At 54.5% G+C, this 230,686-nt stretch carries 214 protein-coding genes, 7 tRNA genes and 1 other RNA gene (2 of these 222 only partly in view); 65 read left to right on the top strand and 157 right to left on the bottom strand.

Annotated features, from left to right (window positions below; translation table 11 throughout):
* On the bottom strand, positions 1-981 hold the 5' portion of the coding sequence (gene glpQ / locus Y71_RS08490; RefSeq protein WP_007371118.1) for a glycerophosphodiester phosphodiesterase. It extends 90 nt beyond the left edge of the window; only the first 981 of its 1,071 coding nucleotides appear in the window; it begins with the start codon at positions 979-981; the stop codon falls past the left edge of the window.
* Between the two features lie 12 nt (positions 982-993).
* Entirely contained in the window at positions 994-2,346 is a 1,353-nt protein-coding gene (gene glpT / locus Y71_RS08485) for a glycerol-3-phosphate transporter (protein ID WP_007371117.1), read from the bottom strand.
* Between the two features lie 273 nt (positions 2,347-2,619).
* Here glpT and glpA point away from each other — a divergent pair, with 273 nt between their 5' ends.
* The 3 genes from glpA to glpC are packed head-to-tail and all read left to right on the top strand — an operon-like array spanning position 2,620 to position 6,675.
* Complete coding sequence (glpA, locus tag Y71_RS08475) at positions 2,620-4,242, top strand: anaerobic glycerol-3-phosphate dehydrogenase subunit A (protein ID WP_007371115.1); 1,623 nt, start codon at positions 2,620-2,622, stop codon at positions 4,240-4,242.
* A complete protein-coding gene (gene glpB, locus Y71_RS08470; protein WP_007371114.1) occupies positions 4,232-5,488 on the top strand; it encodes a glycerol-3-phosphate dehydrogenase subunit GlpB in 1,257 nt (418 codons plus the stop codon). The genes glpA and glpB overlap by 11 nt, the downstream gene beginning before the upstream one ends.
* The gene (gene glpC / locus Y71_RS08465) at positions 5,485-6,675 is read left to right on the top strand and encodes an anaerobic glycerol-3-phosphate dehydrogenase subunit GlpC (protein WP_007371113.1); all 1,191 of its coding nucleotides are present in this window, start codon (positions 5,485-5,487) and stop codon (positions 6,673-6,675) included. The genes glpB and glpC overlap by 4 nt, the downstream gene beginning before the upstream one ends.
* A gap of 28 nt (positions 6,676-6,703) precedes the next feature.
* Here the strand turns inward: glpC and Y71_RS08460 are convergent, their stop codons facing one another.
* A complete protein-coding gene (locus Y71_RS08460) occupies positions 6,704-7,900 on the bottom strand; it encodes a nicotinamide mononucleotide deamidase-related protein YfaY (protein WP_007371112.1) in 1,197 nt (398 codons plus the stop codon).
* A gap of 93 nt (positions 7,901-7,993) precedes the next feature.
* Complete coding sequence (locus Y71_RS08455) at positions 7,994-8,536, bottom strand: YfaZ family outer membrane protein (RefSeq protein WP_007371111.1); 543 nt, start codon at positions 8,534-8,536, stop codon at positions 7,994-7,996.
* A gap of 170 nt (positions 8,537-8,706) precedes the next feature.
* On the opposite strand from Y71_RS08455, the gene nudI reads away from it, so the two are divergent.
* Complete coding sequence (gene nudI / locus Y71_RS08450) at positions 8,707-9,132, top strand: nucleoside triphosphatase NudI (protein WP_007371110.1); 426 nt, start codon at positions 8,707-8,709, stop codon at positions 9,130-9,132.
* A 141-nt stretch (positions 9,133-9,273) separates the two neighbouring features.
* Here nudI and menE read toward each other — a convergent pair whose 3' ends face one another.
* From menE to Y71_RS08410, 8 genes are all read right to left on the bottom strand, one after another.
* Positions 9,274-10,656: an o-succinylbenzoate--CoA ligase gene (menE, locus tag Y71_RS08445; RefSeq protein WP_007371109.1), complete on the bottom strand. Its 1,383-nt coding sequence runs from the start codon at positions 10,654-10,656 to the stop codon at positions 9,274-9,276.
* The gene (menC, locus tag Y71_RS08440) at positions 10,653-11,618 is read right to left on the bottom strand and encodes an o-succinylbenzoate synthase (protein ID WP_007371108.1); all 966 of its coding nucleotides are present in this window, start codon (positions 11,616-11,618) and stop codon (positions 10,653-10,655) included. Before menC ends, menE begins: the two co-directional genes overlap by 4 nt.
* Positions 11,618-12,475: a 1,4-dihydroxy-2-naphthoyl-CoA synthase gene (gene menB, locus Y71_RS08435; protein ID WP_007371107.1), complete on the bottom strand. Its 858-nt coding sequence runs from the start codon at positions 12,473-12,475 to the stop codon at positions 11,618-11,620. The genes menC and menB overlap by 1 nt, the downstream gene beginning before the upstream one ends.
* The gene (gene menH, locus Y71_RS08430) at positions 12,472-13,248 is read right to left on the bottom strand and encodes a 2-succinyl-6-hydroxy-2,4-cyclohexadiene-1-carboxylate synthase (RefSeq protein ID WP_007371106.1); all 777 of its coding nucleotides are present in this window, start codon (positions 13,246-13,248) and stop codon (positions 12,472-12,474) included. Before menH ends, menB begins: the two co-directional genes overlap by 4 nt.
* Complete coding sequence (gene menD / locus Y71_RS08425) at positions 13,245-14,915, bottom strand: 2-succinyl-5-enolpyruvyl-6-hydroxy-3-cyclohexene-1-carboxylic-acid synthase (RefSeq protein WP_007371105.1); 1,671 nt, start codon at positions 14,913-14,915, stop codon at positions 13,245-13,247. Before menD ends, menH begins: the two co-directional genes overlap by 4 nt.
* A 71-nt stretch (positions 14,916-14,986) precedes the next feature.
* Entirely contained in the window at positions 14,987-16,285 is a 1,299-nt protein-coding gene (gene menF, locus Y71_RS08420; protein ID WP_007371104.1) for an isochorismate synthase MenF, read from the bottom strand.
* A gap of 87 nt (positions 16,286-16,372) precedes the next feature.
* Positions 16,373-16,678 carry a stress response protein ElaB gene (gene elaB / locus Y71_RS08415; RefSeq protein WP_007371103.1) on the bottom strand — a complete coding sequence of 102 codons (306 nt, stop codon included), beginning with the start codon at positions 16,676-16,678 and terminating at the stop codon, positions 16,373-16,375.
* Between the two features lie 53 nt (positions 16,679-16,731).
* Positions 16,732-17,193, bottom strand: coding sequence for a GNAT family N-acetyltransferase (locus Y71_RS08410; protein ID WP_007371102.1), 462 nt, complete (start codon positions 17,191-17,193; stop codon positions 16,732-16,734).
* A 66-nt stretch (positions 17,194-17,259) separates the two neighbouring features.
* On the opposite strand from Y71_RS08410, the gene rbn reads away from it, so the two are divergent.
* Complete coding sequence (gene rbn, locus Y71_RS08405) at positions 17,260-18,177, top strand: ribonuclease BN (RefSeq protein ID WP_007371101.1); 918 nt, start codon at positions 17,260-17,262, stop codon at positions 18,175-18,177.
* 76 nt (positions 18,178-18,253) lie between these two features.
* Positions 18,254-19,279, top strand: a complete 1,026-nt coding sequence (locus tag Y71_RS08400) for a chemotaxis protein (protein WP_007371100.1) — start codon at positions 18,254-18,256, stop codon at positions 19,277-19,279.
* A 66-nt stretch (positions 19,280-19,345) separates the two neighbouring features.
* Here the strand turns inward: Y71_RS08400 and nuoN are convergent, their stop codons facing one another.
* The 14 genes from nuoN to lrhA all read right to left on the bottom strand — a co-directional run bounded on the left by nuoN (position 19,346) and on the right by lrhA (position 36,097).
* A complete protein-coding gene (gene nuoN, locus Y71_RS08395; RefSeq protein WP_007371099.1) occupies positions 19,346-20,803 on the bottom strand; it encodes an NADH-quinone oxidoreductase subunit NuoN in 1,458 nt (485 codons plus the stop codon).
* 6 nt (positions 20,804-20,809) lie between these two features.
* Complete coding sequence (nuoM, locus tag Y71_RS08390; protein WP_007371098.1) at positions 20,810-22,339, bottom strand: NADH-quinone oxidoreductase subunit M; 1,530 nt, start codon at positions 22,337-22,339, stop codon at positions 20,810-20,812.
* 237 nt (positions 22,340-22,576) lie between these two features.
* Positions 22,577-24,418 carry an NADH-quinone oxidoreductase subunit L gene (gene nuoL / locus Y71_RS08385; protein WP_035889803.1) on the bottom strand — a complete coding sequence of 614 codons (1,842 nt, stop codon included), beginning with the start codon at positions 24,416-24,418 and terminating at the stop codon, positions 22,577-22,579.
* Positions 24,415-24,717, bottom strand: coding sequence for an NADH-quinone oxidoreductase subunit NuoK (gene nuoK / locus Y71_RS08380; protein ID WP_002463445.1), 303 nt, complete (start codon positions 24,715-24,717; stop codon positions 24,415-24,417). Before nuoK ends, nuoL begins: the two co-directional genes overlap by 4 nt.
* Positions 24,714-25,268 carry an NADH-quinone oxidoreductase subunit J gene (gene nuoJ, locus Y71_RS08375; protein ID WP_007371095.1) on the bottom strand — a complete coding sequence of 185 codons (555 nt, stop codon included), beginning with the start codon at positions 25,266-25,268 and terminating at the stop codon, positions 24,714-24,716. The genes nuoK and nuoJ overlap by 4 nt, the downstream gene beginning before the upstream one ends.
* 11 nt (positions 25,269-25,279) lie before the next feature.
* A complete protein-coding gene (nuoI, locus tag Y71_RS08370; RefSeq protein WP_035942165.1) occupies positions 25,280-25,822 on the bottom strand; it encodes an NADH-quinone oxidoreductase subunit NuoI in 543 nt (180 codons plus the stop codon).
* Between the two features lie 14 nt (positions 25,823-25,836).
* The gene (gene nuoH / locus Y71_RS08365; RefSeq protein WP_007371093.1) at positions 25,837-26,814 is read right to left on the bottom strand and encodes an NADH-quinone oxidoreductase subunit NuoH; all 978 of its coding nucleotides are present in this window, start codon (positions 26,812-26,814) and stop codon (positions 25,837-25,839) included.
* Entirely contained in the window at positions 26,811-29,537 is a 2,727-nt protein-coding gene (nuoG, locus tag Y71_RS08360) for an NADH-quinone oxidoreductase subunit NuoG (RefSeq protein WP_007371092.1), read from the bottom strand. Before nuoG ends, nuoH begins: the two co-directional genes overlap by 4 nt.
* 135 nt (positions 29,538-29,672) lie before the next feature.
* Positions 29,673-31,010: an NADH-quinone oxidoreductase subunit NuoF gene (nuoF, locus tag Y71_RS08355; RefSeq protein WP_007371091.1), complete on the bottom strand. Its 1,338-nt coding sequence runs from the start codon at positions 31,008-31,010 to the stop codon at positions 29,673-29,675.
* Complete coding sequence (gene nuoE / locus Y71_RS08350) at positions 31,007-31,507, bottom strand: NADH-quinone oxidoreductase subunit NuoE (RefSeq protein ID WP_007371090.1); 501 nt, start codon at positions 31,505-31,507, stop codon at positions 31,007-31,009. The genes nuoF and nuoE overlap by 4 nt, the downstream gene beginning before the upstream one ends.
* A gap of 2 nt (positions 31,508-31,509) precedes the next feature.
* Complete coding sequence (nuoC, locus tag Y71_RS08345) at positions 31,510-33,312, bottom strand: NADH-quinone oxidoreductase subunit C/D (protein ID WP_072439644.1); 1,803 nt, start codon at positions 33,310-33,312, stop codon at positions 31,510-31,512.
* An 89-nt stretch (positions 33,313-33,401) separates the two neighbouring features.
* Positions 33,402-34,076 carry an NADH-quinone oxidoreductase subunit NuoB gene (nuoB, locus tag Y71_RS08340; RefSeq protein WP_007371088.1) on the bottom strand — a complete coding sequence of 225 codons (675 nt, stop codon included), beginning with the start codon at positions 34,074-34,076 and terminating at the stop codon, positions 33,402-33,404.
* Positions 34,077-34,091: 15 nt separating this feature from the next.
* Positions 34,092-34,535 carry an NADH-quinone oxidoreductase subunit NuoA gene (gene nuoA, locus Y71_RS08335; protein ID WP_035889801.1) on the bottom strand — a complete coding sequence of 148 codons (444 nt, stop codon included), beginning with the start codon at positions 34,533-34,535 and terminating at the stop codon, positions 34,092-34,094.
* 623 nt (positions 34,536-35,158) lie between these two features.
* A complete protein-coding gene (lrhA, locus tag Y71_RS08325) occupies positions 35,159-36,097 on the bottom strand; it encodes a transcriptional regulator LrhA (protein WP_007371086.1) in 939 nt (312 codons plus the stop codon).
* Between the two features lie 951 nt (positions 36,098-37,048).
* Between lrhA and Y71_RS08320 the strand changes: the two genes are divergently transcribed.
* Together Y71_RS08320 and yfbR are read left to right on the top strand one after the other, a co-directional pair.
* A complete protein-coding gene (locus Y71_RS08320; protein WP_007371084.1) occupies positions 37,049-38,263 on the top strand; it encodes a pyridoxal phosphate-dependent aminotransferase in 1,215 nt (404 codons plus the stop codon).
* Positions 38,264-38,343: 80 nt separating this feature from the next.
* Complete coding sequence (gene yfbR / locus Y71_RS08315; RefSeq protein WP_007371083.1) at positions 38,344-38,943, top strand: 5'-deoxynucleotidase; 600 nt, start codon at positions 38,344-38,346, stop codon at positions 38,941-38,943.
* Positions 38,944-38,980: 37 nt separating this feature from the next.
* Here yfbR and Y71_RS08310 read toward each other — a convergent pair whose 3' ends face one another.
* From Y71_RS08310 to yfbV, 4 genes are all read right to left on the bottom strand, one after another.
* Positions 38,981-40,813 carry an SLC13 family permease gene (locus Y71_RS08310; RefSeq protein WP_007371082.1) on the bottom strand — a complete coding sequence of 611 codons (1,833 nt, stop codon included), beginning with the start codon at positions 40,811-40,813 and terminating at the stop codon, positions 38,981-38,983.
* Between the two features lie 76 nt (positions 40,814-40,889).
* Complete coding sequence (locus tag Y71_RS08305; protein WP_007371081.1) at positions 40,890-41,549, bottom strand: sugar phosphatase; 660 nt, start codon at positions 41,547-41,549, stop codon at positions 40,890-40,892.
* A gap of 10 nt (positions 41,550-41,559) precedes the next feature.
* Entirely contained in the window at positions 41,560-42,054 is a 495-nt protein-coding gene (locus Y71_RS08300) for a YfbU family protein (protein WP_007371080.1), read from the bottom strand.
* Positions 42,055-42,225: 171 nt separating this feature from the next.
* Positions 42,226-42,681 carry a terminus macrodomain insulation protein YfbV gene (yfbV, locus tag Y71_RS08295; protein WP_035889798.1) on the bottom strand — a complete coding sequence of 152 codons (456 nt, stop codon included), beginning with the start codon at positions 42,679-42,681 and terminating at the stop codon, positions 42,226-42,228.
* Positions 42,682-43,018: 337 nt separating this feature from the next.
* On the opposite strand from yfbV, the gene ackA reads away from it, so the two are divergent.
* Positions 43,019-44,221, top strand: a complete 1,203-nt coding sequence (gene ackA / locus Y71_RS08290; protein ID WP_007371077.1) for an acetate kinase — start codon at positions 43,019-43,021, stop codon at positions 44,219-44,221.
* Between the two features lie 78 nt (positions 44,222-44,299).
* Complete coding sequence (pta, locus tag Y71_RS08285; RefSeq protein WP_007371076.1) at positions 44,300-46,441, top strand: phosphate acetyltransferase; 2,142 nt, start codon at positions 44,300-44,302, stop codon at positions 46,439-46,441.
* Positions 46,442-46,508: 67 nt separating this feature from the next.
* Here pta and Y71_RS08280 read toward each other — a convergent pair whose 3' ends face one another.
* The 5 genes from Y71_RS08280 to Y71_RS08260 form a co-directional block, all read right to left on the bottom strand.
* Positions 46,509-47,462, bottom strand: coding sequence for a transketolase family protein (locus Y71_RS08280; protein ID WP_007371075.1), 954 nt, complete (start codon positions 47,460-47,462; stop codon positions 46,509-46,511).
* On the bottom strand, positions 47,455-48,288 hold the full coding sequence (locus tag Y71_RS08275; RefSeq protein ID WP_007371074.1) for a transketolase: 834 nt from the start codon (positions 48,286-48,288) through the stop codon (positions 47,455-47,457). Before Y71_RS08275 ends, Y71_RS08280 begins: the two co-directional genes overlap by 8 nt.
* Complete coding sequence (locus Y71_RS08270; protein WP_007371073.1) at positions 48,285-49,676, bottom strand: PTS ascorbate transporter subunit IIC; 1,392 nt, start codon at positions 49,674-49,676, stop codon at positions 48,285-48,287. Before Y71_RS08270 ends, Y71_RS08275 begins: the two co-directional genes overlap by 4 nt.
* A 52-nt stretch (positions 49,677-49,728) precedes the next feature.
* On the bottom strand, positions 49,729-50,001 hold the full coding sequence (locus Y71_RS08265; RefSeq protein WP_007371072.1) for a PTS sugar transporter subunit IIB: 273 nt from the start codon (positions 49,999-50,001) through the stop codon (positions 49,729-49,731).
* Positions 50,002-50,081: 80 nt separating this feature from the next.
* Positions 50,082-50,525: a PTS sugar transporter subunit IIA gene (locus Y71_RS08260; RefSeq protein WP_007371071.1), complete on the bottom strand. Its 444-nt coding sequence runs from the start codon at positions 50,523-50,525 to the stop codon at positions 50,082-50,084.
* Between the two features lie 234 nt (positions 50,526-50,759).
* Between Y71_RS08260 and Y71_RS08255 the strand changes: the two genes are divergently transcribed.
* Positions 50,760-51,779 carry a LacI family DNA-binding transcriptional regulator gene (locus Y71_RS08255; protein WP_007371070.1) on the top strand — a complete coding sequence of 340 codons (1,020 nt, stop codon included), beginning with the start codon at positions 50,760-50,762 and terminating at the stop codon, positions 51,777-51,779.
* Here the strand turns inward: Y71_RS08255 and yfcD are convergent.
* The 3 genes from yfcD to yfcF are packed head-to-tail and all read right to left on the bottom strand — an operon-like array spanning position 51,776 to position 53,627.
* Complete coding sequence (yfcD, locus tag Y71_RS08250; RefSeq protein ID WP_007371069.1) at positions 51,776-52,321, bottom strand: NUDIX hydrolase YfcD; 546 nt, start codon at positions 52,319-52,321, stop codon at positions 51,776-51,778. The genes Y71_RS08255 and yfcD overlap by 4 nt on opposite strands.
* 54 nt (positions 52,322-52,375) lie before the next feature.
* Positions 52,376-52,927, bottom strand: coding sequence for a phosphodiesterase (yfcE, locus tag Y71_RS08245; protein WP_007371068.1), 552 nt, complete (start codon positions 52,925-52,927; stop codon positions 52,376-52,378).
* A gap of 55 nt (positions 52,928-52,982) precedes the next feature.
* Positions 52,983-53,627: a glutathione transferase gene (yfcF, locus tag Y71_RS08240; protein ID WP_007371067.1), complete on the bottom strand. Its 645-nt coding sequence runs from the start codon at positions 53,625-53,627 to the stop codon at positions 52,983-52,985.
* A gap of 135 nt (positions 53,628-53,762) precedes the next feature.
* On the opposite strand from yfcF, the gene yfcG reads away from it, so the two are divergent.
* The 3 genes from yfcG (at position 53,763) to Y71_RS08225 (ending at position 55,965) form a co-directional block, all read left to right on the top strand.
* Positions 53,763-54,392 (top strand): GSH-dependent disulfide bond oxidoreductase, encoded by a 630-nt coding sequence (gene yfcG, locus Y71_RS08235; RefSeq protein WP_007371066.1) that lies wholly within the window; start codon positions 53,763-53,765, stop codon positions 54,390-54,392.
* A 113-nt stretch (positions 54,393-54,505) separates the two neighbouring features.
* The gene (locus Y71_RS08230; protein WP_007371065.1) at positions 54,506-55,402 is read left to right on the top strand and encodes a TIGR01777 family oxidoreductase; all 897 of its coding nucleotides are present in this window, start codon (positions 54,506-54,508) and stop codon (positions 55,400-55,402) included.
* Positions 55,403-55,470: 68 nt separating this feature from the next.
* Entirely contained in the window at positions 55,471-55,965 is a 495-nt protein-coding gene (locus tag Y71_RS08225) for a GNAT family N-acetyltransferase (protein WP_007371064.1), read from the top strand.
* 29 nt (positions 55,966-55,994) lie between these two features.
* On the opposite strand, the gene hisP is transcribed toward Y71_RS08225, so the two are convergent.
* The 15 genes from hisP to pdxB form a co-directional block, all read right to left on the bottom strand.
* On the bottom strand, positions 55,995-56,768 hold the full coding sequence (gene hisP / locus Y71_RS08220; RefSeq protein WP_007371063.1) for a histidine ABC transporter ATP-binding protein HisP: 774 nt from the start codon (positions 56,766-56,768) through the stop codon (positions 55,995-55,997).
* Between the two features lie 7 nt (positions 56,769-56,775).
* Positions 56,776-57,492 carry an ABC transporter permease gene (locus Y71_RS08215; protein ID WP_007371062.1) on the bottom strand — a complete coding sequence of 239 codons (717 nt, stop codon included), beginning with the start codon at positions 57,490-57,492 and terminating at the stop codon, positions 56,776-56,778.
* Positions 57,489-58,175 carry a histidine ABC transporter permease HisQ gene (locus Y71_RS08210; RefSeq protein ID WP_007371061.1) on the bottom strand — a complete coding sequence of 229 codons (687 nt, stop codon included), beginning with the start codon at positions 58,173-58,175 and terminating at the stop codon, positions 57,489-57,491. Before Y71_RS08210 ends, Y71_RS08215 begins: the two co-directional genes overlap by 4 nt.
* A gap of 85 nt (positions 58,176-58,260) precedes the next feature.
* A complete protein-coding gene (gene hisJ, locus Y71_RS08205) occupies positions 58,261-59,043 on the bottom strand; it encodes a histidine ABC transporter substrate-binding protein HisJ (protein ID WP_007371060.1) in 783 nt (260 codons plus the stop codon).
* A 264-nt stretch (positions 59,044-59,307) separates the two neighbouring features.
* On the bottom strand, positions 59,308-60,090 hold the full coding sequence (gene argT, locus Y71_RS08200; protein WP_007371059.1) for a lysine/arginine/ornithine ABC transporter substrate-binding protein ArgT: 783 nt from the start codon (positions 60,088-60,090) through the stop codon (positions 59,308-59,310).
* A gap of 273 nt (positions 60,091-60,363) precedes the next feature.
* On the bottom strand, positions 60,364-60,945 hold the full coding sequence (locus tag Y71_RS08195; protein WP_007371058.1) for a UbiX family flavin prenyltransferase: 582 nt from the start codon (positions 60,943-60,945) through the stop codon (positions 60,364-60,366).
* Positions 60,946-61,038: 93 nt separating this feature from the next.
* Entirely contained in the window at positions 61,039-62,556 is a 1,518-nt protein-coding gene (gene purF / locus Y71_RS08190; RefSeq protein ID WP_007371057.1) for an amidophosphoribosyltransferase, read from the bottom strand.
* A gap of 33 nt (positions 62,557-62,589) precedes the next feature.
* The gene (gene cvpA / locus Y71_RS08185; protein WP_007371056.1) at positions 62,590-63,078 is read right to left on the bottom strand and encodes a colicin V production protein; all 489 of its coding nucleotides are present in this window, start codon (positions 63,076-63,078) and stop codon (positions 62,590-62,592) included.
* Between the two features lie 230 nt (positions 63,079-63,308).
* Entirely contained in the window at positions 63,309-64,019 is a 711-nt protein-coding gene (gene dedD / locus Y71_RS08180; protein WP_007371055.1) for a cell division protein DedD, read from the bottom strand.
* Positions 64,009-65,277 (bottom strand): bifunctional tetrahydrofolate synthase/dihydrofolate synthase, encoded by a 1,269-nt coding sequence (gene folC, locus Y71_RS08175; RefSeq protein ID WP_007371054.1) that lies wholly within the window; start codon positions 65,275-65,277, stop codon positions 64,009-64,011. Before folC ends, dedD begins: the two co-directional genes overlap by 11 nt.
* Before the next feature lie 70 nt (positions 65,278-65,347).
* A complete protein-coding gene (accD, locus tag Y71_RS08170; protein WP_007371053.1) occupies positions 65,348-66,262 on the bottom strand; it encodes an acetyl-CoA carboxylase, carboxyltransferase subunit beta in 915 nt (304 codons plus the stop codon).
* Between the two features lie 103 nt (positions 66,263-66,365).
* Positions 66,366-67,025 carry a DedA family protein gene (locus Y71_RS08165; RefSeq protein ID WP_007371052.1) on the bottom strand — a complete coding sequence of 220 codons (660 nt, stop codon included), beginning with the start codon at positions 67,023-67,025 and terminating at the stop codon, positions 66,366-66,368.
* Between the two features lie 28 nt (positions 67,026-67,053).
* Positions 67,054-67,866: a tRNA pseudouridine(38-40) synthase TruA gene (gene truA / locus Y71_RS08160; RefSeq protein ID WP_007371051.1), complete on the bottom strand. Its 813-nt coding sequence runs from the start codon at positions 67,864-67,866 to the stop codon at positions 67,054-67,056.
* Positions 67,866-68,879: an aspartate-semialdehyde dehydrogenase gene (locus Y71_RS08155; protein ID WP_007371050.1), complete on the bottom strand. Its 1,014-nt coding sequence runs from the start codon at positions 68,877-68,879 to the stop codon at positions 67,866-67,868. The genes truA and Y71_RS08155 overlap by 1 nt, the downstream gene beginning before the upstream one ends.
* A 65-nt stretch (positions 68,880-68,944) precedes the next feature.
* The gene (pdxB, locus tag Y71_RS08150; RefSeq protein WP_007371049.1) at positions 68,945-70,081 is read right to left on the bottom strand and encodes a 4-phosphoerythronate dehydrogenase PdxB; all 1,137 of its coding nucleotides are present in this window, start codon (positions 70,079-70,081) and stop codon (positions 68,945-68,947) included.
* Positions 70,082-70,194: 113 nt separating this feature from the next.
* Between pdxB and flk the strand changes: the two genes are divergently transcribed.
* Positions 70,195-71,202 (top strand): flagella biosynthesis regulator Flk, encoded by a 1,008-nt coding sequence (gene flk, locus Y71_RS08145; protein ID WP_007371048.1) that lies wholly within the window; start codon positions 70,195-70,197, stop codon positions 71,200-71,202.
* A 33-nt stretch (positions 71,203-71,235) separates the two neighbouring features.
* Here flk and Y71_RS08140 read toward each other — a convergent pair whose 3' ends face one another.
* From Y71_RS08140 to fabB, 3 genes are all read right to left on the bottom strand, one after another.
* Positions 71,236-72,666 carry a 6-phospho-beta-glucosidase gene (locus Y71_RS08140; RefSeq protein ID WP_007371047.1) on the bottom strand — a complete coding sequence of 477 codons (1,431 nt, stop codon included), beginning with the start codon at positions 72,664-72,666 and terminating at the stop codon, positions 71,236-71,238.
* Between the two features lie 111 nt (positions 72,667-72,777).
* Positions 72,778-73,959, bottom strand: coding sequence for an MFS transporter (locus Y71_RS08135; protein WP_007371046.1), 1,182 nt, complete (start codon positions 73,957-73,959; stop codon positions 72,778-72,780).
* Between the two features lie 212 nt (positions 73,960-74,171).
* On the bottom strand, positions 74,172-75,386 hold the full coding sequence (gene fabB, locus Y71_RS08130) for a beta-ketoacyl-ACP synthase I (RefSeq protein WP_007371045.1): 1,215 nt from the start codon (positions 75,384-75,386) through the stop codon (positions 74,172-74,174).
* Between the two features lie 155 nt (positions 75,387-75,541).
* Between fabB and mnmC the strand changes: the two genes are divergently transcribed.
* Positions 75,542-77,542, top strand: a complete 2,001-nt coding sequence (gene mnmC / locus Y71_RS08125) for a bifunctional tRNA (5-methylaminomethyl-2-thiouridine)(34)-methyltransferase MnmC2/FAD-dependent 5-carboxymethylaminomethyl-2-thiouridine(34) oxidoreductase MnmC1 (protein WP_007371044.1) — start codon at positions 75,542-75,544, stop codon at positions 77,540-77,542.
* Between the two features lie 105 nt (positions 77,543-77,647).
* Here mnmC and Y71_RS08120 read toward each other — a convergent pair whose 3' ends face one another.
* From Y71_RS08120 to prmB, 6 genes are read right to left on the bottom strand one after another with little or no spacing between them, the layout of a single operon-like run.
* Complete coding sequence (locus tag Y71_RS08120; RefSeq protein WP_007371043.1) at positions 77,648-77,926, bottom strand: YfcL family protein; 279 nt, start codon at positions 77,924-77,926, stop codon at positions 77,648-77,650.
* 27 nt (positions 77,927-77,953) lie between these two features.
* A complete protein-coding gene (locus Y71_RS08115; protein ID WP_007371042.1) occupies positions 77,954-78,493 on the bottom strand; it encodes an elongation factor P hydroxylase in 540 nt (179 codons plus the stop codon).
* Positions 78,490-79,302 carry a sulfite exporter TauE/SafE family protein gene (locus Y71_RS08110; protein WP_007371041.1) on the bottom strand — a complete coding sequence of 271 codons (813 nt, stop codon included), beginning with the start codon at positions 79,300-79,302 and terminating at the stop codon, positions 78,490-78,492. Before Y71_RS08110 ends, Y71_RS08115 begins: the two co-directional genes overlap by 4 nt.
* Positions 79,302-80,126, bottom strand: coding sequence for a penicillin-insensitive murein endopeptidase (gene mepA / locus Y71_RS08105; protein WP_007371040.1), 825 nt, complete (start codon positions 80,124-80,126; stop codon positions 79,302-79,304). Before mepA ends, Y71_RS08110 begins: the two co-directional genes overlap by 1 nt.
* A gap of 3 nt (positions 80,127-80,129) precedes the next feature.
* On the bottom strand, positions 80,130-81,215 hold the full coding sequence (gene aroC / locus Y71_RS08100) for a chorismate synthase (RefSeq protein WP_007371039.1): 1,086 nt from the start codon (positions 81,213-81,215) through the stop codon (positions 80,130-80,132).
* A 37-nt stretch (positions 81,216-81,252) separates the two neighbouring features.
* Complete coding sequence (gene prmB, locus Y71_RS08095) at positions 81,253-82,185, bottom strand: 50S ribosomal protein L3 N(5)-glutamine methyltransferase (protein ID WP_007371038.1); 933 nt, start codon at positions 82,183-82,185, stop codon at positions 81,253-81,255.
* 165 nt (positions 82,186-82,350) lie between these two features.
* Here prmB and smrB point away from each other — a divergent pair, with 165 nt between their 5' ends.
* Positions 82,351-82,902 carry an endonuclease SmrB gene (gene smrB / locus Y71_RS08090; protein WP_007371037.1) on the top strand — a complete coding sequence of 184 codons (552 nt, stop codon included), beginning with the start codon at positions 82,351-82,353 and terminating at the stop codon, positions 82,900-82,902.
* A 58-nt stretch (positions 82,903-82,960) separates the two neighbouring features.
* Here smrB and sixA read toward each other — a convergent pair whose 3' ends face one another.
* The 4 genes from sixA to Y71_RS08070 form a co-directional block, all read right to left on the bottom strand.
* A complete protein-coding gene (sixA, locus tag Y71_RS08085) occupies positions 82,961-83,446 on the bottom strand; it encodes a phosphohistidine phosphatase SixA (RefSeq protein ID WP_035889074.1) in 486 nt (161 codons plus the stop codon).
* Between the two features lie 210 nt (positions 83,447-83,656).
* Positions 83,657-85,804: a fatty acid oxidation complex subunit alpha FadJ gene (gene fadJ / locus Y71_RS08080; protein WP_007371034.1), complete on the bottom strand. Its 2,148-nt coding sequence runs from the start codon at positions 85,802-85,804 to the stop codon at positions 83,657-83,659.
* A complete protein-coding gene (gene fadI / locus Y71_RS08075) occupies positions 85,804-87,111 on the bottom strand; it encodes an acetyl-CoA C-acyltransferase FadI (protein ID WP_007371033.1) in 1,308 nt (435 codons plus the stop codon). Before fadI ends, fadJ begins: the two co-directional genes overlap by 1 nt.
* A gap of 160 nt (positions 87,112-87,271) precedes the next feature.
* Positions 87,272-87,556, bottom strand: a complete 285-nt coding sequence (locus Y71_RS08070) for a YfcZ/YiiS family protein (RefSeq protein ID WP_007371032.1) — start codon at positions 87,554-87,556, stop codon at positions 87,272-87,274.
* A gap of 377 nt (positions 87,557-87,933) precedes the next feature.
* On the opposite strand from Y71_RS08070, the gene fadL reads away from it, so the two are divergent.
* The gene (gene fadL / locus Y71_RS08060) at positions 87,934-89,295 is read left to right on the top strand and encodes a long-chain fatty acid transporter FadL (protein ID WP_007371030.1); all 1,362 of its coding nucleotides are present in this window, start codon (positions 87,934-87,936) and stop codon (positions 89,293-89,295) included.
* Positions 89,296-89,356: 61 nt separating this feature from the next.
* Here the strand turns inward: fadL and mlaA are convergent, their stop codons facing one another.
* Complete coding sequence (mlaA, locus tag Y71_RS08055) at positions 89,357-90,109, bottom strand: phospholipid-binding lipoprotein MlaA (RefSeq protein ID WP_007371029.1); 753 nt, start codon at positions 90,107-90,109, stop codon at positions 89,357-89,359.
* 305 nt (positions 90,110-90,414) lie between these two features.
* Here mlaA and Y71_RS08050 point away from each other — a divergent pair, with 305 nt between their 5' ends.
* Positions 90,415-91,341: a formate/nitrite transporter family protein gene (locus Y71_RS08050; RefSeq protein ID WP_035889067.1), complete on the top strand. Its 927-nt coding sequence runs from the start codon at positions 90,415-90,417 to the stop codon at positions 91,339-91,341.
* Positions 91,342-91,416: 75 nt separating this feature from the next.
* Positions 91,417-91,491 (top strand) — tRNA-Arg (locus tag Y71_RS08045).
* Positions 91,492-91,824: 333 nt separating this feature from the next.
* Here Y71_RS08045 and codA read toward each other — a convergent pair.
* The 3 genes from codA to codB are packed head-to-tail and all read right to left on the bottom strand — an operon-like array spanning position 91,825 to position 95,566.
* Positions 91,825-93,063 carry a cytosine deaminase gene (gene codA / locus Y71_RS08040; protein WP_007371026.1) on the bottom strand — a complete coding sequence of 413 codons (1,239 nt, stop codon included), beginning with the start codon at positions 93,061-93,063 and terminating at the stop codon, positions 91,825-91,827.
* On the bottom strand, positions 93,060-94,295 hold the full coding sequence (locus tag Y71_RS08035; protein WP_007371025.1) for a PucR family transcriptional regulator: 1,236 nt from the start codon (positions 94,293-94,295) through the stop codon (positions 93,060-93,062). The genes codA and Y71_RS08035 overlap by 4 nt, the downstream gene beginning before the upstream one ends.
* Positions 94,296-94,297: 2 nt before the next feature.
* Entirely contained in the window at positions 94,298-95,566 is a 1,269-nt protein-coding gene (gene codB, locus Y71_RS08030) for a cytosine permease (RefSeq protein WP_035889064.1), read from the bottom strand.
* Positions 95,567-96,005: 439 nt separating this feature from the next.
* On the opposite strand from codB, the gene Y71_RS08025 reads away from it, so the two are divergent.
* Positions 96,006-96,584: a YceI family protein gene (locus tag Y71_RS08025; RefSeq protein ID WP_007371023.1), complete on the top strand. Its 579-nt coding sequence runs from the start codon at positions 96,006-96,008 to the stop codon at positions 96,582-96,584.
* Between the two features lie 35 nt (positions 96,585-96,619).
* Here the strand turns inward: Y71_RS08025 and Y71_RS08020 are convergent, their stop codons facing one another.
* From Y71_RS08020 to Y71_RS08005, 4 genes are read right to left on the bottom strand one after another with little or no spacing between them, the layout of a single operon-like run.
* The gene (locus Y71_RS08020; RefSeq protein ID WP_007371022.1) at positions 96,620-97,417 is read right to left on the bottom strand and encodes an anti-sigma factor family protein; all 798 of its coding nucleotides are present in this window, start codon (positions 97,415-97,417) and stop codon (positions 96,620-96,622) included.
* The gene (locus tag Y71_RS08015) at positions 97,414-97,890 is read right to left on the bottom strand and encodes a sigma-70 family RNA polymerase sigma factor (RefSeq protein ID WP_236946463.1); all 477 of its coding nucleotides are present in this window, start codon (positions 97,888-97,890) and stop codon (positions 97,414-97,416) included. The genes Y71_RS08020 and Y71_RS08015 overlap by 4 nt, the downstream gene beginning before the upstream one ends.
* 60 nt (positions 97,891-97,950) lie before the next feature.
* Positions 97,951-98,496, bottom strand: a complete 546-nt coding sequence (locus Y71_RS08010) for a tetratricopeptide repeat protein (protein WP_007371020.1) — start codon at positions 98,494-98,496, stop codon at positions 97,951-97,953.
* 13 nt (positions 98,497-98,509) lie between these two features.
* On the bottom strand, positions 98,510-99,088 hold the full coding sequence (locus Y71_RS08005) for a cytochrome b (protein ID WP_007371019.1): 579 nt from the start codon (positions 99,086-99,088) through the stop codon (positions 98,510-98,512).
* A gap of 260 nt (positions 99,089-99,348) precedes the next feature.
* Between Y71_RS08005 and Y71_RS08000 the strand changes: the two genes are divergently transcribed.
* Positions 99,349-99,831 carry a glutathione peroxidase gene (locus tag Y71_RS08000; protein WP_007371018.1) on the top strand — a complete coding sequence of 161 codons (483 nt, stop codon included), beginning with the start codon at positions 99,349-99,351 and terminating at the stop codon, positions 99,829-99,831.
* Between the two features lie 200 nt (positions 99,832-100,031).
* On the opposite strand, the gene Y71_RS07995 is transcribed toward Y71_RS08000, so the two are convergent.
* From Y71_RS07995 to hutH, 27 genes are all read right to left on the bottom strand, one after another.
* Positions 100,032-100,523: a DUF1003 domain-containing protein gene (locus Y71_RS07995; protein WP_007371017.1), complete on the bottom strand. Its 492-nt coding sequence runs from the start codon at positions 100,521-100,523 to the stop codon at positions 100,032-100,034.
* A gap of 187 nt (positions 100,524-100,710) precedes the next feature.
* On the bottom strand, positions 100,711-101,163 hold the full coding sequence (locus Y71_RS07990; RefSeq protein ID WP_035889059.1) for a MarR family winged helix-turn-helix transcriptional regulator: 453 nt from the start codon (positions 101,161-101,163) through the stop codon (positions 100,711-100,713).
* Complete coding sequence (locus tag Y71_RS07985; RefSeq protein ID WP_007371015.1) at positions 101,164-101,595, bottom strand: SRPBCC family protein; 432 nt, start codon at positions 101,593-101,595, stop codon at positions 101,164-101,166.
* Between the two features lie 366 nt (positions 101,596-101,961).
* Positions 101,962-103,344 carry a VasL domain-containing protein gene (locus Y71_RS07980; protein ID WP_007371014.1) on the bottom strand — a complete coding sequence of 461 codons (1,383 nt, stop codon included), beginning with the start codon at positions 103,342-103,344 and terminating at the stop codon, positions 101,962-101,964.
* A 215-nt stretch (positions 103,345-103,559) separates the two neighbouring features.
* Positions 103,560-104,012: a type VI secretion system baseplate subunit TssE gene (gene tssE, locus Y71_RS07975; RefSeq protein ID WP_007371013.1), complete on the bottom strand. Its 453-nt coding sequence runs from the start codon at positions 104,010-104,012 to the stop codon at positions 103,560-103,562.
* Positions 104,005-104,541, bottom strand: a complete 537-nt coding sequence (tssJ, locus tag Y71_RS07970; RefSeq protein WP_007371012.1) for a type VI secretion system lipoprotein TssJ — start codon at positions 104,539-104,541, stop codon at positions 104,005-104,007. Before tssJ ends, tssE begins: the two co-directional genes overlap by 8 nt.
* The gene (gene tssG / locus Y71_RS07965) at positions 104,522-105,625 is read right to left on the bottom strand and encodes a type VI secretion system baseplate subunit TssG (RefSeq protein ID WP_007371011.1); all 1,104 of its coding nucleotides are present in this window, start codon (positions 105,623-105,625) and stop codon (positions 104,522-104,524) included. The genes tssJ and tssG overlap by 20 nt, the downstream gene beginning before the upstream one ends.
* The gene (gene tssF / locus Y71_RS07960; RefSeq protein ID WP_007371010.1) at positions 105,580-107,343 is read right to left on the bottom strand and encodes a type VI secretion system baseplate subunit TssF; all 1,764 of its coding nucleotides are present in this window, start codon (positions 107,341-107,343) and stop codon (positions 105,580-105,582) included. Before tssF ends, tssG begins: the two co-directional genes overlap by 46 nt.
* A 20-nt stretch (positions 107,344-107,363) precedes the next feature.
* Positions 107,364-108,959, bottom strand: a complete 1,596-nt coding sequence (tssA, locus tag Y71_RS07955) for a type VI secretion system protein TssA (protein WP_007371009.1) — start codon at positions 108,957-108,959, stop codon at positions 107,364-107,366.
* A complete protein-coding gene (locus Y71_RS07950) occupies positions 108,959-112,372 on the bottom strand; it encodes an ImcF-related family protein (protein ID WP_081120722.1) in 3,414 nt (1,137 codons plus the stop codon). Before Y71_RS07950 ends, tssA begins: the two co-directional genes overlap by 1 nt.
* On the bottom strand, positions 112,359-113,519 hold the full coding sequence (locus Y71_RS07945) for a hypothetical protein (protein WP_007371007.1): 1,161 nt from the start codon (positions 113,517-113,519) through the stop codon (positions 112,359-112,361). Before Y71_RS07945 ends, Y71_RS07950 begins: the two co-directional genes overlap by 14 nt.
* Positions 113,520-113,522: 3 nt before the next feature.
* On the bottom strand, positions 113,523-113,789 hold the full coding sequence (locus tag Y71_RS07940; RefSeq protein ID WP_071531985.1) for a PAAR domain-containing protein: 267 nt from the start codon (positions 113,787-113,789) through the stop codon (positions 113,523-113,525).
* 347 nt (positions 113,790-114,136) lie between these two features.
* Complete coding sequence (locus Y71_RS30650) at positions 114,137-114,607, bottom strand: hypothetical protein (RefSeq protein WP_233218428.1); 471 nt, start codon at positions 114,605-114,607, stop codon at positions 114,137-114,139.
* A 48-nt stretch (positions 114,608-114,655) separates the two neighbouring features.
* A complete protein-coding gene (locus Y71_RS07930; protein WP_035942156.1) occupies positions 114,656-115,423 on the bottom strand; it encodes a hypothetical protein in 768 nt (255 codons plus the stop codon).
* On the bottom strand, positions 115,416-117,425 hold the full coding sequence (locus tag Y71_RS07925) for a lipase family protein (RefSeq protein ID WP_007371005.1): 2,010 nt from the start codon (positions 117,423-117,425) through the stop codon (positions 115,416-115,418). The genes Y71_RS07930 and Y71_RS07925 overlap by 8 nt, the downstream gene beginning before the upstream one ends.
* Before the next feature lies 1 nt (position 117,426).
* Positions 117,427-119,967, bottom strand: a complete 2,541-nt coding sequence (locus Y71_RS07920) for a type VI secretion system Vgr family protein (RefSeq protein WP_007371004.1) — start codon at positions 119,965-119,967, stop codon at positions 117,427-117,429.
* Positions 119,968-120,047: 80 nt separating this feature from the next.
* The gene (locus Y71_RS07915) at positions 120,048-120,275 is read right to left on the bottom strand and encodes a hypothetical protein (RefSeq protein WP_007371003.1); all 228 of its coding nucleotides are present in this window, start codon (positions 120,273-120,275) and stop codon (positions 120,048-120,050) included.
* Entirely contained in the window at positions 120,272-120,877 is a 606-nt protein-coding gene (locus Y71_RS07910; RefSeq protein WP_007371002.1) for a DUF2778 domain-containing protein, read from the bottom strand. Before Y71_RS07910 ends, Y71_RS07915 begins: the two co-directional genes overlap by 4 nt.
* A 1-nt stretch (position 120,878) precedes the next feature.
* Positions 120,879-123,527 carry a type VI secretion system ATPase TssH gene (tssH, locus tag Y71_RS07905; RefSeq protein WP_035942155.1) on the bottom strand — a complete coding sequence of 883 codons (2,649 nt, stop codon included), beginning with the start codon at positions 123,525-123,527 and terminating at the stop codon, positions 120,879-120,881.
* Positions 123,528-123,694: 167 nt separating this feature from the next.
* Entirely contained in the window at positions 123,695-124,186 is a 492-nt protein-coding gene (gene hcp / locus Y71_RS07900) for a type VI secretion system effector Hcp (RefSeq protein ID WP_007370999.1), read from the bottom strand.
* A 5-nt stretch (positions 124,187-124,191) separates the two neighbouring features.
* On the bottom strand, positions 124,192-125,916 hold the full coding sequence (locus tag Y71_RS07895) for an OmpA family protein (protein WP_194138580.1): 1,725 nt from the start codon (positions 125,914-125,916) through the stop codon (positions 124,192-124,194).
* A 3-nt stretch (positions 125,917-125,919) separates the two neighbouring features.
* Complete coding sequence (gene tssL / locus Y71_RS07890) at positions 125,920-126,573, bottom strand: type VI secretion system protein TssL, short form (RefSeq protein ID WP_007370997.1); 654 nt, start codon at positions 126,571-126,573, stop codon at positions 125,920-125,922.
* Positions 126,570-127,907, bottom strand: a complete 1,338-nt coding sequence (tssK, locus tag Y71_RS07885) for a type VI secretion system baseplate subunit TssK (protein ID WP_007370996.1) — start codon at positions 127,905-127,907, stop codon at positions 126,570-126,572. Before tssK ends, tssL begins: the two co-directional genes overlap by 4 nt.
* A gap of 18 nt (positions 127,908-127,925) precedes the next feature.
* Positions 127,926-129,473 carry a type VI secretion system contractile sheath large subunit gene (tssC, locus tag Y71_RS07880; protein ID WP_035889044.1) on the bottom strand — a complete coding sequence of 516 codons (1,548 nt, stop codon included), beginning with the start codon at positions 129,471-129,473 and terminating at the stop codon, positions 127,926-127,928.
* A gap of 34 nt (positions 129,474-129,507) precedes the next feature.
* The gene (gene tssB, locus Y71_RS07875; protein WP_007370994.1) at positions 129,508-130,005 is read right to left on the bottom strand and encodes a type VI secretion system contractile sheath small subunit; all 498 of its coding nucleotides are present in this window, start codon (positions 130,003-130,005) and stop codon (positions 129,508-129,510) included.
* A 584-nt stretch (positions 130,006-130,589) separates the two neighbouring features.
* Positions 130,590-131,237, bottom strand: coding sequence for an ECs1377 family protein (locus tag Y71_RS07870; RefSeq protein WP_007370993.1), 648 nt, complete (start codon positions 131,235-131,237; stop codon positions 130,590-130,592).
* A gap of 96 nt (positions 131,238-131,333) precedes the next feature.
* On the bottom strand, positions 131,334-132,857 hold the full coding sequence (hutH, locus tag Y71_RS07865; RefSeq protein WP_007370992.1) for a histidine ammonia-lyase: 1,524 nt from the start codon (positions 132,855-132,857) through the stop codon (positions 131,334-131,336).
* A 572-nt stretch (positions 132,858-133,429) separates the two neighbouring features.
* On the opposite strand from hutH, the gene ypdK reads away from it, so the two are divergent.
* Positions 133,430-133,501: a membrane protein YpdK gene (gene ypdK, locus Y71_RS29930; RefSeq protein WP_099458783.1), complete on the top strand. Its 72-nt coding sequence runs from the start codon at positions 133,430-133,432 to the stop codon at positions 133,499-133,501.
* A 49-nt stretch (positions 133,502-133,550) separates the two neighbouring features.
* Here ypdK and alaC read toward each other — a convergent pair whose 3' ends face one another.
* Positions 133,551-134,792: an alanine transaminase gene (gene alaC / locus Y71_RS07860; protein WP_007370991.1), complete on the bottom strand. Its 1,242-nt coding sequence runs from the start codon at positions 134,790-134,792 to the stop codon at positions 133,551-133,553.
* A gap of 387 nt (positions 134,793-135,179) precedes the next feature.
* Here alaC and Y71_RS07855 point away from each other — a divergent pair, with 387 nt between their 5' ends.
* Positions 135,180-136,862 (top strand): sensor histidine kinase, encoded by a 1,683-nt coding sequence (locus tag Y71_RS07855; protein WP_145954129.1) that lies wholly within the window; start codon positions 135,180-135,182, stop codon positions 136,860-136,862.
* Positions 136,863-136,874: 12 nt separating this feature from the next.
* Positions 136,875-137,603: a LytR/AlgR family response regulator transcription factor gene (locus tag Y71_RS07850; protein WP_007370989.1), complete on the top strand. Its 729-nt coding sequence runs from the start codon at positions 136,875-136,877 to the stop codon at positions 137,601-137,603.
* Here Y71_RS07850 and glk read toward each other — a convergent pair.
* Entirely contained in the window at positions 137,600-138,565 is a 966-nt protein-coding gene (gene glk / locus Y71_RS07845; RefSeq protein WP_007370988.1) for a glucokinase, read from the bottom strand. The two genes, Y71_RS07850 and glk, sit on opposite strands and share 4 nt — an antisense overlap.
* A gap of 178 nt (positions 138,566-138,743) precedes the next feature.
* Here glk and Y71_RS07840 point away from each other — a divergent pair, with 178 nt between their 5' ends.
* Positions 138,744-139,979 (top strand): ion channel protein, encoded by a 1,236-nt coding sequence (locus Y71_RS07840; protein WP_007370987.1) that lies wholly within the window; start codon positions 138,744-138,746, stop codon positions 139,977-139,979.
* A gap of 3 nt (positions 139,980-139,982) precedes the next feature.
* Here the strand turns inward: Y71_RS07840 and Y71_RS07835 are convergent, their stop codons facing one another.
* Positions 139,983-141,638, bottom strand: a complete 1,656-nt coding sequence (locus Y71_RS07835; protein ID WP_007370986.1) for an alpha-keto acid decarboxylase family protein — start codon at positions 141,636-141,638, stop codon at positions 139,983-139,985.
* A 180-nt stretch (positions 141,639-141,818) separates the two neighbouring features.
* Here Y71_RS07835 and mgrA point away from each other — a divergent pair, with 180 nt between their 5' ends.
* Complete coding sequence (gene mgrA / locus Y71_RS07830; RefSeq protein ID WP_007370985.1) at positions 141,819-142,817, top strand: L-glyceraldehyde 3-phosphate reductase; 999 nt, start codon at positions 141,819-141,821, stop codon at positions 142,815-142,817.
* Positions 142,818-142,939: 122 nt separating this feature from the next.
* On the top strand, positions 142,940-143,260 hold the full coding sequence (gene ypeC / locus Y71_RS07825) for a DUF2502 domain-containing protein YpeC (protein WP_007370984.1): 321 nt from the start codon (positions 142,940-142,942) through the stop codon (positions 143,258-143,260).
* A 76-nt stretch (positions 143,261-143,336) separates the two neighbouring features.
* On the opposite strand, the gene Y71_RS07820 is transcribed toward ypeC, so the two are convergent.
* On the bottom strand, positions 143,337-144,575 hold the full coding sequence (locus Y71_RS07820; protein WP_007370982.1) for an Nramp family divalent metal transporter: 1,239 nt from the start codon (positions 144,573-144,575) through the stop codon (positions 143,337-143,339).
* A gap of 354 nt (positions 144,576-144,929) precedes the next feature.
* Here Y71_RS07820 and Y71_RS07815 point away from each other — a divergent pair, with 354 nt between their 5' ends.
* Positions 144,930-146,117, top strand: a complete 1,188-nt coding sequence (locus tag Y71_RS07815; RefSeq protein ID WP_007370980.1) for a NupC/NupG family nucleoside CNT transporter — start codon at positions 144,930-144,932, stop codon at positions 146,115-146,117.
* A gap of 42 nt (positions 146,118-146,159) precedes the next feature.
* Here the strand turns inward: Y71_RS07815 and Y71_RS07810 are convergent, their stop codons facing one another.
* The 3 genes from Y71_RS07810 to Y71_RS07800 all read right to left on the bottom strand — a co-directional run bounded on the left by Y71_RS07810 (position 146,160) and on the right by Y71_RS07800 (position 148,751).
* Positions 146,160-148,349, bottom strand: a complete 2,190-nt coding sequence (locus tag Y71_RS07810; RefSeq protein WP_007370979.1) for an EAL domain-containing protein — start codon at positions 148,347-148,349, stop codon at positions 146,160-146,162.
* A gap of 209 nt (positions 148,350-148,558) precedes the next feature.
* Positions 148,559-148,634: transfer RNA gene (locus Y71_RS07805), tRNA-Ala, on the bottom strand.
* A gap of 41 nt (positions 148,635-148,675) precedes the next feature.
* Positions 148,676-148,751: transfer RNA gene (locus Y71_RS07800), tRNA-Ala, on the bottom strand.
* Positions 148,752-148,971: 220 nt separating this feature from the next.
* Between Y71_RS07800 and Y71_RS07795 the strand changes: the two genes are divergently transcribed.
* Positions 148,972-149,331 carry a YfeC-like transcriptional regulator gene (locus tag Y71_RS07795; RefSeq protein WP_035889037.1) on the top strand — a complete coding sequence of 120 codons (360 nt, stop codon included), beginning with the start codon at positions 148,972-148,974 and terminating at the stop codon, positions 149,329-149,331.
* 1 nt (position 149,332) lies between these two features.
* Positions 149,333-149,725, top strand: coding sequence for a YfeC-like transcriptional regulator (locus Y71_RS07790; RefSeq protein ID WP_007370977.1), 393 nt, complete (start codon positions 149,333-149,335; stop codon positions 149,723-149,725).
* A gap of 38 nt (positions 149,726-149,763) precedes the next feature.
* Here Y71_RS07790 and Y71_RS07785 read toward each other — a convergent pair whose 3' ends face one another.
* Both Y71_RS07785 and Y71_RS07780 read right to left on the bottom strand, forming a co-directional pair.
* A complete protein-coding gene (locus Y71_RS07785) occupies positions 149,764-150,105 on the bottom strand; it encodes a RamA family antibiotic efflux transcriptional regulator (protein ID WP_007370976.1) in 342 nt (113 codons plus the stop codon).
* A gap of 38 nt (positions 150,106-150,143) precedes the next feature.
* Complete coding sequence (locus Y71_RS07780) at positions 150,144-151,244, bottom strand: MBL fold metallo-hydrolase (RefSeq protein ID WP_007370975.1); 1,101 nt, start codon at positions 151,242-151,244, stop codon at positions 150,144-150,146.
* 192 nt (positions 151,245-151,436) lie between these two features.
* Here Y71_RS07780 and Y71_RS07775 point away from each other — a divergent pair, with 192 nt between their 5' ends.
* Both Y71_RS07775 and Y71_RS07770 read left to right on the top strand, forming a co-directional pair.
* On the top strand, positions 151,437-152,027 hold the full coding sequence (locus Y71_RS07775) for a TetR/AcrR family transcriptional regulator (RefSeq protein ID WP_007370974.1): 591 nt from the start codon (positions 151,437-151,439) through the stop codon (positions 152,025-152,027).
* Complete coding sequence (locus Y71_RS07770) at positions 152,017-152,403, top strand: MmcQ/YjbR family DNA-binding protein (RefSeq protein WP_007370973.1); 387 nt, start codon at positions 152,017-152,019, stop codon at positions 152,401-152,403. The genes Y71_RS07775 and Y71_RS07770 overlap by 11 nt, the downstream gene beginning before the upstream one ends.
* Here Y71_RS07770 and Y71_RS07765 read toward each other — a convergent pair.
* Complete coding sequence (locus tag Y71_RS07765; protein ID WP_007370972.1) at positions 152,378-153,250, bottom strand: helix-turn-helix transcriptional regulator; 873 nt, start codon at positions 153,248-153,250, stop codon at positions 152,378-152,380. The genes Y71_RS07770 and Y71_RS07765 overlap by 26 nt on opposite strands.
* 108 nt (positions 153,251-153,358) lie before the next feature.
* Between Y71_RS07765 and Y71_RS07760 the strand changes: the two genes are divergently transcribed.
* Both Y71_RS07760 and Y71_RS07755 read left to right on the top strand, forming a co-directional pair.
* The gene (locus Y71_RS07760) at positions 153,359-154,777 is read left to right on the top strand and encodes an MFS transporter (RefSeq protein WP_007370971.1); all 1,419 of its coding nucleotides are present in this window, start codon (positions 153,359-153,361) and stop codon (positions 154,775-154,777) included.
* Positions 154,778-154,842: 65 nt separating this feature from the next.
* A complete protein-coding gene (locus Y71_RS07755) occupies positions 154,843-155,640 on the top strand; it encodes a PhzF family phenazine biosynthesis protein (RefSeq protein WP_007370970.1) in 798 nt (265 codons plus the stop codon).
* On the opposite strand, the gene Y71_RS07750 is transcribed toward Y71_RS07755, so the two are convergent.
* Entirely contained in the window at positions 155,629-156,498 is an 870-nt protein-coding gene (locus Y71_RS07750; protein WP_007370969.1) for a DMT family transporter, read from the bottom strand. The two genes, Y71_RS07755 and Y71_RS07750, sit on opposite strands and share 12 nt — an antisense overlap.
* Before the next feature lie 207 nt (positions 156,499-156,705).
* Complete coding sequence (gene pheP, locus Y71_RS07745; RefSeq protein ID WP_007370968.1) at positions 156,706-158,103, bottom strand: phenylalanine transporter; 1,398 nt, start codon at positions 158,101-158,103, stop codon at positions 156,706-156,708.
* Positions 158,104-158,248: 145 nt separating this feature from the next.
* Here pheP and Y71_RS07740 point away from each other — a divergent pair, with 145 nt between their 5' ends.
* Complete coding sequence (locus Y71_RS07740; protein WP_007370967.1) at positions 158,249-158,635, top strand: VOC family protein; 387 nt, start codon at positions 158,249-158,251, stop codon at positions 158,633-158,635.
* A gap of 14 nt (positions 158,636-158,649) precedes the next feature.
* Here Y71_RS07740 and Y71_RS07735 read toward each other — a convergent pair whose 3' ends face one another.
* Positions 158,650-160,590: a methyl-accepting chemotaxis protein gene (locus tag Y71_RS07735; protein WP_007370966.1), complete on the bottom strand. Its 1,941-nt coding sequence runs from the start codon at positions 160,588-160,590 to the stop codon at positions 158,650-158,652.
* Positions 160,591-160,877: 287 nt separating this feature from the next.
* The gene (locus tag Y71_RS07730) at positions 160,878-161,138 is read right to left on the bottom strand and encodes a DUF2534 family protein (protein ID WP_007370964.1); all 261 of its coding nucleotides are present in this window, start codon (positions 161,136-161,138) and stop codon (positions 160,878-160,880) included.
* A gap of 289 nt (positions 161,139-161,427) precedes the next feature.
* Here Y71_RS07730 and Y71_RS07725 point away from each other — a divergent pair, with 289 nt between their 5' ends.
* Positions 161,428-162,831, top strand: coding sequence for a glutamine synthetase family protein (locus Y71_RS07725; protein ID WP_007370962.1), 1,404 nt, complete (start codon positions 161,428-161,430; stop codon positions 162,829-162,831).
* A 10-nt stretch (positions 162,832-162,841) separates the two neighbouring features.
* Here the strand turns inward: Y71_RS07725 and Y71_RS07720 are convergent, their stop codons facing one another.
* The gene (locus Y71_RS07720; RefSeq protein WP_007370961.1) at positions 162,842-163,366 is read right to left on the bottom strand and encodes a GNAT family N-acetyltransferase; all 525 of its coding nucleotides are present in this window, start codon (positions 163,364-163,366) and stop codon (positions 162,842-162,844) included.
* 96 nt (positions 163,367-163,462) lie between these two features.
* Here Y71_RS07720 and Y71_RS07715 point away from each other — a divergent pair, with 96 nt between their 5' ends.
* Entirely contained in the window at positions 163,463-164,362 is a 900-nt protein-coding gene (locus Y71_RS07715) for a LysR family transcriptional regulator (RefSeq protein ID WP_007370960.1), read from the top strand.
* Here the strand turns inward: Y71_RS07715 and Y71_RS07710 are convergent.
* The 4 genes from Y71_RS07710 to betC form a co-directional block, all read right to left on the bottom strand.
* Positions 164,359-166,572: a TonB-dependent receptor gene (locus tag Y71_RS07710; protein WP_035942151.1), complete on the bottom strand. Its 2,214-nt coding sequence runs from the start codon at positions 166,570-166,572 to the stop codon at positions 164,359-164,361. The two genes, Y71_RS07715 and Y71_RS07710, sit on opposite strands and share 4 nt — an antisense overlap.
* A gap of 51 nt (positions 166,573-166,623) precedes the next feature.
* On the bottom strand, positions 166,624-167,712 hold the full coding sequence (locus Y71_RS07705; protein WP_081120721.1) for a YncE family protein: 1,089 nt from the start codon (positions 167,710-167,712) through the stop codon (positions 166,624-166,626).
* Positions 167,713-168,018: 306 nt separating this feature from the next.
* On the bottom strand, positions 168,019-168,963 hold the full coding sequence (choX, locus tag Y71_RS07700; protein ID WP_035942148.1) for a choline ABC transporter substrate-binding protein: 945 nt from the start codon (positions 168,961-168,963) through the stop codon (positions 168,019-168,021).
* Positions 168,964-168,965: 2 nt separating this feature from the next.
* A complete protein-coding gene (gene betC / locus Y71_RS07695) occupies positions 168,966-170,507 on the bottom strand; it encodes a choline-sulfatase (protein ID WP_007370955.1) in 1,542 nt (513 codons plus the stop codon).
* A 105-nt stretch (positions 170,508-170,612) separates the two neighbouring features.
* Here betC and Y71_RS07690 point away from each other — a divergent pair, with 105 nt between their 5' ends.
* From Y71_RS07690 to Y71_RS07680, 3 genes are all read left to right on the top strand, one after another.
* Positions 170,613-171,542, top strand: coding sequence for a LysR substrate-binding domain-containing protein (locus tag Y71_RS07690; protein WP_007370954.1), 930 nt, complete (start codon positions 170,613-170,615; stop codon positions 171,540-171,542).
* Positions 171,543-171,646: 104 nt separating this feature from the next.
* A complete protein-coding gene (locus Y71_RS07685; RefSeq protein WP_050998883.1) occupies positions 171,647-172,483 on the top strand; it encodes an ATP-binding cassette domain-containing protein in 837 nt (278 codons plus the stop codon).
* Positions 172,484-172,491: 8 nt separating this feature from the next.
* Entirely contained in the window at positions 172,492-173,325 is an 834-nt protein-coding gene (locus Y71_RS07680; protein WP_007370952.1) for an ABC transporter permease, read from the top strand.
* On the opposite strand, the gene Y71_RS07675 is transcribed toward Y71_RS07680, so the two are convergent.
* The 4 genes from Y71_RS07675 to Y71_RS07660 form a co-directional block, all read right to left on the bottom strand.
* Positions 173,319-173,702 carry a hypothetical protein gene (locus tag Y71_RS07675; RefSeq protein WP_007370951.1) on the bottom strand — a complete coding sequence of 128 codons (384 nt, stop codon included), beginning with the start codon at positions 173,700-173,702 and terminating at the stop codon, positions 173,319-173,321. The genes Y71_RS07680 and Y71_RS07675 overlap by 7 nt on opposite strands.
* Positions 173,703-173,848: 146 nt before the next feature.
* Entirely contained in the window at positions 173,849-174,715 is an 867-nt protein-coding gene (locus Y71_RS07670; protein ID WP_007370950.1) for an ABC transporter permease, read from the bottom strand.
* Positions 174,687-175,529: an ABC transporter ATP-binding protein gene (locus tag Y71_RS07665; protein ID WP_007370949.1), complete on the bottom strand. Its 843-nt coding sequence runs from the start codon at positions 175,527-175,529 to the stop codon at positions 174,687-174,689. Before Y71_RS07665 ends, Y71_RS07670 begins: the two co-directional genes overlap by 29 nt.
* 21 nt (positions 175,530-175,550) lie before the next feature.
* Entirely contained in the window at positions 175,551-176,558 is a 1,008-nt protein-coding gene (locus tag Y71_RS07660; protein WP_007370948.1) for an ABC transporter substrate-binding protein, read from the bottom strand.
* A 229-nt stretch (positions 176,559-176,787) separates the two neighbouring features.
* Between Y71_RS07660 and Y71_RS07655 the strand changes: the two genes are divergently transcribed.
* The 5 genes from Y71_RS07655 to Y71_RS07635 all read left to right on the top strand — a co-directional run bounded on the left by Y71_RS07655 (position 176,788) and on the right by Y71_RS07635 (position 181,074).
* Positions 176,788-177,810, top strand: coding sequence for a malate/lactate/ureidoglycolate dehydrogenase (locus tag Y71_RS07655; protein WP_007370947.1), 1,023 nt, complete (start codon positions 176,788-176,790; stop codon positions 177,808-177,810).
* A gap of 295 nt (positions 177,811-178,105) precedes the next feature.
* Complete coding sequence (locus Y71_RS07650; protein WP_035942401.1) at positions 178,106-179,314, top strand: SpoIIE family protein phosphatase; 1,209 nt, start codon at positions 178,106-178,108, stop codon at positions 179,312-179,314.
* Between the two features lie 8 nt (positions 179,315-179,322).
* The gene (locus tag Y71_RS07645; RefSeq protein WP_007370945.1) at positions 179,323-179,904 is read left to right on the top strand and encodes a SiaB family protein kinase; all 582 of its coding nucleotides are present in this window, start codon (positions 179,323-179,325) and stop codon (positions 179,902-179,904) included.
* Positions 179,897-180,313 (top strand): DUF1987 domain-containing protein, encoded by a 417-nt coding sequence (locus Y71_RS07640; protein WP_007370944.1) that lies wholly within the window; start codon positions 179,897-179,899, stop codon positions 180,311-180,313. Before Y71_RS07645 ends, Y71_RS07640 begins: the two co-directional genes overlap by 8 nt.
* Positions 180,307-181,074: a GGDEF domain-containing protein gene (locus Y71_RS07635; RefSeq protein ID WP_007370943.1), complete on the top strand. Its 768-nt coding sequence runs from the start codon at positions 180,307-180,309 to the stop codon at positions 181,072-181,074. Before Y71_RS07640 ends, Y71_RS07635 begins: the two co-directional genes overlap by 7 nt.
* Before the next feature lie 374 nt (positions 181,075-181,448).
* Here the strand turns inward: Y71_RS07635 and Y71_RS07630 are convergent, their stop codons facing one another.
* From Y71_RS07630 to Y71_RS07615, 4 genes are read right to left on the bottom strand one after another with little or no spacing between them, the layout of a single operon-like run.
* The gene (locus tag Y71_RS07630) at positions 181,449-182,210 is read right to left on the bottom strand and encodes an amino acid ABC transporter ATP-binding protein (protein ID WP_007370942.1); all 762 of its coding nucleotides are present in this window, start codon (positions 182,208-182,210) and stop codon (positions 181,449-181,451) included.
* The gene (locus Y71_RS07625) at positions 182,203-182,868 is read right to left on the bottom strand and encodes an amino acid ABC transporter permease (RefSeq protein ID WP_007370941.1); all 666 of its coding nucleotides are present in this window, start codon (positions 182,866-182,868) and stop codon (positions 182,203-182,205) included. The genes Y71_RS07630 and Y71_RS07625 overlap by 8 nt, the downstream gene beginning before the upstream one ends.
* Positions 182,869-182,882: 14 nt before the next feature.
* Complete coding sequence (locus Y71_RS07620; protein WP_007370940.1) at positions 182,883-183,524, bottom strand: amino acid ABC transporter permease; 642 nt, start codon at positions 183,522-183,524, stop codon at positions 182,883-182,885.
* A 45-nt stretch (positions 183,525-183,569) separates the two neighbouring features.
* Positions 183,570-184,418: a transporter substrate-binding domain-containing protein gene (locus tag Y71_RS07615; RefSeq protein ID WP_007370939.1), complete on the bottom strand. Its 849-nt coding sequence runs from the start codon at positions 184,416-184,418 to the stop codon at positions 183,570-183,572.
* Between the two features lie 233 nt (positions 184,419-184,651).
* On the opposite strand from Y71_RS07615, the gene pdxR reads away from it, so the two are divergent.
* Positions 184,652-186,124: a MocR-like pyridoxine biosynthesis transcription factor PdxR gene (pdxR, locus tag Y71_RS07610; RefSeq protein ID WP_007370938.1), complete on the top strand. Its 1,473-nt coding sequence runs from the start codon at positions 184,652-184,654 to the stop codon at positions 186,122-186,124.
* Between the two features lie 24 nt (positions 186,125-186,148).
* Here pdxR and Y71_RS07605 read toward each other — a convergent pair whose 3' ends face one another.
* Genes Y71_RS07605 through Y71_RS07575 form a run of 7 tightly spaced genes read right to left on the bottom strand, consistent with a single transcriptional unit; the run spans position 186,149 to position 194,173 of the window.
* Positions 186,149-187,417 carry a Zn-dependent hydrolase gene (locus tag Y71_RS07605; protein ID WP_007370937.1) on the bottom strand — a complete coding sequence of 423 codons (1,269 nt, stop codon included), beginning with the start codon at positions 187,415-187,417 and terminating at the stop codon, positions 186,149-186,151.
* 1 nt (position 187,418) lies between these two features.
* The gene (locus tag Y71_RS07600; protein ID WP_007370936.1) at positions 187,419-188,588 is read right to left on the bottom strand and encodes an amidase; all 1,170 of its coding nucleotides are present in this window, start codon (positions 188,586-188,588) and stop codon (positions 187,419-187,421) included.
* Positions 188,589-188,603: 15 nt separating this feature from the next.
* A complete protein-coding gene (locus tag Y71_RS07595; RefSeq protein ID WP_007370935.1) occupies positions 188,604-189,614 on the bottom strand; it encodes an ABC transporter ATP-binding protein in 1,011 nt (336 codons plus the stop codon).
* Positions 189,604-190,647: an ABC transporter ATP-binding protein gene (locus Y71_RS07590; RefSeq protein ID WP_007370934.1), complete on the bottom strand. Its 1,044-nt coding sequence runs from the start codon at positions 190,645-190,647 to the stop codon at positions 189,604-189,606. Before Y71_RS07590 ends, Y71_RS07595 begins: the two co-directional genes overlap by 11 nt.
* 4 nt (positions 190,648-190,651) lie before the next feature.
* On the bottom strand, positions 190,652-191,545 hold the full coding sequence (locus Y71_RS07585) for an ABC transporter permease (RefSeq protein WP_007370933.1): 894 nt from the start codon (positions 191,543-191,545) through the stop codon (positions 190,652-190,654).
* 2 nt (positions 191,546-191,547) lie between these two features.
* Positions 191,548-192,501 carry an ABC transporter permease gene (locus Y71_RS07580; protein ID WP_007370932.1) on the bottom strand — a complete coding sequence of 318 codons (954 nt, stop codon included), beginning with the start codon at positions 192,499-192,501 and terminating at the stop codon, positions 191,548-191,550.
* A gap of 13 nt (positions 192,502-192,514) precedes the next feature.
* Positions 192,515-194,173: an ABC transporter substrate-binding protein gene (locus Y71_RS07575; RefSeq protein ID WP_035942146.1), complete on the bottom strand. Its 1,659-nt coding sequence runs from the start codon at positions 194,171-194,173 to the stop codon at positions 192,515-192,517.
* Positions 194,174-194,564: 391 nt separating this feature from the next.
* Here Y71_RS07575 and Y71_RS07570 point away from each other — a divergent pair, with 391 nt between their 5' ends.
* The 5 genes from Y71_RS07570 (at position 194,565) to Y71_RS07550 (ending at position 199,254) form a co-directional block, all read left to right on the top strand.
* Complete coding sequence (locus Y71_RS07570; RefSeq protein WP_007370930.1) at positions 194,565-195,683, top strand: YbdK family carboxylate-amine ligase; 1,119 nt, start codon at positions 194,565-194,567, stop codon at positions 195,681-195,683.
* 209 nt (positions 195,684-195,892) lie between these two features.
* Complete coding sequence (locus Y71_RS07565) at positions 195,893-197,800, top strand: methyl-accepting chemotaxis protein (RefSeq protein ID WP_007370929.1); 1,908 nt, start codon at positions 195,893-195,895, stop codon at positions 197,798-197,800.
* Positions 197,801-197,874: 74 nt separating this feature from the next.
* Positions 197,875-198,117 carry a DUF1158 domain-containing protein gene (locus Y71_RS07560; protein ID WP_007370928.1) on the top strand — a complete coding sequence of 81 codons (243 nt, stop codon included), beginning with the start codon at positions 197,875-197,877 and terminating at the stop codon, positions 198,115-198,117.
* Between the two features lie 199 nt (positions 198,118-198,316).
* Positions 198,317-198,526 carry a YdgH/BhsA/McbA-like domain containing protein gene (locus Y71_RS07555; protein WP_007370927.1) on the top strand — a complete coding sequence of 70 codons (210 nt, stop codon included), beginning with the start codon at positions 198,317-198,319 and terminating at the stop codon, positions 198,524-198,526.
* A 128-nt stretch (positions 198,527-198,654) separates the two neighbouring features.
* Positions 198,655-199,254, top strand: coding sequence for a nitroreductase family protein (locus Y71_RS07550; RefSeq protein WP_007370926.1), 600 nt, complete (start codon positions 198,655-198,657; stop codon positions 199,252-199,254).
* 80 nt (positions 199,255-199,334) lie between these two features.
* Here the strand turns inward: Y71_RS07550 and Y71_RS07545 are convergent, their stop codons facing one another.
* The 8 genes from Y71_RS07545 to gltX all read right to left on the bottom strand — a co-directional run bounded on the left by Y71_RS07545 (position 199,335) and on the right by gltX (position 209,639).
* Positions 199,335-200,468 carry a hypothetical protein gene (locus tag Y71_RS07545; RefSeq protein WP_236946453.1) on the bottom strand — a complete coding sequence of 378 codons (1,134 nt, stop codon included), beginning with the start codon at positions 200,466-200,468 and terminating at the stop codon, positions 199,335-199,337.
* Positions 200,469-200,659: 191 nt separating this feature from the next.
* Positions 200,660-200,842, bottom strand: coding sequence for a hypothetical protein (locus Y71_RS07540; RefSeq protein ID WP_081120719.1), 183 nt, complete (start codon positions 200,840-200,842; stop codon positions 200,660-200,662).
* A 109-nt stretch (positions 200,843-200,951) separates the two neighbouring features.
* A complete protein-coding gene (locus Y71_RS07535) occupies positions 200,952-202,340 on the bottom strand; it encodes a hypothetical protein (RefSeq protein WP_081120718.1) in 1,389 nt (462 codons plus the stop codon).
* 107 nt (positions 202,341-202,447) lie between these two features.
* Complete coding sequence (locus Y71_RS07530) at positions 202,448-203,770, bottom strand: hypothetical protein (protein WP_035942140.1); 1,323 nt, start codon at positions 203,768-203,770, stop codon at positions 202,448-202,450.
* Positions 203,767-206,178 carry a TcfC E-set like domain-containing protein gene (locus Y71_RS07525; protein WP_236946452.1) on the bottom strand — a complete coding sequence of 804 codons (2,412 nt, stop codon included), beginning with the start codon at positions 206,176-206,178 and terminating at the stop codon, positions 203,767-203,769. Before Y71_RS07525 ends, Y71_RS07530 begins: the two co-directional genes overlap by 4 nt.
* 173 nt (positions 206,179-206,351) lie before the next feature.
* Positions 206,352-206,849 carry a CS1 type fimbrial major subunit gene (locus Y71_RS07520; RefSeq protein ID WP_007370921.1) on the bottom strand — a complete coding sequence of 166 codons (498 nt, stop codon included), beginning with the start codon at positions 206,847-206,849 and terminating at the stop codon, positions 206,352-206,354.
* Positions 206,850-206,885: 36 nt separating this feature from the next.
* Positions 206,886-207,656, bottom strand: coding sequence for a hypothetical protein (locus Y71_RS07515; protein WP_007370920.1), 771 nt, complete (start codon positions 207,654-207,656; stop codon positions 206,886-206,888).
* A gap of 567 nt (positions 207,657-208,223) precedes the next feature.
* Positions 208,224-209,639: a glutamate--tRNA ligase gene (gene gltX, locus Y71_RS07510; RefSeq protein ID WP_007370918.1), complete on the bottom strand. Its 1,416-nt coding sequence runs from the start codon at positions 209,637-209,639 to the stop codon at positions 208,224-208,226.
* Positions 209,640-209,896: 257 nt separating this feature from the next.
* Here gltX and Y71_RS07505 point away from each other — a divergent pair.
* The 6 genes from Y71_RS07505 to Y71_RS07480 all read left to right on the top strand — a co-directional run bounded on the left by Y71_RS07505 (position 209,897) and on the right by Y71_RS07480 (position 211,206).
* Positions 209,897-209,972, top strand: a tRNA-Val gene (locus tag Y71_RS07505).
* Between the two features lie 41 nt (positions 209,973-210,013).
* A tRNA-Val gene (locus Y71_RS07500) sits at positions 210,014-210,089 on the top strand.
* A 40-nt stretch (positions 210,090-210,129) separates the two neighbouring features.
* Positions 210,130-210,205 (top strand) — tRNA-Val (locus tag Y71_RS07495).
* A gap of 4 nt (positions 210,206-210,209) precedes the next feature.
* Positions 210,210-210,285, top strand: a tRNA-Lys gene (locus Y71_RS07490).
* Between the two features lie 127 nt (positions 210,286-210,412).
* Positions 210,413-210,531, top strand: a non-coding RNA gene (locus Y71_RS07485) — RtT sRNA.
* A 324-nt stretch (positions 210,532-210,855) separates the two neighbouring features.
* Entirely contained in the window at positions 210,856-211,206 is a 351-nt protein-coding gene (locus Y71_RS07480; RefSeq protein ID WP_007370916.1) for a FlxA-like family protein, read from the top strand.
* On the opposite strand, the gene Y71_RS07475 is transcribed toward Y71_RS07480, so the two are convergent.
* Positions 211,197-212,126, bottom strand: coding sequence for a LysR family transcriptional regulator (locus Y71_RS07475; RefSeq protein WP_007370915.1), 930 nt, complete (start codon positions 212,124-212,126; stop codon positions 211,197-211,199). The two genes, Y71_RS07480 and Y71_RS07475, sit on opposite strands and share 10 nt — an antisense overlap.
* An 89-nt stretch (positions 212,127-212,215) precedes the next feature.
* Between Y71_RS07475 and Y71_RS07470 the strand changes: the two genes are divergently transcribed.
* On the top strand, positions 212,216-213,205 hold the full coding sequence (locus Y71_RS07470; RefSeq protein WP_007370914.1) for a bile acid:sodium symporter family protein: 990 nt from the start codon (positions 212,216-212,218) through the stop codon (positions 213,203-213,205).
* On the opposite strand, the gene Y71_RS07465 is transcribed toward Y71_RS07470, so the two are convergent.
* From Y71_RS07465 to zipA, 3 genes are all read right to left on the bottom strand, one after another.
* Positions 213,202-213,417 (bottom strand): DUF3820 family protein, encoded by a 216-nt coding sequence (locus Y71_RS07465; RefSeq protein WP_007370913.1) that lies wholly within the window; start codon positions 213,415-213,417, stop codon positions 213,202-213,204. The genes Y71_RS07470 and Y71_RS07465 overlap by 4 nt on opposite strands.
* Positions 213,418-215,436: an NAD-dependent DNA ligase LigA gene (gene ligA / locus Y71_RS07460; RefSeq protein WP_007370912.1), complete on the bottom strand. Its 2,019-nt coding sequence runs from the start codon at positions 215,434-215,436 to the stop codon at positions 213,418-213,420.
* A 70-nt stretch (positions 215,437-215,506) separates the two neighbouring features.
* Complete coding sequence (gene zipA, locus Y71_RS07455; RefSeq protein WP_007370911.1) at positions 215,507-216,508, bottom strand: cell division protein ZipA; 1,002 nt, start codon at positions 216,506-216,508, stop codon at positions 215,507-215,509.
* A gap of 227 nt (positions 216,509-216,735) precedes the next feature.
* Between zipA and cysZ the strand changes: the two genes are divergently transcribed.
* The 5 genes from cysZ to crr all read left to right on the top strand — a co-directional run bounded on the left by cysZ (position 216,736) and on the right by crr (position 221,581).
* Positions 216,736-217,497, top strand: coding sequence for a sulfate transporter CysZ (cysZ, locus tag Y71_RS07450; RefSeq protein ID WP_007370910.1), 762 nt, complete (start codon positions 216,736-216,738; stop codon positions 217,495-217,497).
* Positions 217,498-217,642: 145 nt separating this feature from the next.
* Positions 217,643-218,614 carry a cysteine synthase A gene (gene cysK / locus Y71_RS07445; RefSeq protein ID WP_007370909.1) on the top strand — a complete coding sequence of 324 codons (972 nt, stop codon included), beginning with the start codon at positions 217,643-217,645 and terminating at the stop codon, positions 218,612-218,614.
* A 381-nt stretch (positions 218,615-218,995) separates the two neighbouring features.
* Positions 218,996-219,253 carry a phosphocarrier protein Hpr gene (ptsH, locus tag Y71_RS07440; RefSeq protein WP_007370907.1) on the top strand — a complete coding sequence of 86 codons (258 nt, stop codon included), beginning with the start codon at positions 218,996-218,998 and terminating at the stop codon, positions 219,251-219,253.
* Positions 219,254-219,303: 50 nt separating this feature from the next.
* Positions 219,304-221,031: a phosphoenolpyruvate-protein phosphotransferase PtsI gene (gene ptsI, locus Y71_RS07435; RefSeq protein ID WP_007370906.1), complete on the top strand. Its 1,728-nt coding sequence runs from the start codon at positions 219,304-219,306 to the stop codon at positions 221,029-221,031.
* Positions 221,032-221,071: 40 nt separating this feature from the next.
* Entirely contained in the window at positions 221,072-221,581 is a 510-nt protein-coding gene (gene crr, locus Y71_RS07430; protein ID WP_000522253.1) for a PTS glucose transporter subunit IIA, read from the top strand.
* Positions 221,582-221,627: 46 nt separating this feature from the next.
* Here the strand turns inward: crr and pdxK are convergent, their stop codons facing one another.
* The 10 genes from pdxK to Y71_RS07380 form a co-directional block, all read right to left on the bottom strand.
* Positions 221,628-222,467 carry a pyridoxine/pyridoxal/pyridoxamine kinase gene (gene pdxK / locus Y71_RS07425; protein WP_007370905.1) on the bottom strand — a complete coding sequence of 280 codons (840 nt, stop codon included), beginning with the start codon at positions 222,465-222,467 and terminating at the stop codon, positions 221,628-221,630.
* A gap of 18 nt (positions 222,468-222,485) precedes the next feature.
* Entirely contained in the window at positions 222,486-223,397 is a 912-nt protein-coding gene (cysM, locus tag Y71_RS07420; protein WP_007370904.1) for a cysteine synthase CysM, read from the bottom strand.
* A 125-nt stretch (positions 223,398-223,522) separates the two neighbouring features.
* Positions 223,523-224,617 carry a sulfate/thiosulfate ABC transporter ATP-binding protein CysA gene (gene cysA / locus Y71_RS07415; protein ID WP_007370903.1) on the bottom strand — a complete coding sequence of 365 codons (1,095 nt, stop codon included), beginning with the start codon at positions 224,615-224,617 and terminating at the stop codon, positions 223,523-223,525.
* On the bottom strand, positions 224,607-225,482 hold the full coding sequence (cysW, locus tag Y71_RS07410; RefSeq protein ID WP_007370902.1) for a sulfate/thiosulfate ABC transporter permease CysW: 876 nt from the start codon (positions 225,480-225,482) through the stop codon (positions 224,607-224,609). Before cysW ends, cysA begins: the two co-directional genes overlap by 11 nt.
* Entirely contained in the window at positions 225,482-226,315 is an 834-nt protein-coding gene (gene cysT / locus Y71_RS07405) for a sulfate/thiosulfate ABC transporter permease CysT (protein ID WP_007370901.1), read from the bottom strand. The genes cysW and cysT overlap by 1 nt, the downstream gene beginning before the upstream one ends.
* The gene (locus Y71_RS07400; protein ID WP_007370900.1) at positions 226,315-227,331 is read right to left on the bottom strand and encodes a sulfate ABC transporter substrate-binding protein; all 1,017 of its coding nucleotides are present in this window, start codon (positions 227,329-227,331) and stop codon (positions 226,315-226,317) included. The genes cysT and Y71_RS07400 overlap by 1 nt, the downstream gene beginning before the upstream one ends.
* Before the next feature lie 162 nt (positions 227,332-227,493).
* Positions 227,494-228,393 carry a Dyp-type peroxidase gene (locus Y71_RS07395; protein ID WP_007370899.1) on the bottom strand — a complete coding sequence of 300 codons (900 nt, stop codon included), beginning with the start codon at positions 228,391-228,393 and terminating at the stop codon, positions 227,494-227,496.
* 92 nt (positions 228,394-228,485) lie between these two features.
* Positions 228,486-229,061, bottom strand: coding sequence for an RpoE-regulated lipoprotein (locus Y71_RS07390; RefSeq protein WP_007370898.1), 576 nt, complete (start codon positions 229,059-229,061; stop codon positions 228,486-228,488).
* A gap of 60 nt (positions 229,062-229,121) precedes the next feature.
* Positions 229,122-229,571 (bottom strand): DUF2919 domain-containing protein, encoded by a 450-nt coding sequence (locus Y71_RS07385; protein ID WP_035942135.1) that lies wholly within the window; start codon positions 229,569-229,571, stop codon positions 229,122-229,124.
* Positions 229,558-229,983, bottom strand: a complete 426-nt coding sequence (locus tag Y71_RS07380) for a GNAT family acetyltransferase (protein WP_007370896.1) — start codon at positions 229,981-229,983, stop codon at positions 229,558-229,560. Before Y71_RS07380 ends, Y71_RS07385 begins: the two co-directional genes overlap by 14 nt.
* Before the next feature lie 212 nt (positions 229,984-230,195).
* Between Y71_RS07380 and amiA the strand changes: the two genes are divergently transcribed.
* A protein-coding gene (gene amiA, locus Y71_RS07375) for an N-acetylmuramoyl-L-alanine amidase AmiA (RefSeq protein ID WP_007370895.1) crosses the window boundary here: on the top strand, positions 230,196-230,686 show its 5' portion. It continues 385 nt past the right edge of the window; 491 of the gene's 876 nt are visible here — the first part of the coding sequence; the start codon lies at positions 230,196-230,198; its stop codon lies off the right edge, out of view.

The following is a 230,686-nucleotide window of genomic DNA, read 5'->3' as shown; positions in this document are numbered from 1 at the left end:
ATACAGCTGATTGACATCACTGGCGTACGGCGGAAGCTGATCGGCCCGCACGGTAAACGGATGCACCTGCAAATGGTGTTCATGCGCCTCTTTGACCATCTGCGTTAGCTTCACGTTGCCCGGCGTGGAACCGTCGGCCACCAGCATATGGTAATCCGGGCCAATCCCGTCAGCATACTGCGCAATCTGCTGCATCGCGCCGGGTTGCAGCATCCAGTCATAGTTGTAATTCACCCATTTACCATCCGGTTGTTTTTGCTGAGTTTCATGCCATTTGGTGTAGGCAATCAGTTGCACCAGATTGAGATCCATCCCCATCTTCGGCTCCAGCTCATGTTTAATGCGCTTTAGCTCGTCGGCATCAAAACATTGCAGGTAGACTTTGTCTTTTTTACTGGTGTAACCGTACTTTTTCAGCACTTCCAGCGTCTTCGCAGCAATGTCCTTGCCTTCCTGATGATGGAACCACGGCGCTTTGATTTCCGGGTAGATACCGATATTTTTGCCCGTGGAGTGGTTCAACCCCTGCACAAACTCAATCTCTTCGGCAAAGGTATGAATGCGGAATTCCGATTTGCCCATCGGAAAGCGCCCCGGAAAGAGCTGCACTTTCTTGCCGTTTTCCACATCAAAGCCTTCGGTAAACTTCAGCGAACGAATTTCGTCCAGCGTAAAGTCGATGGCGTAAAAGCGGCCATCTTTACGGGCGCGCTGCGGAAAACGCTCCGCCACATCGGTCACGCGATCCAGATAGTGATCGTGCAGGACAACCAACTGGTCGTCTTTGGTCATCACCAGATCCTGCTCGAGATAATCGGCGCCCTGCGCATAAGCCATCGCTTTTGCCGGTAATGTGTGCTCCGGCAGATAGCCGCTTGCACCGCGATGGGCAATCACGATTTTCTCCGCCGCCAGCGCCTGGCTGGCAAATAAACCGGCTAGTAACAGGCCGGTTGTGATACGGGTAAAGGTGGTTTTCATCTGCACTCCCTTTTACTGACGGCGCGCCAGCATCTCAGCATGGTGACGTTTTTCGCCCAGCATCACGATAATCAGCAACAAAACGGCGAGAATGCTGCCGCCGATCATCACCATAAAACCGCCATCCCAGCCGAAGAAATCAACGGTATAACCGACAATGGCACTGGCGGCGACAGAACCGCCGAGGTAGCCAAACAATCCGGTAAACCCGGCTGCCGTACCTGCCGCTTTTTTCGGTGCCAGCTCCAGTGCATGCAGACCAATCAGCATCACCGGGCCATAAATCAGGAAGCCAATGACGATCATACAGACCATATCTACCGTCGGATTGCCCGCCGGGTTCAGCCAGTAAACAATAGTCGCGATTGTCACCAGCGTCATAAAGAACACGCCGGTCGCGCCGCGATTGCCACGGAACACTTTGTCCGACATCCAGCCGCAGAGCAGCGTGCCGGGAATACCCGCGTACTCATACAAAAAATAGGCCCACGAGGATTTATCCAGCGCGAAGTGCTTCACTTCTTTCAGGTAAGTTGGCGACCAGTCGAGAATGCCGTAACGCAGCAGATATACGAACACGTTAGCCACGGCGATGTACCACAACAGCTTGTTCGGCAGGATGTACTGCATAAAAATCTGCTTCGCCGACAGCTCTTCTTCGTGCTTGTCACTGTAATCATCCGGGTAGTCGTTTTTGTACTCTTCGATCGGCGGCAAACCGCAGGATTGCGGCGTATCACGCATCAGAGCAAAGGCGATAATCGCCACCAGAATCGCGCCAAAGGCTGGCATATACAGCGCTGCACGCCAGTCGTTAAACCAGGCCATCCCTAACAAAAACAGCAGTGGCGGAATACCGCCGCCAACGTTATGCGCGCAGTTCCACACAGAAACAACGCCGCCGCGCTCCTTCTGCGACCACCAGTGCACCATCGTACGTCCACACGGCGGCCAGCCCATCCCCTGGAACCAACCGCATAAAAAGAGCAGCACAAACATGATCATAATGCTGGAGGTGGCCCAGGGCACAAAGCCCATAAACAGCATCACGGCAGCAGCAAGAATCAGCCCGGCGGGCAGAAACACGCGCGGATTCGAACGATCCGATACCGAGCCCATGATGAATTTCGAAAAGCCGTAGGCAATCGAGATACCTGAAAGCGCAAACCCCAGATCGCCACGGGAGAACCCCTGTTCAACGAGGTACGGCATGGCCAAGGCAAAGTTTTTACGCACCAGATAATAGGCAGCGTAACCAAAAAAAATGCCGAGGAAAATTTGCCAGCGCAGCCGCCGATAAAGCGGGTCGATTTGCGCGTCCGGCAGACGCGAAAGATGGGGGGCAGGTTTAAAAATACTCAACATAGCGGCCTCCGTGGCGCGGTAAGACTCATTTCGGGCAAGAATGAGTGAAAACGAACATTACGAAAGTTATTCGCGGCGGATTGTAGAGAAAGTTTTACGTAGAGAGAACGGGTTGTCGCAATAAATGTTACAGAAATATGACAAGAGTCTAATTTCACGCATGAAAGCGCGTTCGACTTTCGTTATTTGCTCGAATATGCGCGATATCAAACAAACCACACTCATGGTGTGGCTAAATGGTTGCATCTGAAAGTCGGCCACAGGGACGCGAAGATGCATAACTCTCCTGATTACGATGTGATTATTATTGGCGGCGGAGCCACCGGTGCCGGGATAGCCCGTGACTGCGCTCTGCGCGGACTGCGCGCGGTGCTGATCGAACGTCACGACATCGCCACCGGCGCAACTGGCCGCAACCACGGCCTGCTGCACAGCGGGGCGCGCTATGCGGTCACTGATAACGAATCTGCGCGCGAATGCATTGCAGAGAACCAAATCCTCAAACGCATTGCCCGTCACTGCGTTGAACCCACCGATGGTCTGTTCATTACGTTGCCGGAAGATGATTTGGTCTATCAAAGCCAGTTTATCAATTGCTGCCGGCAGGCAGGTATTCCGGCACAGGCGATTTCGCCGCAAGAAGCGCTGCGGTTAGAACCGAGCGTTAACCCGACGCTGCTCGGCGCTGTGCGGGTGCCGGATGGGACAGTGGATCCTTTCCGCCTGACCGCCAGCAATATGCTGGATGCGCGTGAGCACGGAGCAAAAATCCTTACTGGCCACGAAGTGTGCGGGTTGATTCGCCATGGCGATCGCGTGAGCGGCGTGAATCTCTGGCATCCTGCCAGCGGCGAAAATCTGCAACTTTACGCGCCAGTGGTGGTGAACGCTGCCGGGATCTGGGGCCAGCGCATCGCGGAATATGCCGATCTGCGCATTCGCATGTTCCCGGCCAAAGGCGCGCTGTTAATCCTCGATCACCGAATCAATCAGCGGGTTATTAACCGCTGCCGCAAACCTGCCGATGCCGATATTCTGGTGCCTGGCGACACCATTTCACTGATCGGCACCACCTCCACGCACATTGATTACGCCGATATCGATAACGTCCGCGTGACGCCGGAAGAGGTGGATATCCTGCTGCGGGAAGGGGAAAAACTGGCACCGGTAATGGCGCAAACGCGTATTCTGCGCGCCTATGCGGGCGTTCGTCCGCTGGTAGCCAGCGATGACGATCCGAGCGGCCGCAATGTCAGCCGGGGCATTGTGCTGCTGGATCACGCGCAGCGCGACGGGCTGGAAGGGTTTATCACCATTACCGGCGGCAAACTGATGACCTACCGTTTGATGGCCGAATGGGCAACGGATGCGGTCTGCCAAAAACTGAACCACGGCGCGGCCTGCACCACCGCTTCCACTCCGCTGCCTGGTTCCCGGGAGTCAACCGAGCAAACACTGAAAAAAATCATCTCACTGCCAACGCCGCTGCGCGGTTCTGCGGTTTATCGTCACGGCGATCGAACACCCAACTGGCTTGGCAGCGATCGCCACAACCGCAGCCTGGTCTGCGAATGTGAAGCCGTGACGGCGGGCGAAGTGCAGTACGCGGTGGAAAACCTGAATGTCCATTCGCTGCTCGATTTGCGCCGCCGCACGCGCGTCGGCATGGGCACCTGCCAGGGGGAATTATGCGCCTGTCGCGCCGCCGGGCTGTTAAACCGTCTGCATGTTACCAGCGAAACCGAGTCGCTCAGCCAGTTGCGTGATTTCCTTAATGAACGCTGGAAAGGCGTGAAGCCGGTGGCCTGGGGCGATGCCCTGCGCGAAAGCGAGTTCACTCGTTGGGTTTACCAGGGATTATGTGGTCTGGAAAAGGAGGCAGAAGATGAGATTTGACACGGTCATCATCGGCGGCGGTCTGGCAGGACTGTTGTGCGGAATTCGCCTGAGCGAAAGCGGGCAGCGCTGCGCGATTATCAGCCGGGGCCAGAGCGCGCTGAGTTTCTCTTCCGGTTCGCTGGATCTGCTCTCCTTTCTTCCGGACGGGCAACCGGTTACCGACATCGACAGCGCCATTGCTGTGCTTGAGCAACACTACGGCGCGCATCCTTACGCGCTGCTGGGCGCGAAAGCGGTGCGTCACTACGCGCAGCAGGCGCAAACCCTGCTCGCCGACTGTAAGCTGGCGTTACAGGGGGAGATTGATACACCGCATCACCGCGTGACGCCGCTGGGCACGTTTCGCCGCGCCTGGCTTAGCCCGCAGGAAGTACCGCGCAAAACAGAGGCGCAACAGCGAACTGCGGTGGTCGGCATTAGTGGGTTTCTTGATTTTCAGCCGCAACTGGCCGCAAGCGCGCTGCGTAAACGCGGCATCGATGCCCATGCCGAAGAGATTGAACTGCCAGCTCTGGACAGGCTGCGCGATAACCCCAGCGAGTTCCGCGCGGTGAATATTGCCCGCCTGCTGGATGCACCGGAGCACTATAGCGAACTGTATAACGCACTGCTTCCGCTCAGCCAGCAATACGGAATGCTCTGGCTGCCCGCCTGCTTCGGCCTGACGGACAACCATGTCTTTACCCAACTGAATAAACAATTAGCCTGCCCGCTGCGCCTGCTGCCAACGCTGCCGCCATCTGTACCGGGAATGCGCATGCAGTTATTGTTGCAGCAGCGTTTTATTCAACAAGGCGGGAGCTGGATGCCAGGCGACGACGTGCTGCGTGCCGACATCAGCCACAACCATGTCACGCAGCTCTGGACCCGTAAGCATGAAGACATTCCGCTGCGTGCGCGCCACGTCGTGCTGGCCAGCGGCAGTTTCTTCAGCAATGGCCTGATCGCCGGGCGCGATCGCGTGCGGGAGGCGGTTTTCGATCTCGATGTCATGCAGAGCGACAAGCGCAGCGACTGGTATCGCGACGATGTGTTTGACAGCCAGCCGTGGCAGCAATTTGGCGTCCGGACCGACGCGCAACTGCGCGGCCTGTGTCAGGGCGCTGTCGTGGAGAATCTTTATGTTATTGGTTCGGTGCTGGGCGGGTTCGATGCGGTCGCTCAGGGATGCGGCGGCGGCGTTTGCGCCGTGACGGCGCTGCATGCCGCGCAGCAGATCATTGCACAAGGAGGCGAACAATGAACAGCACGCAGTTCGAAAGCTGCATTAAATGCACCGCATGCACCACCGCATGCCCGGTTAGCCGGGTTAACCCCAATTATCCCGGCCCGAAACAGGCCGGTCCCGATGGCGAACGGCTGCGTCTGAAAGACGCCGCGCTGTATGACGATGCGCTGAAGTATTGCACCAACTGTAAACGCTGTGAAACCGCCTGCCCTTCCGGGGTGAAGATTGGCGACATTATTCAGCGCGCCCGCGTCCAGTACGCGGCAAAACCGTTCTCGCTGCGTAATGTCATCCTCAGTCATACGGATTTGATGGGCTCGCTATCAACGCCCGTTGCTCCACTCGTCAACACCGCTACGGCGTTAAAGCCGGTACGCCAGTTGCTTGATAAAACGCTGAAAATTGATCACCATCGCGCGCTGCCGAAATACTCTCACGGCACGTTTCGCCGCTGGTATCGTAGCATCGCCGCGCAACAGCGGGCATTTCCTCAACAGGTAGCGTTTTTTCACGGCTGCTATGTCAATTACAACCATCCACAGTTGGGCAAGGATCTGATCCGTCTGCTGAACGACATGGGCATTGGCGTGCAGTTATTACAGCGGGAGAAGTGTTGCGGCGTGCCGCTGATTGCCAATGGCTTCTTCGCAAAAGCGAAAAAACAGGCGCAATTCAATGTGCAGTCGCTGACGCAAACCGTTGGCGAGCAAGGCTTACCGGTGATCGCCACCTCTTCCACCTGCGCTTTCACCCTGCGCGATGAGTATCCGCATCTGCTGGATGTGGATAACAGCCATGTGCGCTCACACATCGATCTGGCGACGCGCTGGATCTGGCGCATGCTGGATGAAGGGAAAAAGCTGACGCTGCGTGAGACACCGCTGAAGGTGGTCTATCACACCCCGTGTCATCTGGAAAAAATGGGCTGGACGCACTACACGCTGGAACTGCTACGACGCATTCCGGGGCTGGAACTGACAGTGCTGGACTCCCGCTGCTGCGGTATCGCTGGCACGTACGGTTTTAAAAGCGAGAACTACACAACTTCGCAGGCCATCGGCGCGCCGCTGTTTGCCCAGATTGAGGCCAGCGGCGCCGACCTGGTGGTGACGGATTGCGAAACCTGCAAGTGGCAGATTGAGATGTCCACCAGCAAGCGCTGCGAACACCCCATCACTCTGCTGGCGCAAGCATTAGGGTAACGGCAAGCCGTTACCCTTTCTTTCGGAATTACACCGACAGAGTTTCGACAACATTGATCCAGCCGTGATCGCTGGCCAGATCTTTACCTTCCAGCCAGCGGCGCAGGATATTGAGCGCCATCATCGCGCACACTTCCTGACGCACGACCAGACCATGGCGATTGGTATTGAATTTCACCCGCAGCGCCTGCGTCCCTTCCGGCGTGGCAAGCGCAAAGTTGAGGTGATCCTCTTCCAGGCCAGTGACGGTCAGCGCCAGCCCGGCGAGATGCCGGTTGCGCAGTTCGGTCGTCCAGCGCGCGCTTTGTGCCAGTTCTTCCGCCTGCGACGGCAACACTTCGCTGGCCAGCAGCGGCGCACCGGCCCGGGAAAGTTGCAGTGCGACCAGACCACCGGTGAACTGCTCGCTCAGGGTCAGGCTGAGCTGACGCTCGCGCAGCCGCGCGGCAAGCAGCGCCGGTAAGCCGACGGTGCCTTCAAAAATCAGGCTCTCACCGGCGACACGTTTCACTTGCGGCCACACGGCTTCCATCGCCGCGCGATGCTCCGCCGGACCGGTCAGTTTCAGTTCAATAATCGGCATTGATGAGCGGTAGCCCATCACCACGCCTTCAGGCAATTCGAGGTGCGCCAGGCTTTGCGCCAGATCGCTTTCCGAGCGACCAAAGGTGGTCAGACGCAGACAAATCGGCGGCTCTGGCAGAGTAAAACGCGCACGCAGACGCGGCAGGATTTCGTGCTCAACCATCACCCTGAACTCAGACGGCACGCCGGGGGTAAAGAACATCAGACAGCGGTTTAGCTGTATGGCAAAGCCGCACGCGGTGCCGACCGGGTTATCGACCAGTTCCGCGCTGGCCGGGATTTCCGCCTGTTTGCGGTTGCTGGGCGCCATCACGCGACCACGTTCACTGAAAAAACGCTCCATTTGCGCCAGCCAGGCTTCGTGCAACACCAGCCCTTCACCTTTGGCTGTCGCTGCCGCCAGCGCGCTCAGATCGTCGCTGGTTGGCCCAAGACCGCCGTTTACAATCAGCACATCCGCGTGTTCGCTGCGTTCACGCAGAATGGCAACCAGATCATTGAGATTATCGCCGACGGTGTTGCGGCGCGTTAACGGCAGTCCCTGATTAAAGAAAAAGTCCGCCAGCCATGCCGCATTGGTATCCACAATCTGACCATGCAGCACTTCATCGCCGGTGGACAGCATCTCCACGTTTAACATTGTTATCTCCAGCAATCGAGGTTGAAACACTATAACGCATGTGCGGGGTAAAAAAGGCAATAAACTGGCGCGGACGAACGCCGCGCCGGGGAATCAGAAGCTGGCACTTACGCCGACGTACGGGCCATCGGCCACGGCGTTATCACGATGACCTTCTTTACCGGTCATATCGATATAGCGATAACCGGCTTCAACGGTCAGCGGGCGCATAATGGTGTAACGCGCACCGGCGTTCGCTTCCTGATACTCTTTCACGCCGCTGGAGAGCGAATCCGGCGAGTAGTAATATTCGCCGAACAGGCTGAAGCTGCTGGCGATTTTCCATTGCAGGCCGCCGCCGACCGCGATGGCGTAACCATCGCTGCCGGAATCCGGGCTGATATAAAGGCCTTTACCGCCGACCGTTGCCAGGAACGGCCCCAGCGGAAGGTTATAGCCCAGACCCAGACCGGCGACTTCACCATCATCTTCGCTGTGCGCCCAGTTGCCGGTTACGGCAATACCGCTGGTTTCAGTGCCGAACCCAAAACCTAAGTTGCTGTAATCTTTACCAAGCTGACCATTCAAACTCACAGCCTGCGCGCCGGCAGATGCCAGCAGCAGACTGGCTAACCCTAACAAAGCCACTTTTTTCATTTTTGATATCCGCACATTTCAAGCCAATTTCCCAAAGCTGCTGATTATATGCCTATTTTTCTTTTCGCATAATGAATAAAAAAGGGATGATGCGCTAAGCCGCGCACTTTCTCTGTGCAGTAGTGTGCTATAACGTTGCGCAGACTTTTCTCATCATCAAGGAGGGACCAATGCGACAACGGACAATTGTCTGCCCGCTGATTCAAAATGATGGCGCGTACCTGTTATGCAAAATGGCCAATGACCGTGGCGTCTTTCCTGGCCAGTGGGCTTTGTCAGGCGGCGGTGTGGAACCGGGCGAACGGATTGAAGAAGCGCTGCGCAGAGAAATCCGCGAAGAGCTGGGCGATAAACTGGTATTAAGCCAGATAACGCCGTGGACCTTTCGCGATGATACGCGGATGAAAACCTACCCCGACGGCACGAAAGAGCCGATCTACATGATTTACCTGATCTTCGACTGCATCAGCGCCAACCGTGAAGTCAGCATCAATGACGAGTTTCAGGATTTTGCGTGGGTGATGCCTGCGGACCTGCACCATTACGATCTCAACGACGCCACCCGCAGGACATTAACCCTGAAAGGATTGCTGTAAACCCTCAATGGCTGGCCTGCTCAGCCACGTCAGCCGAAAGCCCGATCAGTTTTACCACATCGTCGGGCCTGAGCCCTTTCCCGGCAATACGTAACACTTCCTGCCGTATGCCCTGGTCCCTGAGAAACTGCGCAATGTTGATTATGCTGATCGCACCGTGCCATTAACGGCGGCATTCGCCCACTGAAGCACTGCGCGCCGCGAGATTTTGATCCCGCCATTTTTCAGCTCAGCAGGCATCGCCAGCCAGCGCAGCGGCTGCTGAAAACGAGCCAGTTTATCGCTCACCCACTCTGACAGCGCAGCCACATCAACGCTGCCTTCACACTCCACCACCGCCACCGGGCGCTGGCCGAACTCGGCATCATCAACCGGCACAACCATAACCTGCTGAACCTGTGGATGACGCGCGATCACGCGTTCCACCTCTTCCGGTTGAATCCCTTCCCCGCCGCTGAAGAAAAGATTATCCAGCCGGCCACGGATAGTGAGGCAACCGTCGTGAAGCATCCCGCGATCGCGAGTGGCAAACCAGCCTTCACTGTTCACCAGCGGCAGAAGCTCGCCGTTGCGCCAGTACCCTGACGCCATGCTCTCCGCCCGCAGCCAGACCTCTTCATCAACAATTTTCACTTCGCGCCCGGGTAGGGCGTAACCGACATCTGGCGCGCCGTCGGCTTCTTTGGCGCATACCGTCGAGGCAAACTCCGTCAGACCATAGCCGCAAAAACAGCGAATACCGCGTTCATGCGCCTGCTGCGTCAGCGCCACCGGAATCGCTGCGCCGCCGAGCAGGACCGCTTTCAACGATACCAACGCGTTGTCGTTGAGTAAGCGCCACAACTGCGTCGGCACCAGCGAAGCATGCGTGCAACCGACCAGCGCCTGTGCCAAAGGTAATGCAGGCTGTACGGCGATCCGCGCCCCGGCCAGCAGCCAGCGCCACAAAATCCCCTGCCCGGAGACGTGAAACAGCGGCAGCGACAGCAGCCAGTCATCATTCTCAGCATAGGGAATCAACGCCAGCACGCCCCCGGCGCTGGCGAGGTGAGCATGAAACGTGTGAACGGCCGCTTTCGGCAGGCCGGTGGAGCCGGAAGTCAAGGTCATCGACGCCAGACGCTGCGGGTGCCACGCCACGGCATGCTCGCCAGCGAGTTCATCAAGCGCCAGCGCCTCCAGAGCAGGCCAGCCGCCGCCAGTATCTAAATCCAACGCGAAGCGCAACGTCAGTTGCGGTAAGAGTGCATCCAGCAACACGGCGGGCAGTTGCGGGTTAACCGGCAGCACCCGCGCGCCACACTGCAACAGTGCCAGCCACGCCAGCAGCGTGTCCGGATGATTACGCGCCCGCAACATAACGCCATCACCGGCGTTCACCCCCTGCCGCGCAAAACCGCTGGCCAGCCCATCGATACGTGCGCACAGTTCACGCCAGTTCAGGGTCTGTTGTTCAAGGCGGGCCGCAATCTGATCGCCACGTACCTGCCGCCAGTGCCGCCAGGGCCAGTCCGTAAAGGTCATAGTAGTGGTTCCAGTACCTCTGTCTGTAAACAGGGTAAATCGCTCTCTGGCCAGCGGCGCAGGAGCTGGCACTGCATCAGTTGTAAGGTATCCAGCCCGGGAATGGTGCCAGGCGTCAGCCAGGCGGCAATACGCGCAAGCTGCGTCAGGCCAAGACTGGATTCAATAGACGAACTGATTACCACCGTCAGCCCGAGCGCTTTTGCTACCGCAACCTGCTGCTGCACCCGCTGCAAACTACCGGTCAGCGTGGGTTTGATCACTACCGCGCCCAATCCTTGCTGTGGCGTAAGCTGAAAGCCATCATCGCGCAGGCTTTCATCCCAGGCGATGGTTATTCCGCTTTCGCGGGCAAAGGCCAGCGACTCTGCGGGGGTTTTGCACGGCTCTTCGAGAAAGGCAATGCGTGAGCGGTATTCCGGGTTTACATATTTGGCAAACTGCTGCGCTTTCAGCGGTGTCCAGGCGCGATTGGCGTCCAGACGCAGGCGTAAATCGGGGATCGACTCCAGCAGCAGGTTAACCACCATGCCATCGCGCACCGCTTCGTATAACCCGACCTTCACTTTCGCCACTTTCTCACCCGGCAAAGCAGCCAGCGCAGCAAACAGCTCGTCCGGATCGCCACTGCATAGCATGGCGGCGCGATAGTCCGCCTGTTGTGGTAACTCGCCGTGCAGTTCCGCCAGCGCGCAGCTCAGACCAAATGCCACTGACGGCTGCTCGGGCAACGATAATGTTTTATCTTCACGCCAGCCGCGCAACCAGCTGATTGCCGCCTGTTGCGCCTCGTCCAGCGTTTCATGGCTAAAGCCCGGCAGCGGGGAGATCTCTCCCCATCCTTCGCGCCCGTCGGCCTGTAAATGGACAAACAAGCCGTCGCGGGTTTTCAGGCGCCGCTCACGCAGCACGACACCCGCATCGAGCGGAATTTGCCAGCGGTAAAGTTGCGCCTGTCGCATTATGGGTTCCGTTTGAATTTGCTGAAATCGGGCTGACGTTTCTGGTTAAAGGCGTTGCGCCCTTCCTGACCCTCTTCGGTCATGTAGAACAACATGGTGGCATTACCCGCCAGCTCTTGCAGACCCGCCTGGCCGTCGCAGTCAGCATTCAGCGCCGCTTTCAGGCAGCGCAGCGCCATCGGGCTGTTTTGCAGCATTTCACGGCACCAGCGCACGGTCTCTTTCTCCAGATCCGCCACCGGCACCACCGTGTTCACCAGCCCCATATCCAGCGCCTGTTGTGCGTCGTACTGACGGCAGAGGAACCAGATCTCGCGGGCTTTTTTCTGCCCGACGATGCGCGCCATATAAGACGCGCCCCAGCCGCCATCAAAGGAGCCGACTTTCGGGCCAGTCTGACCGAAAATGGCGTTCTCTGCCGCAATGGTCAGATCGCACATCATGTGCAACACATGGCCGCCGCCAATGGAATAGCCAGCCACCATCGCCACTACCGGTTTCGGGCAGGTGCGGATCTGGCGCTGGAAATCGAGCACGTTGAGATGGTGCACGCCGGAGTCATCCTGGTAGCCGCCGTAATCACCGCGCACTTTCTGATCGCCGCCCGAGCAAAATGCTTTGTCGCCTTCGCCGGTCAGAATGATAACGCCAACGCTGTCGTCATAACGCGCATCGGCCAGCGCCTGGATCATCTCTTTCACCGTCAGCGGACGGAATGCATTGCGCACCTGCGGACGGTTGATGGTGATTTTGGCAATCCCGTCGGCGGTCTTCTGGTAACGAATGTCGGTGTAGCCTTCGGAACAGTCACGCCACTCAACCGGCGCGTAAAGCATGGTTTCATCTGGATAGATCATAGTGTGTCCTTTATCTCAAGACGCAGAATTCGCGCCAGGATGTCAGCAACGGCCGCGGGGTTTTCCCGGTGCGCGTTGTGCCCGGCGGCAGGAATGGCGTGACAGTGGCCGGTGACTTGCGTCGCCAGCGCCTGAAACTTACTGTCGTATTCACCGTATAAATAATGAACAGGAATGGAAAGCGCCCGCAATGTGCTACGAAGATCGGGCTGCTGCGCCAGCGAGGTTGCTTCCAGCATGTCGGCAAGCATTGCGCCATTGTTCTGGCTGCGCAATGCGACCAGCGCCGCGCGCTGCGGCTCGCTGAGCGAGGCAAAAACCGGCTGCCGGTACCAGGCATCAAAGACGGCCTCAAGCGGCTGCTGACGAAAACGCGCCGCCCATTGTCTGTCCGATGCCAGACGTTCGCGGCGGCTGGTTGCATCAGTCAGCCCCGGATGCCCGCCTTCAATGACAACACCGCATAAACCGGCAGGATGCTGGCAAGCGTGGTACATCGAAATCCGCCCGCCCAGCGAATAACCTATCAGCCAGTAGTTTTGTATGTTGTAACGAATAAGCGTTGCCCGCAGTAGCGCGTCCATCTTATCGAACGAGGCCACAGAAAGGTCGTCGGAACCGCCATGCCCGGGCAGATCGAGCAAAAGCCGGGGGAACGCAGTCAGCGTTTCACTGACCGCTTGCCACTCGCGGTTATCGCCGGAAAAACCGTGCAAAAAGACCAGCCACGGCTGCGGCCTGTCGGCAGAGATAGCGCGCCCGTGCAGCGTCACAACTGGCTCACCTGCGCCAGCAGCGTTTGCAACGTCTGCGCACCATCCGTGTCGTTGACCACCAGTTCAATCAGTGTAGCACCCGGTTTGCACCAGGCGCCGGATAACGCCAATTCCAGCGCTTCCCAGTTTTCCGGACGATGGTAATCAAGACCGAACATTGCTGCCGCGTGGTCAAAATGCACGTTCTGCGGCATCAGATAGAACTGCTCGCGCTCGGCGGGTGGCGTCGGCAGCAGAGAAAAGATTTGCCCGCCGTTGTTGTTCACCACCAGCAGGACAAAAGGCGCAGAAACCTGACGCAGCAACGCCAGCGCATTCAGATCGTAGAGGGCAGAAAGATCGCCAACCATTGCCAACGTCGGGCGGGCGCTGGCGCGCTGCACGCCTGCTGAAGTCGATATCAAACCGTCGATGCCGCTGGCGCCACGGTTGCTGAAGACCGGATAACCCGCCGGGATCTGCCCGAACGCATCCACCAGCCGTACCACCAGGCTATTGCCGAGAAAAAGCTGCCCCTGTTCCGGTAAATAATCGGCAATGCGGTGCGCAAGCTGCGCTTCGCCAAAGGTTTCACGCTGCGACGCGACCCTGTCCCACGCCTGCGCGGAGAGCTGCGGTAGCGCCACACTCCAGGGCGCGCGCGGCTCCGCCGGATGTAACGCCAGCCAACCGTCGACGTCCGAAACCAGCCGACGTCCGCGATGGTGCGCCGGATCCAGCCGTCCCGGTAGATTATCAATCAGCCAGTATTCTTGCGGTTCGCAGGTTGCCTGCCACTGGAGTAGCCGTTTACCGGTCAGGCTGCTGCCAAACTGCAACACAATTTGTGCCTGGGCCAATTCTTCTGTCGCACGGCTGTTGCCGAGCCACAGATCGGCGCACGGCAACGGCTGGCCGGTCTGGGATAAAACATCGCCCATTAATGGCCAACCGAGCGTTTTCGCCCATTCAGCCAGCAGCTTGCCTTCGCTCGCACTCATGCGACCGGCCACAATAACGCCGCGTTTTTGCCGCCAGAAAAACCAGTCATGCTGCTTTTCGCTACTGACTTTGTTCGGTGTTTGCAGCCACGGTTTATCATCCTGCCACCAGTCGCCCAGTGCCAGTTGCCAGGCAAGACCGCTTTCATCCATTTCGCCATACAGAGGTTCAGCAAACGGACAGTTAATGTGTACCGCACCGCCATGCAACGAGCCGAGCACGTTATCAATAGCCGATACCAGCCAGCGGGCCGGGATATCCTGCGACGGGCGCGGCAACGCGAGAGATTCAGTGGGATGCGAGGCGAACATCCCCGGCTGGCGGATAGCCTGGTTTGCCCCACAATCAATCAGCTCAGGCGGACGATCGGCGGTGAGCAGCACCAGCTTTTCGCCGGTCAGACCGGCTTCGATCAGCGCGGGATAGAGATTTGCCACCGCCGTACCGGACGTCACGATAACCGCGACGGGCTCTTTGCTCGCTTTCGCCAGCCCCAGCGCAAGATGGCCTAAACCCCGCTCATCAAAGTGCGTATGGTGGATAAAAGCGCTATTTTCCGCTGCCGCCAGCGTTAAAGGGGTGGAACGCGATCCGGGGGCAATACAAACATGCCTGACGCCATGACGGGTAAGGGCCTCAAGGATCACCGTCGCCCAGCGTCGGTTAAATGAACTGATTGACATGAGTTTGTCCGGTATCAATATTGCTGTTCAGTATAAATAATCAGAAAAAATCGAATTTTGATATGAATCGGTTATGCGTGCGTAAGTTCTAATAAAGATCGCAGGCCCGCCGCTTTATTGTCGATTTCCTGCCACTCTTGCTCGGCGTCGGAGCCAGGCACAATGCCAGCTCCGGCGTACAGCCGAACGGTACTGCCGCTGACTTTTGCTGAGCGTAGCGCGACGCAGAATTCACTCTGCTGACGGGATAAATATCCCGCCGATCCGGCATACCATTCACGGGTGAACGGTTCGTTGCGCTGAATAAAGTCCCACGCTGAACGGCGCGGTAACCCGGCGACGGCGGCTGTCGGCTGTAACAGTTGCAGGCATAATGCGTCGTCGGGCGTTTGTAAATCGCTCCAGATACAACGCCGGAGGTGCTGAACATTGCGCAGCCTGACGATCTGCGGCGGCAGCACATCGAGCGCCGCCGTCTGCTGCTGCAAACGCTGGCAGATATCTTCCACCACCAGCATATTTTCCCGCTGATTTTTATCGTCGCCCATCAGCCAGTCGGCCAGGCGCTGCGCCTGCAGATCGTCATCATGACCGGCCACCGTTCCGGCCAGCGCTTCGGTACGCAGTGCATGACCGCGTCGCCGCCACAGGCGCTCCGGCGAAGATCCTAAAAAGGCATTCTGCGCGTCAAAGGCCATCATAAAGTGGAAACAGTGGTAATTAACGCGGCGGCTGGCAGCCATCAACGAAGCCGCATTCACGGCATTTGCATAGGAGTAATCGGTCGCCCTGGCGAGCACCACTTTATCCAGCTCAGCGCTTTCCAGCGTACCCAACGCCTGCGCAATCAGGCTTTTCCAGGCCTCACGCTCCGGGTAATGGCGCTGCGCAAGACATGGCTGCTGTTTCAGGTTGGCAAGTGGAGTGAAAGGCGAAAGTGCCTGCAAAAACTCAGCTGCGCGCTCAGCGTCGTCATGCAGTGAGGTCTCGCTGTAGAGGTAAAGCCGTAACATCGCTCGGCCACCTTCACGACGCCACTCAAGGCGTGGCAAAAACAGCGATCCCTGCGAAGGATCAAAGGCATTCAGCCCCCAGATACGAACATCCTCTGGCAAGGCGTGTAAAAATTGTTGGGCAAGAGGTAACGATGAGAAGTGGCATAGCGCGCCAAGCGCGGCCGTCTCCTCGTCCCCGCTACGCTGCTGCCAGTAAAATTGCGGCCAGACAGGCTGACTGGCGAGCCATGCCAGCGGATCGAAAGCGTCGTTTAACGGGAAAGGCGCATCAAAAAAGCAAAAACCAGGCGACCGGGGAAAACGATCGGTCAGGCAGCGATACAGGTCGCCAAGCGCAGAGGAAATGGAAAGCACGCGAGCCCCTCCCTGTTAAAAACCACATAGTATACGGGGTACTAAACGTAATAACAGTACCCCCTTCCAGGGAGGGGAAGTGAAGCGTTAGCGGCGGGCCAGTAGCAGGCCGAGCACCAGACCGACAGCAGCACCAGCGCCAATGCCCTGCCACGGTTTTTCATGAACATAATCGTCGGCGCGATACACCGCTTTTTTCGCCCGATAGTAGTAGGTATCCGACGCGCTGCTGACGCGGTTCTTCACGTCATGCAGCGCCTTCTCGGCGCGGGCTTTGAGTTCGATGTACTTCTGGTCTGCAGGGTCGCCCGAGGAGCGGAGGACTTCTTCCAGCGTTTCGCTCAGCAGGGTCAGGTCGTCATCAATATTTGAATCATAAGAGTGATATGACATCGTTTGTCTCCATGTTATGCACCTGTCCGCTAACTATAGACAAACACTGCGGGTTACGCCTGGTGGATCTCCCGCGCCATTCCGATGTGCGCAATGCCATCTTCATCATAGACATCCGTCACTGGCTGAAAGCCAAAGTGCGCATAAAAAGATTGCAGATGTGCCTGCGCACCCAGGTACAGCGCCTGCTGCGGCCAATGTTGCTCACAGGAGTTCACGGCGCGCTCCATCAACTGGTAGCCCAGTTTTTCCCCTCTGACCTGAGCGCTGACAATCACCCGGCCAATCACCACGGGCGACAGATCATCATCACTTTTCAGAATCCTCGCATACGCCACCAGCTGATTCTCTTTCCAGCCAAGAATATGCCGGTTTTCTCCTGTCAGGTCATCGCCATCCACGTCCAGATAAGGGCAGGTTTGCTCGACAACAAACACTTCACAGCGCAGCTTCAGTGCAGCGTAGAGTTCAGCAACGGTGAGTTCAGAATGGTGCAGGTCTTGCCAGCGGATCATCTCTTGCTCCTTATTTGTTATCATCCCGTTATACTCAATTTTTTGTGATTTGGGCAGAGCAAAACTGTGGAACTGATTTTCCTGGGCACCTCCGCCGGAGTCCCGACGCGCACGCGTAACGTAACGGCGATGCTGTTGAATTTACAGCACCCAACCCGCGCAGGGCTTTGGTTGTTTGATTGTGGTGAAGGCACGCAGCACCAGATGCTGCGTACGGCGTTCCACCCAGGCAAGCTGGACAAAATTTTTATCACTCATCTGCATGGCGATCACCTGTTTGGTTTGCCGGGGTTGCTGTGCAGCCGCTCGATGGCCGGGAATGTTCAGCCACTGGATATCTATGGCCCGCAAGGCATTCGCGAGTTTGTGGAAACAACTTTAAGGCTGAGCGGTTCATGGACCGACTACCCGCTGACCATCCATGAAGTCACTGCCGGGCTGGTGGTGGATGACGGTCTGCGCAAAGTGACGGCTTACCCGCTGGCGCACCCGGTGGAGTGCTACGGTTATCGTATTGAAGAGCATGATAAGCCCGGCGCACTGGACGCGGCCGCGCTAATCGCCGCAGGCGTAACGCCAGGGCCGCTGTTTCAGAAATTAAAAGCGGGTGAAACGGTAACGCTGGAAGATGGCCGCACGCTGTGCGGTGCGGATTACCTTGCCTCGGCAGAGCCAGGTAAAAAGCTGGCGATTTTTGGCGATACCTCTCCCTGCCCTGCATCGCTTGAACTGGCGCGCGGTGTGGATCTGCTGGTGCATGAAGCCACGCTGGAAAGCGCAATGGAGGAGAAAGCGAATAGCCGCGGTCACAGTTCAACGCGACAGGCCGCGCAACTGGCGCTGAACGCGGGCGCAGGCAGGCTGGTGATTACTCACCTCAGTTCACGCTATGACGATAAAGGTAGCCAGGCATTGCTGGCCGAATGCCAGGCGATCTTTGCGCAAACAACTATGGCTGAGGATTTTGCGTTGGTTCACATTTGATTTTAATTTAGGCACTCTATTTTTTTCACCGCATGCCGATAATAGATATACGCAGGCATCTTCTATTGAGGGCATGATGGATAATTTCCAGAAAGACATCGATGACAGGGCGAATCTTACTCTGTCGAACCGGTTTGAGCTGTTGCTGTTTCGTCTCGGCACGTCGTTAGATTCCACGAAAGCAGAGTTGTTTGGCATCAACGTGTTTAAATTGCGCGAAATAGTACCGATGCCCACCTTCACTCGCCCTGCCGGAATGAAGCCGCCCTTACTGGGGATGGTCAATATCCGCGACCAGGTGATCCCGGTGATTGACCTGGCGGCGGTGGCGGGCTGCAAGCCCACGACCGGCCTCAATATTTTGTTAATCACAGAATATGCCCGTAGCGTGCAGGCCTTTGCGGTGGAGTCGGTAGATAACATCACTCGCCTGGACTGGAAACAAGTGCATACGGCTGAGAAAGCGATCAACGGTCGTTATATCACCAGCATTGCCTGCCTGGATGACGATAAGGACACCAACAATCTGGCGATGGTGCTGGATGTTGAGCAGATCCTGTATGACATTGTGCCTGCGGATCACGACGTTCATGGCGATCATGTGCCGGACAAGAAATTCCATCTGAAGCCGGGCTCGGTGGCGATTGTGGCGGAAGACTCCAAAGTGGCGCGCGCCATGCTGGAAAAAGGCCTCAACGCGATGGAAATTCCGACCGACATGCATATCACTGGCAAAGATGCGTGGGAGAAAATCCAGCTTCTGGCGCAGCAGGCCGACAGTGAAGGTATACCGGTTAGCGATAAGATCGCCATGGTACTGACCGATCTTGAAATGCCGGAAATGGACGGCTTTACTTTAACGCGTCTGATCAAAACCGATCCGCGCCTGAAAAATATTCCGGTGGTGATCCACTCGTCACTCTCCGGTAGCGCGAACGAAGATCACGTACGTAAAGTGCAGGCCGACGGCTATGTTGCGAAGTTCGAAATCAACGAGCTTTCGTCAGTGATTCAGGAAGTGCTCGACCGCGCGGCCAATAATGTACGCGGCCCGCTGATTAGCCACCACCAGGTTGCTTCACAGCCGTTACTGGCGAAGTAATTTCTGCGCCATAAAAAAACCGCCAGGTTTGCAGCCCGGCGGTTTTTCTTTATGCGCTATAGGCCATTACATCATCGGCAGCGCTAATTGTACGATACTGATCAGCGGCTGCGGGTAAATACCCAACAGCAGTACCAGCAACGCAGAGATCAGCACCACAATCCCGCCGGCACTGTAGGCCCAGTCGGATGGCGCATCGCGGTTCAGCTGCTGCGGCGCACTCAGATAGAGGCTCACCGCCACACGCAGGTAGTAATACAAACCAATCGCCGAACCGACCACCACAGCGCCCGTCAACCACCACAGGTGCGCTTCGACGCCAACGGCAAGGATGTAGAACTTACCGATAAAGCCTAAGGTCATTGGAATACCTGCCAGCGACAACATCATCACCGTCAGAACCGCCGAGAGAATCGGACGGTGCCAGAACAGACCACGATAGGAGTAAAGTGATTCTGCGTCCGGGCCGCGATACGGGCTGGACATCAGACTCACCACACCAAACGCGCCGAGGCTGCTGAACAGGTAACCGGCCAGATAGACACCAACGGTTTCCATCGACATCTGGCCGCTCTGCAACGCAATCAGCGCCACCAGCAAATAGCCGAGGTGCGAGATGGAGGAGAAACCGAGCAGACGTTTGATGTTGGTCTGGCTCAGCGCCATCAGGTTACCGAAGATAATGGAAACAAAGGCGATAAGACCCAGCACCACACGAACGGCTTCACTGTCGCTGACCGGCGCATAGAGGAACAAACGCATCAGCACGCCAAAGATGGCGATTTTGCTGGCGGTCGCCAGGAAGGTTGAGACCGGCGCAGGCGCGCCCTGATAAACGTCCGGCGTCCACAGGTGGAACGGCACCAGTGAGAGTTTGAAACCGAGACCGACAATCATCAGGCCCAGACCCGCCAGCAGCAGCGGCTCGTGCAGCATGCCTTCACCGAGGCTCTTACCGATAGCAACAAATGCCAGATTCCCGGTTTGCGCATACACCAGTGCGATACCGAACAGCAGGAAAGAAGACGCTGCGGCAGACAGAATGGTGTACTTGATACTGGCTTCCAGCGAACGTTTCTGGCGGAAGGCATAACCCACCAGCCCGAACAGCGGCAGGGAGATCAGTTCAATACCAAGGAACAACGCCGCCATATGGTTGGCGTTAGCCAACAGAATGCCGCCCATTGCGGCAATCAGTACCAGCAGATAAAACTCTTCTTTGTTGTCATTATACCCTTCCAGCCACGGATAAGCGAAGGTGCAGGTGGCAAGGCTCGCCAGTAGCACCAGCCCGGTGTAGAGCATGGCGTAACCATCGACGCGCATCAGCGGCGTCACATCCATAGCTCCCGCCTGCCCGACAAACCACAGGGAGAGCAGCGCGACGTTCAGGCCGATGACCGACAGCGTGGCATTGAGGAAATGGTTGCGTCGCCACGCAATGGAGAGCATCACAACCACCACCGTCAATCCGACGATCAGCAGCGGCAGCAGCGCAATCAGGTGTTGTGGAGTAATTGTCATGGCGATTTACGGCCTTGTAGTAGTAATAGAATTAACAAACCACTGCTGGATATTACCCATCGCGGCATGCGAGGTATCCAGAATCGGCTGCGGATAGAAGCCAAGCAGTACCAGAAGTACAACCAGGATCAGGATCATAAACAGCTCGCGCAGTGACAGCCCCGGCAGTTCCTTGCTGGCCAGTTCGCTTTTCGCTTTACCGAAGTAGGCGCGATGCAGCATTGCCAGTGAGTAAACCGATGCGAAAACCAGACCGAAGGTAGAAATCACCGTGATCATCGGCACAACCTGGTAGCTGCCGAAGAGGATCATGAATTCACCGACGAAGTTACCGGTACCCGGCATACCCAACGTGGCGACAGCGAAGAACATCGACAGCGCCGGCAACCATTTAATCTTGCTCCACAGCCCGCCCATCATACGCATGTCGCGGGTATGCAGACGTTCGTACAACTGACCGCACAGGATAAACAGACCCGCCGCAGAAAGACCGTGCGCAATCATCTGGATAACCGCGCCCTGATAGGCCAGCTGGCTGCCGGTGTAGATAGCAATCAGCACGAAGCCCATGTGGGACACCGAGGTGTAAGCGATCAGGCGTTTGATATCCGTCTGGGTGAACGCCATCCACGCACCGTAGAAAATACCGATGACGCCCAGCCACATGGCGATGGGGGCAAACTCTGCGGAAGCATTCGGGAACAGCGGCAGCGAGAAGCGCAGCAAACCGTAGGCTGCGGTTTTCAGCAGGATCCCCGCCAGGTCAACGGAACCTGCTGTCGGTGCCTGCGAGTGCGCATCCGGTAACCAACCGTGCAGCGGCACCACCGGCATTTTCACCGCGAAGGCGATGAAGAAACCAAGCATCAGCAGATATTCGACGTGGTCAGACATCGGCGTTTTCAGCAGGTCTTCATAGTCGAATGTCCAGACGCCGGTCGCGTTATAGTGCACCACTACCAGCGCCAGGATGGCAATCAACATCACCAGACCACTGGCCTGGGTATAGATGAAGAACTTGGTCGCAGCCGTAATACGCGTCTTCCCGTCGGAGGCTTTGTGGCCCCACAGTGCAATCAGGAAGTACATCGGCACCAGCATCATTTCCCAGAAGAAGAAGAACAGGAACATGTCGATGGCAAGGAACACGCCGATAACGCCGCCCAAAATCCACATCAGGTTGAGATGGAAGAAGCCCTGATATTTCTCGATTTCACGCCAGGAGCAGAGTACCGCCAGCACGCCGAGGAAACCGGTCAGCACCACCATCAGCAACGACAAACCGTCCATCGCCAGATGAATATTGATGCCGAAACGTGGGATCCACGCCAGTTTAAACTCTTCCTGCCAGGCAGGCAGACCGGTGGATTGCGTCAAAGAGTAGCCGCCCTGCATCCAGAGTTGCAGAGAAAGCGCCAGCGTCAGTCCCATGGTGATCAGGGCTATCCAGCGCGGCACCTTCACGCCGAAGCGTTCGGTCTGCCAGCAGAGAAAGCCGCCGATAAAGGGAATCAGTATTAGCCAGGGTAATAACATGGCGATATTTGTTCCTTGTTTAAGTCCGCCTCAGGCTATCTTGCTCATCATCGCGAACCCCGGCTGTGCTCGCAATCCGCACGTACTTTAGTACGCTCCGGTTGCTCTGCGCAGGCGGTGTCCACTCGGACTTTGCCGATAACGCCTGTCCATTCGGACCTGATTTTCAACGAATTTTCTAAAAATTCTCTTTCAGTTTGTAAGCCGGATAAGCGCAGCGCCATCCGGCCCACAAACTCAGCGCAATACCATCAGCAACGCCAACACCACGACAGCGCCAATGCTCATCGACGCGACATACCAGCGCAGATACCCGTTCTCGCTAAACAGCAGCCCTTTGCCTGCAAAGCGCGACAGGATCGCCGGAATGTTCATTAGCGCATTCAGCGGATCGCTCTTCAGCAGCCAGGCAATGCCAAGATACGGCTTCACAAAGATGCGGTCGTACAGCGCATCGAAGCCCCAGGCATTGAACCACCAGGTCCCGAAGAAGCGACCTGTCGCGCTGTTGGCAATCGAGTGCACCAGCGTACGTTTACCCAGCCACAGCCAGGCCGCCAGCAGAATACCGATGACAGCAACCGCACCGGACGCCACTTCCAGCATGACCACACTGCTGTGCGCCAGCTCGGTGGTTTCTGGCAGAACGCCTCTCAGCGGTGGCACAATCATCGCGCCAATAAAGGTGGAAAGTACCAGCAGCACAATCAGCGGCAGATGATGGGTGATCCCCTTCCCTGCATGAGCGTGAATCTGTTCTTTCCCGTGGAAGACAATGAAAATCAGGCGGAAGGTGTACAGCGATGTCATAAACGCGCCCACCAGACCGGCAATCATCAGATTGACATGGCCGTTTGCTACCGCACCGGCAAGGATTTCGTCTTTACTGAAGAAGCCTGCGGTCAGCAATGGCAACGCCGACAGCGCCGCGCCACCGACCAGGAAGCAGGCATAGACCAGCGGAATCGACTTACGCAGGCCACCCATTTTGAAGATGTTCTGCTCGTGATGGCAGGCGAGGATCACCGAACCGGACGACAGGAACAGCAGCGCTTTAAAGAACGCATGCGTCATCAGGTGGAAAATCGCCGCGTCCCAGGCCTGCACACCCAGCGCCAGGAACATGTAACCAATCTGGCTCATGGTTGAGTAGGCAAGTACGCGTTTGATATCCGTCTGCACCAGCGCGGCGAAACCCGCCATCAGCAGCGTTACCGCACCGACGATACCAACCAGATGCAGCACTTCCGGCGTCATCAGGAACAGCCCATGCGTACGGGCAATCAGGTAAACACCGGCGGTCACCATGGTGGCGGCGTGGATCAGCGCAGAAACCGGCGTCGGGCCAGCCATCGCGTCCGCCAGCCATGTCTGCAACGGCAGTTGCGCGGATTTACCGACCGCACCGCCCAGCAGCATCAGCGTCGCCCACATCAGCATGTTATTGCCGTTGGCGAAGTGCTGCGGCGCCAGCTCAACCATTTCGCGGAAGTTCAGCGTACCCAGTTCGTTGTAAAGGATGAACAGCGCGAAAGCGAGGAAGACATCACCCACACGGGTAACGACGAACGCTTTCATCGCCGCTGCGCCATTCTTCGGATCGGTGTAGTAGAAACCGATCAGCAGATAGGAACACAGGCCCACGCCTTCCCAGCCGAGGTACATCAGCAGCAGGTTATCTGCCAGCACCAGTACCACCATGCTGGCGATAAACAGGTTGGTGTAGGCGAAGAAACGGGAGTAGCCCTCTTCTCCGCGCATATACCAGGACGCGAACATGTGAATCAGGAAACCCACGCCGGTAACGACCGAAAGCATGGTCAGCGACAGGCCGTCCAGCACCAGGTTGAAACCGATGTTGAAATCACCGACCGCCATCCACGTCCATAACGGTTGCGAAAACGCCTGCTGACCGTTGTTGAAGAAATCAACGCCGACAAAAGCGGTCACCAGCGCCGCAAGGCCAATCGAGCCAACGCCAACGGTCGCAGAAAGATTCTCTGACCAGCGCCCGCGGGAAAAGGCCAGTAAGACAAAGCCAATAAAAGGCAGAATAATGGTTAAGGCGAGCATGTTCATCCACGCATCTCACTTACTGAATCGATATTCAGATTCTGGCGGCGACGATGGAGTTGCAGCAGCAACGCCAGGCCAATACTCGCTTCCGCAGCCGCGAGGCTAATGGCGAGGATATACATCACCTGCCCGTCGGTCTGTCCCCAGTAGCTGCCGGCAACCACGAAGGCCAGCGCAGCAGCGTTAATCATGATTTCCAGCCCAATCAGCATAAACAGCAGGTTGCGGCGGATAACCAGACCGGTCAGACCCAAAACAAACAAAATCGCCGCGAGGATCAGTCCATGTTGTAAGGGGATCATGCTTGCTCCTCCGTTTTTCTTTTTGCGCGGTCATCGGTGCGATTGCTCAGCACTTCACCGGCCCTGTCTTCGCGCCCCAGATGGAAGGCCACAACCAGGCCAGCCAGCAGCAGCATGGAGGCCAGCTCCACGGCCAGAACGTAAGGACCAAACAGCGTAATACCGACCGCTTTCGCGCTAATCGCCGTCCCGTCGATACCCTGATCGTTGACGCCCAGAATGGCGTAAACCATCACCACCAGCAGCACCGCAGAGAGCAGCGCCGGGCCGATCCAGATTTGCGGCGACAGCCAGTTGCGCTCCTGCTCGACTACGGTATTGCCAAGGTTCAGCATCATCACCACAAACACGAACAGCACCATGATGGCCCCGGCATAAACGATGATCTCCAGCGCACCGGCGAAGTAAGCGCCGAGTGAAAAGAAGACCCCGGCAATGGCCAGCAGCGACACAATCAGATACAGCAAAGCGTGCACCGGGTTGGTATGCGTTATTACGCGTACCGTCGTCAGGATGGCGACCAGGCCACAGATATAAAAAGCGAACTCCATTGCCCCTCTCCTTACGGTAACAGGCTCTTGACGTCGATAGGTTTGGCTTCGTTTTCCGCTTCACCTTTATCTTTGCCGTCGATTGCCATACCTGCCATCCGGTAGAAGTTATATTCCGGGTATTTGCCCGGACCGGAGATCAGCAGATCCTCTTTTTCGTACACCAGGTCCTGACGTTTGTATTCACCCATTTCGAAATCCGGGGTGAGCTGAATCGCCGTTGTCGGGCACGCCTCTTCGCACAGACCGCAGAAAATACAGCGTGAGAAGTTGATACGGAAAAATTCCGGATACCAGCGACCGTCCTGCATCTCCGCTTTTTGTAGCGAGATACAGCCTACCGGGCACGCTACCGCACAAAGGTTACAGGCAACGCAACGCTCGGAACCGTCCGGGTCGCGCGTCAGCACAATACGGCCACGGTAACGCGGCGGCAGATAAACCGGCTCTTCCGGGTACATACGGGTTTCGCGTTTCGCGAAAGCATGCAGGCCAATCATCCAGATACTACGGACCTGGGTGCCGAAGCCCACGAGTAATTCTTTTAAAGTCATGGTCTTTTCACCCCTTATTGCGCCTGCCAGAGAATGACAGCCGCCGTTCCCAGCAAGTTGAGTAGCGTCAGCGGCAGACAGATTTTCCAGCCGAACGACATCACCTGATCATAACGAGGACGCGGCAGTGCGGCGCGAATCAAAATGAACATCATCATAAAGAACGCGGTTTTCAGCGCGAACCAGATGAAAGGCGGTAACAACGGCCCCTGCCAGCCCCCGAAGAACAGCGTGACCATCAACGCGGAAATGGTGACGATACCGATATATTCGCCGACGAAGAACAGACCGAATTTCATCCCGGAATATTCAATGTGGTAACCATCCGCCAGTTCCTGCTCGGCTTCCGGCTGGTCAAACGGGTGACGGTGACACACCGCCACGCCAGCGATAGCGAAGGTCACAAAGCCGAAGAACTGCGGAATGACGTTCCACAAACCCGCCTGGTTGTTGACGATGTCGGTCATGTTGAATGAACCGGCCTGCGCCACCACGCCCATCAGGGAAAGCCCAAGGAACACTTCATAGCTCAGGGTTTGCGCAGAAGCACGCATCGCACCGAGCAGTGAGTATTTGTTGTTGCTTGACCAGCCCGCGAACAGCACCGCGTAAACCGCCAGCCCTGCCATCATTAAGAAGAACAGGATGCCGATGTTCAGATCCGCCACGACCCAGCTCGGGCTGACCGGCACAATGGCGAACGCTAACAGCAGCGAGGTGAAGGCGATCATCGGCGCGAGGGTGAAGATCACGCGATCGGAAAAGCGTGGGATCCAGTCCTCTTTAAAGAACATTTTGATCATGTCCGCGACCAGCTGGAGTGAGCCACCCCAGCCAACGCGGTTTGGTCCGTAACGGTTCTGGAACAGACCGAGCAGGCGACGTTCGCCAAAGCTCATGAACGCACCGCAGGTGACCACCACCAGCAGAATGACCACTGCTTTCAGGATGCTCAGCAGAATGTCGATAACATCCGGTGTTAACCAGCTCATGCTTGCGCCTCCCGCAGATTTTCAAGACGTGCTCCGGCCAGTACCGGCGCGATGCCAGGCATCCCCATCGGCAGACCAACCTGCCCTGCCGCCAGACCTTCGGAAACCTGCAATGGCAGGCTGATGGTCTGACCTTCCCAGGTGAAGGAGATATGCGCGCCCGCGTTAACACCAAGCTTCGCAGCGTCGGCCGGGTTCAGCTTGATGTACGGTTGCGGCATACGGCTCTGGAATACCGGAGAACGCTGCGACATTTCATCGCTGCCGAACAGGTGGTAGTACGGCGCGATACGCCATTTACCCTCCTGCGCTTCGAAGGTTCCCGGAATGGAAGTGAAGTATTCCAGCCCACTTTCGCTGGCCTCAATCAGACGAACGCCCGGATCGCCGTAGCGCAGGTGACCACCCACTTCAGCCTGGAATTTGTTCCATGCCTGCGGGGAGTTCCAGCCCGGCGCCCACGCAAACGGAATTTGCGAACGCGGAGCGGACGGCTGGTTGTTCCCTTCCATCGAGAAGGCGAACATGGTGTCTTTATCCTGCGGCTGGCGCGGTTCGTGCACGCTGATGTTGGCGCGCATGGCGGTACGCCCACTGTAGCGATGCGGTTCACGGGCCAGTTTCTGACCGCGGATGCGGAAGCTGGCGTCCGGCGCCGCCTCTTTAATGCCAGCCAGTTGCGGCAACGCTTCAACGGCAGCGTCAATCACATGGTCAAGCTGCGTCCAGTCCACTTCGCGGTTTTCAACGGTGCTGTGCAGCGAATGCAGCCAGCGCCAGCTCTCCAGCATAATGGTTTTGCTGTCGTAGTAGGCCGGATCGTAAACCTGGAAGAAACGCTGCGCGCGGCCTTCGTTGTTGATTACCGTACCGTCGCTTTCTGCAAAGCTGGCAGCGGAGAGCACCAGATGAGCCTGCTCCATGATTGCCGTACGCTGATGATCAATTACCAGCACCAGCGGCGCTTTCGCCAGCGCGGCATCAACGCGTGCAGCAGAAGCATGGCGGTGCAGGTCATTTTCCAGCACCACAACGGCATCAGCGTGGCCCGCTTCCAGTTCTGCCAGCGCATCATCAAGACTGCCGCCGCCAATCAGGCCGAGGCCCATACTGTTCACCGAACGGGCAATCATGGTGATGCCGACATCGGCACCGCGCCCTTTCAGCGCTTTTGCCACGTTGGCAGCCGCCTGAATCACTTCCGCGCTACCGGCGTTCGTCCCGGAGATAATCAGCGGTTTCTTCGCGCCAGCCAGCGCCTGGACAATCACATCGATTTTGTTTTTCAGATCGCTGCTCAGACCGTCAACCGCTGGCGCCGTCTCATCCAGCGCGTGGGCGATGGCGAAACCTAAACGCGCCTGATCTTCAACCGGTGCGCAATAGGTCCACGCGGCGATATCGTCCAGACGAGTACTGTCGACGTTGGTAACAAACAGCGGATGTTTGGCGCGCTGGCCAATGTTCATGATCGCCGCAATCTGCCAGTCGGCAACTTTCTGTGCCGCCGCCATTTCGCGGGCTTTGCCTTTCACGGCCTGACGCACCGCCAGCGCAACGCGCGCGCCTGTCTGCGTGATGTCTTCGCCGAGGATCAGCACCGCATCGTAAGATTCGATTTCGCGCAGCGCCGGGGTACGGATACCACCTTCGCGCAGCACTTTCAGCGCCAGTTCCAGACGTTCCTGCTCGCCTTTGGCGATGCCAGTGTAGAAGTTATCCGCACCGACAAGCGCGCGCAGGGCAAAGTTGCTCTCCACGCTGGCGCGCGGAGAACCGATGCCAATCACTTTCTTCGACTGACGCAGAATATCCGCCGCGCCCTGCATTGCTTGCTCGGCGTTCAGGGTGATCAGATCGTCGCCACGGCGTTGTACCGGCTGACGCGGTCTGTCTTTCAGGTTGACATAGCCATAACCGAAACGGCCACGGTCGCAAAGGAAGTAGTGGTTAACGGTACCGTTGTAACGGTTTTCGATGCGGCGCAGCTCGCCATAACGTTCACCCGGGCTGGTGTTGCAACCCAGCGAGCACTGCTGGCAGATGCTCGGCGCAAACTGCATATCCCACTTACGGTTGTAACGCTCGGAGTGCGTTTTGTCGGTGAAGACGCCGGTTGGGCAGATTTCCACCAGGTTGCCGGAGAACTCGCTTTCCAGCGTGCCATCTTCCGGGCGGCCGAAGTAGACGTTATCGTGCGCGCCATACACGCCAAGATCCGTGCCGTCTGCGTAGTCTTTGTAATAACGTACGCAGCGATAACAGGCGATACAGCGGTTCATTTCGTGTGAGATGAACGGGCCAAGATCCTGATTACGGTGAGTACGTTTGGTAAAGCGATAGCGACGGAAGCTGTGGCCGGTCATGACGGTCATATCCTGCAAGTGGCAGTTACCGCCCTCTTCGCAGACCGGGCAATCGTGCGGGTGGTTGGTCATTAACCACTCCACTACGCTTTCACGGAACTGCTTCGCTTCATCGTCATCAATAGAAATAAAGGTACCGTCGGATGCCGGTGTCATACAGGACATCACCAGGCGGCCACGCGTGTCTTCCGCGTTTTGATATTGCTTCACCGCACACTGGCGGCACGCACCCACGCTCCCCAGCGCCGGATGCCAGCAAAAATAAGGAATATCAAGGCCTAAGGAGAGACAAGCCTCAAGAAGGTTGTCTGCTCCATTTACCTCGTATTCTTTGCCGTCTACATGAATAGTAGCCATTAGCATGCTTCCAGTTGGCCTGAATAACCTTTGTCCTTCGCGCCGTAGCAGCGTTGTTACATCGCGAAAGTTGCGGGTCTTTCTCAGGTATTAATCAAAATTTGTTTCCGGCCTCGCCCAGGCGAGTAACCCCAATTACCAGCGCGCTTTCAGCAAGTTTGGCTGGATACCGCCAATCGCATGGGTATTGCTGAATTGCTGTTTAATGCCCGCTTCGAATTCTTCGCGGAAATATTTAATCGCGCTCTGTAAGGGTTCAACCGCACCCGGTGCATGCGCGCAGAAGGTTTTACCCGGCCCAAGTTGTCGACACAGTTGCTCAAGTGTCTCGATGTCCCCTGGCTGGCCTTCACCACGTTCCAGCGCGCGCAGAATTTTTACGCTCCACGGCAGACCATCACGGCATGGCGTACACCAACCGCAGGATTCACGGGCGAAAAACTCTTCCAGGTTGCGCACCAGCGGCACCATGCCAATCTCATGATCGACGGCCATCGCCAGCGCCGTTCCCAGACGGCTACCCGCTTTCCCGATGCTTTCGAATTCCATTGGCAGATCAAGGTGCGCTTCGGTCAGGAAGTCTGTACCTGCGCCGCCTGGCTGCCAGGCTTTGAATTTCAGGCCATCGCGCATACCACCAGCATAATCTTCGAGGATTTCACGCGCGGTCGTACCGAACGGCAGTTCCCACAGGCCCGGATTTTTCACGCGGCCGGAGAAGCCCATCAGCTTGGTACCGGCATCTTTGCTGGTCGAAATGTTCTGATACCATTCAACACCGTTAGCCAGAATAGCTGGCACGTTGCACAGGGTTTCGACGTTGTTGACGCAGGTCGGTTTACCCCATACGCCAGAGCTTGCCGGGAACGGCGGCTTGGAGCGCGGGTTCGCGCGGCGGCCTTCCAGCGAGTTAATCAGCGCGGTCTCTTCACCGCAGATATAACGCCCGGCCCCGGTGTGAACGAACAGTTCGAAATCAAAGCCGCTGCCGAGGATATTTTTACCCAGCAAACCCGCTTCGGTCGCTTCGGCAATGGCGCGACGCAGATGTACCGCTGCTTCAATATATTCGCCACGCAGGAAGATGTAGCCACGGTAAGCTTTCAGCGCAAAGGCGGAAATCAGCATGCCTTCCACCAGCAGGTGCGGCAACTGCTCCATCAACAGGCGGTCTTTGTAGGTGCCCGGCTCCATTTCATCGGCGTTACACAGCAGGTAACGGATGTTCATGGATTCGTCTTTCGGCATCAGGCTCCACTTCAGACCGGTGGAGAAGCCCGCGCCGCCACGACCTTTCAGGCCGGAATCTTTTACCGCGTTGACGATTTCGTCCGGTGCCATACCGGAGAGCGCTTTACGCGCACCGGCATAACCATTTTTGCTCTGGTATTCATCCAGCCAGACCGGCTGCTTGTCGTCACGCAGCCGCCAGGTCAGCGGATGTGTTTCAGGAGTACGGATAACTGTTTTCATTTATACCGCTCCAGCAGTTCGGGGATGCCTTCCGGAGTCAGATGCGCGTGAGTGTCCTCATCGATCATCATGTTCGGCCCTTTATCGCAGTTGCCCAGACAGCAGGTCGGCAGCAGCGTAAAGCGGCCGTCGAAAGTGGTCTGGCCCGGTTTGATCTTCAGGTGGCTTTCAATCGCCGACTGAATGCCCTGATAACCGGTGATATGGCAAACCACGCTGTCGCAATAGCGGATCACATGGCGGCCGACTGGCTGACGGAAGATCTGGCTGTAGAACGTTGCCACGCCTTCGACATCGCTCGCCGGGATCCCCAGAACATCAGCAATGGCGTAAATCGCGCCGTCCGGCACCCAGCCACGCTGCTTCTGAACAATCTTCAGCGCTTCAATGGACGCCGCACGCGGGTCTTCGTAGTGGTGCTTTTCGTGCTCAATTGCCTCACGCTCTGCCGCACTCAGCTCAAAAGCCTCGGTTTGTGGTTGTTGATTCTCGTGCATAATTAGCGGTCCACATCTGACATAACAAAATCGATACTACCCAGATAGACGATCAGGTCGGATACCAGGCTGCCGCGGATCGCCGACGGGATTTGCTGCAAATGCGCAAAGCTCGGTGTGCGAACGCGCGTGCGGTAGCTCATGGTGCTGCCATCGCTGGTCAGGTAGTAACTGTTAATACCCTTGGTTGCTTCAATCATCTGGAAGGATTCGTTGGCCGGCATTACCGGGCCCCACGAAACCTGCAGGAAGTGAGTAATCAGGGTTTCGATATGTTGCAGCGTGCGCTCTTTCGGTGGCGGCGTCGTCAGCGGATGATCCGCTTTGAACGGGCCTTCCGGCATATTGTTAAGACACTGCTCAAGAATACGCAGGCTCTGGCGCAGCTCTTCCACTTTCAGCATCACGCGGGTATAGCAGTCGCTGACGCCACCGCCCACCGGGATTTCAAAGTCGAAGTTTTCATAGCCGGAGTATGGACGCGCTTTACGCACGTCAAAGTTGATGCCGGTAGCACGCAGACCCGCGCCGGTAGTGCCCCACTCCAGCGCTTCTTTCGCGCCGTAAGCGGCAACACCCTGCGAGCGACCTTTCAGAATGGTGTTACGCAGCGCCGCCTTCTCATAAGAGGCCAGACGTTTCGGCATCCAGTCGAGGAATTCACGCAGCAAACGATCCCAGCCACGCGGCAGATCGTGCGCTACGCCGCCAATACGGAACCACGCCGGGTGCATACGGAAACCAGTGATCGCTTCCACCAGATCGTAGATTTTCTGCCGATCGGTAAAGGCGAAGAACACCGGGGTCATTGCGCCCACGTCCTGAATAAAGGTGGAGATATAAAGCAGGTGGCTGTTGATGCGGAACAGTTCAGAGAGCATCACGCGGATCACGTTGACGCGATCCGGTACGGTGATCCCCGCCAGTTTCTCTACCGCCAGCACATACGGCATTTCGTTAACGCAACCACCGAGGTACTCAATACGGTCGGTATAAGGAATGTAGCTGTGCCAGGATTGACGCTCGCCCATTTTTTCCGCGCCACGGTGGTGGTAACCGATATCCGGTACGCAGTCGACAATCTCTTCGCCGTCGAGTTGCAGGATAATGCGGAAGGCACCGTGCGCAGACGGGTGGTTCGGACCGAGGTTGAGGAACATAAAGTCCTCATTGTCGGTGCCGCGCTTCATGCCCCAGTCTTCCGGCTTAAAGGTCAGCGCTTCCATTTCTAAATCCTGCTTGGCTTTGGTCAGCTCAAACGGATCGAATTCGGTGGCGCGCGCCGGGTAATCTTTACGCAGCGGATGTCCCGTCCAGGTCTGCGGCATCATGATGCGCGTCAGGTGCGGGTGACCGTTAAAGGTAATGCCAAACATTTCCCACGTTTCACGCTCGTACCAGTTGGCGTTGGGGAAGAGTTTGGTAAACGTCGGCACATTCAGATCGTTTTCAGAAAGCGCCACCTTGAGCATGATGTCGCGGTTGCGATCGATCGAAATCAGGTGATAGAAAACGGAAAAATCCGCGGCGGGTAAACCGGCGCGGTGTGTACGTAGACGCTCGTCCATGCCGTGCAGATCGAACAGCATGACGTAAGGTTTCGGCAGCTTCTTCAGGAAATCGCCAACTTCCAGCAATTGCTCACGCTTCACCCAAACTACGGGTACCCCGGTGCGGGTCGCCTGAACAGTAAAGGCATCCGGCCCAAAACGGTTGCGCAATTCGCCAATGACCGGATCATCCAGATGATCCCGAGTCTGCCATGCGGCTTCTTGCGCGGTTAAATCGGTCATATTGTTCACCATTGCAAAGGGTCCGTGGTGACTGTCGGGTATGGCTTCGCGTTATTGGATTATTGAAATGCGAAGTTTTTTCCATTACCCACAGGCGCACATTAAATCTCGTCCGGCGTACGCAGATTGGTAACGGCAATGCGTTCGCCACGCTTACGGTCGCGTTCCGACTGCATATTGGCGCGGTAAACGCCCTGATCGCCAACCACCCAGGAGAGCGGACGACGTTCTTTACCAATCGATTCCTGTAACAACATCAGCGCCTGCATGTACGCTTCAGGACGCGGCGGACAGCCAGGGATGTAAACATCCACCGGGATAAATTTATCGACGCCCTGCACGACGGAGTAGATATCGTACATACCGCCAGAGTTCGCGCAGGCTCCCATCGAGATAACCCACTTTGGTTCCAGCATCTGGTCATAAAGACGCTGAATAACAGGCGCCATTTTGGTAAAGCAAGTACCGGCGACGACCATCAGGTCCGCCTGACGAGGAGAAGCACGCAGTACTTCCGCACCAAAACGCGCGACGTCGTGAACGGCAGTAAAGGAGGTCACCATCTCTACATAGCAGCACGACAGACCAAAGTTATATGGCCAAATTGAGTTTTTACGGCCCCAGTTCACCATATCGTGCAGGGCATTTTCGAGTTTGCCCATATAAACGCTACGGTTGATTTCTTGTTCCAGGGGGTCGGTTACGATCTCCTGTTTTTGCAGGGGGTAACGGTCGTTCTCACCGTTAGGATCTATGCGGGTGAGCGTATAATCCATCTTATTGCCTCGCGGTTAGCGTTGACGATCAGTGTAGCTGCCAGTCTCTGGGTTGATATGCTCACGGCGCGAACGCACGGGCGTCCAATCCAGCGCGCCAATACGCACCAGATAAACCAGACCAGCTAACAGCACTAAAATAAAAATTGCAGCTTCGACAAAACCGACCCAACCACTCTCGCGAATGGAGGTTGACCATGCATAGAGGTAAAGCGCTTCCACATCGAAGATGACGAAGAACATGGCCACCAGGTAGAACTTGGCGGAGAGACGTAAGCGCGCGGAACCGACAGAATCGATACCGGATTCGAAAGGAACGTTTTTGTGCCTTGCGCGTGCGCGGCCGCCTAAAAAACGACCGCCGACCAGCATCAGGCAACAAAGCCCTATGGCGACAATAAGAAAGATAGCGAATGCCCAGTGATGAGCGATGATTTCAGTGGATGTTGACATACGCATTGCTTAACTCAAAAGGTAGCGTTAATACCTCTGCTCTTGCTGGCAGATGACGCCACATCGATTCACGGGGAGGAATAAAACCACACATTAACTGTGAAAAAAGGCGAAAACAGCTAAACGATGTGGGTTTTACTCCTTTCTATAACCTTTTGTCAACTTTAACAAAAGTTTCCTCACATTAGTTTACATCGGCAGCAATTCATTAACATTTAGTGCCGTTTTCTTGATCGGCCTCAAACATACCCGCGAAAAAATCAGGTGTTGAATCGTGTCCGTTGTGAGCTTTTCCTGATATTACCCGCTTATTTTGACAGGATTTTGTCCGGATTCCTCCCCCTCATTGGGAGTATTTTCTTGATCTGAGACACGCTTTTGTTAATTCATCGCAAAAAACGGCAACAATCCAGCTTGATTTTTAACATGAGCTTAAGGCATGAAAGACTATAGTTGATAAAGGGATATTTTGCTGTGAGGAGTATTAACTTCTTGAAAGGAAATATTATTTAGAGGGTCAATAATTCACCAGGGAAATGTTCCGATATAAAACGAACCAGTGGCAGCGATTTCACTGCCAGCGGTTCATTTTTGCACTTACATTTTGTTACCAGTTTTGGCGCAAAATGTTAGCCAAAATCCCCTTCAACGATAAGCGGATCCCCACCTTCTTCAGACCCAGAATTCCCGTAATGCCACGGGTTCTGGTAATGTTCCATCGCCTGAAAAATAACCTGCGCCAGTTCATTCTGGCTATTGGGATTATAGCCCAGCAGATATTCCGTATCAGGCAATAGCGGCAGGCCATCAGCACGGCCTAATACCCGCAAATCCGGACTCATCATTTCAACAGGGCGGGCGGTGACACCAAGCCCGGCTTTCACTGCCGCTTTCACGGCCGAAAGCGTTGAAGCCACATAAGCCATGCGCCATGGAATATCGGCACTATTGAGCGCATTAATCACCATGTCGCGAAACGAACTGGGTTCATCCAGCAACACAAGTGGGATAGCCTCACCTTTCTGCAGGACATATTCCGCCGAACAGTACCAGTGCGTTGGGGATGTACGTAACGTCAGGCAATCAAACTGCCCGTAGCGATGCGTTGTCACCACCAGATCGAGGTCATGATCCTGAAGACGATCGTCGGATAACGGGTTGCGCTTCACGCGCACATCCAGCGCCAGTTTCGGATATACCGAGCTAATACGATTAAGCAAGAAAGGCAAAATGGTATCGGCTGATTCGTCAGAAGCGCCAATAGTTAATACGCCCTGCAAGTTGCTAAACATCAGCGATGTACAAGCTTCATCATTGAAACGTAAGATCTTTCGCGCATAACCCAGTAATTGAATACCGTGCTCGGTTAAAAGTTTATTACGCCCATGACGGGCAAAAAGTTCCTTTCCCACTAACTGTTCCAGCCGCTGCATTTGCTGGCTTACGGCAGACTGGGTGCGACATACCGCAGCAGCAGCCGCAGCAAAGGTGTTCAGATCAGCGACCGCAACGAAAGTTCTCAGCAGATCGAGGTCGAGATTCAGTATCGGACGATTTGCATTTATCATATTTTTTCACTTACGGGTTGCTCGCGCAGAGTGACCCGGGTTTATGCTGTGCTCGTAAGATTAAGTAATTCCATTTAAAAAGTGCATCCAGCAACGTCATGACTCATCAAAGCCTGACTGTAAGTTCTCGTGTTTATAGTTCGCTGTCTAATGCAAGCTGAACCCATTGGCTTTATTTCGCATGCTCCATTCCTTCTGGATATATAAACCGTGATAAACCTTGCGAATGCTTTTAAAAAAAGAACCGGTTTATGCACATCACTGGCTATACATAGCACATGTATCATATACCATAAGGCTATATAAGCGGACTGGAGTAAAAGCGAATAATAACAACCAACTAAAATCAAGAAATAGTCCTTAACTAAAGCATGGCTTTTTCACATCAGCACCATTTCTTGCCCTCCGAGTTTAACCTAAAACCTTTATATTTATAAGCATTATTGCGAATAATCTTAAACCGCAATTGTCATGATGTCCGACCTCTGGTTATAATATTAGAGACGAACATAGTTCCCATTCTCAATATTAATTCGCTATTAATTGACAACCGTTCTAACTATTAATAATGCTTAACATTGCGTTTACAGCGCAAACATTCCCCTCTGACAAAATGCATGACTCCATCTTGCCATCATCCAGATTTTGCGAAGAATTCTCTGTCGGTTTGCGTACTTCTTTTTTAAACCCGCACTAAGTAAGGGCCTTTTATTAGCGATAAATTACAACTTCTTATGTATTTTTGATATTTAAAACTGAAAATTAGCGTAAAGGCAGTTTAAGAACAAGGGTAAAATAAAAGAAAACAGTTAAAAAAACGTTAATCAATGAGAAAGTTACCGCGAAATCTTCTTCTGCTAACCCTTCAAAACTGGCGGGCGTGGGAGTACATTGTTCCGTGCTCACTTCCACGGCAGGCAGTGGCTCCCATAGCTAAAAGGTCAAAGGTTCATGTCCTCCATCGAAAAATCCAGCAAATTAGATAATGTCTGTTACGACATCCGTGGCCCGGTTCTGAAAGAAGCAAAGCGTCTGGAAGAAGAAGGCAATAAAGTTCTTAAACTTAACATCGGCAACCCTGCTCCATTCGGCTTCGAAGCGCCGGATGAAATTCTGGTTGATGTGATTCGTAACCTGCCAGGCGCGCAAGGCTATTGCGATTCCAAAGGGCTTTATTCAGCCCGTAAAGCGATCATGCAGCACTATCAGGCGCGCGGTATGCGCGAAGTCACCGTTGAAGATATCTATATTGGTAACGGTGTTTCTGAACTGATCGTTCAGTCGATGCAGGCGCTGCTTAACAGCGGTGACGAAATGCTGGTTCCCGCCCCGGATTACCCGCTGTGGACAGCGGCCGTGTCGCTTTCCGGTGGCAAAGCCGTACATTATCTGTGTGATGAATCTGCTGGCTGGTTCCCGGATCTTGACGATATTCGCGCCAAAATCACACCGCGCACCCGTGGTATTGTGATTATCAACCCGAATAACCCTACCGGTGCGGTTTATTCAAAAGAACTATTGATGGAGGTGGTTGAGATTGCGCGTCAGCACAACCTGATCATCTTCGCCGATGAGATCTACGACAAAATTCTTTACGACGCGGCCGAGCACCACTCTATCGCCGCACTGGCGCCGGATCTGTTCACTATTACCTTTAATGGTCTGTCAAAAACCTACCGCGTGGCAGGCTTCCGCCAGGGCTGGATGGTGCTGAGTGGGCCGAAAAAACACGCGAAAGGCTATATCGAAGGGCTGGAAATGCTGGCCTCGATGCGCCTTTGCGCCAACGTTCCGGCACAGCACGCAATTCAGACTGCGCTCGGCGGTTACCAGAGTATCAGTGAATTTATTGTGCCGGGCGGTCGTCTGTATGAACAGCGCAACCGTGCATGGGAACTGATTAATGAAATCCCCGGGGTTTCCTGCGTGAAGCCCAGCGGCGCACTCTACATGTTCCCGAAAATTGACGCGAAACGCTTTAATATTCACGACGATCAAAAGATGGTGCTCGACTTCCTGCTACAGGAAAAAGTGCTGTTGGTGCAGGGTTCCGCATTCAACTGGCCGTGGCCGGATCACGTACGTATCGTGACGCTGCCGCGCGAAGACGATCTGGAGATGGCGATCAGCCGTTTTGGCCGTTTCCTCTCTGGTTATCATCAGTGATCTTCATCGGGGGAGGATTTGCATCTTCCCCCACACTCTGCGCACAATGACTCAGGTCGCAGTCACAGACAAGGTTAACTATGAGTCAGAGTCATTTCTTCGCCCACCTTTCCCGCCTTAAACTGATCAATCGTTGGCCGCTGATGCGCAACGTACGCACCGAAAATGTGTCCGAGCACAGCCTGCAAGTGGCGATGGTCGCCCATGCGCTGGCGGCGATAAAAAACCGTAAATTCAATGGTCAACTGAATGCCGAACGTATTGCGTTACTGGCTATGTACCACGACGCATCGGAAGTTCTGACCGGCGATCTGCCCACCCCGGTAAAGTATTTCAATTCACAAATTGCGCAGGAATATAAGGCGATTGAAAAGATTGCCCAGCAAAAGTTGGTCGAAATGGTACCGGAAGAGTTGCAGGATATTTTTGCGCCGCTGATTGATGAACATCACTATAGCGCGGAAGAAAAAGCGATCGTGAAACAGGCAGATGCACTATGCGCCTATCTGAAATGTCTGGAAGAGCTTTCCGCCGGCAACAATGAATTCGGGCTGGCAAAATCTCGCCTCGAAAAAACCCTTGATGCCCGGCGCAGCCCGGAAATGGATTACTTCATGCAGGTTTTTGTGCCGAGTTTCCATTTATCGCTGGATGAAATCAGCCAGGACTCACCGCTGTAAGTATTCTTTGCCGGGTGAATGCCACCCGGCAAACGCGTCAAAACGGAAACAGTATCGGGATCAGCACCGCACAAACCACCATCACCAGCAGCGTAAACGGCACACCGATCTTAACAAAATCACTAAACTGGTAATTGCCTGGCCCGAGCACCAGCGTATTGACCGGTGATGAAACTGGCGTCATAAATGCGGCTGATGCCGCCATTGCCACCATCATGACAAACGGATACGGCGAAACGCCCATCGATTTTGCCGCCGCCAGCGCAATCGGTGCCATCAGCACCGCAGTGGCGGTGTTCGAGATAAACAGCCCGATGACCGCGCACATGATAAACAGGCAGATCAGCATAACGTGCGGCCCGTAACCGCCGCCGATATCCATCAACCCCTTAACCACCAGATCCACGCCGCCGGTTTTTTGCAGCGCCAGCGCAAAAGGCATCATCCCGACGATCAGAATAATGCTCGGCCAATGAATGGCCTTATAGGCGCTTTCAGCATCAATACAGCGGAATTTCCCCATTAACATGCAGGCGATAATCGCAGCGATCGGGTTGGGGATTTCATCGGTGAGCATCAGGGCAACCATCAGCACCAGGCAAAAAATTGCATGCGGCGCCTGGCTATGGGCAGGCGAAGCAGCGCTCTCTTCAACCGGTAAATTGAGCACCACAAAATCGCGGCCGTGAGAGCCCAACTGACGGATCAGTTTCCAGTTACCGACGACCAGGAAAATATCGCCCAGTTCCAGCGTGATATCCGTAATCACACCGTCAACCGCCTCGCCGTTGCGCTTCAGGCCGACCACGTTTAAGCCGTAACGGGTACGAAAACCGATTTCGCGGACCGTCTTACCTATCAGTTCAGAATCCGGAATTAACGACACTTCCGCCATCCCCACATCCAGCGCTTGATCGGAAAAATATTCACCACGTAGCACCATGGGTTCCAGCAACTGTTCGGCACAGAATTCACGCAAATTCACTTCAGCAGCAGACATGTCAATCAGCAGAACGTCGCGGGCACGAAACTCGGAGACACCATTAACGTTGACAATTACCCGCCGAAAACGCCTCCAGCGTTCGACGCCGATAACATTCGCGCCATAACGTTCGCGAAGCCGCAAATCATCAAGGCGCTGGCCGATCAAAGGGGAACCGGGACGAATAGCAAGGCGGCGCGCGCGCCCGGTAAGGCGGTACTCTTTAATCAACTCACGAAACGAGCGACGCTTCCAGCCGTCACGCTGCGCTTGCTCATCATCCCCTTTCAACATAAAACGCATCAGCAGCATATAGATGATCCCCAGCAGCAGAATCACCAGGCCCAGCGGCGTCACGCTAAAAAAGCCAAATCCTTTCATGCCTTCTCGCAACAGTTCGCTGTTCACCACCAGGTTAGGCGGCGTTGCCACCAGCGTCATCATGCCGCTGATAAGCCCGGCGAAACTGAGCGGCATCATCAGTCGTGAAGGCGAAATCTGCATGCGTAGCGAAACGCTCATGACCACCGGTATAAAAATCGCCACCACACCAGTCGAACTCATAAACGCGCCCAGACCGGCAACGGTAAACATGAGCAGCACCAACATTTTCACTTCGCTGCTGCCAGCCATCTCAACCAGCCAGGCGCCCATATTCGTTGCCACGCCGGTGCGCACCAGGCCATCGCCGATAATAAACAGTGCGGCAATCAGGATCACATTGGGATCGCTAAAACCTGAAAAGGCCTCGGGCAGAGTGAGTATGCCACTTAAGACAAAGGCGACAATCACAAACAGCGCCACCGCATCCATGCGTACTTTCCCCGTTGCGAAAAGCACAACGGTAATAGCCAGCAGACACAGCACCCAAATCAGTTCACCGTTCACAACATATCCTTGTCAGTTGATGGAGGGGAAATAGTGCCATAAAAAAACCCCACAAATGTGGGGTTAAATCATGGGTTCAGGCATTCAGCGTGACAATCGCCGTTCCGTCTGACTGCTTCGCAACATTCAGCGCTTCGAGGCTGGTAAGTACGAAATCGGCTTCATCAAGCCGGGGAGAATCGGCCGGAACATTTACCGCAATGACGTGGCATCCTGCCGCCAGCCCGGATAAAACGCCCGCGGCGGCATCTTCAACCACCACACAATCCTGTGGCACCAGCCCCAGCCGCTCTGCGCCAAGCAGATAAGCATCCGGAGCAGGTTTACCATGTTTAACCTGCTCGGCGGTGATAAACACTTCCGGCGCAGGCAGACCGGCTGCGCGGTGACGGGCGTGAGCAACCGGCACGGAACCGGAAGTAACAATCGCCCACGGAATCCCTGCCGAATCGAGGTGCTGCAGTAATGCGATAGCACCGGGCAACGGAGCGATCCCGTCGGTATCCGCCGCTTCGATGGCTTCCAGCCAGGTAAACTCGGCGGCAATATCCTCTTCCGATTTTCCCGGCATAAAGTGACGCAGCGAGGTAATCGCCTGTTTGCCATGGATGAAATTCAGCACTTCATCATGCGCGATGCCAAACCTGTCAGCCCAGCTACACCATGCCCGTTCAACAACGGGCAGAGAATTAACCAACGTGCCATCCAGATCAAACAGAAATCCTTTGCACTGCACACTCACCTCCTCAGGCGTTGATAATCTGATTAATTTCGTTGCTGCTCAGATGATACTGGCGCGGGCAGGAGTGCCATACGCTCAGCATGCGCTGATATTTTTCCCACATAGGCGTTTGCGCATTAAAGCCGTGCGTACCGGCATCGAAATGGGTGTAGCGGCCTTCAATATTCACCATAAAACGCACATAGCCTAGGTAACGCGCTTCCGTTGCCGCGTCGAAGCCAAGGAAAGTCACGCGCCGTTCATCGATGTTGTTGGCGTCTTTCAGGTTGGTCCAGGAGACATGGAGCGCGTGATACATCTCCATGATATCGATAACAATGCGGCAGGTTTCTTCTTTCAGCTCGCCGAACTCGCGATCCAGCTCGCGCATTTGCAGACCATAGCCACGCTCAATAATGGTCTGTAAACGGCGGTAGCGTTCTGCATTCGCCGGATCCATCATGGTCATCATTTTATACTGATTGGATAAGATCAGACGTTGGGCGTTAGTCATTTCCATCTTTCGACTCCTGTGGCTCATCGGCGCTTTAAATAAGATGTTTCGAGTTTACATGCTGAAAACGATGGCTTTCTTGATTTGCCGGGGGTGTTGCGTAGATCAAAATGAAAATAAAAAAAGAAGCCACCGCAAAGATGTCTTCTTTTATATAGACTGCGATTCCTGATGGCGTCACAGATCATCAAGAAATGTTTTATCCAGCTGCTTGAAAGCACGTTTAAGAGTATCTGCCAGCGCCTGGTAATCAGGTTTGCCTTCGAACGGCGCCAGCGCCTGTCCTGCTTCCTGGAGCTTGCCCCGCACTTCGTAAAACCAGTGCAGAATGGAAGGCGGTAGCGGCGTGACGGAACGTTTACCCAGCCACCATAGCCCCTGCATTGGCAGGCTCAGGGCAAACAGCGCGGTTGCCACTGCCGGGCCAAGCTGACCGCCAAGCGCGATTTGCCAGCACAGAGTGAAGACCGCCAGCGGCGGCATAAAGCGGATAGCGTGACGCGTTGCGCGGATCACGCGATTCTCAACAAACACCGGAGCGAGGCGTTTTTCCATGGGCCAGGTCTTCGCATAGCGCTGACCTCGACGAAACAAACTGAAGAAACTAACGGGTCGATTCTCAGAAGTGGACATGGTCTTACCTCAACTTCACATATAAAAATTAAAAAATTTGTGCAAAACAACAACTACGGATGACAACGTTAAAATTTTTTGTCAATCCCACCTGGTATCAGGTATCCTGTGGCAGCCTGACCAGGGCCTATAGACGACTATTGTTAAATCGTCAAATTTAAAGCTCATTATGCCACTGTCTGAAATTTGCGCAAAATAGCTTAAAATCTTATGTATTCTTCCATCATGCCAAAAAATATATTCAGCATGATGTTAATCATAAATGTCAGCGTCAACCTGCGCTACGCTGTGCGACTCACTGACCTTTTTTAGCCACGTATCATAAATAGGTACTTCCATGTCGAGTAAGTTAGTACTGGTTCTGAACTGCGGTAGTTCCTCGCTGAAATTTGCCATCATCGATGCATCTAACGGTGACGAATACCTTTCTGGTTTAGCCGAATGTTTCCATCTCCCTGAAGCACGCATCAAGTGGAAAATCGATGGCGGTAAACAAGAAGCGGCTTTAGGTGCAGGTGCCGCTCACAGTGAAGCGCTGAACTTTATCGTTAACACTATTCTGGCACAAAAACCAGAACTGTCTGCACAGTTGACTGCTATCGGTCACCGTATCGTGCACGGTGGCGAAAAATACACCAGCTCTGTTGTGATCGATGAATCTGTTATTCAGGGCATCAAAGATGCAGCTTCTTTCGCACCGCTGCATAACCCGGCTCACCTGATCGGTATCGCTGAAGCGCTGAAATCCTTCCCGAAACTGAAGGACAAAAACGTTGCTGTCTTCGACACCGCGTTCCACACCACGATGCCGGAAGAGTCCTACCTGTACGCTCTGCCGTACAAACTGTATAAAGAGCACGGCGTACGTCGTTACGGCGCGCACGGTACCAGCCACTTCTATGTTACTCAGGAAGCTGCCAAAGTACTGAACAAACCGGTTGAAGAGCTGAACATCATCACTTGCCACCTCGGCAACGGTGGTTCTGTTTCCGCCATTCGCAACGGTAAATGTGTTGATACCTCCATGGGTCTGACCCCGCTGGAAGGTCTGGTAATGGGCACCCGTTCCGGTGATATCGATCCGGCTATCGTGTTCCATCTGCATGACACCCTGGGCATGAGTGTTGAAGCGATCAACAAAATGCTGACCAAAGAGTCCGGCCTGCTGGGTCTGACTGAAGTCACCAGCGACTGCCGTTATGTAGAAGATAACTACAAAGAGAAAGAAGACGCCAAACGTGCGATGGATGTTTACTGCCACCGCCTGGCAAAATACATCGGTTCTTACACTGCGCTGATGGATGGCCGTCTGGACGCCGTTGTCTTCACTGGTGGTATCGGTGAAAACGCCGCAATGGTACGTGAACTCTCCCTGGGCCGTCTGGGCGTACTGGGCTTTGAAGTTGACCACGAACGTAACCTGGCTGCCCGTTTCGGCAAGTCTGGCTTTATCAACAAAGAAGGCACCCGTCCTGCCGTTGTTATCCCGACCAACGAAGAACTGGTTATCGCGCAAGACGCGAGCCGCCTGACTGCCTGATTACCCACACCGCCAGCCAACGCTGGCGGTGCTGTTTTGTAACCCGTCTGCAATGACGGTAACGAAAGAGGATTAACCGTGTCCCGTATTATTATGCTGATCCCTACCGGAACCAGCGTCGGCCTGACCAGTGTCAGCCTTGGCGTTATCCGTGCTATGGAACGCAAAGGCGTTCGTCTGAGCGTCTTTAAACCGATCGCCCAGCCGCGCGCCGGCGGCGATGCTCCGGACCAGACCACCACCATCGTGCGTGCGACTTCTGGCCTGCCAGCGGCTGAACCGCTGAAAATGAGCCATGTTGAGTCGCTGCTCTCCAGCAACCAGAAAGACGTGCTGATGGAAGAGATCATCGCGCGCTACCACGAAAGCAGCAAAGATGCTGAAGTCGTGCTGGTAGAAGGTCTGGTGCCGACCCGCAAACACCAGTTTGCCGATTCGCTGAACTTTGAAATCGCGAAAACGCTGAACGCAGAAATCGTGTTTGTTATGTCTCAGGGCACTGATACTCAGGAACAGCTGAAAGAGCGTATCGAACTGACCCGCAACAGCTTCGGCGGCGCAAAAAATACCAATATCACCGGCGTTATCGTTAACAAACTAAACGCACCGGTTGACGATCAGGGCCGTACTCGCCCGGATCTGTCAGAAATTTTTGATGACTCTTCCAAAGCGAAAGTCGTGCATGTTGATGCGACAAAACTGCAGGAAACCAGCCCGCTGCCGGTACTCGGCGCGATTCCATGGAGTTTTGATCTGATTGCCACGCGTGCAATCGATATGGCGCGTCACCTGAATGCAACTATCGTCAACGAAGGCGATATCAAAACCCGCCGCGTGAAATCCGTGACTTTCTGTGCGCGCAGCATTCCGCACATGCTGGAACACTTCCGCCCGGGTTCTCTGCTGGTGACTTCCGCAGATCGTCCGGACGTGCTGGTTGCTGCCTGCCTGGCCGCAATGAACGGCGTAGAAATCGGTGCCCTGCTGCTGACTGGCGGCTACGAAATGGAAGCCAGCGTTCGCAAACTGTGTGAACGTGCATTTGCTACTGGCCTGCCGGTATTTATGGTGAACACCAACACCTGGCAGACCTCCCTGAGCCTGCAAAGCTTCAACCTGGAAGTTCCGGCTGACGATAGCGAACGTGTTGAAAATGTTCAGGAATACGTTGCCAGCTACATCAACGCACAGTGGATTGATTCCCTGACCGCGACTTCCGAGCGCAGCCGTCGTCTTTCTCCGCCAGCCTTCCGTTACCAGCTTACCGAGCTGGCGCGCAAAGCAGGCAAACGTGTTGTTCTGCCGGAAGGTGACGAGCCGCGTACAGTTAAAGCCGCAGCGATTTGTGCTGAACGCGGCATCGCGACTTGTATCCTGCTGGGTAACCCGGACGAGATCAACCGCGTTGCGGCGGCTCAGGGCGTTGAACTGGGTACTGGTATCGAAATCGTTGACCCTGAAGTGGTTCGCGAAAGCTACGTTGCTCGTCTGGTTGAGCTGCGTAAGAGCAAGGGTATGACCGAAGCCGTTGCCCGCGAACAGCTGGAAGATAACGTAGTTCTCGGCACACTGATGCTGGAACAGGATGAAGTTGATGGTCTGGTTTCCGGTGCTGTTCACACCACCGCAAACACCATTCGTCCGCCGCTGCAGTTGATCAAAACCGCGCCGGGCAGCTCTCTGGTTTCTTCCGTGTTCTTCATGCTGCTGCCGGAACAGGTTTACGTTTATGGCGACTGCGCGATCAACCCGGATCCGACCGCTGAACAACTGGCTGAAATCGCGATTCAGTCTGCTGATTCTGCTATCGCTTTCGGTATTGAGCCGCGTGTGGCAATGCTCTCCTACTCCACCGGTAACTCCGGTGCAGGCAGCGATGTAGAGAAAGTGCGTGAAGCAACCCGTCTGGCGCAGGAAAAACGTCCTGACCTGGTTATCGATGGTCCGTTGCAGTACGACGCCGCAGTAATGGCTGACGTTGCGAAATCCAAAGCGCCGAACTCTCCGGTTGCCGGTCGCGCTACCGTGTTCATCTTCCCGGATCTGAACACCGGTAACACCACCTACAAAGCGGTACAGCGTTCTGCCGACCTGATCTCCATCGGGCCGATGCTGCAGGGTATGCGCAAACCGGTTAACGACCTGTCCCGTGGCGCGCTGGTTGACGATATCGTTTACACCATCGCACTGACCGCCATTCAGGCGTCTCAGCAGCAGTAATTGTGTCGGATGGCGTTAGCGCCATTCGGCAAAAATCAAAAGGCGACCATCCGGTCGCCTTTTTTATTTACAGCAGTTCCCGCGCGGCGGACACAATATCCTGCGCCGTCAGCCCATACTCTTTTTGCAGAAAATCCTGCGTTCCCACCTGACCATAGCGCTCCTTCACGCCCACGCGCCGCATCGGCACCGGACAGCTTTCCACTAACACTTCCGCCACGGCCGAACCCAGCCCGTTATGAATGCTGTGATTCTCGCAGGTGACAATCCGCCCGGTCTTCTCGGCGTAGTTCTTCACCAGCATGCGGTCGATAGGTTTTAAGGTAAACATATCGATCACTGCCGCACTCACGCCTTCCTGCGCCAGTTGCTGCGCCGCAGCCAGCGCTTCAGCCACCATAATGCCGTTGGCAATCAGCGTAATATCCGTACCGTCACGCAGAACATTGCCTTTGCCGATGGTGAAATGTGAACCCGGTTGATAAATGGTTGGCGCCTGTTTACGAATGGTGCGCACCCAGTAGAACCCTTCCAGGTGAGCAAGTTGGTTCAGGATATCGGCGAACATCACCGCATCCGTCACCTCCAGCACCACCGAATGAGCCAGACCGCGCACAATCCCCATATCCTCAAATGACATGTGTGTCCCGCCGTTGTGGCAGGCGGTCACACCGGCATCGGAGGCGATGACTTTGACATTGTTGCGCTGATAATCGAGTGACATAAACAACTGGTCGAAACAGCGGCGGCTGGCAAACGCCGTAAAGGTATGCACAAAGGGTTTGCGCCCGGTCAACGACAGCCCCGCTGCTGTACCAATGACGTTAGCCTCCATGATGCCGCAGTTGATCACCTGCTGCGGATACTTTTTCTGCACCCCATCCATTGCCATCGAACTCATCAGATCGGCTTCCAGCGCGATAATGTCGCTGCCCGCCGCAATCTGATCGCTGATAAAACCGGCATAAACTTTGCGCATCTCGATGCTGTCTTTGCCGCCGACTTCAGCCACCTTAATCATGCGCCGCCTCCAGTTGTTCGATGGTTTCGTTAAGCGCCTGTTTCATCTCTTCGGTCAGGCGTAAATGGTGCGAGTTGCTCAGCTTTTCGAGATACGGCACCCCCTGCCCTTTAATACTGTCGAGGATCACCAGCCGTGGCCGGGCATCGGCAGCCGGAACCGGCTTCACCACTTCCAGAAGTGCAGCGATGTCATCGCCCTTCACCGTACAGACATCGAAACCGAAGGCGCGGAATTTCCCCTCCAGATCGAAAGCGCAAATAATCTCATCCAGCTCGCCGTCCAGTTGCTGCTTATTCCAGTCCACAAACACCGTCAGGTTGTTGAGCTTGTGGTGAGCAATAAACTGGAACGCTTCCCAGCACTGCCCTTCATTCAACTCGCCATCACCAACGATGCAAAACACACGGTTAGGCCTGCCCGCCAGTTTATGTCCCAGCGCCATCCCTCCGGCAATAGAAATGCCCTGCCCAAGCGATCCGGTGGTCGCATCCACGCCGCGGGTTTTTAATCGATCCGGATGACTCGGCAGACGGGTGCCGTTCTCATTGAGCGTTTGCAGCATCTCCTGCGGGAAATAACCTTTCAGCGCCAGCGTGCTGTAGAGCGCCGGGCCTGCGTGGCCTTTCGAGAGCACAAAGTAGTCGCGCTCCGGCCAGTCCGGATCGGCAGGATCAATTCGCATAACGTCGCCATACAGTACGGCAAGCGTTTCCACCACCGACATGCTGCCGCCATAGTGTCCAAAGCCCAGGTGCGTCAATGCTTTCAGGGTTGCTATGCGAATATCCCGCGCAAACTGTTTCACTTCTGCAATCGTGCTCATGACTTCGCTCCACTCTTTTCTTCTGTGTCATTGGCAGCAGGTTTGCCCTTCGACATCAGATTCCAGATGACCAATGCGACGAACAGCGCCACCACCAGCCCGGTAATTGCCAGCGGCGACAGGTAACGCGCCAGATTGCCCAGCACAATGCCGATAAAGCCAAAGTCCGCGTCCGAGAAGGTGGTATTGGCAAAGCCCAGTGCGCCGAGCACTGGCAACAGCAAGACGGGCAGGAAAGTGATGAGTAATCCGTTGGCGAACGCGCCGATCATCGCACCGCGTCGTCCGCCGGTAGCGTTACCAAAAACACCCGCCGTCGCACCGGTAAAGAAGTGTGGCACCACGCCTGGCAGGATCAGCACCAGTTTCATCTGCCCGAGCAGGAATAGCCCCACCAGCCCGCCGAGGAAACTGAACAGGAAGCCGACCAGCACCGCATTTGGCGCATAGGGATAAACCACCGGGCAATCCAGCGCCGGTCTGGCATTAGGCACCAGTTTTTCGGAAAAGCCGGTAAAGGCAGGAACAATTTCCGCCAGAATCAGGCGTACGCCTTGCAGGATAATGAATACGCCGGCAGCAAAAGTGATGGCCTGAATAATCGCGTAGACGAGGAAGTTCTGCCCGGCGCTGAGTTGGCTCTCAACGTACTCACGCCCGGCGCAAACAGCTAAGATCATGTAAATAATGATCATCGTCAGCGAAATGGAGATCGAGCTGTCACGCAGGAAGCTCAGGTTTTTCGGCAAGTTCATCTCTTCCGTTGAGCGTGAACCCTTACCGCATTTACTGCCGATCCAGCCTGACAACACGTAGCCAAGCGTACCGAAATGGCCGAACGCGATGTCATCGTTGCCGGTGATCCGTTTCATATAACGCTGCGCAATCGCCGGGAAGAACGCCATCACCAGGCCGAGGATCAGCGAACCGGTAAACACCAGCCCAACGCCTTCAAAACCAGCGACAGTGAGGATCACCCCAATCATGCAGGCCATATAAAAGGTGTGATGACCGGTCAGAAAAATGTATTTCAGACGCGTAAAGCGCGCGACAATAATATTCGCCACCATGCCGAATGCCATGATCAGCGCCGTTGATGCACCATATTTCTCCAGCGCAATTGAAACAATCGCCTCGTTATTTGGAATGATCCCCTGAATATTAAAAGCATGTTCAAACATGCCACCCAGCGGATTTAACGAGCCGACCAATACTGTCGCACCGCCGCCCAATACGATAAAACCGAGAATCGTTTTGACTGTCCCTTTCACGACATCGGAAAAGGATTTTTTCTGCGCCACCAGGCCAATCAGCGCAATTAAACCCACCAGTACAGAAGGGACTTTCAATATATCAACAACAAAGTTTAGCGTTTCAAGGATAAACATATCCACCTCGCTTTATGCATGCCGCACCATTGTGCAGCGCATCCGGTTGATGTTAACGGTTGGCGAAGAAAGCGCTGATTTTCGCTTCCAGTTCATTGATATCAATGATGTTGCTGAGAACAACTAACTGGTTTTCCGGCACGCTGGCGCTGGCGGCAATATCTTTTGCCATGACAAACACATCGGCGGCACCTGGCGTGGCGGAAGAGAGGTCGGAATGCTCGACCTCAGCTTCGATATTCAATTTTTTGAGGACTTTCTTAATATTCATTTCGACCATAAAACTACTGCCCAGGCCGGATCCGCAAATTGCCATTATTTTCATTGTATTTACCTTTTTTGAGTAGAGTACGACCTCATCGCCCATAGCAGGCAATGTGTAATCACTGGTGACAAAATAAAAAATCAGAAACGCTGAATAATGTTTTTAATTTCCTCCAGGCTGTTTGCACGATGTAATTGCGCCATATCTTCATCGCTGGAAAATAGTTCCGCCAGCGCGGCAATCATTTCAATATGGCTGTGTTTATCCGGCGCGGCCAACATAATAATGGTATCAACCGGATCCGCATCCTCTGCGCCAAAATCAACTCCGCGAGACAATTTTAACAACGATAATCCTAACCCTTTTGCCCCCTCTTCCGGCCTGGCATGTGGCATTGCCAGCCCCGGCGCCAGCACATAGTACGGCCCCAGTTTCTGGTGCTGGGCGACAATGGCTGTCACATAATCCGGCGCAATCGTGCCGGATGCGAGCAGCGGTCTGGCACAAATTTCCAGCGCCTGCGGCCAATTCTCTACGCCATCAAGCACCTGAATCGTCTTGTCGTTAAGCCATTGGTCTAACACTTCACACTCCTTATCAGGGATAAGATGGGCAAACTTTATGCAAGTCAGCGGCGCTTATCCGTGATGATAGTCGCAAAGATAGCGCTACCAACAGGAATGATCGAAAAATGTGATAGCGCTATCAGATATGAAAACGCAGGGGAATTCGCAGAAAAAGCAGGGCTTTCCGGCGTATACTGCCTTGAGATGACTCATAACTCAGTACCTGAGATATCAGGGCTGTCAGGAAACGGAATGGCAATTACCCGAAAACGTCGGAGCACAGGAAAAGTCACCCTTGCCGATGTCGCGCAGCTCGCTGGCGTTGGCACCATGACCGTCTCGCGGGCGTTACGTACCCCGGAACAGGTTTCAGATAAATTGCGTGAGAAGATAGAGGCTGCCGTGCAGGAGTTGGGGTATATGCCCAATCTGGCGGCCAGCGCGCTGGCTTCGGCATCATCCTGGACTATCGCGATGGTGGTGCCAAGCCTTGCCGAATCCGGCTGCTCGGAGATGTTCGCCGGTTTGCAGCAGGTGTTGCAGCCTGCCGGTTACCAGATCATGCTCGCCGAGTCGCAGCACCGGTTGGAGCAGGAAGAAAAATTACTGGAAACGCTGCTTGCGTCCAATCTGGCCGCCGCCATTCTGCTCAGCGTCGAACATAGCGATATGGTACGCCACTGGCTGAAAAACGCCTCCATTCCGGTGATGGAAATTGGCGCGGTGCGTGCCGATCCGATTGATATGAATATCGGGATCGATAACGTTGCTGCGATGTTCGAGCTGACACAAATGCTGGTGCAGCGCGGCTACCAGAATATCGGCCTGCTGTGCGCCAACCAGGAGCAGTGGATTTTCCAGCAGCATTTACAGGGCTGGTACAAAGCAATGCTGCGTCACCATATGTCGCCGAACCGGGTGATTAACGCCGCCGCTCCGCCGGTTTTCTCCACGGGTGCGGCACAATTGCCGGAGTTTTTGCTGGCGTGGCCGGAACTGGATGCGCTGGTGTGTGTCTCGGATGAACTGGCCTGTGGCGCGCTGTATGAATGCCAGAGGCGACGTATTAAGGTACCGGATGATTTAGCGATAGTCGGCTTTGGCGACAGCGACGTCAGCCGGGTATGCCAGCCGCCGTTGACCACCATTTCCGTGCCGCACCGCAAGATTGGTATTGAAGCAGGACGCGCGCTGCTGGCGCGCCTGAATGATGAAACCTGGGAGAACAAAACGCCGATAGCACCGACGTTTTGCCTGCGGGATAGCTGCTAGTCGGCTTCCGGGGCTTTTTCCGCATCATTGCTGGCATTGCGGCTCATCCACAACGCAAGCGCTTTCAGGGAATCAGGGGTGAATTCATCACAGCGGGCGGTAATCTCTTCCGGCGTCATCCAGAAGACCTCGCTCACCTCTTCTTCCTGCAAAGCGAAAGGCCCGTGGGAAACGCAGCTGAACAAACCGCCCCAGACGCGGCAATGTTCATCTTCAAAGTAGAACTGGCCATGTTCGGCGAAGGGAACACCGGCAATCCCCAGTTCTTCTTCGGCTTCACGGCGTGCGGAATCCAGCAAAATTTCACCCGCCTGCACCACGCCACCGGCGGTGGCATCCAGCATACCGGGCATAAAATCTTTGATTTCGGTACGGCGCTGCACCAGAATTTTGCCCATCCCATCATGCACCACAATGTAGGTTGCGCGATGACGCAAACACTGCGCCCGCATCTGTTGCCGGCTTGATTGCGCGATCACCTCATTGTCTTCGTTGACAATGTCCACCCACTCCATGCCTGCAAAATGACTCTGTTCCACCATCGGGAAATCTTCTCTTTGTGGCGCTCTTTTGGCGCGTTTCGGTTGAAAGGTAAATTACGGATTAATCGCGACCTGCGCAATAACCCGCTGATCATTAAGTGCGATAACGCGCAACACATCCTCTTCCAGCATGCCGTAACTGGCGGCAAACCCACCTTTGGGAATACTCACCGAGCCGGGGTTGAAGTGGAAAATGTCGCCCCGCTGCTCCGCTACCGGAATGTGCGTATGGCCATAAACCAGCACATCGCCTGCCGCCAGCGGCGGTACATCATCCGGGCCAAACAGATGTCCATGCGTCAGAAACAGACGGCGTTTTGCCAACAGCACTTGCTGCCAGGGCGCGGTAATCGGGAAATGCAGCAACATTTGATCCACTTCGCTGTCACAGTTGCCGCGCACGGCAATGATGCGGTTGGCCTGCTCGTTCAGCCGCTCCGCCACCTGCGCCGGTGCATAACCCTGCGGCAGCGCGTTGCGCGGCCCGTGATTCAGCACATCGCCGAGGATCACCAGCCAGCGCGCATCGCTTTGGGCAAACAGTTCCAGTACGCGCTCCGTCGCGGGCAACGACCCATGAATGTCCGATGCAAACATCAGTTTCATCATTACACCTCATGTGGAAGAAAACAGCCCATGATAACGGAAGTCAGCGGGCTTATCAGCCTGCACGCTTAGCGGAAAGTGCAACATAGCGCTGAACGGACGAGCGCTGCCACTGGAACGCAGCATACTCCGCCAGCCGCTCCGGCACCGTATCGCCATTCATCACCAATCGGTTGAGCATCAATGCCAGATCGATATCCGCAATACACCACTCGCCAAACAGATTCGGCTTACCGTGCGCCAGCAAATCACCGGCGATAGCAAACAGTTTTTCCGCACTCTCCTGCCCGGCAGCGCTGAGCGGCGCTTTTTTCTCGCCAGCAAAAACGACCTCTGTCGGGCGCTCTTCGCGGATGGGCATTAAATCGCTGCGCAGCCAGGCCTGGATTTGCCGGGCGCGGGCGCGTTTTTGCAAATCGTGTGGGTAGATACGCTCCCATTCCGGCGGCGCGAAACGCTCTTCGAGATATTCCGCTATCGCCGTCGATTCGCTGAGTTCGAAACCCTCAATCGCCAGAACAGGCACGCGATACGTCAGATGGTAACCCGGCCAGCCAGGCATATGCTGAGCGCCGCTGGACAGATCGACGGTTTTAAGCGAGAAAGGCAAACCTTTTTCATGCAGCGCGACATAGGCCGACAGGACATACGGGGAGAAATAATTAGCATCGGACCATAACGTGATAGCCGGTTCGTTCATAACATCCTCGTTTAACGGTGAGTTTTTCCTTCAAAATATAACGTCCTGACCAGGCTGTCACTTAATGAAAACTCAGCAGCCAGAGGGAACACCTATACTCTGAGAGTAACGATTATTCTTATATCTGGAGTATTGATGATAGACCTCTATTTCGCGCCCACACCAAACGGTCATAAAGTAACGCTATTTCTGGAAGAGAGCGGGCTGGAATACCGCCTGATCCGCGTCGATATCAGCAAAGGCGACCAGTTTCGTCCGGATTTTCTGATTATCTCTCCGAACAATAAAATCCCGGCCATTGTCGATCACCTGCCCGCCGATGGCGGCGCGCCGCTGAGTCTCTTTGAATCGGGTGCGATTCTGCTCTATCTGGCGGAAAAAACGGGAAAATTGCTCAGCGGCGAATTGCGTGAACGCCATGTCACGTTGCAGTGGCTTTTCTGGCAGGTCGCCGGTTTGGGGCCGATGCTCGGGCAAAATCATCACTTTAACCACTTTGCGCCACAGCCAGTGCCGTATGCTATTGAACGCTATCAGGTCGAAACCCAGCGTCTGTATCAGGTATTGAATAAGCGTCTGGAACGGGTGCCGTGGCTGGCAGGTGAGCCTTACAGCATCGCGGATATCGCTGCCTGGCCGTGGATCCACGCCCACCAGCGCCAGCGCGTGAATCTTGAGGATTATCCCGCGGTGTTTAACTGGTATGAGCGCATCCGTACCCGTCCGGCCACCGAGCGGGCTTTGCAAAAAGCACAGCAGGTATAAAAGCCGGATAACCTGTTCTGATAATTAAAAAATCCGTGAAATGTGTTCGGTATCGCACGCGGATTTGAGCCGCTCACTTATGCTGAAATGGAACATCACCAAAGGAGGGAAACATGAAGATACTGATTACCGGCGGGACTGGCCTGATTGGTCGTCATCTCATCCCTCGGCTGCTGGAGCTTGGGCATGCCGTTACCGTTGTGACGCGCAGCCCGGCCAAAGCGCAACAGCTACTTGATGCCCGCGTGACGCTGTGGAAAGGGCTAAACGATCACACTCACCTCAATGAGTTTGATGCGGTGATCAACCTGGCAGGCGAGCCGATCGCCGATAAACGCTGGAGCGAAGAGCAGAAGCAGCGTCTGTGCAACAGCCGCTGGCAGATAACGCAACAGCTGGCGGATTTAATTAAGGCCAGCGACACGCCGCCGCGCGTGCTGATTTCCGGATCGGCGGCGGGCTACTACGGCGATCTCGGTGAAGTAGTGGTCACCGAAGAGGAGCCGCCGCACAACGAGTTCACGCATAAACTTTGCGCCCGCTGGGAGCAAATTGCCTGCGAAGCGCAAAGCGATCGCACCCGCGTTTGTCTGCTGCGTACTGGCGTGGTGTTCGCGCCGCAGGGCGGGATCCTCGGCAAGCTGCTGCCGCTGTTCCGTCTCGGACTCGGCGGCCCAATTGGCAATGGCCGTCAGTATCTGGCGTGGATCCATATCGACGATATGCTGAACGGCATTCTCTGGCTGCTGGATAACGATCTGCGCGGGCCGTTCAATATGGTTTCGCCCTACCCGGTGCGTAACGAGCAGTTTGCTCATACGCTCGGCCATGTGCTGCACCGCCCGACCATTATGCGCGCGCCTGCTTTCGCCGTGCGCCTGATGATGGGCGAATCCTCTGTTCTGGTGCTTGGCGGCCAGCGCGCATTGCCGAAACGCCTCGAAGCCGCTGGTTTCGCTTTCCGCTGGTACGATCTGGAAGAGGCGCTGGAGGATGTGGTTACCTCTTAATTTTCGTGGCTCCGCCAGCGCGTTTGCAGTGGTAAGCTAAGACGCTTTACCACCGTAAGGGCGCTGGCATGACGTTGTACACTTCCCGCTTGACTCTCTCCCCGTTTGAACCCTCCGACTGGCCATTTTTCCTGCATCTGCGCAGGAATGGCAGCGTGATGCGCTATATGGGCGAGATCGCCTCTGAAGAACAGATTCGCACCCTGTTCGACGATCGTCTTGCCGATCGCCACGCCTTTATTATTCGCAACGCCCAGCATACTTCGGTGGGCGATATCGGTCTGCGTATCAGCCAGCACAATCCACAGGAAGCCGATGTCGGCTACTCGATTGCGCCCGCCGCGCAGGGGCAAGGCGTTGCATCAGAAGCGCTACAGGCGCTGTGCGAATACGCGTTTGATAGCGAAGTGCAGGCACTGAACGCCTGGGTGCTGGCAGAGAATCAGGGGTCGGTGAGGGTGCTGGAAAAAAGTGGTTTTCAACGTGTACAGGTGCTGGAAAAAGCCTACCTGCTGCGCGGCGAATATCATGACGACTGGATTTACCGGCGGGAAAAAGCATAGATTGAGGCCGCCTGTACGGCGGCCTTATATCACTTCAGCGAACCTTTGAGGAACTGCTGCAAACGCGTGCTTTTCGGGTTGCCGAACAACTCATCCGGCGCGCCCTCTTCTTCAATCTTGCCCTGGTGCAGGAAAATAACGTGGGTGGAAACATGGCGGGCAAAGCCCATTTCATGCGTTACCACCACCATGGTTTTCCCCTCTTCCGCCAGTTGCTGCATAATGCGCAGCACTTCGCCCACCAGTTCAGGATCGAGCGCCGAAGTCGGTTCATCAAACAGCAATACTTCCGGCTCCATCGCCAGCGCGCGGGCAATGGAAACACGCTGCTGCTGACCGCCGGACAAATGCACCGGGTACTTTTGCTGCTGCATCTCATCAATGCCGACTTTCGCCAGATATTTCACCGCGCGTTCGCGGGCTTCCTGCTTGCTCAAGCCCAGCACCTGAATCGGCGCTTCCATGACGTTCTCCAGCACCGTCATATGGCTCCACAAGTTGAAATGCTGAAACACCATCGTCAGACGCGTACGCAGCAGACGCAACTGGTGTTTATCCGCAACGCGCAACTGGCCATCTTTATCGCGGACCAGATTGATATTCTGGCCGTTAACCACGATGGTGCCTTCGCTCGGTTTTTCGAGGAAGTTAATACAGCGCAAAAAGGTACTTTTACCGGAGCCGGAGGAACCGATGATACTAATCACATCGCCCGCGTTGGCCTGCAACGAGACGCCCTTCAGCACTTCATGTTCGCCGTAGCGTTTGTGCAGATCGATAACGTTTAATTTATTCTCAGACATCGTGTTCTCAGTGCGTCGAAGAAGGTTTCATATGCTGCAACCAGCGCTTTTCCGCCTTGCGGAATAAGCTAATCAGCACATAAGAGATAATCAGATACAGCACCGCAGCAATACCAAACGCGGTAAACGGCTGGTAAGTTGCGGAGTTGATATCACGGGCAATTTTCAGCAGGTCCGGCACCGTGGCGGTAAAGGCCAGCGCCGTTGAGTGCAGCATCAAAATGACTTCGTTGCTGTACGCAGGCAGCGCAATGCGCAGCGCCGCCGGCAGGATAATGCTGCGGTACATTTTGAACGACGAGAAACCATAGGCCCGCGCCGCCTCAATTTCGCCGTGCGGCACCGAACGGATCGCACCGGCGAAAATCTCAGTAGTATAGGCACAGGTATTGAGCGTCAGCGCCAGCACCGTGCAGTTCAGGCCGCTACGGAAGAAGGCATTCAGCAGCTCGGTGCCCTTGACGATCTCCAGCGTGTACATGCCGGAGTAGAACACCAGCAGTTGAACATAGAGCGGCGTACCGCGAAACACGTAGGTGAATAACCAAATCGGGAAGCAGACAAATTTATTGCTGGAAACACGTCCGATGGCCAGAAACACCGCCAGCACGCCGCCCATCGCCACCGATGAAATCAACAGCCACAGGGTAATTGCCACGCCCGTCAGGCGATAACCGTCGCTCCACAGCAGCGATTGCCAGTACTCCTGAATGATCTCGATCACAGGTCAGCCCTCTTCACACCCACGGAGTAGCGACGTTCGAGAAGAAGCAGCACACCATTGGAAACCGTTGTAAAAACGAGGTAAATCACCCCGCAGACGATAGCAAAATAGAAGGGCTCCCAGGTACTTTTCCCGGCGAGCTGAGTGGCTTTGACCACATCTTCCAGCCCCAACAGCGAAACCAGTGCTGTTGCTTTCAGGATCACCTGCCAGTTGTTGCCAATACCCGGCAGCGCGTAACGCATCATCGCCGGGAACAGGATGCGGCGAAAGATTTGCCGACCGGTAAAACCAAACGCTGTTGCCGCTTCAATATGCCCTTTCGGTACCGCCATAAAGGCGCCGCGGAAGGTTTCCGTAAAATAGGCGCCGTAAATAAAACCGAGGGTAATAATACCGGCGACCATCGGATCGATATCCAGTTGGTCCATGCCCAGCGCATCCGTGATGCTGTTGAGGGCGATTTGCAGGCCGTAAAAAATCAGCAGCATCAACACCAGATCCGGAACACCACGAATGAGCGTGGTATAGCCTTCAAAGATCAGCGCCAACGCCCGGTTTTTCGACAGTTTCGCCCCTGCGCCTACCAGACCAATAAGTACCGCCAGCACCACCGAACTGATGGCCAGCTCCAGGGTGACTAACGCACCGTGTAATATAACTTGAGAAAACCCGTACAGCATGCAGCCTGTCCTGTCGTATGTGGTGTTTTGCCGTGTCTCTTCCCCTCCCAATGTGAGAGGGGCTGCACGTTAAGCACGGGTGGGATTAGCCACCATAAACATCAAAATCAAAGTATTTCTTCGCCAGCTTTTCGTAAGTGCCGTCCGCGCGCATTTCAGCAAACGCTTTGTTCAGCGCATCGCGTAGCTCGGTGTCACCTTTGCGTACGCCCATGCCGGTGCCAACGCCAAACAATTTCTCATCTTTGATGGACGGACCACCAAATTTGTAATCTTTACCGACCGGCGTTTTCAGGAAACCTTCGCTGGCCGCCACTTCGTCCTGGAACGCGGCATCAATGCGGCCAGCAGTCAGGTCAGAGTAGATGTTGTCCTGGCCCTGATAGGAGACGATTTCCACCCCTTTTGGCGCCCAGTTTACGTTGCCGTAAGTTTCCTGCGTGGTGCCCTGCAACACGCCAATGCGTTTACCTTTCAGCTTGTCCAGATCCGGCTGAACGTTAGAATTTTTCGCCACCACCAATCGGGAATCCGCCGCGTAAAGCTTGTCGGTGAAATCGATTTCCTGCTGACGTTTTTCGGTAATGGAGAGTGATGACATGATGGCATCGATTTTTTTCGCTTTCAGCGAGGGAATCAGTGCATCCAGCGGGTTCTCAATAAACACACACTGGGTTTTGATGCGTTTGCACAGTTCTTTCGCCAAATCGATGTCAAAACCGATCAATTCCCCCTGCGCATTCTTCGATTCGAAAGGCGCATAAGTAGGATCGGTACCAATACGTAATTTTTGCGGAATGGCTGCGAACACAGTAGAAACGCTGGAAAACGCAAGCACCAGCGAAAGGGAGAGCACCAGTTTTTTCATCATTATCCTCAACAGACTGTCTTTCCTAAGGGAATTCTCATAACAATACGGTGCCGTTATCGTGCCATCATATGCCCCGGCAAGGCAAAAAATTATGCCCGAGCGCTGGCTTTTTTTGCAGTATGAATGCTTAACTATGCATTCATGCACCAACATGGTGCATAGCGTGCACCACAACGAGACATTTACCGTATAAATGCACCACGCCAGTTATTTAACGTGGTGCATATTTCCCTCATCCCGGATAAGCCGGGTTATGCAGCCTTAATCGCCGTAGACGTTAAAGTCGAAGTACTTTTTGGCGAGTTTGTCGTAGGTACCATCTTTACGCAGTTCGGCAAATGCTTTGTCGAACGCGGCTTTCAGCTCAGTATCATCTTTGCGCAGACCGATACCGGTGCCGTCGCCGAAGTATTTCTTATCTTTCACTGACGGGCCAGCAAAAGCGAAGTCTTTCCCGGCAGGCTGTTTCAGGAAGCCTTCGCTGGCAGCAACCTCATCCTGGAATGCTGCATCCAGACGACCCGCAGCGAGGTCAGAGTAGATCAGATCCTGGTTCTGGTAGGCCACCACATCGATGCCCTTGGTGCGCCAGTTGTCATTGGCATAGCCTTCCTGGGTAGAACCCTGCAGCACGCCAACGTGCTTGCCTTTCAGCGAATCCAGCGTCGGCTGAATCGATGAACCTTTGGCGGCAATCAGGCGGGAATCGGCAGCGTAGAGTTTGTCAGAGAACGCAATTTCCTGCTGACGTTTTTCCGTAATCGACAGAGAAGAGATGATGGCGTCGATTTTTTTCGCTTTCAGCGACGGGATCAGCGAATCAAAATCACTGCCGACCCAGGTGCATTTCACATGAATGCGTTTGCACATTTCGTTGCCGAGATCGATATCAAAACCCACGAAGTCCCCTTTCGCATCTTTCGATGAGAACGGCGCATAGGTTGCATCAGTACCGATGCGCACCGTGTGGGGAAGCGCTGCATAAACGCTGGCTGTCGCTGACAGGCCCAACAGTAAAGACAGAGCGAGAACCGTCTTCTTCATACATTACCCTCAAGTGTTCTGTTTTTTATTCTGTATTACGTTGTGTTGTGTGTTGCTGACAGTTACCTTGCACGTCTTATGCCAGTTTCCCGCAGCCGGAAAAAGACCGCGTTAAATTTGTTAATAAAACGTTGCAAACTTACTTAATGATGAAAGATAGCAGGTCTGCTGAACGAACCGGAGTGTTAGCACGGGGAAAAGAGGATTAAATGTTGAGGATATGATCGCGCTTGCAGAATTGCCCCAAAAAAGCGCACGCCGGGTAGCAGCGCACTATTTTGCGGCATCGCTCCCTTGCCAGCGGGTAAACAGATCTTCCGGCAACTCAATGTCAAACTGATCAAGAACGCGGTTAACGGTCTGATCAATCACCGCATCCAGGCTTTGCGGGCGGTGATAAAACGCCGGTACCGGCGGCATAATTACCGCGCCCAGTTCCGCCGCCTGGGTCATCAAACGCAAATGCCCAAGGTGCAGCGGCGTTTCACGCACGCACAGCACCAGCGGCCTGCGCTCTTTCAGCACCACATCTGCCGCCCGCGTCAGCAGGCTGTCGGTGTAGCTGTGCACAATGCCGGAGAGGGTTTTGATCGAGCAAGGAAGAATTACCATGCCTGCGGTTTTAAACGAACCAGACGAGATGCTGGCGGCGATATCGCGCGCATCGTGCACCACATTCGCCAGCGCCTGTACATCGCGCAGAGAAAAATCAGTTTCCAGCGTCAGCGTCTGGCGGGCCGCCTGACTCATCACCAGATGGGTTTCAACCTCTGCCACGTCGCGTAGCACCTGCAACAGGCGAACGCCGTAAATTGCGCCACTGGCGCCAGAGATCCCCACAATGAGTCGTTTCATGATTGTTGCCCCTTTTTTATCGGACGAACTTTGCCTGATTATAGAGGGCGTTGCAACAGATTGCGCCCCTCACGATGGAGGGGCGCGGCAGGATTAACCTTCGTTATGCATCTCTAAGCTTTCCACTTCGTTCTGACGCTGCACCGCTTTGGCATCGTCATTGCGCAGCGAGTCGAGATAATCAAGGTACTGCTGATCAACATCCCTGGTGACATACACACCGTTGAATACCGAGCATTCAAACTGCTGGATATCCGGGTTTTCAGAGCGTACCGCCTCGATAAGATCGTTGAGATCCTGGAAAATCAGGCCGTCAGCGCCGATGATCTGGCGGATTTCATCCACTTCGCGCCCGTGAGCGATCAGCTCATTGGCCGTCGGCATATCGATACCGTAAACGTTCGGGAAGCGAATCTCCGGCGCAGCAGAAACGAGGTACACTTTTTTCGCCCCGGCTTCGCGAGCCATCTCGATAATCTGCTCGGAAGTGGTGCCGCGCACAATGGAATCATCCACCAGCAGCACGTTTTTATCGCGGAACTCGGCACGGTTTGCGTTCAGCTTACGGCGTACGGATTTACGACGCAGTTGCTGGCCCGGCATGATAAAGGTACGACCGACATAGCGGTTTTTCACAAAGCCCTGGCGGTACGGTTTACCAAGGATACGCGCAATTTCCAGCGCGATATCGCAGGACGTTTCCGGGATAGGAATGACCACGTCGATATCCAGATCTTCCCACTCGCGCGCGATTTTCTCGCCAAGCTTAGTGCCCATATTGACGCGGGCGCTGTAGACGGAAATTTTGTCGATGAAGGAGTCCGGGCGCGCGAAATAAACGTATTCGAACAGGCACGGGTTGCTGACCGGGTTATCCGCACACTGACGGCTGAACAACTGGCCTTTTTCGGTGATATACACCGCTTCGCCCGGCGCGACATCACGCAGGAATTCGAAGCCCAGCGTATCCAGCGCCACGCTTTCAGACGCCACCATATATTCAGTGCGGCCATCGCCGATTTCGCGTTTACCCAGCACCAGCGGGCGGATGCCATTCGGATCGCGGAAAGCGACCATACCGTGGCCGATAATCATCGCCACGCAGGCATAAGCACCGCGGATCTGGCGGTTAGTTCCGGCAATAGCGGCAAAAATGTTATCCGCTTCCAGCGGATAGTGGCGGAAGTTATCCAGCTCGCTGGCAAACACATTGAGCAGGATTTCAGAATCAGAAGTGGTGTTAATGTGGCGGCGCTTCTCTTCGAACAGCTTTTTACGCAGCTCATGCGCATTGGTCAGATTGCCGTTGTGCGCCAGCGTGATGCCGTAAGGGGAGTTAACGTAAAACGGCTGCGCTTCAGATGCGCTGGAACTACCAGCGGTAGGATAACGTACGTGACCAATCCCCATATTGCCTTGCAGGCGCTGCATATGGCGGGCCTCGAATACATCATTCACCAGACCGTTCGCCTTACGCAGACGGAAACAGTTGTTTTCGTCGATGGTGATGATGCCTGCGGCATCCTGCCCACGGTGCTGAAGCACCGACAACGCGTCATAAATCGACTGGTTTACCGGCATAAAACCGGCGATACCGACAATACCGCACATACGTCTTTTCCTCGTTAAGCCACATCTCAGGGCCTATGCCCTGGGCAAGAAACTCGACGAACTTTGCAGATAGTCAAAGAACCATCTGATGATGAAGCTGAATTGTGGGATAAGCTGCGACTTCTGCCAGTCTTCACTTTTCGACAGCCCGGTAAAGGTATCGAGAAAGAACAGAATGGCGGCGACGATCAGTACGCCGCGTAGCGCGCCAAAACAGATCCCCAGTACTCTGTCTGTACCCGACAGGCCAGTCTTCTCGACCAGCGCACCGATCACATAGTTAACGATAGCACCGACAATCAGCGTCGCGATGAACAGTACTGCGATGGCTATCCCATTGCGCACCAGTTCGTCTTCAAAGCCCGTGAACCAGACAGACAGGTAAGTGTAGTAATGACTGGCGACAAAGAAAGCACAGCCCCATGTCACCAGCGATAACGCTTCACGAACAAAGCCGCGGATCAGGCTTACCAGACAAGAAAAACCAATCACCGCAATGATGGCGTAATCAATCCAGACCATATGTGTCCCACGATTTTACGCCCTGTCGTCCAGTTCGGGGCGCATTCTAACAGAAAAAGAAAACGTTTGCGTAGGGATTTCCTTCCCGCGCGGAAATAAAAATGGCGCTGAAAAAATATTCAACGCCACGGTTCCGGTTGCCTGTAGTCAGGGCTTTATTTCCCCTCATCCCTGCCCGCTTTGCCGTACAGAGAGGGATGAGAAGTGGCGCCGTTTTTTCTCTTCAGCCGTTAGTTCGGCGTATAACCCATCACCACGCCGCTCAGCCCGGAGAGCTGTTTCAACTCCTCCAGTGAGCCTTTCAGCTTATCGCGCGACGCATCCGGCCCCACCAGAATACGAGTGATTTTACCCTGAACCGGCGTCGTCGGCGACGTGTAAACGCGATAACCTGCGCCACGTAATTTACCAACGATTTCATTCACTTTATCCGCATTCTTCAGCGCGCCAAGCTGCACCACATATGCTTTACCGGTTGGCACCGTTTTGTCGTCCTGCGCTTTCGCAGGCGGCGCTGACGTTTCGTTTGCCACAGCAAGCTGCTCGCTGGCTTTATCACGCGTTGCGGGCGGCGCGGTTTGTTGCTGCGCCTGCGGTTTTGGCTGCGGTTTAGGTTTCGGTTGTTCAACCGGCGTGCTGGTGACTTCCGGTTGCGGAGCGCCGTTCGCCGCCAGCCTTGAAGCATCCAGCGACGGTGCTTCTGCATCGCCAGCGCGCACCTCTTCCGCTGCGCCTTCCGGCGGCTGCGCCGGAAGCGCCTGCGTTGCAGCTGGCATCATGTCCGGCTCATCGCGATCGCCAGGTTTCGGCACCAGCGGGATCGCGGCAAACTCATCCTGATAATGTTTTTTCTGCCCGTCGAGCAGCCCGGGAAGAATAATCACCCCGAGCGCAACCAGCACAATGGTACCCATCAAACGGTTCTGAAACTTACTTGCCACCGGTTCTCCCCGCGTCCATCGCTTCCATGACATGAGCCACCGTGTGGAACGATCCACACACCAGAACAGTATCGTTGGCGTCAGCATCGGCCATCGCCGCCTGCCAGGCCTGCGCAACATCCGGCCACGCCCGGCCAGAATTCAGATGCTCCAGCAGTTGTTCTGCAGTTGCACCGCGCGGCCCTTCCAGTGGGGCACAATACCAGCTATCGACCACCGGCTCCAGACAGGCAAGCGTCCCGGCGATGTCTTTGTCATGCAACATGCCAATCACCGCCAGTACGCGCCCCTTCTTCGGTAACGTGGCAAGACGGCTGGCAAGGTAACCAGCAGCGTGAGGATTGTGGGCAACATCGAGGATCAGACGCGGCGACTCGCTGACAATCTGGAAACGTCCCGGCAAAATAGCACCGGCAATGCCGTCGCGGATCGCCTGCTCGCTGACCGTAAGCTTACTGGCGCGCAGCGCAGCCAGCGCGGTTGCCGCATTTGGCTGCGGTACCTGCGGCAACGGCAGATTGGTAAGCTCGCCCTGAGCATCGCGAAAACGCCAGCCCTGCGCGTTAACGTCATAATCCCAGTCAACGTCCCGGGGCAGCAGATGCGCCCCCTTCTCCTGCGCCACCTCGGCAATAGACTGCGGCATATCCGGTTCGCCGACCACAGCCGGTTTACCACCGCGGAAGACGCCCGCTTTTTCGCGGCCAATGCTTTCACGATCCGGGCCGAGCCAGTCGGTGTGATCCAGCGCAATGCTGGTGACCACAGCGACATCCGCATCCACCATATTAGTGGCATCCAGGCGGCCGCCCAGCCCCACTTCAAGGATCACTACGTCGAGTTGCGCCTGCTTAAACAACCACAGCGCCGACAAAGTGCCATACTCAAAATAGCTCAGTGAAATATCGCCACGAACGGCTTCAATCTCTGCAAAAGAGCGGGTATGTTCGCTTTCAGCCAACTCTTCGCCCTGGATGCGTACGCGTTCGGTATAGCGCACCAGGTGCGGTGAACTGTAGACGCCAACCCGATAGCCCGCCGCCAGCAGAATCGACTCCAGCGTACGGCAAGTGGTGCCTTTGCCATTGGTTCCGGCGACGGTAAAGACAAACGGTGCGGGGCGGAGCACATCAAGGCGCGCCGCCACCTGGCTTACGCGCTCAAGACCCAGATCGATGGTTTTACTGTGCAGGTTTTCCAGATAAGAAAGCCACGCGGCCAGGGGCGACGTGGCTTGCGGAATGCGTTTAATGTCCATGATGCCCGTTGATAATGTACGGTTTGAAAAGCAAAAGGGCAGCGCCTGGTGGCCCTGCCCTTCGGTATTATCAGGCTTCGCCTTCCTGACCGGCCGGTGACGGAGCCGCCGTGCCAACATGCGACTCATCCGGATCCGGCGCCGGTAGATTCATCAGTTTCGCCAGAATACGCGCCAGCTTCAAACGCAATTCCGGACGGCGGATAATCATGTCAATCGCGCCTTTTTCGATCAGGAACTCACTGCGCTGGAAGCCCGGCGGCAGTTTCTCACGCACGGTCTGCTCGATAACGCGCGGGCCGGCAAAGCCGATTAGCGCTTTCGGTTCGGCGATGTTCAGATCGCCCAGCATCGCAAAGCTTGCGGAAACACCGCCCATGGTCGGATCGGTCAGCACGGAGATATACGGCAGACCGCGCTCCTGCATTTTCGCCAGCGCAGCGGAAGTTTTCGCCATCTGCATCAGCGACATCAGCGCTTCCTGCATACGCGCGCCGCCGGAAGCGGAGAAGCAGATCAGCGGGCAGTTGTCTTCCAGCGCCTGCTCGACGGCACGCACAAAGCGCGCGCCAACAACGGAACCCATAGAACCGCCCATAAAGGCGAACTCAAATGCCGCAGCCACAACTGGCATACCGTGCAGCGTGCCTTTCATTACCACCAGCGCGTCTTTCTCGCCGGTCTCTTTCTGGGCTGTCGCCAGACGGTCTTTGTATTTTTTTGAATCGCGGAACTTGAGCACATCTTTCGGCTCAAGCTCGCTACCCAGTTCTACCAGCGACCCTTCATCCAGCAGGCTATGCAGGCGATTACGCGCTGACATCCGCATATGGTGATCGCATTTCGGGCAGACCTCAAGGTTACGCTCCAGCTCGGCGCGGTACAGCACCTGGCCGCAGCTATCGCATTTTGTCCACACCCCTTCAGGGATACTTGCCTTGCGGGTGGGGGTGATGTTGCTCTTAATTCTTTCAATCCAGCTCATTGATAACCTTTATACATGAACCTGGTAGCCCATAAATGGTGCACATTAAAACATAACAGTTCGCAACTTGGGATAAAAAAGTGGTCGAACCGCCATTGCGCCCTTATTTTATCTGCTTTGCCGCAGCGCGTCGGTGACGAATAATCTCAATCACACCGGGAAGTATAGACACCACGATGATTGCCACAATCAACAGCTTAAGATTTTCCTGAACCATCGGCAGGGTGCCAAAGAAATACCCGGCGTAAGTAAACAGCAGTACCCATAACAGCGCGCCCGCTACGTTGAAAAGGGCGAAGTGGCGATACGACATATGCCCCATCCCGGCGACGAACGGTGCAAATGTCCGCACAATCGGTACAAAGCGCGCCAGAATGATCGTTTTGCCGCCATGCCGTTCATAAAACTGATGGGTTTTATCAAGATAGCTGCGACGGAAAATCTTTGAATCCGGATTACTGAATAATCGATCGCCAAAGAGTCGTCCGATGGTGTAGTTCACCGCATCACCGGCAATTGCGGCAATAAGCATCAGTACAACCATCAGATGTACATTCAGATCGTTCGTGCCGAGAGAGGCCAGCGCACCGGCGACAAACAGCAGCGAATCCCCCGGCAGGAAAGGCGTGACCACCAGCCCGGTTTCGCAAAAAAGGATCACAAACAGAATCGCATAAACCCAGATGCCATACTGTGCCACCAGCTCCGCCAGATGCACATCGATATGCAGGATGAAATCAATAAGGAAGCGTATTAAGTCCATATTTACTTATGCCTTTTATGAATTGCGACTAGTCCGCCAGGAACAGCGGGCCCATTGGCGCAGCCGGAAGGTCGAAGCGCGCTGGATAATCCACCGCCACCAGATATAGCCCTTCCGCTTTCGCCGTTGCTGCCGCCAGCGTGCGATCCTTGACCGCCAGCAACTCTGCTATCCAGCTCTCCGGCTGGTTGTGGGCGCCTACTTCCATCAGGCTGCCGACAATATTCCTGACCATATGATGTACAAAGGCATTGGCTTTGATATCGACCACAATGTAATTGCCATAGCGACTGACGTTGATATGCATCACATTGCGCCACGGCGTGCGCGACTGGCACTGCACCGCGCGAAACGAGGTAAAATCATTTTCGCCTAGCAGGCACTGCGCGGCGCGATGCATCCGCCCGGCATCCAGCGGCTGGTGATAGTGCGTAACACCGTGGCCTAACACCGCCGGTCGTAAACGATGGTTGTAAATAATGTAGCGGTAGCGGCGAGCCGTAGCGCTGAAACGAGCATGAAAATCATCGGCAACAGTTTTTACCCAGCGCACCGCGATGTCACCAGGCAAATTCGCATTTACCCCTAACGTCCAGGCGGCATCTTTGCGCAGCGCAGTCGTTTCGAAATGCACTACCTGCCCTGTCGCATGAACACCAGCGTCAGTTCTCCCGGCGCAGAACACATTAATTGGCTCATTGGCAACCTGCGAGAGGGCTTTTTCCAGCTTCTCCTGCACACTGCGCACTTCTTGCTGACGCTGCCAGCCGTAATACTTGCTGCCGTCATACTCAATACCCAGCGCAATTTTGTAGACTGGCGCTTTGACTTCGTCCTGCATCAGTACAGATACTCCTGCACCAGTTTCTCGGCGGTTTTAACCGCCATCAGCGCGCCACCGAAGCGAACGTTGTCGGCCACCGACCAGAACTGGATCTGCTCCGGCATGCCGTAATCATTACGGATGCAGCCCACAGAAAGATGCGTCTGACCGGAAGCATCGCCCACCTGGGTAGGAAATTCATTTTCTTCAGACAGCACAATTTCGTCGAAACGGGCAAACGCATCGCGCGCTTCTTCGGCAGCCAGCGGACGCAGCGCTTCAAAACTGACCATTTGCGCATGGCCGTAAAATACCGGCGACTGTACGCAGTTCGCGGAGATCATCAGACCGTCATCCTGCAAAATTTTGCGCATCTGATCGATAATCACCCGCTCTTCACGCACGCTACCTTCGCTATCCGGCAGCAGTGGCAGCATGTTGAACGCAAGCTGGCGGCCAAAATAGTCATCTTCATCAATCGGGATGCCATTCAGCAGCTTGGCACTCTGCCCTGCCAACGCATCAACCGCCTGTTTACCGCTGCGTGAAACAGACAACATGCTGGTGACAGCGACGCGCGAAAAACCGCCTTCATCGATCAGCGGTTTAATACTGGCCAACAGTTGACTGGTCAGGCTGTCTGGCACGGCAATAATATTGCGGTTGCGGTAATCCGCGAGCACAAAGGGATTAACGTCCGGCATGACCAGCGGCACATCCGGCTCTAGCGCAAACAGACCGCTGGTATCGATCACCAGGCAACCCGCGTTGGTGGCCTCTTCAATCCAGGTCGCAGATGCCTGCGCACCGGCGACGAAAAACGCCAGTTGCGCCTGCGTCCAGTCAAAACTGGCAACGTCTTCAACGCGCACGGTTTTACCCGCGAAGCGCAAGTTTTCGCCCGCGCTCTCTTCTCTGGCCAGAGCGTACAATTCGCCTACCGGGAACTGACGTTCCTCCAGCGTTTCAAGCAAGGCTTCTCCGACAGCGCCAGTTGCGCCAAGAACGGCAATATTCCAGCCTTCAGACATGGTGATTTACTCCAGGAAATAAAGCGTCCCTGCGGCATTTTTCCGCAGGGAGCATTAAGAAGACATTAACGGGCCGGGGTGTGCGTGGCGTTAAAACCCAGTTGCTGCAACAGTGCGGCAGCACTGGCATCATCGCACTGCACATACAGTGATGACCATTCGCGACGCTCAAGATAGTTTTTACGTAACTTATCAAATTCACCCGGCGTGCCTGCCACTTTTCGCAGCAACGCATCGTCACGGCGCACATCATACACCAAATGAACCAGCCTTTTTAGCGTTGACTGATCGAGAGGGCCGTGCAGTGTTATGCGGCCAAACTCCGGCGCAGGCAGTAAGGTATCGAGCGCTATTTGCGTACGCTTACCGATAAATTCACTATAGGCTTCAAAGACTTGTGTTGTGCCGCGTGCTTTACCTTCAAGGGTATATCCAGCGATATGCGCGGTGCCAATGTCAATGCGTTGCAGCAACTCCACGTTGAGATCAGGTTCCGGCTCCCAGACGTCCAGCACCACATGTAGCGCCTGTCCCGCCTGCAAACTCTGCAGCAGCGCCGCATTATCCACCACCGGGCCCCGGCAGGCATTAATCAGAATAGTGCCAGGCTTCAGACGCGCCAGCAGAGCATCATCCGCCAGGTGCAGCGTTTTATACGGTCCGTCTTTAAACAGCGGCGTATGGAAGGTCAGCACATCCGCTTCACGCACCAGCTCATCAAGCGAGCGGAAATCACCGTCATCACCACGATCGGCGCGCGGCGGATCGCATAGCAGCGTGCGGATCCCCAGCGCTTCGAGGCGCTTCTGTAAGCGCCCGCCCACATTGCCCACACCGACAATCCCGACGGTACGATCTTTGAGAGCAAAACCTTCGCGCTCTGCCAGCATTAACAGCGAAGAGAAAACATACTCTACGACCGCAATGGCGTTGCAGCCTGGCGCTGCGGAAAAGCCAATCCCCGCTTGCTGCAAATACCCTTCATCAACATGGTCAGTTCCCGCGGTTGCCGTACCGACAAATTTGATCCCCGTCCCCTGTAATAATGCCTCGTTGACTTTCGTCACGGAGCGTACCATTAACGCATCAGCATCGGCCAGTTCCGCAAGCGGGATTGGACGACCGGGAACCGCTTTCACTTCACCCAGACGGCTAAAAAGATCGCGGGCATAAGGCATATTTTCATCAACAAGGATTTTCACGCTACAGTACCTGTTTGAGAACGGGAGTTGAGCGCGCAAGTGTGCCATAATCTCGCCGCCAGGCATACCTGCAATGCCGACCACCGCCATGCGAGAGTGAGAGGAAATCCATGATGCAACCCATTCAGGGGACGCCCGCGCGCCCTCCCGGGCAAGAGCCGACACAAGCCGCGAATAATGCTGGCGAACAGCCCTTATCCACCCTGCAACGTACCGTGCTGGAGCGACTGGTTATTCGCTTGATCGCGTTAACGCAGCAGCAAAGCGCAGAAGTATGGGCTGGCATGAAACACGATTTAGGGCTGAAGAATGACGCCCCGCTGCTCTCGCGTCACTTTCCGGCTGCTGAGCAGAACCTCAACCAGCGCGTGGAAACTGCAACGCAGAACCACACCACCCGCCAGGTGGTTTCACAACTGACGGAACTGTTAGGCCAGGGGAATAATCGCCAGGCGGTGAGCGATTTTATTCGCCAGCAGTTTGGTCAGACAGCGCTCAGCCAGTTGACGCCTCAGCAGTTAAAAACCGTGCTGACCATGTTGCAGAATAACCAGATCACTATCCCACAGCCGCAGCAACGCCCGGCCACTGAGCGTCCGCTGCTGCCTGCCGAGCACAACTCGCTGAACCAGGCGGTCACGAAACTGGCGGCTGCAACAGGCGAATCAGGTAAATTGATCTGGCAGTCAATGATGGAGCTTTCCGGCGTCAAAACCGGTGAGCTGATCCCGGCGAAACATTTCGCGCCGCTGATGACATGGCTACAGGCGCGCCAGACGTTAAGCACGCACAACGCGCCCACGCTGCACACTATCCAGACCGCCCTGAAACAGCCGCTGGATGATATGGAAATGCGCACGATTACCGAGTATGCCCAGCAAACATGGCAAGCCACGCCGCAGACGATCCTGACGACGGCGCAGGTTCAGGACATTCTTAATCATGTCTTTTTACGCCGCACAGAACGTGCGACAGGCACCTTTGAGGTTCGCGATATTCAGCCCATTTACAGCCCGTTTGTCGCCCCCATTGTCGAAACAATAAAATCGATTTCCACGCGCCCGGGATTCTTTTTTATCGCCCTGCTTATCGCATTAGCGCTTTTCTGGCTGGTGAGTTAAAAAATTCCCCTCCATCTGGAGGGGAATTTATCGTCAAATATTCTCGCCGTTGTGTTTGATAACGTCCTGATACCACCAGAACGATTTTTTACGGCTGCGCGCCAGCGTGCCATTACCCTCGTTATCTTTATCAACGTAGATTAAGCCGTAGCGTTTTTTCATTTCGCCAGTGCCCGCAGAGACCAGATCAATACAGCCCCACGGCGTATAACCCATTAAATCGACGCCATCTTCCACCACCGCTTTTTTCATTTCGCGGATATGGTTGTGCATATATTCAATGCGGTACTGATCGTTCACTACGCCGTCGCTTTCAGGCTGATCAATCGCCCCAAAACCGTTTTCCACAACAAACAGCGGCAACTGGTAGAGATCGTAGAAATAGTTCAGAGAGTAGCGCAGGCCAACCGGATCTATTTGCCAGCCCCAGTCGGAGGCTTTCACGTACGGGTTTTTCACCAGGCTTTTCGTCTCGTCGTAATCGAGGTGCGGATTGTTTTCCTGGGCTTTGGTGACAAACGACATGTAATAACTAAAGCCAATATAGTCAACGCGTCCGCGCGTCAGGATCTGCAAATCCTCTTCGGTGATATCGAGTTTGAACTGGCGGCGAGCAAAATAATTGAGCAGATGCTGCGGGTAATAACCGCGTACGTGAACATCGGTAAACCAGTAGCGCCGGTGCATCGCAGCGACCGACATCATCATATCATCCGGCGCGCAGGTGAGCGGATAAATCGGGCACATGGCGATCATGCAGCCGATTTTAAAATCCGGGTTAATTTTATGCCCGGCTTCCACCGCCAGCGCGCTGGCTACTAATTCATAGTGGGCAGCCTGATACATGATCACTTCGCGATCTTCACCCGCTTTATATTTCACGCCAGAGTTGGTGAAGGGCGCAAAATCTTCGTGATAGTTGGCCTGGTTGTTAATTTCGTTGAAGGTCATCCAGTATTTCACCTTGCTGCGGTAGCGGGTGAAAACGGCACTGGCAAAACGGACAAAAAAGTCGATCAGTTTGCGATTACGCCAGCCGCCATATTCGGTGACAAGGTGATAAGGCATTTCGAAATGGGAAAGGGTAATAACGGGTTCAATATTGTATTTCAGGCATTCATCAAAAAGATCATCGTAGAATTGTAACCCGGCTTCATTCGGCTCCAGTTCATCACCCTGAGGAAAAATACGCGTCCAGGCAATGGAGGTGCGAAAACATTTAAACCCCATTTCGGCAAACAGTTTGATATCGTCTTTATAACGGTGATAAAAATCGATGGCTTCATGGTTAGGGTAATTTTTGCCAGGCAGCACGCCGTCGGTAATTTCACGCGGTACACCATGCGCCCCGGCGGTCATGACATCGGCAACGCTGATCCCCTTGCCTTCTTCCTGCCATCCGCCTTCCAGTTGATGCGCCGCCACCGCGCCGCCCCATAAGAAATCCGCTTTAAACCCAGCCATTGTTTTCTCCTTTCGCGTAGTGATGGCAAAAGAATAAACAAGCCCGCAGTGAGATGACATCACCACGGGCTCATTCTGTGAAACCGGTTGCAAAGAGATTTTATAGTGCGATCATTTCCGCGCGCCGAAGGCAACCAGGGTGATCACAATACCGGTAATGGCGGCAATTGCTCCCGCGAGAAAAACCGACGGGTATCCCGCAGACGTTGCCAGCAGCCCGGTTAACGGGCCGCTAAACGCGTAAGAGATATCCTGAAATGCCGCATAGCCGCCAAGCGCCGTACCACGCACCTGCGGTGGCGCGCGCTTGACGACTTCAACGCCCAGCGACGGAAAGATAAGCGAGCAGCCACTACCGGTCAGAGCCGCGCCCAGCAATGCCATCCACGCGCCATGCGCCTGCCATAACAGCAGCAGGCCAATGGTTTCAATGACCAGCGAAACAATCGCCACCCGCACACCACCAAAACGGTCCGGCATCCAGCCAAACAAAATGCGCATCAGCACAAATGCGCCGCCGAAAGCCGTCAGGGTAAAACCCGCCATTGACCAGCCCTGGCTGGCAAAGTAGAGCGAAACAAAGGTGCCGATCACCGCAAAGCCAACGCCCTGAAGCGCCAGCCCCAGCCCCGGTTGCCAGATAAGCCCGACCACGCTCCACAGTGAAGGACGATCGCCCGGATGCGCAGGCGTTTTGGGCACGCCGCCGTTAAATGCGAAGGCCAGTAGCGGCAATACCGTGGTGATCGCTGCCAGGGCGGCGAAACCAAAGTGGCTGTGGACCAGCAACCCAAGCGGCGCGCCGGCGGCCAGCGCACCGTAAATCGCCATTCCGTTCCATGACATCACTTTGCCGGAACGCGCGGGGCCAACCAGCCCCATTCCCCAGGTGAGCGTGCCGGTAAGAAGCTGGCTTTCACCGAAACCGAGGATCAGGCGCCCCAGAATCAGCAGCGCAAATTTGGCAGCGGGCGCAACCGGCAACAGCGCCGCCAGCAGCCATGCTGCTCCGGCCAGAGCACAGGCGATCATGCCCTGTATCACCGAACGTTTCGCGCCATATTGATCGGCAAGACGGCCGGCATAGCCGCGTGTTAAGACGGTAGCCAGAAACTGAATACCAACGGCAATTCCCACCATGGTATTACCGTAGCCCAACTCATTGTGGACAAACAGCGGGATCACCGGTAGCGGCAGGCCAACGGTCAGATAGGTCAGAAACACCGCAAAGGCGATACGAAACAGCGACATATTCGCTGACGAGGTTTTAACAGATTGAACATCTACAGACATGCATTACTCCATAACGCAGAGTAAGGCGGGATTTGGAAGTACCACGCCCCCTCCACCTGAGTGCCAGGATTAAGGTGCGTTGGTTAACGTTAAACGCTTACGCATTATCATGTTGATAATGTTGCGGCGAGGAGTTTGCCTGCCGCAACGGCAGCTTGTCAATGCATAAAAAAAGAGAGCCAGTGGCTCTCTTTTTCTGCTTGCCGACAAACTTATTTCAGTTTGCGCATCACCAGCGTGGCGTTAGTACCGCCAAAACCGAAGCTGTTGGACATGACCGTTGTCAGCGAGGCTTCCATCGGTTTTGTCACAATATTCAGGCCAGCAGCCTGCTCGTCCAGCTCTTCCACGTTAATGCTCGGCGCGATAAAGCCGTGTTCCAGCATCAGCAGCGAGTAGATCGCTTCCTGTACGCCCGCAGCGCCCAGAGAGTGACCGGTCATCGCTTTGGTTGCGGAGATAGCCGGGCTATTGTCGCCGAACACTTCGCGAATAGCGCCCAGTTCTTTCACGTCGCCAACCGGCGTGGAAGTACCGTGGGAGTTCAGGTAGTCGATCGGTGTATCAACGTCTTGCATTGCCATCTTCATGCAACGCACTGCGCCTTCGCCTGACGGCGCTACCATGTCCGCACCATCAGAGGTCGCGCCGTAGCCAACGATCTCTGCATAGATGTGCGCGCCACGCGCCAGTGCATGTTCCAGCTCTTCAACAACAACCATACCGCCGCCACCCGCGATAACGAAACCGTCACGGTGTTTGTCATAGGTACGGGAAGCTTTTTCTGGCGTTTCGTTGTACTTGGTGGACAACGCGCCCATCGCGTCAAATTCACAGGCCATTTCCCAGCACAGCTCTTCGCCGCCGCCAGCAAAAACGATGTCCTGTTTACCCAGTTGAATCTGTTCTACCGCGTTACCGATGCAGTGCGCGGAAGTAGCGCAAGCAGAACTGATAGAGTAGTTAACACCGTGGATTTTAAATGGTGTTGCGAGGCAAGCGGACACCGCAGATGCCATCGCTTTGGTCACCACATAAGGACCCACAGCTTTCAGACCACGCGGGCTACGCATCGCATCAGCGCCGAAAACCTGAGATTTAGAAGAACCGCCAGAACCTGCAATCAGGCCCACGCGCGGGTTGTTCTGGTAAACCTCGTCTTTCAGGCCAGCATCTTCGATCGCCTGCTGCATGGAAAGATAGGAATAGATAGAGGCATCGTTCATGAAACGAACCACTTTACGGTCGATCAAACCAGTGGTGTCCAGTTTAACGTTACCCCATACGTGGCTGCGCATGCCGGAATCTTTAAATTCCTGAGAGAATGTGATCCCTGAGCGTCCTTCACGCAGAGATGCCAGGACTTCCTGCTGGTTATTACCAATGCTGGAAACGATGCCCAGGCCAGTAATCACTGCACGTTTCATTCAATACCCCTAAGTCGCACTAATTAAGTTTCGTGTCGCAAGATAGCGTACACTTGTACGCCGAACAAGTCCGATCAGACATTTTCTGTGGAAATTTGCGCCTTTCTTTGTCCCTCGTTAAGATCGTGACACTGCCTGATGGACGAGTAACTTACGTGAAACAAACCGCTATACAATCCGCCAACCTCGAATTCAACGCTGAGGGTACACCTGTTTCCCGAGATTTCGACGACGTCTATTTCTCTAATGATAACGGACTGGAAGAGACGCGTTATGTTTTTCTCGGCGGCAACCAACTGGAACAGCGTTTTCCTGAACACCCGCGCCCGCTGTTTGTGGTTGCGGAGAGCGGGTTTGGCACCGGTCTGAATTTCCTCACGTTGTGGCAGGCATTCGCGGCCTTTCGCGCAGCCAATCCTGACGCTACCCTGGAAAGATTACATTTCATCAGTTTTGAAAAATTTCCTCTCACCCAGGACGATCTGCGCAAAGCCCACGCGCACTGGCCGGAACTGGCACCATGGGCGGAACAGTTACAGGCGCAGTGGCCGCTGCCCTTTGGCGGCTGCCACCGACTGCTGCTCGATGAAGGTCGTGTGACGCTGGATTTATGGTTTGGCGATATCAATCAACTCACCGATACGCTTGATGATTCCTTAAACCAGCGCGTCGACGCCTGGTTCCTGGATGGCTTTGCCCCGGCGAAAAACCCGGATATGTGGACGCCAAACCTGTTTGCCGCGATGGCTCGACTGGCAAGGCCGGGCGGCACGCTGGCAACCTTTACCTCGGCAGGTTTTGTCCGTCGTGGTTTGCAGGAAGCGGGCTTTACCATGCGCAAAAGCAAAGGTTTTGGCCGCAAACGCGAAATGTTGACCGGCGTAATGGAAAACACCGTTGCATCTGCGCCGCGTACGCCGTGGTTTGCCCGCAGCGGCACTGAGGTACGCGATGTGGCGCTGATTGGCGGCGGTGTCGCCTGCGCGCTGTTATCGCTGGCCTTGCTGCGACGCGGCTGGCGGGTGACGCTTTACTGCGCCGACGACGCGCCCGCCGAAGGCGCATCCGGCAACCGCCAGGGGGCGCTTTATCCGCTGCTCAGCGCTCACGATCCGGCGCTGGCCCGCTTCTTCCCCGCGGCGTTTACCTTTGCCCGCCGTCTGTATGATGCGTTACCCGTGACGTTTGACCATCAGTGGTGCGGCGTCACACAACTTGGCTGGGATGAAAAAAGCCAACAAAAAATCGCACAAATGTTGACGCTGGATCTGCCGCCGGAGATTGCCCGTGCGGTTGATGCACAGGAGGTGAAAGCCGAAACCGGCGTGGAAACGGAATGCGGCGGCGTGAATTACCCACTCGGCGGCTGGCTCTGCCCGGCGCAGTTAACGGCCGCCGCGATTAAGCGGGCTTGCGAGCAAGGTCTGCAAGTGCATTATGGACATGATGTTGAACGCCTGAGCCGTGAAGATCAGCGCTGGCAACTTCATTTCCGCCATGGCAACCAGCGGGCGCATGCAGCAGTCGTACTGGCGAACGGGCACCGCATTCACCATTTCCCGCAAACAGAGAAACTGCCCGTCTATCCTGTTGCCGGTCAGGTCAGCCATATTCCGACCAGCAATATGCTCTCTGCGCTTCGCCAGGTGCTGTGCTACGACGGTTATCTGACGCCGCAGAACCCGCATAACCAGCAGCACTGCATCGGCGCCAGCTATCATCGCGGGCAGCAGGAGGCAGGTTACAGCGAGGCGGATCAGCAGCAGAATCGCCAGCGGCTTATCGACTGTTTCCCGTATGCAACCTGGGCAAAAGAGGTGGATGTCAGCGACGGCGACGCGCGCTGCGGCGTACGCTGCGCAACGCGGGATCATCTGCCGATGGTCGGGAATGTCGCCGACTTTGACGCCACGCTGGCAGCTTACGCCCAACTGGCAGAACGGCCGGAAGAAGCGGTCAGTGCGCCGATCTACGAAGGTTTATTTATGCTCGGCGCTCTCGGTTCGCGCGGTTTGTGCAGCGCGCCGCTGGCGGCGGAGATTCTGGCTTCGCAGATGAGTGACGAGCCGATTCCGCTGGATGGCGAAACGCTGGCAGCCCTCAATCCGAATCGTTTGTGGGTCAGGAAGTTATTGAAAGGCAGAGCGGTGAAGTGAAGGTGGAAATATTCGCCGGATGGCGGCGTTGTTTTATCCGGCCTACAAACCTGTAGGCACGGATATTGGCCGGATACACGTCAGCATTACCCGGCACTACGCCCCTTAATGCGACTTCGCCTGCTGGTACAGGTTTTCCCACATCCCCATCACCAGCGCCTGATCGCGCGGCGACAGTTCTCCGGCCTGAATAGCAGTTTCCACGCTACCGGTGACTTTCTGGTACAGATTTTCCGGCGAATAGTTATCCTCGCCTTCCAGTTCAGCCACCGCCAGCGTCAGGTGGCCGCGCAGATAACCGCCCGCAAACAACTCATCATCACTGGCGTGATCCACCATATTATCGATTAACGCCAGAATGCGTGATTCAAACTCCGCGATCATCTCTCTTCCTCTTTTGACAACATGGCTTCAAAGATCTTCCGGCCATGGGAACTGTTCTGCCGCTAAAGGCGGCGTTTGATAATAATCCTGTAATGCCTTGATAAAACGCGCCGGGCGCGGGGGAATACCCTGCTCCAGATAAGCCATCACCTGCGCGTGAACGCGGCGCTGGAACACAATACGATCCGGCTCGACATCGCCTTCCAGATTGTCGCAACTGACATTAAACGGGAAACCCGCCGCCACGCAAAACAACCAGTCAAACGCCTGCGGTTTTACTTCAACATCCTCGAACTGCCCCTGCGTTACCGCATCGCGGCCATCAGGGCAATACCAGTATCCAAAATCCACCTGCTTGCGACGCTCGGCACCGGCGATGCACCAGTGCGAAATCTCATGTAACGCGCTGGCATAAAAACCGTGAGCAAAAACAATGCGGTTATACGGCGCATCCGCATCAGCAGGAAGATAGATCGGTTCGTCGTCGCCTTTAATCAGACGGGTATTAAAATCGTCGGCAAAACAGCCGTCAAAAATATCAATCAATTGTTGGTAGTGATGTGTCATACGTTCACCCCCAGAAAATGGAGGATCTCCTGGCCGTGACTGTCATAAAGAAGTTTTGCACTCATCACCGCCGAGACAATCACAATCATCGGACGAATGAGTTTTTGCCCTTTGCTGAGCACCAGACGCGAGCCCATTCGCGCGCCGAGAAACTGCCCGGCCAGCATGATGAAACCCGTGCCCCACACAACTTTGCCGCCAATAATAAACAGCAGCAGACCGCCGACATTCGAGGTGGCATTCAGCACTTTGGCATGCGCGGTGGATTTCGCCAGGTTGTACCCTGCGAGCGTCACAAAAGCCAGCGCGTAAAAGGAACCGGCGCCGGGGCCGAAGAAACCGTCGTAAAAACCGACACAGCCACCGGAGACCAGCGCAAACGGCAGCCCGTACAAACGACGCTGACGATCCTCCTCACCCAGCTTCGGCATCAACAGGAAGTAGAGACCGATACAGATCACCAGAATCGGCAGGATTTGGCGCAGTACATCCGATTGCACATGCTGCACCAGCAGCGCGCCGGTGGTTGAGCCGATAAAGGTCATCAGGATATTGAGTTTCTGATCGGCAAGATTCACCACTTTGCGACGGATAAAGTACAGCGACGCAGAAATCGAACCGCCACAGGCTTGTAATTTATTCGTTGCCAACGCCTGGGCTGGCGTCATACCTGCCGCCAGTAACGCTGGCACCGTTAACAGCCCGCCGCCGCCCGCCAGCGCGTCAATAAAACCAGCCAGCAACGCGACAAAAAAAAGCACCACCAGCAGTAACGGCGATACCATAAACAGTTGTTGAAAGAGTTCCATCAGAGTGCGTGTTCATCCAGTAAAGCCTGACAAGACCGCGGCAATGGCGGCGGCGTCTTTTTCTCAGGGATTGTGCTGCCAGGTTTCGCTGGTTCAAACCAGCTTTGCAGTTCTGCGCCGCAACCGTCGCCAGGCGGCGGCAGAGGTTGATCCTGGCACTCCAGGCTATCAGCCGGACAGCGCAAACGCACGTGCATATGCGCACGATGCTGGAACCATGGACGCACTTTACGCAGCCAGTCGCGATCGGTTCCGGCATCGAGGCAAAGCTGCTGTTTGATTGCCGGGTTAACGAAAATGCGCGTCACGTCGTTATCTTGTGCCGCCAGCTTGATCATGCTACTGATTTCCGGCTTCCACAGCGCGGGCACGACTTGCTTACCATCGCTTGAGACGAGATCCAGCGCCTGTGGTTTCAGCAACTGCGCGGCGCTCCAGCGCGTTTTCGGTAGTTGCAGGAAGATATCAACATCCAGCCCGGATTGATGGCTGGCATGGCCGCCGTTGAAACGTCCACCTGCGGGCATCCCCATGTCGCCCACCAGCACCGTACCCAGCCCCAGATTGTGCACCTGATTGCTCAGACGCTGAATAAACAGCACCAGATCGGGATGACCGAAGTAGCGCCGCTGGTCAGTGCGCATCACCTGATAGTTGTCCGATTGCAGCGGCAGCGCATGCGCACCAACGATACAACCATTAGCGAACGCGCCAATGGACTGCGGGCTACCGGCGACCGGATGCGTCAGTTTTTGCCACGGTGTCGCCGCCGTCGCGGCGGCGCACACCAGCAGAGTAAACAGCGCAATTGCCGTTCTTTTCATTATTTACCAGCGTGGAATATCAGTAGTGACATCAGCGTTTTGCGCACGCTGACGCAGGAAGTGATCCATCAGCACGATCGCCAGCATCGCTTCGGCGATCGGCACGGCGCGAATACCGACACACGGATCGTGACGGCCTTTGGTTACCATATCCACTTCTTCGCCGAAACGATTAATGGTGCGACCCGGTACGGTAATGCTCGACGTGGGTTTCAGCGCTATATTGGCAATAATTTGCTGCCCGCTGCTGATGCCGCCAAGAATGCCGCCCGCGTGGTTGCTCTGGAAACCCTGCTGCGTGATTTCGTCGCGGTTTTCGCTGCCGCGCAGCTTCACGACTTCAAAGCCATCGCCAATTTCCACGCCTTTCACCGCGTTGATGCTCATCAGCGCGTGCGCGATATCAGCATCAAGACGGTCAAACACCGGCTCGCCAAAACCTGCCGGAACGCCATCGGCCACTACGGTCACTTTCGCCCCGATGGAGTCGCCCTCTTTTTTCAGGCCGCGCATCAGTTCATCCAGCGCCTCGATTTTGTCCGGATCCGGGCAGAAAAACGGGTTCTGTTCAACCTGCGCCCAGTCTTTGATCTCCAGCGGGATCTCGCCCATCTGAGTCAGGCAGCCGCGAATAACAATGCCAAATTTCTGCGCCAGATATTTCTTGGCGATAGCGCCAGCGGCGACGCGCATTGCGGTTTCGCGCGCAGAAGAACGGCCACCACCGCGATAGTCGCGCAGACCGTATTTTTGTTCGTAGGTGTAATCCGCATGGCCCGGGCGGAACAGATCTTTAATCGCGCCATAATCCTGCGAGCGCTGGTCGGTGTTTTCGATCAGCAGACCAATGCTGGTACCAGTGGTGACGCCTTCAAAGACGCCGGACAGAATCTTCACCTGATCCGGTTCGCGGCGTTGGGTGGTATAGCGCGATGTTCCCGGGCGTCGTCTGTCGAGATCGTGTTGTAAATCGGCTTCGGTCAGCGGAATACCCGGAGGTACGCCGTCAACGATGCAACCCAGCGCCAGGCCGTGCGATTCACCAAACGTGGTTACGCGGAAAAGTTGTCCAATTGTGTTACCTGCCATAACGGCTCCGTTGTCGTTGTTGGTGTTGAGCGTCGTTTTAATCTTTATAGATGCTGAAGTGTTCGCGAGCGGCAATCAGCTGCGCTTTGGTCAGCATAAAGACGCCGTCCCCGCCATTATCAAACTCCAGCCAGGTGAACGGAACGTCCGGATATTGTTCCATCAGATGTACCATGCTGTTGCCGACTTCACAAATCAGGATGCCGTGGTCAGCAAGGTAATCCGGGGCGCAGGCCAGAATGCGGCGCGTCAGTTTCAGGCCGTCGCTGCCCGATGCCAGGCCCAGCTCCGGCTCGTGACGGTATTCCGATGGCAGATCGGACATATCTTCTTCATCAACGTACGGCGGGTTGGTGACAATCAGGTCGTACTGCACTTTCGGCAGATCGCGGAACAGGTCGGAACGGATCGGCGTAACGTGGTGAATCAGGCCGTGCTCTTCAATATTGTGCTCAGTTACCGCCAGCGCATCCGCGGAGATATCGACCGCATCCACTTCCGCTTCCGGGAAGGCGTACGCCGTCGCAATAGCGATACAGCCGCTGCCGGTACACATATCCAGAATATGCTGCGGCTGTTGATCAATCAGCCCGGCAAAGCGGTTGTTGATAAGTTCGCCAATCGGGGAACGCGGCACCAGCACGCGCTCATCGACATAAAATTCGTGGCCGCAGAACCACGCTTTGTTGGTCAGGTAAGCGACCGGAATACGCTCGTTAACGCGACGGATCACGCGCTCAACAATGCGGTGACGCTCGCTGGAAGTCAGACGCGCGGTGCGCATATCCTCCGGGATATCGAGCGGCAGATAGAGCGTCGGCAACACCAGTTGCACCGCTTCGTCCCACGGGTTATCCGTGCCGTGACCGTACCAGATATTCGCGGCGCTGAAGCGGCTGACCGCCCAGCGCAGCATGTCCTGAATGGTGTGCAGCTCATTCACTGCTTCATCGACAAAAATTTTATCCATAGTATCCCCCAGGTACATGCTCGCATTAAATTCGGCGGCTAGTTTGCCATGAAGACGGCGATAAATCAGCATCTCACGCGCCTGCCAGAGGGAAAAATGCATTTTGCTTCGCCGGAGCCGCAGTGAGTCGGGTACACTGAAGAAAAGAAAAGATGAGACGCACAAATGAAAAAGAAATCATCGCTTAGCGAGGAGGAACAGGTGTTGTTCCGGCAACTGATGACCGGTACGCGCCAGCTTAAGCAGGATACCGTGGTACATCGCCCGGCGCGGAAAAAAATCAGCGAAGTTCCGGTGAAACGGTTATTACAGGAACAAGCCGACAACAGTCACTACTTTTCCGACGAGTTTCAGCCGCTGCTCAATACCGAAGGTCCGGTCAAATATGTGCGTGAAGATGTCAGCCATTTTGAGCTAAAAAAGATGCGTCGGGGCGACTACTCGCCGGAGTTGTTTCTCGATCTGCACGGTTTAACACAGCAGCAGGCGAAGCAAGAACTGGGCGCGCTGATCGCCGCCTGTCGCCGTGAACATGTGTTCTGCGCCTGCGTGATGCACGGCCACGGTAAACACATTCTGAAGCAACAGACACCGCTGTGGCTGGCGCAGCACCCGCATGTGATGGCGTTTCACCAGGCGCCGAAAGAGTATGGCGGCGACGCAGCAATTCTGGTGCTGATTGAAGTGGAAGAGTGGCAGCCGCCGGAACTGCCCTGATGCCAGAAACGTCAAGAGCCGCATAAAGCGGCTCTGCGTTTTTCAGTGTCCGGCGAATTCAGATGGCTTTTCGCATCTTCAGGTTGCAGGGACTCATTTGCCAGTCAAAAACCCCTTTACCGTCTTCACCCAGCGTAACGCTGGCAATGGCGGAAGTGGTAAACATCGGCGGTGCTTCACCCGGGCAAAGCTCGGACACCAGGTAACCCACCAGCGGCAGGTGAGAGATCACCAGCACAGAGGAGATTCCTTCATTCGCCAGCGCCTGTAAATAGGCACTGACAAGGCCGATATCGCCGCAAGGCGTCAGTTCCGGCAGGACCTCCACGTTGTCAGGCAGGTTCATACACTCCCCTACCTTTTCCAGCGTCTGTTCAGCACGTAAAAAAGGGCTGATCAGAACACGTTCAATATCCACTTTTTGGCCTTTCAACCATGTTGCCATTTGACGGGATTCGTCACAGCCACAAGGGGTTAAGGGACGAACCGAGTCACTGGCTGCATCGAGGGCAGCGTCGCCGTGACGCATGATAAAAACTTGCATATTGCACCGCTTTTGTTAACCAGAATCATCAACACTTTCACTGCGAAATCATTTCGCGACGACGGAAAAGTATCGATGGCCGGGCATTGTGCCTGATCCATTCCATGAATGAAACGCTGTTTTTTACCTCAATGGTGTAAGTATAGTCAATCACTGTTTACAAAATAACCGCGAACGCCATGAGGAATAACAGAATTAAATTTTTAGACCTTAATTCACATCTTCAGTTTCTTTTTCCGACCAAAAAGTTACACCCTGCTCCGCCATACGCAACAGCGGTTCACAAGGCGCAAAACGCGCACCGTATTGCGCCTCCAGCCGCTGCAACCTCGCCACGACGTCGCCCGCTCCTGATGTCGCTATATAGTGGAACGGCCCGCCTAAAAACGGCGGAAAACCGATGCCGAATACGGCGCCAATATCGCCGTCTCGCGCGCTGCGAATAACCTGCTCATCAAAGCAACGCACCGCCTCGTTCAGCATCAGCAGCACACAGCGTTCCGCCATCTGCTCTGCCGATAACCTCCCACCGCCGGAGGCACCAATCAGGGGATAAATCGCCGGATCGGGCTGCTTTTTGCTTTTACGCCCTTTCGCAGGGTAAAGATAGAAACCACGACCATTTTTTCGCCCTTTGCGATCGTCGTTCAGAATTGCGCTCACAATACTTGCAGGGGCGCTAAACCGTTCACCATAAGCGCTTTCCAGCACCGGAATAATTTTTGTACCGGTATCGATGCCCACTTCATCCAGTAACTGGATCGGCCCGACCGGGAAGCCAAATTTCACCAGCGCGCGATCAATATCCTCGATGCACTCGCCTTCACTCAGCAGCCGGATGGCTTCATTAATATAGGGAGCAAGAATGCGGTTCACGTAAAATCCGGCTTTATCCGCGACCACAATCGGCGTTTTGCCCTGTTTTTTCGCCAGCTTTACCGTGGTAGCGATGGTCTGCTCATCCGTTCCGGCGTGTGGGATCACCTCCACCAATGGCATTTTTTCCACCGGACTGAAAAAATGTAATCCGATGATCTTTTCTGGTCGCGCGGCATGCGCTGCAATATCGCCGATCGGTAAAGAAGAGGTATTGGAGGCAAAAATAGTATGAGCGGAACAATGGGCTTCCACTTCAGCCACCATTTTCTGTTTCAACGCCAGATCTTCAAACACCGCCTCAATGACCAAGTCACGCTGAGCAAAGCCGCTAAAATCCAGGGTGCCGGATATTTTCGCCAACTGCTTATCGCGCTCGCCCGCTTTCAGGTAGCGGCGCCGCACTTTTTTATCCAGCTCTTCCCAACTGTATTTCAGCGCGTGGTTGATCCCTTTCGCATTAATATCTTTTATGCGAACCGGCAATCCTGCTTTGCTTGCCGTGACGAAAGCGATCCCGCCGCCCATTAATCCGCCGCCCAGCACACCGATCGTGTTCAACGGGCCAGCCTGCACCTCGCTGCCAGGATCTTTTTTAACGCCGGTACTGGCGAAGAACAGGTGGCGTAACGCCTGTGATTGCGGCGTCATCGCCAGTTGACCAAACGCGCGCGCTTCCGCGTCGTAACCGCTGCTGCGCCCCTGCGTCAACCCGGTTTCAATAACGGATAAAATGCGCGTGGCCGCAGGATAATTCCCCTGGGTTTTTTGTTCGGTTTTCTTACTCACCATACGGAACAGCAACGCGCGGCCAAGCGGCCCGGCCAGAACCCGTTCACGAACCGGCAGATGACGGGCAACCGGCCGCCCCTGTTTGGCCAAATCAACAGCGGCCTCAAGGAGAATTGACTGCGGTACGACATCGTCCACCAGCCCAACTTTTAATGCCTGGCGCGGACGAAGCTGTTTTCCGGTGAGGATCATTTCCAGCGCCGTACTGACGCCAATCAGACGCGGCAATCGCTGTGTCCCGCCGGAACCGGGCAGCAGACCTAACTGAACTTCAGGCAATCCCAGCATTGTTTTCGCGTCGTCAGTACAAATCCGGCGATGGCACGCCAGTGCCAGTTCCAGCCCGCCGCCCAGGCAAGCGCCATGAATTGCGGCAACCACCGGAATCGACAGCGCATGGATCTCCGCCATCACTTGCTGCCCCTGACGAGCCAGATCCTCGGCCTCTTTTGCCGTCTGGCAACGGGCGATCATATTGATATCCGCGCCAGCGATGAAATTGTCTGCCTTGGCCGAGATAAACACCACGCCACGCAGCGCCTTATTGTCGCGGATCTGTTTCAGCATGGCGCGCACTTCACCTGCAAACTCCGCTTTCAGGGTGTTCATTTTTTCATTCGGCACATCAATGGTGACGACCGCGATATTGTCGGGACGCACATTAAAGGTAAATGCGGACATCATTGTCATTATTCAGCCTCCAGAACCATTGCCGCGCCCAGACCGCCCGCGGCACAGGCAGTGACCAGACCAAAACCGCCTCCCCGGCGGTGCAGTTCGTGTAACGTTTGGGTGATCATGCGCGCGCCGGTGGCGGCAAACGGATGACCGTAAGCAATGGAACCGCCCAGCACGTTAAACTTACTGTCATCCACCTCACCTGTTGCCTGCGAGCGCCCAAGTACCTCACGAGCAAAACGCTCGCTGGCCATCAATTTCAGGTTGGTTAAGGTTTGCGCGGCAAAGGCTTCGTGCATATCTAGAAGCGTCAGATCAGCCATCGTCAGCCCGGCTCTTTCCAGTGCCAGCGGCGTTGCCCAGGCTGGGCCAAGCAGCATGTCCTGTTGCACATCAATGGCGGTGAAAGCGTAGCTGCGCAAATAACCCAGCGGTGATAATCCCAGTTCCCGGGCGCGGGATTCGGTCATTAAAATTACAGCCGCAGCTCCGTCGGTCAGCGGCGTACTGTTCGCCGCCGTCACCGTGCCATGCTGACGATCGAAGGCGGGACGCAGCTTCGCGTAATCGGCCAGGCTGGAGTTATGACGAACGTTATTATCCTGTTCAACCGGATCGCGAAACGGCGGCGCATAGGCGGTCATCACTTCATCACGCAGTTTGCCTTCAGCCCAGGCCTGTGCGGCTAGCTGGTGTGAGCGGTGGGCCAGCGCATCCTGCTGTTCACGGCTGATACCGTATGTTTTCGCCATCTGCTCAGCTGTATCGCCCATTCTCAGCCCGGTGGAATACTCCGCGACGGCGGGAGGAACCGGCAACAGGTCGCGCAAGCGCAAGCGGGAGAAAAGCTTCAGTTTTTGCCCCACAGTGCGGGCTTTGTTGGCATCCACCAGCGCACGCGCCAACTTTTTACTGACGCCAATAGGTAAAACAGAGGAGGAATCCGCCCCGCCAGCAATACCGGCGCGAATAGTGCCCGCCAGCAGACTTTCTGCGACGTTGGCCACGGCCTGGAAACTGGTTGCGCAGGCGCGGCTGACGCTGTAAGCATCGGTATGGACGCTCATGCCGGTGCCGAGCACGATTTCGCGCGCAATATTAGGCGCTTCCGGCATCTGCACGACCTGGCCAAACACCAGTTGTTCAATCACTTCGGGGGGAATTTCGCTGCGCGCCAGCATCTCTCCCACCACCATTTTGCCGAGATCGATCGCCGGAATGCCGTGAAAAGCGGTGGCCTGGCGGGCAAACGGGGTACGTAACCCACTGACAATGGCAATGCGGTCGCCCTGGCGGGTGACAAGCGGTAATGCCTTCATAACACTCCCCTGTTAACAGCGTATGCTTAAAGTGGTCTGACCTGATAACAGTCTTAACCAATTTTTTACATATAGCCAATGGGAGCGAGAGAAAAATGCGAGCTAAGGCACAGAGATGCTTAGCAAAACGCCTCCGTGAAAGGAGGCGTTGGCAGGAAGATTAACGCAGGCCAAGCTGGAAAATCAGGGTTTCCGCTTCGCAGGCGAAAACAAAATCGATATCGAGACGCACGCCATCCGCCACTTCGGTGAAGGTGGAGGTAATTTGGCAAGGCTCGGATTCCACGCTGCGGGCTCTTGCACTCAGCGCGGCCAGCGTTTCATCGGCTTCAGCACGATTGGTGAATACACGACTGTAAGAGGCGGTGCAGTCGGAGTTGTCCATAATGGTGCCAACATCCATACAGCAGCAAACCGGGGTTTCATCAGCACTGCATTTGCTCATTGTTGATTCCTCTGAATTAGCACCCTGGGTGCCAGATAAACGATGGACATATTTTACGCCGCCGTTCATGGCGTCTCCAGTTGATAATCTTCCGAAAGTGGATAAGTGACCGAAATCACACTTAAAAATGATCTAAAACAAAAATCGCCCAATTGACTGATTACCACCCCCGGCGATTTTGCCACGCAGATCCCGTTTCGAAGATCACAATTGAAAAAACTTATATACAAACTTGCAACATTCCCTCTGGTCGGACCTATACTTCCGCCACTGGTCTGATTTCTCTGCTGTAACACAGACCCTACACTTCGCGCTCCTGTTACAACACGTAACATAGTTTGAATAAAAATAAATCGATTTCGAATGAGGTTATGGTCATGAGCCAGAAAACCCGTTTTACCAAGTCTGCTCTGGCAGTCGCAGTGGCAATTGTCTCTACCCAGGCCTGGTCCGCAGGCTTTCAACTCAATGAATTTTCGGCTTCTGGTCTTGGCCGTGCTTATTCCGGTGAAGGTGCAATTGCGGATGATGCAGGTAACGTCAGCCGCAACCCTGCATTGATTACCATGTTTGACCGCCCGACGTTCTCCGGCGGCGCGGTGTTTGTTGATCCGGATGTCGATGTCTCCGGCCGTTCCGCGATTGGTAATGATGCGAGCCAGAAAAACATTGCGCCGACAGCGTGGATACCAAACCTGCACTTTGTCGCGCCGATTAACGATCAGTTCGGCTGGGGGGCTTCGCTGACTTCCAACTTTGGGCTGGCAACAGAGTTTAATAATGACTACGCAGCCGGGTCGATGGGCGGTAAAACCGATCTCGAAACACTGAACCTGAACCTTAGCGGCGCGTATCGTCTGGATACCCACTGGAGCTTCGGTCTGGGTTTTGACGCCGTTTATGCTCGCGCGAAGGTTGAGCGTTACGCTGGCGATCTGCCGCAGATCATCGGCGCCAGCCTGCCAGGCATGGTGCAATCTGGCCAGCTTAGCGCCCAGCAGGCTGCCGCTATTGGCGCGCAGGCGGGCGGTATCAGCCGTGATACGCAAATCGCGCATCTGAAAGGCGATGAATGGGGCTTTGGCTGGAACGCCGGTATCCTTTACGAGCTGGATAAAAACAACCGTTACTCCTTAACTTACCGTTCCGAAGTGAAGGTCGACTTCGACGGCGATTATAAGAGCAGCCTGCCGACAACGCTTAATCCGATCAACACAGCACTGGGTCTTGGCTTGCCGTATGGTACTGGCGGCTCGACCACCAATGGCTCGCTGTCGCTCCATCTGCCAGAGATGTGGGAAGTTTCGGGTTATAACCGCGTAGCTCCACAATGGGCCATTCACTACAGTCTGACCTATACCAGCTGGAGCCAGTTCCAGGAGCTGAAAGCGACCGGTGACAGTGGTCAAACGCTGTTCTATAAAGATGAAGGCTTTAAAGATGCCTATCGCATCGCGCTGGGTACCACTTATTATATGGATGATAACTGGACCTTCCGCGCCGGTATCGCCTTTGATGACAGCCCGGTTCCGGCTAACAAACGCACGATCTCCATCCCTGATCAGGACCGTCTGTGGCTGAGCACGGGGGCGACCTATGCCTTTAATAAGGATGCTTCCGTCGATGTTGGCTTCTCTTATATGCATGGTCAGAAAGTGAAGTTCACCGAAGGCCCGTATACGTTCCAGTCTGAAGGCCGCGCGTTCCTCTACGGCGCTAACTTCAACTACGCCTTCTGATAACGCGTCAATAATAAAAAAGGTGAGCCTGGCTCACCTTTTTTATTGGCTGCGACCGGATTTATTCCGAATCGATATCTTTTAAATCGCCCTGAATCGCCTGCGCGTTCGGATTTTCCTGCGGCTTCAGCTTGCCGCCATTGGCGATAAAATCGTGACGCTGGAAATAGGCTTCCCGCACGAGGATATAAGGATCGGAAGACTGGCGCAGCAAGCCGTCGGAATCAAGCAGTTGCGCACGAGATTCGACACCTTCAATGGTCCATTTACCGACAGAAAGCGGCCATGTCAGCCATGAGAGCACCGGATAGAGCGTATCCGCCATATCGCCGCCATCTTCACGCAGTGTGAAACTGCCGTAGAACGGTAACTGCATATACGGACCGTAACCAATGCCATAGTGCCCCAGCGTACTGCCGAAACGGTGCGGATCTTCACGCTGCAATTTGCTGTTCGACATACCGGCGACGTCCATAAAGCCGCCCATCCCCAGCAAGGTGTTCAGGAAAAAACGCGTAAAATGCACCATGCCCTGATAGGGATCGCCCTGCAGGAAGTAGTTCACCATCTGTGCAGGCTCTTCAAGGTTGCTGGTGAAGTTGCTCAGACCATTGCGCGCAGGTTGTGGCACATAATCACGCCATGCTACCGCCACAGGACGAACAACGTACGGATCCAGCACGTTGAAGTTGAAGTTGTACATAGTCCGGTTGAACCCTTCCAGCGGGTCCGAACGTCCCTGCGTCTGCTGAGAACTGGCGCAGCCGACCAGTACAGTGGTTGCCAACGCAAGCGCCGACAGGCGGTGTTTCATAGGTGTCTCCCTGAAGAAAATGACCAGTGCTGAAGGTCATCCATAATAACGCGAACGCGACGCCGGGTTTGCGTCGAAGTTATGCAACGCATTGTATCAGCGCATATTATGATGTCCACGCAGTGAACGAGACTCAAACCAGCATAGCCCACATTATCTATACGGCTCATTAACAATTCTATACAAACTTTGCCTGTGCCGTATCGCCATTGTTGCTTTTCCCGGCACTTTAAGACGATGCCGCCATGGAAAGCCGCGTAAAACCGCTACGCTTTAGACATCAGAGCAGCAGAAGCGAGGTAAGTATGGAGAAAATCGATAAACACAGCGATGAAATCGAGGTTGAGAGCGACGAAAAAAAGCGCGGCGAAAAAATCGAACTTGATGAAGAGCGCCTCCCCTCCCGGGCCATGGCTATTCATGAACATATTCGCCAGGATGGTGAAAAAGAGCTGGAAAGAGACGCCATGGCGCTATTCTGGTCGGCTATCGCCGCCGGGCTGTCGATGGGTTCATCATTGCTGGCAAAAGGGATTTTCCATGTGCAACTGGAGGGCGTTCCGGGCGGTTTTCTGTTGGAGAATCTGGGGTACACCTTCGGTTTCATTATTGTCATCATGGCCCGCCAGCAACTCTTTACCGAAAACACCGTAACGGCCGTGCTGCCGGTGATGCAAAACCCTGGCTGGGGAAATTTTGCCCTGATGGTGCGGTTATGGGGCGTGGTGCTGCTGGGAAATCTGCTCGGTACCGCTATTGCGGCCTGGGCGTTTGAATATATGCCGGTGTTTGACGAAGAGACCCGCGATGCCTTTGTCAAAATCGGCATGGATGTGATGAAGAATACGCCGCTGGAGATGTTTTCTAATGCGATTCTTTCCGGCTGGATCATTGCGACAATGGTGTGGATGTTTCCGTCTGCGGGCTCCGCGAAAATTGTGGTGATCGTGTTGATGACGTGGCTAATTGCGCTGGCAGACACCACGCACATTGTGGTCGGCGCGGTAGAGATTTTTTATCTGGTATTTAACGGTACCGTGCACTGGAGCGAATTTATTTGGCCATTTGCCCTGCCAACGCTCGCCGGAAATATCTGCGGCGGTACCTTTATTTTCGCCCTGCTCAGCCATGCGCAAATCCGTAACGACATGATCAACAAACGCAAGGCTGAAGCAAAAGCCCGGGCAGAAGCACAGGCAAGCGCCGACGAAGGTGCAGAAAAAAAAGCATAAACGGTGACGGTTTAACCACTTGGCGGCAAACACGCTTAACGCAGCAGATAAATGACGTTATACTCCTGCCGCCTTGTCCCCTTAGTTAAATGGATATAACGAGCCCCTCCTAAGGGCTAATTGCAGGTTCGATTCCTGCAGGGGACACCATATATCCCTCTCCTGACGTCTGCCGAATGCAATAAGCATCCTTATATTACCTTCAACTTTAGCTATGCGGCATCAGCCGATATCTACCAGTTTCAACGTGAATCAATAAATGCCCTGTTCAAGGAAAAGTGAGCCCCCTACAATTGCCGCTACCTCCCTCGGTTGAACTACACACGCAACATTCATCTATTGAGAGCAGGTCAACCCTACCCGACGTTTAAGCCGCTGAAAGCGCACCTTATCCAGTTGTCCACAATAATGAAAGCCAGCGGATCGGGGCCGGATAAGGTGCGCGTTTTAAGCCCGGCAGGTTAACTGGCCGGGCTTAACGTGTCAGGCTGGATAGCCAATCTGTTCCGGCTGGCGCTGCATGATTATTTCACCGTGGCGAATTGACGTCAGCACTTTGGCCTGGCGACAGACCGCATCATAGTCATTTTCCGCGTCAAGGATCAGCAGGTTAGCCGGACGTCCTTCGACAATGCCGTAATTATCACCCAGGCACAGCGCCCGGGCGCTGTTATCGGTAATAAGATCGAGGCAGCGCTGCAAATCTTTATACCCCAGCATATGGCAGATATGCAGGCCAGCGTCGAGGATGCGCATAATATTGCCGTTGCCCAGCGGATACCACGGGTCCTGGATGGAATCCTGAGCAAAACAGACATTGATCCCGGCGCGGTCCAGCTCAGCCACCCGCGTCACGCCGCGACGTTTCGGCCAGGTGTCGAAGCGCCCCTGCAAATGAATACTCTCGGTCGGACAGGAGATAAAGTTAATGCCCGACACTTTTAGCAGCCGGAACAACTTCGAACAGTAAGCGTTATCGTAAGATCCCATGGCACAGGTATGGCTGGCGGTAACCTGCGCGCCCATTCCACGTACCCGGGCCTCTTCCGCCAGCACTTCCAGGAAGCGCGACTGCGGATCGTCGATTTCATCGCAGTGCACATCGACCAGGCAGCCGTGGCGCTGGGCCAGATCCATGAGAAAAACAAGTGAGCTGACGCCCTTGTCACGGGTGTTTTCGTAGTGCGGAATGCCGCCCACCACGTCGGCCCCCATCTCAATGGCACGAGTCATCAGATCTCGCCCGCCGGGGAAGGATTCGATGCCCTCCTGTGGGAAAGCAACGATTTGCAGGTCGATAAGATGAGCCGCCTCTTTTTTCACCATCAGCATGGCTTCAAGCGCCGTCAGGGAGGGATCGGTAACATCAATATGGGTGCGCACGTGCTGCACGCCGTTATCACGCAGCATACCGATGGTTTTCAGCGCGCGTTGACGCGTATCTTCAATCGTTACGCTCTCTTTTCGCTGGCTCCAGCGGGAGATCCCCTCAAACAGGGTGCCGCTCATATTCCACTCCGGCTCGCCCGCCGTCAGGGTGGCATCGAGATGAATATGTGGCTCGACAAATGGCGGGATAACCAGTTTTTGTTGCGCATCGATATCGCAGACCTCAGCTACCTGCGCTGAGGTCTGCACAGTGATGCTTTTAATCACACCGTCCTGTAATTCAAGGGTATAGAGCGCTTCTTTATGGCGCAGGCGCGCGTTGATAATTTTCATGGATGTTCCCGTAAATGATTTTGCGACATACGCCAGATCGTTAAAGCGACCGAGGCGTTGAGATGGAATTGCGGATGGCTGATCGGATAGCTGGTCAGCTTTTCAATTCGTTGAATACGTTGATGTAATGTGTTGCGGTGGATACCAAGCCGTTCGGCGGCCCTGACCACGTTACCGTTCTCCTGGAGCAGCGTTTCCAGCGTCTCCATTAACAGCCATGGGCTTTTGCGATCGCGTTCTATCAGACAGCCGAGGGTGTCATGCATAAAATCGCTCAGCAGCGCAGGGTCGCCGATGGCAGAGAGTAGTTTGATAAAGCCCAGTTGTTGATAGTCGCTAATGCGCTGGGCCGGACGCAGATTATCGCTGAGGTCCAGCGCCTGACGCGCCTGCGACAGCGCGCGCTGATAATCCTGTAATTGCTGCACTCTTGCGGAAAGGCCGCACAGTAGCGACAACCCATCGTCGCTATCCGCCAGCGCGAGCAGCCACTGCTGTAACCACTTTTTCTGCTGATAAAACTCACCTTCCTCATCCGGAAGCAGGAAAATAAACATATTGCTGCGTTCTACCAGCGGAAAGGGGTTGCCCTGCTGATTGAGTTGCTGCTGCAATCGCTGGCGTACGCTACGGCGAGCCTGCTGTAACCATGCTTCCGCCTGCTCGGGTGGAAACTGACGAAACAGGTTCTGTATTCCCTCAAGGCGTAATGCCGCGACCCGCAGCGGGCGGGTAAAATCCAGTCGCTGATGGATCGCGCGTTGCTGCAGGATTTGCAGATCGGGATAATCCCCGGTTAACAGCTGCATCAGAATATCGCGCTGCGACTGCAGAGCGTTTTCACTGCGCACCAGTGCGGTGCCAATGCGTTCGGTAACAATCACCATCTTCAGCAGATAGGGCTGTTCGATCAGTGGAATACCCAACTCATCGGCGAGGGTTATCAAACGCAGCGGGATTGACTGGATATAGTCGCCTCCGGTCAGGATCACCATTCCGGCGATCCCGCGCTGCTTGCCTTCCATCAGCAACTGGATCAGGTTGTCTTCATCGCGGGGATGGTTGATCCCGGTGATAAACACCAGTTCCCCGCCCATGATCCATTCGGCGATATTTTCATTTTCTGCGACGTAGTACCAGCGAACCGCCAGTTGCAGTCCCTGCTTGCCCGCGCGCAGGCGCATAGCGGAGAGTTCCTCAAGGGCGAGGATTTCTCTGACCGTCAGGCTCATGGTTACTGCTCCGCAACCGAATCAGCGGCAGGCTGACGTTTACTCAGGCGAGTCAGGGCGATGTAGACCAGCGCAGAAACGGTAATGCCCACCAGTGGCGCGATCCATGGCGACAGATAAGCCACCACGGCTCCCACGGCGTAGGCGCAAAGCCCCGACCAGTTAAAGCGCGGCAAACGGGCAGTTTGCAACAGCGGATAGCGGCCGCCGCGATAAAACCAGTAGTCGGCGAGGATAACGCCGCCGATGGGCGGAATGATGCTGCCCAGTAAGACCAGGAAAGGGATCAGCATTTCATACATACCGCCAATGGCCAGCAGAATGCCAACGCCAGCGGCGACAATAGTCAGGGTGCGACGGTGCTCACTGCGCAGCAGATGGCAGGCGGCAGCCGAGACGTTATAAATCGTCGGCCCCTGAATCGTCAGCAGATTGAGGCACAGCATCACTACCGCAGCGACGGACAGCCCCTGCAAAATCAGCACTTCCACGATATCAGCCTGCTGGTAGACAATAGCGCACCAGGCTCCGGCAACAATCATCAGCCCGTTACCGACAAGGAAGCTGCCCATGCTGGCGACGATGGCGGTGCGGCTGGAGTTGGCCAGACGCGTCCAGTTTGTCGCCTGGGTCGCCCCGCTGGCGAAAGTGCCGAACACCATGGTGATAGCCGCCGACCAGGCCATGGTTTCGCTTCCGCCCGGCTCGATTTTGGTCATCGCCTGCCAGCCGCCAGCGTGATGGGCAGCAATATACATAGAAATAACCAGCAGAATGAACATCAGCGGCACCGACACGCGCGACAGCGCATCCAGCCCCTTGTAGCCGACCAGCGCGGTCACGCAGAACAGAATACCGAACAGGATCATCAGCGGAATGGTCATGGCTTCAGGTATGGCGAGGATTTTGACCAGCGAAATGGCGACGGTCGCCGTCCCCCAGGCGTACCATCCCAGTTCAGCGAAACCGAGAATAAAATCGGCGAGCTTACTGCCTATTTCACCGAAGCAAAAACGCCCCATCAGCACGGTATTCAGCCCGCTGCGCGCAGCAATCCAGCCGAGCGACGCGGCATAGAGGGCCAGCAAAAAGTTACCGATAACGGCAATCCACAACAGGTTAACGATGGAAAAAGAGACGCCGAGCTTACCGCCCGCGAACATCGTGCCGGTAAAGAAAGTAAAGCTGAACAGAACCATGGAAATCGAAAATATACCCTTGCGCCCTGATGCAGGCGCTTCGACGAGCGGAAAATCATTGCTGTTTGACATAGTTGAACCTCTGAGTGGCTATCTGAATGGCTATGCACAAAAGAGCAAGAGATATGCCAAAAATATCTGGGCAGAGGCCACACAATGAAGTGGGCACATTGCACACAAATACTCATTAATCCGCAGGTAACCGCCAGGATATTGTGCATGGTGCAAACTTTCGCACCATAACGGGGCAGCGATGGATACACATCGATATGTGTACATTTACCATGGAAGGGGTATATGAGGCCCACCTGGAAAACGGAAAATCTCCCCTGCCGGGGATACTTTTCAGGCGGTCAGCTTGGTGCCAGGGCAGAGGTTGTAACTTCCGCTGGTGTTAATCAACGTGGGAGCAAATCGCTTTAAGTGTATTTGCACAATGGAGGTGAACCTTGAATCGAATAAAAAACACGGCTGGCACGTTTACACGCTAAACACATCAAGGATTATCAACATGACGCGTATCGTGCCTGTAATCGCTCTCGGATTTTTAATCAATCCCTTTTCGTTATATGCCAGCCCTGCTAACTACAGTATCAACACGCAGAAAACAACGATTACCCTCTCCTGGCATGCATTTGGCGATACTTCTGAGGCCAGACTGGGAGATGTAACGGGTGATATTGCACTCAATGCCGGAAACGACGAGGGCGACACTATCAATGTATCCATTCCGGTGGCGACGTTGAAGGCGTCTAACAGACTGTTAACCTGGCAGATGAAAGGGACGCTTTTTTTTGACGCTGGACGCTATCCGAATATCACTTTTATCAGTAGCCGCGTGGTGGCATTGGGACAGGGCCATTTTCGGATTTTTGGCACACTTGCGGTTAAGAACGTCTCGCGCCCGGTCATTCTGGATGCCTTACTGATGGGGAAAAACACCGGGCTCACCAGTGCTGAGAGCATTTATCTGCATGCCTCAACGACGATTTCACGCTCAGCATTCAATATGGACAGTTTCGCTGCGCTTGTAGATGACAACGTGACAATCAATATTGAGATTCAGGCCCGGCTGCATCAGGCCGTATAAACATTTCCGGCCAGCATACCGGTGCATCCCTTTTGCTATGAAAGCGCAGCCTGTAGCGTCAGTGCGTTTTGTTTCAGTTGGGAAGCAGGGTTACGGCCAATCAACACAAACTGGTAGCCTCTGGAATGCCACCAGACGAGATTCATCGTATGGCGCTGTTCTTGATTCAGTTCTGTGCTGGCTGGCTGGCGGTCTGGTGAAATACACAGCGCCATCGGGCCATAATCCGCATGCATCCAGGCGATTTGCGCAATCGAGGTGCTGTCATAGCGCAGCATACGCACCATTTTCAGCGCTGCCCCATGCAGCACAAGTTGCTGCTCATTCGCCTGCAAACCTATGTCTTGTGCAGTACGCGCCAGTCCACGTTGCAATGCTGACGGGGAACTGTCTGTATCAAGCAACGTTTCTGCACTGTACAAAGACATATACTGTGCCTCAAGGTCACGAATTTTTTCGCTCTCGCCCTGAGCCTTTATTGTAGGCCGCGCGAAATAGCCCATCCCTGAACCGATAACCAGAAAACTGAGCGAGGCCGCGATCAACGCGCGTCGGCTAACGCCCTTTGCTCCGGGAGTGGTTGACGGTGGTTGGGCGAGTATGTTGGCCAGTTGTGCCTCCAGGCGAGACTGCGGCGCCTCTTTCAGCAGGGGCGCGAAGGCGCGGGCAATGTCAGTCTGGTTGAGCCTTAACACTTCGGTTCGTTCCGCCAGTTGTTTATCCTGACCGAGCGCCGCCTCAAAGCGCTCTGCATCACTGGCCTGCATTTCGCCATCCAGCCAGGCGACTATCGCTTCATCGCTGTACGGTGCTGTAAATCTCATTGATTTCAATATCGCTTCTCCTGTACAGAGTGCGGCGTATGAATCACCTGGGCGATTTTCGCCCTCGCCGTAGCCAGCCGGCTCATGATCGTGCCAATCGGGACAGACAATGTATCTGCCGCCTCCTGATAGGTAAAACCTTCAACATAGACTAAAAATACCGCATTGCGTTGTGCTTCCGGCAGAGCGCTCACGTACTGCATAATTTTCGCATAGTGCAGGCGCGCCTCATCCTGTTCATACGTATCCGGCGCCAGTAATTCATCGCTTTCAACGAACCCCTGCCCCAACCGCACCCGGCGGGAACGCACCTCTGAAATCCAGATGGAATGCAGAATAGTGAATAACCAACTATCAATGCGTGTGCCGGGGGTGAACTGCGCGCTTTTTTCAAGCGCTCGGACACAGGTAGACTGCACCAGTTCTTCGGCAACCTCGCGGTTACGCGACAGAACCAGCCCATAGCGCCACAGGCGTGTCAGATGTTCAGCAAGATGCTGACGGACGTCACTGGTAGTGATTTTTTTATCCTCATACCATTCTCAGGATTCAGGATGGCCGTCGATAGCAGCCTGCAGATCCCTGTACTCTTCGCAACTCTGGCCGCAAAGTGTGGCGATGGTTTCCAGTTGCGCTTTTGCCAGGTCAGGACGCCCTTTCACCAGCCATGCTTCACCAAGGTATTCACGTACTTTGGCATAGGTCGGATCGAGTGCTATTGAACGCTGATAATAGCCGATACCTTCATCAGTACGACCCAGCTTACGTGTGGCATAGCCGCGGTAATTCCAGGCTTCCGCAGTATCGCCATTTTTCAGCGTGTTGAGCAGATCCAGGGCCGCCTGATACTCCCCTTTTTTTGCCAGATGATAAGCATAACGCGTTTTATCTTCATCGCTGAGCTGGCTTGTTTTCTCGGGTACGCATTGTTTTGTCGTGCTGTCATACACCTGCCCGGTGGGACAATCCGGCGTTTTGCTGTTGGTATTATCGTCACCTGCGGCAAAAACCGGCGTGGTTAGCAGAACAAACACCACGGGCAGCAGACGTTGAATAATTGCGGAATGTGCAAACGAAAATAGATTCATGGTGAACTCCGGGTTAACGAAAAGCACGGCCAGGCAGCATACGGCTCAGTACGCTGTCCCGTAACAGGTAGTGATGGAAAAGCGCCGCCAGAGCATGCACAAATGCCAGCGAAACCAGTGCCCAGGCCACATTGCCGTGCCACTGAGCGAGGGTATGCCGTAGCGTTGGTGTAATCTGCACCCAGCCAGACAGGTCGAAAAGACCAAAGAACGAGAAGGGTTCCTGCTGCGACCAGCGGAAAAGAAACCCAAGCACGATTTGTGCGAAAAGGAGGAGATAAAGCGCGCCGTGCATGCCATGTGCGAGCAGTTTAGCAAGCCTTGCACCTTCAACCGGCGGCATCGATAAATGGGGAGAGTGCTGGCTGTATAGCCGCCATAGCGGCCGGATTACCATCACCAGTGCCAGTAGAATTCCGCAAGAAATATGAACAGCCTGCAACCCTTTTCTCAGCGGCGTCCCCCGCTCAAGTTGCTCCCAGATATGTGCGCTTGCAAACAGGAAAATGACACAGGCTGCGGTGACCCAATGCAGTACCAGGGTAAAGCTATCGTAGCGCTGTCGTGTTAACGGTTGCGTTGTTCCAGTCATAAATTATGACTCCATCAGTGTGTTAATGATGGGTAAACGCCACACCTTCTGAATCTATTCGAAAAAAATACTTTTTTATCCCGGAGCACAGGTCAACGGTCGCCTGTTTGTTGTTCTTTCCGTTCGACTTTGCAAAGATGTATCGCACACGATCCAGACCTGCCACACAATCAGGAACAGGATCTACTCTCCAGGCCCCGGCAATAACGAGCTACGTGGCAATGCCGACGTCAAACTGGTTCTGCTTTGAGGATTCCGCTATGACTCCCTTTCATCAACTTACAGCCACCAGTCTGGGCGGCCAGCTTATCTCTATGGCCGACTACGCAGGTAAGGTGGTTCTGGTCGTTAATACCGCCAGCCTTTGTGGCTTCACGCCACAATACGGAGGCCTTGAATCGCTCTACCAGAAATACGCCGCCCGGGGTTTGGTGGTGCTTGGTTTCCCCTGCAACCAGTTTGGTAAACAGGAGCCCGGCGGCGCCGAAGACATCGCGCAAACCTGTCACATTAATTACGGTGTGAGCTTTCCGATGTTCCAGAAAGTTGAGGTCAACGGAAGTGCAGCGCACCCGCTGTTTCGTTATCTGAAAAACGAATTGCCCGGCGTGCTGGGTGGGCGGATCAAGTGGAACTTCACTAAATTCCTGATCGGACGCGACGGTAAACCGCTCAAGCGTTTTGCGCCGTTCACCACCCCGGAGAAAATGGAAGCCACAATCCTTGCGGCACTTGAAATTTAAGTTTATCGGTAATTCGAACCATTCAATTTTAGAGCGCTGCCGAAAAATTCATTATCCGTTCATCGCACATAGCAGCCTGTCATGTCTGCTTAAGAACCAGCTTTACGGGTGATTTCGTTCCATTGCGAGCGATAACTGCCAACTGTCTGGCAGCAGGCAGATTGTGGAAACCAGCCACCACCAGAAATTGACTGCTGCTGTCAGTGCAACTCACGCTGCGCAAGCTGCGTTGCGAGCGTTTCGATACGCTCGGCCATTTGCCGGGTCAGCTCGGTCAGATGCGTATTTTGTTTCAGCAATTCCAACAGTTGTGCCGACTGCTCCTCGGCCAGCATCTGGCGCTTCGCCATTGCGTCATCCAGATCTTCGCGGTGCTGCGCGTCCGCCAGGGCATGCGCCTGATCGCGCTCCGCCTGTCGGGTTTGCGCTAACAGGATCAGCGGAGCTGCATAAGCAGCCTGAATACTGAACGCCAGGTTGAGCAAAATAAAGGGATAGGGGTCAAACTTCACGACGCCTGCTGCGTTCAGAACAATCCACACGATCACCGCGATAGTCTGCCCAATAAGGAATGTCGGTGTACCGAAAAAACGTGCGAAGGCTTCTGCTTTCAGCGCAAACCACTCTTCGCCGAAAGTATGCGTAATATCCTTCAAAGGGCGATATAAACGAAACTCTTTATCTTTGTGCATATCAAAAACTTCCTGCTGCGGGGCATTGTCGGCATCGACGAAAACTTTGGCATCAGTGGAAACTGATGCCCAACCGTACGAAAATATACGTCAAATATGTTATACAGTAGCTCTCACGACTGCATAAATCCCATCGCCCCACTTAACTACACCCCTATTATTCCATCGCCAACAGCAGGATTCGGGGTTATCGGAGAAGTTTTCGGAACAAAGTCACCAGGGATTGTCCATTATCCTCAAGCGGCATAAAAAATTTTTTATCGGTGGCTTCTACAACCTGCACGGCTTGTTCAGCCAGCTCCCGCCCCGCTTTTGTTACCCTAATCACTTTGGAACGCGTGTCTTTTTGATGCGGAATACGCTCCAGATAGTCTGCCTTTTCAAGGACACGAACAACCTGGGATATCGTCATCGTGTCGCTCCCGGTTAGCTGTGATAACCGTATTTGTGTCAGCGCCTCCTTTTCCTCAAACCAACTGGCTACAGCCAGAACGACAAACTGCGTGTGTGTCAGGCCTAAGTGTTGCAGGGCATTTCGTTGTTCGCGTTGCCAGCTATTTGACACTCTCCACAGTAAATAGCCGGGGCTCTCGTCCGGCCCTTCGAAAGCGCTGGGAAGGGGCTTATTTTCAGATGTCATTTACATTGAACCTGTTTCCGCAAGGTATTTTGCCAGCCCCGCCATCACTTCAGGGAAGTCCGAGCTTATTCCCTCTCCGAAAGCCTGAGCCTGGGGACCTTGCGTGCTGATAGCATAAATCAACATGCAGTGACCAGTACCTGATGCTTCAATACGATGTTCAACTTTGACCAGCGTTTCATCTACCCTGGTCTCATCAATAAAATACTTTTCTTCAGAAACATCGATAAGCTGGCTACGAACAACATCACCTTCCGGTAACTCCATCGTGAACCATGTTCCCGTATGAAATGGCCCCTCGATAGTGATTGACTTTACGCCAGGGTTCCATCGCTTCCAGTTATCTATGTCAATAAATGCCTGCCATATTGCTTTCGGCTTGCTGTTTACAGCGAGCGTAAAGGATTTACTCCAGACGTTATCTTTGTTCATAAAATCCCCATCAGCCTTAATAAGTAAACATATAGTATGCGCACTTATAATAATGTGCCGCCAGTTTTTTATACAACCCTGATGAGCCTCTATTTCGCTGTGAGGGCATAATTGTTTGGTGCTCGCTCTGGTGACATATCTATCCGGCATCCACAGTCAGAACAGAGGAAGCCGAAATGCCTTTCCCGTAGAACACCAGAACGGCTTATAGAAGGGGCCGGGAAATATCGTTGTCACCGAAGAAGAAGTCCTCTGGCTATCGATGCCCCTTTATCCCCTCCCCCTCCGGAACGCCTGTTTTAGACTTCTGCGCCTGCTCAGCGTTACGTTTTTTATCACCAGAGTTCCCTTCCCTGTAAATGATGTTCACTCTTCCGACGCAGTCTGCTTTATTTCTGCATAACGGGTAATCAGCTGCTTCAGACGCATCTCCAGCCGGGTCTTATCGGCCAAAGACAAAGCCTGACCAGCCGGGGTCAGCGACAGTGCCCGCAATTGTTCTTCGACCGGTATGGTTTGATTAAAGGATTGCATGGCGGAAAATACGACTGACTTCAGTTCGCTGACCGTCATGTATCTTCCCTTCTGCTCGTCCAGCCTGTTCAATCGATCGCTCAGCTGCTTTAGCTTCGTCATCCCCTGATGCCAGCCGTCCAGGTCTTCTTTTGACAACGCACTGGCATTAAGTTGTTGATACCATTGTAAAACAATGGATTTAGCCTGCTCCGGCCACAGCGCCTGAGCCTGCTCAATTAACTGCCGGCTGTAGGCAATGTTCCAGTCAGGGGGAAGTTTCTCCAGGCGGGTAAGTTGCTGCTGTGTCTGCGTAATGAAGGCTTGCTCCAGAGGAGCCTGCTGGCTCAGCAAATCCCGCTGCACAGGGGTGAGAGTTACAGGCAACGGTGCCAGAGATGCAGCAAGCTGAACCTGTAGCGGGTCAGGTTGGTGCAAAACGTGCCAGCTCCACAGCGTTGTAGCGCCGATCGCCAGCATGGTACACATCCCCGCAGCGAAAAATTTCCATTTTTTTATCGGCGCCGGTATCACCGACAGAACGTCCACATTCGGTATATGTTCCGGCTGGGGAACATATACCCACCTCGTTGTATTTTTCTTTGGAAGAGGTAGCGCAGAAGGGGTTTCTGCCGTTATTTTCGCGCCATCCATTATCCCCGGGGGCAACAGGATAGCGGGCTGAACGAAAGCACCGGAACCCGATGCGCCGTCGCTGTTTTCCAGCCTGACAGCATTATTGTGCATCAGCGTCCGCAAGGTATCGAACTGGCTCAGGTGCTTAAGCTCCAGGCGCTCAAGGATCGTTCCAAGGCTGGTAAGTTGCTGTTCTGCTGTGTAAAGCTGGCTCAGGTCACTGTAGTTAAGTGGCAGAGTGCGCATCACTTGCTGTAGACGCAGGCTCAGGTTACTGAGGATCTCCATCCGCGTATGGACCGGCTGTGGCCAGAGCGTTCCCCACTGGTGGTTTATAAGAGCCTCCAGTATTGCCAGACCTTCATTAAGGCCGGGCAACCCTGCCAGCTGGGTTCGAGCAAGGGTATACCAGGCTGCAGTTTGCAGTTCGACGCCATTTTGCCCGAACAGCGAGAGGCAGAGTTTTTCTACATGCTGCCAGTTGACATCCGGGCGAGCCGGATGGGTCAGTTTGCCCAGCTCATCGCGCAGAGCTTCATAATCCGCCAGCGTGCGTGGGTCACCGCCAGTTTTAATTTTACGGTAGGGAATGTCATTCATGACCAGTTGTCCATTTAATTAATATGCAGCACTGGAGGGTTATTATTTATGCGGCTTAGCTTTCTACATTGCCGATGTACATCCCGGATTTTTTGTTCCAGTTTAAAGCGCTCTCTTAGCAGATCTTCCCTGTGTGCACCTTCAGCGGTAAGCAGGGCTTCTTCCAGTGATCGCTGATATACAGCAAGATTTTACTGAGAGGATATTCTCTGGCTTTACATACGGGTTGTCGTGTCGAGATATTGCTGTTGCTTAAGATGTCGCAACAGCACCCGTCCTTCGGGCATAAACTCCGTGCCATAGCGCACCAGGCCAATACCTTTAAGTTCAGCATCAATGGCATAGCGCAGTTCGCCGGGGACGTTCTGCTCCAGCAGAACGACGCCTATCTTTTTCAGGCGTGGCTCATATTTGAGCAGGACGACAGACAATGTGCCCATAAGCTCATGGGCCGTTCCCGGCATTCCCTGCAGGATTTTCGTCATATCGGGCAACCCATAGTCAGGCAGATGCGCCAGCGTGCCGGCGCGACAGTTGAGAACGCGCTGCATGTTGTCAAGTACGGACAAAACGACCTGGTTCTGCTCGCTGACCTGATGCAGGTCAAAGCCGCCAGTGAAGTTGCCATAAAGAGTTTCATACAGTGAGGGACGGGATGACTCAATCATCTTTCAGTGCCTTCAGGGTCAGGCGGTTGTTACCGGCCTCAATCACCCGGGCTTTATCCGGATCGAGATCATCACGGCTCAGCACCACCCGCCAGGTGTTGTTCACCTGGTCCGGCGACATAAACATACCAGCCACTGCGACATACTGCGCATTTTCATCCATCGGCATATCCACCATCACCGCCCCGCCCGGCTGAAGGCGGATATCTTTCTCAGCTACCAGGTCTGCTTTAATGGCCTGACTGTCCGCCCTGAACAGTGACGGGTAGTCCGTCGTGTCAAAGGTTTTGCGGTCTTTAAGCTGGTAAATACGCACCACCGTCGACAATGCCACGCCGCCTGCATTGCTGTTCACTGCCTCACGGGCCCGAATATCCAGATGCAGAGTTTTTACCTGCTTGTAAAAAATCGATTTGGTCACAGCAACAGTGCCGTCTGTCACTTTTTGCGTCAGCCCGCAGCCCGCCAGCATCAAGGTGATACCAGCGGCCAGCGCAGCCAGAGGAAATTTACCAGCGGTAATCGCCATCTTCATCGGTCTCCCTGCGGTGAATATTTTCCTGTACCCGCTCATAGCGGCCAAGATTGATGGTTATGGTTTTGGGGTGGATGACGGTGTTCACTGCATTCAGCGGCCGCATCACTGCGGTGCGGCCCAGTTGCACTGCGCCGGCGTTGGGTTTAGCGCTCATTGTCGCGTCAGGCAGCAGGCTACGGTCGACACGCAACTGCAGCCGGACATCCAGGCGAGACCCAAGATACACGTGCAGCAGCGCCATTAAATCCGTGTGAAGCTCCCCGCCCGGTAACCAACCCTGCACTTCTTCCGGATTAGTGGAGGTCAGGCGCATCAGTACCTGGCTGTTCACATCAGTGGCATAGTTACCCATCACCGGGCGGCTGGTCAGGGTGACGGGCTGACTGACGCTCATGGTCAGTGGCTTTTTCAGTGGCACACGGCGTTTGTCGTGGTGCCAGATTTTCGCCTGTGTGTCCGGTGCCAGCAGGCGCACCAGCGAGGCCATGCCTTCTGCGGTACGCCCCGGCAGCAACATGACCGGCAGCAGTGCCAGAAAGCGCGAAGCCGGGGTCGCGATACTGTCCGTGCAGCCGTTAATCCCGAGCCCGGCCAGTCCCAGCAGGTACTGCGAGGTTTTGTCCTTACCGCCCTCTTCGAAGGTCGCCGGGTAGGAATATTTACGCCAGATACGGTAGTACTGGGCAATCAGCCGGTGGTTGAAGATATCGAGGAAGTCCGCCGTGGCTTCATAGCCTTCGCGGCGTTGGGTAATATCATCGATGTAGTGCGTCGGCAGCGGGGATTCCACGCCGTAGAGCCCCATAAAGGTTATGCGTACCGTCGGCGGCAGATGCGAATGCTCAGACTGCTCAATCCCTTTGATTTCAGATGCCGGAAAGCCCATCCCCGGATGGGGCCGAAAGCGCACCGGCTCATGGCGTACCTGCCAGGTGCTGCCGGTGACCGGTTTATCCGGCTGGCTCTGCTCCAGTAGCTGACAGAAACGGTAAAAATTCATGTGCGGCAGCCGGTCGCCCAGTTGCGCTATCAGCCGGGCAGACGCGGACTGTGATTCTCTTTCCACCGGGTGCATTTTCCTTCTGGCTGAACAATGAGGGTGAGCTGGTTGAACTGGTTCATATCGGCATACAACGCAAAGAATCGGTTGAGCATTTCACCGAACAGGTGAATGTCACCCTCACCGGTGAAACCGTTGCTGTCGAGGGTTACTTCGATATCCAGCCCCCGCAGCAGGTAGCCCTGTTCAAAGCGTTGAAGGCGATGGTGCTCCACATGCTGAATCGCCTCCAGACGCCGGGTGTTCAGTTCATCTTCCTGCCAGTTATAGAGCGCCAGCGTCCCGCGCAGCACTTCGGCAGTACTCATCATGTTCAGGAACCCGGATCCCAGGTGGCTCAGCACCCGCCAGTGAAAACGGTCTTCAGAAGGCGGATAGACTGGCAGCGTTGGTTTGCAGAGGTTGCGTACTGAAAGTTGTGTACTGACCACCTGCTCACAGCGGTCAAGCAGCGTGCTCTGTAGTGCCCTGCGTGGTAACTGACCGTTGGTGCCGGTGATTTGCAGCGAGACAGCTTCACGCTCAAACAGACAGTCATCTTCCCACTGGTGCCCACCAAGAATAAGCCAGGTGTCATACAGCCCGGTCACGCTGCGCTTCACCCGGGTGTGGTAGTAACGGGGTGGTGCATGACGGCGCATCATACCGCCCTTGTGCCTGAAGCTGCTGAACGGCACGTATTCGGCATCACTGGTGCGGTTTGAGCCAGTGACCGAATCCACCGAATAAATCTCAGTGTGTCCATCCTGCAGACGTTTAGGACGCAGAAGGTACTCGCTTTCAAGCCCGGTAATGGTGAGCGGGTCGGCTTCCAACGTGAACAAGTTGATCACCGGCACACAGTGCAGACGAACCGCGTCATCGGTGACCGGAAGCTCTGATGACCACGGCGTGCTGAACACGACTTCGATGTCGAAATACTCCGCTCCGGCAGGCGGTGTAATGCCATCCAGGCCGTTGAGGTGGACAAACATAAACTTGTCACGGAAGGTGAAATACTCCAGCAGCAGCTGGTAACCACTGAAGGCAGTATCGCCCTTCGGCCACAGCCCATCCTCCTCCGCAAATCCCCCCGGCGAGAAGTACCCGTCGAGGCGAATACGGTCAGTCTGCCCGGGCAGGCGCATATACAAAGCAGCCTGCCGTTTGGTCAGCATCAGGTGCAGCTGACTGCTGACGGGCGCATCCGCCCCGAGAAAGAGACTCAGGTGGCTGAGGTCAGCATGGGACCAGTCCGCCTGGGTGCTGCAGGCAAAACGCATCCGCAGCAACGAGCGCCCGTCCGGCTCAGTGGTCATGGCCACCCCAGAGATATTCAGCGGGTTGAGCATCACATCACGGGTGGTGCGGTAGCGACAGACCGTGTTTTTCGGTCCCACCGGGCGGGAGTACACTTCCAGTCCCGCGGGCATCACTTCTGCCATCTTCACGGCCTGAAGTGCAGGCGTGAACGCCACTACCGAGAGCGACGGAATGGTACGCAGGTAGTGTGGCCAGAGCATGCTGACCAGCCCCTCGGTCAGTTCCGGCAGGTCGTCGTCGATCTTCTCCCGAAGCCGTCCCATTGAGAAAGCAAAGCCTTCAAACAGTCGCTCAACATAGGGATCGGGTGTCCCGGCCTTATCCAGATCCAGCATCGCGGCCCGGTCCGGGTGGGTCTGAGCAAACTCTTTGGCCGCTTCACGCAGGTAACGCATTTCCGCGTCGTAATAACGCAGGGTCAAATCTTCCATTTATTTCTGTTCCTGTGGATTTAACCGCAAAGCACGGCGGCACGGGCAGGATCGACGGCGATCAGTCCGGCAAGTAACTGGTCCATTACCGGCGTAAGGCGGGCCTTATCAGCCTCACTGCGACCGGCTTTCAGGCGCAGGAGTTTCAGATGGCGGGCCTGAACCTCAAACAACAGCTCAGGCTCCCAGTCACTGAGGGTCACTTCTCTGGCACGTTCACCCAGTTCTGCAAACAGGTGCACCGCCAGGTCATTTTTACCGTACTGCTCAGCAATTCGTCCCATCAGCAGACGCAACAGCCACTTCTGACGATCGGTGGTCATGCCCGGCCGGGTCTGCAACCAGCCCAGCGCGGCATCCGGGCCTTCGCTGTCGGCCAGCGCCACGGCTTCCGGCTCCAGCGCCAGAATGTCATCATTACCGGCGGTGATCGGAGCGGCTGGGGTCTCATTGCCCCACCCGCCGACGGTGTCCAGCACACTCTGCTGGATCCAGTTCAGCGTCACTTCGTCCGCAAACGGCGTGCCGTCACTGAACGCCAGCGTCTCCAGCCCGGACAGGCGCGACAACAGCCCTTTCAGATCGACAGCAATAATGTCAGCCAGGGTGTCCTGACCTGATTTCGTCAACGCCTGGTGGATGTACCACTGCAAATCCAGCCACAGGTGATTGGCTCCGCGGGAAAAGGTGCTGTCGGCCGTTTCCAGCATTTCAGCCCAGTTCTGCTGCAGGTAGAGGCGTTTGAGTAACGCGCGCTGATCCGCCCTTGGCGGTTCGATGCGCGTACGTCCCTGCGCATCCGGGGCCGGAATGGCCCGCAGGGTGTCGTGACGCAGGCTCTTCATCAGATGGTGTGCTGACAGCCAGCCATCTGGCTGCTCACGCAGGTATTCGGTGAGGGTGCGGGCCTGGGCCAGCAAATCCTGACCGGACGTGATGCGTCCGATTGACGGGGCATCACTGTGGCTGGCAGCCGAAGGGGTTTCGCTGGTACTGGCGTTCTGCGGTACCACCGCATCCACGCCGCCCGCTTTCTGCAAACGGCTTTCCAGCGCGCCGTATAGCGCATTGAGTTCAGGACGGGTTTCATCCGGATCGTTTTCGGTAAGCCCGGCTATCAGCAGCAGCGCTCCGGTGGTACGCATCGCCTCTTCTCTGACCACTTCCGGGTACAGGGAAAGCGAGTCGGTCACGCGCGATCCTGCCAGCCATTCCAGTGCCGCCTTACGGCTGCGGTCACGCTGCGGGTGCAGTTGTGTGCCAAAACGTTCAAGCAAGCCAGCCAGCAGTTCAAGCCCTTCAACCAGCCCCTGCTCGCCTTCACGATGCAATTTAGCCCAGCAGTAATACGTCGCCACGCGAATGTCTTTGGCGGTGGTGGTGAGTAGTTTTTCTGCCAGACGACAGATGAGTTCGGTATCTGCGCCTGAGAGTTTGTTGACCTCCTCGCGCATCTGCTGGAAATCATCGTCATAGCCCGGGTCATCACCAACAGGTGATGACCCGGATAACGGTTGCAGCCAGCTGTCCCACTGCGCCACACGCTCACGGGTGGCGGCAAGCAGTGAAGCCTGTTCAGTCTGGCAGGCACTGAGGAGGGCATTGAGTGTGCTCATCAGTAGACCTCCTCTGCATCGCTGTTCGCACTGGCGACCTGGCCTGACGGTGCGATACCGGAGGTGCTGAAGATGGTTTCCGGCAGATGGAAATTGCGCAGCTTCAGCAGCACCAGCGGGCCTTCTCCCGCTTCGGTACGCAGGGTGTAATTGAGCGTGCGACCATCCTGTGCCTTCCAGCTCAGGCTGTAGCTGCTGCCGACCCCGGGGTAAGCACTGACCGCTGCCTTATCCAGCAGACGTATCCAGCCCCATGCGCCAGGAATATCGGCGTACTGGCGGGTGCCTGCCTGGGTGCTTATCCAGCTCAGGTTCGCACCGGGTGCTTCCGTATCCGCAGGCCAGGTGAAACGCTTCCATGCCGGCAGCTGGTTCACGTAGTTCAGCTTCTGGCTGTCGATAATCATGTCGGTCTGCACCACGCCATCGGCGGTACCAGGACGCAGTTCGAAGTTCATGCCGGCATTGCCTTCGGTGAAGGCCACATCCGAGATGTGACTCAGGGTGTTAATGGCGTGGAGGAATGCCGGGTTAAAGGCGAGGCCCTGCGAATTGATGCTGTCAGGTACCCAGTGGTTGCCCTCTTTGTGTAGCACGCCTTTGAGGCGGGTCTGCAGGAACTGAGCGATACGTCCGGAATCCGCGTTGAGGTATTTGGCGAGCAGCGGCAGGGAAACATCACTGCTGGAGTTGTTAAACGGATAACGGCCACCAAAGGCGCTATTCCACTCAGCCACCACTGCCTGCTGCCACTGGGCATTGAGGCCGCCGGCCGCCGGGGTCAACACCTGCTGCCAGGCCTGCTCCATCGGATTCACAAACACCGTACGCCCAAAACCGCTCCACTCCTGACCCAAACCGGCGGCAATCAGGCTGCCGTAGTCGCGGGTTTCGGTCAGATCAACAGCCTTGCCCTGGAATACGGTCTGGGCAATGGTCTGAGTCATTGCCTGCGGGTCAGCAGCATTGGTCACCTGCTGCAGGCGCAGACGCACCTGCGTCACGCGGGTCAGATAGGACTGCAGACTCAGCGCCCGCACACCGGTGTTGCTTTTATCCATCAGCGCCAGCACCGGGCTAAAGGTCGCATCCAGCGGACCATGAACGCCGGCACTCTGGTCAATGGCATCCTTGTTATCACCGCCAAGCAGGTTTTTGGCCGATTTCACCAGTGAGTCCGAAATGGCTTCTCCGGTCTGCCCGGTTCGGCCCTGCACATTCAGGGTGTTCATCAGCGCCACCAGAGGTGACTGACGCACGTCGGCCATCAGTGTCAGCTGGTCAATGGAATCCGACAGCGTGGTGGCACGGTTCCAGCGCAGGCTGTTGAGAAACTCAAGCCAGGCCCCGCCAAAGTCGGCAAAGTAACGCTCCGTCAGGCGTTTTTTCAGGGCTTCCGGCGAGGTCTCGTCCTGTTTATTCACCTGACGCTTGCTGTCAGTCAGCACCCAGTCGAGCTCATCCCGGCGCGCCTTCACCACTTTCTCGATGGCAGGCTGCACAGCCTGCTCCCAGGCCTGACGGGTGAACATACCCGGCACGACTTCCGTGGTACTGAACAGACGGGATGCATCGGTATCGCCGGTCATGTCTTCCAGGCGCATATCGACATACAGATGTGCCACCTGGGAGAGCATCTTCTGGTACAGGGTCGATTCACTGTTGCGCACACCCATCAGGCGAACCAGCAGCGAGCGCGCCTGGCTGACCATGCCCTCATCAGCACGGAACTTCCACTCCGGATGCGTGACCAGCTGCGCACCATAGAACGACAGCAGCGACGGTGCTACGCCCTGCCAGACGCCGTCTTTCACACCATCACGTTTTGGCCAGTCACGAAGCAGCGCCGAACTGAACCAGGCGGCGTCCATATGTTCCGGACGCGCCAGCATCAGGTAGAGCTTGAGCTGCTCCCAGGTGGTTTTTGCCATCTGCTCACGCAGCGGGCTGCCTGGCGGCAGCGCATTGAAGGCACTAAGCTGAGTCTGCAGATGATCCGCAGCCGCATCCCGCAATAACGGTAGTGCGCTGTCCTGATAACGTGGCCAGAGTGCGGCCAGCAGGGCGTTATTCTGGCTCAGTCCGGCCTTCTCGTACCACGGCACGCCGTGTTCTGAACGGTACTGCAGTCGGGCCAGCGTTTTCTGAAGTTCAGACAGTGCGTGCAGGCGCTGTTCCAGCGGCTGATTCTGTCGGGCGGCAAGTGCGGCCTGAGCATTCGCGCCGTCAATCTGGCTGCGGTTGGTGATATACGCGATACCCATCCACACAGCCCAGCCCACCATCGCCAGGGCAGCAACTGACGCAAACACTTTGCGCCATGGAATGCCCGGTTTGCGCGGACGCAGTCCGGCAGGAAGCGTCCGGACGGATTCAGGCAGAACATCCCAGCGCTTATCCATGCCCCAGTGGTGCGGCACGGCACGTTCAGCACCGGCTGAGGGTTGACTGAACACCACGCCAGCCAGCGGCAACGGGCGGTACGGATTGAGCATCACCGACAGCGGTGCAGTCACGCTCTGTGGCTCGCGAATGAGCTGGTCAGCCAGCGTCAGCAGGAAGTTATGTTTCACCTCACCGCAGGTCTGCTGCAGGCCCTGTGAAGTCAAATCCGGCGTCAGGGCGGAAAGTTGTTCTGCCAGCCCCTCGGTACGACAACCGGCAGGCAACAGGCAGCCGGTCGCCTGCGTAATGCGTCCTTCCGGCTTACCGGCTCGTGGGTGCAAGCACCAGACATACAGCGGGAGTTTCCAGCCAAGCGTATCCATACGCGCGCTGATAGCATGAGACAGGGAATCCATGGTGCTTTCAGACGGTACCGGCAGCGGCTGCTCCAGCCCAGGTGCTGAGAGCTGGTCAAAGGCCGAGGTGACCCATACCATGCCATCCATCGGACGACGGCGCAGCTTACGCAGCGCCGTCAGCCAGGCACTGTCTGCTGGCGTATTGAGGTCACCGCCCCACAGCAACAGTGTGCCGCGGTCTTCCTGCCAGAGCTGAGCCGTCAGACCCGGAGTCAGTTGCTCTACTTCAGCGGTCGTACCGGTTATCAGCAGGATGCGTGTTTTACGTCCCCAGCGCCGGCCGTAGAGGTTACGCATGGCGTCACGGATGGAATCAACGGTGACATTGCGTGGCGGAGTCCGGGCAACTCTTGATTCATCAGAAGGCAACGCATTGTTCTTCTGTTCCCGCCAGCGGTGATACTTTTCCCGCATGTACCGGAACATGAACGGCGTATAGAAAACAATCAGCAAGACTATCCATACGGTAACAAATGCAAGCACTTGCTTCAGTCGGGTATCAAGGCCATACGAGGGACCAAAATGCAGGATCAAGGCCACTATAATCGCTGAGATGCAGGCTATTATGCCGGCAAGCCCCCCTCTGCTCCATGTACTACCCGGCATCATTATTTCCACTCCCTGAAGTAACAGTACTGACAAAACGATCAGTACCTGAGGTAAACAGCCCTAAAACAGGTTTGTTGCTGACGGACACGATGTCGGCCAGTAATGTGGCTAGAAGCCACGCACTCCCGCCCCCTGGAATTCCGTTATATTTTTCCAGTACATCAATTTCCTGGGGCACCCACGGTGTCAGATGTGATTGAGACGCGGTCATTAGATCAGCAAACCCGTCATTCCAGTGCCCGTAATCACAGAACACGTTTGATGTCTGACAGGCGATCGTTTGTGTTTCGAGGAACAACCCCATATCAGCCCTGAAATTTGTCATGTCCAGCGGCATCGGTCGCAATATGCGGGCGGAGTGTGAAAGCTGGTATTTTTCAGCAACATCATCGCTGGTAAGTACCATCGCTGCGAGTGCATCGGAATACTGTTCAGCACCCTGGTCCTGCAATATCAGGATCAAATCAATATCGAAAATGGGATTTTTAAGGCGCTCCTCGAGCCAGGCAAAAGAAAGGGCTTCACAACATGAAACTGAACCTGTTAGCGCACGCCCAGGGTAAATTTTCCCCCATGATTTGCGAAACCGGGTCTCGAAGTCTGACGAAATCATGTCGCTCACAATGGTGACGTTGAACGGCACTGTCGCAGGCAGCATCGCGATCGCGTTTTGTACACCGGCCAGCCCCAGTTCAAGCAAGGAGGTGGAATTCACCGATTGCGCATCAAAATGGCTGGTCAGTGAAAGAAATTGCGGCGCATCTGTAGCACCAGATTTAGCAATGGCGTCAGAGGTCACTCCGGAAGGTAGCAGTATGCTGCTTCCAAGGACGGCCAGATAGCGTCCAGCCCAGGCTTCCCATCGTTGCTGTCCGTATTCCGCCTCCCTCTGCAAAAACTGATGTTCATTGACTGTTCTGCCCCACAGCCATCCCCGCAAACAAAACAGGAAAAACCAGCCAAGAACAGGGCTGGATGCCAGCCACCAGATATTGAATGCAGCCAGTGCCTTAACCATGCCTGACGCATGCAGAATAAACAGCAAAATACCCACAACCGCGGCAACACCACCAGCCAACAACCATCCCGTAAAAGATGGTTCAGGAGGCAACTCCATCGTTGTTGCTTTCGTCCTTTCCCAGCCCATTGCTTATCCTACCGTGCTGTTCTGAGCACTTGAAATTACAGTACAACCGCACTGACATTTACAGCCATCGACGACAACAGCGCGGCCGTTAAATGTCCGGTGCGGTGATCCTTCCACGATAGGATTAGTTCCATGCCCATCTACCGGACAACTCACCATATCACCCACCAATGCGGCTTTTTTCCCGTCGACAGTAATATTGGAAGAGGCGGAGATCACTTTTCCGCCGTGAGAAGTTTTGTCACCAAGTAAAACCAAACCTTTTGTCATATTTAATTCTCGACTATTAAAAACACACAATCAATTAACTTTCATTTCATCAACCTTTTTAAAGTCAGGTTTTATTTCTCGCGATGACACCCTTTCACCATTGGGGTATACAAAAGTGAATGCCACTCCTTTTTTCTTTTCATAAGGGAATATCATCTCAACTTTCTTATTTTCTTCGATTATTGGATGGTAATTCACCCAGACATCATTATCTTTTACAATCAAACGAACATCAAAAAAGGAACTTCCCCCCCAAATAAGTTCAGCTTATCTGATTTTGTAGAATTCTTTTGAGTACTCCACCGTTCTAATACGGGGTAATATTTAGGGGCGTAATTGAATCTATTTCAACTTATGATTTCAAATTGTCCATTCCTAGAGGCATCATCATCAAATGCAACCGTTCCACCTACAGCAGAGCCTGGGATAAGATCCTTCCCAAGATGGGCCGCATCTATATATTCAACACCTACATTTACTGCACTTAAAGTCCATTTGCATGAACCACCATCAGTCATAGCCACTTTTGCTTCCCAGATATTTCCACTTCTTGGCATCATTGGGATCCCGATAACGTTATAGCTGGGTTCTGTGACAACTGAGCCGTCAAATCCACTGATTCTCTTTTTCATGCATTCATACGAGATGTATCTAACCTCAAGCGGGAATGGCTTTGTATACTGAGATGGATTTTTTACTTCAAAATTGACCCATTTTGTGTCCGCCGGTGGAGATAAGGTTTTATCCATTGCCTGTGCAAAGCTATTCAAAATCAATGCAGACAGAAAAACAGTGATAATTTTTATCGAATTATGCATTCCTATACCCCCGGATATAACAGATACAACCATACAATCATAAAAGAATCATTTACTGTTCATTCCATCTACTTTGTCAAAGTCAGGAAAAGTTGAACCGTCAGATACAACTGTTCCATCCGGGTATATTATAGTGGGATGAGAGTCATCCGTTTTTTTTCTTGGCTCTATATATCTAACAACTTTACTTTCATCAATCATTGGCATATATGATATCGCTGGCGCCCCCTCCGCCCTATAAGAAAAAAATCTTTCCTTTGCAAGAAAGGTTAGCTCATTTTTTTGCCTTACCAAATGCCACTCTCTTATATATGGATAATATTTCGGAGTTAACCTAACATCCCCCTTCACAAAGGTGAACTGACCATTTCTTGATGCATCGTTATCAAATGCAATCGTTGCACCTACTGCAGCTCCAGGAGCAAGGTCTTCTCCAAGATGCGTTGCATCTATATACTCAATTCCTAAATTGAACTCGCTTAATGTCCAGTCACATGACCCACCGCCTCTCATCGCAACCTTAGCAATCCAGACATCGCTTTTACCCTGCTGCTGGAGCGGGATTTTCGTTCCGTTATAGCTCGGTTCAGTGACCGACGAACCATCAAAACCACTGGTCCTGTTTTTAAGACATTTATGCGAAATGTAAGTCACCTCAAGTGGAAAAGGTTTGGTATAACGCGATGGGTTTTTAACTTCAACATTCACCCACTTCGTGTCTGAAGGCGGAGAAAGTGTTTTATCCATTGTCTGTGCGCAGCTATTCAAAATAAATGCAGACAGACAAACAGCGATAATTTTTATCAACTTATGCATTTTCCATATCCTCTTCTCCATACAAAGCAAAACGTTCCAGAGCATTACCACCATCTTTCATTGAGAGTGTAGTGTTTAATGCCACATCAAGCCTATCTTCCAGCAAGAGAAACAATTCATTTCGCTTAATCTCAGTGTCGGGAATATATTTTCGATCTTCCGAAATTTGATCTTTAAATTTCACAATATTTTCAGCATGCTCAGTAAAGTGTTTCTTCTTACTCAGACCTTTTTTATCAATCAAACCAAGAATTTTGTTATTAATGTAAGGCATATAAGATGTCATGAAGTGCTCCCCAAAAGTTAAATCCGCGAATCTGGATGGGTTTTGCTCTTCAGGAAAATATTTACTTAAATCATTTGCTGTTAATGATTTTTTATATTCATGCTGTTTTTTCCCAGCTTCTTCAGATTCCACCTCTGCAAATGATGGTACCAGATAAAGCTTTGCTGTAATTGGTAGCGGGCCACTCAAAGTTATACATCCAGCTGGTTCAGGAAAACTAATTTTACACTCTTTCCATTCTCTAAATTGCGTTGCCGTGAAAAATGCAACGATTTTCCCATGATGCCAAAAACAATCCCCCCAAGATTTCAATTGATATGCCATCAATTCACCTACGGACCAAGTCATACCTAATAATGCACCAACTGGTCCCCACAAATTGTATAGTTCATTATCAACATTAGCTTCAGGAGGAACAGCAGGAACCGGGTCATTGTCATTAACATGACGATAGTGAGTTATGCCGGATAACTGCTGGATAGCATCTTTTGTAAATGTTCGAGGCATTCCATATGTATATAGCTTAGGCTCTAAATTCTTTAGCTTCGCGGAGTGAATCAAAGCTAATGCACCACCTAAGCTATGACCACATATGAATAACTTCAAACCACCTGCTAATTGTTCCAACTCTAACATTTGGTCTTCAAATTTTCGTTCGGCTCGACAATAGCCACTCCAAAAACCATCATGAACTTTTCCAGCCGAAAGCAATTCAGCACACTCAGTCTTATCCGCATTGCATGTTTGAGTATTTACCGGAGCAAATGAAAGATCAGTTCCAACGTCATATAAACTTGCTGTGCCGCGCCATGAAACTATCACTTTATCCGAGTTATAAACGTAATATAACTGAGTATCGCCATCGGCTTTGCCTGTAGTACTATTATTTTTCGGAGTGCTCCCGGCATCAGATGAAGATCCACCGGTATTTTTTGATGTATCCATAAACACCGGTGGATTATAGCGATCGCTATAGGGAACATCACATACAAGGGCATTGTAAGTATTGCTACCTTTATGAAACTTTGGTAATTGCTTTAAGTCCTGACATTGACTTATGAAAAAGCGGGTTATTGATTTTTCATCAAACACATTATCATCTACATATGCTAAGCAAGCCCCTCCGCCTAAATTTATAGCATTCGCCAGCGAATAATCTTTCTGATGATGTAAGACAAGTTCCCAAGCCCGGAACGGACATATTTCTATTACATGACGTTTTTCAAGCTGATTTGACCTTATCGTCAACCCTTTCATAACCTTGTCTGCCGGAAAATGAAATGGCGGCCACACTTCTCCTTTTCGTAGTTTAACGGAAGGAAGGGTACGGCAAAGTTCACCGATAACTGCATAGTGCCAGATATACCCTTTCTCTTCAGCTTCAGGACGCACAATAGAATCATTTTCCGCATCGCGACTAACGCGTAAAGCACGTTGTTCCATTTCCGTAGCCAGCTGATTGCCATCTAACGTCAGCCTCAGCTCCAGACCGTGCGGCATATCGATCCTGATTAGCCCGTCAGCATCGCTCTGACCAGAATAAGTGAATCCCTCCACCGGCCCGGAAACAGGATGAGCGCTTTCCACAGTCCATGGCATATTCGCCACGGGATCGCCCTGCTCATCAACCAGTTGAAATTCGACCCAGTAGGGCATTTGCTCTTCACATGGAGCATGGGGATTTTTACGGCAGAGTGAGGATACAGCGGTAGTCATGTTATTCGCCCTCCTGGCTATCAGCAATATTGCGCGGATATTCGATTTTTAACTGCGATGGCATAGACGTAAATATTGGAGAAGTCTCTCCTTCTGCACCGGAAATGCCCTCATAAACATCTCCTTCAGCCGTCGTAATTTTATATGTGGTGAAAGGCTTTACTGCTCCGCTGGCGGATGACGTTGTGATAAACCCTTCGCTGTACCCTTTCGGGAAAGTCACCGGCGGTGTATCTAAGCTGGCAGGGCCTGTCTGATTAACATTGGCCGCTTTCAGCAAAATATTTCCCGGACACCCCAGTTCAATATTCCCACCGCTAAGCTTTATATAAGCGCCGCCGCAACTTAAAATCAGTTCCTTGCTGGCATTTACCTTCACGCTCCCCTGACTACTGGCGACAGTGATGTCCTGTAATGCTGAGACATTCATGGCATCTGCCTGCGCCTGAATGTCAACCTTCCCAGCTCCAGCATACATTTTCATTCCTGCAGCCTGTGCAAACAAACTTACAGCTTCGCTTGCCGCTACAGTGAATGATTGCCCGGTACTGATATCCGTGTTTTTACCTGACATAAGGCCAATACTTGCCCCGCCTGAAGCAAGCCGGACAGCCTCAGGACTGATAATGCCTATTCCAGCGGGAGCACTGGCCAGCAATCCTGGCATTTTTAGATATTTCAGTGAGCTGTTTAGCGTCTTTTGGCTGTCGATGTCAGATACTGTTGCCTGTGCCCCTTTCGCAGCGGCCTGGAGGCTTCTTGCCAGCGTGAGTGCCTGCTCCAGTTGTTCTACAGCCCTGTCCATTTCAAGCATTTTACTGCCGACGTCAGGCTGAGCATCTGCAGTAAGCAGAATGCCCTTACCACCACGAACGCTGACCCAGTCGTTAGTGCGCAACTCTACCCCTTCACCACGAAGAACCCTGGAAGCATTGACGTTGTGCCCTAAATTCAGTTGGGTCTTACCCCCGTATTCGGTACTGAGCTTAATGTGCTCTTCGCCGCGCTTGTCCTCCATCCGCAGTTTGTTCAGGCCTGCAGTCCTGATCACATTTCGGCTGCTGTTGGCTTCAGTAACGTGGTCAACGTGGCGGGAGTCGTGCATGGCATGGGCAATATACGGCCGATCCGGATCGCCTTCATGGAAGGCAATGGCGACTTCAGTACCCTGTATCAGCGGAAAGTGGAAGCCGTACTTGTCACCACCGTAAGGTTTGGCAAAGCGCACCGGCATGCTTTCCATGCCCTGGCGTTTATCGTCGCGGTCAGCATCAAACTTCACCCGGTACATGCCGGATGCATCCTGCCAGGCGTAGATGTCGTTATCTTTGGCACTGGTCACACGCGCCATCAGGGTGCCGCTGACCACCGGACGCTTTTTCGCGGCTGGACGCCAGCATCGGTTCTCGTAGTACGGCATAGCCGCCCATTCCACCTTCAGCGCGTTCTGACGGCTGGCAGAGTAACCGGCGCTGATGATGACGAGACCGTTTTCGGTTTCACGCGGCAGCGTCGGCGGGATAGCAGTTTCGGTGATAGTCAACACCTGAGCCGGACCCAGGGTATGGTCGGTGCTGCTGCCAGTTACAGTGGTCTGGGTGGAAAGGTAGCGTTCATGCTCCAGGCGCGCCCAGTAGTTACCTGTTTCCGCTGCGGGGTTAATTTTATCGCCACGTTCAAGGTGACGCGGGCGATAATGGTACACATCGCCGTAAGTGTTCCCTTCCCCGTCCCCGCGGGTCATGTCCGCCGGCACGGACGTCAGGACGTTCTGGGCTTCGCGGTGGTTGTAATCGCTGGCGGTGACCGAGCGCTCCACTACGTTATGCCACACGTGCACATCCCACACCGAGTCGGCCGCATTGTCATTCGCCCCTGACGGGCTGTTCAGTGGGAGTTTTTTACCAAACGTCCAGGCGCTCTGCTTGTCCGCAAGGTGCACCACTTCGGTCTGGGTATCAGGCTGCAGGGTGAAGAAGTAAAAAATCCCCACCTCCGCCAGCAGGCGTTCAATGAAGGCGAGGTCATTTTCCTGATACTGGTTAATCTGCTCACGCTTTGGATAGTCGGCTTTGAGGGTAAACTCAAACTCCCAGCCTTTCAGTCCATGCTCCGTGAGCACCTCTGCAACCACTTCCGGCACCGACTTGTTGACGAAAAAGCGATGAGTACGGAACTGATTCCCCAGTAATGCCAGGAACGGTTCCAGCACAATGCAGTACTGCGCTTCATCTGCTGAACCACCGGTACGCTCGAAACGGGTCACCACTCCGTGAACCACCTTACGCTCCGTCAGGGAAAGCAAATTGCCCGCGCCCATGGTCAGGGTCGCCGGCTTGCTCAGCATCTGGCGGGCATCAATGTTCTTGTCGGCACTGGTGAAGTTGATGGTGTAGCAGTAAAGCTCACTCATCGCTTCTGAGCCGCTGAAGTCCTCCACATCGATATCGGCCGTACAGGAAGGAATATCGAGGCGGTAGCGGTTCAGGGCTTTTCCGGTGACGGTGGCCACCATCGTGTTCAGGGTATCCGTCAGGCTCATGGCGTTGACTCCATTGTGTATTCGGTTATTCCGTCAGGGCTGGCGCGGGCCAGCATTTGTCACAGGAAGTGAGAAAGAGATTATCTTTTTTTGCGATTTTTCAGCCAGAAGAGCAGCTTCATCAGGAGGTACGATCCGACAGCACACAACGTTGTTTTAATCACGATGATATGCATCTCGAAGCTGTCCATCGCGTTTTCCCCGTCACCGCGAATCGGGATATGGGCCTTCACAAAACTCGCAACCCATGCATCAGGAATGAAGTGGATCCCGCTCGAGAACAGCACAATAAACAGCAGGATTTTCATTCGGCGTTCTCCGCGCGCTTTTTCAGCGCCTGCTGCGTCCGGCGTTTATCAGCCTCTTTTCTTGCTTCGGTCTCTTTATCACACAGGCTGTAGTCCGGGGTACCACGCACATCGATACGGGCCCAGGCCTTCAGACCATTGCCGCCAGGAACCGGGAAGGTTCCTCTCTGCAGTAGCAGACGTCGCAGGTGCTGAAAATCACTGGACCGGCGAAGGGTGATACAGCCCCAGGACTCACCGGAACCATCGCTGTTCAAAGGATGAAGACGAAATCCTGTACGGTTCAGGCCATTCACCATGATGCCGTCTCTTTTAGTTTTATCGCTGAAAAGGGCAAACCATTCGGAATGATGATTTCGGTAACCATGCCAGGCATCGATCGCCTCTGCCCGGACTCGGTTATACAAGCTGCCGGCAGGCCTGTCGGTCACCCAGTAAGTCCCCGGCGGGATAGCAGCATTTTCATGGTCAGCACAGTCAGGATTATTGATATAAAAATCCACGCCCGTCAGCACTTCAAAAGTCCCGATGCCGTAGCATTTCAGGTACGCCGTTTTGCCATCCGCCGACAGGTTGCCGTAATCCATCATGCAAATCTGCATTTCAGCCTCCGTGCGCCTCATTAAACGCCAGTACAATCCCTTCCTCATCGCTCCAGCCGAGCGTCAGGGAGTGTGGTTTCTGTTTCGCGGCCATGTGGGTCAACAGTTGTTGACTCAGCACTGGCAGAATTTGCTGGTTGAGCAGGCTGTCGACGTTACGCGCGCCGGTGTCCGGCAGCAGGCAGGCGGCAGTCAGCGCGTCATACAGGCTTTCGTCAATCTTAGTGGTCAGGCCGTAGTGACGATGTAAGCGCTTGCTGACCTGTGCCAGTTTCATTTCCACGATGATACGCATAGCGGTTTCCGCTAACGGACGGTAGATGACGGTCTGGAAGCGGGCCAGCAGGGCGGGCTGGAAGTGGTCGCGCAATATCGGGCGCAGCAGTTCGTGCAGGTCACCTTCGGTGGATTCTGGTTGTTCGTCCAGCAACTGCATCAGGTGATCGCTGCCGAGGTTGGAGGTCATCAGGATGACGGTGTTGCGGAAGTCGATTTCACGCCCTTCGCCGTCGCGCATAAAGCCCCGGTCGAACACCTGGTAGAACAGGTTCATCACGTCGCGGTGCGCCTTTTCCACTTCATCAAGCAGCACCACGCTATACGGGCGCTTACGTACCGCTTCGGTGAGAATGCCGCCCTGACCGTAACCCACGTAACCCGGAGGCGAGCCTTTCAGCTGCGACACCGTGTGCGGCTCCTGGTATTCGGACAGGTTGATGGTGATGAGGGATTTCTCACCGCCGTACAGCACGTCCGCCAGCGCCAGTGCAGTTTCGGTCTTACCGACGCCACTCGGGCCAACCAGCAGGAACACGCCCTGCGGACCATTCTCGGACGTGAGACCCGTTTTTGCCGCACGCAGGCGCCGGGCGATGGCGGTCAGCGCCACGTCCTGCCCGACCACGCGCTTGCCGATTTCGTTTTCGAGTGTCAGCAGTTCGGTCTGTTCATCTTTCATCAGGGAGGAGAGCGGAACGCCGGTCCAGTCGGCTATCACGTTGGCAACCATACGGATATCCACATCCGGCCGGATTAGTGCACCGTCCTGCTGCAGAAAATCCAGCTGTTGCTGCAGGGTGTGAATATCTGCCTGACGACTGATGTCCTGACGGCAGGCTATCAGCTCCCCGACCAGCTGGCGCTCTACCTCAAGACGGGCTTCCTGCGTTTTCAGCTCCGACTCAAGCTCCGTACGCAGCGTGTCAATGACTGCCAGTCGGTCACCGTGTGACGATGCTCCTGCGGCGATGTCCTCCAGCAAGTCCTGTGTTTCCATCCCAAGCGCTATCAGACGGGATTTCAGGCGTACAATGGCTTCCGGCACAGTATCAAGACTCATGCGCACGCGCGCGGCGGCGGTATCCAGCAAATCAACAGCCTTGTCCGGCAACTGGCGGCCGGTCAGGTAGCGACGGGACAGGGTGACGGCCGCACGGACCGCATCGTCAGTGATGTGCACGTTATGGTGTTCGGCATAGCGGGATTTCAGACCTCTGAGCATCAGGCACGCCGTCTCATCGTCCGGCTCGTCCACCTTCACCATCTGGAAGCGACGCTCCAGGGCAGCATCGCGCTCAAAATATTGTTTATATTCAGACCATGTGGTGGCGGCGATAGTGCGAAGTTCGCCACGCGCCAGCGCAGGTTTCAACAGGTTGGCCGCATCTGCGCCTCCCGCCTGGTTACCCGCGCCGATGATGGTGTGGGCTTCGTCAATAAACAGCAAAATTGGGGTAGGCGACTGTTGTACAGCATCGATGACGTTTTTCAGGCGCTGTTCGAACTCACCTTTCACTCCTGCCCCCGCCTGCAACAGGCCAAGGTCGAGGGTGCGCAGAATAACCGGCTTCAGGCTTTCCGGAACGTTACCTTCTGCGATACGTAAAGCCAGACCTTCCACCAGCGCCGTTTTGCCGACGCCTGGTTCACCCACCAGAATCGGGTTGTTCTTACGACGGCGCGAGAGAATGTCCACCATCTGGCGGATTTCAGTATCGCGACCAAAGACCGGGTCGATTTTGCCTTCTCTGGCTTTGGTGGTGACGTCGAGGGTGAATTTATCCAGCGCATTCTGCAGGGCCGGGGTCAGCTCCCCCTCTTTCAGTTCTGCACCCACCGGACGGCCGACAAACTCCACCTCGCCACCGTGGCTCTGCGCCAGCTCTGCTTCCTGCTGCACGTCCGGGCGTTCATCCGACTGCCCATCAAGCAGCGGACGCAGACGTTCCAGCTGACGCTGGCCCAGGGTCAGCAGTGGCCACAGACCATCGCAGCGTATCAGATTCTGCTTATCGACCAGCGCCATCAGAAGATGGACGCTGCGGATGTGCTCTTCACCGTTAAGCGAGGCAATCAGCCAGGCTTCCTGCAGCAGAGACTGAATAGCATCAGACAGCTGCGGACGATGGCGAACCGAGCGCGGCTGTTTATCCAGCCAGCCCAGCAAATCCTGCCAGACGGCGTCCATGTCCCACCCGTAGCGGCGCGCCAGCACCGTCAGGTCACCTTCCCCCTGCTCAAGCAGTTTCAGCAGCCAGTGCTCCGGCAGGATTTCTGCGTGCGCGCGGGTCTGACACAGAGAGGCTGCCCCTTCCATCGCGCGGGCGCAGTAAGGGTTGAGACGTCGAAGAAGGATTGCCGGGTTTTCCATGTTTGCTTGCTCACTGTTGAGGACCGTTCAGGCACGCTACCGCCCCTGGCCGTTACCGAGGCCCATAAGGTCTGTTTCCGGGATGTGATGTTTTTTGCTCAACGCCCGCACAGGCAGACGCTCAGCAAAAGCAAAATGCGGACAGAGAAGCTCTGCCCGCTCGTGACTTACGCGGTGGCGCGTTCGTTCCAGGAATCGGAATGAATGATGTTGCCGTCTTTGTAGGTCCAGGTGATTTTTTCGTAACGCAGCTCGATCTGCTCGAGGTGGTTATGCTTCTCGAAAGAAGGATCCTTGACGTCGTGCATCACCGGATTCACTTTCACCACTTTGACGTTCTCGAGTTTGGTGTTGAAGTACTCCACTTCCTGGCCCGCGTCATTGATTTTGTACCACTTGAATTCCGCAGACTTCAGCGTCTGACCGGTGGTCACCGCCTTGTACAGGTACGGGCTGGACGAGTCGATTTCCTTGGTGAACAGGAACGGGGTGTGGATACGGGTACCGGTCAGCTTGCCGGTGTTGTTGTCGGTCGGGATGTACAGGTTATGCTTCTGCGCCACCACTTCGATGCTGCCTTCACGATCCTGAACGTCAACAGAACCCTTGATGTCCGCGCCGCCGTCGTCCTTCAGCCAAAGATAAACAGGAATTGCCATGGGAATTACTCTCCATTGTGTTGTGATGCGCCATCATCCTGCGATGACGCTTTGGGTTGGCCCGGTATCTGGCAGGCACTGGCCTGCGGTACCAGACTGATTTCGACACGGCGGTTGAGCGCGCGCCCATCCGGGGTGTCATTGGTTGCGATCGGACGGCTCTCGCCATAGCCCTGAACCGCAAAACAGCTTTCCGGCACGTCACCGGTATCACGCATCCAGTTGCGCACCGCTTCGGCACGTTTCAGGGACAACGTCTGGTTCAGTTGCGGATTGCCGGTGTTATCGGTATGCCCGGACACGACAATCAGCCAGCCCGGCTTCGCCTTCACGCCGACCAGAGAATTCACCAGCATTTTGGTGGACCCGGCTTTCAGCGCCGATTTGCCCGAATCAAACAGCGACATGCTGTCGAGACGGATGGTTTTCGGGCCCTGAATGATTTTCTTGATGACCGGTGGTGGTGGTGGCGGTGGGGCCCAGTCGCTGATGGCGGCCTCAACAGGCGGTACCAGGCGCAACCCCTGATACAGCCCCAGGCGATAACGCAGTGGCTCCCCGCGACGCGCCCAGTCGTCCAGCAATGCGTCATCGGCTCTGAGGCGCTGCTGTGCGCGCAGTTTCGGGGCAAAAGGCTTGCCCGTCAGCTGGTGATATAACGCAAGGTGATCGCCAACATTACGAATGAGACGCTGGTTGTTCATCCAGGACGCCAGCATGGCAAGTGCCAGGAAAATCCCGCCCAGTAACCCGGCGTAACGCCAGAACATCATTCTGCGGCTGACGCCCTGTCGGCGCGGCAGCGCCGGCAGCAGCAGTTCAGGCAACGGTAGTGGTTCGGTGGTCACAACGGTATCTGGTGGCAGCGCCGTCACGGTAGTGATGTGCTGCTGCCAGAGATTGCCCTCGATACCGTTCACCGGCACCATGCACATGCCCTGTACACAAGGCTTCATCACCGGCAGTTCGCCCTGACGCACCGACAGCAGGTCATTGACTGCGCTGTTCTGCCAGGCAAGCAGGCTGTCCAGCCACAGCCCCTGACTCAGACGCGAAAGACGCCCGTCAGATCCACTCTCCCGGGTCCACTCTGTCAGTGACACATTGCCCTGACCGGGCTGATACATCTGAATGCCGCTTCGCGGGCTGACTGTGGTAAACCAGACGGGTTCAGCTTCCGCGCAGGCCACAGGAGGCGATACCCAGGTCACGGTCCACAGCGGTGGGATCGTGCCAAATGCTGCGCGGCACTGGACGACAGCACGCTGCCAGCCCCGCAGAGACTGGGTAAAATCATTACCGGATTTATACTGCTCAGGCACCACCGCCAGCATGACGGAGATTTGCGACACCAGGGCCGGGCGCACCAGGCTCATGTGCTGTGCCAGGAGGGGCAGTTGTTCCGCATCCTTCACCCACAGATACCAGCCCTGCCGGGTTTCCCGGTGACGGGAACCGGAGACAAACAGCGGAGCGTTGTCGCCACAAACGAGGATCACCGCCCCCTGAAAATCTTCCGGCGGCAGGTTTTCATCCACAATTTCCCGGACAGCGGTCGCCCGCGCCTGCGCAGCCCGTCGCTGACGCCAGAACATCATCCCGGACACCAGAACAACCAGCAGACTGAGTGCCACGCGGCTGCCCGTGGACAGAGGCCAGAATCCCAGAATGAGCCACAGTGCCAGCACGGCACCCAGGGCAGTTAGCAGACTTCGGTACGCATCCCGCATCGCTTACCCCGGCCTGACGGTCTGGCTTACCAGGTCGGAAAGCGAAGACGAAAGGAAGAACCATAGTGCCACTAGGGCTACAGCGGCCACGACCCAGCTCAGCCAGTACCAGCGACGGCCGCTGCGCAGGCGTGAAGCACAAGCAACAATGGGAGCGTCCTGTGCCAGCGTGAAGGCTGGCACCCGTTCCGCGAGCGCACGAACGATATCTTCCCGGTGCTCATCATCCTGGGCGCGATATTGCCCCACGAACCCCAGCTGCAGGGCCCGGTACATGCAGGTCAGGACAGCGGCGTCAGGAGCAGTTTCTTTCAGAAGGTTGCGGATCCGCTCCCACAGATCTTCGCCGGCATTGAGGGTGCCAAAGAAGTGTGCCTGCAGCGGATCACGGCGCCAGGTCAGGTAACCATCATCGGTGGTTCCCCGGTTCATCACGCTTTCATCAAGCAGTGCACACAGGGCATACACCATATGGTCACGACTGATGTCGCTATAACCTGCCTCCGTGAGCGCCCCTTTTGCCTCCTGCACCAGACGACAGGCCCGGCGATAGAGCCCTTCCCCGTCCCGGACTTCCTGACCACCTCGCAGCTGACTGACCATCAGCCAGCCCGGGTAGAAAATACGTTCAATCTGACTTAGTTCGGATTTATTCATGAGCGCAGCACCGCAAAGAGTTCAAGACTCACATCCCCCAGCGAGCGCGGGGTATAGAAGGTGCAGCTGCCCATCTCAAGCATTGCCCGAGCCACCTCACTACTCAGATCCAGCGAGAAATACTGGTTCTCAAGGCGTAACGGGATAGCGGCCGGCACATGGGTCAGCGGCTTGATAACCATCCCGCTCAGGGCCACATTCACCACATCGGACACATCTTCAAAGCTGCCCGCTTTACACAACTGCGGGAATTTGGTCTGAAGTTCATGGTTCGGCATGGAAGAGCGTACGGAAAGGTAGAAGTCTGCCCCTTCGCGCAGGCGCGCATCGTGTAGGGTCCCTTTCCAGATCTGGTCCTGGTGCTCCAGGTGGATACTCACCACCCGTGACGGCAGGCTCGCTTCCAGCAGCTTATCGAGCAGTGCCAGCAGCGGCGGGAATACCCGCTCCGGTGCAGCATGCTGATAAGCAGGAATATCGCCGGCGTCATGCTCCAGTGAGAACGTCAGCAGACTGCCGGCCAGGCGGGTCAGTTCGCGGTACAGTAGTTCCGGGTGACGCTCAGGCGTCTGAAGCAGTTCAGTCAGCACCGGCTCGGTGCTGTTCAGGGCGTTGAGCAACCAGAACAGGGAGACATCCGCGACCGCAAAGTCGGCCATCCGCTCATTGCTTTCCCGGCGCATGGCCATCAGACGTTTCCTGCGTGCCTGCAGGCGCACCAGCAGGTCATTCAGTTCGGTGGCAAGCCACGGACTGGCGGCAACAGACAGCATCGGTGGGATAAAGGCCGGGTCCCGGCTCCACTGCCCCTGCGCATTACGCACCAGACGGGCTACCGGACAGGTCAGGTATGCCGTGTTTTCCTGGCTGGAAAGACGCAGAGTCAGCGCATGACGCAGGATCGCAAGCTCCCCGCTTTCATGACCGGCCAGTTCCTGTACCACTACGCGTTCCGATTTCCAGCGACGCGGGCGCTCACTGTCCTGGCCGTTATCAAGGTTGCCACCGCTGGCACTCAGCAGCGGCAGAGCGACAACAACGTCAACAGCTTCACTGCCGGCGGCAAAAGACAAATCACAGACCGGAGGAAGCGTGTCAGCCAGCTCGGTATCCACAAGGGTACCGTCCTGAAAGCGCACCACCAGACGGGTGGCGTTCAGGCGCGAGAGCGCCAGTGCTACATCGTCAAATTCCGCCACCACCACGCCCCAGGGATGAGAAACCCCCATCCGGGCGACCATGTCGGCAACGTGTTCATTCCAGCGAGCCTGCTGCTGAAATTGTTGCGGGGCCAGAGCGGCCCCATCCTCCCAAAGTGGGCGGTAAATTTTCATCCCTGATTTCCTCTCGCCTCAGGATTTGGCTTTCGGCATCTGGGAAACCAGTGACAGGTTGACGTCCATCCCTTCTACCTGGAAGTGCGGCACCGCATAGAGTTTCACACGGAAGAAGCCCGGGTTGTCCTCAATGTCTTCCACCACCACTTTGGCGTCACGCAGGGGGTGAGAGGCCTGCAGCTCGTCGCCCGGGTCGGTCATTTCGGTCACCAGACTGCGCACCCAGGTGTTGAGCTCAAGCTCCAGCAGACGACGGTCTTTGGTTGTGCCGATATTTTCACGCTGAATCAGCTTCAGGTAGTGTGCAATACGCGACAGCAGGAAAATATACGGCAGACGCGCATTGATACGGCTGTTGGCCGTGGCATCCGCTGTGTCATACAGGGCCGGCTTCTGGGTGGAGTTAGCGCTGAAGAAGCAGGAATAATCTCTGTTTTTATAATAACTTAATGGAATAAAGCCCAGGTTCGCAAACTCAAACTCACGGGTTTCCGGGATCATCACTTCTGACGGGATTTTCACCTGATTGCCGGTACCCAGATCGTACAGATGAATAGGCAGGTCCTGCACGGCACCACCTGCCTGTGGGCCACGAATTTGTACACACCAGCCGTTGTTGATGAAGCTGCGAACCATGTTGGATGCAAAGGCGAAGGATGCGTTGGTCCACAGGTATTTATCGTGATCCGGGCCTTTGACTTCTTCCACGTAGTTGAAGCTCCGCACCGGCACGGTATCCGGACCATACGGCAAGCGACCCAGCACGCGCGGCATCACCAGACCGATATAGCGGGCATCGTCCGTCTCACGGAAGGATTTCCACTTGATGTACTCCGCACGATCGAAGTAGTTACCAATGTCTTTGATGGCCGCAACTTCCTCCATCGAATCCTTGAGGAAAAATTTCGGGCCGGCAGAGCCGATAAATGGCATGTGAGCAGCAGCGGAGACTTTTGAAATGTTGCGCAGGAGCGCGACATCCTGCGCAGACGCATCAAATTCGTAAGCGGAAATCAGCGCAGCGATCGGCTCTCCACCCGGTGTGTCATACTCATCGATGTATGTATGTTTATACAGTCCACTCTGAATGATTTCCGGGCTGTCTTCGAAGTCCTGTCGCAGATCTTCTTTGGACATGTCCAGAAGTTCAATTTTCACGTTCTGGCGAAAATCTGTTTTATCCACCAGCGACTTCACACCGCGCCAGAGGCTCTCTACAGCCTGAAACTCCTCATGGTGCATCACGGCATCCAGTTGGCGGCTAATCTGATAGTCGAGTTCTGCAATATGGTGGTCTATCAGGTTCTTATCGAGCTTTTCAATTTTAGAACCGGCTTTTGTCAGACACTCCAGAAAGACCTGCATCCCGGCGGTCAGACGCTCATCGGCTGTGGCATCAGACATTGCCTGCGCATCCTGCCAGATATCCAGAGCACTCAGTTCAGAGACCGGATTCAGGTTAATTTTTTCAAACAGAGAAGCATAAACCCCGCCTGCCGCAGGGCGTTCCAGAACCACGCTTTCGCCGCCAGTCGCATTCTCATTTTTTACAGACATCAGCATCTTCCTTATTAATCCGTTAAATCATCAGTGACCGTTATGGCTGTTTCGGTGCCAGGGCTGACAGCTCAGTTCTGAGTTCTGCGCTCAATTCCGGGTCGAGGAGAATTTTTTCCAGCTCCTTTCGGAAAGCCTGATTGTCCAGCAGGTTCGCTTTTAAATCGCGAAGCAGATTGCGCATGGAAAGCATTGCCTTCAGCTGAGGAATTTGCCGAGAAACCTGCTCAGGGGTGAAATCCTTCATGCTCCGGAAGGTCAGACTGATGTTGTCTTCGCTGCCATCATCAGCCAGCGTATTTTTAACGGTCAGACTGACGTTTGGGGAATATTCAGAAAGAACACTATCAAAATTATTTTTGGAAATATTTACCTTACTACGTTCTGATAGTGACGCAGTTTCCTGCCCGTTACTAAAGTCACCGGCAACCAATAATTTCAGTGGTAATTCCGTTTTTTTGCTCGCCCCGCCCGTATGCAGATCAAGTTTTAAATTAATACGTGCCTTAGGCACTTCGTTCTGGAAGCTGTCAGCCATTTACCTGTCCCTCTGTTTATATCTGTGCATATTTTCCATGCACGACCTTTCCTGGCCCGCAATAATAGAATAATGATCTGCAAAATATCAAATACACAAACTCTTAAACCATATATATAAGAAAATTAAGAATTTTCACCCATTAATTAAGAAGAGAGTAATTATGATAAATAAGAAAAACAAACTATCGTCACTGCTAAAAATAAAGCTTTATAGCGAAAAAACAAAAAAGGATAGAGCATTGTTAAAAATGCGATTTTAAAATGACATGCATCAATGTTAAGAAAATAAAAATACCCATTCGCGATAAGAGATGTAATTACAGAGCGAAATAATGGAAAGGATAAGAAACTGACAGGAGAAATGGATGAGGTAAACACGTCGAAAACATGACCACATGGCCAATAATTATTTTAAGGCCGACCTGAAATGGTAAATAAACCCGCAATCAGAATTTTCAGTTCGACCGACAAAGTGAATGCACGGCAAAAGGAAGCCATACTGAGGGCTTAATCTTCTGCCAAACAGAATGCAGTCAATAATTAACCGCAAAGAAAGAGCACATATTCCGGCCAGAAATGTCCTCACGCACTTTCATTTTCTACTTCTACGCGCCGATAGACTGGTACACGCCGCGTTGTTCCGGTCAAATTATCAAAAACGTCCGTTTCAGCGGTGACTATCTTCAGGCCGGTTTTTCTCAGTCGTTGCACATCGGCAGCGATTCGCTGAATACCAAACCAGAAAAGCCCGTCCAGCGCGGTTACCTGTAATCCTTCCGTCAGCGCAACTTTAAGACGCTCACGCGGTGCTTTAGTCTCTTTCGCAATCTGTTGATAAGGCGCGGCTGTATTGCCTTCGGCATCAATCCGACGGATGCGCGTTGACAGCCGGTACTGAAATTCATCCGGAATACCGCTCAAATCGTTTCTCAACGTGTAGACGCAACCAAAACGCTTACCGTTAAACAGCACATTTTTCTGGCTGATTTGCAGTTCATCACGCAGGCTGGCGATCAGTTGCGGAGCGCGAATAAGCAGCAACCGGAAAGGTAATTCAAAGCTGGTGACATAATCGACATTCAGCAGCGCGATCCGCAGGCGCTCTTCGGCTCCGGCCTGCGTCTGACGGCACTCTTCTGCGACATCGGCCCATTGCTGCGTCAGGCGCGGCGTTTCACCCACTTCCGTAAAACTGTACTTCTCTATCTGATAGTCAATTCTTCCGGTCACGCTGAATTCCCTGCTGGTCACGTTACAGTATGCTTCACTTTACCAACCCAGGCGTTTAACCGGAAGTGAGTTAACGAACCGCAATCCGGTGATCCTTTATGACAAAATATCCGGTAGCAGCAGTGCCAGATGACGCTCCGCCAGCATCTGCGAAGCCTGCTCAATATCCGGCGCGAAGTAGCGATCTTTATCGTAATGAGACACCCGTTCACGTAGCAAATGGCGCGCCTGCTCAAGTAACGGGCTGGAGGTTAATCCTTCCCGCATATCCAGCCCCTGGCAGGCAGCCAGCCATTCCACGGCAATCACGCCGCGGGTATTAGCCGCCATTTCCCAGAGCCGACGACCGGCAGCAGGCGCCATCGAAACATGATCTTCCTGATTAGCAGAGGTCGGCAAACTATCGACACTGTGCGGATGCGACAACGCTTTGTTCTCACTCGCCAGCGCTGCGGCTGTAACCTGGGCAATCATAAAACCGGAGTTAACACCGCCGTTTTTTACCAGGAAGGGCGGAAGTTGCGACATATGGCTGTCCATCAACAGAGCGATACGCCGCTCCGCCAGCGAGCCGATTTCAGCGATGGCCAGCGCGATATTATCAGCGGCCATCGCAACCGGCTCCGCGTGGAAATTACCACCGGAGATCACCTCATTTTCAGCAGCGAAAACCAGCGGGTTATCAGAAACCGCATTCGCTTCGGTCAGCAACACATCGGCGGCAAAACGCAGCTGCGTCAGACACGCTCCCATGACCTGCGGCTGGCAGCGCAATGAGTAAGGATCCTGCACTTTATTGCAGTTGTGATGAGACTGTGAAACCTCGCTATTATCAGTCAGCACATGGCGATAGAGAGCCGCCGCGTCGATCTGCCCACGCTGACCACGCACTTCGTGAATGCGCGCATCGAATGGACGGCGTGAACCGAGCGCCGCCTCGGTGGTCAGCGCACCACAAACCACTGCAGAAGCGAACAGATCTTCGGCCTCAAACAGGCCGCGCAATGCGAACGCTGTCGAGGTTTGCGTCCCGTTGAGCAGCGCCAGCCCCTCTTTCGCCGCCAGCGTCAGCGGAGCAAGCCCGGCTCTGTTCAGTGCTTCAGTTGCAGGCAACCATTCGCCTTGCCAGCGCGCTTTGCCTTCGCCAAGCAGCGTAAGCGACATATGTGCTAAAGGCGCTAAATCGCCGGACGCACCGACAGATCCTTTCGCCGGGATCCAGGGATAAACACCTGCATTTACCATCGCCACCAACATTTGGATCACCTGCAAACGAATGCCGGAAAAGCCACGCGCAAGGCTGTTGATCTTCAGCACCATAATCAGGCGCACCAGGTCATCATCCAGCGGTTCGCCAACGCCCGCAGCGTGAGAAAGCACCAAAGAACGCTGTAAATTTTCCAGATCGTCGGTAGCGATACGCGTCTGAGCAAGTAATCCAAAACCGGTATTAATACCGTATGCCGTTCGACCTTCCGCCATGATGGCATTGACGCAAGCGACGCTGTCGTTGATGGCGGTAAAGGCGCGCTCATCCAGCGTTAACAGGTGCGGTTGGCTATAGATATCACGCAGTTGGGTCAGTGTGAGTTGGCCGGGGATGAGGGTGATATTTTTCATTGTCAGCAAAGTCTCTGCAGTGAGGATATAAATACATATACTTGTCTATACATATCCACGCAAGCCAGCTTTTAACAAGAAAGATACAGTTTTGTTATATTGCGCCTGCAATCACGGTTTTATACAACGCCTGGCCAGTCATGTCGCTCGCTCCACCATATGATTTAAGCCCCTATTCTTACTCATGACATAAGTATGCATTATGCTTCTGGTGTGCAAAACGTGACCACCATCAAAAAATAAGTCTTAGAATTCAAGTGGAAATGAACCGTTTCAGCCTTGCGTTTTTTGCGTCGCTCAAAGGCAATTTATTTAGCAACGAAAGTATTGTGTCGCCAAAGCCCGACACATTGTAAGTCACTAAAATTTCATAAAAAAAAGCCTCTTGTAAGGCCAAAAAATTAAGCGTACATTAGCCCCCGTTGGTGAGGAATTCACCCGAAATTCTGAGATGGAGCTGTGGCCAGAATGGAGATAATTCTCAATTTGGTTTTGGCGTAGTTTCACCTCTCTATACTCAGTCCTTGTTAAGGTCATTAAGTGCATACTGAAACGTATGCGGAGCGATGAACGTGAAATATTTCTTTATGGGCATTTCTGTGATGGTCATTGTGTGGGCCGGCACTTTCGCCCTGATGATCTGACCTGAGCTATTGATGCGGAAAAAAACAGGAGCCTCGCGGCTCCTTTTTTTTAGGGTTCAATATCTTCTGTTGCGCTTTTTTGCGTCACTGGCAGTAGCCCGTCGTTGCGGAACATCGTCTTAATGCCGCGTACCGCCTGACGGATACGATCGCGGTTTTCAATCAAGGCAAAACGAACATGGGTGTCGCCGTAATCACCAAAACCAATGCCAGGAGAGACGCACACTTTGGCGTCTTGCAGTAACTTTTTGGCAAACTCCAGCGAGCCCATCGCCGCATACGGTTCCGGAATTTTCGCCCATACATACATTGAGGCTTTTGGCATTTCAACCATCCAGCCCGCTTCATGCAGCCCTTTCACCAGCACGTCGCGGCGGCGCTTATACTGTGCGGCAATATCGCGTACGCACTGCTGATCCCCCTCCAGCGCAGCAATCGCGGCTACCTGCAATGGCGTAAACGTGCCGTAGTCATGGTAACTTTTAATGCGCGCCAGCGCGTTCACCAGCACCGGGTTACCGACCATAAATCCAATGCGCCAGCCGGCCATATTGTAGCTTTTCGAGAGTGTGAAAAACTCCACCGCAACGTCGCGCGCGCCCGGCACCTGCATAATCGACGGCGCTTTCCAGCCATCATAAACGATATCGGCATAAGCCAGATCGTGAACCACCAGCACGTCGTAACGTTTAGCCAGCGCGACCACTTTCTCAAAGAATTCCAGCTCCACGCATTGTGCCGTTGGGTTGGACGGGAAACCCAGAATCATCATCTTTGGTTTCGGGTAACTTTCACGGATCGCGCGTTCGAGCTCATTGAAAAAATCCACACCTTCAACCAACGGCACAGAGCGAACCTGCGCACCCGCAATCACCGCGCCATAAATGTGGATCGGATAGCTTGGGTTCGGCACCAGGACGGTATCACCGTGATCCAGTGTCGCCAGCATCAGATGCGCCAGCCCCTCTTTCGAACCGATGGTCACAATGGCCTCAGTTTCCGGATCGATCTCGACCTGATAGCGATCCTGATACCAGCGGGAAATAGCCCGACGCAGCCGAGGAATGCCGCGCGAAGTTGAATAGCCGTGAGTATCCGGACGCTGGGCAACCGTGCAAAGTTTCTCAACAATATGCGCTGGTGTTGCGCCGTCCGGGTTGCCCATACTGAAATCGATAATATCTTCACCGCGACGACGCGCAGCCATTTTCAGTTCAGCGGTGATATTAAAAACATAAGGGGGAAGACGATCGATACGCGTAAAACGACGTTCAGGACTGAAGTCAGCCATAGATTCCTCGGAGTAACGTTAGCGCCCGGACCGTCCGAGCGACGTCGCTGTCAACACAGCGTGCTTAAAACATATCCTGAAAAATTTCCTGCTGTCGAGAGAAAAAAGAAAAATAATGGTCAGGTATAAAAGAGGAACATCGATTTAGGAAAGGGAAGTCAATCTCATCCTCTTATCACTAAATTGAGTGCTAAATTTAACAATATGATATCAATGTAATTACTTTTATTTTTCAGTATCTTTCGCCATTCGCCACTATCCTTTGAGCATCTTTTAATCCCCTTTTGGAAATATGGTCTTTCCCCATTGAACGAATGAATGTGGTGACTGGTTATCTGCGACAGGGTTCCTTATCATAGCTTTTTGACGTCATTCACCGAGTCCCCTGTGCACGAAATATTCGATATGTTATTGGCGGTTTTCGATCGCGCAGCATTAATGCTGATCTGCCTGTTCTTTTTGATCCGCATGCGCCTGTTTCGCGAACTGCTGCATAAAACCGCCCACACGCCAAAAGAATTGCTTGCGGTTACCGCGATCTTCTCCATGTTCGCCCTGTTCAGCACCTGGTCCGGCGTGCCGGTTGAAGGTTCGCTGGTTAACGTGCGTATTATTGCCGTTATGGCTGGCGGGATTCTGTTTGGCCCGTGGGTCGGCATCATTACCGGCGTCATCGCCGGGGTACACCGCTATCTGATCGACATTGGTGGCGTTACCGCAGTTCCATGCTTTATCACCAGTATTATTGCCGGGATTTTTTCGGGAATGATTAACCGAAAAGTTCCCAAAGCGCAGCACTGGCGCGTGGGGATCATTGGCGGAATGATTTGCGAAAGCCTGACCATGATTTTGGTAGTTGTCTGGGCACCAAGCATCGCGCTGGGGCTGGATATTGTCTCCAAAATCGGTGTGCCGATGATCCTCGGCAGCGTTTGTATCGGCTTTATTGTGCTGCTGGTGCAAAGTGTCGAAGGGGAAAAAGAGGCTATCGCGGGTCGACAGGCAAAACTGGCGCTGGATATTGCGAATAAAACATTGCCATTATTCCGTAACGTCAATAGCGACTCGCTGCGTCAGATATGCGATATCATTCGTCGCGATATAAAAGCCGATGCCGTGGCAATCACCAATACCGATCATGTGCTGGCGTACGTTGGTGTCGGCGAAAATAACTATCGCGACAGCGACGATATTCTCAGCCCGACCACGCATCAGTCGATCAGCACAGGCGAAATTATCATTAAAAACAATGATGAAGCCCACCGCACGCCTGAAATTCACTCCATGCTGGTGATCCCGTTACGGGAGCAGAGTGTGGTCACCGGTACGTTGAAGATCTACTATTGCCATGCTCATCAGATCACCTCCTCTTTACAGGAGATGGCGGTCGGGTTATCGCAAATTATCTCGACCCAACTGGAAGTTTCCCGCGCTGAGCAACTGCGTGAAATGGCGAACAAGGCAGAACTGCGCGCACTGCAAAGCAAAATAAACCCGCACTTCCTGTTTAATGCCCTGAATGCGATTTCTTCCTCTATTCGTCTCAACCCGGATACCGCCCGACAACTGATTTTCAATTTGTCGCGTTATCTGCGCTATAACATTGAATTAAAAGACGATGAGCAGATCGACATCAAAAAAGAGCTGTATCAAATTAAAGATTACATTGCGATCGAACAGGCGCGTTTTGGCGACAAATTGACCGTTATTTATGACATTGATGAAGAGGTCAGTTGTGTGATCCCCAGTCTGCTGATCCAGCCGCTGGTAGAAAACGCCATTGTGCACGGCATTCAGCCCTGTAAAGGCAAAGGCGTGGTAACGATAAGTGTGGAAGAGTGCGGCAACCGCGTACGTATCGCGGTTCGTGATACCGGCAACGGCATCGCACCGGAGATGATTGCCCGCGTTGAGGCCGATGAAATGCCGGGCAATAAGATTGGCCTGCTTAACGTTCACCAGCGCGTAAAATTGCTCTACGGCGAAGGATTACATATTCGCCGCCTGACACCGGGAGCCGAAATCGCCTTTTATGTTCCGCGCTCGCCGTCCGCCACATTGTTGCCCTAACTGGAGAAGTCGATGAAGGTCATCATTGTTGAAGATGAATTCCTGGCGCAACAGGAGTTGAGCTGGCTGATAAAAGAGCACAGCCAGATGGAGATCGTCGGTACCTTTGACGATGGCCTTGATGTGCTGAAATATTTACAGCACAACAAGGTTGATGCCATTTTTCTGGATATCAATATTCCGTCGCTGGATGGCGTATTGCTGGCGCAAAACATCAGCCAGTTCGCACATAAACCCTTTATTGTGTTTATTACTGCGTGGAAAGAGCATGCAGTCGAAGCCTTCGAACTGGAAGCGTTTGACTACATTCTGAAGCCGTACCAGGAGTCGCGAATAATCAGCATGCTGCGGAAGCTGGAAGCGGCCTGGCAGCAGCAATCGGGTACCGCCAGCAGCCCGCAATCGCGGGAAAATGCCACGATTAATCTGGTGAAAGACGAACGCATTATCGTTACCAGCATTAACGATATTTATTATGCGGAAGCGCATGAAAAAATGACCTTCGTCTATACGAAGCGGGAATCGTACGTGATGCCGATGAATATCACTGAGTTTTGCAGCAAGCTGCCAACGGCGCATTTCTTTCGCTGCCACCGCTCGTACTGCGTGAATCTGGATAAAATTCGCGAGATCGAACCGTGGTTCAACAACACCTATATCTTGCGGCTGCGGGACCTGGATTTTCAGGTGCCCGTCAGCCGCAGCAAAGTCAAAGAATTCAGGCAGCTAATGAATCTTTAAAGGAAATGCCCCAGCGTCTGGCGCAGATGTGCACCAGAGCCGAGCAAGCCGGGGTTATCGTGCACAATCAGATAGACCGGAATGTCCTGCACATAGGACTTGAAACGCCCTTTATCTTCAAAGCCGCCACGGAAACCGGAGGCGGTAAAGAAATCAAGGAAGCGAGGCACGATCCCGCCCGCGATATACACCCCGCCGAATGTACCGAGATTCAGCGCCAGGTTACCGCCAAAACGCCCCATAATGACGCAGAACAACGACAATGCGCGGCGGCAGTCAATGCAACTGTCCGCCAGCGCTCGTTCGGTAACATCTTTGGGTTGCAGATTCTCCGGTAAACGACCGTCAGATTTCACAATCGCCCGGTAAAGATTGACCAGCCCAGGACCAGAGAGCACACGTTCGGCGGAGACATGGCCGATTTCCGCGCGCAGTTCTTCGAGGATAATCCCCTCTTCTTCACTGTTCGGTGCGAAATCGACGTGACCGCCTTCGCCCGGCAGGCTCACCCAGCGTTTATCGACATGCACCAGATGTGCAACGCCAAGACCCGTACCAGCACCGTAAACAGCGATCGGCTTGCCTTCCACCGCCTCACCGCCGCCAAACTGGATCAGGTGATCTTTTTTCAGCATCGGGATCGCCATTGATACGGCGGTAAAATCATTAATAATTTCCAGATGCGCAAAGCCGAGGTTTTTCTTCATTTCCGCAATCGAGAAAGCCCATGTGTGATTCGTCATCGCCACCCAGTCGCCGGTAATCGGACAAGCAATAGCGATGCAGCCGTCTTCCACGCTGACGTCATGTTCTTCAAGATAAACGCGCACTACGGCTTCCAGGCTCGGGTAATCGAGGCCGGAATAAGTTTTGGCCCGGGAGATATCACCACTGTCGACATCGCACAACGCTAAGCGCGCGTTGGTACCGCCCACGTCTCCCACTAAAGCATACTTTGTCATTCTTTTACGGCTCCGCTAAAGTCAGAATAAATCTTTGGCACACTGTAAATTCAAGGCGCTGTAACAACAACGACGATAACACGAGTGCCCCAGGATAATCGATCTACGTCACAGATTAACCCGCGGGCTGCCGCCAGATTGTTCTGCGTCGCCCCGACGTCTTTACAAGGACCTATGTATGCTTCATCCGCGAGCCAGAACACTGTTACTGCTGGCCCTGCCTGCGTTGACTATCGGCGTGGCCTCCAGCCTTGTGCTGCAATTGGTAATGAAGATCGCTTCGCTGCTGCAAGCCGTTTTGTGGAGCGGCATTCCGTGGCAACTGGGCATTGCGCCCGATTCGCCAGGCTGGATCTTATCAATACTGACGCTAACCGGGATCGCCGTTGGTCTGGTGATCCGTTTCAGTCGCGAACACGGTGGTCCGGATCCGGTGACCGTCCCGCTGATCAATGCGCCAGTGTCCGTCAAAGCATTGCCCGGCCTGGTGCTGGCGCTGATCCTCGGGCTGGCGGGTGGCGTTAGCCTTGGGCCGGAACATCCGGTAATGGTGCTAAATATTGCGCTCGCGGTGGCGCTGGGCACACGCATCTTCCCGCGCGTAGCGCCGCTGGACTGGACCATCCTCGCCTCGGCGGGCACCCTTGGCGCGCTGTTCGGTACGCCGGTAGCGGCAGCGCTAGTATTTTCACAAACCCTGACCGCCAGCAATGACGTGCCGCTGTGGGACCGTTTATTCGCGCCGCTGATGGCCGCCGCGGCTGGCGCGCTGACCACCAGCTTGTTCTCCCTGCCCCATTTTGCCCTGCCAATCCCCCATTATCCCCAGTTGCATATCGTCGATATCATCAGCGGCGCGGTGGTCACTGTTTTTGCCATCGCGCTGGGTATGGTTGCCGTCTGGTGCCTGCCGCGCCTGCACCGGTTGATGCACAAGCTGCATAACCCGGTGATAGTTCTTGGCGTTGGCGGCTTCCTGCTTGGCCTGTTGGGGATCATTGGTGGCCCGGTCACGCTGTTTAAGGGGCTGGACGAGATGCAACAACTGGCCTTCGCCCAGACGCTAACGGTGACGGATTACCTGCTGTTTGCGGTGGTAAAACTGGCTGCACTGGTGGTTGCTGCCGCTTGCGGTTTTCGCGGCGGGCGTATTTTTCCGGCGGTGTTTGTCGGTGTGGCGCTAGGGCTGATGCTGCATGAGCATGTTGATGCCGTACCCGCCGCCGTGACGGTTTCTTGCGCGGTGCTCGGTATGGTGCTGGTGGTAACGCGCGATGGCTGGCTGAGCCTGTTTCTTGCCGCCGTGGTGGTGCCGGATACCACGTTGCTGCCGCTGTTGTGCATCGTGATCCTTCCCGCCTGGCTGCTGCTTGCCGGGAAACCGATGATGATTGTTCCCCGGCGCGATCAATAACGCTTAGCTGTTACGCGCTTCGAGCGCGTGGGTGACTTCCCGTAGCAGATCCGGCAGATCGTTTTTTGGCAGCATCACTTCTATCAACGCAAGGCGGTGGTGATGCGCCGCCGCTTTCAGCGCTTCCGCCAATTGCACGGTTTCACTCACGCGCCAACATTCTGCCTGGCAGTCCACGCTTAAAGCATGGGGAAGATGGGTCCAGTTCCAGCGGGCAATGTCGTTATAGCGCTGTTTTGCGCCGTGAATAGCGCGTTCGACCGTATAGCCATCATTGTTGAGCAGTAAAATGATCGGCCGTTGCCCGTCACGCAGCATCGATCCCAGTTCCTGAATCGTCAGTTGCGCCGCGCCATCGCCAGTGATCAACACCACCCGGCGTTCCGGGCAGGCGGTTTGCGCGCCAAACGCGGCGGGCAGGCAAAAACCAATTGATCCCCATAGCGGCTGTACCAGCAGATCCGCTCCGGCAGGCAGACGCAGGGAGGCTGCGCCAAACGCCGCCGTGCCCTGATCCGCCAGCAAAATGTCATCAGGACGAATAAATTCCTGTACGGTCTGCCAGAATGTCTCCTGATTAAGTGTCCCCTGATGAACCGGGGCATGAGCAACCTGCGACGGGCGATGATTTGCTACGGAATGCGCTCTGGCACGCACGAGGGGAATCAATGCATTTATCGCCTCCCGCATCGGAATACCGCTAAACCACACATTGCCGACGCGGGCGGCAAACGGCTGGATTTCAATGGTACGCTCCTGCGCAAGTCGCTGGGTAAACCCGGCGGTCAGCGTATCGGTAAAACGTGTACCGATGCAGATTAGCGTATCCGCACCCTCTATCGCCTCTCGCACTGGCGCCGGGCTGGCCGCGCCGCTGTAGGTGCCAACAAAACCGGGTTGCGTTTCATCAAATAACCCTTTCCCCATCAACAGCGTGGCGTGCGGCAGCGGCGAATCTTTCATCCAGCATTGCAGCATTTTATGAACACCAAAACGGCGGGCGAGAAAATCGGCCAGCAACGCCACGCAGGAACCGGCTGATAACATCGCCTGCGCATGCTGACGAAAGGCATTCAGGCACGCTTCGTTTACCGGGAACGGGGAAATTTTGAGAGCGTTTACAGGCGGAATGGCAGGCATTTTCGCCACATCAGCAGGCAGCATCAGATAGCCTGGACGGGACTGTGTCAGCATCACTTCGAGCACACGATCGATCTCATAGCAGGCATTTTGCGCTGTTAAAATGGCGCGTGCGGCGGTGACCGGCTCACTCATCCGGTAAAAATGGTGGAAATCGCCGTCGCCAAGCGTGTGGTGCAGCAATTCACCCCGTTGCTGTACGCCGCTACAGGGCGCACCAACGATATGTAATAGCGGAACATATTCGGCATAGCTGCCAGCAACGCCGTTGATTGCGCTCAGTTCGCCCACGCCGAAGGTGGTTAATAACGCACTCGCTCCCCGACAACGCCCATAACCATCAGCGGCATAGGCGGCATTAAGTTCATTTGCACAACCCACCCACTGCACAGCCGGGTGTTGAATCACATGATCGAGAAATTGCAGGTTATAGTCGCCCGGCACGCCAAAAAGGTGGTGGATACCGCAGCCAGCAAGCCTGTCGAGTAAGTAGTCGGCAATTGAGTAATCACTTTGCATGTCGTTGATCCCTGACCTCTAACATTGATCTGAGTATTAAAGAAGTGTGATGAGAATCCAGGTTAGAGGTCATATTTCAGGTGGAAAGTAAGCTTTACGACACAACCCGGTGTACGCTCAGGAAGGCCAGTTTGTGTAAACGTATACACTCACGTAATAAAGACATAATAGGAGTACGGCATGGCTTATCAGGCAGATCCTGGGCGTTATCAAAACATGGCTTATCGTCGCTGCGGCGACAGCGGATTAAAGCTTCCGGCCATTTCCCTTGGGCTGTGGCACAATTTTGGTGATACCACGCTGCTGGAAAACAGCCGTCAGTTATTGCGGCACGCTTTCAATCTCGGTATTACGCACTTTGACCTTGCCAATAACTATGGACCACCGCCGGGATCGGCTGAACGCAATTTTGGTCGCATACTGCATGAGGATTTTCACTCCCTGCGGGATGAACTGATTATCTCCACTAAAGCCGGTTACACCATGTGGGATGGCCCGTATGGCGACTGGGGTTCCCGCAAGTATTTGATTGCCAGCCTCGATCAAAGCCTGCATCGGATGGGGCTTGAGTATGTGGATATTTTCTACCATCACCGCCCGGACCCGGAAACACCGCTGAAAGAGACGATGCGCGCGCTGGATCATATTGTGCGCCAGGGCAAAGCGCTGTATGTCGGCCTGTCTAACTACCCGGCAGCACAGGCGCGGGAAGCAATTGATATTCTTAATGATCTGGGAACACCTTGCCTGATCCATCAGCCCAAATATTCGATGTTTGAGCGCTGGGTTGAAGACGGATTGCTGGACGTGCTGCAGGAAAAAGGGGTGGGCAGCATTGCCTTCTCTCCGCTGGCTGGCGGCCAGCTAACCGACCGCTATTTGCAGGGGATCCCAGCGGATTCGCGCGCTGCCAGCGGCAGCCGTTTTCTGAATCCGGAGCAGCTCACCACACAAAAACTGGACATCGTGCGCGCGTTGAATGCGTTGGCGCAACGGCGTGGTCAGAAGCTGTCGCAGATGGCGCTGGCATGGGTACTGCGGGATGATAAGGTGACGTCAGTGCTGATTGGTGCCAGCAAGATAAGCCAGCTTGACGATGCGGTTGGCATGCTGGAAAACCGTCACTTCACTGCGGATGAACGTGCTGAGATCGATGCGATTCTGGACGGTACAAAATAAATACATTTTTAGCAAAAAGTGCTGCCATTCACGATTTAAGAGTTCCGCCAATAATACGGGGTATTGCCGCCCCGTAAAATTGTTGTAACAGGCCGTTTCGGCCCGATCGTGAGGAGAAGAGTATGTTCAGGTCACTGATTCTGGCAGCAGTGTTAATGGCTTCAGCGCCGCTGGTCGCTAATGCTGGCGAAATCACCCTGTTGCCGTCGATTAAATTACAAATTGGCGATCGCGATAACTATGGTAACTACTGGGACGGCGGACGCTGGCGTGACCGGGACTACTGGGGCCGCCACTATGAATGGCGCGGTAATCGCTGGTACAGACACGATCGTGGTTGGCATCGCGGCTGGGATAAACACGATGCTTACGAGCGCGGCTATCGTGAAGGCTGGCGTGACCGTGATGATCATCGCGGCCCAGGGCGCGGCCATCACCACTAATTTTCGTGCCGGAAGCGCTCTGCTAACCGGCATTCAACACCCTGCCCGCAACGCCAAACGGCTGCGGGCATTTTCATTATAAATCTGCAAGTGTTCCGACCAGCAGCCAGCCATTCAAGCTCACCACCAGCACCACAATTAACCAGCCTATGCGGTTTACCAGCGCGCTGTTTACCAGCCCGCCCATCAATTTACGGTCGCTGGTAAAGACCAGTAACGGCACCAGTGCCAGTGCGATGCCGAAGCTCAACAGCACCTGGCTCATCACCAGAATGCGGGTCGGATCAAGCCCCAGCCAGATCACGATAAACGACGGCATCATGGTAATGCTGCGGCGCACCCACAGCGGAATGTGAAAGCGGACAAATCCCTGCATCACCACCTGTCCCGCCAGCGTCCCCACCACGGTGGAAGAGAGACCTGCCGCCACCAGGCTCAGACCAAAAATGGTTGCCGCAGCATGGCTTAAAAGCGGTTCCAGCGTCAGATAAGCCTGATCGAGATCGGCCACGCCGGTATGTCCGTTGAAATGAAACGCCGCCGCTGCCGTCGCCATCATCGCCAGGTTAACAAAGCCGGCAATGGTCATGGCAATGCCCACGTCCCATTTTGTTGCAGAGTAGCGCTCGTGCTGCGTGCCCTGATGCAGATGCTGCGTCAGCGACGAATGCAGGTAAATCACGTGTGGCATGATGGTTGCGCCAAGCACACCAGCGGCAAGGAACACGGCATCCGTTCCCGGCAAACTGGGGATGATAATACCTTGCGCCAGTTGCGCCAGCTTCGGCTGCGAAAAGACCAGCTCAACAATGTATGCCGCCGCCACAAACAACAACAGCCCGCCAATGACTTTCTCAAGCGGTTTTTGCCCGCGACGCTGCAGCATCAAAATAAGGAATGTCGCAATACCAGTGAGTACTGCGCCTTGCAGAAGTGAAACGCCAAGGATCAATTTGAAGCCAATCGCAGCGCCAATAAATTCAGCCAGATCGGTCGCCATGGCGATGATTTCCGCCTGAATCCAGTAAAACCACACCAGCGGACGCGGATAGTGATCGCGGATCTGCTCAGCGAGATTTTTTCCGGTGGCGATACCGAGTTTGGCAGACAGCAACTGGATCAACATCGCCATAACGTTGGCCCACACGACAACCCACAGCAACTGGTAGCCAAAGCTGGCCCCTGCCTGGATATTGGTGGCGAAATTTCCCGGATCGATGTAGCCAATCGCGGCAATAAACGCAGGCCCCATTAACGCCAGCTTTAACTTGCGCGCTGCACGCCCACTGCTATTCTCAACGCGACTATTGTTCATTTATTGCCCCTAAATATAGCCTTTGCTATGTTTCATGTTAGCAAAATGAGAATGATTATCAAGTTCATTTAAAGTGGATTTACCTGATTTCTCTGATAGCCAGAAACGATAGAAGGGCCGGATCTCAAGGATGGTGACGGCGGTAGCAGGAACCATCGTCGAATTATGTTAAGAGTGTAGCATTTCAACGTAACTTTTCACTCCTTTACTTAACATAACAGAAATGTATGTTTGATCACTATTTTTGAGTCTGGTCACAGGACATCAATATAGTGTGTGTTTGATCTCGTTTTCTTTCCGCTTGTTACATAGAATGTGCACGAAATTTCTACCCGTCTCATATTTGGAGCAAATATGTCCCGCGTTCTGCACTTTGTACTGGCGCTTGCTGTTGTGGCGCTGCTTGCCCTGCTCTTCAGCAGCGATCGCAAGAAGGTCCGCATTCGTTTTGTTATTCAACTGCTGGTGATTGAAGTTTTACTGGCCTGGTTCTTCCTGAACTCTGACATTGGCCTTGGCTTCGTAAAAGGCTTCTCCGAAATGTTTGAAAAACTGCTCGGTTTTGCTAACGAAGGTACTAACTTCGTCTTCGGTAAAATGAATGACGAAGGCCTGGCGTTCTTCTTCCTGAAAGTGCTGTGCCCGATCGTCTTTATTTCTGCATTGATCGGTATTCTGCAACACATTCGTGTGCTGCCAATCATTATTCGCGCCATCGGGACGGTGCTTTCCAAAGTTAACGGCATGGGCAAACTGGAGTCCTTTAACGCCGTCAGCTCCCTGATTCTGGGTCAGTCCGAAAACTTTATCGCCTATAAAGATATCCTCGGCAAAATGTCACGCAACCGCATGTACACCATGGCCGCGACAGCAATGTCTACGGTTTCCATGTCCATCGTCGGCGCGTACATGACCATGCTCCAGCCGAAATATGTGGTGGCGGCGCTGGTACTGAACATGTTCAGCACCTTTATTGTTCTGTCGCTGATCAACCCGTACCGTGTTGAAGAGAGCGAAGAAAACCTGCAGATGGCAAAACTGCACGAAGGTCAGAGCTTCTTCGAAATGCTGGGTGAATACATTCTGGCGGGCTTTAAAGTGGCGATTATCGTGGCGGCAATGTTGATCGGCTTTATCGCGCTGATCTCCGGCCTGAACGCGCTGTTTGCTGCTATTTTCGGCATCTCCTTCCAGGGTATTCTCGGTTACATCTTCTATCCGATCGCCTGGGTTCTGGGTGTGCCGGCGCACGAAGCATTGCAGGTAGCCAGCATCATGGCAACCAAACTGGTGTCTAACGAATTCGTGGCAATGATGGATCTGCAAAAAATCGCAGCTAACCTCTCCCCGCGCTCTGAAGGCATCCTGTCAGTGTTCCTTGTTTCCTTCGCAAACTTCTCCTCTATCGGCATTATCGCTGGCGCGATCAAAGGCCTGAATGAAGAGCAAGGCAACGTCGTTTCCCGCTTTGGTCTGAAGCTGGTGTACGGCTCGACGCTGGTCAGCGTGCTCTCTGCCGCCATCGCCGCGCTGGTGATCTGATAGCGACACAAGCGACAAAAAACCGGGGAATTCCCCGGTTTTTTATTCGCCATCAGCCAGCGGTTGCGGCTTGCCAAACAAATATCCTTGCAGATAATCCACTCCCGCTTCCAGCAGCAGTTCGCGTTGCGCTTCGTTTTCCACATACTCTGCCACAACGGTAAGCGATTTCGCTTTCGCCAACTCGCAAATGGCTTTCACAATCATCACATCTTGCTGATCCTGAAGAATATCCCGTACGAAACAGCCATCGATTTTGATGATATCCGCTTGTAGCCGTTTCAGGCGCTCAAAGTTGGCATAACCGGTACCGAAATCGTCAATAGCAATTTTGAATCCCGCCTGGCGCAATTGCAGGATGTTAAGAATGCTCACCTCAGAGTTAGAAAAAGCCTGCTCTTCGGTGATCTCAATAATCACCGCCTGCGGCGCTATCGCATAGCGCTCAAACAGTGCCAGAAATTGCGGAGCAAACGCTTTTTGCATCAGCGTCATTGGCATCAGATTCACTGAAAAACGCGCAGACTGGTTGTTTTGCGGATGCTGCTGCATCCATTGCAACAGGCGTTCAACCACCAGCATATCGAAGCGTGTTCCCAGGTTGAACTGCGCGATAACCGGGATAAATTGATCCGGCGTAATGATTTCACCCTCGCTGATAAGCCGGGTGAGAATTTCCTGATATCCCTTCCCTTGCGCATCAACAATCGGCTGGCCATAAAGCTGAATGCCATTTTCATCCAGCGCGCGTTTAACCTTATTAAGCAGCAAAACACGGTCCGTCGTCTGGTCAGCTACCGCCTGTAAACTGTTGGTAAGAGCCAGTACCTGATGCCCGACGCTGGCCTCCTCTGCCAGCCAGCTCAATTGCCCCAGCGTCTGATGCAGCGCTTCGCCGTACGCGTGCAGCTCCCCCCAGGAGGCGCCAAATTCGATATCAAGGCCGACGTTGTTCCAGAAGATGCGACGACTGTTCAGATAATCGGTCATATGCTGTAAGCGTGCCGCCGTTTCCGGCCCGTTTAACAGCAGCAACAGTTCACAGCCTGGCAACTGGAAAAAACGCTCGCCTTCCTGCAACAGGGATTGTAGCTGCCGGGTAACGCAGCGCTTCACATGCACCCGCATCATCATGCCGAAATGCTTGCTGAGAAACTCCATATTCTTCATGTGCAGACAACACACCACGCCGTTGGGCTGTTGTTCCATCTGTTTTTCCAGCGCGCGAAGATTTGGCAGACCGGTCAGCGGATCGCTCATTGCCTGTAACTGCCAGCGTCTTTTCAGCCACTCATTGCGGTGAAAAACCTGCGTCATATACAACATGCAAATGGTAAAGCTGATCAACACTGACATGACAAACGCCAGCGAGTAGTCGGAATTTACCCCCTGCAGGAAGTTATTGTTATAAGCCAGCAGCATAAACGCCGAAACAGACCAGCTAAGTGTAATAAATGAATAACTTAACCTGCTGATCCCCAGCGTAAAAAGGATGAAAATAATCGGTACTAAATATCCGGCAATATAGTCGGTTTTAAAAGGTGAGCACAATATAATAACGGTCGTAACTAACGCCCCCAGCCAGCCCAGCATAAATAATCGGTTTTTAGCTGATAAAAAAGGCTGACGATTGCGATACCAGAATGTTCGGGCAAAACGCGGATTGATTATCATCCGTAACGGATAATAGATAATCATGGTAAAAATGAGCGCTGCGCAAATCAGACTTTGTATATCAATTATGGAGAAAATGATTGCTCCGGAACCGAAAAAATTCGAGATATTAATCGGATAGTTAAACCAGGCTCCGGCAATATACATTGACGCCTTAATGCCAACAGGCGCAACAAATCCCATCCACACCACGCGTACCGCTATGTCTCTATTTGGCATACCGTGACGCCAGCGCGCGCCAAGCCGCCAGCGCACAATAGCGCAGACTGCAAGTACCGGGAATAACTGGCAGAATAACAATACCGCCGCTTCCGTATACGGGAGATGAAATGTGCTCTCATTCACTACGGCAAAGCTAATGATTATTGGAATTATTCCATGACGGCCGAATAAAAAAATAATCGCCAGCATTACGCTTAATGGTAGCCATGCCAGAAATAGCGTAGAGGAATCGACAACTGCGCGCGGTGAAATAAAACGAGAAACAGAAAGCGCTACCAGGCATAAAATTAACGCGAGCAGAAATTTTCTTATACAACTGTATTTTTCATATGTCATCAAAGTTAATTAAATGATCCCGGCAGAAGAATAGAATAGCCAGAATAATAGGTTTATTCATTACATGAATCAAGTTATCAGACCGTCGAATAACTTTCATTACTGCGGCTTTACCGGACTACTACTTTTCCAGTTTTTGCTGTAATAAATTGACAAATTGGAAGCCAGAAAAGCAAAAACCCCCGCGTAAACGCGAGGGTTTGAAATTTTGGTGGAGCTAAGCGGGATCGAACCGCTGACCTCTTGCATGCCATGCAAGCGCTCTCCCAGCTGAGCTATAGCCCCACAATTTGTCTTTACGCACCAACTCCGTTGGGTTCGGAATTTGGTGGAGCTAAGCGGGATCGAACCGCTGACCTCTTGCATGCCATGCAAGCGCTCTCCCAGCTGAGCTATAGCCCCATTGCGTAAAGCGTGTCGTGTTGACGGGCGGCATAATATGAATTCCCTTGCCAGGTGTCAACGGCAAAATCGTACCGCGTCAACCAATCGCTGAAAAAGCATGCAAATTAAGGACATTGCGTAGCTCCTCGCAGTCAGTAGTTAAACGTGTCACATTTTCCCGTAAAATGGTGCTATAACATAAGCCACTAATTACCCTTACAACCATTCGGGAAATTACATGCTCAAGGAACGAATGACACCAGAAGAGTTAGCCAGTCTTACCGGGTACAGCCGGCAAACCATCAATAAATGGGTGCGCAAAGAAGGCTGGATCACCTCGCCAAAACCCGGAGTGCAAGGAGGAAAAGCCCGGCTGGTGCATGTGAATGAGCAAGTCCGCGCCTTTATTCGCAGCGCACAGCGTAGCGAAGAGCCAGCCCCTGCGATGCGTACTATCAGCAACAACTCACTTGAAGCTTTGCTTATTTCGTTGGCGAAAGAGATGACCGACGCCGAGCAAAAGCAGCTCACCTCTCTACTCTTACGTGACGGCATAACCGGGTTATTGCAACGTCTTGGCATCCGCAATCAGAAATAAAATGATGAAACTCGCTAACAAAATGACGACTGAAGAGCTAGCCGATTTTCTCGGTGTTGCCAGACAAACCGTTAATCGCTGGATCCGTGAACAAGGCTGGCAAACGGAAGCGCTCCCCGGTATCAAAGGTGGTCGGGCAAGGCTGATTCACATCACCAAAGAAGTGCGGAATTTCGTGATGAAAACGCCTTCCATGCGCCAGCGCCATTCTCCTTACTCTATCGCAGAGCCGGCACCATCCTATGCGAGTGAAAATAGTTCGCTGCGGGAGATTGTCAAAGTTTTACAGAACATGACGCCCGAAGAACAGAAGCTGTTGGCGGTATTACTCGCCCGTGAAGGGATCTGTGGGTTCTTACAGCGTCTCGGTATAACGCAGACGATCGATGAGTAAAAAAACCGGCCTTGATGGCCGGTTTTTAGTTTGTGCGTTTAATGCGTATGTGGGTGATTTTCCCGACGATACGCACCCGGCGGCTGATTAAACGTGCGGGTAAAGGTACGTGTGAAGGTTTGTTGCGAATCAAAGCCGTACTTCAGGCAGATATCGTAAACCTTCTGGTCGGTATTGCGTAAATCCTGCGCGGCAAGCGCCAGTTTACGCTCACGAATATAACGTCCAAGACTCTCCCCTTTGTACTGCATGAAGAGGCGTTGCAGGTGCCATTTGGAATAGCCCGCGTGCGCTGCAATATCATCAATACGTAACGGTTGATGGAGATTGTCGTCGATCCACTCGACGATAGTGTCGATAACCTGAGCGGAAATAGTCATACTGCGCTCCCCCTCTGCTCTTCGATTAATAAACGGGTTTATTCCCACCAGGCACGGAATTCCTGCGCATCGTTAGACGCAAGAACCGGTTCGCCCAGCATCGGTGTTAGTAAACGAAAACTTTTGCCCCGACTTGCTGCCGCCAGCCGTTTGTACGGATCGTCCCATGTGTGTTTTGCCAACACAAAACGCCCCGCGTGGCCCGGCAGAACCGCGCGTGCATTAATCTCTTCCGCCGCCTGCGCGGCCTGTTCCGGCATCATGTGGATGTACTTCCAGTCTTCGTCATACTGACCGTTTTCCATGATGGCGATGTCCACCGGGCCAAACTGCTCGCCGATGGCTTTAAAATGCGGGCCATAGCCGGTATCGCCGCTGTAATAGACCTTGCGCTGGTCGGTGACGAACATAAAACTGGCCCACAGCGTCTGGTTACGTTTCAGGCCGCGCCCGGAAAAATGGCGCGCCGGCAGCACATGTACCGTCAGTTCATCGCCGATCGCCACCTTCTGCTGCCAGTCCGCTTCATGAATAATCTGCGAATTCATGCCCCAGTAACGCAGGTGCGAACCGACGCCCAGCGGCGTCACGACCCGTTTGATTTTCGGCATCAGCGCTTTGATGGTGGCGTAATCCAGATGGTCATAGTGATCGTGAGAAATGATCAGCAGATCGATCTCCGGCAGGCTCTGCGCTGTCCATGCCTCATTCCCGGCAAACGCTTTATTGAGAAATGAAAACGGCGCGGCGTAGTCGCTCAGCACTGGATCGATCAGGATGCGTTTGCCCGCCAGTTGCAAGTACCACGAAGAGTGCCCCATCCATACCAGCGTGTCCTGTTCCACAGGCAGGCTGGCGAGATCCGTTTGCACTATTGGCAGCTGCTGCTGAGGACGGACATTTTCCCGTTTGGTGACCAGAAAATCCCACCACGCGGCCAGCATATTTTTCTTGCCGGTAAAACCTGGCGTCGGCAGCGTATTTTGAAATTTGCCGTCACGGTAATGGGGTGATTTTTCGACTTCCGTAAGCTGTTCGCCTTGCGGCGCTTTGCCAAATCCTGCATTTAAAACAAAGGGTAAACTGGCGGCGGACGCAACGAGCATAACCATGACCACGCTGAAAATGAGACGCTTCATATCCTGACCCGAAGAAATCGCTCCAGTCCGTAGAGACGATATGAACTAAACTTGATTATGAGTGAGTAAGCACTCATTATAGAAAGCAACAGCAAACCGTCAAGATCATTTTCTTTCTTTGACATTCGACGTTGCAGCCTCCTGGTGGGCATGTTTCAATCGTGGTTTTTATAACGTGTGAGGAAAAATGTAGTGGCTCGTCCAAAGAGTGAAGACAAAAAGCAAGCGTTACTGGAAGCAGCAACCGAAGCCATCGCGCAGTCCGGGATCGCCGCTTCCACCGCCTTAATAGCCCGCAATGCGGGAGTTGCGGAAGGGACGCTGTTTCGCTACTTCGCCACCAAAGACGACCTGCTGAATGCACTTTACCTGCATCTGAAAACTGACTTGTGCGGCACCATGCTGGAGAATCTCGATCGCTCCATCAACGATCCGAAAGTGCATACGCATTCGGTCTGGGACAGCTATATCGACTGGGGAATTCGTCATCCCAACGGCCACTGTGCGGTGCGGCAAATTTCCGTCAGCGAAAAACTGCGCCCGGAAACCCGCCAGCAGGTTACCGATATCTTTCCGGAGCTGCACGAGCTCTGCCACCGCTCGGTATTGCCGATTTTTCTCGACGGCGAATTCGCGCCTTTTGGCGATGCCATTTTCCTGACGCTGGCGGATACCACCATTACCTTTGCCAGCCGCGATCCCTCCCGCGCCAAAGAGATCAAACGCCTCGGTTTTGAAGCGATGTGGCGCGCACTGACAGCTGAGGGGATAGATGGACAGTAAAACATTGCAGGCCTGCGCGCACCGTATTGCGCTTGAGATGCCGTTTACCGAGCACTGTTGGCCGTTTGGCCCGGAATATGATGTGTTCAAAGTGTGTGGCAAAATTTTTATGCTGACTGCCACCGCCCATGGCAGGCCAATGGTAAACCTGAAAGCAGAGCCGCAAACCGCCCTGCTCAACCAGCAAATCTACCCCAGTATTGAACCGGGATATCACATGAACAAAAAGCACTGGATTTCCGTCTATGCGGGGGAAGAGATCGACGAATCGCTGCTTGCCTCGCTGATTCAGGCGTCGTGGGATCGGGTGGTGGATGGCCTTTCGCGTAAACAGCAGCAGCGCCTGCGCCCTACGCGTTCTCAGCCAGCCAGTTAAGCGCCCGCTCGCCCGCTGCATCCACCGGCAGATAAACCAGCAGCCGCGAACCGTTACGCGGCGCTGAGTACCAGTACATTTGCTGTAAAGTAAACTCTCCCAGTTGCGGATGGGTAAACAGTTTCAGCTTGTTTTCCACGCCGCGCACATCCAGATATTTCCGCCACAGTGTGGCAAACTCGCTGGACGCCGCGCAAAAGCGCGCCAGCTTCGCTTCCCATAACGGATCGCCACGGTGCTCCGCCATCGCCGCACGAAAATAGGCCACAAATGTCTGCAATATGCTGTCATCGCTGCCAAGACGGTTGCGCCACTGCGGATGCGTGAGATAAAGGTAGATGCAATTACGCTCATCTTCGGGGATTTCACCGAATTTAATCCCCATCAGGCGTTCAAAAGCGACATTCCACGCCACAATATCAAAATTAGGTTTCTGAATACTGGCCGGTTGCGGCAGCAGGCTATCCAGCAGACGGCGTGTGCCCTCACTAATTCCCTCGCATTGCGGCACATTCAGCGTTTCGGCAGGCGCTAATCCGGCGAGTAAAAACAGGTGCCGCGTTTCAGTGGGAGAACACTGCAACGCGCTGGCAATGGCCTGTAAAACCGCTGACGAAGGGTTCACATCCCGTCCCTGCTCCAGCCAGGTATACCAGGTGACGCCAACATCAGCCAGCAGCGCCACTTCTTCACGCCGCAGCCCCGGCGTGCGCCGCCGGCCACTGCGCGGCAGCCCCAGACGCTGCGGATCGAGACTCTCCCGGCGGGCGCGTAAAAATGCGCCGAGCTGTTTGCGGTTTTCATCCTGGATGGTCACATCCATCATTCGATCGCTTATCAGCGTCATCACACTCTCCAGCATGGTAGTGCCAATACCAGTATACGCAAGAACTGGTACCCGTTTTTCTAATCGGTGATGCTACGTCTATCTGATGAATGACGCAATGGAGTCACCATGAAAACGTCTGCTGTTTCACCAGGCCGGGCAGGCCTGATCCTTCTGCTGACCGGGCAGATGCTGCCCCAGATAGATACTTCAATCACCAACGTTGCGCTCGATTCTATCACCCAATCGTTGCACACCAGCGCCACGCAACTGGCGTTGATCGTCGCCCTGTACGGCGTGGCATTTGCCGTCTGTCTGGCGATGGGCAGCAAGCTGGGCGATAACTTTGGCCGCAAGCGCCTGTTTTTAGCGGGCGTAGCGCTCTTCGGCCTCGCCTCGCTGCTGTGCGGCCTGGCAAACTCTGTCTCCGCTCTGTTGGCCGCCCGCACGTTGCAGGGCATCGGCGCGGCGCTGATCGTGCCGCAAATTCTCGCTACATTGCATGTCACGTTAAAAGGCACCGCGCATGCCCGCGCCATTAGTCTGTATGGCGGTATTGGCGGCGTGTCATTCATTATTGGCCAGATGTGCGGCGGCTGGCTGGTATCGGCAGATATCGCCGGGCTGGGCTGGCGCAACGCCTTCTTTATCAACGTACCGATTTGTCTGCTGATACTGGCGCTGAACCGCTACCTGCCGGAGACGCGCAACGACACCCGGACACGTATTGACTGGCAGGGCACTTTCGCGCTGGCGCTAATCCTCTGCTGTCTGCTGTTCCCGCTGGCGCTTGGCCCGGATCTGCACTGGCCGTGGCCAACGCAGGCCGCGCTGCTGGCGCTGTTCCCGCTGGCTCTGTGGATGCGTACCAGCGCCTTGCAACAACAGCGCGCCGGTCTGATTCCGCTGGTGCCGCCGCATCTGCTTAAGCTGCACAGCGTTCGTTTTGGTCTGCTGATTGCGCTGCTGTTTTTCACTGCCTGGTCCGGCTTTATGTTCTGCATGGCGCTAACGTTGCAGGCGGGTATGGGAATGACGCCGTACCAGTCCGGCAATAGCTTTGTGGCGCTCGGTATCGCCTATTTTGTCTCCGCCTGGTATGCGCCGAAACTGATTGCCCGTTACAGCATGCGTACGATTTTACTGACCGGGCTGGTCATCCAGGTGAGCGGCCTGCTGGCGCTGATTGCCACGTTGCAGCTCTCCGGGCGGATGGTCGGCGTGCTGGCACTGGCGCCTTCCACTGCGCTCATTGGCTACGGCCAGGCGCTGATTGTGAACAGCTTTTACCGCATCGGAATGCGGGATATCACCACGCAGGATGCAGGTGCTGGCAGCGCGCTGCTCAGCACGCTGCAACAGTCGACACTGGGTCTCGGCCCGGCCGCGCTTGGCAGCGTATTTCTCTATCTGGTCGGTCAGTCAAACGGCAATTACAGCACCGCGCTGAGCGGCTTTCTGGTGACAGAAGTGGTCATGATGCTGGTACTGGCAGCAGCGGCAGTCAGCGCGCGCCAGCAACTGGCTCACCGTTGTCCGGCCAGTTAAAGAACGCTATCCGTTGTCGCGAAACAGGGGTAGTGTTATCACTTTGTTACGAAGGGAGCGAAGCGGTGGAACTCGATATTTATCAGGTGGACGCGTTCAGTGCGCGCCCTTTTTCTGGCAACCCGGCGGGCGTATGCATCACGCCGCACGGGCTGGAAAGCGGGTTAATGCAGCAGATTGCCGATGAGATGGCGGTGTCGGAAACCGCGTTTCTCAATCTTGCCGATAACAACCTGCGCTGGTTCACTCCGCAGGCTGAAGTGGATTTGTGCGGCCACGGTACGTTGGCGACGGCACATATCCTGCGCCAGACCGGGCTGCTGCAAGTGGGTGATACGATCACGTTTCAGACACTCTCTGGCCCGCTATCCGCCACGCTCGGCGCAGCGAGTATCCAGCTCGATTTCCCGTTACTCACCCCGCAACTGCACAGCGCGGTGCCGCCCGCATTACTTGATGCGCTGGGGCTGGAGAGCGCGCAAGTGCGAGATTACGGCCAGTTTGGCCCAAAACAGCTGGTGGTGGTTGAGGATGCGCAGATCGTGCAGGCATTGCAGCCCGACTTCCAGGCCCTGAGCGCATTACCGGGACGCGGTGTGGCCGTTACCGCGCCAGGTGATGGGGAATATGATGTGCTGTCGCGCTATTTTGCACCGTGGGTTGGCGTCAATGAAGATCCGGTCACCGGCTCGGCGCACTGTGCGCTGGCAGCCTACTGGTCCGAGCGACTGGGTAAGCGCTCGCTTACCGCTTACCAGGCATCACGGCGCGGCGGCGTGCTGGCGCTTCACTGCACCGACGATGGCCGCGTGCAGATGAGCGGCGCGGCACATACGGTGCTGGCAGGAACGTTACGCCTTTGATGGCAGGCGCGACACCATACGCCAGCGGAACCAGATCTGTGCAAGCAGGATCAGCACTCCGCCGATAATTTTTTGCAGCGGCAGACGTTCGCCGTACCAGAGGGAGGCGGCAATCACCGTCAATAGCGGCTCCAGCACCATAATAATGGCGGCGCTGGCAACGGCGGCATATTTCTGCCCCTGCAATTGCAGGCCAAAGCGCAAACTGGTGGCTATCAGGATGCTGGCCGCCAGCCAGCCTGCGGTGGTGGCGGTGAACGGCTGCGTCCATGATTCAAACAGCGCCGAAATCGCTAATCCGGCGATACCGGTAATCGCCAGTTGCACTGCGGTCAACGACAGCAGCGGCACTTCCCGCGCACAGCGGCTGGTATAGCAAAAGTAGATCGATTGCACGAACGCCGTCAGCAGGAACCAGCCCTGGCTGGCATGAAATGTAATAGGCATATGCAGGCTTAACAGCCCGAGGCCGATAATCGCCACCGGCAGGCACTCCCAGTATGCGCGCGCTGGTCGGGTGCGCATCATTCCCCAGGCAACCAGCGGCACAAACAGCATCGACAGGCTCATGATAAATGCCCCCTCGCCCAGCGACGCCGTGGTCGATACCGACCAGATCCACAGACACAGATTAAGCGCCATCCACAGGCCGCTAATCACCACCTGGCGCATTTTTTCCCACGGAATACGCTGCCCACGACAAAACGGCAGCAGCACCAGCGCGGCGCCGAAAAAACGCAGCCCGAGAAAGGCGAAGACCGGCATACCAGAAATCGCCTCGCGGGAGAAAATCCAGCCGCAGGCGGCAATCATGGTGGTCAGAACGAGGAAGAGGTCGGCTTGTCGTTGCCGGGTCATGTCAGCTCCAGAACAATAAAAAAGCCAGCGCGGACGGCTGGCGAAATTTCTCGTTATCATGCCTGAAATAGCAGGCGCTGGCGCGGGAAATATCACGTCAGTCCATCATTACGCTTTCTGATATTACGTCAGTGTAATCAATGGAAGTCAGCAAACTCGCGGGCAATCGTGGAAATTCCCGCCGAATCCGGCGGGAAGAGAGCGGGATTACGCGCGCTGCGGTGCGCGACGCAGCAGCTTGAAAGCCACGAACAGGAATGCGATCCACGCTGGCAGCAGTACGGCTGACAGGCGCATATCGTCCATGGTGTACATCAACACGAGGATCATCAGCATAAAACCGATGCACAAATAGTTGCCCGCCGGGAAGATTAGCGCCCTGAACTGCGGATCGCGCCCTTTACGGCGCATCGCTGCGCGGAACTTCAGGTGCGCCAGAGAAATCATGATCCAGTTTAGCAGCAAGGTCGCCACCACCAGCGCCATCAGCATGCCGAACGCTTTTTGCGGCAGCAGATAGTTCACCAGCACCACCAGCGAGGTGATGGCTGCCGAGAGAAACAGCGAGTTGATCGGCACGCCGCGACGGCTGACGCGGGTCAGAAACGCGGGCGCGTTACCCTGCACAGAGAGGCCGAACAGCATACGGCTGTTGGAGTAAACTCCGCTGTTATACACCGACAGAGAAGCCACCAGGATAACGAAGTTCAGCGCAGAAGCGACCAGATTACTGTCCAGATCGTGAAAAATCATCACAAAAGGGCTGCTGTTCGCTTTGACATCAATCCACGGATAAAGCGCCAACAGCACGACCAGCGAACCGATATAGAACAGCAAAATGCGGTACACCACCTGATTCACTGCTTTCGGGATGGTGGTGTGCGGCTCGCTGGCCTCGGCGGCGGTGATACCAATCAGTTCCAGACCGCCGAAAGAGAACATAATCACCGCCAGCGCGAGAATAAGCCCATGCCAGCCGGTGGCGAAAAAGCCGTTATAACGCCAGAGGTTATCGAAGCTGGCGCGTTCGCCGCCGTGGCCGGTAAACAGCATCCACAGGCCAAAAGCGATCATACCGATGATGGCGACCACTTTGATCAGCGCAAACCAGAACTCGGTCTCGCCATACAGACGCACATTCACCAGGTTGACGGCGTTGATAATGACAAAGAACGCGGCGGCCCAGATCCAGGTCGGCACCTGCGGGAACCAGTACTGCATATAGATCCCGGCGGCGGTCAGCTCGGCCATGCCCACCAGCACAAACATTGCCCAGTAGTTCCAGCCAGAGAGAAAACCGGCAAACGGTCCCCAGTATTTATAGGCAAAGTGCGAAAACGAACCGGAAACCGGCTCTTCCACCACCATTTCACCAAGCTGGCGCATGATCAGGAAAGCGATAATCCCGGCGATACCGTACCCCAGCAGCACGGCAGGCCCGGCCATTTGAATCGCCGGGCCGATACCAAGGAACAACCCGGTACCAATCGCGCCGCCCAGCGCAATTAACTGAATATGACGATTTTTTAATCCCCGTTGTAGTGTCGGCCCTGTTTCCGGCCCGGCATCGGTTACGTTACCCGCTGCCTGTGACGCGTTTTTCACGTCCTTCCCCTTTCTGGTTTTATAAAGGGGCACCTTTTAACATCTCAGGTCAGGGCTGGCAAGAAATGGAAAAGAGAGGAAGGATAAACAACGCGAGTCGTCATATTATCAATGCTTACCCCTACACCCCTTCAAGGAGATAACAATGAAAATTGCCCACGTCGCGCTCTGGACGCGTAACCTCGACGCTCAGCGAACGTTCTGGCGCGACTTTTTTTCCGCCAGCAGTAATGAAAAATATGTCAGTAAAAATCGCGCGGGATTCGCCTCGTACTTTATCTCGCTAAAAGATGGCCCGACGATTGAGCTGATGACGCTGCCGGAACTGGCCGATGCGCCAGCAAACCCGGAATTTGTCGGCTGGGCGCATATCGCCATTACCGTTGGCCGCGTCGAAACCGTGGATGCGATGGCAGAAAAAGCGCGCCAGCAGGATAAACTCGCCAGCCCGGCAAGATGGACTGGCGATGGTTTTTATGAAGCGGTGATCCTCGATCCGGACGGCAACCGCATCGAACTGGTCGCCGAATAGCGCGACCTGCGGCGTTACGCTTCCAGCCGGAATTGCTGCACGCTTTGCGCAAGCTGCTGCGCCTGATCCTCAAGCGAGGTGGCGGCAGCGGCCATCTGCTGCACCAGCGAGGCGTTCTGTTGCGTTACGCCGTCCATCTCGTTCACCGCGATGGTCACCTGGCCGATACCCTTGGCCTGCTCATCCGACGCACTGACGATCTCGGTAATGATCGACTGCACCGAGTTCACCGCTTGCGTCATCTCCTGCATGGTTTTCCCGGCGTCGTTGACCAGTTGAACGCCGGTTTCCACTCGCTTGCCGGACTCTTCAATCAGCGCGCCAATCTCTTTCACGGCGTTGGCGCTGCGCTGCGCCAGGTTGCGCACTTCTGAGGCCACTACCGCAAAACCGCGCCCCTGCTCGCCCGCCCGCGCCGCTTCTACCGCTGCGTTCAGCGCCAGAATATTGGTCTGGAAAGCAATGCTGTTAATGATGGCGGTGATATCGCCGATCTTGCGCGCGCTGTCATCAATCTGCGCCATGGTAGATACCACCTGGCTGACCAGCTTCTCGCCACGGCTGGCGATCTGGGTGGCATTCGCCGTCAGTACCGTCGCCTGGTGTGCGTTTTCCGCGTTATGTTTCACCGTCGCGCTGAACTGTTCCATGCTGGCGGCCGTTTGCTCCAGCGCCGACGCTTGCTGCTCGGTGCGCGACGAGAGGTTGATATTACCGCTGACAATCTCCCCGGCGCCCTGGCGCACGGAATCGCTGGCCTCTTTTATCTGGCCGACAATCTGCCGCAACTGCGCCTGCATGGTGTGCAGCGCATAGAACAGGCTACTGCGATCGCCCTGTTTAACATGGATAGCGTTATCCAGCTTGCCATCCGCCACGGAGAGTGCAATGGTCGCGCCTTCAAGCGGCTCGCCGCCAATCGGCTTCAGCACTTTGCGGCTGAAGAGAATCCCCAGCAGCGCACTGACCAGCAGGATGCTGATCACACCAAGAATAATGGCGCTGAGTAGCTGGCGATTCGCCGCCGCCATCACCTGGCTCACCGGCGCGACAACGCCGAGATACCAGCTATCGCTGCTGTTGCCGATGGTAATTGGCTGCCAGGTAATCAGGCCTTTCTCACCGAGGATCGGATCGTCCTGCTCCACCACGCTGCTGCTGAAGTTGTCCGTTTTACCGGGATACGGTTTGCTGGTCAGGTTTTTATCCGGGTAAGAAATCACTTTTCCGGCGGTCGAAAGCAGCACCGCGTAGCCGCCGCCCGCCCACGGTTTGATCTGATTCACTTTCTGCTGCAACGACGCCAGCGAAATATCGGATGTCACCACGCCGTGCAATTTGCCGTCGCTGACAATCGGCGCCGCCACCGAGGTCAGCAGCGTCGGCACACCGTTATAGGCATAGCTGTAGGGTTCAATCAGCGTATCTTTCTGGCTTTTCTGCGGCAGCAGATAGTAGTCGCCCTGGCCCGGCGTCAGATAAGAGAGCAGCGGATGCATTTTGTAGCTGCCGGACTGATCGCGATCGACAAAGAAGGCATAACGCCCTTTTGGTGCCTGATCGGGCTTGTCGGTGAATTCCGCATCGCGCCCGTCATAGGCATTTTCTTCAAAAATGACCGAAATAGAGAGGTAATCCGGGTTATCGCGCAAGGTGGATTCCATGATCTTGTCCACCACTTTACGATCGGTGACGCCGCCCTGCGGCAGGGCAATCAGACTATGTCCGAGGTTATGCGCCACATCGCGGGCGTAACTGAGTTGCTGCTGGATTTTCAGCGCTTCGTTTTGAGCGATCTGCTGGAGATAGTGTTCGGCGAGACTTTTTTGCGCATTACTGGATTGCCAGCTCAGCACCCCAATCGTTACCACAAATCCGAGGGTGATGGTGATAGCACCCGTCAGCAGCATTTGCGCACGGGTACTCATTTTTTTACTCACGAGTTGTCTGGCCATTACAGCTCTCCTGGTATAAACCTGCTACATCAATATTCCTTTCATCACATGCTCCCTGATACCTGCTCTATCGGCGTACATTTTTTGATCTTTAATTGTTAACAGCGAGGTTACGCAGGTGTAAAAACGCGCGCGCAAAATCATAATCAGCGGTATAAGAGGGCGGGATGTTGTAGCGACGGTTAACCCACGGAGCTTGCCGTTTAATGCAGCAGTTTATGCTGTGGTCTTAGCAGAGGAATTTTTGCAACAGGAGAGCGCCCCGGCACGCGCCAGGGCAGGAAGCGTTAGCCTTTGTCGTCTTTCGGGCCGAGGAAGTAAAACCCGAAGGGCAGCGAGCCAATAATGGTAAACATCAGGCTGTAAATCGCCACCCATGCGCCCTGGATGATAAACATCGAGGTGGTCCACGTTTCCATCGGCAGATTGTACTGCTCTTCCACGCCCTCGAAGGCGGCTTTCGAGATCACACTGACGGCAATACAAAACACAATCACCACCGCCGTGATAAATTTTTTCCCCTCGCGGGTACGTAGTTTTTCCAGCATAGACACCTCCTGTCATGTGGCTTTTCTGTGCGGCGAGTGTAACCGATCTGCTGTCGAATTGTTGTGAGAACTTACATAAAACGGCGAACAGTGACGCTATCTGCGGCTATTTTTTGCAGCATTCTGTTTTTTTATCGCCGCTGCGTATTATGTCGGCCACGCTTTAACGACACTGTTTTTATAGTATTTTTACTGCCTCGCATTTCCTTTTTACGCGGCGTTTATATCAAAATAAAAATGGCTCTTTTATGCTGAGTTCATCGCCGCAAGGCCTGACAGAAAGAACACCATGAACTCGTTGATGACTATTCCACTGCTGAAAAATATCCGCACGCTGTTTACTTCCATGCCCATTCCGGCGCTGTCAATTCCATCTGATGGAACAGAAAGTGATATCAAAATCAAGAAATTGCAGGAAACGCTTACTGACGAAATAAAAGACTACCTGAACCATTACCCTGAAACAAAGCATGTGGATATTTATCTGAACGATACGCATGGCATATTCAGGGGAAAAAGAGTCTCCGTGGATAATTTATTTTCCATAATCAAAGGATGTTATTTCCCGCAGTCTGTTTACGCCATGGATCGCGAAGGGAAAATAATCTCATCCGATACGCTGATTAACGAAGAACCGGATAATTTATGCCTGCCTGTTCCCGGCACACTGCGCCCCGGCGCCCACGATCCGCAGCATAATGCTCAGCTGTTGTTAACCATGCTTGATGAAAACAACCGGCCTTATGCGCTGGAACCAGCGGCGATCCTGCAAAATGTAGTGCGGCGGTTTCATTACCACGGTCTCTATCCGGTCGTCGCCCCCGAAATTGAGTTTTACCTTGTTGATCCTGCCGCGCCAAAAACCCGCCCGCAGGGCTGTTTTCATATGGCGGTGCCCTCCACCTACTCGGCGTTTATCGAAGAGCTGGAAAGCCTGGCGGCAGCGCAGCGGCTTCCGCTCTCCGGCGTGGTGAGTGAAGCCGAGGCCGGACAATTCGAACTGAATATGCCCCACTCGCATCATGTCGTGGAAGCCTGCGAACAGATCCTGGCGCTGCGTCGGCTCACCGGTACGGTGGCCGGGAAATTTGGCTTTCAGGCCAACTTTATGGCTAAGCCCTTCTCCGGGCTGGCGGGTAACGGCCTGCATTTTCATATCAGCCTCAATGACATTCACGGTGAAAATGTTTTCGCCTGTCCCGCAGAAGAACTCAACGACATGGTGCGCCTCTCGCTGGCCGGGATGCTGGAACTGATGCCAGCGTCAGTGGCAATTATGGCGCCAGGGGTTAACGGATTCCGCCGTTTACGCAAGAACCTCAGCGAACCGCTCTTTCATTCATGGGGTTACAACAAACGCAACGCCGCCTTGCGTATTCCCTGTTCCGACGCCCGTAACCGGCGCATCGAATATCGCCTCGCAGGCGCGGATGCCAACCCCTATCTGGTAATGGCCACCATCCTCAGCGGCATCCTGTACGGTCTGGAGCGAGTCGATGACGATACGCTGGCGAATTTCACCCACACCGCACCGACATTACCGCTGTTTCAGCAACCGGCGCTGGAGATGTTTCGCCAGAATAGCTATCTGGCAGAGCATCTCGGCAGCGCGTTCTGCGAGCAGTGGTATAGCGGCAAAATGGCGGAACTGAACTGGTTTGAAAGCCTCGTCACGCAGCAGGAGCTGGCATAACCCGCTGCACTTAGCTGGCCTGTGGCAATGTTAAATCCCCTTCCCCCAACGGGCGCTGCATCAGCACGGTATCCAGCCAGCGCCCGTGCTTCATCCCCACGCTTTTGAGCGTGCCGATCACCACAAATCCGGCGCGGCTGTGCAGCCGTAACGAACCTTCGTTTTCGCTGTTGCCGACGTTGGCAATCAGTTGCCGGTAGCCCTGCGTTTCAGCCCATGCCACCGCGCGGGCGAGCAGCGCTTTGCCTGCGCCCTGGCGACGAAACGTCTCATCAACGTAGATGGAATCCTCCAGCGTATACCGGTAAGCGCGGCGCTCGCGGTAGCGGGAGAGATAGCAATATCCCCGAACCTCTCCATCCTGCACGGCCACAAACCACGGCAACCCGGCAAGGCGGATTTTCTTAAGCCTTGCGCGCATCTCGTCGATATCCGGCGCTTCGGTCTCAAAAGTGGCGTTCCCCTGCGTCACGTGGTAAGCATATATCTGTGTAATCGCGCGCAGATGTTGTTCTTCTGCCTCAATAATTTCCATCATCCGTCCTCTGTTCCCGCTTTCGCACAGGTTATCTGCCGCGCGGCAAAACAGGCACCGGGCGGCGCTTATAACCGCGATAAGGAAAACTTTGCCATGGCGCAATTTAGCCTCGACCAGTTGGCGACCTACAAACTGGTGATCGCCCGGGGAAGTTTTACCGCTGCGGCAGAAGTGCTGGGTATTTCGCAACCGGCGGTCAGCCTGCAAATCCGCCAGCTTGAACAGGCTCTCCAGACGCGGCTGATTGAGCGCACCGGGCGCAGCCTGCGACCGACCGCTGCGGGAAAAACCTTTCTCGCCCACTGTGCGGAAATCGAAAACGCGGTCAGCGCCGCCGTGCAATCTGTCGCAAAGCATCAGCAGGAGATTAGCGGCAGCGTCACGCTCGGCACTGGCGCAACCACCTGCATTCATCTGCTGCCACCCGTGCTGCAACAACTGCGCGAAGATTTTCCGTTACTGACCGTTGGCGTACGCACCGGCAATACCACGGATATTGTGCGCGCGGTGGAAGAGAATCGTATCGATATTGGCCTGGTGACGCTGCCCGCGAGTGGGCGCAACCTCGCCATTTCACCGCTGTTTAATGAAGATTTTGTCGCCATCAGCGCCAGCCATTCGCCTGCGTTGCCCGATGCCACGCCTGCGCTATTGCAGGCCTTACCGCTGATTGTCTTTGAGTCCGGCAGCAGTACCCGCCAGTTGATTGACGGCTGGTTAACCGCCGCCGTCACGCCGGTGATGGAGCTTGGCAGCATTGAAGCCATCAAACGCATGGTGCGCGCCGGTCTCGGTTACAGCCTTGTGCCTGAAGTCGCCGTGCAGGCTGAGGAGGATAGACGTGGGTTGCGCATGCAGGCGTTACAGCCGCCGTTACAGCGCACGCTGGCACTGGTGATGCGGCAAGATAAGGTGGTCAATCGCGGGATGAAAGCGGTGCTGAACAGCCTGAAACAGGCGGGCAAGACGCCCGCCTGCGAAACGCGCGCTTAGAAGTCGTAGCTCATAGAGACTTTCAACTTACGCGCTTCCCCCTGATAGATATAGGTGCCGTTGTCTTCGACACTGGCCCAGTATTTCTCATTGGTGACGTTATCCACGCCGACACGCCAGACCATCTCGTTTTTATCCTGATTGAGGTGCATACGATAGCGCACCCCCAGATCCAGCGTGGTATAGCTGTCGAGTTTTTTGGTATTGGCGTTATTCGCATACTGCGAACCGGTATGGTTGATTCTTGCCGTCGCCGTCAGGCCGTCAACCGGTTTGATGTCGTATTCCGCGCCCAGCACGCCATAGAAGCGCGCCACGCCAATAGGCCGGTTCCCCTGATTAATACCATCTTCGGTTTTGGTCAGCTCAGCATCGATCCAGGTGGCGCTGCCGTTCAGGCGCAGGCCAAGCATCGGTTCACCAAACAGATTCAACTCAACGCCGCGGTTACGCTGCTCGCCGTTCAGCGCATAGATATTGGTATCGCTGTTCTGAATGGCGGTCGGTTTCTTAATTTCAAACAGCGACAATGTACCGCCCACACGGCCAAAGTCCGTTTTCACGCCAACTTCATTCTGTTTCGAGTGCGCAATGCCGGTGGTCTGATACTGGTTAGCGGCGCCTTCCGGCGCGGTGCTGCCCGGTTGCAGCGCTTCGGTATGGTTCGCATAGAAGGAGACCACTTCCCACGGCTTATAAACGATGCCGTAAGTCGGCATCCAGCGATCCTGGATAAAGCGTGCGGTGTCATCTTCTGCGCCCGTCGCATTGCTGTAGCTGTGAACCCACACTTTCTGGTAACGCGCGCCCGCCGTGAACAGCACAGTGTCGTTCAGAACGCCCAGCGTGTCGCTCAGCAGCCAGCCCTGTGAACGGGTGCGGCCAGTGGTCAGCGGATCGCTGTAGTTGCCGCCGACGTAGCTGTAATCAGGCATCGCAACCGACGAGTTATCATAGATGTTCACTGCCGGGTTATCCGCCGTGGCCGACATACGCCACGCCACCTTGTCCCGCTTGATATTGGCCGAATAGCCCACGTTCACTTTGTGCGACACAAAGCCGGTATCGAAGTTACCGCGCACACCAGCCATGCCGCTCCAGGAGTCGCTGATGCGGTTGGTGTCGAGGCGGCCAATCGTCGCATCGCCCTGCTCATCATTCACTTTTGGCGCGCCGTAAATCCCCTCTTCATGCGAGTGCTGACCACCAAATGCGGCATATGCCGTCCAGATATCGGTCAGATCATATTCCGCGCGCGCCAGGCCAAATTCGTTTTCGATATTGCTGTACGCCCACTGCTGGCTGTAGTTTTTGGTGTTGCTCGGGACCTTTGGAACAAAATCCACTGCGCTGATGTTCACGCCCATCGAGCCACCGTGGAAGGTCTTTTTCTGATAACCGAGATCCAGCGAGCTGCGGAAGCGATCGCTGCGATAATCCAGGCCAATCGACGCCGCCGTAGTACGACGGTTGTCATCCTCAACGGTGGCTTCGCCTTCGCGGTGCAACAGGTTGACACGCACGCCGAACTGATTGTTATCACCATAGCGACGGCCAACGTCCAGCGAACCGCCAAGCTGCGAACGCGAGGAGTAATCGACGCCGACGCGCGTCAACGGCGTATCATCGGCATGTTTCGGTTCGAGGTTGATCATCCCGCCGACGCCGGAGGACGCCGCGCCATTCATCAGGGCATTGGCACCTTTAAACACTTCCACGCGCTCAAGCATCTGGGTATCGACCACCTGGCGCGGCACAATACCGGCCAGGCCGCCCATCAGCATATCGTCGCCATCCAGCTCGAAGCCGCGAATACGGTAAGTTTCCGCCATGTTGCCGTAACCCTGGCCAACCTGCACGCCCGCATCATTGCTGACCACATCGGCAATGGTTTTCGCCTGTTGATCCTGCACTAACTTCGAGGTGTAGCCGATCACGTTAAACGGCACATCCATCGCCTTCTGTTCGCCCATCATCCCAAGGCGACCGCCGTACGCGACCTGACCATCCAGATACGCCGGAACCAGCGCATCGCCGCCCGGTTTGAAGTCGCTGCTGGTGGTCGACTGCACCACAATGGTGTCGTCTTTCGTCTGGCTGGTGTTGGCATTTGTCGTCGCGGCCTGCGCTGAGTGCGCCGCTGCGCCAATGGCCAGCGCAAGTAACGTCTTGCGCAAAGAAGGATGGATCGTTTTGCTGTTATTCATCATCGACTCATATCGAAGTGTGTGGAAAAACGGCCCGTTTCCGGGCCAGATTGATTACTGGTTAAGGGCGATACGGACGACGCTGTCCGGCCCGTTGGTAGAGTGATCTTTGTTAAACGCCTGTTTGACAGTGACAAACAGCGTCTGGCCGTCGGCAGAGAGCAGCAGGCTGTTTGGATTCGGCGGCAGATCCCAGCTCTGCTTCACCGCAAGGCTGGTGGCATCGAGGCTCAGCACTTTGCCCGCTTCACGCTGGGTAAGGTAGATTTCGTGGCGTTTCGGGTTAAATTTCACCGCCAGCGAACCGCCCAGATCGAGCTGTTTCAGTACCTTGCCGCTATGGATATCCAGTACCAGCGTGGTTTTAGCTTTCGAATTATCGGTAACGAACAGACGGCCGGTCTCGCTGTCTTCGGCAATATTCAGCAGCAGCGCCGGTTTATCACCGAGCGGTTTCCAGCGTTGTTCAATGCGGTTGTTGCGCGGGTTGACGACCAGAATTTCACCGACGCCGTTCGCCACATACAGGCGCTGAGTTTGCTCAGACCAGTGCAGGCCCGTGACCCATTTCCCGGCATTTTTAATCCGTGCTTTCACTTTCAGGGTTTTGGCGTCCACCACCCACACCAGCGCCGGATCAGCCACCGCGCCAACATACAGCACACCGTTGTGCAGCAGGATTTCACGCGCGCCGTACGGCAGGCCTTTCTCATTGCGTTCCGGGAACAGCGTGCGGGCCAGCACTTTGCCATTGCTGGTGTCGATAGCGCTGATGCCGCCATCCAGGGAGTTAGTAACGTAAACCGTTTTACCGTCCGGGGAGATCGTCATACCGAAGTTTTTCAAATCGGTATGAGTGGAACCGAGGGTTTTCAGCGTCGCAGGATCCAGTTTGTAAACCACCCCGCCCTGCACATCTTTAAAGCCTTCCGCGCTGGAAACGTACAGCGCATCGCCCTGCGGGCTGAGCGCCATTTCATACAGGCCGCTTGCCAGATCGCGTTTTTGTACATTCGCCGGTAATGACGCGGCAGCGGTTTTTGGCGTTTCGGCGGCAGGTTGCGCCGATGTGGTGTGCTGAGCGCTGCATCCGGCCAGTACCAGGGTTGCCAGCAGCGCCAGCGCGGGGGTTTTCATCGTCATCGGAAAGATCCTTTACCGTTAATGTCATCAACAGGCGAGCCAGCGCGTTACGCTCAGGTGCGTACTTTTTGATGAAGGCAGTTTTGCCCGGCGCAGCTCGCCACTTCTTCGTGTCCCTGTAAGCGTTTACGCCTACTGTTTTTGCGGGAAAATTCCGTGCTGCGCCCACAAACACTAAAGAGAATGAGAACTATACTCATTCATTTTATTCAAGCAAGAACTATTGTTGCATTGTGTTGTCAGGGGGAAAAAATGCGCCGGAAAGGAACAACCAGCCCGGCGCGGAGTGAGGATGTTGGGAGGAGATTACAGGCCGAGCGCTTTTTCCACTGCCGGTTGCGCGGGTTGACCGTCACGCGTGGTAACACCTGCAAGCCACGCTTTCAGCAGTTCCGGGCGTTTTGCCAGCTCAGCTTTGGCGGCCGCCTGCACATCTTCTTGCTTATCCAGCACGCGGGTGATCACCGCGTTTTCCAGCGCGACATCAAATTTCAACTGGCTGAAAAAACGGTTGGCGTTCGGGCATGCTGTAGCGAAATCTTTGCGTGTCACTGTATTCACGGTGGCGCTACCGTAGTTCGGCCCGAAATACGCATCGCCGCCGCTCAGGTAAGCCAGCTTGAAACGTGTATTCATCGCATGCGGTTCCCAGCCAAGAAAGACGATCCACTGCTTACGCTCCACCGCACGCGCGACCTGCGCCAGCATGCCGCTTTCGCTCGATTCCACCAGTTGCCAGTTTTGCAGGCCGAAATCGTGTTTATCGATCATCTTTTTCAGATTCTGGTTAGCAGGCGCGCCCGGCGCAATGCCGTAAATTTTGTTATCGAATTTCGCCGCGTACTTTTGCAGATCGGCAAAATCTTTCACTCCGGCCGCCGCGACATAATCCGGCACGGCCAGCGTAAAGCGCGCCGCAGGCAGGTTCGCGCCCAGCACGTTAATCGAACCATCAGCGGTAAATTTGCTGATGACTGGCTCCTGCGCAGGCATCCAGTTGCCGAGAAACACATCGACCTGCCCGGTTTTCAGCCCCTGAAACGCCAGCGCGACTGAGAGATTTTGCACCTTTTGCTGGTAACCCAGCGCATTAAGCACCAAGCCGGAGAGCGCGTTTGTCGAGGCGATATCCGTCCAGCCCGGATCGGACTGGATAATCGTCGCGCAACGGGCTTCGTCGGCGGCATAACTGCTCAATGAAACCCCGCCAGCCAGCGCCAGCAGTAAAAGTTTGCTCACACGTTTTTTCATTGTTATTTCCCTGCCGGTTGTTTTAAAGGGCGCGGATAACGGGCAAAAGCTTCCTGTTCATCCAGCGTTTGATGGTTACGAATGTAGCGTTGCGACGCCTCCTGATGCGGCTGAAAATCCCACTTCGGAATGGCATCGCTGCCTGCAATACGGGTTAAAAACAGCCGCCGTTTCTGGCTTGCCAGCACCTGCTCGCGCAGCGCAGGCAGATCCCAGCGGCGGGAAACTTCAGCGGCAAACTCAGCGCTGACCTGCTGATAATCGCTGCTTGCGGCCAGGTTTTGCCGCTCATCAGGATCGTTTTGCAGATGGAAGAGCTGTGGTGCTTCGCTGAAGGAGTGAATGTATTTCCACGGGCCGCGACGGATCATCAGCATCGGTCCCAGCGCGCCTTCGGCGAGGTATTCGCTGCAGGCACCGTCCGGCCCCGATTCGCCGCGCAGATGCGGTACCAGGCTGTTGCCATCCAGCGGCGCAATCGCCTGCGCTTTACGGTCTTCACCGCTTGCCAGCTCAACCAGCGTCGGCAGCAGATCGACCAGAGAAACGCTGTGAGCAATGCGTCGCGGCGCAAAGCGCACCGGGTTATGCACGATAAACGGAATGCGCACCGCATTTTCGAAGAAGGTCATTTTGTACCAGAGATCGCGCTCGCCGAGCATTTCGCCATGATCCGCCACCACCAGCACCACGGTATCTTCCGCCAGCCCGGTTTCTTGCAGGGTGTTGATGATTTCGCCAAAGCAGTCATCAACATAAGCCAGCGCACCGTAATAAGCATGCCGCGCGCGACGGATCTGCTCATCGCTGAGCAAGCCCTCTTCCAGTTGATACATCGCCCGCAGACGCGCGGAGTGCGCATCCTCCTCGACATCCTGCTTGCGGGTTTTCGGCATATCGATCGCTTCCTCGCGAAAACGGTCAAGATAACGGCGCGGAATCGCAAATGGATCGTGTGGATGGGTGAGCGACAGCAGCAACATAAAAGGTTGTTCCGCCGGGCGACGCGCGGCGTCATACAGCCTCTGGCGCGCCAGAAACAGCGCTTCATCGTCGAAATCAAGCTGATTGGTGCGCACGCATTCGCCCGCTTCCAGCACCGAGCTCATATTGTGATACCAGTCGAGACGGCGCTCAGGTCGCTCCCAGTCAGGCGTCCAGCCAAAATCAGCCGGGTAGATATCGGTGGTCAGGCGCTCATCAAAACCGTGCAACTGATCCGGGCCGCAGAAATACATCTTGCCGGAGAGCCAGGTGCGGTAGCCCTGTTCGCGCAGGTAGTGGCAAAAGGTGGGCGAATCGGCATGAAACTCGGCGGCGTTATCATAGACGGCGTTGCGCGAGATAAATTGCCCGGTCATCAGCGACGCCCGCGACGGCGCGCACAGCGGGCTGTTGCAGTAGGCGGATTCAAACACCACCCCTTCGTCGGCCAATTTATCGATATTCGGTGTCAGGCTAACGTTATTACCATAGGTTTTTAATGCGCTGGCGGTTAATTGATCGGCCATCAGAATAACGATATTCGGTTTCTTTATAAGCATACTGCTTCCAACAATAAAATATTCAATTAAAACGTGATAGGTTTATCTCACGCTTATTAAACTCCGTGAAGGGGTTATTTCTTTATCATGAAATAAGGTGGATTTATGGCAGACAAATTACAGCTTCCGCCTTTACAGGCTTTAGTGGTATTTGAAGCAGCGGCGCGATTAGGTAATTTTACCGCCGCAGGCAATGAGTTAGGACTTTCGCAACCGGCGGTTAGCCAGCGTATTCAGTCGCTGGAAAGCCGGCTCAATGCACCGTTATTTGAACGCCGTCATCGCGGCGTGCAATTAACCGAATCCGGCCACAGCCTGTACCTGATTGTTCGCAGCAGCCTGAATGACATCAGCGAGCAACTGGAGCGCACGCGCCGCCAGCGCAGCGTGCTGCGCATCGACACCGATATGGGCTTCGCCAGCTACTGGCTGCTGCCGCGCATGGAGCGGCTGCAGGCGCTGATCCCCGGCGTGGAAGTGCAGGTGACCACCTCGCCGAATGACTACAATTTCCGCGACAGTAACGCCGATTTGGCGATCTATTTTGGCCTCGGCAACTGGCCGGGCGCGCAAACCCAGCGGCTGTTCCCGGAGATCGTCTTTCCTGTTTGTAATCAGGAAATTAAACAGAAAATTGGCGCTGAAAATAACGCCGAACAGTTGCTGAGCTACCCGCTGTTAAAGCTGCCTGAAACCCGCCCGCAGCGCTGGATAACCTGGGAAGACTGGTTCCGCCACCATCAGGTTTACGGCCAGAGCCACAGCGCCTCGCGCACCTTTAACGCCTACTCGCTGGTGATCCAGGCCGCGCTGGAAGGCCAGGGCATTGCGCTCGGCTGGCAGCCGCTGATTGCGCCGTTTATCGCCAGCCGCCAGCTGGTGCAGTGCGGTCCGCAGGTGCGTACCGAACGCGGTTATTATCTTATTTCCGCCAGCCATAAACCGCTCAGTACGCAGCAGGAAAAAATAAAAGCCTGGTTATTAGATGAAGCCTGGGGATTTCATGAAAATAGCGCATTGATTGCCGGAATATAAATAAGCTAATGCGGAAAAAGCATATCCACAAAGTTAAAATCAATTCTCCCTCCATTTCTTTTACGCTAGGGTGTAAACATCTTTCCGATAATAAAGCATGAACTATGTCACAACCGTTATTCGAGTTAAGCGCGGTCAATAAATCTTATTATTCCACGCGCAAAAAACGTCTGTTTTCCCGGCGCGATAACCGCACTGCGGTGCAAGCATTGCAGGATATTAATCTGCAAATCTTCGCCGGTGAAATATTTGTCATCGTCGGTTTATCCGGTTCGGGCAAGTCGACGCTGCTGCGTACGCTCAATCATCTTATTCCGGCCAGCTCCGGCGAGGTGCGCTTTCAGGGCCAGCCGCTTGCCGCGTTATCCGACCGCGAACTTATCGCGCTGCGTCGTGAACAGATGGGTATGGTGTTTCAGTCGTTTGCCCTGTTTGACGAGCGCAACGTACTGGAAAACGTGGCGTTCGGGCTGGAAGTGGCGGGCGTTCCGCGTGAAGCGCGGGAAGCAAGGGCGCTGACGATGCTGGAGAAAGTCGGGTTGAGCCATGTGGCAAAACAGTATCCGCATCAGCTTTCCGGCGGAATGCAGCAGCGCGTCGGGCTGGCGCGAGCGCTGGTAGTGAATCCGTCGGTACTGTTGATGGATGAAGCTTTTTCCGCGCTCGATCCGATTATCCGCCGTGAAATGCAGTCGCTGTTGCTGGTGCTTCAGGCCGAAGCGCAGCGGACAATTGTCTTCGTCACACACGATATGGAAGAGGCGCTGCGGCTCGGTTCGCGCATCGCCATTATGGAAAAGGGCAGACTGGTGCAGGTAGGGAAACCGGAAGCGCTGATCAACGCGCCCGCCACGCCTTATGTGCGTCACTTTTTCTCCGGCGTTGATGTGTCTCGCTGGCAAATGGCGGAAAACTACGCCGATATCTGGACGACACGCTAAGGAATACCATGGCTTATCCATTAGATTTTAGTCGGCAGATTGACGATGCCGTCCACGCACTGCTGGCCCATGCTGGCGGGTTATTTGACGGTATCGCCCGGATAATCGATCTGTTTGCCGGTGGCCTGGAGCAGCTAATTAGCGCGCTGTCGCCGTGGGGGCTGGTGACGCTGGCGGTGGTCATCGGCGCATGGCGGATCGGCAAAGGGTTTGCGCTGTTCGCCCTGCTCGCCACGCTGTACATCATTTACAGCGGTTACAGCGATCATGCGGCGATCACGCTGGCGCTGACCTTATCTTCCACCTTTTTCAGCCTGCTGCTCGGCATTCCGCTTGGCATCTGGAGCGCCCGCCGTGCGGCCGTCGGCAGCGTGGTGCGCACCCTGCTCGATTTTATGCAGACCATGCCCGCGTTTGTCTATCTGATCCCGGCGACGATTCTGTTCGGCCTCGGCAGACCACCGGGCATTTTCGCCACCATTCTGTTTTCCATGCCGCCGGTCGTGCGTCTGACGGATTTAGGCATTCGCCAGGTGAACAGCGCCCGGCTGGAAGCGGGCATCGCCTTTGGTTGTACGCCGTGGCAGTTATTGTGGAAAGTGCAATTACCCGCCGCGCAGCCGTCGATCATGGCCGGGGTAAATCAAACGATAATGATGGCGATGTCGATGGTGATCATCGCCTCGATGGTCGGAGCCGGTGGGCTGGGGAATGATATTCTCAGCAGCATTCAGCAACTGGAAATTGGCCTCGGTTTACAGAGCGGCGTCGTGGTGGTGCTGATGGCCATTTTGCTGGATCGCCTCTCCGCCAGTTTTGCCCGCCGTCCGGCGGATCAATAACCGCGGAATTGCGCGCGTTGCCAGGCGCCGTCGACCAGCTCGGCGGCCGCCAGCGCCTGATCGCGAAAGTTCGCGCCGTAGAGCTCCATCAGCGCGGCGTGGCGGGTCAGATAGCGCATCCCCTCTTCATCTTCGGCAATGCTTTCCAGAAACCACGCCGGCACGCCTTTTTCCAGCGTCTGCTTAGTTAGCGAAGCGTTGAATTGCATGCGCAGAGAAGCGTCGGTAATCCACGACGGTTGCTGACGAACCATATTGCCCTTAATCGCACGCAGCGCACGCTGCGAACGTTGGTAATGTTCGTTAAGCCTCGCGGAATTCCACGCTTTCACAAATAACAACACCAGTACCGGGATCACACACCAGAATAGGCTCATCGCTCTCTCGTTATCTCTGTTTGCCGCTCCTGGATAGTACTGACAAAAAATTACAAAAGCCTTCGCAAAGATCAATATTTGGTTTAAAGAACGATACCCGGCAATCAACCTGCTGCCGGGCACAGAAGAGGATAAAAGGCGGGAGATTAACGCTGCATACCCCAGCGTTTGACGGTGACTTTCTCAAGGCTGGCGAACACCACGCCTTCAACCAATAAACCGATGGCTATCACCGTAACCAGCCCGGCAAAAACGCGGTCGGTGAATAACTCGTTGCGGTTCTGGAAGATATACCAACCCAGACCGCCCTGCCCGCTGGAGGCACCAAACACCAATTCGGCGGCAATCAGCGTACGCCACGCAAAGGCCCAGCCGATTTTCAGCCCGGAGAGAATGGCCGGTAGGGATGCCGGGATCAGGATCGTCACCACATAACGCGGGCCGCTAAGACCATAATTGCGCCCGGCCATACGCAGGGTCTCCGGCACGCCGCTAAAGCCCGACCAGGTGTTCAGCGCAATCGGCCACATCACCGAATGTACCAGCACAAAGATCAGGCTGGCATTGCCAAGACCAAACCACAGCAGCGCCAGCGGCAACAGCGCAATCGCCGGTAACGGGTTGAGCATCGCCGTGAGCGTGCTGAGCAAGTCGCGGCCAAACTGGGTGGTCACCGCCAGCGCGCTGGCCACCAGCGCCAGCACGCTGCCAATCAGATACCCTTTCAGCAAAATGCTCAGCGAGTTAACAATCTTCTGCGGCAACTCGCCGTTGCGCATATCTTCGCTGAAGGCGTGCCAGGTTTGCAGCACGCCGGGCAGCATCAAATCATTCTGTTGCACGCGCGCGGCGATTTCCCATAACGCCAGCACCAGCAGCACAATAAAGGTTTTACGTAACCACGTCATATTCCACAGCCGCTGGCCGAGCGGCAACGGCGCTTCAACGGCCACATCGCGCAGCGGCGGCAGTTCACGTTCAAATTCAGGACGAATGTAGGGTGGCTGCGACATACGCGGGCTCCTCACCAGAAACAGGAGATGTGCGGTTTCCACCAGAGGGGAACAGCAGATCGTGAATATGCTGCGCGGCATGCTGGAATGCCTCGCTACCAAAATCGTTGAGCGTGAACTGATGACAGTTCAGCTCGGCGCGAACCCGGCCCGGGTGCGGCGACAACACCAGAATACGGCTGCCGACCACCAGCGCCTCTTCAATGGAGTGCGTGACAAACAGCAGGGTAAAGCGCTCCTCTTCCCAGAGCGCAAGCAGCTCCTCCTGCATGGTGCGGCGCGTCAGCGCATCCAGCGCGGCAAACGGCTCATCCATCAACAAAATGCGCGGCTTCATCGCCAGCGCGCGGGCAATTGCCACGCGCTGTTTCATGCCACCGGAGAGGGTATGCGGCATCGCATCGGCAAACCCGGCCAGCCCGACTTTATTGAGAAAGTGCAGCGCCGTTTCTCTGGCTTCTGCGCGATTGGCTTTGCGGCTGGCCAATAGCGGGAACATGATGTTTTCCAGCACCGTTTTCCACGGCGGCAACTGATCAAACTCCTGGAACACCATCATCCGCTCCGGACCAGGCGCTGCGATCGCCTCGCCCTGCAACGTGATCTCGCCGCCACGCGGCGCCAGAAAGCCGCCCGTCGCTTTCAGCAGGCTCGATTTCCCGCAGCCGGAAGGGCCGAGCAGAATAAAGCGGTCGCCAGGCCAGACATCAAAACTGACGTCGTGGGTTGCCCGCACCAGCCGTTCGCGGGTGCGGTATTCAATATCAACATGGCTGACCTGCAACAGCGGCCCGTCGTTGTGGTGAGTTGCCATCGCGGCCTCCTGGGTGATGGTTTAACTGCCTGGGTTTTCCCACGCTTCGTCGAAGAAGTAGTCTTTCCACGAGGCGGCTTTGTTTTTCAGCACCCCAAGTTCATGGAGTTTTTCGGCGTACACACCGGTGCGTTCCGGCGAAATGGTGAAGCTGATCTCCGGGTCGTTCACAATTTTCTGTACCAGCGGTAATGGCAGCCGTGATTTTTCCACGCGAATATAGGTTTCCGCCGCCGCATTTTTATCGGCGTTGATGATTTTGGCGGCGTCGCTCAGGGCACGATAAAACGCCTTATAGGTTTTCGGGTTCTCGTCGTGGAATTTCTGCGTGGTGTAAAGCACGTTAAAGGTGGCCTGTCCGCCCAACACATCATACGAACTGAGAATTTTATGGACGTTGCTGTGTTCCAGCGCCTGATACTGGAACGGCGGGCTGGAGAAGTGAGTGGTAATTTCCGAACCACCGGCAATTAATGCTGCGCTGGCATCCGGGTGCGGCAGGCTGACGCTAATATTGTCGAAGCGTTTAAAATCGGCATCGCCATATAATTTGGCAGTTTCAATCTGTAATGTCCGCGACTGGAAACCGACGCCCGCAGCCGGGACGGCAATTCTGTCTTTATCGCTCAAATCTTTAATGCTTTTTACCGCCGGGTTATTACTGAGCAAATAGTTGGGCATGGAACCGAGCGAGGCAATGGCTTTTACATTCTGCCGATCTTTGGTGCGATCCCACAGCGTTAATAGCGGCGGCACGCCTGCGGAGGCCACATCCAGCGCGCCGGAGAGCAGCGCTTCATTCATACCAGTGGCGCCGGAAATGGTGCGCCACTCAACCTGAATATCCAGCCCCTCTTTTTTACCTTCTTTTTCAATTAGCTGCTGGTCGCGCACCACGTCCAGAATTAAATAACCAATGCCAAACTGCTGTGCAATGCTAATTTTCCCCTCCGCCAGCGCGGACGGGCTGATACCGCCAAGCGTGGCAAGCGCCAAAACGCCTGCGAGCGTCTGGTGTAATTTCTTCATCTCTGTTCCCCGTTTTTTTAATTTTTCAAAAGAAAATGATTGGCTGGCGGGGTCAGAAAAAGGAAATGATTTAATCTGCAATGCTTAGTTAAAAATTAACAATAGCCAGATAAGGCGCAGGCGTTATTCAGCGGGCGGGAAAGGATAGTTATTTTTAATGGTTAGGTGACAAATATATCCTCGTTATAGTCGAAAGCTCCTCTTTATTTCCTTAATGAGTTCAGGGATTATGCCGTTATTTTCACATCAACAATTGCGCACGCTGCTGCAACAGCATCTGCTACGGGTGAATACGCCTGCGGATATTGCGCAAAAAGTCGCAGATAATCTGGTTGAAGCCTCATTAAAAGGCCACGATTCCCACGGCGTCACGCTGCTACCGCGCTATATTCGCGCCATTCTCGCAGGCGATCTGAAACCGGATGCCCGCCTGCATACCGTACGTGATGCAGGCGCGGTGCTCTCCTTCGATGGCGGGCACGGTTTCGGCCAGTTGCTGGGCGAACAGGCGATGCAGGCCGGGATCGATCGCGTGCAGCAATTTGGTGTGGCGCTGGTCGGTTTATCCAATTCACACCATCTTGGTCGCATTGGCGCATGGGCGGAACAGGTTGCCGCTGCCGGGCTGGTATCGATCCATTTTGCCAATGTGGCGGCCCCTTCGGCGGTGCTGCCGTTTGACGGGCTGCGGGCGCGGCTCGGCACCAACCCCTTCTGCGTGGGTATTCCACTGGCGGATCGCCCACCGGTAGTGCTCGATTTCGCCACCAGCGCTATCGCCGGGAACAAAGCCCGCGTGGCATGGAACGAAGGTCGCCCAATCCCGCCAGGCTGCGCGGTGGATGCTAACGGTGAGCCGACCACCGATCCCGGCGTATTGATGAGCGAGCCGCGCGGTGCGCTGCTGCCATTCGGCGGGCACAAAGGTGCCGGGCTGTCGCTGATTTGCAGTCTGCTGGGGGCAGCGCTGACCGGCGGCGAAACCGAAAGTCATGACATTGCGCCGCGCGCTGGCATTATCAACAACATGCTGTCGATTCTGTTCGATCCCAAAAAGTTAGGCGCAGGCGAAAGTTATCAGCAGGAAGTGCTGGCGCAGGTGGACTGGGTACGCCACGACCAGCAGGGCCGCGACGTGCAGATCCCCGGCGAGCCGGAACAGCGGGCCAGGGCGCGCCGGATTGAAGAAGGGATCGCCATCGATGAGGTGAGCTGGCAGGAGTTTGTCGCCCTGGAATCCTTAACAGCATGAAGTCGCACAAAATTTGGGGTTGATCGGAAAGATGATAAAGATTATCTTTCTCATTACCGAATAGTTGAGTTAATCACTCAGGTATTCGGTACGACATTGCTCACATTGCTTCCAGTATTTTTTGCCCGCACGTCAAGCGCGGGCTTTTTTTTGCCTGCACAACTGCTCTTACCGCCAATATTTCACTTAAGTAGCAATAATCTCCCGTTATTCATCGAGTTACCTAATTGAAATCAAACCGTCACAAACGCCCCATAATCTAGGATTATTCTTAATACAGGGTTTTGCGTGGATGATGGACATACCGATCTCTTCCCGGCAGCTTAACGCGGGTATTTTGCGCCTTGCCGTCCCGCACGTGACGCCGGACGCCAATAACCTGCAGGTGATGTCGCTGTTCAATGAACACAAGTCATTGATCGGTCTGCCGGTGCTGGAAAAAAACCGGCCTATCGGCATGATTAACCGACATATTTTCCTCTCGCAGATGAGCCGCCCCTTTTTCCACGAGCTGTACGATCAGAAGAGTTGTATCGCGTTTATGGATAAAAACCCGCTGATTGTCGATGCGAGTGCAGGTCTTGAATATCTCTCCGGGCGGGTCATTGAAACCGGCGACAAAGCGGTGACCGAAGGTTTTATCCTCACTGAAGAGGGGCAATATGTCGGCATTGGCCTCGGCATCGATCTGATTCGTACCGTTTCCGACTTGCAGGCTAAACAGCATCTGCAAATTATGCAAAGCATTGAATATGCGCGCATTATTCAGGAATCCATGCTCAGCCGTTCACGCACTGCCATTGATAAAACCCTGCAAGACTGGTGCCTGCACTGGCATCCGCGCGACTGCGTCGGCGGCGATATTTATGCTTTTCAGCGCACGGAGAATGGCTGGTTGATGGTGCTGGCCGATTGCACCGGACACGGCGTGCCGGGCGCGTTTATGACCTTTATCTTCTCCTCGGCGCTGGAAAAAGCGCTGACGCTGGCGCCGATTGACGCGCCGGAACAACTGCTGAGCCATATCAATCAACATATAAAACAGACGCTCAGCCAGATGCATCCGTCGGCGGACAGCGGCCAGTCAAATGATGGTTGCGACGCCATCGCCCTGTTTGTTGATACGAAAAACGAGCAGATGCGCTGGGCCAGCGCCCGTATGCACGCTTTTCTGCTGGGCGCAGAATCCCGGCAGAGCGAGGTACTGGAGAGTTGCCGCAAAGGCGTGGGCTATACCGATACGCCGGTGGATTACCAGTGGCAACGTTATCAGGCGCCGTTGCGCCGTGGTGACACACTGTTGCTGGTTTCCGATGGCGTCACCGATCAGCCCGGCGGCCCGCGCAACGTGATGTTTGGTAAGAAACGTATTCAGTCATTGTTGGCGCAGCACCGTGCGCTACCGCTACCTGCGCTTTCTGACGCCCTGCTGACGGCGCTGACAGCGTGGCAGGGGCAGCAAACGTCGCGCGATGACATGACATGGTTTGGTTTTCGTTGGTAGATAAAAGCATGCAAATAAACGACCTGCAGGTCAAAGACGCCGTTCTGTTACCCCTTTTTACGCTGCAACGGCAAAACGCCGTTGAGCTTTTTTATACCGGCTATTTTTCCCAGCAACATATTGTTTCGCTGGGCGAAGTGATCCGCGCCTGGCTGGATAAACATGAATCCTCCGCCGTGACGCGCCGCAAACTCTTCTCGGCATTTATCGAGATGGGGCAAAACATTGTGCGCTACTCCGCCGACGATCGGTTTTTATCGGCCGTTGAACACGAGCTGCGCTTTGGTTCGGTCTGTTTTCATATGGATCAGACCCATTACTACCTGGAAACGGCAAACCTGGTGGGGCCGGAAGCTTCCACCCTGCTGCAAACGAACCTTGAAGTGTTGCGTGGCATGTCGCAGGCAGAAATCCGCGACGCCTGGAAGCAGGGGCTGAGAAACGAAGCGCCGGCAACCAGCAAAGGGGCCAATATCGGTTTGTTGACCATGGCGCGCGATACCAGCGTTCCGCTGGAGTATCGCATTCATCCACTGGCGGCAAGCTCCCTTTCCGCCTTTCACTTAAAGGCAACGTTTTGCCATGACTGATATGACATTGACGCCTGCTATTGAATTGTCCGCCACCGCCGCCACGCCGGAGGTGAAATTTGATTTTGCCGCGCAAAAGCTGCTGCTGAAAGGCGAAGCCTACCCGGAGAATGCCGCCGCGTTCTTCCGCCCACTGCTGGATGCGCTGGAGGGCTGGCTGCAAAGCGGGCAACAGACCAGCGCGCCGCTGCAATTACATGTCGCGCTTAGCTATTTCAATAGTTCAAGCACCAAGCTGTTGTTTACACTGTTTGAGATCCTGAATAATCACGCGAAAAGCGGCGCGCCGTGCGAGCTGTACTGGTACTACGACCCGGAAGATGACATCTCCGAAGAGTTTGGTCAGGAGTTGCGCATCGACTTCCCGTCACTGGCTGTGTTTCTTATCCCGGACATCACCGCATGCTAGATATTAATGAGCTCTTCAGGGAGGAATATTCCGTACTCGAAGAAGCCCGGCTGGCGGCTGCCGATGCGCAACTTCCGGCGGAGGTCTGCCGCGAAAAACTGTGGGCCGTTTCCAGACATTACCAGCGTCTGATCCGTGAATCGTATCGTCTGATCTCCCGCAGCGACCGCGCCGAGCGCGAACTGACGCGAATGAACGAGCAGCTACAGCAACTTGCCGCGCGCCTGGAGTACGAAGCAACGCACGATCCGCTGACCGATGTGTTTAACCGCAGCGCGATCATCAACCAGATCAACAGTGGCCTGCTGAAAGGCGATGTGGCGCTGATCCTGCTGGATATTGATCATTTCAAACGTATTAACGACGAATATGGTCATCCGACCGGCGATCGGGTGATTTGCGCGCTGGTGTCGCGCGTACGCCGCGCCGTGCCGGAGAGCGCCGCTATCGGCCGCGTCGGCGGCGAGGAATTTACCATTGTGCTGCCGAACGCCAGGGTGGAAGAGGCGATGATTACCGCCAGCTATATTCACGCCTCGCTGAATGCTTCGCCGCTGGACGTGTTGCCGCAGCAACTGGTCACCGCCAGTTTCGGCGTCAGTCTCGGCGTGAAAGAGAGCAGCTTCGAAACGCTGTACAGCGAAGCCGACGGCGCGCTGTATAACGCGAAAAAACGTGGGCGAAACCAGGTCGCGCTGCATGAGGCTTTTTTTCCCGCACCGGTAAAGGTCAATTTTTCACGGGAAAATATTCAGCATTGAGGGTTGCCTGGTTCTGAGGAATAGTTCCGTTCACCAGACGTTCGGTAACCAGCTGAACATCAACATACGTGAACAGGAAAAGGGGAGCTTGCCGCGCTCCCCTTTTCAATCCCCGCGGCCCCGCGGGAAATCGGAGCTTCGCACCGTGCTCACCTCCCGCACATCTGCCTGCGGTCGGCTCGGCTCGACTCGACTCGACGTCCTGTCTCGTTTCGCCGATTTCAGCGGGGACCAACCCCGCCGCTGTAATATTGTGGCTTATAAAAACTCTGTATCGCGACAGGAATGCCGTCCGGCGATATAACTGGCCCGTGCTTTTCGTTCTTTCATTAAGGCACAGTCTGGTGAACGGAACTATTCCGCAGCCCCCAACTTCACCGGCTCGACTGCAAAAACTTCCTCACCCTGTCCGAATCCGGATTGGTAAAAAACTTCTCCGGCGGTGCTTTCTCGATCAGCAACCCTTTTTCCAGAAACACCACTTCATCCGACACCTGGCGGGCGAAATCCATCTCGTGGGTCACCACCACCATCGTATAACCTTCTGCCGCGAGATCTTTCATCACCCCCAGCACTTCATTCACCAACTCCGGATCCAGCGCCGAGGTCGGTTCATCGAAAAGGATCACTTCCGGCGACATCGCCAGCGAACGGGCGATCGCCACACGCTGTTTTTGCCCGCCGGAAAGGGTAATCGGGTAGACATCGGCCTTGTGGCTCATGCCCACTTTTTCCAGCTGGCGGCGGGCAATCTCGTTTGCCGCGTCGCGCTTCATCCCTTTCACATGCACCAGCGCTTCGGTGACGTTTTGCTGCACCGTCAAATGCGGCCACAGGTTAAAACTCTGGAACACCATCCCAACCCGCTCGCGGATATGGGAGAGATCTTTGTGCGACATCGCTTTGCCCGTCTTCTCATCCACCCCTATGCGCTGGCCGCTGATACGCACTTCACCGCGATCCGGCTGCTCCAGCCAGTTCATGCAGCGCAGCAGTGTCGATTTACCGGAGCCGGACGAACCCAGAATGCTCACCACCGTGCCCTTCTCCACCGTCAGGTTGATATCCCGCAGCACTTCAACGTTATCAAACTGTTTGGACAGGTTTTTGATGCTAACCGCGCTTGCTTCAGGCATGGCTCATTCCTCTTTTAGCTCCATAATGACTTAACCGCTTAATCAACAACTCCAGCAAAATGCTGATCCCCCAGTAGAGCGCAATGGCGACAATAAAGGCGTTAAACGGAATAAAGTAAGTTGACTGCACGCTATTCGCGGCGGCGGTAATCTCCTGCACGGTAATAATGCACAGAAACGCGGTATCTTTCAGGCAAATAATAAGCTGGTTACCCATTAATGGCAGCGACGACGAAAAGATATTTGGCAGAATAATACGGCGAAAGGTTTTATAGCGCGAAAAACCCTGCGACTGCGCGGCCTCAATATACCCGGCGGAAAATATCCGCCGCTGGCTGCGTAATATTTCGAAGAAATAAGCCCCGTGATAAATCACCAGCGCCAGCAGACCGGCGGTCCAGGCTTCCATACTGATACCAACTTGCGGCAAGCCGTAATACAGCAGATACGCCAGAATTAAAAATGGCACGGCGCGCATCAGGCTGACAAAAGCGATAATCAGACGATTAATAACGCGATGCTGATACTCCATGACATAGCACAGCGTAATACCAATAAACAACCCGACAACGGCAGCGATAATAAACAGTTCCAGCGTTGCCAGCAGCCCGTTAAAAAAACTCTCACGCGCCGCCCAAATAATTCCCCACTGATTCATATCTCCTCCGCCTCTTATCGCGCCAGGCGCTTCGCTTTACGTTCGGCCGCGCCCTGCAACTTCAGCAGCAGACCGATAATAATGACGTACAACAACCCGGCGGCCAGGATCGGCGACAGCGGTTCATAGGTCACCGAGGAAATGCGGTTGGTTACGCGGGTTAAATCCACCACACCGATGATCGCAATTGCCGGGCTACCTTTAATCAGGAACGACATCTCGTTGACCAGCGCAGGCAGGCTTTCAATCCACATCTGCGGCAGCATGATTTGCCGGAAATAGGTCCAGCGGCGCATACCGACGGATTCTGCCGCTTCCCGCTGCTCACGCGGGAAATTACGAAATGCGTTGCGCCAGATTTCAGCGTTAAATGCCGAGGTATTCAACGTCAGCGCCAGAATAGCAGCGGGCGTTTTATCGAGATTAATGCCGAGCGTCGGCAGCGATAAAAACAGAAACAGCACCAGCGTCACCAGCGGCGTCGCGCGAGCCAGGCTGATGTAGACCACCAATAACTGATCAATAACCGGGATCTTCATCATGCGGATAAAGGCGATCACCAGGCCAATCACCACGCCGAAAGCAATCGCCACGCAAGAGATCCAGAGGGTCGTCCATGCGCCTTCAATCAATAACTGCCACGAGATTAAGTCCATGTTCCCTCCTGTTAAAACGTGCGGCGGTGCCCCGCCGCGTTACACTTACAGACCGGCTAACTTGTGGAACTGATCGGCGCTGGTGATCGGTTCTTTCGGCAACTCGTAGGTCTCACCGAACCATTTTTTCTGCAACTCAGTCAGCTTGCCGGTTTCGGTCATATGATTCATAAACCCGGTCATGAACTTCAGCAGTTCCGGCGAGTTTTTCGGGATTGGCCAGGCCATATAGCCAGGGCCAGAAACTGCCAGCCCTTTGGCGAACACTTTCGGCTTCGCTTTCACCAGGTCGTTCACCGAAATCACCACGTTGATCACGTAATCGACACGTTTGTTCGCCAGGTCAGCATAGGCTTCCGGGTAGGATTGATACTCAACGACCGGGCCAAGTTTACCGCCTACTTTTTCCAGCATCGCTTTCAGTTCCGGCAAACGCGCCAGCAGTGCGCTGCCCGCCTGAACGCCCACTTTTTTACCGCTGAGATCGGCAATGGTATTTAACGTTTTGTCATCTGCGCGTTTCACAAAATAGTGCTGCGCGGAGGCCCACGGCGGAGTGAAATTAAATACATTGAGGCGTTCGTCGGTAATTACCGCGCCAGTGAGAGCCATATCATATTGCCCGGTGGAGACCGCTGCGAGTAATCCGGTCCACGGCAGAATACTTTGGTTGATATTGAATTTTGCGTATTTACGCAGCTCTTCAAGCATGTCCTTGTTAAAACCATCCGTCTGGCCGTTATTCATAAAGTTAAACGGCGCATAATCATCTTCGGTCGCGACTTTCATCGTGCCGGATTTTTCAATTTCAGGTAAATCCGCTGCCACTGCGTGTAATGAAAATGCCAAAGAGATCATGGCTGCAAGACAATATTTGCCGAATACTTTTTTCATCTCTCCACCCTTATTTAATTTGCCAGACCGGTACATTCCAGGGGTGCCGGAAGCTTTGCAAGATATATGCCGAAACAGGAACTCGCCCGACGTTTTGTGACTGCGTTTTTACAATAGGGAGGCAAAGTCGCTTCTGAATAGAGCCAGTTTTTGCAAATGGATGTGTCAGTTTGCCGGAATCTGGTATGAAACTTGCTCAACTCCTGTAGAAGATATATCGAGAGGAGTGCAGCATGATTCGCCATCTACTGAACGTAAATTTTGATGCCCGGCGTGGACTTCAGGAGCAAGTTCGCGAATCGCTGGTCAATGCCATTCTGAGCGGTATTTTCCCGGCTGATACCCCTCTCCCTTCCTGCCGACAGCTCGCCAGCCAGCTTGGCGTCTCGCGCAATACCACGGCGCTGGTGTTTGAAAGCCTGGTCAACGAGGGCTACCTGGTTAGCCGCCCGCGCAGTGGTTACTACCTGCATCCGGATTACTACTCCGCTGGCCCGGCGAGTGGGCAGAGTGTCGCGGCTGCACCCGAATGCGAGGGCGATGCACCACGATGGGGCAATCGCCTGAAAATTACCCCCAGCCAGCAGGAGTCGATTCTCAAACCCGCTGGCTGGATGCATTACCGCTACCCGTTTATCTACGGCCAGCCCGATACCCAGCAGTTTCCCCTCGCCACCTGGCGCGCGGCGGCGAACTGGCTGCATGGCGGCGTGCGCGATCCGGCCTGGGTGATTGACCATATCGACCAGGATGTGCCGATGCTGGTTGAGCAGATCCGCACACGCGTGCTGCCCAAACGCGGCATTGTCGCCGCGCCGGATGAGATTCTGATTACCCTTGGCTCGCAAAATGCGCTCTACCTGCTGACGCGCCTGCTGATGTCTGAGGAAACCCGCGTGGCGGTGGAAAACCCCAGTTTTCGCGAAGCCATCAACACCTTTTTATTAAGCGATACGCAGATTGTGCCGCACCCGGTAGACAGCGAAGGGCTGGTGCTCGATGAAACGCCCTGCGACTACTACTACGTGACGCCGGGCCATCAGGTACCGACCGGGGTGACGATGAGCAAAGCGCGGCGCACGCAGTTGCTGGAATACGCCACCCGCCACGATGCGGTGGTGATTGAAGATGATTACGACTCGGAAAGTAACTTTATGCAGAACCCGCTGCCCGCGCTGAAAGCCAGCGATCGCAGCGGACGGGTAATCTACGTCAGCAGCCTGTCGAAAGCGCTGTCGCCGGGGCTGCGCCTTGGATTTATGGTTGCGGCGCCGGAGATTATTGATGAGGCGCGCGCGCTGCGCCGTCTGGTGTATCGCCATCCACCGACCAATATTCAGTATCAGATGGCGCATTTCCTCGCTCAGGGGCACTACGAAACCCATTTGCGCCGCTACCACGAGGATTCCGCTCGCCGCTGGGACAGCTTGTACAATGCACTGCGCACCTTTTTACCGGAGTGCCAGATGATGGACGGCAGCGAGCATGCCAACGCGTTCTGGCTGCGCACGCCGGAGCATATCAGCACGCAGCAACTGACCTGGCGGGCCGCGCATGCGGGCGTACTGATTGAACCTGGCGCGCGCCATTTTCTCAATGCCGCGCCGCCGGATAACTTCTTCCGCATGGGCTTTCACGCCATTAACCCGCAGGCCATTGCCCCCGGTGTGGAAGTCCTGCGCGGGCAGCTTGAGCAGTTCTGCTAAACCGCCCCAATGAGGGCGGTTTTCTCACGGTGCTTTCGCGTACTCCATCATCACCTGCAGCAGCACATTCGCTCCGGCAGTAACATGTTCCGGCGAGGCATACTCAATTTCGTTATGGCTGATGCCGTCTTTGCAGGGAATAAAGATCATTCCGGTCGGCGCAAGGTAACTCATATAAACCGCATCGTGACCAGCGCCAGAGACAATCGGGCGTGACGGATAACCAAGCTGCTGCGCCGCGCGGCCAATCGCCTGCTGGCACTGCGCGTCAAACGGCGCGGCCGGATAGTGGCTGACCTGCTCCAGCGTGACGCCCAGCCCCGTTTCCTGTGCCACTTTGGCGGTAAAAGCGCGCAGTTGCGCGTCCATCTCATCGACAGCGGCATCGCTGATGTTGCGCATATCCACGGAGAATTTCACTTCGCCTGGCACCACGTTGCGGCTGTTCGGGTGCACCTGCACCATACCTACCGTACCGCGCCCCTGCTCGCTGCGCCCGGCAATCGCCACCACTTCCTGCATAATGCGCGTCGCCACCTGCAACGCATCCTGCCGCAGGTGCATCGGCGTTGGCCCGGCGTGGGATTCCATCCCCGTGACGGTGCAGTCATACCAGCGGATGCCCAGTACGCCCTGCACCACGCCGATCACTTTGTCCTCTTCTTCCAGAATCGGCCCCTGTTCAATATGCGCTTCAAAGTAGGCTGCCAGCGGATGATTACCCGGTGTCTGCTCGCCAATGTAGCCAATCTTCTCCAGCTCTTGCCGCACGGTTTTGCCTTCGGCATCGGTGGCAGCGTAGATTTTCTCCAGCGGGAAAACGCCAGCAAAGACGCCGGAACCCATCATCACTGGCACAAAACGCGAGCCTTCTTCATTGGTCCAGAACACCACTTCCAGCGGATGCTCGGTTTCAATCTGCAAATCATTGAGCGTGCGCACCACTTCCAGCGCGGCCAGCACGCCAAAGTTACCGTCGAATTTTCCGCCGGTCGGTTGCGTGTCGATATGGCTGCCCGCCACAATTGGCGGCAGGTTCGGGTTGCGCCCTTCGCGGCGCATAAACACGTTGCCGATTTTATCGATGGTGATACTCAGCCCGGCGGCTTTGCCCCAGCCAATCACCAAATCGCGCCCCTGCCGGTCGAGATCGGTTAACGTCAGGCGACAGCAACCACCTTTTGGCGTCGCGCCGATTTTCGCCAGTTCCATCAGAGAATCCCATAACCGCTCGCCGTTAACCCGGCAGTCGCTCAGCGTCAGCGCGTGGCTGTGCAAAACTTCGCTTGTCATCTTATTTCTCCTGCATAAAGGTGGTGGCCATCGACACCAGCAGCGCATCGCTGCCGCACGGGCCGATGAGTGAAATCCCCAGCGGCGCGCCGTCAATCGTCGTCACCGGAATATTGACCTGCGGGCGACGGGTCAACACCGCGATCAGCAACAGGTCGTGCGAGATGCGCCGCGTGGCTTCGATCTCTTCTGGCGCGGCCGTTAATAATGGTGCCGCATCCGGCACGGTTGGCAGCAACAGAATGCGATCGCCCAGTTGCGTCTGCCACCAGGCCGTAAAGGCTTCGCGAAGCTGGCACGCCGCAGCGAATTCCGCCTCCGTGACCGCTTTGCCGTACGCAAAGCGCTCCGCCACATCCGGCCCCAGTTGCATGCCCAGCCTTTCAATGTTGTGTCCCTGTGATTGCCAGGCTTCATAGCCCTGAATCTGGCGAAACGCGGTGTAAACGGCTTCGCGCTCCGGCAGCGGCGCATCCAGCAAGGCGATCTCACCAAAGTGCTGCGCGAGTTTTTCCCGTACCGGCAACAGCGCCTGCTGGCTATGCGGCGGGAGCGCGGCAAACAGCGCTTCATGGCAGGCCAGTTCGATCTGCGCAGGCGTGAAGGTGTCGTCACCGAGCAGGCAACTGGCCGCTGCGCTAAAGGCCTGCGGCGTGCGGGCGAAGAACCCACAGGTGTCCATGGTGGCACACAGCGGCTGGCAGCCTGCCAGCGAAATGCGCCCGTGGGTTGGGCGCAGACCAAACAGGCCGCAATAGCTGGCAGGCGTGCGTACCGAACCGCCAGTGTCGGTACCGAGCGCAATATCACACAGACCATTGGAGACCGCCGAGGCCGAGCCGGACGACGAGCCGCCAGGAATGCGCAGCGGTGCCGCGCCATTGCGTGGCGTACCGTAATGGATGTTATGGCCGCTCATCGAATAGGCCAGTTCGCTGGTGTGGGTTTTGCCAACAAACCGCGCCCCGCCGTCCAGCAGCATTTGCACGGCGGGCGCAGTGGTGGTCTTGATGCCCGAGGCGGCAAGCACGTGCGGGTTGCCGCCACCCGTGGGATAGCCTGCGACATCAAACAGATCTTTTGCGGCAAACGTCAGGCCGCTCAGCGGGCCGCTTTCCGCCTGCGGCACAGCGACGAAAGGATAAGGCATAAAAGCCCGTGGGTCCTGCATGTTACCTCCCCGGTTTCAGGCGAATGCCTGCTGTGGTGTGATGTCGGTTGTCAGTTCGCGCCAGCGGTGGCAACTGACCACATGGCGTTCAGCAACCTGTTCCGTAACGGGTTGTTGCTGGTGACAGGCAGACTGCGCGTGAGGACAACGAGCGGCAAAGGCGCACCCCGGCGGCAGAGCGGCCAGATCCGGCGGCGAGCCGGGAATGCAGTGCAGCACATCGCCCTTTTTCAGCCCCTCTTTCGGGCGGCTGCCGAGCAGTACGCGGGTGTAGGGATGGCGCGGCTGCGCGAGGATATCGGCAATCGGCGCTTCTTCCACGATGCGCCCGGCGTACATCACTGCCACCCGATCGGCGATCTCCACCGCCGCACCAATGTCGTGGGTGACGAAGATAATCGACAAATCGCGCAGTTTTTGCTGCTCGCGCAATAGGATCAGGATCTGGATCTGCACGGTGGCATCCAGCGCGGTGGTCGGTTCATCGGCCAGCAGCAGTTCCGGGTTGCAGGAGAGCGCCAGCGCAATCATCGCCCTCTGGCGCATGCCGCCGGACATCTCATGCGGATAGGCCTCAAGACGACGCTCCGGGCTGGGAATACGCACCTGGCGCAACGCCTCCAGCGCCCGCGCTTTCGCATCATTGCGCGCCAGCCCTTCGTGACGCTGCAAACCTTCCACAATTTGTTGGCCGATGGTGTAAACCGGGTCAAACGCCAGCAGCGGCTCCTGGAAAATCATCGCGCAGATTTTCCCGCGATAGTGGCGCAACTGGCGGCTGTTCATCTCCAGCACCGCTGCACCGCCGACATTCATCGTGCCGCTAAGCCGGCTGCTCTGCGGCGGATGCAGGCGCATCAAGGCCCGCAGGGTGACGCTTTTACCGGAGCCGGATTCGCCAATCAGCGCCATCACTTCGCCTTTGCGGACATCAAACGAAACACCGTTGACCGCATTGACGGTCTGCCCGTCACGGCGAAACTCGACGCGAAGATCGCGAATATGGACGAACGCTTCATGCGACATCACTCACCTCCTGTAGCGGAATATCCCGGTGCCAGGGCGAATCCGGCTGCGCCATCAGGCAGGCACTTTGATGCGCCTCGCCGACCAGCGCCAGTTGCGGTTTCACCTGCGAACAGACCGCTTTGGCGTGCGGGCAGCGGGTGTGAAAACGGCAGCCCGCAGGCGGTGAAATGGGGCTTGGCGGATCGCCGGAAAGCGGTGAAACCTCGGTGCGGTTATGCGGGTCCATCGACGGCATCGAGCTGAGTAACGCGCGGGTATAAGGGTGTGCGGAAGCGGTAAACAGCGCTTCCGATGGGCCAATTTCCACCACTTCGCCGAGGTACATCACCAGAATGCGATCCGACAGCCAGCGCACCACGTGCAGATCGTGGCTGATAAACACATAGGTAAGATCGAGGGTGCGTTTTAACTCCTGCAACAGTTGCAGCACCTGCGCTTCCACGGATTTATCCAGCGCGGAAACCGCTTCGTCGAGGATCACCAGCCGGGGTTTCATTGCCAGCGCGCGGGCAATATTGACGCGCTGGCGCTGACCGCCGGATAAAGCGTGCGGATAGCGATGCGCAAACCGCGCAGGCTCCAGCCCAACATGCGCCAACAGATAGCGGGCATATTCATTGGCCTCTTTGCGACTGATGCCGTGTACCTGCTGGCCAAAGGCGATGCTCTCTTCCATGGTCATACGCGGGTTCAGCGAGGCGTAACTGTCCTGAAACACCATCTGCACCTGGCGACGATAGGCTTTCAGCGGCAAGCGCGACGAACCAACAGCCTCGCCATCAAACACCAGTTCGCCGCTGTCCTGCGTCAGCAGTTGCATCAGTAACCGGGCGGTGGTTGATTTCCCGCAGCCGGACTCCCCCACCACGCCGAGAGTTTCCCCTTTGTGCACTTCGAAGCTGACGTTATCCACCGCCTGCACCACGTCATGGCCTTTACGCACGCCGAGGTGAAAATGCTTCAGCAGATTGTTCACCCGCAGCAGCGGCTGCGCCGGGCCGCCAATATCGACATTGATAAAAGGTTGCATGCTGTTACTCCTTGATCGCCATGGCGGCGCGCAGGCGATCCGCCAGAACGTTAAACGAGATGGAGGTGATAAAAATCATCATTCCCGGCAGCGCCGCCACCCACGGCTGGGTATAAATGGCGGTGCGCAGCGTGTTGAGCATCAATCCCCATTCCGGTTCCGGCGGACGCACGCCAAGGCCGAGAAACGACAAGCCGGAGGCGAGGATCATGCAGACGGAAATCAGGCCGGTAGAGAAGACGAAAATCGGCCCTAGCACATTGCCCAGCACCTGCACACGAATAATGGTGAACGCACTGGCACCGGTGGCGCGGGCAGCATCGACATAATCCATATGTCGCACCTGCGCGGTAACGCTTTCGGCAATGCGCGCCACTTGCGGCACAAACACCAGCGTCAGCGAAAGCAGCGCATTGCCAATGCCAGCGCCCATCGCGCCGGAGAGCGCAATCGCCAGCAACACCGATGGAAAGGCGTAGAAAATATCTATGGTGCGCATGATCAGGGTGTTGGTTTTCCCGCCGGCATAACCGGCGATAATCCCGATGGCGCCGCCGATAAAAAAGGCGAACACCACCGGCACAATCCCCATAAACAACGACAGGCGCGTCCCCAGGATCAGGCGTGAGAGCATGTCGCGCCCCAGTTCATCGGAACCGAGCGGGAATCCCTCGGTGCCGATCGGTTTCAGGCGCAGAAACATTGAGGTCTGGTAAGGATCTTTGAGGATCAGCCACGGCCCGAACAGTGCCATCAGCAGCAACAGCAGAATAATGCTTCCGACTACCATGCCCGTTGGATCGCGCAATAACCGCGCGCCCACACCGCGCCAGTAGCCCTGCGTCGCCGCAACCGGCGCGGCGGCAACGTTGATTTTTGGCGTTACGCTATCCACCATCGTTAGCTCCTCTTAATGCGCGGATCGAGAGAGGTTTGCAGCACATCCACCAGCAGATTGAGCAGCACGAAGAACAGCGCCAGTACCCAGATCGTCCCCTGCAAGAGCGGCAGGTCGCGCTGGAAGATGGCGGTATTGAGCAGCAGCCCGGTGCCGGGCCATGAAAAGACCGTTTCGACCAGAATCGAGCCGCCCATCAGGTAGCCAACCTGCAAGCCCATGACCGCCAGCGCGGTCGGCGCGGCGTTTTTCACTACATGCAGAAAGATGCGTGATTCATTGAGGCCGCGTGCGCGCAGCCCGACGATGAACTCCTGGCTCAGGATATCCGCCACCTGCGAACGCACGGTACGGGCGATAATGCCGGTGGGGATCACCGACAGCGTGACGGCGGGCAGCAGCATAAATTGCAGATGCGCCCAGTCCCACTGCCAGCCGGTTTCGCCAATCGGCCCACCGCCGGTCGCGGGCAGTAGCGCAAACTTGACGCAGAACACAATCACCAGCAGCATGCCGAGCCAGTAGTGCGGCACGCTGACGCCGAAGACCGATAGCAGCGAAGCCACGCGATCGATAATGCTGTTGCGAAAGTAGCCCGCGACAAAACCAAACAGGCTACCGAGCACAAAGCCAATCAGCGTTGCCAGTAGCGCAAGGCGCAATGAGTACGTGACGGCAGTCATCACCTCACTCATTACCGGACGACCGGTAGCGATCGACATACCCAGATCGCCATGCAGCGCCCGCCACAGCCAGTGCACAAACTGCACCGGCAGCGGTTTGTCAAAACCGTAGGCCTGCATCAGCGTCTGGCGCATCGCTTCGGACGCATCCGGCGGCATCACCGATACCAGCGGATCGCCCGGCGCGATTTGCACCAGCAGAAAACAGATTACCGCTACCCCTAACATGGTCGGAATAGCCAGCAAAACGCGGTAAAAAAGTGTGCTGATCATGGCCCCTCCTCGGTTACTCTTTCTTGCTCACCAGACTTAAATCAATAAACCAGCTCTGCGGTTGCACCACGCCGGTCACGGCCGGGGAGATGGCGCGCGGGCCAACGTCGTGCGCCACAAACAGGAACGGCACCTGATCCACCAGCGCGGCATGCAGCTCACCGGCGGCTTTATCCATCTCGGCCGGGGTGAAAGCGTGTTTGACGGCGGCCGCCAGTTTTTCGGTTTCCGGCGAGGTGAAGTAACCCCAGTTGGTGGCGGTAGGCGGCAAGGCTTTTGCGGTAGAGAAGCGGATCATGCCGAAGTACGGGTCGGTCACCGCAGCGCTGACGTTGATGGCGTTAACCCCCTGTGCGGACGGATCTTTCGCTCCTAAACGCCAGTTGGTGAACAGCGTGTTCCACTCGTTGACCTTGATATCGACGTTGAAGTAGCAGCTTTTCAGGCTCTGCTGGATGTATTCATTCATCGGCAGCGGCTGCATCTGGCCGGAACCCGAGGCGGACGTCGCCACGGTAACGTGCAGCGGTTTGCTTTCGCTGTAGCCTGCTTCGGTCATCAACTTACGCGCGGTATCGGGATCGTATTTGATCTGGAATGTCGGTTTGCCGCGCCACGGGTTGCCCTCTTCATACACTCCGGTCGCTTCGGACATATAACCGCCGAGATAGCTTTTCAGCTCGGAACGGTTGAGGCAGAGGTTGGCGGCTTTGCGCACACGAATGTCGCGCCACGGCGAACCTTCCAGGAATGAGAACTGCCACGGCCAGAGGTGCGGCTGGGTGTTGGAGTAGATTTTAAAACCCTGCGCTTTGATCTGATCGACCGCATCCGGTGCTGGCGCTTCAATCCAGTCCACCTGTTTCGACAGCAGCGCGGCGGTGCGGGCGTTAGCTTCCGGTAGCGGGATCAGCACCACTTTATCGACGCGCGGAATGCGGTCTTTATTCCAGTAATCTGGGTTCTTATCGAGGATTAACTGCTGGCGCGGCACCAGTTTTTCCAGCTTGAATGGCCCGCTGCCGACGGCCTGCGAGGCAAAGGTGGTCCACGCTTGTTTGCTGCGTGCGGCGGTATCGCCTGTCGAAGCCGGAACCGCGTCATAAATTTTCTGCCACGCCGTCGGCGAGACAATAAACAGGTTAGTGATGTTGTACGGCAGCAGTGCATCCGGCTCTGAGGTGGTGAGCGCGACCGTGTGATCGTCAATTTTTTCAGCGCCGGTCAGCGTCGGCATACGCGACAACGTGTTGCCGATTTGCCCCGGCGCATATTGCGGCGCGGCTTTATCCAGCACTTTACCCACGTTCCAGACAATGGCGTCGGCATTCACTTCCGTGCCGTCGTGAAACTTCACGCCAGGGCGCAGCGTGAAGATCCAGCGGCTCTGGTTTTGCGGATCAACATGCCATTCGGTTGCCAGCCCTGGCACCAGCCCGCTCGGTTTTTCGCCTTGCGACAGATCCCACTCCACCAGCGAGTCATATAACGGAATACCGGTAAAGCGATTGCCTTCAAAACCCTGGTCAGGCTGGCCCAGCGTTAACGGGATATCCGCTGCGGTCATGGCGATACGCAATGTTGAGGCCTGCGCCTGTAATCCCCCTGCCAGCGCCAGTGCGCCAATCGCGGCCACAATACGGTGTTTACGCCAAAAAGATTGATTAAGCATCACAGTGTCCCTGTTAAATAAATGAGACATTTAACAGGCAAGATACATACCAGCCGAATAAACAAAAACTTATCGCATTCAGACGCAGAAAATATCAGAAATGGTTATTACTCAGGGCATTATGCGGTGTTACGGATAACAGCTTTATATAGTTCGCGGCAGTAAGCGCACCCATTTCGGGAAAAATGTTGCAAAAATGCACCATTAAATCGGGAGAATGGTGGTTTCATAGCGATATTATTTTCCTGTGCGACTATTTATTAAATCTTTTCATGATCATGCATAAATCATAAGTAATCACTGTAGTGCGGATAACGTGCGTGGCGGCAAAAGAGGAAGGATCAGCCATTCACTTCCATAATAATGGAAACTCATTTCATAAGGGACGACTATGCCACTAGCCGATTTTCATGTTTCGGATCCGCTGACCCTCGGTATTGAAGTGGAATTACAGGTGGTTAACCCGCCGGGCTACGATTTAAGCCAGGACTCATCCCGGCTGATAGACGCGATGAAAAGCCAGGTGACTGGTGGCGAAGTGAAGCACGATATCACCGAAAGTATGCTGGAGATCGCCACCGGCGTCTGCCGCGACATCCATCAGGCGGCTCACCAGTTTTCCGCCATGCAGCAGATAATTTTGCAAACCGCGGCCGCTCACCACGTACAGATTTGCGGCGGCGGCACGCATCCGTTCCAGAAATGGCAGCGCCAGTTGGTGTGTGAGGATGAGCGCTATGCCCGCACGGTGGAGATGTTCGGTTATCTGATGCAGCAGGCAACAGTGTTTGGCCAGCATGTGCACGTCGGCTGCGCGAATGGCGACGACGCCATCTATTTGCTGCATGGCCTTTCCCGCTTTGTCCCGCACTTTATTGCGCTCAGCGCCGCTTCTCCCTACAGCCAGGGCTCCGACACCCGCTACGCCTCGTCGCGCCTCAATCTTTTCTCCGCCTTTCCGGATAATGGCCCGATGCCGTGGGTGGCAAACTGGCAGGAGTTTACCGGTCTGTTTCGCCGCTTAAGCTACACCTCAATGATTGAGAGCATTAAAGATCTGCACTGGGATATTCGCCCCAGCCCCAATTTTGGCACGGTTGAAGTGCGGGTGATGGACACGCCACTGACGCTTTCCCACGCCATTAATATTGCCGGACTTATTCAGGCAGTGTCGCACTGGCTGCTGGCCGAGCGCCCCTTTAAGCACCAGCCGCAGGATTACCTGCTGTATAAGTTCAACCGTTTCCAGGCGTGTCGTTACGGCCTGGACGGGATTATTACTGACGTTCACAGCGGCGAGCAGCACACCATTGCCGAGGATCTCACGCGTCTGCTGGAAAAAATCGCGCCGTGGGCCGACAGGCTCCATGCCGGTAGCGCACTGGATGAACTGGCAGCGCGAGTCAAACGCGGCAAGAATGAGGCGCAACTGATGCGCGATTTTGTAGCGGATGGCGGCTCATTAATTGGCCTGGTGCAGAAACATGCCGAAATTTGGGCGGCAGGATAATCAGAATTTACTCAATCGATAATTTTAGCGCAGCTTAATGCTTTGCTGCGCTAAAATATATTTTCAGTGTTACTTACAAAATAGTAATCATAAAGTGGTAGAACCCCCTGTCGGAATTGATAAATATCAACAAGCCTCGTGTTAAAAATAAAGAATGCCTCTTTATCCCCGATAAGCCATATAAGTTAAAGCCAACCTGAGGCATCGGTATGAGATGGATTTATCGTTTATCAATGAAATTGAAATTATTGCTGGCACTTTTTCCTTTATTGTTTGCACTCATAGGGTTAGCGTCTAACGGTATCCTGAGTCGTCTTGAAACAGGCCAGCAAATGCGCACCATTATGAACTTAACATTGCTGGCAAAATATGCCGGAAGCGTTATTCATGAATTGCAAAAAGAACGTGGATTGAGCGCCGGATATTTAGGCAGCAAAGGCCAACAATTCTCCGCTGAATTAAACGTTCAATATCCACACTCTTCGAAAGCCATTACGCAATTAACTGAAGCGCTTAAACAATTTCCTCTCCAGCAAGCGAATAACGATATTCGTCACGCGCTGGAACAATTTCAGCAGCATCAGCAGGGAATCGACGCGTTTCGTCAGCAAATTCGCGGGCAGAGCGTAACCGGTACCGAATCCCTGGCGTGGTACAGCGCAATGATTAACGACCTGCTGAATGTCGTTGGTGGGATCAGCCAGTTGACCGATAACGGGGCGATCGTCAACCAACTGGCGGCCTATTACAGCATCCTGAATGCCAAAGAGCAGACCGGCATCGAGCGCGCGCTGATGTCGAACGTCTTCTCCGCCGATCGCTTTACCGACGGCCAGTTTCGCCAGTTGAATGAAACGGTGGGCAAGCAACTATCGTGGTTCGCGGCGGCGCAGGCCTTCAATACGCCAGCAGTGAATGAAAAACTGGCCGCACAGTTGCAGGCACCGCAGGCGACGCACGCCCTTGAACTGCGCCAGCAGGCGATTGACCATGCGGCAAGCGGCAGTTTTGGCGTGGCTCCCGCAGACTGGTTCACCGCTCAGACGGCGCGGATTAATGCGCTCAAAACGGTGGAGGATTCAGCCTCCGATACGCTACTCGCCACGGCGCAGTCGCTGGCGGACAGCGCCTGGCGCGGGGTAATTATCTTTGCGCTGGTTAGCGTCGCGGCACTGGTGGTGGCGCTGTTCTTCGCCCTGCTGGTCGCCAGCAGCATTCACCGTCAGTTGCACCACTCTCTGGCAACCATCGAAGGGATGGATGGCGATCTGACTCAGCGCCTCGACGTGCCCGGTAGCGATGAGCTGTCGCTGCTTAATCGCGCTTATAACCAGGCCATTGAGAACATTCAGCATATTGTCAGCGAGATAAAACAGGGTGCCGCCGTGCTACGCAGCGCCAGCGCGGACATTGCCGATGGCAATCAGGATCTGGCTTCGCGTACCGATGAGCAGGCCGCATCGCTGGTTGAAACGGCCGCCAGTATGGAGCAGATTGCCACGGCGGTGAATCTGACGGCAGATAATGCCATTGAAGCGAAAAGGCTGACCGAAGAGATGGAGCAGCAGGTGCAGGAAGCGAGTCGCGTGGCGGCAGAAGCCAGCAGCAGTATGCTCGCCATTCGCGGTTCCAGCGAGCAGATCTCCAGCATTGTCAGTTCCATCGACGAGATCTCTTTCCAGACCAACCTGCTGGCGCTGAATGCGGCGGTAGAAGCCGCCCGCGCCGGGGAACTGGGCAAGGGCTTTGCGGTGGTAGCCTCCGAGGTGCGTAATCTGTCGCAGCGCTGCGCCAGTGATGCCCGGCAGATCCGCGAGTTAATAAGCAACAACATGGAGCAGATCGAGCAGGGCGTGACGCTGGTGCAGGCATCCGACCGGGCGTTGCAGTCGGCGAAAGCCAATACCGGTCAGATGCTGGCGTTTGTCAGCGATATCGCCCATGCGGCAGGCGAGCAGTCACTCGGCGTCTCGCAGGTGCATGAAGCGCTGAACCAACTGGAGCAGGTGACCCAGCAAAACGCCGGGCTGGTGGCCAGCGCCGCCAGCGCCAGCCAGATGCTGGATCAACAATCACAAACCATGACGACGCTGGTCGATCGCTTCGTGGTGGCGTGATCCGTCATACGGGGAACGTTGCGCTGCGGCGTGCTTTCCCCGACAATGCTTTTTTTCACCGATGATTAACGCTTATGAAACACCCGCTCGAATCGCTGGTTACGCTGGCAGGCATCCTGTTGATGGCTTTTATCTCTGTCCTGCTGCTGCCCGCGCCATCACTGGGCCTGCAACTGGCGCAAAGTCTGATGCAGCGCTTTCATCTGCTGGATTTGAACCAGCTTTATACCCTGCTCTACTGCCTGTGGTTTTTACTGCTTGGCTGCATTGAGTTTTTCGTACTGCGTTTTATCTGGCGGCGCTGGTTCGCCGTCTGAGTATGTTTGCTCCCTCTCCCTGCCCTGTCTGCGGCAGGGTATCGCTACGCTTTTAGCGCAGAATTAATTCCATAGTTGTTCTAATTATTTGAACGTTATCCGCAAATAGTTCAGCTTTTTCTTCGTATTCATCAGGCATATGATTTATCACATCAGGGCAACACAGCCCTCCCAAACAAAATGATGCAGGAATACGACCATGAAATTCATCAAAACTTTCGTTGCAGTTGCCGCACTGTCCGCCCTCTCTTTCGGTTCTTTTGCCCAGAGCATCAGCGCCAGTGCATCGACGCTCTCCGCCGCTGAAGCCAAAATTGCTGCACAGGCGGAAAAAGCCAATGCGTCTTACAAAATCACCAGCGCACGTGCTGACAACGGCGTGTATATGACTGCTGAACTGACGAAATAAATTACCCAGCCGGAATAACAAACAGGATAAGGCGAGCCATGAACCCGTTGCAGAAACTTTTTAGCGCTTTGTTCCCGCAGGCCGCAAATAGCGACACCACGGAATTACCATCAACTTCAGGAGCCGTTATGTCAGACAATTTTCTTGCTTTAGCGAAACAGCGCAGAACCATTTATGCCCTTGGTAAAGATCTGCCGGTTGCAGAAGAGGTTGTTATCGAGACCATTAAAGAAGCTATTCGCCAGGCACCTTCTGCGTTTAACTCCCAGAGTTCTCGTGCGTTGATTCTGTTAGGTAAAGAGCATGCGAAATTCTGGGAGCTGACCCGCGAGCAGTTGAGAAAAATTGTTCCGGAAGAGAGTTTCAAAGCGACATCCGACAAACTGGATGGTTTTGCCGCCGCTGCGGGTTCGGTGCTGTTCTTTGAAGATCAGGACGTGGTGAAAGGGTTGCAGGAGCAGTTCGCTGCCTACGCCGATAACTTCCCTGTCTGGTCAGAACACAGTACCGGTATCGCCCAATACGCCGTCTGGCTGGCGCTGGCGGAAAAAGGTATTGGTGCTAACCTTCAGCACTATAACCCGCTCGTTGATGCTGACGTGCAGAGCAGCTGGAATATTTCGGCGAACTGGAAACTGCGCGGCCATATGAACTTTGGTTCCATCGTGGCTCCGGCGGGCGAAAAAGCCTTCATGGACGATGACAAACGTTTTGTCGTTGCCCGCTAAGCATTCCTGAAACCACCCCGGTAAAGGTGAAATCCCCCGCTCGTTGGCGACAATGCGCGGGGATTTCTTTTTTGGCGGGTTTACTGCGTCTGGGCATCAAAAACCAGTGTTACCGACCCCTTCCACGTTGAGCCTGGCGCTTTTACCATCGTTTCCACCGCAGGCCTGAGCACGCGAAAATCAACGTGCGAACGACGATATGTAATAAAAGCACCCGGCGGATCAATAACTGCCCCATTGGCAGCCGAAGTAAGCCGCAGGTTATTGACATCGGTGCCATTGCTTTTAAATCCAGGGAGTGTCAGCCTCACTTCCACAGGTACTTTCTCGTTGGTTTGCGTATTCTCTATACCACAATTCTGGTTACCGCCATCAATACCGCACTGCATCTTGACGGTAAATTTCGAGGATGAAGAGACAATAAAAGGCACCTCTTTACTCAATGACTGCGGTATATGACCGCCATTCATCCACGGCTCCCAGCCTCCCTGTGCGCCCAGCAGGACATTTTCGCTGCCCGGTGCGAATTTAATAAAAAATGCATGTTCAACGGTCGCTTTTAAGTGGATTCTAATTTCATTATCAAAAGTCGCATCGGCATGGAAATCAAGGTCACCATTATCTCCAATCGTATAAATAAGGTCACCTTCGTATATTCCCGCTAAAATATTTAACGGTTTCGGAGTGATAGTTAACAGATATCCTATACTGACCTGGTCAATATTAACCTTACCCTGAAATCCTGTATTATTCATTTTCCTGTAACAGGTCAACTTCGTGCTCTGTAGCATTCTCCAACCCAAGCGGTACCAGTTTTCATCCATTGCAGTGCTATTTCCATCACACCCTCCCAAAGGGGCCGTTCCTAAGCCACTCAATGCATCACTCAATATACCGTTATTGGCATCCAGACGATTAATTGTCGCACCAAACATCGCGAACCGGAAAACTGCACTTATGCTGTTGCCAGTTTTCGTATCGGTTAAGGTTACTGTTCGCGCAGTACTATCAAATGTAAATGATGGATGATGTTTATTCAGATCGGGGGATAAATAATCCAGATATTTTTCTGCCCAAACGCCAGAAACAGCAAAACTTTTCTCATTACTCGCGCAATTGTATCTGACGCAATATCCTGAAACGGGAGTGGTATTGGTAAATTGATTATTTTGCGGCTTGCTGATGTCTGCCGCAAATTCTGCTGTGATATCCACCGTGGCGGCCTGTACCACAAAGGGAAATTGAAGAAAAAAACAGAAAATTACTCGAATAATAGTTTTGCAGTTTTGCAGTTTTGCAGTTTTGCAGTTTTGCAGTTTTGCAGTTTTGCAGTTTTGCAGTTTTGCAGTTTTGCAGTTTTGCAGTTTTGCAGTTTTGCAGTTTTGCAGTTTTGCAGTTTTGCAGTTTAGTTTTGCAGTTTTGCAGTTTTGCAGTTTTGCAGTTTTGCAGTTTTGCAGTTTTGCAGTTTTGCAGTTTTGCAGTTTTGCAGTTTTGCAGTTTTGCAGTGCATTATATCCATAAACTTCTTAAGGTCAAGTTTAATATTACTTTTGGAGCTCTCTACTTTATTACCAACGAATTCGCCCACACATTTCCTTTGCCGTAATATCATGATGCGTCCTTATATTCCGGCGCGGTGAAATACCACGCCTTGCAGAAAACAGATTAAGTGCGGACGCATTGATTCCGGGCAACATTCACTGCGTCTGCGTGTCAAAAATCAGCGTTACCGCCCCTTTCCATGTTGAGCCTGGCGCTTTTACCATCGTTTCCACCGCAGGCCTGCGCACGCGAAAATCAACGTGCGAGCGTCGATAAGTAATAAACCTTCCGGGCACATCAATCTTATAACCACTGGCAGCAGAAGTTATTGACATATAGTAGACATCCGCACCGTTACTTTTATAACCGGGCAACGTCATCGAGACTTCCAGCGGAACGATCTGACCTGTCTGGGTATTTTGCAACCCGCAGTTTTGGTTACCACCATCATGTCCGCACTGCATTTTGACGGAAAACCCTGACGAGGAAGAGAGGGAAAAAGGTACCTCTTTACTCAGTGATGGCGGTATATGCCCGCCATTAATCCAGGGTTCCCAGCCGCCCTGTGCGCCCAGCGAAACATTCTCACTGCCAGGGGCAAATTTTATATACAACTCGTGCTCCACGGTCGCTTTTATGTGGATCCTGATTTCACTCTCAAGGTTCGTATCGGCATGAAAATCGATATCACCGTTATCGCCGAACCTGTAAACAAGGTCACCTTCATATGTTCCCTCATATATATTTAAGGGTTCCGGAGTGATAACCAGGCTGGTATATCCCATAACGACGGAGCTGACATTAATTTTGCCCTGAAATACATCCATAAGTTTACCGTAACAGGTTAACTTACTTTCCGGGATCTCAAGTCTGGGGCGAACAAAGCTCTCATCAACCACTGTACTTCGCCCATGACAGCCCCCCTTCGGGTTGGTTACCGACCAAAATGTATCACTCATATCACCGCTACTGGCATCCAGACGATTAAGCTGTGCACCAAAGTACGCTAAACGAAAAACTGCACTTATGCTCTGACCGGTTGCAGGATCGGTTAAGGTCACTGTTTTCGGAAGACCATCAAAGGTCATAGAGACAGTATTACGTTCCGGATCGGGAGATGAATAATCGTAATATTTTTCTGCCAACACACCGGGAACATTGACACCTTTATAAAGATTCAAACCAGGTTCACATGTCAAGCCGGTGCATATTGTGGTGTCGGTAAATGTATTTTTATTTGGACTATTAATACTTGCTTTAAACTCCACATTTAAAGTCCCGGATGTTGCGTGAACCAGAGTCGAGAATAACAGCCAGAAAAACGCAATACTTTTCCCGTGAATTAATTTTCTAAAATAGCCGCAGTTTCGCAGTTTCGCAGTTTCGCAGTTTCGCAGTTTCGCAGTTTCGCAGTTTCGCAGTTTCGCAGTTTCGCAGTTTCGCAGTTTCGCAGTTTCGCAGTGCATTATACCGATATATTTCACACGGTCAATTTTAATATAACTCTCGAAACATGATTCTTTATTATTACCGAACTCACTCATACATTTCCCTTGCCGTAATATTATTACGTCCTTTTTATTTCGGCGTGGCGAAATACCACGCCGGCTAAGCATAAATTACGTGCTGACGCATTAACGCCGAAAAATGTTCACTGCGTCTGGGTATCAAATATCAGCGTTACCGCGCCTTTCCACGTTGAGCCTGGCGCTTTCACCATCGTTTCTACTCCAGGACGGGAAACGCGGAAATCAAGGTGTGAGCGTCGGTCGGCAATAATGGCACTCGGCGGATCAATCGCTTGCCCATTAACCTCAGTGGTCATGCGCAGATTATTCACATCCGTTCCATTACTTTTAAAACCAGGAAACGTCAGAAAAACATCCAATGGGACGATCTCGTTGGTCTGCGCATTTTGCAATGCACAATTCTGATTGCCACCATCCAGCCCTGCTCCGCACTGCATTTTCACCACGAATGGCGTGGAGGAAGTCAGCAAGAAAGGCATCTCTTTCTGTAATAATTCCGGCATATGTTTGCCGTTAATCCATTGACTCCAGCCCCCCCGCGCATCAAGCTTGACATTAAGATCATCACTCCCACCGGGAAAGAAAATATTAAATGCGTGCTTCACGGTCGCTTTCAACTTTATTATTAATTCAGTCTCAGAAGTGCTCTGGGCATGCAAATCAATATCCCTACCATTACCGACAACATAAGTTATCTCACCCTCGTAGGTTCCGGCATACACATTTAATGGGTCTGGAAGTTGAAGAGTATAACCAATGCTGACATCACTGATTCTGACAAGCCCTGCAAACGGATAACGATAATTGAGAAATGCAAAGCAATCAGCTTTGCTCTCCGGATATTGCCAGGCAAATGAAGCGGCATCAGAATTAAGAGTGCTTCCACCAAGCTTTTTACAACCATTACCCGGTATACTCATAACATTCATCGCCATCCCCAGAGTACCGGAAGAACCATTGAGGCGTGTATAAGTCACACCAACGAGAACAAGGCGAAAATTGACATTAATGCTGCGGTTAGTCATAGGATCTGTCAGCGTTATTATTTTTGGCGCGCCATCAACAGCCATTGAGGGCTGATAATCCATATAATCGCTGGTATTATTACTATCCAACACTCTTTCTGCTGTTAAATTAGGGATAACGACACTAAAGCCACCAAAAGATGCACAATCATTCCAGTAGTTAGCGCAAAACCCTGTGACTGGCGTAGTATTTACAAACTCGTTCAGCTGCGGCTTGCTAATATCTGCGGAAAATTCGGCAGTGATATCCATTGTGATGGCATAAAGTTGTGATGAGAATAAGGCCAAACAGAACATCACAGATTTCACAGCGATCAATTTGCGCATTTTGCTACACACGGGTAGGAAAAGCATATTTATTATCCTGGTTCGAATATCTGTATCCCTTTCACTCTGCTTATTAACCGCATTCCATTTCATGTTTTTATTTTCCCTGTCTCATCGCTGGATGTTGTTTCTGCATGCGCCGCTTGCGTCAAGCCATCGCACACAAGATTACCGACAAACCACACATCGTCCTGAGTGCTATGGGGCGCATTCGGATCGAGCTTAATTTCGCAGGTCGCGCCGGAACGCTGCTCAACATTCAGCACCGGGATGCTTTTTTGCATTTCGAGGGTGAATAACCCGTCGGACTCGCTCATCGTTCTGCTGGCATGGTTGACGACATTCGCGCCGCCGAGCGCTTCACCTTTGCTGTTGACGAGGCGGCCCATGACCGTGACCGTTTTCATCACCCGAACGTTATAAGCATTCACGCCGCCGCGAATATGCTGGTAAGAGAGGTATTCCGGCTCAATTTTGAGCGCTGGCGCATCCGTACCGGCAAAATCCAGTTGAATAGTGCCCGGCTTCCAGGCATCAACCGGAATAAAGTTGCGCCCGGCTGACAGCGTTTTTTGCCCGCCGGGATAGAACGCCAGCAACTGCGCGTTTTGATCGTCCGAATCCACATTGACGATCACCCCGCCGCCCTGGTTGTAAGAAGGCAGTTTAGAGATCGCCACCTCGCCCTTACCGAAAGCAATCAGGCTGCCGGTATTAATACCGCCGGAAAGACGGCTATCCTGCGTGGAACTTTGCGTCCAGAAGCTGCCCTGCGCCAGCGCCGTATCAAACTGGTTGGAGGCGCTGACGCCTACGCCATGACGATCGCCCGTCAGCGTGGCCAGCGTCGAGCGAATCGGGCTGTTTTCTCCCCACTGCTGATTGACCGACGCCGAGGTATAGAAATCGCGTTCTCCTTGCGTATCAGTACGGCTGCCCAAGCTGATGTTGCCGCTGCGGTTCTCACTGCCCAGCGAGAAGCTGGCGCTCAGGCTAACGCCCCGGTTACGCAGGCTACTACCGTCGCCATAGGGCCTGTCGAACCCGGCTAAGCGCCAGTTAACCGCCGTTTTGCCGATCATCGTTCGGGTGTTGAAGCCAATATCGACGCCAACGCCGCTGTTGCGGCTGCTGTGGCTGAGACGCCCGGTGATGCTATTAATGCCACTAAAACGCCAGGTGCTTGAAAACGAAGTGGTGTTTTGCTGCGAAGGACGGCTGTCATATTGATACAGCTCGTCGTCCTGCCGATACCAGCTACGGCTGTGGCTCAACGCAACGTTACCCTGCTTGTGAGTCCAGATGGCCTGCGTGTCAAAACCATATCCGGTTACATTGCTGCGCCACACATTGCCATAAAGTTGCAGTGCATCGGCCAGTTGCCAGTCAATGGAACCACCAGCCTGGCGCTCATCGCCGGTTTTTTGTACCGCCATCCCCAGTGTCAGGCGCGGGTAAAGCAGGTAGTTAAGGCTGGCGCCCGCTGCCGGATCACCATTTTGTGAATCCTGATCGCTGTTCCACAAAGTTCGCTGCTGGCCGAAAAAGAGGTTGTAGCGCAGACGCTGGTCGGGGTTGCGCCATGAATAGGGTTTATTGATAGTTTCTGTGGTACGGCTGGTTTCTTTACCGTCTTCCAGTACCCGGATTTCAACTTCATAGATACCCATCGGTAATGACGTGGTATCCAGAACCTGCAAGCCGGGTACCACCGGTTGAGAGTTGATCAGAGAACCGTTGCGATAGATCTCCGCCACGCCTTCCCGGTTTGCCGTGACATAGACCGGATAGAGCGAAGGCGTGCCGCCCTCTTTCATTCGGGTATCGCTACTACCGACCATCACTCCCGCAAGGGTACTGATCCCACCGCCAGGCAGATAAGGCTGGCGTAATAGCCCCTGGCTATCGGGCATAAACAGGCCCGCGCGAAGAAAGTTCTGCTCATATTCACGCTGTGCATATAACGAGGTAATAGCGTGGCGCGACAGCGTATTCTGCCCTTGTGCGCGGCTTTGATCCTGCTGAAACTGGCTGCTCAGCGACCAGTTGCCTATTGCCGCATCCAGCCCGCCGTTCCAGCTCAGTGTCGACTGTTCTTCACTGCCGCTGGCATTAAACTGGTTATTCAAAATGATGCCGGAATCGCCGCCTTCTGGCAGGCTGTACCAGAGATCCTTGCTGGTCATTGCCGCCGGTGTCAGCAAGGCAAGGCTTGCATCGCTTAAACTGTATTCCACCGCCATCAGCCCATCCGGGCAGTCGCGGGTACACTCCCCCAGCGGAACCAGCGTTGAAAACGCCTGTAACCATCGCTGGCGATCTTCTTCTGTATATTCGCTGTCGCTGACATCGGTAAACTGAACAATGCGGGCCTGATTATCTTCCGTCAGCACTATCATCGCATCACCCAGCTTTTTACCATTCAGCGTTACTTTGGCGGACAACGGGGAATTGAAGAAATGCGCTTTAAAATCTTCAGGCATAAGTGCAGTCTGGCTCATTAAAGACTCTGTACGTGCATTGGCTGCACCACTCCCGACACAGAGCAACAGCGAACCCATAATAAGGCGAAAGTGAGACATAGTTTTTTCACAATAAAAAGCAGCGATACAGCCGAAGAAAGGAGGAGAGTCAGACTCTCCTCAATGCAATGACTTTACGTCGATAGCGAAAATTAAGGGGTCGTACCGTCGGTATCGAAGATCATCGTGACGGCCCCAATATAATTACCACCGGCCGGACGTGACGAAAGCGTGCCCTGCTGGCTCACTTCGACGGTTGCCGTTTTTTCCGTTGCCGCTTCAGAATCGTTGTAAAGCTCGACGGCAGTGGTGGAATTCGTCGTCAGTGTTTTACCGGCAATTCTGACGTCCAGGTTAATAACATCAGTGCCATTCGCTGTAGTCAGTGCCGGCTGGCTGCTTAAATAAGCTTTAATATTGCCGCCGGTATTTTTCATTTGCAGCTGCTGAGAGAAAGGATTAAGCGACTGGCCGCCTTCATTCCAGCTCATTTTCTGCGTTTGCGCATCCCAGCCATTTACTGGCGTGATATAGAAATCATTGTCCGGAATCGTGGCTTCAACATTAAAGTCAATTGTCGGTGAAGCTGCGCTGGCACCAAATGTTGCCGCCAGCAGAGCTGCGAGTACTAATTTATTTGTCGATTTCATCTTTATCTCCATTAAATAATGTCATTAGCGACGTAGTTACGAGGAGCTCCCCGTTGAAAGATTTTTTTTCTGACTCCCTTCAGTCAGACTGTAGAGCCAGACTTTATTTTCCTCAGCCGTCCGTTCAAGTTTACTTCCCGGACGTAGCTGGACATTAACAGGTGAACCGCAGTTTTTTAGACTTCTGTCACAGCTCTTAATACCGCTGATAACAACCGAGGCATTGCCATTATTAGAAACAGAAAGTTTGTTATTACTGCTCGCCACCAGAGTATTAAATTTTGTCGCCTCTGGTTGAACAGTAACTATCGTACCAAAGCCCGTTAAAACGGTAACACCGGCATTGATTTGGTCCTGATATGCCTGCATATCTTTATTATCGAGACCAAATCCCTCAGTCTGGTCTGGCACTACCGGAATATAACGTACCCGGTAATATCTTTCTTTATCGCGCGAACCGGTAAACACCAGCCGATTTGTTTGCATACCGTTGGCCGGAATAATCAAACGTGGCGGTGATGAAATGATACCGGTGCCTTTCCCGCTGATTAGCGCATTTTCATCAAGAGGATGTTCAGTGGGTTTGCCGCTGTTTTTATCATAAATAATTTCGCTGACGCTGACCCGGACAAATGCTGTTGCATCGCCAGTATTATATATCCGTTTTGCCAGCGTATTTTTCTGCGCAGAAATATACTCATTTAACGCACCAACATTAATAGCTGGCCCCGCCAGACTGGTATTCACTAGCCCAACGTAAAGCATGGCAAATAAAGCCACACTACCGCTCATGGAAGAAATTTGCATTAGTGTCATCCAGGAAATAATCAATTACACAAAACAGAGGGTGCTTATTACTTATTAAAGTTTAATTTACCGACATACGATAGTCACATAAAAAAGACTTAAAAAAACTTAATTAAGAGCTTAACGTTTTATTTTCAGAAAGATAAAAAAACATGAGCATAAATATTCCACCCATGGAAAATAAGACTAAAACAAAATCAACCAACCCCTAAAGTAAATAATCTTAAATCGCTTTCAGCGACACCTGCCAGAGATTAATTGAAATATGATAATTCTTAGCTCAACAGGCTTTTAAATATAATTAAAAGAGCACAATAATTTTCTATGTTATTAACGAAAACTGTTACTTGAGAATTGCAAAAATGGACCAGGATAATTCACGTTTTTATTCTGTCGGTGTGGTTACAGATTAAGAGTGCGCTATTTCAGCGTGCGCGATAGCCACAACTGATTGCCGCGTACAAGCGGATGCCTGTCGTTGCTGGCGCTATAAACGAAAAAACCCCGACGGCTGGAGAGCAGCGTCGGGGTACATTTCACGGCGGCTGGCATTAAGCCAGAACGGAATTACTGCTGGCTTTCGCGTTCAGCAATAAAGCCCAGTGCTTTATTGATTCGCGCAATGCTGCGGGCCTGGCCAATAGCGTGAACAGTAACGTCCAGCGCCGGAGACTGACCCGCGCCGGTAACGGCAACACGCAGCGGCATACCCACTTTGCCCATCCCGACTTCCAGTTCGTCGGCGGTAGCCTGAATGGCGTGGTGCACATTTTCGGCGCTCCAGTCGGTAATCGCTGCGAGTTTATCGCGCACCACTTCCAGCGGCTGGCGAGCCACCGGACGCAGGTGTTTTTTCGCGGCATCGGCATCGAATTCGTCAAACTCTTCATAGAAGTAGCGGCAGCTTGCGGCCATCTCTTTCAGCGTCTTGCAACGTTCGCCCAGCAGTTTCACCAGCTCGAACAACTGCGGGCCGGTACGCGTGTCGATTTTTTCCTGCTCGATATGCCATTGCAGATGTGTCGCCACATACTGCGGATCCAGAGCATTAATGTAGTGGTGGTTCAGCCACAGCAGTTTATCGGTGTTGAAAGCACTTGCTGATTTGCTCACCGCGCCAAGTGAGAAAAGTTTGATCATCTCTTCGCGGGTGAAGATCTCCTGATCGCCACTCGACCAGCCCAGACGCACCAGATAGTTGAGCAGCGCTTCCGGCAGATAGCCATCATCGCGGTATTGCATCACGCTAACCGCGCCGTGGCGTTTAGAGAGTTTTTTACCGTCGTCGCCGTTGATCATGGAAACGTGCGCGTAGACCGGAACCGGCGCATTCAGCGCTTTCAGGATGTTGATCTGACGCGGCGTGTTGTTGATATGGTCTTCGCCACGAATGACATGCGTGATTTCCATATCCCAGTCATCAACGACAACGCAGAAGTTGTAGGTCGGAGAACCATCAGTACGGCGAATGATCAGATCGTCAAGTTCGAGGTTGCTGAACTCGATCGGACCACGGATCTGATCGTCAAACACCACGGAGCCATCCTGCGGGTTGGCGAAGCGCACAACGCAAGGTTCGTCAGCGGCATGATACGAATGATCGTGGCGGCAGCGGCCGTCATAGCGTGGTTTTTCACCGTTCGCCATCTGCGTTTCGCGCAGTTGCTCCAGACGCTCTTTCGAGCAATAGCATTTATATGCAGTGCCCGCTTTGAGCATTTCATCAATCACCGCGTTGTAGCGATCAAAGCGTTTAGTCTGGAAATACGGGCCTTCATCCCATTCAAGGTTCAGCCAGTTCATGCCATCCATAATGGCTTCGATTGCTTCCGGCGTGGAGCGCTCAAGATCGGTGTCTTCAATACGCAGCACAAACTCACCGCCGTGGTTACGGGCAAACAGCCAGGAGTAGAGAGCAGTACGCGCGCCGCCAACGTGCAGATAGCCAGTGGGGCTTGGCGCGAAGCGAGTTTTGATTTTCATGAATTGGCCTTACGTTTATTAAAGATGCCGACCGTCGGCAATAGCTTAAAAAAGAGTGGGCGATATTCTATCACTGTGGGCTGATTCCTCAATGTTGTTGCCTCATTGAGCGGTGTATCGCGCTATTTTGTTTAGAAATCATGCTCTCGCGACGTATTACTCAGCGGTTTGTTTAATTTTACGACGAACGAACAATTTATTTAGAAAATGCGTTGACTCATTTTCAACTCTCCCTATAATGCGACTCCACACAGCGGGGGTGATTAGCTCAGCTGGGAGAGCACCTCCCTTACAAGGAGGGGGTCGGCGGTTCGATCCCGTCATCACCCACCACGATTTTTGTGGTTCCCGCAGTGTAGATAAGAATGAGAAGTGGGTGATTAGCTCAGCTGGGAGAGCACCTCCCTTACAAGGAGGGGGTCGGCGGTTCGATCCCGTCATCACCCACCACTTTCTCGCCAGCGAATTCTTATCAGTGAAGTACCGAAGTGGGTGATTAGCTCAGCTGGGAGAGCACCTCCCTTACAAGGAGGGGGTCGGCGGTTCGATCCCGTCATCACCCACCACTTCGGGTCGTTAGCTCAGTTGGTAGAGCAGTTGACTTTTAATCAATTGGTCGCAGGTTCGAATCCTGCACGACCCACCAATGTAAAAAAGCGCCCTAAAGGCGCTTTTTTGCTTTCTGCCGATCCTGAAGATTCGAACCTGCGGCAGGTTCGAGTCGAACGCAGTGAGACAACGGAGCCGTTTGCGGCGACGGCCCGAAGGGCGAGTCTCAGGATGAGACGAGTATACCTGCGGCAGGTTCGGGTCGAACGTAGTGAGACAACGGAGCCGCTTGCGGCGACGGCCCGAAGGGCGAGCGAAGCGAGTCATCCTGCACGACCCACCAATGTAAAAATGGCGCTGGCGGCGCTTTTTTGCTTTCTGCAGTTCCCAAAGACTCACACTTTTACCCAATGGCGGCGAATGCCTTTTCCAGCCTGCAAAACTGCAAACCCTAAAATTTCCTTTAAAGCAGCAGTAAAAACTCACCTGACAGCAATCAAAAAACATCAAAACTGTTTTCTTTTCAATAAGTAAACCTGAGAACTTTTATTCATAATTTATCCTTAATGTCCGGATACGATGCTTACTTTGCGAACAACAGTGAACGCCGTTCAAGTCCTAACTGATTACGCCGATAACCCTATTTTAAGGCGAAAAGGAGAGCTCAATGTCCACCATTACAACATCAACTCCATCGATACAAAGTAGTAGCAAGGGTAGTAGCGCAGGCAGTTCGTCGACCAGTAATGATATATCTTCGCAAATCAGCCGTATTACTCAGCAGATTGCTAAGCTGACGGACGAATTGAAAAATATTTCCAGCGGTAGCGGCACGACAGAACAGAAAAAAAAGCAACAAGAGTTGATTCAGCAGCAAATCCAACAGTTGCAGGCACAGCTAGCTCAGCTTCAGCGCAAACAAGCGCAGGAAGCTGAACAGAAGCAAGCTCAGCAGCAGAGCAAAGCGGAAGGCGTGAATAACCCTTCTGACGAGCATTCGATTGATATTTACGTCTGAGTAAATAACGGATCGTTCTCACGGGCCCGGTTTAAACACCGGGCCTGTTCTTTTACCACTTCCCACAGCGCCTGCGCCGCCCCCGACAACGAACGGTTCTTCCGTCGCACCAGCATAATTTTCCGTTGCATCCCCGGCACCAGCCGTTTCACCGCAAGCTGGCTTCCCTGCGGCAATGGCAATGCCAGCGCCGGTAAGATGCTGATACCAATCCCCGCTTCCACCATTGGAAACAGCGTCGCCGGATGACCAATCTCCTGGACAATCGCAGTTTGCAGGGAAAAATGCTGTAACGCCGCGTCAATTAACGGTCGACTTCCTGAAGCATAATCCTGTACCACCAGACGTGCGCCATCAAGCGCGGACCAGGGAACTGCCGCAAGCTGCGCCCACGGATGGTCGTTGCGGCAGAGCAGAAAAAAGGGCTCTTCCAGGATCTCTTCACTTTGAAAATCGCTCACCGGACCGGGATCGATCACAATGCCAAAATCCACTTCCCCCTGACGAATGCTCTCCAGTACCCACTGTTGCGGCCTGTCATGCAGCACAAAATCGATCTCCGGATAGCGCTGGTTACTGCTGGCGATGCACTGCGGGATCAGGTGTGCGGAAATGGTCTGGCTGGCGGCCACACGTACGGTACCGGTTAATTGCTGGCCGACGCGCCCGGCTTCGCGTAGCGTGCTGCTAAGCTCATCTAACAAGCGCTCCAGCCGCAAAGCCAGTTGCTGGCCCGCTTCGGTCAGCACTACTTCACGGGTAGTGCGATCGAGAAGACGCACGCCGGTTTGCAACTCCAGCTCTTTCACACTGTGGCTGACGGCAGACTGACTCAGGCCAATGATGTCCCCTGCCCGGCTAAAACTTTTGGCCTGCGCGACGGTGACAAAAACGCGTAACTGACGTAATGAGTAATTCATCTGATTAATTCATGAATGGATGCAATAAATCAATTTTATTTCTCAAAGGAGAAAAAGCACAATAGCGGCATCGACTTTCAGGAGTGCACATGAAACTTTTTCGAATTCTTGACCCTTTTACCCTCACGCTGGTGTGTACCGTTCTGCTGGCCTCTTTCTTCCCTGCGCGCGGCGGGTTTGTTCCTTTCTTTGAAGGGCTAACAACCGCCGCTATTGCGCTGCTGTTTTTTATGCATGGCGCGAAACTGTCACGCGAAGCGATCATTGCGGGCGGTAGCCACTGGCGTTTGCATCTGTGGGTGATGTGCAGCACCTTTGTGCTTTTCCCGGCACTCGGCGTGCTGTTTGTCTGGTGGTCGCCAGTGAATGTCAGCCAGGAGTTGTATACCGGCTTCCTCTATCTGTGCATTTTGCCCGCCACAGTGCAGTCGGCGATTGCCTTTACCTCACTGGCGGGCGGTAACGTTGCTGCCGCCGTGTGTTCTGCATCGGCCTCCAGCTTGTTGGGGATCTTCCTCTCGCCGTTGCTGGTCGGCTTGCTGATGAATCTGCACGGCGCCGGGGGCAGCCTCGAACAAGTGGGCAAGATCATGCTGCAATTGCTGCTGCCGTTTGTGCTTGGTCACCTGTCACGTCCGTGGACCGGCGCATTTGTGGCAAAACATAAAAAATGGATTTCAAAAACCGACCAGACTTCGATCCTGCTGGTGGTTTACTCCGCATTCAGCGAAGCAGTGGTGAACGGTATCTGGCATAAGGTGGGCGTCGGTTCACTGCTGTTTATCGTGGCCGCAAGCCTCGTACTGCTGGCGATTGTCATCATGGTGAACATTGTGGTGGCGCGGAAGTGCGGCTTTAACAAAGCGGATGAAATTACCATTGTGTTCTGCGGTTCGAAGAAGAGTCTCGCCAACGGTATCCCGATGGCGAACATTCTCTTCCCGACTTCAGTGATTGGCATGATGGTGCTGCCGCTGATGATCTTCCACCAGATCCAACTGATGGTTTGCGCCGTGCTGGCCCGCCGCTACAAACGCCAGACGGAGCAACAGCAGGCGCAGGAAGCGGCAAAAGCCTAGCCGCGCTTCAGGGGCTGCACCAGATGGCTCAGCCCCTCGGTTTTGATAAGCAGGGTAATCTGCATCAACTCGCCCAGTCGCCCGGCAGGAAACTCATCTTTCCGGGCGAACCACAGCAAATACTCTTCCGGCAAATCAATCAGCCGTCGCCCCTGGTATTTACCAAAGGGCATTACGGTGTTGGCGATGTCGACGAGCTGTTCTTTTTCCATTTATTCCCCCAGCAGCCGGATCATCTCCGCTTCATCAATCACAGCGATCCCCAGTTCCTGCGCTTTTGCCAGTTTTGAACCTGCCGCTTCCCCGGCGATCACCAGATCGGTTTTTTTCGACACGCTACCGGCCACTTTGGCACCCAGTGCCGTCAGACGAGCTTTGGCCTCATCGCGAGAGAGCTGGCTAAGGCTACCGGTCAGCACCACCGTTTTACCGGCAAACGGGCTGTCGATCTCTTCAGCATTGACCACTAACGGCGCAGGCCAGTGAATACCCACTTCGCCAACCAATTGCGCGATGACTTCGCGGTTACTCTCTTCATTGAAGAAGTTGTTCACGTGCTTCGCGACCACAACGCCGACATCGGGTACTTTTTGTAGCTCATCCACCGATGCCGCCATCAGCGCATCCAGCGTACCAAAATACGCCGCCAGCCCAGCCGCCGTAGCCTCACCGACTTCGCGGATCCCCAGCGCATAGAGGAAGCGGGCAAACGTCGTCTCTTTGGCGTTTTCCAGCGCAGTAATGATGTTTTGCGCCGATTTTGGTCCCATGCGATCCAGGCCGGTCAGCTTGCCCGCCGTCAGACGGAATAGATCTGCAGGTGTCTGGACATACTCTTTCTCTACCAGTTGGTCGATGATTTTATCGCCCATGCCGTCCACGTCCATCGCGCGGCGGGAGACAAAATGTTTAAGCGCTTCTTTGCGCTGGGCGCCGCAAATTAAGCCGCCGGTACAGCGGGCAACGGCTTCGCCTTCAACACGCTCCACATCGGAACCACATACCGGGCAATGTTGCGGGAAAATCACTTCGCGCGTCTCTTCCGGGCGCTCGGCGAGCACCACGTTGACCACCTGCGGGATCACATCACCGGCGCGCCGAATCACCACTTTATCGCCAATACGCAACCCCAGCCGATCGATTTCATCAGCATTGTGCAGCGTGGCATTACTCACCAATACGCCTGCAACGTGTACCGGCTCCAGCCTTGCAACCGGCGTGATAGCCCCGGTGCGGCCAACCTGAAATTCGACATCGCGAACGAAGGTCATCTGCTCCTGCGCCGGGAATTTGAACGCCACCGCCCAGCGCGGCGCGCGCGCGACAAAACCCAGTTGCTCCTGCAACTCCAGCGAATCAACTTTAATCACCACGCCGTCAATGTCGAAGCCCAGCGTCGGACGATCGTTTTCCACCTGACGGTAGAACGCCAGCACCGCTTCCGGCGAATCACAAAGACGTATGCGCTCACTCACCGGCAAACCCCAGGCCTTGAACTGCTGCAAACGCCCCATATGGCTACGCGGTAGCTCGCCGCCTTCGAGGATGCCGACACCGTAACAGAAGAAAGTGAGCGGGCGTTTCGCCGTAATACGCGGATCAAGCTGGCGTAACGACCCCGCTGCTGCGTTGCGCGGGTTGGCGAACACTTTCGCGCCGGTACGACGCGCCTCTTCGTTGATCTTTTCAAAACCCGACTGCGGCAAAAAGACTTCACCGCGTACTTCAAGGCGGGCGGGAATATTGTCGCCGTGCAGTTTCAGTGGGATAGCGCGGATAGTGCGCACGTTGCTGGTAATGTCTTCACCGGTTGTCCCGTCGCCACGCGTTGCCGCGCGGATCAGCACGCCATTCTCATAGAGAATACTCACCGCCAGACCATCGAGTTTTAACTCGCAGCAGTAGGTCAGCGCATCGGTGCTTTTCAACCGATCCTGTACGCGTTTGTTAAAGGCAAGGAAGCTCTCCTCGTCGAACACGTTATCCAGTGACAGCATTGGCACTTCGTGGCGTACCTGGCTGAAGGCAGTCAGCGGCGCCGCGCCTACACGCTGAGTGGGCGAATCGGGCGTAATCAGCTCCGGGTGTTGCGCTTCAAGCTCGCGCAATTCACGCATCAGGCGATCGTACTCGGCGTCCGGAACTTCCGGCGCGTCCATAACGTGGTACAGATATTCATGATGGCGAAGCGTCGTTCGCAGCTCTGTTAGTTGTTGTTCAATCGATTCCATGTCGCACCATCAATGATAAAAAACCCCCGACAGGCGGGGGTTCTGGAGTGGAATATTCGTGGTCAATCCATTACGCGTTGGCGTCTTTAACCTCGCGAATACGATCCTGGTATTCACGCAATTTCTGCGGCGTCATCATCCGGCGCTGATCGTCAAGCACCACACCGCCCACTTCGTCGGCAATATGTTGCGCGGATTGCAGCATCAGTTTGAAGTTTTGCAGTTCATCACCGTAGGACGGCACCTGCATAAAGATCGTGACGCCAGGCGTGGTCAGCTCGCCCATCGTTTCAACATCAAACGTTCCCGGGTTAACCATGTTGGCCAGGCTGAAGAGCGCCGGGCCGCTGCCGTCCGGGCTGAGATGGCGATGGAAAATACTCATATCGCCAAATTTAAACCCGGCCTGCAAAATACTGTTCAGCAACACTTCGCCGTTGAGCGTGCTGCCATGATGTGCAGCGACGTTCATGATAATGACGGTTTCTTTGCGCTGCGGTTTTTCCTGCGGCGTTTCGATAACCGGTTCCGGCTCTTGCTGCGGCGCAGGTTGATGAGCCTGCGGCTGTGGCTGATGATGGGGCTGCTGCGGCGCTTGATACTGCGGTGTGTGCTGCTGCGGAGCTACTGGCTGCGCGGTTGGGCGAACAGGCTGTTGCTCAAACGCCGGTGCCTGCACTTGCGGACGCTCTGGCTGATGCGGCTGATTCCTGGATTGCGGCGCATGGTGCGGTGGCTCTTCGGGTTGAACCGGTGCAGACGGACGCGGCTGCGCCGACGCGTAAGGCGGCTGATATTGATGTTGCGGAGACTGACGCGGCGCATCCTGCTCGTTACCCGATCCTGGCGCGTGATTCACTTTGTGAACGCGAACTTCACCCACGCCTTCGTCTTCATCGACATCCTCGTCATCTAAATCGTCGTCGTCACGTCGCGACTTCATGCGTTTTAATGGGCGATCGCGGAACATTGAGGAACGTTCTTTACGGCTGGTCCAGAAACCGTGAACCAGTAAAGCGATTATGGCGATCGCGCCAACAATGATTAATATCAGACGCAAATCCTGCATCATTATATTCTCTGTTGTTCTAACACCTTGCCACCACGGCAAACATTTACTCACTAAGAGTATTTGCCGATTACGTCAAGTGCAAGTGTGCTCGTGGGTTTCACCGCATAAAGATGAACTAAATTGTGCTTTTTGCTGTTTTTTCGAACATTTCTGAACAGGTTTCGCCGCCCGGATGAATATTATAAGCTGCCGTGCGAGGATCATCAGAAAAGGAGTATAGCCAGATTATGGTTTCATCGTCCCAGGGCACTGCACGCAGTGGCCTCTTTTATTTTACTCAGGGCTGGAAACTGGTCACGCTGCCAGGTATTCGTCGCTTTGTTATTCTGCCATTGCTGGTCAATATCGTGTTGATGGGCGGCGCTTTCTGGTGGCTGTTTTCCCGTCTCGACGCCTGGATCCCTTCATTAATGAGTCATGTGCCCGACTGGCTACAATGGTTGAGCTATCTGTTATGGCCGATCGTGGTGATCTCCATTTTGCTGGTGTTTGGTTACTTTTTCTCTACACTGGCCAACTGGATTGCGGCGCCGTTTAACGGCCTGCTCGCCGAGCAGTTGGAAGCGCGTTTAACGGGCGCGACGCCGCCGGATATCGGCGTTTTTGGTGTGCTGAAAGATGTACCGCGGATTATGAAGCGCGAATGGCAAAAGCTGGCCTGGTATCTGCCGCGCGCACTTCTCCTGCTGATCCTCTACTTTATCCCCGGTATCGGGCAAACCGTTGCGCCGGTATTATGGTTCCTCTTCAGCGCGTGGATGCTGGCAATTCAGTACTGCGATTACCCGTTCGATAACCATAAAGTCCCGTTCAAGGCGATGCGCATCGCCCTGCGTGAACGCAAAATCATCAATATGCAATTTGGCGCGTTGACCAGCTTGTTCACGATGATCCCCGTACTTAACCTGGTGGTCATGCCTGTTGCTGTGTGTGGCGCGACAGCGATGTGGGTCGATTGCTATCGTGAAAAACACGCCGCCTGGCGCTGAGGAATTATTCCGTTTCTTATTCCATACTGGTAACCATTATTTCACCTCAGCATATAGATATGCGATTTCTTTACTTCCCCATCACGGGTAAGTGCGTATGCTGAGGTGGTTCCCAAATTTCATACAGTTAAGGACAGGACAGGCTATGAGTAAGATTTTTGAAGACAACTCGTTGACGATTGGTCATACGCCGCTGGTTCGACTGAACCGCATCGGTAACGGACGTATCCTGGCTAAGGTCGAATCCCGCAACCCAAGCTTCAGCGTAAAATGCCGTATCGGTGCCAATATGATTTGGGATGCCGAAAAACGCGGCGTACTGAAGCCGGGCGTCGAGCTGGTTGAACCCACCAGTGGTAACACCGGTATCGCTCTGGCGTACGTTGCTGCCGCTCGCGGCTACAAACTGACGCTGACCATGCCGGAAACCATGAGTATCGAACGCCGTAAGCTGCTAAAAGCGCTGGGCGCGAACCTGGTTCTGACCGAAGGCGCGAAAGGCATGAAAGGCGCGATTCAGAAAGCAGAAGAAATTGTCGCCAGCGATCCGGCAAAATATCTGCTGCTTCAGCAGTTCAGCAATCCGGCAAACCCGGAAATTCACGAAAAAACCACCGGCCCGGAAATCTGGGAAGATACCGATGGTCAGGTAGATGTTTTCATCTCCGGCGTCGGTACCGGCGGTACGCTGACAGGCGTAACGCGCTTTATTAAAAACACCAAAGGGAAAACCGATCTGATTACGGTCGCAGTTGAACCAACCGACTCTCCGGTTATCTCTCAGGCGCTGGCAGGCGAAGAGCTGAAGCCTGGCCCGCATAAAATTCAGGGTATCGGTGCCGGTTTTATCCCTGGCAACCTGGATCTGAAACTGATCGATAAAGTGGTTAAGATCACCAACGAAGAGGCGATCAGTACTGCGCGTCGTCTGATGGAGGAAGAAGGTATTCTGGCAGGCATCTCTTCCGGCGCAGCCGTTGCAGCAGCACTGAAGTTGCAGGAAGACGAATCCTTTACCAATAAAAATATTGTGGTTATCCTTCCGTCTTCAGGCGAGCGTTATCTGAGCACGGCTTTGTTTGCCGATCTTTTCACTGAAAAAGAATTGCAACAGTGATGCCAGATTGTAAATAAAGCGCAAAAAAGCACCCGTCGAGGTGCTTTTTTGTGGCGTATATCAAATTTTCACCCCTCCTGGCATTGCTTGAAAACTCCTGGTCTGGTATTTAACCATCACATTTATTTTGAAGCGCGAAATTAATCGAAGTGAGATTTCAGACTGCTGAATCGATTTTATGATTTGGTTCAATTCTGGCTTTCGCGGCATAATGTTTAATGACGAGCGAAACGTCAACGGCCAGAAGCGCCCACGCCGGATAGCACAGGTGAACTTCTGTACCTTTTCCCGTTGCGTCAGCGCTAACAATACAGGCTAAAGTCAAGCCTCCAGGCTAGACTTTAGTTCCACAACACTAAACCTATAAGTTGGGGAAATACAATGTTCCAGCAAGAAGTAACTATTACCGCTCCGAACGGTCTGCACACCCGCCCTGCTGCTCAGTTTGTCAAAGAAGCGAAAGGCTTCTCTTCTGAAATCACTGTGACTTCCAACGGCAAAAGCGCCAGCGCGAAAAGCCTGTTCAAACTGCAAACTCTGGGCCTGACTCAAGGTACTGTTGTGACGTTGACCGCTGAAGGCGAAGACGAGCAAAAAGCAGTAGAACATCTGGTTAAGCTGATGGCAGAGCTCGAGTAAGTTTTACTTACCGGTTCTTTTCAAGATCAGTCACAAGTAAAGGTAGGGTTATGATTTCAGGCATTTTAGCATCCCCGGGTATCGCTTTCGGCAAAGCACTGCTGCTGAAAGAAGACGAAATAGTCATCGACCGGAAGAAAGTTTCTGCCGACAAGGTTGACCAGGAAGTTGAGCGTTTTCTGAGCGGTCGTGCCAAGGCATCGGCACAGCTTGAAGCGATCAAAACGAAAGCGGGTGAAACTTTCGGTGAAGAAAAAGAAGCCATCTTCGAAGGGCACATCATGCTGCTGGAAGATGAGGAGCTGGAGCAGGAAATCATAGCCCTGATTAAAGATAAGAGCATGACTGCCGACGCTGCGGCGCATGAAGTTATCGAAGGTCAGGCTACCGCCCTGGAAGAGCTGGATGACGAATACCTGAAAGAGCGTGCGGCTGACGTGCGCGATATCGGTAAGCGTCTGCTGCGCAACATTCTGGGCATGCCGATCATTGACCTGAGCGCGATTCAGGAAGAAGTCATTCTGGTTGCAGCGGATCTGACCCCGTCAGAAACAGCCCAGTTGAACCTGAAAAAAGTGCTCGGTTTTATCACCGATATCGGTGGCCGTACTTCCCACACCTCCATCATGGCGCGCTCTCTTGAGCTGCCTGCAATTGTGGGTACCGGTAGCGTCACCACGCAGGTGAAAAATGGCGACTATCTGATCCTCGATGCGGTTAATAACAAAGTGTACGTTAACCCGAGCGACGACGAGATCGAAACCCTGCGTGCTGCGCAGGCTCAGGTTGCGGAAGAAAAAGCCGAGCTGGCGAAACTGAAAGACCTGCCGGCAATCACCCTTGATGGTCATCAGGTTGAAGTCTGTGCCAACATCGGTACTGTTCGCGATGTCGCGGGCGCAGAGCGCAATGGCGCTGAAGGTGTTGGTCTGTACCGTACCGAATTCCTGTTCATGGACCGCGACGCACTGCCGACTGAAGAAGAGCAGTTTGAAGCCTACAAAGCGGTAGCTGAAGCCTGTGGCTCTCAGGCCGTTATTGTACGTACCATGGACATTGGCGGCGATAAAGAGCTGCCGTACATGAATTTCCCGAAAGAAGAGAACCCGTTCCTCGGCTGGCGCGCCGTGCGTATCGCGATGGATCGCAAAGAGATCCTGCGCGATCAGGTTCGCGCTATTCTGCGCGCTTCTGCTTTCGGCAAACTGCGCATTATGTTCCCGATGATCATCTCTGTTGAAGAAGTGCGTGCACTGAAAAAAGAGATCGAAATCTACAAACAGGAACTCCGTCAGGAAGGTAAAGCATTTGACGAAAGCATTGAGATTGGCGTAATGGTGGAAACCCCAGCCGCTGCGACTATTGCTCGTCATCTGGCCAAAGAAGTTGATTTCTTTAGTATCGGTACCAATGATTTAACGCAGTACACCCTGGCAGTTGACCGTGGTAATGATATGATCTCGCATCTTTACCAGCCGATGTCACCGTCAGTACTCACCCTGATCAAGCAAGTTATTGATGCTTCTCATGCAGAAGGCAAATGGACTGGCATGTGCGGTGAGCTTGCTGGCGATGAACGTGCTACACTTCTGTTGCTGGGGATGGGTCTGGATGAATTCAGTATGAGTGCCATTTCTATCCCGCGCATTAAGAAGATTATCCGTAACACAAACTTCGAAGATGCGAAGGTGTTAGCAGAGCAGGCTCTTGCTCAACCGACAACGGACGAGTTAATGATGCTGGTTAACAAGTTCATTGAAGAAAAAACAATCTGCTAATCCACGAGATGCGGCCCAAATTACTGCTTAGGAGAAGATCATGGGTTTGTTCGATAAACTGAAATCTCTGGTTTCTGATGATAAAAAAGACACCGGAACCATTGAGATTGTTGCCCCACTTTCTGGCGAAATCGTCAATATTGAAGATGTGCCGGATGTGGTGTTCGCTGAAAAAATCGTTGGTGATGGCATCGCTATCAAACCGACCGGCAATAAAATGGTTGCTCCGGTTGATGGTACTATCGGCAAAATCTTTGAAACCAACCATGCCTTCTCTATCGAATCCGATAGCGGCATTGAACTGTTCGTTCACTTCGGTATCGACACCGTTGAACTGAAAGGCGAAGGCTTCAAACGCATCGCGGAAGAAGGCCAGCGCGTGAAAGTTGGCGACCCGGTAATCGAATTTGATCTGCCGCTGCTGGAAGAGAAAGCCAAGTCAACTCTGACTCCGGTTGTTATCTCCAACATGGACGAAATCAAAGAGCTGATTAAACTTTCTGGTAGCGTCACCGTGGGTGAAACCCCGGTTATCCGCATCAAAAAATAAGCTCAATGCATAAAAAAATGGCGCCTGCGGGCGCCATTTTTATTGGTTAGCACGGCGGTAAAATGAGCTCGTCGTAACCTTTCTCCAGCGTATAGCCCATTACCTGCACCACTCTGTTCCCTGCTGCGCGAACGGCCACATCCAGCTTATTTCCCTGAATAACGCCGCTGACCAGCTCGGAGCAAAACAGATCGCCAGTGCCTTTCAAATCCGTTTCGACACGTGGATAGCCACTGACGGTAACCTCATCCGCCGTCACCAGCACCACATGTATCTGACCGTCATCTTCATCCACCGGCGCACTGGTTATCGCCACCCAGTGCAGAGTCGCAGACAGCAGCCCTTTTGCCGCAGCGATAGCGCTTTGCAGATCCCGGCACGGTTTGCCGCTGAGAATTTCCAGTTCAAACACGTTCGGCGTGATCCCCTGCGCCAGCGGCAACAAATGTTCGCGGTAGGCCTGAGGAATTTCCTCTTTTACATAGATGCCGCTGTCAGTATCACCAATAACCGGATCGACCAGAATCAATAGCTGTGGGTGTTTCTCCCGTAGCGCTTTAAGCCACGTTGCCAGCAGTGCAATCTGACTGGCACTTCCCATATAGCCTGTGGTTACCGCTTTCAGCGTACGCAAAACGTCGCGCTCTTCCAACGCTTGCAGGTAACCGCTAAACCATTCATCCGGGATCACACCACCGTAAAAGGTATCGTAATGCGGCGTATTGCTGAACAGCACTGTCGGCACGGCCAGCACATTGAGATTGTGCTGGCGAATATTTGGCACCGCAATGCTGTTGCCAACGCTGCCGTACACAACCTGAGACTGCACCGCAACGATATCAGCCTGCTGCGCCCGGGTTTTATCCCGAAACAGGATCATCTCCATCCTCTCTTCCTTAACGGGTTAAATCCCCGCGCCCTGCGAATAACTCTCTTCACCAAACACGCCGGTGGAGAGGTAACGATCGCCGCGATCGCAGATAATAGCGACGATCACTGCGCCTGGCGTACTTTTCGCCACGCGCAATGCGCCCGCTACCGCGCCGCCAGAACTGACGCCGCAGAAGATCCCCTCCTGAACCGCCAGCGCGCGCATGGTATTTTCCGCCTCGCGTTGGTGGATATCCAGAACCTCATCCACCAGCGCGGCGTTAAAAATGCCCGGCATATATTCGGCAGGCCAGCGGCGAATGCCAGGAATGCTGCTCCCCTCTTCCGGTTGCAGCCCGACAATAGTGACGGGTTTATCCTGTTCACGCAGAAAACGCGACACGCCGGTGATAGTACCGGTTGTTCCCATGCTGGAGACAAAATGGGTGATCCGCCCGGCAGTCTGCTGCCAGATTTCCGGACCGGTAGTGGTGTAATGGGCGTAGGGGTTATCCGGGTTGTTGAATTGATCGAGCAGCTTGCCCTCGCCGCGAGCGGCCATTTCCAGCGCCAGATCGCGCGCGCCTTCCATTCCTTGCTCTTTGGTGACCAGAATCAGCTCTGCGCCATAAGCGCGCATTGCCGCACGCCGTTCCTGACTCATGTTGTCCGGCATCAGCAATTTCATGCGATAGCCTTTCAGCGCAGCAATCATCGCCAGTGCGATCCCGGTATTGCCGCTGGTAGCTTCAATCAGCACATCCCCGGGCTTAATCTCTCCGCGCTTTTCCGCCTGCACAATCATCGACAGTGCGGCGCGATCTTTGACCGATCCTGCGGGATTATTACCTTCCAGTTTGACCCAGATTTCGCTGCCGTTATCCGGCGTCAGACGTTGCAATTTAACCAGCGGTGTATTGCCGATGGTATCTTCTAATGTATTCACGGTTCCTGCTCAATAAAAAAGCCGGGTAGCGCTACGCTTACCCGGCCTACAAAGCAGTGCTGATGCAGATATTGTAGGCCCGGTAATCAAGGAGCTACCGGGCGATAGACATGCTGCTTAACCTATCAGGCAGTTTCCGCCAGAGCAAGCTCTGTACCGGCTTCAATACGTTCATTGCCGTTATACAACCGCGCATGCTGCAAACCGACAAACAGGCGCTCGCCGCGCTGTGGCGGCTGTTCATCGCGCATCACAACGGTGAGAGGTTCAGGGTTCCAGCCGAGCGGCTGCACCACCAGTTGGGTATAGTGCCCTTTCGGGCTGGCTTCCAGCACCTGCACCGGCAGTGGAGAATCCAGGCTGGTGCGGCGGCTGATATCCACTTCCCAGGGGCGCAAAAACAGATCCACTTCGCCCTGCCAGGCGGGTGTATAACCCAGCGGCCAGCGGTGTGCGCCCACCTGGAACTGCCCGCCCGTCACCGTGCCTTTCAGGCGATTGACCTCGCCCATAAACTCCAGCACAAAGCGGGTCGCCGGTTCACGCCACACCTGATCCGGCGCATCAGCCTGTTCAATGTTCCCCTGGCTCATCACCACCACGCGGTCGGCCACTTCCGTCGCCTCTTCCTGGTCGTGGGTGACGAACACGCTGGTAAATTTTAGCTCTTCATGCAACTGACGCAGCCAGCGACGCAGCTCTTTACGCACCTGCGCATCCAGCGCGCCAAACGGTTCATCCAGCAGCAGGATCTGCGGCTCTACCGCCAACGCACGCGCCAGCGCCACACGCTGTTTCTGTCCGCCGGAAAGCTGTGCCGGATAGCGTTCGGCCAGATGAGCAAGCTGCACCATCTCCAGCAATTGCGTCACTTTGGCTTTGATTGCCGCGGCGTTCGGCCGTTCGCGACGCGGCAGCACCGTCAGCCCAAAAGCGATGTTGTCGAACACCGTCATATGGCGGAACAGCGCATAGTGCTGAAACACAAAACCAACGCGGCGATCGCGGGCATGCAGCCGGCTTACGTCCGTTCCGTGAAAACGAATACGACCGCTGGTCTGGTGCTCCAGCCCGGCGATAATGCGCAGCAGCGTGGTCTTCCCGGAGCCGGATGGCCCCAGCAGCGCCACCATTTGCCCGGAAGGGATATCCAGCGAGATATCATTCAGCACCTGGGTGCGACCAAAAGACTTCTTAATATTGGCAATCTCAATGCTCATGATTTCCCTCCTGTTGCTGGCGTTTTTCATGGTTGTTCAAACGCCACTGCAACGCACTCTTCAAAAACAGTGTCAAAATAGCCATCAGGGTCAGCAGGGCGGCGGCGGTAAAGGCACCCACCGTGTTGTAGTCCTGCTCCAGCAACTCAATTTGTAGCGGCAGTGACAGCGTTTCACCGCGAATCGAACCGGAGACCACCGAGACCGCGCCAAACTCGCCAATCGCGCGCGCATTGGTCAGCACCACGCCATACAGCAGCGCCCAGCGGATATTCGGCAGCGTTACGCGGCGAAACATCTGCCAGCCACTGGCACCCAGCAGGATCGCCGCTTCATCTTCCTGGCTCCCCTGGCTCAGCATCACCGGAACCAGCTCGCGCACAACAAACGGACAGGTAACGAAAATGGTGACCAGCGCCATGCCCGGCCAGGCAAACATAATTTGCAGGTTATGCGCATCCAGCCAGCCGCCAAGCGGGCCATTCGAACCGTAAAACAGCAGATAAATCAGACCCGCAACCACTGGCGAAACCGCAAACGGAATATCCAGTAACGTCAGTAAAAGCTGGCGACCGGGAAAGTTAAAGCGTGTCACCAGCCACGCCAGCAGCGTGCCAAACACGAGGTTAACCGGTACGGTGATCAGCGCAATCAACACCGTCAGCCAGATGGCATGCAGCATGTCGGCATTCGCCAGGTTTTCCAGCACCGGTACCAGCCCTTTGCTGAAAGCCTTCACGAAGATATATATCATCGGCACGACAAGGATAAACGCAGAGAGCAAAACCCCCGCGGTAATCAGAAATATTTTCCCCCAGTTCACCTGAGGTTTGTCATAGCGTTTCAATTCGGTTATTTCCGCCATTAGTGACCTACCACACGCTGGCCAAAACGGCTTTGCAGGGTGTTGATGGAAAACAGCAGCAGCAGCGACGCCGCGAGGATCACCGAAGCAATCGCGCTCGCCGCCGGGTAATCAAACTCCTGCAAACGAACAAAAATCATCAGCGAGGTGACTTCGGTCTTCCAGGCAATGTTACCGGCAATAAAGATCACCGCGCCAAATTCGCCGAGACTGCGAGTGAACGACAGCGCCACGCCCGCCATCAACGCCGGAGAAAGTTCCGGCAGCACGACGCGACGAAAGCTCTGCCAGCGCGTTGCGCCGAGGGTTTCCGCCGCTTCTTCGTATTCCGGCCCCAGCTCCTCCAGCACCGGCTGGATGGTGCGCACCACAAACGGGATGCTGGTAAAGGCCATGGCGACTGCGATGCCAAGCCAGGTGTAAGTCACTTTGATATCGAACTTCGCCAGCCACTCGCCATAAAACCCGTTCACGGAGAACAGCGACGCCAGCGTTAAACCGGCCACCGCAGTCGGCAGTGCAAACGGCAGGTCAATCAGCGCGTCCAGCAGCGTACGCCCCGGAAAACGGTAACGGGTGAGGATCCAGGCCATCAGCAGACCAAAAACGCCGTTAAAAGCGGATGCCACAAACGCCGACAGCAAAGTGACTTTATAAGCCGCCACCACCTGCGGGTCGGTGACCACTTGCCAGTATTGCGACCAGCTCATTTGCGCCAGTTGCATGACCAGAGCACTCAGCGGCAACAGCAATACCAGACAAACAAAAAACAGGCTGCTGCCGAGGCTTAAACCAAACCCCGGCAACACACGTTTTGCGGTTCCTGCAAACATCACTTACGCCCCGCCGCCAGTAACTTGTCCAGCTCGCCGCCGCTGGCGAAGTGGGTTTTCATCACATCAGGCCAGGAGCCAAATTTGTCTTCCACGCGGAACAGCGCGGTCTGCGGGAATTTATCCGCCAGCTTCGCCATCACTTCCGGATTATTCACGCGGTAGTAGTAATCGGTGATGATGGTTTGCGCCTGCGGGCTGTAGAGCCAGTTGAGGTACGCTTTCGCGGCCTTTTCCGTCCCGTTGGCTTTAACATTTTTATCGACCCAGGCCACCGGGAATTCCGCCAGGATGTTGACCTTCGGCACCACCACTTCAAAACCCTGCGCTTCGTACTGTTTGCGGATGTTGTTGACTTCGGATTCAAAGGAAATCAGCACATCGCCAAGACCGCGCTCAACGAACGTGGTGGTTGCGCCGCGACCGCCGGTATCGAACACTTCGACGTTTTTCAAAAACTGCGTCATAAACTGTTCAGTTTTCGCTTTATCGCCGCCGTCCGCCTGATCCGCTGCGCCCCACGCCGCCAGATAAGTGTAACGGGCATTACCAGAGGTTTTCGGGTTCGGGAAAATCAGTTTTACGTCGGAACGCACCAGGTCGCTCCACTCGTGGATATTCTTCGGATTGCCTTTACGAACGAGAAACGCCATCGTCGAATAGAACGGTGAACTGTTGTTCGGTAAACGGCTTTGCCAGTCCGCCGGGATCAAGTTGCCTTTGTCGTGCAGGATCTGCACATCCGTTACCTGGTTATAGGTAACGACATCCGCTTTCAGCCCCTGCAAAATCGCCAGCGCCTGTTTTGACGAACCAGCATGAGATTGTTTGATCGTCAGCTTATCGCCAGCGTTATCTTTCGCCCATTGCTGTTCAAACGGTGTATTCAGCGCCGCAAAGAGCTCGCGTGACACATCATAAGAGCTGTTTAGCAGTTCCGTCGCCTGTGCCTGCGCCGCCCACAGCGTCATTGCTGCCAGCGTCAGATATCCTTTTTTCAGTAAGTTAACGGCCATTGCGCACCCTTATAAGCTGATGACTCCACAACCCTCAGTTTATTTATAACGGGTGTGAAACCAGTAACGGTTTTATATACCATTTGGTGATTTGGAATCATAAAAGAGTATAAGCAGAAAGGAGTATGGCCGGGTCTCCCCGGCCAGGAAGGAAGCCGGATATTACAGCGACAGCAGCTTATCGAGCGACGGCGCAAAATAGTAACCGCCTGTTACCGGACGGGTGAAACGCAGCATTGCATCGCGTTTGCCATCAGTATCGCCAAACATGCTCAGCAGTTGCTGTTCAATGTTGTAAAGACGCGCACAGTAAGTACAGAAGTAAAGGCCGTGCGTGCCGCTGGCGGTGCCGTACGGCAGGCTCTGGCGCACAATTTTCAGCCCTTTGCCGTCCTCTTTCAGATCGACACGGGTCAGGTGCGAGGTAACCGGACGCGCATCGCCGTCGATCTCTTCATTCGCCTCTTTGGTGCGGCCAATCATCATCTCCTGATCGGCAACGCTCATACGGTTGAGCTGCTTCAGATTGTGCTCCCAGCGCTGCACCATCACATACGTGCCGCCAGCGTCGACGCCATCCTGAATAATCGCCACTTCGCGGCGCTTCTCATCGCCTGCCGGGTTTTCCGTACCGTCGACAAAGCCGCTCAGATCGCGATCTTCCACCCAACGGAAGCCGTGTGTCTCTTCTTTCACCTCGATAGCATCGCCAAACGCTTCCAGCGCGGCCTGGGCGACAGAAAAATTCACATCATGGCGCAGGGAGAGAATATGGATCAGCACATCATGCTGCGTGGCGGGAGCCAGACCTTTGCCGTAAGAGGGGAAATCTTTCAGCTCCTCTGCGCCTTGCGGGCCGTTCAGCGCGCGCCATGCGTTGTTACCGAAGGCTACCGTCGCCCCCAACGCCGCATCGGGAAATTTTTGCTGAAAAGTTGCCAGCTTATCGACAAAAACTTTACTGCCCGCGCGCAGGGCATCTGTGTCCCCTTTGACGCTGGCTTCAATCCAAATCGCTGCACGGCAGTGTTCCGGCAAAATGCCGCTTTGCACCTGAGACATCACTCCTCCTGGAAAAAACAAGCCACACATGCGTGGCGATAAGCGCGCTATTGTACCGTCTTTTCGCCACGTCGCGGCGCGTTGCGATCAAATTATCGGCGCCATACCAGCTTGCTTAATTTCCAGTTTTTCAGGGTGTCATCAGAAGGCATTAACCCTTCAGGGCCGCTCCATTCGCCAGTAAAGACATAGCTAATGTGCTGGCTGCCCGGCGCTTTACATTCAACGCCAGTACTGTCATCGCCCGCCCCTTTCACACAGTTGCCAAACGCCTTATCAAACACGGCGCTAAACGGTGTGCCGATTTTCACGCCTTTGTCGGTGGCGATATCGCTATCCAGCACATCAATGCGGCTCACCGCGCCATTTTCGCCGTTAACAACCAGCGCCAGTTGGGTATCTTTCAGCGCCTCGAAATAGCGGACAATGCTGCCATTTTCCGTTTTCATGCCGCTACGCAGATGGTAGTCGCCGCTTAACGCATCATTAATGGCCTGCTCATCAAGCGGCGTGCTGGCAGTAATTTTGCCGACGCCGTTTTCGCTCACTTCGATCGAGGAACCAAACCAGTTCCACGGATACGCAGCCGACCAATTCACAGACGCGAGTGTTGAGCAGCCGGTCAATGCCAGCGGCAGCACACAAATAAAAGTACGCAGGGATTTCATGCACCGTTCCTTTTTTTCATTTAACGCCAGTTGGAGTCGCTGGCGGGCAAAAAGTGCCGTTCATTCATCTGAGGAATAAAAACAGGCGCGCAGACGGCGGGACGTCGCCAGCCACCAGAGAATAAAGAGGTCGATAACCAGCAGTGAAAGCCCAATACCAGAGAGCGCTTCGCCGCTGAACCAGCGCGAAGGCAGCCACAGCACCAGTGCCAACTGTACCAGCAGCATTAATGGGTAGATCGCACGCCAGAGACGCGGGTGATGCTCGCGGCGCGCGCTGAGAAAAAAAGCCAGCGCCGCAGGCAAGCCGGGCAATAAGCCCAGCCAGAACTGATTATGGTCGGGATAAAACAGCATCAGCAGCGCATCGCCTTGCCCGCGCGATGCACCTGCCATCACAAATAAAATCCAGGTACGCGCCTGTAACACCAGCGCGCACCAGAACAGAAAGGGAAGCCGTAGGCGTCCATGCCTGTCGTAGTCGGAAGGTGAAATATCAATACTCTTCATCTTCTATCAAACGTTTTCCTAAGTTAACCGAGTCGCTATGCTCGTAGCCCAGCCGCTCGTACATGCCGATCACCATATCGTTATCTTCACGTACCATCAGATTGATTTTCGGGCAGCCACGGGCAATCAGTTTTTTCTCCAGCCGATTAAGCAAAGCGTTAGCAATGCCGCGGCCGCGAAATTCCGGGTGTACGCCGAGATAGTATGCCGAGCCACGATGGCCGTCATAACCGCCCATTACCGTGCCCACCACTTCACCACTCACTTCCGCCACCAGAAACAGACTGACATCGTGATTCACTTTTCGTTCGATATCCATTTCCGGATCATTCCATGGTCGCAGCAGATCACAGCGCTCCCACAAGGTGATCACTTCTTCGAAGTCGTCCTGGCGAAAAACGCGTATCTCCATGGTATTCCCCGTCTTTTCAACTGTGTAAATGGTGATTATGGCCCGAAGCAGCGCCTTAGCCAATATCCAGACTCTTTACCGTAGAAATTTGGCATAATGGCGCTCTGTCACGTATTGAAATGAAAAGTAAAACAATCGCTCTTGTGGATTGTCGTCGCGACCAGGACGATACGATATAACACCAGGGACCACGGATAAAAACATTCAGACGTATGAGCACCTTTAAACCATTAAAAACACTCACCTCGCGTCGCCAGATGCTGAAAGCGGGTCTGGCCGCCCTGACATTGTCGGGTATGTCTCGTGCTATCGCTAAGGACGAGACGCCACTGAAAACCACCACCGGCCACAGCAAGCCAAAGGCGAAAAAGGCCGGAGCACGGCGCATCGTCATGCTCGATCCCGGTCACGGCGGCATTGATACCGGCGCGATTGGCCATAACGGCTCAAAAGAGAAACATGTGGTGCTGGCGATCGCCAAAAATGTCCGCGCTCAGCTACGGGCGCAGGGTATTGACGCGCGTCTGACACGCACCGGCGATACCTTTATCCCGCTCTACGATCGGGTCGAGATCGCCCACCAGCACGGCGCAGACCTGTTTATGTCGATTCATGCCGATGGCTTTACCAACCCGAGTGCAGCCGGTGCGTCGGTGTTTGCGCTCTCCAACCGGGGTGCCAGTAGCGCGATGGCGAAATACCT

Source organism: Kosakonia radicincitans DSM 16656 (assembly GCF_000280495.2).
Classification (GTDB): Bacteria; Pseudomonadota; Gammaproteobacteria; order Enterobacterales; family Enterobacteriaceae; genus Kosakonia; species Kosakonia radicincitans.
The sequence above is the reverse complement of the archived record's forward strand: the minus strand, read 5'-3'. Positions and strand labels throughout refer to the sequence as shown.

Bases quoted from the DNA above. Each gene is read 5' to 3' on its own strand.
- Y71_RS07550 (WP_007370926.1), top strand. From the start codon at position 198,655: ATGTCAGACAATTTTCTTGCTTTAGCGAAACAGCGCAGAACCATTTAT.
- Y71_RS08005 (WP_007371019.1), bottom strand. From the start codon at position 99,088: ATGACTGGAACAACGCAACCGTTAACACGACAGCGCTACGATAGCTTT.
- menE (WP_007371109.1), bottom strand. From the start codon at position 10,656: ATGACCTTTACGGACTGGCCCTGGCGGCACTGGCGGCAGGTACGTGGC.
- Y71_RS08275 (WP_007371074.1), bottom strand. From the start codon at position 48,288: ATGAGCACGATTGCAGAAGTGAAACAGTTTGCGCGGGATATTCGCATA.
- Y71_RS07475 (WP_007370915.1), bottom strand. From the start codon at position 212,126: ATGAATTACTCATTACGTCAGTTACGCGTTTTTGTCACCGTCGCGCAG.
- yfcF (WP_007371067.1), bottom strand. From the start codon at position 53,627: ATGAACGAACCGGCTATCACGTTATGGTCCGATGCTAATTATTTCTCC.
- Y71_RS07930 (WP_035942156.1), bottom strand. From the start codon at position 115,423: ATGCATAAGTTGATAAAAATTATCGCTGTTTGTCTGTCTGCATTTATT.
- Y71_RS07920 (WP_007371004.1), bottom strand. From the start codon at position 119,967: ATGAGCCTGACGGATACCCTGAACACGATGGTGGCCACCGTCACCGGA.
- nuoG (WP_007371092.1), bottom strand. From the start codon at position 29,537: ATGGCTACTATTCATGTAGACGGCAAAGAATACGAGGTAAATGGAGCA.
- fadL (WP_007371030.1), top strand. From the start codon at position 87,934: ATGAGCCAGAAAACCCGTTTTACCAAGTCTGCTCTGGCAGTCGCAGTG.
- Y71_RS07520 (WP_007370921.1), bottom strand. From the start codon at position 206,849: ATGAAATCGACAAATAAATTAGTACTCGCAGCTCTGCTGGCGGCAACA.
- tssJ (WP_007371012.1), bottom strand. From the start codon at position 104,541: ATGGCGATTACCGCTGGTAAATTTCCTCTGGCTGCGCTGGCCGCTGGT.
- Y71_RS08410 (WP_007371102.1), bottom strand. From the start codon at position 17,193: ATGATCCGCTGGCAAGACCTGCACCATTCTGAACTCACCGTTGCTGAA.
- Y71_RS08070 (WP_007371032.1), bottom strand. From the start codon at position 87,556: ATGAGCAAATGCAGTGCTGATGAAACCCCGGTTTGCTGCTGTATGGAT.
- glpC (WP_007371113.1), top strand. From the start codon at position 5,485: ATGAACAGCACGCAGTTCGAAAGCTGCATTAAATGCACCGCATGCACC.
- ptsH (WP_007370907.1), top strand. From the start codon at position 218,996: ATGTTCCAGCAAGAAGTAACTATTACCGCTCCGAACGGTCTGCACACC.
- Y71_RS07980 (WP_007371014.1), bottom strand. From the start codon at position 103,344: ATGAATGACATTCCCTACCGTAAAATTAAAACTGGCGGTGACCCACGC.
- tssH (WP_035942155.1), bottom strand. From the start codon at position 123,527: ATGGAAAACCCGGCAATCCTTCTTCGACGTCTCAACCCTTACTGCGCC.
- nuoA (WP_035889801.1), bottom strand. From the start codon at position 34,535: ATGCGTATGTCAACATCCACTGAAATCATCGCTCATCACTGGGCATTC.
- Y71_RS07730 (WP_007370964.1), bottom strand. From the start codon at position 161,138: ATGCTGGAAAAACTACGTACCCGCGAGGGGAAAAAATTTATCACGGCG.
- Y71_RS07760 (WP_007370971.1), top strand. From the start codon at position 153,359: ATGAAAACGTCTGCTGTTTCACCAGGCCGGGCAGGCCTGATCCTTCTG.
- Y71_RS07950 (WP_081120722.1), bottom strand. From the start codon at position 112,372: ATGATGCCGGGTAGTACATGGAGCAGAGGGGGGCTTGCCGGCATAATA.
- lrhA (WP_007371086.1), bottom strand. From the start codon at position 36,097: ATGATAAATGCAAATCGTCCGATACTGAATCTCGACCTCGATCTGCTG.
- hutH (WP_007370992.1), bottom strand. From the start codon at position 132,857: ATGAAAAATATCACCCTCATCCCCGGCCAACTCACACTGACCCAACTG.
- mepA (WP_007371040.1), bottom strand. From the start codon at position 80,126: ATGAAAAGAACGGCAATTGCGCTGTTTACTCTGCTGGTGTGCGCCGCC.
- Y71_RS07570 (WP_007370930.1), top strand. From the start codon at position 194,565: ATGCCACTAGCCGATTTTCATGTTTCGGATCCGCTGACCCTCGGTATT.
- Y71_RS07770 (WP_007370973.1), top strand. From the start codon at position 152,017: ATGGACAGTAAAACATTGCAGGCCTGCGCGCACCGTATTGCGCTTGAG.
- Y71_RS08300 (WP_007371080.1), bottom strand. From the start codon at position 42,054: ATGGAAATGACTAACGCCCAACGTCTGATCTTATCCAATCAGTATAAA.
- Y71_RS07560 (WP_007370928.1), top strand. From the start codon at position 197,875: ATGAAACACCCGCTCGAATCGCTGGTTACGCTGGCAGGCATCCTGTTG.
- Y71_RS07590 (WP_007370934.1), bottom strand. From the start codon at position 190,647: ATGCAACCTTTTATCAATGTCGATATTGGCGGCCCGGCGCAGCCGCTG.
- pdxR (WP_007370938.1), top strand. From the start codon at position 184,652: ATGATTCGCCATCTACTGAACGTAAATTTTGATGCCCGGCGTGGACTT.
- nuoM (WP_007371098.1), bottom strand. From the start codon at position 22,339: ATGTTATTACCCTGGCTAATACTGATTCCCTTTATCGGCGGCTTTCTC.
- Y71_RS07685 (WP_050998883.1), top strand. From the start codon at position 171,647: ATGTCACAACCGTTATTCGAGTTAAGCGCGGTCAATAAATCTTATTAT.
- Y71_RS07470 (WP_007370914.1), top strand. From the start codon at position 212,216: ATGAAACTTTTTCGAATTCTTGACCCTTTTACCCTCACGCTGGTGTGT.
- Y71_RS07910 (WP_007371002.1), bottom strand. From the start codon at position 120,877: ATGCAGATTTGCATGATGGATTACGGCAACCTGTCGGCGGATGGCAAA.
- Y71_RS07525 (WP_236946452.1), bottom strand. From the start codon at position 206,178: ATGAGCCAGACTGCACTTATGCCTGAAGATTTTAAAGCGCATTTCTTC.
- Y71_RS08050 (WP_035889067.1), top strand. From the start codon at position 90,415: ATGGAGAAAATCGATAAACACAGCGATGAAATCGAGGTTGAGAGCGAC.
- cysZ (WP_007370910.1), top strand. From the start codon at position 216,736: ATGGTTTCATCGTCCCAGGGCACTGCACGCAGTGGCCTCTTTTATTTT.
- Y71_RS07940 (WP_071531985.1), bottom strand. From the start codon at position 113,789: ATGACAAAAGGTTTGGTTTTACTTGGTGACAAAACTTCTCACGGCGGA.
- Y71_RS07385 (WP_035942135.1), bottom strand. From the start codon at position 229,571: ATGAAGAGTATTGATATTTCACCTTCCGACTACGACAGGCATGGACGC.
- purF (WP_007371057.1), bottom strand. From the start codon at position 62,556: ATGTGCGGTATTGTCGGTATCGCCGGTTTTATGCCGGTAAACCAGTCG.
- accD (WP_007371053.1), bottom strand. From the start codon at position 66,262: ATGAGCTGGATTGAAAGAATTAAGAGCAACATCACCCCCACCCGCAAG.
- Y71_RS07780 (WP_007370975.1), bottom strand. From the start codon at position 151,244: ATGAAGCGTCTCATTTTCAGCGTGGTCATGGTTATGCTCGTTGCGTCC.
- ackA (WP_007371077.1), top strand. From the start codon at position 43,019: ATGTCGAGTAAGTTAGTACTGGTTCTGAACTGCGGTAGTTCCTCGCTG.
- mlaA (WP_007371029.1), bottom strand. From the start codon at position 90,109: ATGAAACACCGCCTGTCGGCGCTTGCGTTGGCAACCACTGTACTGGTC.
- Y71_RS08320 (WP_007371084.1), top strand. From the start codon at position 37,049: ATGTCCTCCATCGAAAAATCCAGCAAATTAGATAATGTCTGTTACGAC.
- nuoL (WP_035889803.1), bottom strand. From the start codon at position 24,418: ATGAACATGCTCGCCTTAACCATTATTCTGCCTTTTATTGGCTTTGTC.
- Y71_RS07515 (WP_007370920.1), bottom strand. From the start codon at position 207,656: ATGCAAATTTCTTCCATGAGCGGTAGTGTGGCTTTATTTGCCATGCTT.
- Y71_RS07635 (WP_007370943.1), top strand. From the start codon at position 180,307: ATGCTAGATATTAATGAGCTCTTCAGGGAGGAATATTCCGTACTCGAA.
- Y71_RS08195 (WP_007371058.1), bottom strand. From the start codon at position 60,945: ATGAAACGACTCATTGTGGGGATCTCTGGCGCCAGTGGCGCAATTTAC.
- crr (WP_000522253.1), top strand. From the start codon at position 221,072: ATGGGTTTGTTCGATAAACTGAAATCTCTGGTTTCTGATGATAAAAAA.
- Y71_RS08115 (WP_007371042.1), bottom strand. From the start codon at position 78,493: ATGACACATCACTACCAACAATTGATTGATATTTTTGACGGCTGTTTT.
- yfbR (WP_007371083.1), top strand. From the start codon at position 38,344: ATGAGTCAGAGTCATTTCTTCGCCCACCTTTCCCGCCTTAAACTGATC.
- Y71_RS07715 (WP_007370960.1), top strand. From the start codon at position 163,463: ATGGCGCAATTTAGCCTCGACCAGTTGGCGACCTACAAACTGGTGATC.
- Y71_RS07985 (WP_007371015.1), bottom strand. From the start codon at position 101,595: ATGAACAAAGATAACGTCTGGAGTAAATCCTTTACGCTCGCTGTAAAC.
- tssK (WP_007370996.1), bottom strand. From the start codon at position 127,907: ATGAAAATTTACCGCCCACTTTGGGAGGATGGGGCCGCTCTGGCCCCG.
- ptsI (WP_007370906.1), top strand. From the start codon at position 219,304: ATGATTTCAGGCATTTTAGCATCCCCGGGTATCGCTTTCGGCAAAGCA.
- yfbV (WP_035889798.1), bottom strand. From the start codon at position 42,681: ATGTCCACTTCTGAGAATCGACCCGTTAGTTTCTTCAGTTTGTTTCGT.
- glpB (WP_007371114.1), top strand. From the start codon at position 4,232: ATGAGATTTGACACGGTCATCATCGGCGGCGGTCTGGCAGGACTGTTG.
- Y71_RS08230 (WP_007371065.1), top strand. From the start codon at position 54,506: ATGAAGATACTGATTACCGGCGGGACTGGCCTGATTGGTCGTCATCTC.
- Y71_RS07380 (WP_007370896.1), bottom strand. From the start codon at position 229,983: ATGGAGATACGCGTTTTTCGCCAGGACGACTTCGAAGAAGTGATCACC.
- mgrA (WP_007370985.1), top strand. From the start codon at position 141,819: ATGGCTTATCAGGCAGATCCTGGGCGTTATCAAAACATGGCTTATCGT.
- Y71_RS07750 (WP_007370969.1), bottom strand. From the start codon at position 156,498: ATGACCCGGCAACGACAAGCCGACCTCTTCCTCGTTCTGACCACCATG.
- Y71_RS07400 (WP_007370900.1), bottom strand. From the start codon at position 227,331: ATGGCCGTTAACTTACTGAAAAAAGGATATCTGACGCTGGCAGCAATG.
- tssL (WP_007370997.1), bottom strand. From the start codon at position 126,573: ATGAATAAATCCGAACTAAGTCAGATTGAACGTATTTTCTACCCGGGC.
- Y71_RS08165 (WP_007371052.1), bottom strand. From the start codon at position 67,025: ATGGACTTAATACGCTTCCTTATTGATTTCATCCTGCATATCGATGTG.
- nuoH (WP_007371093.1), bottom strand. From the start codon at position 26,814: ATGAGCTGGTTAACACCGGATGTTATCGACATTCTGCTGAGCATCCTG.
- Y71_RS07915 (WP_007371003.1), bottom strand. From the start codon at position 120,275: ATGAAAATCCTGCTGTTTATTGTGCTGTTCTCGAGCGGGATCCACTTC.
- Y71_RS07665 (WP_007370949.1), bottom strand. From the start codon at position 175,529: ATGGCAACTCACCACAACGACGGGCCGCTGTTGCAGGTCAGCCATGTT.
- Y71_RS07840 (WP_007370987.1), top strand. From the start codon at position 138,744: ATGCTTCATCCGCGAGCCAGAACACTGTTACTGCTGGCCCTGCCTGCG.
- Y71_RS07465 (WP_007370913.1), bottom strand. From the start codon at position 213,417: ATGGAAAAAGAACAGCTCGTCGACATCGCCAACACCGTAATGCCCTTT.
- Y71_RS07580 (WP_007370932.1), bottom strand. From the start codon at position 192,501: ATGATCAGCACACTTTTTTACCGCGTTTTGCTGGCTATTCCGACCATG.
- Y71_RS08035 (WP_007371025.1), bottom strand. From the start codon at position 94,295: ATGAGCCTGACGGTCAGAGAAATCCTCGCCCTTGAGGAACTCTCCGCT.
- Y71_RS07690 (WP_007370954.1), top strand. From the start codon at position 170,613: ATGGCAGACAAATTACAGCTTCCGCCTTTACAGGCTTTAGTGGTATTT.
- Y71_RS07615 (WP_007370939.1), bottom strand. From the start codon at position 184,418: ATGAAAAAAGTATTCGGCAAATATTGTCTTGCAGCCATGATCTCTTTG.
- Y71_RS07595 (WP_007370935.1), bottom strand. From the start codon at position 189,614: ATGTCGCATGAAGCGTTCGTCCATATTCGCGATCTTCGCGTCGAGTTT.
- tssA (WP_007371009.1), bottom strand. From the start codon at position 108,959: ATGAGCACACTCAATGCCCTCCTCAGTGCCTGCCAGACTGAACAGGCT.
- alaC (WP_007370991.1), bottom strand. From the start codon at position 134,792: ATGGCTGACTTCAGTCCTGAACGTCGTTTTACGCGTATCGATCGTCTT.
- Y71_RS07605 (WP_007370937.1), bottom strand. From the start codon at position 187,417: ATGACAAGCGAAGTTTTGCACAGCCACGCGCTGACGCTGAGCGACTGC.
- glpA (WP_007371115.1), top strand. From the start codon at position 2,620: ATGCATAACTCTCCTGATTACGATGTGATTATTATTGGCGGCGGAGCC.
- Y71_RS07945 (WP_007371007.1), bottom strand. From the start codon at position 113,519: ATGGGCTGGGAAAGGACGAAAGCAACAACGATGGAGTTGCCTCCTGAA.
- Y71_RS08120 (WP_007371043.1), bottom strand. From the start codon at position 77,926: ATGATCGCGGAGTTTGAATCACGCATTCTGGCGTTAATCGATAATATG.
- folC (WP_007371054.1), bottom strand. From the start codon at position 65,277: ATGGACATTAAACGCATTCCGCAAGCCACGTCGCCCCTGGCCGCGTGG.
- Y71_RS07395 (WP_007370899.1), bottom strand. From the start codon at position 228,393: ATGTCTCAGGTGCAAAGCGGCATTTTGCCGGAACACTGCCGTGCAGCG.
- tssF (WP_007371010.1), bottom strand. From the start codon at position 107,343: ATGGAAGATTTGACCCTGCGTTATTACGACGCGGAAATGCGTTACCTG.
- pdxK (WP_007370905.1), bottom strand. From the start codon at position 222,467: ATGGAGATGATCCTGTTTCGGGATAAAACCCGGGCGCAGCAGGCTGAT.
- tssB (WP_007370994.1), bottom strand. From the start codon at position 130,005: ATGGCTGACAGCTTCCAGAACGAAGTGCCTAAGGCACGTATTAATTTA.
- Y71_RS07565 (WP_007370929.1), top strand. From the start codon at position 195,893: ATGAGATGGATTTATCGTTTATCAATGAAATTGAAATTATTGCTGGCA.
- Y71_RS08455 (WP_007371111.1), bottom strand. From the start codon at position 8,536: ATGAAAAAAGTGGCTTTGTTAGGGTTAGCCAGTCTGCTGCTGGCATCT.
- Y71_RS07815 (WP_007370980.1), top strand. From the start codon at position 144,930: ATGTCCCGCGTTCTGCACTTTGTACTGGCGCTTGCTGTTGTGGCGCTG.
- glpT (WP_007371117.1), bottom strand. From the start codon at position 2,346: ATGTTGAGTATTTTTAAACCTGCCCCCCATCTTTCGCGTCTGCCGGAC.
- prmB (WP_007371038.1), bottom strand. From the start codon at position 82,185: ATGGATAAAATTTTTGTCGATGAAGCAGTGAATGAGCTGCACACCATT.
- aroC (WP_007371039.1), bottom strand. From the start codon at position 81,215: ATGGCAGGTAACACAATTGGACAACTTTTCCGCGTAACCACGTTTGGT.
- menC (WP_007371108.1), bottom strand. From the start codon at position 11,618: ATGCGACAGGCGCAACTTTACCGCTGGCAAATTCCGCTCGATGCGGGT.
- nuoK (WP_002463445.1), bottom strand. From the start codon at position 24,717: ATGATCCCCTTACAACATGGACTGATCCTCGCGGCGATTTTGTTTGTT.
- flk (WP_007371048.1), top strand. From the start codon at position 70,195: ATGCAACCCATTCAGGGGACGCCCGCGCGCCCTCCCGGGCAAGAGCCG.
- nuoC (WP_072439644.1), bottom strand. From the start codon at position 33,312: ATGGTGAACAATATGACCGATTTAACCGCGCAAGAAGCCGCATGGCAG.
- Y71_RS07790 (WP_007370977.1), top strand. From the start codon at position 149,333: ATGATGAAACTCGCTAACAAAATGACGACTGAAGAGCTAGCCGATTTT.
- nuoN (WP_007371099.1), bottom strand. From the start codon at position 20,803: ATGACAATTACTCCACAACACCTGATTGCGCTGCTGCCGCTGCTGATC.
- Y71_RS07725 (WP_007370962.1), top strand. From the start codon at position 161,428: ATGAACTCGTTGATGACTATTCCACTGCTGAAAAATATCCGCACGCTG.
- nuoJ (WP_007371095.1), bottom strand. From the start codon at position 25,268: ATGGAGTTCGCTTTTTATATCTGTGGCCTGGTCGCCATCCTGACGACG.
- Y71_RS07675 (WP_007370951.1), bottom strand. From the start codon at position 173,702: ATGAGCCTATTCTGGTGTGTGATCCCGGTACTGGTGTTGTTATTTGTG.
- elaB (WP_007371103.1), bottom strand. From the start codon at position 16,678: ATGTCATATCACTCTTATGATTCAAATATTGATGACGACCTGACCCTG.
- Y71_RS07390 (WP_007370898.1), bottom strand. From the start codon at position 229,061: ATGAAATCCCTGCGTACTTTTATTTGTGTGCTGCCGCTGGCATTGACC.
- Y71_RS07625 (WP_007370941.1), bottom strand. From the start codon at position 182,868: ATGAATCAGTGGGGAATTATTTGGGCGGCGCGTGAGAGTTTTTTTAAC.
- Y71_RS07535 (WP_081120718.1), bottom strand. From the start codon at position 202,340: ATGAGTGAGTTCGGTAATAATAAAGAATCATGTTTCGAGAGTTATATT.
- yfcD (WP_007371069.1), bottom strand. From the start codon at position 52,321: ATGGTGGAACAGAGTCATTTTGCAGGCATGGAGTGGGTGGACATTGTC.
- tssG (WP_007371011.1), bottom strand. From the start codon at position 105,625: ATGCACCCGGTGGAAAGAGAATCACAGTCCGCGTCTGCCCGGCTGATA.
- Y71_RS07925 (WP_007371005.1), bottom strand. From the start codon at position 117,425: ATGACTACCGCTGTATCCTCACTCTGCCGTAAAAATCCCCATGCTCCA.
- Y71_RS30650 (WP_233218428.1), bottom strand. From the start codon at position 114,607: ATGCATAATTCGATAAAAATTATCACTGTTTTTCTGTCTGCATTGATT.
- Y71_RS07995 (WP_007371017.1), bottom strand. From the start codon at position 100,523: ATGCACAAAGATAAAGAGTTTCGTTTATATCGCCCTTTGAAGGATATT.
- Y71_RS07660 (WP_007370948.1), bottom strand. From the start codon at position 176,558: ATGAAGAAATTACACCAGACGCTCGCAGGCGTTTTGGCGCTTGCCACG.
- Y71_RS08270 (WP_007371073.1), bottom strand. From the start codon at position 49,676: ATGTTTATCCTTGAAACGCTAAACTTTGTTGTTGATATATTGAAAGTC.
- Y71_RS08460 (WP_007371112.1), bottom strand. From the start codon at position 7,900: ATGTTAAACGTGGAGATGCTGTCCACCGGCGATGAAGTGCTGCATGGT.
- Y71_RS08210 (WP_007371061.1), bottom strand. From the start codon at position 58,175: ATGCTGTACGGGTTTTCTCAAGTTATATTACACGGTGCGTTAGTCACC.
- smrB (WP_007371037.1), top strand. From the start codon at position 82,351: ATGAAAAAGAAATCATCGCTTAGCGAGGAGGAACAGGTGTTGTTCCGG.
- tssC (WP_035889044.1), bottom strand. From the start codon at position 129,473: ATGCTGATGTCTGTAAAAAATGAGAATGCGACTGGCGGCGAAAGCGTG.
- glk (WP_007370988.1), bottom strand. From the start codon at position 138,565: ATGACAAAGTATGCTTTAGTGGGAGACGTGGGCGGTACCAACGCGCGC.
- Y71_RS08000 (WP_007371018.1), top strand. From the start codon at position 99,349: ATGACTCCCTTTCATCAACTTACAGCCACCAGTCTGGGCGGCCAGCTT.
- Y71_RS07740 (WP_007370967.1), top strand. From the start codon at position 158,249: ATGAAAATTGCCCACGTCGCGCTCTGGACGCGTAACCTCGACGCTCAG.
- cysW (WP_007370902.1), bottom strand. From the start codon at position 225,482: ATGGCGGAAATAACCGAATTGAAACGCTATGACAAACCTCAGGTGAAC.
- Y71_RS07895 (WP_194138580.1), bottom strand. From the start codon at position 125,916: ATGCGGGATGCGTACCGAAGTCTGCTAACTGCCCTGGGTGCCGTGCTG.
- Y71_RS07705 (WP_081120721.1), bottom strand. From the start codon at position 167,712: ATGACGATGAAAACCCCCGCGCTGGCGCTGCTGGCAACCCTGGTACTG.
- yfcG (WP_007371066.1), top strand. From the start codon at position 53,763: ATGATAGACCTCTATTTCGCGCCCACACCAAACGGTCATAAAGTAACG.
- Y71_RS07850 (WP_007370989.1), top strand. From the start codon at position 136,875: ATGAAGGTCATCATTGTTGAAGATGAATTCCTGGCGCAACAGGAGTTG.
- ypeC (WP_007370984.1), top strand. From the start codon at position 142,940: ATGTTCAGGTCACTGATTCTGGCAGCAGTGTTAATGGCTTCAGCGCCG.
- Y71_RS07620 (WP_007370940.1), bottom strand. From the start codon at position 183,524: ATGGACTTAATCTCGTGGCAGTTATTGATTGAAGGCGCATGGACGACC.
- Y71_RS08265 (WP_007371072.1), bottom strand. From the start codon at position 50,001: ATGAAAATAATGGCAATTTGCGGATCCGGCCTGGGCAGTAGTTTTATG.
- Y71_RS07630 (WP_007370942.1), bottom strand. From the start codon at position 182,210: ATGCCTGAAGCAAGCGCGGTTAGCATCAAAAACCTGTCCAAACAGTTT.
- Y71_RS07735 (WP_007370966.1), bottom strand. From the start codon at position 160,590: ATGGCCAGACAACTCGTGAGTAAAAAAATGAGTACCCGTGCGCAAATG.
- ligA (WP_007370912.1), bottom strand. From the start codon at position 215,436: ATGGAATCGATTGAACAACAACTAACAGAGCTGCGAACGACGCTTCGC.
- Y71_RS07680 (WP_007370952.1), top strand. From the start codon at position 172,492: ATGGCTTATCCATTAGATTTTAGTCGGCAGATTGACGATGCCGTCCAC.
- Y71_RS07810 (WP_007370979.1), bottom strand. From the start codon at position 148,349: ATGACATATGAAAAATACAGTTGTATAAGAAAATTTCTGCTCGCGTTA.
- Y71_RS08135 (WP_007371046.1), bottom strand. From the start codon at position 73,959: ATGTCTGTAGATGTTCAATCTGTTAAAACCTCGTCAGCGAATATGTCG.
- nudI (WP_007371110.1), top strand. From the start codon at position 8,707: ATGCGACAACGGACAATTGTCTGCCCGCTGATTCAAAATGATGGCGCG.
- codB (WP_035889064.1), bottom strand. From the start codon at position 95,566: ATGTCAAACAGCAATGATTTTCCGCTCGTCGAAGCGCCTGCATCAGGG.
- Y71_RS07820 (WP_007370982.1), bottom strand. From the start codon at position 144,575: ATGAACAATAGTCGCGTTGAGAATAGCAGTGGGCGTGCAGCGCGCAAG.
- Y71_RS07990 (WP_035889059.1), bottom strand. From the start codon at position 101,163: ATGACATCTGAAAATAAGCCCCTTCCCAGCGCTTTCGAAGGGCCGGAC.
- nuoF (WP_007371091.1), bottom strand. From the start codon at position 31,010: ATGAAAACAGTTATCCGTACTCCTGAAACACATCCGCTGACCTGGCGG.
- choX (WP_035942148.1), bottom strand. From the start codon at position 168,963: ATGAAAAAACGTGTGAGCAAACTTTTACTGCTGGCGCTGGCTGGCGGG.
- Y71_RS07480 (WP_007370916.1), top strand. From the start codon at position 210,856: ATGTCCACCATTACAACATCAACTCCATCGATACAAAGTAGTAGCAAG.
- yfcE (WP_007371068.1), bottom strand. From the start codon at position 52,927: ATGAAACTGATGTTTGCATCGGACATTCATGGGTCGTTGCCCGCGACG.
- tssE (WP_007371013.1), bottom strand. From the start codon at position 104,012: ATGATTGAGTCATCCCGTCCCTCACTGTATGAAACTCTTTATGGCAAC.
- Y71_RS07835 (WP_007370986.1), bottom strand. From the start codon at position 141,638: ATGCAAAGTGATTACTCAATTGCCGACTACTTACTCGACAGGCTTGCT.
- Y71_RS08110 (WP_007371041.1), bottom strand. From the start codon at position 79,302: ATGGAACTCTTTCAACAACTGTTTATGGTATCGCCGTTACTGCTGGTG.
- Y71_RS07655 (WP_007370947.1), top strand. From the start codon at position 176,788: ATGCCGTTATTTTCACATCAACAATTGCGCACGCTGCTGCAACAGCAT.
- nuoE (WP_007371090.1), bottom strand. From the start codon at position 31,507: ATGCACGAGAATCAACAACCACAAACCGAGGCTTTTGAGCTGAGTGCG.
- cvpA (WP_007371056.1), bottom strand. From the start codon at position 63,078: ATGGTCTGGATTGATTACGCCATCATTGCGGTGATTGGTTTTTCTTGT.
- Y71_RS08225 (WP_007371064.1), top strand. From the start codon at position 55,471: ATGACGTTGTACACTTCCCGCTTGACTCTCTCCCCGTTTGAACCCTCC.
- Y71_RS07720 (WP_007370961.1), bottom strand. From the start codon at position 163,366: ATGGAAATTATTGAGGCAGAAGAACAACATCTGCGCGCGATTACACAG.
- Y71_RS07640 (WP_007370944.1), top strand. From the start codon at position 179,897: ATGACTGATATGACATTGACGCCTGCTATTGAATTGTCCGCCACCGCC.
- Y71_RS07555 (WP_007370927.1), top strand. From the start codon at position 198,317: ATGAAATTCATCAAAACTTTCGTTGCAGTTGCCGCACTGTCCGCCCTC.
- Y71_RS07765 (WP_007370972.1), bottom strand. From the start codon at position 153,250: ATGACGCTGATAAGCGATCGAATGATGGATGTGACCATCCAGGATGAA.
- Y71_RS07530 (WP_035942140.1), bottom strand. From the start codon at position 203,770: ATGAAATGGAATGCGGTTAATAAGCAGAGTGAAAGGGATACAGATATT.
- Y71_RS08400 (WP_007371100.1), top strand. From the start codon at position 18,254: ATGGATAATTTCCAGAAAGACATCGATGACAGGGCGAATCTTACTCTG.
- argT (WP_007371059.1), bottom strand. From the start codon at position 60,090: ATGAAGAAGACGGTTCTCGCTCTGTCTTTACTGTTGGGCCTGTCAGCG.
- Y71_RS07650 (WP_035942401.1), top strand. From the start codon at position 178,106: ATGGACATACCGATCTCTTCCCGGCAGCTTAACGCGGGTATTTTGCGC.
- cysK (WP_007370909.1), top strand. From the start codon at position 217,643: ATGAGTAAGATTTTTGAAGACAACTCGTTGACGATTGGTCATACGCCG.
- menB (WP_007371107.1), bottom strand. From the start codon at position 12,475: ATGATCTATCCAGATGAAACCATGCTTTACGCGCCGGTTGAGTGGCGT.
- hisJ (WP_007371060.1), bottom strand. From the start codon at position 59,043: ATGAAAAAACTGGTGCTCTCCCTTTCGCTGGTGCTTGCGTTTTCCAGC.
- Y71_RS07575 (WP_035942146.1), bottom strand. From the start codon at position 194,173: ATGCTTAATCAATCTTTTTGGCGTAAACACCGTATTGTGGCCGCGATT.
- Y71_RS07795 (WP_035889037.1), top strand. From the start codon at position 148,972: ATGCTCAAGGAACGAATGACACCAGAAGAGTTAGCCAGTCTTACCGGG.
- gltX (WP_007370918.1), bottom strand. From the start codon at position 209,639: ATGAAAATCAAAACTCGCTTCGCGCCAAGCCCCACTGGCTATCTGCAC.
- Y71_RS07645 (WP_007370945.1), top strand. From the start codon at position 179,323: ATGCAAATAAACGACCTGCAGGTCAAAGACGCCGTTCTGTTACCCCTT.
- zipA (WP_007370911.1), bottom strand. From the start codon at position 216,508: ATGATGCAGGATTTGCGTCTGATATTAATCATTGTTGGCGCGATCGCC.
- Y71_RS08010 (WP_007371020.1), bottom strand. From the start codon at position 98,496: ATGAATCTATTTTCGTTTGCACATTCCGCAATTATTCAACGTCTGCTG.
- fadI (WP_007371033.1), bottom strand. From the start codon at position 87,111: ATGAAGGCATTACCGCTTGTCACCCGCCAGGGCGACCGCATTGCCATT.
- Y71_RS08255 (WP_007371070.1), top strand. From the start codon at position 50,760: ATGGCAATTACCCGAAAACGTCGGAGCACAGGAAAAGTCACCCTTGCC.
- Y71_RS07670 (WP_007370950.1), bottom strand. From the start codon at position 174,715: ATGTCGCAGCCACCCTACATTCGTCCTGAATTTGAACGTGAACTGCCG.
- fadJ (WP_007371034.1), bottom strand. From the start codon at position 85,804: ATGACAATGATGTCCGCATTTACCTTTAATGTGCGTCCCGACAATATC.
- Y71_RS08025 (WP_007371023.1), top strand. From the start codon at position 96,006: ATGACGCGTATCGTGCCTGTAATCGCTCTCGGATTTTTAATCAATCCC.
- nuoI (WP_035942165.1), bottom strand. From the start codon at position 25,822: ATGACTTTAAAAGAATTACTCGTGGGCTTCGGCACCCAGGTCCGTAGT.
- cysA (WP_007370903.1), bottom strand. From the start codon at position 224,617: ATGAGCATTGAGATTGCCAATATTAAGAAGTCTTTTGGTCGCACCCAG.
- codA (WP_007371026.1), bottom strand. From the start codon at position 93,063: ATGAAAATTATCAACGCGCGCCTGCGCCATAAAGAAGCGCTCTATACC.
- nuoB (WP_007371088.1), bottom strand. From the start codon at position 34,076: ATGGATTATACGCTCACCCGCATAGATCCTAACGGTGAGAACGACCGT.
- Y71_RS08280 (WP_007371075.1), bottom strand. From the start codon at position 47,462: ATGATTAAGGTGGCTGAAGTCGGCGGCAAAGACAGCATCGAGATGCGC.
- betC (WP_007370955.1), bottom strand. From the start codon at position 170,507: ATGCTTATAAAGAAACCGAATATCGTTATTCTGATGGCCGATCAATTA.
- Y71_RS08155 (WP_007371050.1), bottom strand. From the start codon at position 68,879: ATGTCTGAAGGCTGGAATATTGCCGTTCTTGGCGCAACTGGCGCTGTC.
- truA (WP_007371051.1), bottom strand. From the start codon at position 67,866: ATGCAGGACGAAGTCAAAGCGCCAGTCTACAAAATTGCGCTGGGTATT.
- cysT (WP_007370901.1), bottom strand. From the start codon at position 226,315: ATGTTTGCAGGAACCGCAAAACGTGTGTTGCCGGGGTTTGGTTTAAGC.
- sixA (WP_035889074.1), bottom strand. From the start codon at position 83,446: ATGCAAGTTTTTATCATGCGTCACGGCGACGCTGCCCTCGATGCAGCC.
- menD (WP_007371105.1), bottom strand. From the start codon at position 14,915: ATGTCAATCAGTTCATTTAACCGACGCTGGGCGACGGTGATCCTTGAG.
- Y71_RS07710 (WP_035942151.1), bottom strand. From the start codon at position 166,572: ATGATGAATAACAGCAAAACGATCCATCCTTCTTTGCGCAAGACGTTA.
- Y71_RS07600 (WP_007370936.1), bottom strand. From the start codon at position 188,588: ATGCAGGACCCACGGGCTTTTATGCCTTATCCTTTCGTCGCTGTGCCG.
- fabB (WP_007371045.1), bottom strand. From the start codon at position 75,386: ATGAAACGTGCAGTGATTACTGGCCTGGGCATCGTTTCCAGCATTGGT.
- Y71_RS08140 (WP_007371047.1), bottom strand. From the start codon at position 72,666: ATGGCTGGGTTTAAAGCGGATTTCTTATGGGGCGGCGCGGTGGCGGCG.
- Y71_RS07785 (WP_007370976.1), bottom strand. From the start codon at position 150,105: ATGACTATTTCCGCTCAGGTTATCGACACTATCGTCGAGTGGATCGAC.
- Y71_RS07585 (WP_007370933.1), bottom strand. From the start codon at position 191,545: ATGGTGGATAGCGTAACGCCAAAAATCAACGTTGCCGCCGCGCCGGTT.
- hcp (WP_007370999.1), bottom strand. From the start codon at position 124,186: ATGGCAATTCCTGTTTATCTTTGGCTGAAGGACGACGGCGGCGCGGAC.
- hisP (WP_007371063.1), bottom strand. From the start codon at position 56,768: ATGTCTGAGAATAAATTAAACGTTATCGATCTGCACAAACGCTACGGC.